Origin of the sequence: Leptothoe sp. EHU-05/26/07-4, assembly GCF_043421015.1 — a bacterium.
In the GTDB taxonomy this organism is placed as follows: domain Bacteria; phylum Cyanobacteriota; class Cyanobacteriia; order Phormidesmidales; family Phormidesmidaceae; genus Leptothoe; species Leptothoe turfae.
Genome location: NZ_JAXSQV010000009.1, coordinates 173014 through 397841, shown reverse-complemented (window position 1 = coordinate 397841; position 224828 = coordinate 173014). Strand labels below are relative to the sequence as shown.

The 224828-nt window shown below is 45.2% G+C and carries 143 protein-coding genes and 8 pseudogenes (1 of these 151 running past the window's edge); 62 read left to right on the top strand and 89 right to left on the bottom strand.

Annotated features, from left to right (window positions below; genetic code table 11):
* Positions 1–104: 104 nt before the first annotated feature.
* Positions 105–860, bottom strand: coding sequence for a MinD/ParA family ATP-binding protein (locus U2F10_RS35915; protein ID WP_163665558.1), 756 nt, complete (start codon positions 858–860; stop codon positions 105–107).
* Positions 861–941: 81 nt separating this feature from the next.
* Positions 942–2147, bottom strand: a complete 1206-nt coding sequence (locus U2F10_RS35910) for a PAS domain-containing protein (protein ID WP_250564997.1) — start codon at positions 2145–2147, stop codon at positions 942–944.
* Positions 2148–2505: 358 nt separating this feature from the next.
* Between U2F10_RS35910 and U2F10_RS35905 the strand changes: the two genes are divergently transcribed.
* The 4 genes from U2F10_RS35905 (at position 2506) to U2F10_RS35890 (ending at position 10219) form a co-directional block, all read left to right on the top strand.
* Entirely contained in the window at positions 2506–4224 is a 1719-nt protein-coding gene (locus tag U2F10_RS35905; RefSeq protein ID WP_163699543.1) for a ShlB/FhaC/HecB family hemolysin secretion/activation protein, read from the top strand.
* A gap of 47 nt (positions 4225–4271) precedes the next feature.
* Positions 4272–7283 carry a CHAT domain-containing protein gene (locus U2F10_RS35900; RefSeq protein WP_499874860.1) on the top strand — a complete coding sequence of 1004 codons (3012 nt, stop codon included), beginning with the start codon at positions 4272–4274 and terminating at the stop codon, positions 7281–7283.
* A 94-nt stretch (positions 7284–7377) separates the two neighbouring features.
* A complete protein-coding gene (locus U2F10_RS35895; RefSeq protein ID WP_163665554.1) occupies positions 7378–7734 on the top strand; it encodes a slr1659 superfamily regulator in 357 nt (118 codons plus the stop codon).
* Between the two features lie 598 nt (positions 7735–8332).
* The gene (locus tag U2F10_RS35890; RefSeq protein WP_499874859.1) at positions 8333–10219 is read left to right on the top strand and encodes a calcium-binding protein; all 1887 of its coding nucleotides are present in this window, start codon (positions 8333–8335) and stop codon (positions 10217–10219) included.
* A 52-nt stretch (positions 10220–10271) separates the two neighbouring features.
* Here the strand turns inward: U2F10_RS35890 and U2F10_RS35885 are convergent, their stop codons facing one another.
* From U2F10_RS35885 to U2F10_RS35875, 3 genes are all read right to left on the bottom strand, one after another.
* Complete coding sequence (locus U2F10_RS35885) at positions 10272–11909, bottom strand: mechanosensitive ion channel family protein (protein ID WP_499874858.1); 1638 nt, start codon at positions 11907–11909, stop codon at positions 10272–10274.
* 69 nt (positions 11910–11978) lie between these two features.
* On the bottom strand, positions 11979–12584 hold the full coding sequence (locus U2F10_RS35880; RefSeq protein ID WP_499874857.1) for a slr1658 superfamily regulator: 606 nt from the start codon (positions 12582–12584) through the stop codon (positions 11979–11981).
* Between the two features lie 19 nt (positions 12585–12603).
* Positions 12604–14619 carry a CHASE2 domain-containing protein gene (locus tag U2F10_RS35875; protein WP_499874856.1) on the bottom strand — a complete coding sequence of 672 codons (2016 nt, stop codon included), beginning with the start codon at positions 14617–14619 and terminating at the stop codon, positions 12604–12606.
* Positions 14620–15067: 448 nt separating this feature from the next.
* Between U2F10_RS35875 and U2F10_RS35870 the strand changes: the two genes are divergently transcribed.
* The 4 genes from U2F10_RS35870 to U2F10_RS35855 all read left to right on the top strand — a co-directional run bounded on the left by U2F10_RS35870 (position 15068) and on the right by U2F10_RS35855 (position 24544).
* On the top strand, positions 15068–15781 hold the full coding sequence (locus U2F10_RS35870; protein ID WP_499874855.1) for a DUF928 domain-containing protein: 714 nt from the start codon (positions 15068–15070) through the stop codon (positions 15779–15781).
* 1038 nt (positions 15782–16819) lie between these two features.
* Positions 16820–19303: an L-type lectin-domain containing protein gene (locus U2F10_RS35865; RefSeq protein WP_499874854.1), complete on the top strand. Its 2484-nt coding sequence runs from the start codon at positions 16820–16822 to the stop codon at positions 19301–19303.
* A gap of 293 nt (positions 19304–19596) precedes the next feature.
* Complete coding sequence (locus U2F10_RS35860; RefSeq protein ID WP_499874853.1) at positions 19597–23157, top strand: two-partner secretion domain-containing protein; 3561 nt, start codon at positions 19597–19599, stop codon at positions 23155–23157.
* Between the two features lie 130 nt (positions 23158–23287).
* On the top strand, positions 23288–24544 hold the full coding sequence (locus U2F10_RS35855) for an adenylate/guanylate cyclase domain-containing protein (RefSeq protein WP_499874852.1): 1257 nt from the start codon (positions 23288–23290) through the stop codon (positions 24542–24544).
* 33 nt (positions 24545–24577) lie between these two features.
* On the opposite strand, the gene U2F10_RS35850 is transcribed toward U2F10_RS35855, so the two are convergent.
* Positions 24578–27046: a CHASE2 domain-containing protein gene (locus U2F10_RS35850; protein WP_499874851.1), complete on the bottom strand. Its 2469-nt coding sequence runs from the start codon at positions 27044–27046 to the stop codon at positions 24578–24580.
* Positions 27047–27440: 394 nt separating this feature from the next.
* Here U2F10_RS35850 and U2F10_RS35845 point away from each other — a divergent pair, with 394 nt between their 5' ends.
* Positions 27441–28097 carry a DUF928 domain-containing protein gene (locus U2F10_RS35845; protein ID WP_163665531.1) on the top strand — a complete coding sequence of 219 codons (657 nt, stop codon included), beginning with the start codon at positions 27441–27443 and terminating at the stop codon, positions 28095–28097.
* On the opposite strand, the gene U2F10_RS35840 is transcribed toward U2F10_RS35845, so the two are convergent.
* The gene (locus U2F10_RS35840) at positions 28087–28338 is read right to left on the bottom strand and encodes a hypothetical protein (RefSeq protein ID WP_163665529.1); all 252 of its coding nucleotides are present in this window, start codon (positions 28336–28338) and stop codon (positions 28087–28089) included. The two genes, U2F10_RS35845 and U2F10_RS35840, sit on opposite strands and share 11 nt — an antisense overlap.
* Before the next feature lie 303 nt (positions 28339–28641).
* On the opposite strand from U2F10_RS35840, the gene U2F10_RS35835 reads away from it, so the two are divergent.
* The gene (locus U2F10_RS35835) at positions 28642–30045 is read left to right on the top strand and encodes a sensor histidine kinase (protein ID WP_499874850.1); all 1404 of its coding nucleotides are present in this window, start codon (positions 28642–28644) and stop codon (positions 30043–30045) included.
* A gap of 196 nt (positions 30046–30241) precedes the next feature.
* Here the strand turns inward: U2F10_RS35835 and U2F10_RS35830 are convergent, their stop codons facing one another.
* Together U2F10_RS35830 and U2F10_RS35825 are read right to left on the bottom strand one after the other, a co-directional pair.
* Entirely contained in the window at positions 30242–31540 is a 1299-nt protein-coding gene (locus U2F10_RS35830; RefSeq protein WP_499874849.1) for a response regulator, read from the bottom strand.
* Positions 31541–31756: 216 nt separating this feature from the next.
* Complete coding sequence (locus tag U2F10_RS35825; protein WP_499874848.1) at positions 31757–37420, bottom strand: AAA family ATPase; 5664 nt, start codon at positions 37418–37420, stop codon at positions 31757–31759.
* Between the two features lie 164 nt (positions 37421–37584).
* Here U2F10_RS35825 and U2F10_RS35820 point away from each other — a divergent pair, with 164 nt between their 5' ends.
* The 6 genes from U2F10_RS35820 to U2F10_RS35795 all read left to right on the top strand — a co-directional run bounded on the left by U2F10_RS35820 (position 37585) and on the right by U2F10_RS35795 (position 44901).
* Positions 37585–37809, top strand: coding sequence for a hypothetical protein (locus tag U2F10_RS35820; RefSeq protein WP_499058328.1), 225 nt, complete (start codon positions 37585–37587; stop codon positions 37807–37809).
* A 108-nt stretch (positions 37810–37917) separates the two neighbouring features.
* Entirely contained in the window at positions 37918–38631 is a 714-nt protein-coding gene (locus U2F10_RS35815) for a peptidylprolyl isomerase (RefSeq protein ID WP_499874847.1), read from the top strand.
* A 68-nt stretch (positions 38632–38699) separates the two neighbouring features.
* A complete protein-coding gene (locus U2F10_RS35810; protein ID WP_499874846.1) occupies positions 38700–41948 on the top strand; it encodes an ATP-binding protein in 3249 nt (1082 codons plus the stop codon).
* A gap of 511 nt (positions 41949–42459) precedes the next feature.
* Positions 42460–43431, top strand: coding sequence for a class I SAM-dependent methyltransferase (locus U2F10_RS35805; RefSeq protein ID WP_499874845.1), 972 nt, complete (start codon positions 42460–42462; stop codon positions 43429–43431).
* A gap of 602 nt (positions 43432–44033) precedes the next feature.
* The gene (locus U2F10_RS35800) at positions 44034–44213 is read left to right on the top strand and encodes a DUF4278 domain-containing protein (protein WP_499874844.1); all 180 of its coding nucleotides are present in this window, start codon (positions 44034–44036) and stop codon (positions 44211–44213) included.
* A gap of 226 nt (positions 44214–44439) precedes the next feature.
* Positions 44440–44901: a hypothetical protein gene (locus tag U2F10_RS35795; RefSeq protein ID WP_499874843.1), complete on the top strand. Its 462-nt coding sequence runs from the start codon at positions 44440–44442 to the stop codon at positions 44899–44901.
* A gap of 139 nt (positions 44902–45040) precedes the next feature.
* Here U2F10_RS35795 and U2F10_RS35790 read toward each other — a convergent pair whose 3' ends face one another.
* The 4 genes and pseudogenes from U2F10_RS35790 to U2F10_RS35775 all read right to left on the bottom strand — a co-directional run.
* On the bottom strand, positions 45041–45112 hold the full coding sequence (locus U2F10_RS35790) for a DUF4113 domain-containing protein (protein WP_499874865.1): 72 nt from the start codon (positions 45110–45112) through the stop codon (positions 45041–45043).
* Between the two features lie 182 nt (positions 45113–45294).
* Positions 45295–45525, bottom strand: a pseudogene (locus U2F10_RS35785) (DinB/UmuC family translesion DNA polymerase); the annotation flags it as partial.
* Positions 45522–45794 (bottom strand): hypothetical protein, encoded by a 273-nt coding sequence (locus tag U2F10_RS35780; RefSeq protein WP_499874842.1) that lies wholly within the window; start codon positions 45792–45794, stop codon positions 45522–45524. The pseudogene U2F10_RS35785 and the gene U2F10_RS35780, both read right to left, overlap by 4 nt.
* Positions 45795–45941: 147 nt before the next feature.
* A pseudogene (locus U2F10_RS35775) lies at positions 45942–46010 on the bottom strand (hypothetical protein); the annotation flags it as partial.
* Positions 46011–46207: 197 nt separating this feature from the next.
* Here U2F10_RS35775 and U2F10_RS35770 point away from each other — a divergent pair.
* Complete coding sequence (locus U2F10_RS35770; protein WP_499872382.1) at positions 46208–47812, top strand: DUF6399 domain-containing protein; 1605 nt, start codon at positions 46208–46210, stop codon at positions 47810–47812.
* Between the two features lie 10 nt (positions 47813–47822).
* Here U2F10_RS35770 and U2F10_RS35765 read toward each other — a convergent pair.
* The 6 genes and pseudogenes from U2F10_RS35765 to U2F10_RS35740 form a co-directional block, all read right to left on the bottom strand.
* Positions 47823–48089, bottom strand: a pseudogene (locus tag U2F10_RS35765) (Y-family DNA polymerase); the annotation flags it as partial.
* Between the two features lie 10 nt (positions 48090–48099).
* Positions 48100–48393, bottom strand: a complete 294-nt coding sequence (locus U2F10_RS35760; protein ID WP_499874841.1) for a LexA family protein — start codon at positions 48391–48393, stop codon at positions 48100–48102.
* A 128-nt stretch (positions 48394–48521) separates the two neighbouring features.
* Positions 48522–49103, bottom strand: a complete 582-nt coding sequence (locus tag U2F10_RS35755) for a transposase (protein ID WP_499874840.1) — start codon at positions 49101–49103, stop codon at positions 48522–48524.
* Positions 49064–49276, bottom strand: a complete 213-nt coding sequence (locus U2F10_RS35750; protein ID WP_499874864.1) for a winged helix-turn-helix domain-containing protein — start codon at positions 49274–49276, stop codon at positions 49064–49066. Before U2F10_RS35750 ends, U2F10_RS35755 begins: the two co-directional genes overlap by 40 nt.
* Before the next feature lie 60 nt (positions 49277–49336).
* The gene (locus tag U2F10_RS35745; RefSeq protein ID WP_499872382.1) at positions 49337–50941 is read right to left on the bottom strand and encodes a DUF6399 domain-containing protein; all 1605 of its coding nucleotides are present in this window, start codon (positions 50939–50941) and stop codon (positions 49337–49339) included.
* Positions 50942–51073: 132 nt separating this feature from the next.
* Positions 51074–51349, bottom strand: coding sequence for a helix-turn-helix domain-containing protein (locus U2F10_RS35740; RefSeq protein WP_499874839.1), 276 nt, complete (start codon positions 51347–51349; stop codon positions 51074–51076).
* Positions 51350–51546: 197 nt separating this feature from the next.
* On the opposite strand from U2F10_RS35740, the gene U2F10_RS35735 reads away from it, so the two are divergent.
* Together U2F10_RS35735 and tnpC are read left to right on the top strand one after the other, a co-directional pair.
* Positions 51547–53490: an ATP-binding protein gene (locus U2F10_RS35735; RefSeq protein WP_499874838.1), complete on the top strand. Its 1944-nt coding sequence runs from the start codon at positions 51547–51549 to the stop codon at positions 53488–53490.
* Positions 53491–53525: 35 nt separating this feature from the next.
* Positions 53526–55016: an IS66 family transposase gene (gene tnpC / locus U2F10_RS35730; RefSeq protein ID WP_499870809.1), complete on the top strand. Its 1491-nt coding sequence runs from the start codon at positions 53526–53528 to the stop codon at positions 55014–55016.
* Between the two features lie 192 nt (positions 55017–55208).
* On the opposite strand, the pseudogene U2F10_RS35725 reads toward tnpC, so the two are convergent.
* The 7 genes and pseudogenes from U2F10_RS35725 to U2F10_RS35695 all read right to left on the bottom strand — a co-directional run bounded on the left by U2F10_RS35725 (position 55209) and on the right by U2F10_RS35695 (position 62349).
* Positions 55209–56011, bottom strand: a pseudogene (locus tag U2F10_RS35725) (RecB family exonuclease).
* Between the two features lie 123 nt (positions 56012–56134).
* Entirely contained in the window at positions 56135–56347 is a 213-nt protein-coding gene (locus U2F10_RS35720) for a DUF192 domain-containing protein (protein ID WP_499874863.1), read from the bottom strand.
* A gap of 56 nt (positions 56348–56403) precedes the next feature.
* A complete protein-coding gene (locus tag U2F10_RS35715) occupies positions 56404–57234 on the bottom strand; it encodes a DUF928 domain-containing protein (RefSeq protein ID WP_499874837.1) in 831 nt (276 codons plus the stop codon).
* A gap of 86 nt (positions 57235–57320) precedes the next feature.
* Complete coding sequence (locus tag U2F10_RS35710; RefSeq protein WP_499874836.1) at positions 57321–59708, bottom strand: CHASE2 domain-containing protein; 2388 nt, start codon at positions 59706–59708, stop codon at positions 57321–57323.
* Positions 59705–60736, bottom strand: coding sequence for a DUF1822 family protein (locus U2F10_RS35705; protein ID WP_499874835.1), 1032 nt, complete (start codon positions 60734–60736; stop codon positions 59705–59707). The genes U2F10_RS35710 and U2F10_RS35705 overlap by 4 nt, the downstream gene beginning before the upstream one ends.
* Positions 60737–60772: 36 nt before the next feature.
* Positions 60773–61414: a sigma-70 family RNA polymerase sigma factor gene (locus tag U2F10_RS35700; RefSeq protein ID WP_499058265.1), complete on the bottom strand. Its 642-nt coding sequence runs from the start codon at positions 61412–61414 to the stop codon at positions 60773–60775.
* Between the two features lie 779 nt (positions 61415–62193).
* Positions 62194–62349, bottom strand: a complete 156-nt coding sequence (locus tag U2F10_RS35695) for a hypothetical protein (RefSeq protein ID WP_163670229.1) — start codon at positions 62347–62349, stop codon at positions 62194–62196.
* A gap of 1484 nt (positions 62350–63833) precedes the next feature.
* On the opposite strand from U2F10_RS35695, the gene U2F10_RS35690 reads away from it, so the two are divergent.
* Together U2F10_RS35690 and U2F10_RS35685 are read left to right on the top strand one after the other, a co-directional pair.
* Positions 63834–68246: a two-partner secretion domain-containing protein gene (locus U2F10_RS35690; protein ID WP_499874834.1), complete on the top strand. Its 4413-nt coding sequence runs from the start codon at positions 63834–63836 to the stop codon at positions 68244–68246.
* A 23-nt stretch (positions 68247–68269) separates the two neighbouring features.
* Positions 68270–70870, top strand: a complete 2601-nt coding sequence (locus tag U2F10_RS35685; RefSeq protein ID WP_499874833.1) for a CHAT domain-containing protein — start codon at positions 68270–68272, stop codon at positions 70868–70870.
* 327 nt (positions 70871–71197) lie between these two features.
* On the opposite strand, the gene U2F10_RS35680 is transcribed toward U2F10_RS35685, so the two are convergent.
* The 23 genes and pseudogenes from U2F10_RS35680 to U2F10_RS35570 form a co-directional block, all read right to left on the bottom strand.
* Complete coding sequence (locus U2F10_RS35680) at positions 71198–71377, bottom strand: hypothetical protein (protein WP_163670235.1); 180 nt, start codon at positions 71375–71377, stop codon at positions 71198–71200.
* A 222-nt stretch (positions 71378–71599) separates the two neighbouring features.
* On the bottom strand, positions 71600–72067 hold the full coding sequence (locus U2F10_RS35675; RefSeq protein WP_250565177.1) for a nitrogen fixation protein: 468 nt from the start codon (positions 72065–72067) through the stop codon (positions 71600–71602).
* Between the two features lie 343 nt (positions 72068–72410).
* On the bottom strand, positions 72411–72623 hold the full coding sequence (locus tag U2F10_RS35670) for a hypothetical protein (protein WP_499869537.1): 213 nt from the start codon (positions 72621–72623) through the stop codon (positions 72411–72413).
* Positions 72624–73689: 1066 nt separating this feature from the next.
* Complete coding sequence (locus U2F10_RS35665; protein WP_163670238.1) at positions 73690–74814, bottom strand: T3SS effector HopA1 family protein; 1125 nt, start codon at positions 74812–74814, stop codon at positions 73690–73692.
* Positions 74815–74835: 21 nt separating this feature from the next.
* A complete protein-coding gene (locus U2F10_RS35660; RefSeq protein WP_163670240.1) occupies positions 74836–76017 on the bottom strand; it encodes a phosphotransferase in 1182 nt (393 codons plus the stop codon).
* Between the two features lie 64 nt (positions 76018–76081).
* Positions 76082–76879 (bottom strand): peptidylprolyl isomerase, encoded by a 798-nt coding sequence (locus U2F10_RS35655; protein WP_499874832.1) that lies wholly within the window; start codon positions 76877–76879, stop codon positions 76082–76084.
* A gap of 70 nt (positions 76880–76949) precedes the next feature.
* On the bottom strand, positions 76950–78371 hold the full coding sequence (locus tag U2F10_RS35650) for an HlyD family type I secretion periplasmic adaptor subunit (protein ID WP_163670244.1): 1422 nt from the start codon (positions 78369–78371) through the stop codon (positions 76950–76952).
* A gap of 116 nt (positions 78372–78487) precedes the next feature.
* Positions 78488–81238, bottom strand: coding sequence for an ABC transporter transmembrane domain-containing protein (locus tag U2F10_RS35645; protein ID WP_499874831.1), 2751 nt, complete (start codon positions 81236–81238; stop codon positions 78488–78490).
* 98 nt (positions 81239–81336) lie between these two features.
* Positions 81337–82017, bottom strand: a complete 681-nt coding sequence (locus U2F10_RS35640; RefSeq protein WP_163670253.1) for a helix-turn-helix domain-containing protein — start codon at positions 82015–82017, stop codon at positions 81337–81339.
* Between the two features lie 405 nt (positions 82018–82422).
* Complete coding sequence (locus U2F10_RS35635) at positions 82423–82602, bottom strand: hypothetical protein (protein ID WP_083876767.1); 180 nt, start codon at positions 82600–82602, stop codon at positions 82423–82425.
* Positions 82603–83143: 541 nt separating this feature from the next.
* Positions 83144–83531 (bottom strand): annotated as a pseudogene (locus U2F10_RS35630) (helix-turn-helix domain-containing protein); the annotation flags it as partial.
* 302 nt (positions 83532–83833) lie between these two features.
* Positions 83834–85180 (bottom strand): pentapeptide repeat-containing protein, encoded by a 1347-nt coding sequence (locus U2F10_RS35625; RefSeq protein ID WP_499874830.1) that lies wholly within the window; start codon positions 85178–85180, stop codon positions 83834–83836.
* 57 nt (positions 85181–85237) lie between these two features.
* Positions 85238–85630 carry a DUF4280 domain-containing protein gene (locus tag U2F10_RS35620; RefSeq protein WP_163670257.1) on the bottom strand — a complete coding sequence of 131 codons (393 nt, stop codon included), beginning with the start codon at positions 85628–85630 and terminating at the stop codon, positions 85238–85240.
* Between the two features lie 8 nt (positions 85631–85638).
* Positions 85639–87648: a VgrG-related protein gene (locus U2F10_RS35615; RefSeq protein WP_499874829.1), complete on the bottom strand. Its 2010-nt coding sequence runs from the start codon at positions 87646–87648 to the stop codon at positions 85639–85641.
* A gap of 205 nt (positions 87649–87853) precedes the next feature.
* Positions 87854–88330 (bottom strand): CIS tube protein, encoded by a 477-nt coding sequence (locus tag U2F10_RS35610; RefSeq protein ID WP_163670260.1) that lies wholly within the window; start codon positions 88328–88330, stop codon positions 87854–87856.
* 13 nt (positions 88331–88343) lie between these two features.
* Positions 88344–94547 carry a hypothetical protein gene (locus tag U2F10_RS35605; protein ID WP_499874828.1) on the bottom strand — a complete coding sequence of 2068 codons (6204 nt, stop codon included), beginning with the start codon at positions 94545–94547 and terminating at the stop codon, positions 88344–88346.
* 3 nt (positions 94548–94550) lie between these two features.
* Positions 94551–95096, bottom strand: coding sequence for a phage tail protein (locus U2F10_RS35600; protein ID WP_431732038.1), 546 nt, complete (start codon positions 95094–95096; stop codon positions 94551–94553).
* A gap of 69 nt (positions 95097–95165) precedes the next feature.
* On the bottom strand, positions 95166–95441 hold the full coding sequence (locus U2F10_RS35595; RefSeq protein WP_250565179.1) for a hypothetical protein: 276 nt from the start codon (positions 95439–95441) through the stop codon (positions 95166–95168).
* A gap of 15 nt (positions 95442–95456) precedes the next feature.
* Entirely contained in the window at positions 95457–95900 is a 444-nt protein-coding gene (locus tag U2F10_RS35590) for a hypothetical protein (protein WP_163670264.1), read from the bottom strand.
* Between the two features lie 24 nt (positions 95901–95924).
* Complete coding sequence (locus U2F10_RS35585) at positions 95925–96410, bottom strand: phage tail protein (protein ID WP_163671841.1); 486 nt, start codon at positions 96408–96410, stop codon at positions 95925–95927.
* 109 nt (positions 96411–96519) lie between these two features.
* A complete protein-coding gene (locus U2F10_RS35580) occupies positions 96520–97002 on the bottom strand; it encodes a phage tail protein (RefSeq protein ID WP_163670265.1) in 483 nt (160 codons plus the stop codon).
* Positions 97003–97019: 17 nt separating this feature from the next.
* Entirely contained in the window at positions 97020–97517 is a 498-nt protein-coding gene (locus tag U2F10_RS35575; protein ID WP_163670267.1) for a phage tail protein, read from the bottom strand.
* A gap of 112 nt (positions 97518–97629) precedes the next feature.
* The gene (locus U2F10_RS35570; RefSeq protein ID WP_163670269.1) at positions 97630–99342 is read right to left on the bottom strand and encodes a phage tail sheath family protein; all 1713 of its coding nucleotides are present in this window, start codon (positions 99340–99342) and stop codon (positions 97630–97632) included.
* 658 nt (positions 99343–100000) lie between these two features.
* On the opposite strand from U2F10_RS35570, the gene U2F10_RS35565 reads away from it, so the two are divergent.
* Positions 100001–100204 carry a hypothetical protein gene (locus U2F10_RS35565; RefSeq protein ID WP_163670271.1) on the top strand — a complete coding sequence of 68 codons (204 nt, stop codon included), beginning with the start codon at positions 100001–100003 and terminating at the stop codon, positions 100202–100204.
* A gap of 34 nt (positions 100205–100238) precedes the next feature.
* Here the strand turns inward: U2F10_RS35565 and U2F10_RS35560 are convergent, their stop codons facing one another.
* Both U2F10_RS35560 and U2F10_RS35555 read right to left on the bottom strand, forming a co-directional pair.
* Positions 100239–101702: an ATP-binding protein gene (locus U2F10_RS35560; RefSeq protein WP_163670273.1), complete on the bottom strand. Its 1464-nt coding sequence runs from the start codon at positions 101700–101702 to the stop codon at positions 100239–100241.
* A 50-nt stretch (positions 101703–101752) separates the two neighbouring features.
* Entirely contained in the window at positions 101753–102280 is a 528-nt protein-coding gene (locus U2F10_RS35555) for an eCIS core domain-containing protein (RefSeq protein WP_163670275.1), read from the bottom strand.
* Between the two features lie 259 nt (positions 102281–102539).
* On the opposite strand from U2F10_RS35555, the gene U2F10_RS35550 reads away from it, so the two are divergent.
* The gene (locus tag U2F10_RS35550) at positions 102540–103172 is read left to right on the top strand and encodes a type I restriction endonuclease subunit R (protein ID WP_499058291.1); all 633 of its coding nucleotides are present in this window, start codon (positions 102540–102542) and stop codon (positions 103170–103172) included.
* Between the two features lie 693 nt (positions 103173–103865).
* Positions 103866–104471 (top strand): Uma2 family endonuclease, encoded by a 606-nt coding sequence (locus tag U2F10_RS35545; protein WP_431732055.1) that lies wholly within the window; start codon positions 103866–103868, stop codon positions 104469–104471.
* A 159-nt stretch (positions 104472–104630) separates the two neighbouring features.
* Here the strand turns inward: U2F10_RS35545 and U2F10_RS35540 are convergent, their stop codons facing one another.
* The 4 genes from U2F10_RS35540 to U2F10_RS35525 all read right to left on the bottom strand — a co-directional run bounded on the left by U2F10_RS35540 (position 104631) and on the right by U2F10_RS35525 (position 109364).
* Complete coding sequence (locus U2F10_RS35540; RefSeq protein WP_163671115.1) at positions 104631–105560, bottom strand: hypothetical protein; 930 nt, start codon at positions 105558–105560, stop codon at positions 104631–104633.
* Positions 105553–107697, bottom strand: coding sequence for an ATP-binding protein (locus U2F10_RS35535; protein WP_499874827.1), 2145 nt, complete (start codon positions 107695–107697; stop codon positions 105553–105555). Before U2F10_RS35535 ends, U2F10_RS35540 begins: the two co-directional genes overlap by 8 nt.
* The gene (locus U2F10_RS35530) at positions 107694–108917 is read right to left on the bottom strand and encodes a Pvc16 family protein (protein WP_163665484.1); all 1224 of its coding nucleotides are present in this window, start codon (positions 108915–108917) and stop codon (positions 107694–107696) included. Before U2F10_RS35530 ends, U2F10_RS35535 begins: the two co-directional genes overlap by 4 nt.
* A 237-nt stretch (positions 108918–109154) precedes the next feature.
* Positions 109155–109364, bottom strand: a complete 210-nt coding sequence (locus U2F10_RS35525) for a Nif11-like leader peptide family natural product precursor (protein WP_163665486.1) — start codon at positions 109362–109364, stop codon at positions 109155–109157.
* 611 nt (positions 109365–109975) lie between these two features.
* Here U2F10_RS35525 and U2F10_RS35520 point away from each other — a divergent pair.
* From U2F10_RS35520 to U2F10_RS35465, 12 genes are all read left to right on the top strand, one after another.
* On the top strand, positions 109976–110398 hold the full coding sequence (locus U2F10_RS35520) for a GPW/gp25 family protein (protein ID WP_163665489.1): 423 nt from the start codon (positions 109976–109978) through the stop codon (positions 110396–110398).
* A 79-nt stretch (positions 110399–110477) separates the two neighbouring features.
* Positions 110478–112715 (top strand): putative baseplate assembly protein, encoded by a 2238-nt coding sequence (locus U2F10_RS35515; RefSeq protein WP_499874826.1) that lies wholly within the window; start codon positions 110478–110480, stop codon positions 112713–112715.
* Positions 112716–112726: 11 nt separating this feature from the next.
* Entirely contained in the window at positions 112727–113785 is a 1059-nt protein-coding gene (locus U2F10_RS35510) for a phage tail protein (RefSeq protein ID WP_499874825.1), read from the top strand.
* 82 nt (positions 113786–113867) lie between these two features.
* Positions 113868–115166 (top strand): hypothetical protein, encoded by a 1299-nt coding sequence (locus U2F10_RS35505; protein ID WP_499874824.1) that lies wholly within the window; start codon positions 113868–113870, stop codon positions 115164–115166.
* A 5-nt stretch (positions 115167–115171) separates the two neighbouring features.
* Positions 115172–117463 (top strand): WD40 repeat domain-containing protein, encoded by a 2292-nt coding sequence (locus tag U2F10_RS35500; RefSeq protein ID WP_499874823.1) that lies wholly within the window; start codon positions 115172–115174, stop codon positions 117461–117463.
* Between the two features lie 54 nt (positions 117464–117517).
* Positions 117518–120088, top strand: a complete 2571-nt coding sequence (locus U2F10_RS35495) for a COG1470 family protein (RefSeq protein WP_499874822.1) — start codon at positions 117518–117520, stop codon at positions 120086–120088.
* A gap of 64 nt (positions 120089–120152) precedes the next feature.
* Positions 120153–121568 carry a cache domain-containing protein gene (locus U2F10_RS35490; protein ID WP_499874821.1) on the top strand — a complete coding sequence of 472 codons (1416 nt, stop codon included), beginning with the start codon at positions 120153–120155 and terminating at the stop codon, positions 121566–121568.
* 230 nt (positions 121569–121798) lie between these two features.
* Entirely contained in the window at positions 121799–123472 is a 1674-nt protein-coding gene (locus U2F10_RS35485) for a tetratricopeptide repeat protein (RefSeq protein ID WP_499874820.1), read from the top strand.
* 278 nt (positions 123473–123750) lie between these two features.
* Entirely contained in the window at positions 123751–124260 is a 510-nt protein-coding gene (locus tag U2F10_RS35480; RefSeq protein WP_499874819.1) for an F-box protein, read from the top strand.
* 165 nt (positions 124261–124425) lie between these two features.
* Positions 124426–124854 (top strand): hypothetical protein, encoded by a 429-nt coding sequence (locus tag U2F10_RS35475; protein ID WP_499874818.1) that lies wholly within the window; start codon positions 124426–124428, stop codon positions 124852–124854.
* A 378-nt stretch (positions 124855–125232) separates the two neighbouring features.
* Complete coding sequence (locus tag U2F10_RS35470; RefSeq protein ID WP_499874817.1) at positions 125233–126684, top strand: ligand-gated ion channel; 1452 nt, start codon at positions 125233–125235, stop codon at positions 126682–126684.
* A gap of 81 nt (positions 126685–126765) precedes the next feature.
* Complete coding sequence (locus U2F10_RS35465) at positions 126766–129153, top strand: hypothetical protein (protein WP_499874816.1); 2388 nt, start codon at positions 126766–126768, stop codon at positions 129151–129153.
* A gap of 502 nt (positions 129154–129655) precedes the next feature.
* On the opposite strand, the gene U2F10_RS35460 is transcribed toward U2F10_RS35465, so the two are convergent.
* The gene (locus tag U2F10_RS35460) at positions 129656–131317 is read right to left on the bottom strand and encodes an IS1182 family transposase (RefSeq protein WP_499874815.1); all 1662 of its coding nucleotides are present in this window, start codon (positions 131315–131317) and stop codon (positions 129656–129658) included.
* 40 nt (positions 131318–131357) lie between these two features.
* Here U2F10_RS35460 and U2F10_RS35455 point away from each other — a divergent pair, with 40 nt between their 5' ends.
* Together U2F10_RS35455 and U2F10_RS35450 are read left to right on the top strand one after the other, a co-directional pair.
* A complete protein-coding gene (locus U2F10_RS35455; protein ID WP_499874862.1) occupies positions 131358–131738 on the top strand; it encodes an AAA family ATPase in 381 nt (126 codons plus the stop codon).
* Positions 131739–131905: 167 nt separating this feature from the next.
* Positions 131906–132700 (top strand): 3'-5' exonuclease, encoded by a 795-nt coding sequence (locus U2F10_RS35450; RefSeq protein WP_499874814.1) that lies wholly within the window; start codon positions 131906–131908, stop codon positions 132698–132700.
* Here U2F10_RS35450 and U2F10_RS35445 read toward each other — a convergent pair.
* A complete protein-coding gene (locus U2F10_RS35445) occupies positions 132644–132862 on the bottom strand; it encodes a hypothetical protein (protein ID WP_499874813.1) in 219 nt (72 codons plus the stop codon). The two genes, U2F10_RS35450 and U2F10_RS35445, sit on opposite strands and share 57 nt — an antisense overlap.
* Before the next feature lie 9 nt (positions 132863–132871).
* Positions 132872–133102 carry a hypothetical protein gene (locus tag U2F10_RS35440; RefSeq protein ID WP_163699690.1) on the bottom strand — a complete coding sequence of 77 codons (231 nt, stop codon included), beginning with the start codon at positions 133100–133102 and terminating at the stop codon, positions 132872–132874.
* Between the two features lie 352 nt (positions 133103–133454).
* Here U2F10_RS35440 and U2F10_RS35435 point away from each other — a divergent pair, with 352 nt between their 5' ends.
* The 6 genes from U2F10_RS35435 to U2F10_RS35410 all read left to right on the top strand — a co-directional run bounded on the left by U2F10_RS35435 (position 133455) and on the right by U2F10_RS35410 (position 138965).
* Positions 133455–135020, top strand: coding sequence for an iron uptake porin (locus U2F10_RS35435; protein ID WP_499869554.1), 1566 nt, complete (start codon positions 133455–133457; stop codon positions 135018–135020).
* Positions 135021–135318: 298 nt separating this feature from the next.
* On the top strand, positions 135319–136125 hold the full coding sequence (locus tag U2F10_RS35430; protein WP_499874812.1) for a GNAT family N-acetyltransferase: 807 nt from the start codon (positions 135319–135321) through the stop codon (positions 136123–136125).
* A gap of 112 nt (positions 136126–136237) precedes the next feature.
* The gene (locus U2F10_RS35425; RefSeq protein ID WP_499874811.1) at positions 136238–136993 is read left to right on the top strand and encodes a class I SAM-dependent methyltransferase; all 756 of its coding nucleotides are present in this window, start codon (positions 136238–136240) and stop codon (positions 136991–136993) included.
* A 403-nt stretch (positions 136994–137396) separates the two neighbouring features.
* A complete protein-coding gene (locus U2F10_RS35420; protein WP_499874810.1) occupies positions 137397–137960 on the top strand; it encodes a GNAT family N-acetyltransferase in 564 nt (187 codons plus the stop codon).
* A gap of 16 nt (positions 137961–137976) precedes the next feature.
* Complete coding sequence (locus U2F10_RS35415) at positions 137977–138393, top strand: aminoglycoside phosphotransferase/kinase family protein (RefSeq protein ID WP_499874809.1); 417 nt, start codon at positions 137977–137979, stop codon at positions 138391–138393.
* A gap of 209 nt (positions 138394–138602) precedes the next feature.
* Positions 138603–138965 (top strand): hypothetical protein, encoded by a 363-nt coding sequence (locus U2F10_RS35410; RefSeq protein ID WP_499874808.1) that lies wholly within the window; start codon positions 138603–138605, stop codon positions 138963–138965.
* Positions 138966–139078: 113 nt separating this feature from the next.
* Here U2F10_RS35410 and U2F10_RS35405 read toward each other — a convergent pair whose 3' ends face one another.
* The 21 genes from U2F10_RS35405 to U2F10_RS35305 all read right to left on the bottom strand — a co-directional run bounded on the left by U2F10_RS35405 (position 139079) and on the right by U2F10_RS35305 (position 170567).
* On the bottom strand, positions 139079–139537 hold the full coding sequence (locus tag U2F10_RS35405) for a GlxA family transcriptional regulator (protein ID WP_499874807.1): 459 nt from the start codon (positions 139535–139537) through the stop codon (positions 139079–139081).
* A gap of 118 nt (positions 139538–139655) precedes the next feature.
* Positions 139656–140484, bottom strand: a protein-coding gene (locus U2F10_RS35400) for an IS1 family transposase (RefSeq protein WP_499874806.1) whose coding sequence is annotated in 2 segments (ribosomal slippage) — positions 139656–140142 and positions 140141–140484 — 831 coding nt in all. Because the reading frame shifts where the segments join, the coding sequence is not laid out codon by codon here.
* A 323-nt stretch (positions 140485–140807) separates the two neighbouring features.
* Entirely contained in the window at positions 140808–142550 is a 1743-nt protein-coding gene (locus U2F10_RS35395) for an ABC transporter ATP-binding protein (RefSeq protein WP_499874805.1), read from the bottom strand.
* A gap of 11 nt (positions 142551–142561) precedes the next feature.
* Positions 142562–143146, bottom strand: a complete 585-nt coding sequence (locus U2F10_RS35390; RefSeq protein WP_250565034.1) for a protein-S-isoprenylcysteine O-methyltransferase — start codon at positions 143144–143146, stop codon at positions 142562–142564.
* Positions 143113–144909 carry an ABC transporter ATP-binding protein gene (locus U2F10_RS35385; RefSeq protein ID WP_163666366.1) on the bottom strand — a complete coding sequence of 599 codons (1797 nt, stop codon included), beginning with the start codon at positions 144907–144909 and terminating at the stop codon, positions 143113–143115. Before U2F10_RS35385 ends, U2F10_RS35390 begins: the two co-directional genes overlap by 34 nt.
* A gap of 394 nt (positions 144910–145303) precedes the next feature.
* Complete coding sequence (locus tag U2F10_RS35380; RefSeq protein ID WP_499056739.1) at positions 145304–147400, bottom strand: TonB-dependent receptor; 2097 nt, start codon at positions 147398–147400, stop codon at positions 145304–145306.
* A gap of 236 nt (positions 147401–147636) precedes the next feature.
* Entirely contained in the window at positions 147637–148653 is a 1017-nt protein-coding gene (locus U2F10_RS35375; RefSeq protein WP_163666362.1) for a helix-turn-helix transcriptional regulator, read from the bottom strand.
* Positions 148654–148937: 284 nt separating this feature from the next.
* Complete coding sequence (locus U2F10_RS35370) at positions 148938–151409, bottom strand: TIGR03118 family protein (protein ID WP_499056741.1); 2472 nt, start codon at positions 151407–151409, stop codon at positions 148938–148940.
* Positions 151410–151768: 359 nt separating this feature from the next.
* Positions 151769–152749: a sulfite exporter TauE/SafE family protein gene (locus U2F10_RS35365; protein WP_163666358.1), complete on the bottom strand. Its 981-nt coding sequence runs from the start codon at positions 152747–152749 to the stop codon at positions 151769–151771.
* A gap of 131 nt (positions 152750–152880) precedes the next feature.
* Positions 152881–154413 carry a 3-oxoacyl-[acyl-carrier-protein] synthase III C-terminal domain-containing protein gene (locus U2F10_RS35360; RefSeq protein WP_163666356.1) on the bottom strand — a complete coding sequence of 511 codons (1533 nt, stop codon included), beginning with the start codon at positions 154411–154413 and terminating at the stop codon, positions 152881–152883.
* Positions 154414–155263: 850 nt separating this feature from the next.
* Complete coding sequence (locus U2F10_RS35355) at positions 155264–156676, bottom strand: alpha/beta hydrolase family protein (RefSeq protein WP_163666354.1); 1413 nt, start codon at positions 156674–156676, stop codon at positions 155264–155266.
* A gap of 325 nt (positions 156677–157001) precedes the next feature.
* On the bottom strand, positions 157002–157790 hold the full coding sequence (locus U2F10_RS35350) for a 4'-phosphopantetheinyl transferase family protein (protein ID WP_163697750.1): 789 nt from the start codon (positions 157788–157790) through the stop codon (positions 157002–157004).
* Positions 157774–158511, bottom strand: coding sequence for a thioesterase II family protein (locus U2F10_RS35345; protein WP_499874861.1), 738 nt, complete (start codon positions 158509–158511; stop codon positions 157774–157776). Before U2F10_RS35345 ends, U2F10_RS35350 begins: the two co-directional genes overlap by 17 nt.
* Before the next feature lie 69 nt (positions 158512–158580).
* Positions 158581–160665 (bottom strand): non-ribosomal peptide synthetase, encoded by a 2085-nt coding sequence (locus tag U2F10_RS35340; protein WP_499874804.1) that lies wholly within the window; start codon positions 160663–160665, stop codon positions 158581–158583.
* Between the two features lie 510 nt (positions 160666–161175).
* Entirely contained in the window at positions 161176–162330 is a 1155-nt protein-coding gene (locus tag U2F10_RS35335; protein WP_499874803.1) for an acyl-CoA dehydrogenase family protein, read from the bottom strand.
* 107 nt (positions 162331–162437) lie between these two features.
* The gene (locus U2F10_RS35330) at positions 162438–162689 is read right to left on the bottom strand and encodes an acyl carrier protein (RefSeq protein WP_163666346.1); all 252 of its coding nucleotides are present in this window, start codon (positions 162687–162689) and stop codon (positions 162438–162440) included.
* Between the two features lie 62 nt (positions 162690–162751).
* Positions 162752–163639 (bottom strand): 3-hydroxyacyl-CoA dehydrogenase family protein, encoded by an 888-nt coding sequence (locus U2F10_RS35325; RefSeq protein ID WP_499874802.1) that lies wholly within the window; start codon positions 163637–163639, stop codon positions 162752–162754.
* Between the two features lie 622 nt (positions 163640–164261).
* Positions 164262–165584 carry a salicylate synthase gene (locus U2F10_RS35320; RefSeq protein ID WP_163697761.1) on the bottom strand — a complete coding sequence of 441 codons (1323 nt, stop codon included), beginning with the start codon at positions 165582–165584 and terminating at the stop codon, positions 164262–164264.
* Between the two features lie 62 nt (positions 165585–165646).
* On the bottom strand, positions 165647–167212 hold the full coding sequence (locus U2F10_RS35315; RefSeq protein WP_499874801.1) for a benzoate-CoA ligase family protein: 1566 nt from the start codon (positions 167210–167212) through the stop codon (positions 165647–165649).
* A gap of 86 nt (positions 167213–167298) precedes the next feature.
* Complete coding sequence (locus U2F10_RS35310) at positions 167299–169011, bottom strand: NAD(P)-binding domain-containing protein (RefSeq protein WP_499874800.1); 1713 nt, start codon at positions 169009–169011, stop codon at positions 167299–167301.
* Positions 169012–170309: 1298 nt separating this feature from the next.
* Complete coding sequence (locus tag U2F10_RS35305; protein ID WP_163666334.1) at positions 170310–170567, bottom strand: acyl carrier protein; 258 nt, start codon at positions 170565–170567, stop codon at positions 170310–170312.
* A 2124-nt stretch (positions 170568–172691) separates the two neighbouring features.
* Between U2F10_RS35305 and U2F10_RS35300 the strand changes: the two genes are divergently transcribed.
* Positions 172692–173696 (top strand): helix-turn-helix transcriptional regulator, encoded by a 1005-nt coding sequence (locus U2F10_RS35300; RefSeq protein ID WP_163659773.1) that lies wholly within the window; start codon positions 172692–172694, stop codon positions 173694–173696.
* Positions 173697–174240: 544 nt separating this feature from the next.
* On the opposite strand, the pseudogene U2F10_RS35295 reads toward U2F10_RS35300, so the two are convergent.
* Positions 174241–174378, bottom strand: a pseudogene (locus U2F10_RS35295) (ISAzo13-like element transposase-related protein); the annotation flags it as partial.
* 1268 nt (positions 174379–175646) lie between these two features.
* Here U2F10_RS35295 and U2F10_RS35290 point away from each other — a divergent pair.
* The 12 genes and pseudogenes from U2F10_RS35290 to U2F10_RS35235 all read left to right on the top strand — a co-directional run bounded on the left by U2F10_RS35290 (position 175647) and on the right by U2F10_RS35235 (position 213174).
* Positions 175647–175868: a hypothetical protein gene (locus U2F10_RS35290; RefSeq protein ID WP_163659769.1), complete on the top strand. Its 222-nt coding sequence runs from the start codon at positions 175647–175649 to the stop codon at positions 175866–175868.
* 173 nt (positions 175869–176041) lie between these two features.
* Complete coding sequence (locus U2F10_RS35285) at positions 176042–180658, top strand: amino acid adenylation domain-containing protein (protein WP_499874799.1); 4617 nt, start codon at positions 176042–176044, stop codon at positions 180656–180658.
* A complete protein-coding gene (locus tag U2F10_RS35280) occupies positions 180655–187311 on the top strand; it encodes an amino acid adenylation domain-containing protein (protein WP_499874798.1) in 6657 nt (2218 codons plus the stop codon). Before U2F10_RS35285 ends, U2F10_RS35280 begins: the two co-directional genes overlap by 4 nt.
* A gap of 42 nt (positions 187312–187353) precedes the next feature.
* Entirely contained in the window at positions 187354–193290 is a 5937-nt protein-coding gene (locus U2F10_RS35275) for an SDR family NAD(P)-dependent oxidoreductase (RefSeq protein ID WP_499874797.1), read from the top strand.
* Positions 193291–193341: 51 nt separating this feature from the next.
* Positions 193342–196758: a non-ribosomal peptide synthetase gene (locus U2F10_RS35270; RefSeq protein WP_499874796.1), complete on the top strand. Its 3417-nt coding sequence runs from the start codon at positions 193342–193344 to the stop codon at positions 196756–196758.
* 54 nt (positions 196759–196812) lie between these two features.
* A complete protein-coding gene (locus tag U2F10_RS35265) occupies positions 196813–202677 on the top strand; it encodes a type I polyketide synthase (RefSeq protein WP_163659760.1) in 5865 nt (1954 codons plus the stop codon).
* A 141-nt stretch (positions 202678–202818) separates the two neighbouring features.
* Positions 202819–204204 carry a cytochrome P450 gene (locus U2F10_RS35260; protein ID WP_163659758.1) on the top strand — a complete coding sequence of 462 codons (1386 nt, stop codon included), beginning with the start codon at positions 202819–202821 and terminating at the stop codon, positions 204202–204204.
* A gap of 42 nt (positions 204205–204246) precedes the next feature.
* Complete coding sequence (locus U2F10_RS35255; RefSeq protein ID WP_163659756.1) at positions 204247–205902, top strand: NAD(P)/FAD-dependent oxidoreductase; 1656 nt, start codon at positions 204247–204249, stop codon at positions 205900–205902.
* A gap of 200 nt (positions 205903–206102) precedes the next feature.
* On the top strand, positions 206103–210740 hold the full coding sequence (locus tag U2F10_RS35250) for an amino acid adenylation domain-containing protein (protein ID WP_499874795.1): 4638 nt from the start codon (positions 206103–206105) through the stop codon (positions 210738–210740).
* Positions 210741–210864: 124 nt separating this feature from the next.
* Positions 210865–211635, top strand: a complete 771-nt coding sequence (locus U2F10_RS35245; protein WP_163697781.1) for a thioesterase II family protein — start codon at positions 210865–210867, stop codon at positions 211633–211635.
* A 113-nt stretch (positions 211636–211748) separates the two neighbouring features.
* Positions 211749–211979 (top strand): annotated as a pseudogene (locus U2F10_RS35240) (ISKra4 family transposase); the annotation flags it as partial.
* Positions 211980–212193: 214 nt separating this feature from the next.
* The gene (locus U2F10_RS35235) at positions 212194–213174 is read left to right on the top strand and encodes a tyrosine-type recombinase/integrase (protein ID WP_499874794.1); all 981 of its coding nucleotides are present in this window, start codon (positions 212194–212196) and stop codon (positions 213172–213174) included.
* 427 nt (positions 213175–213601) lie between these two features.
* On the opposite strand, the gene U2F10_RS35230 is transcribed toward U2F10_RS35235, so the two are convergent.
* The 4 genes from U2F10_RS35230 to U2F10_RS35215 all read right to left on the bottom strand — a co-directional run bounded on the left by U2F10_RS35230 (position 213602) and on the right by U2F10_RS35215 (position 215217).
* Positions 213602–213814: a hypothetical protein gene (locus U2F10_RS35230; RefSeq protein WP_499056753.1), complete on the bottom strand. Its 213-nt coding sequence runs from the start codon at positions 213812–213814 to the stop codon at positions 213602–213604.
* Between the two features lie 123 nt (positions 213815–213937).
* Positions 213938–214324: a hypothetical protein gene (locus U2F10_RS35225; RefSeq protein ID WP_250565215.1), complete on the bottom strand. Its 387-nt coding sequence runs from the start codon at positions 214322–214324 to the stop codon at positions 213938–213940.
* Positions 214287–214763 (bottom strand): hypothetical protein, encoded by a 477-nt coding sequence (locus U2F10_RS35220; RefSeq protein WP_163671138.1) that lies wholly within the window; start codon positions 214761–214763, stop codon positions 214287–214289. Before U2F10_RS35220 ends, U2F10_RS35225 begins: the two co-directional genes overlap by 38 nt.
* A 145-nt stretch (positions 214764–214908) precedes the next feature.
* Positions 214909–215217: a hypothetical protein gene (locus tag U2F10_RS35215; protein WP_499874793.1), complete on the bottom strand. Its 309-nt coding sequence runs from the start codon at positions 215215–215217 to the stop codon at positions 214909–214911.
* 80 nt (positions 215218–215297) lie between these two features.
* On the opposite strand from U2F10_RS35215, the pseudogene U2F10_RS35210 reads away from it, so the two are divergent.
* From U2F10_RS35210 to U2F10_RS35190, 5 genes and pseudogenes are all read left to right on the top strand, one after another.
* Positions 215298–215426 (top strand): annotated as a pseudogene (locus U2F10_RS35210) (HU family DNA-binding protein); the annotation flags it as partial.
* 232 nt (positions 215427–215658) lie between these two features.
* Positions 215659–215787, top strand: coding sequence for a hypothetical protein (locus tag U2F10_RS35205; protein ID WP_284681667.1), 129 nt, complete (start codon positions 215659–215661; stop codon positions 215785–215787).
* 39 nt (positions 215788–215826) lie between these two features.
* On the top strand, positions 215827–216135 hold the full coding sequence (locus U2F10_RS35200) for a tyrosine-type recombinase/integrase (protein WP_250565216.1): 309 nt from the start codon (positions 215827–215829) through the stop codon (positions 216133–216135).
* A gap of 242 nt (positions 216136–216377) precedes the next feature.
* On the top strand, positions 216378–217178 hold the full coding sequence (locus U2F10_RS35195; RefSeq protein WP_163671140.1) for a ParA family protein: 801 nt from the start codon (positions 216378–216380) through the stop codon (positions 217176–217178).
* 2 nt (positions 217179–217180) lie between these two features.
* Positions 217181–218167 (top strand): ParB/RepB/Spo0J family partition protein, encoded by a 987-nt coding sequence (locus U2F10_RS35190; RefSeq protein WP_499874792.1) that lies wholly within the window; start codon positions 217181–217183, stop codon positions 218165–218167.
* Between the two features lie 74 nt (positions 218168–218241).
* On the opposite strand, the gene U2F10_RS35185 is transcribed toward U2F10_RS35190, so the two are convergent.
* The 5 genes from U2F10_RS35185 to U2F10_RS35165 form a co-directional block, all read right to left on the bottom strand.
* Positions 218242–219927, bottom strand: a complete 1686-nt coding sequence (locus tag U2F10_RS35185; protein ID WP_499874791.1) for a CAP domain-containing protein — start codon at positions 219925–219927, stop codon at positions 218242–218244.
* Positions 219928–219936: 9 nt separating this feature from the next.
* Positions 219937–222678 carry a S1 family peptidase gene (locus tag U2F10_RS35180; RefSeq protein ID WP_499874790.1) on the bottom strand — a complete coding sequence of 914 codons (2742 nt, stop codon included), beginning with the start codon at positions 222676–222678 and terminating at the stop codon, positions 219937–219939.
* A gap of 3 nt (positions 222679–222681) precedes the next feature.
* On the bottom strand, positions 222682–222999 hold the full coding sequence (locus U2F10_RS35175) for a CU044_2847 family protein (RefSeq protein ID WP_163671144.1): 318 nt from the start codon (positions 222997–222999) through the stop codon (positions 222682–222684).
* Between the two features lie 136 nt (positions 223000–223135).
* Positions 223136–223966: an alpha/beta hydrolase gene (locus tag U2F10_RS35170; protein WP_499874789.1), complete on the bottom strand. Its 831-nt coding sequence runs from the start codon at positions 223964–223966 to the stop codon at positions 223136–223138.
* A 119-nt stretch (positions 223967–224085) separates the two neighbouring features.
* A protein-coding gene (locus tag U2F10_RS35165; protein WP_499874788.1) for a dienelactone hydrolase family protein crosses the window boundary here: on the bottom strand, positions 224086–224828 show its 3' portion. The gene runs 61 nt beyond the window's last position; the window shows 743 of its 804 coding nt (coding positions 62–804); its start codon lies beyond the right edge, outside the window; it ends in the stop codon at positions 224086–224088.

The window sequence follows — 224828 nt, the reverse complement described above, 5'->3', positions numbered from 1 at the left end:
CTAGCTTGTGTTTCCGCAATCTCGGTGTGACATTGCACCGAGCAAAGCATTACAAAATGTGGGACCAGTGCTGAGGTCCTTTGATATTGCCTCATAAGCGTACCCTAGGCCATCACCTGGTCAGCAACCTGTTTGAAGAGATTAGATAATGGATGCTCGGGAAAACGTAAATAGAACAGATCGCTACTAGCCAACTCCATCATTTCATCACAGTTAGGAAAGAGACCCGCCACATCAGTTTCATAGGTCTCGGCGATTTGCTGTGATAGTGCAGGAAAATCAGTGTTTTGTAGCACTCGGTTGATCACCATCAACATCTTCGGTACCTTTAACTTCCGAGAGAGATCGACCATCACTGCTGTACCTTGAAAGTCTTGTTTGTCAGGTCGCAAAACAATGACCAAAATGTTAGAGACTGCTATCGCCAGCAGTGTTTCTTCATTGAGTCCAGGATGGGTATCAATGAAGATATAGTCTAGATTTAGCTCTTTAACCAGATCTCGAAAGCCATCCCGTAGCAGCTTAACATCATATCCTTCCTGCAATACTCGCGTAATGTCTGCTAGCTCACTACTGGATGGGACTAGAAAAATTTCTCCTTGATTTTGTTTAACCTCAGGGGGGGTGATATCATGGGCGGCTTCGACGATGGTGCAATCTCCCCAGAGATAGTCATTTAAGGTCTGGTTCATCGTGTCTGGTTCAAGGCCAAACAAGATATGAATACCAGGTGACTGTATATCAGTATCAATGACAGCAACTCGGTGTCCGGTGCTTGCGATCACAGCTGCTAAATTTGCAGTTGTATTGGATTTACCAGTACCTCCTCGGTAGGAGTGAATTGCTACAACCTTAGCCATTTTATTAATTTTAAAATTAGGATAGTGCGTGTAGAAAAACTACCATAACTTATAAATACCCTGGGCGATTACGGCGATCTCTTAACAATCTTCCTCAGAAAAACGAAGGTTATCAGCCTCTGCCATTAAATGCTGAAAGTAATCAGTCTGAGCAATCTTTTTAACTTCTCGGCGTCGTTTGGTTTGGTCAATCTCGATTTGCAGCTTTTTGATCTGTTGCTTTAAAGCGTCTTCCGCCTGTTTCCGTTCAGTAATCTCCTGAACAATGCCTTCATAGTACAAAACTTGTCCAAGGCTATCTTTCACCACTCGACTATTTTCTTCAATCCAGATTGTCCGACCATCCTGGCAATAGCACTGGTATTCAAATTCTTTTAACTGGCCCTTGATTCTAAGCGTTTTTTCATAGGTTATCTGTATCTGTGGGTCAACAAAGCGTTTTGCCCAGATCGAAGGCACCTGACGGATCATTTCGACCGGTGATTTATATCCATATATCCGGGCCATGGACGGATTGACTCGAATATAGTCCCCTGTGGATGTTGTTTGAAAAATGCCCTCTAAAGCATTCTCGAAAATACTGCGATACCGTTCTTCTGCCAGCTTCAGTGCTTCTTCTGCTTGCTTTTGAGCGGTCACATCTTGCATTGCCATGAGAATGGCTGGCTCATCTTTAAAAATAAACGGACATAATGAAACCATCGCCCAAAAGTGCTCACCCTGTGCCCGCACACACGCTATTTCTCCTTCGAAAGTCTGTTGATTCAGTAATGCTGCAATGATTTGCTCACGATCGGCTCGATTTACATAAAAGTCTGTTGTTTTTCGACTGAGAATCTCTTCAAAGGAAATTCCTAGAATTTCACAGGTTTTAGCATTGGCATATAGAAATTTACTCGTTGCAATGCAACCAATGCTTAAGCCAACGGGCGAGGATTCTGCAATTAGCTGAAACTGTTCTGTAATCTGCTGTTTAGCGATGATAGCTCGTCGGTATAAATCAGACTCAACGGTCTCAGCATGAACTGTTGACGTTTCTAAAATCAGTTCTAAATCCTGTTTGTCTTCATAAACCTCAGCTAGAATCAAATCAGCATGCTCACTCACATTTTCCAGCATTACTTCGAGATCTGCTTTTTCTTGCTTGACTTCTAGCAGCTGATTATCGGAATGCTCACTAGCATTTTCCAGCATCACTTCGAGATCTGCTTTTTCTTGCTGTATTTTCAGCAACTGGTGTCGTAAAACTTTCAGCTGTAATTTGAGGTTATTAGTCTCTGACTCCATTGGCGATGAAGCTGCCGTAATTTAAGTCATGGATCAAGCAGCCATCATGACTAGAAGTACTATATCACCGCCCAATATCGATACATTTATCAAAAGCGCAATATCAAAAGAGTGTATCAAAAGGTAAAGCTTGCAAAGAGATGATTCAAGATGTCCCTCAAAAAAAGTCTTCGCGGTAAAATTAGCACCTGTCACGTGTTAAGACCGCATACTGTCCTATCTCAACTTTTTGCGATCGCTGAAGGGATGAGCCAGTCTAGCACCATTGCTATTCAACAGTATCCATATTCAATCCATCCCGAGGAGCAGCAATGCCAACTTTATTTATAAAGACTCTAGGTAAAAGCAATACTATAAAATGACCCTGCTGCGTGTTCCTATTTTTCATTGTCTACGGTTTTGCCTATCTATCTGGATGTGTGGTGTCTGTGGTGGTTTGATTGCTGAGTCAGTACTGGCCCAAACCCGATATGCCCAGAGTGAGTTTCCAGAATCGATTGATATACAGCCATTGCCATCCGAGCGGATACTTGACATTCCGATTGATGTCGCACCATCCCCTGCTCTCCCAGGTACAGTGCCAGAAAGCATCGTGATCAGTGCTTTTGAGGTTATAGGCAGTACAGTCTTTAGTGAGTCAGACTTAGCAACGATTACAGCCCCTTATCTCAATCGTCCTCTCACCCCAGCTGAGTTGTTTGAGGTGCGTTCAGCCATTACGCAGCGCTATGTAGATCAGGGGTATGTCAATTCCGGTGCTTACATTCCACCCCAAACGTTGACCGATGGCATTTTGCAAATTCAAGTGCTGGAAGGTCAACTAACAGATATCAATGTCGACATAGTTGGGAGATTATCCCCCAACTATGTTCGTAGTCGGTTAGCTCTGGCTGGGTCTACACCGCTGAATTCAGAACGTCTGTTAGACGGGCTACGGCTACTACAGCTCGATCCTCTAATTCAGAACATTACGGCTGAACTAGCAACGGGGACTGAGCCGGGCACAAGTATTTTAGATGTAGAGGTGACAGTAGCGGATACATTTGACGTCGAGCTACGCACAGACAACAATCGTTCTCCCAGTGTCGGCAGCTGGCGACGGGGAATTGCCCTAACTGAAGGTAATTTGCTGGGCCAGGGCGATCGCATTGAGCTGGAGTACCTCAACACTAGCGGTAGTGATGAAGTCAAACTGGACTATACATTTCCCGTCAATGCTCGCAACGGCACCATCGGCTGGCAAACAAGCTTGTCCGATAGCTCAGTGATAGAAGACCCGTTTACGGTCCTGGATATTCAATCAGAATCACAAACCTATGGGGTATCTTTTCGTCAACCGCTGGTACAGACTCCCAACGAGGAATTGGCGTTAGGACTGAGGCTGACACACCAGCGCAGCAAGACAGATTTTTTGAGTGACGTAATTGGTGAGTCTGTCGGCTTTCCTTCCCCTGGGGCCGATGCGGACGGGCGAACCCGACTGTCAGCTTTGCGTTTTTCTCAGGAATGGACCCAAACGGGCAATCGTGAAGTGCTAGCGCTGTTTTCTGAATTTAGTCTGGGGCTGGATCTATTAGAGGCCACTGTTAATGACAATGCTCCCGACAGTCAGTTTTTTGCCTGGCGTGGGCAGGCCCAGTGGGTAAAGCTATTGGCTCCGGAAACTCTGCTGTTGCTCAAGGGCGGGCTACAACTGAGTGGTGATGATCTGCTGCCGCTAGAAGAATTTGGTCTTGGTGGACAGCAAACAGTGCGGGGGTATCGCCAAAATGTTTTGCTAACTGATAATGGATTTTCTCTGTCAGGGGAAGTGCGTCTGCCAGTGTTCCGTGCCCGTGAGATTAATGGACTGCTTCAGCTTGCACCCTTTGTAGATATGGGAGGTGGTTGGAATCATAATGGCACTAACCCAGATCCCAACGTATTGGTCTCAACTGGTGTAGGTCTACTGTGGCAACAGGGGGATCGCCTAACGGCTCGTCTGGACTGGGGGATTCCCCTGGTGGACATTGATAAACGAACATCGTCTTTGCAAGAAAACGGCCTTTACTTTGCCATTAACTATCGCCTTTTTTAACCGTTGTTCTTGACTATTGTTGCTAGATTCACGCTGGGTTTAATGCCATGGTTTCACTGAGTTTTCGGCCCCTGAAGCGATTATTTTTAGCCCCCTGGCAGCACCGTTGGCGGCGTCTACTTTTAGGATTTATGACAGCGTTGCTATGTGCTGTATTTTTGCCAGCAGGATTGGTCAGGGCAGATTTTCGAGGACCAAAGGAGCAGCTGCATGCAAACTCACAACAAAGTCGCGACCTGTTTGAAGCTGGTGCCTACAGCGAGGCAATTGCACAACTCCAACAAGCGGTTGAGCTTTACCAAAATAATGGTGACAATCTCAATCAAGCCCTGGCCCTAAGGAATCTGGCCTTTGTTTATCAACAGTTGGGGCGTTGGTCCGAGGCCAGACAGACGATTTCCAGGGGGTTAGAGGTCATTGATCAGCTATCAGCAGCGGAGCGCTCACCAATCTTGGCCAGGATTCTAGATATACAGGGCCATTTGTATCTCAGTCAGGGTAAGGCATTAGACGCTTTACAAGCATGGCAATCGGCCACTGAGATTTACGACCAACTGGGCGATGAAGATCGAAGGCTGCGTTCCATACTGACCCAGGCCCAAGCATTACAGGCTATGGGGCACTATCGACGTGCCATTGTCACCCTGAGTGATTTGACAGAGGCCCTCGCTGACCAGCCCGATTCCGAAATTAAGGCAACAGGACTGCAGATGTTGGGTGAAGCTTTGCGTGTGGCTGGCGATCTGGAACAGGCTGAGACAGCATTACAAACCAGTTTAAGGATGGCCCAACAATTGGGCCTATCGCAATTGATCGTAACCATTCAGGTGAGCTTGGGGAATACGGTTGAAGCCCGAGGACAGTTAGAAACTGCCCAGCAATACTATCAACAGGCTGTTAACCAATCGGCAGAACCCATTACTACCATTCAGGCCCAGCTGAGTGAACTGGCGGTTTTGATCAATACCCAACAATGGCAGCGAGCAGAATCACTGGCGCGACAAATTCAGCCATCACTAGAAGGGTTGCCCTCCAGCCAGGCCGTTGTCTATGCCAAAATCAACTTGGCAGAGAGTCGTCTCAAAATTAGCCAACGTAATGCTCGCTTAGAAAAAGTTCCAAGATACTTGGGAGCACCCCACTCAACAACCGTGCCCAGTACCTATACCCGCGATAATCTCGATTTGGTTGATTTGTTTATTGATCGCTCCATCGACTCTATCAAAGAGACTCCTTTAGCACCCGATAACGGGTTCGAAAGTAGGACTATCCCAGATGCATCAACCTACACCCGTAACAATCTCAATTTGGTCGAACAGTTTTTAGGAGGACGCTCATCTGCCACAACAGTTCGTGGACCAGCAACAGCTATTGATGCTGATACTTATACCCGTGATAATCTCAGTCTGGTCGAACAGTTTTTAGGAGAGAATGGGAGTGTTCCCCAGACAGCACCTGCATTAGAAGTACCCAGGCAAACACCGTCAGCCAATGCTCAAGCAGATATTATCCAATTGCTACAGCTGGCTCAAAAGGATGCTAAAGCACTGGGAGATTTACGCTCAGAGTCCTATGTCCTGGGTAGTTTAGGGCATCTATATGAACAGGCGCAACAGTGGCAAGAGGCCGAAGTTTTTACCCAAAAGGCGCTGCTGATTTCCCAAAGCCTGGATGCCCCAGAAATTTCCTACCGTTGGCAGTGGCAACTAGGGCGGATTTTCAAGGCAAATATTCCTCAAAGCAGTTCCAAACATCCCCAAAACCCCAACTACACTAAAGCCGTTAAGGCCTATAGTGAATCGATCAAAACCCTACAACTGCTGCGTAGCGACCTGGTCTCGATCAACCCTGAGGTGCAAACGGCTTTTCAAACTGGTGTGGAACCGATCCATCGTGAACTCGTTAGCCTACTGCTGGTGGACACAACAGTCCTACCTGAAAACCTTGAAAAGGCAAGGACTGTAATGGAGTCTCTACAGCTGGCAGAACTCGATAATTTCTTTAGGGAAGCTTGTCTATCGGCTAACCCAGTGCTGATTGATCAAATAGATCAACAGGCAGCCGTTGTCTATCCAATTATTTTGCCGGAGCGACTGGATATAATTGTGCGCTTACCTGGTCAATCTCTTCGCCATTACAGCAGCACTGTCTCTGAGTCCCAATTAGAGGCGACCGTGTTAGACCTACGACAAGCCCTGGTTCAAAGGACCAGTCAGCGCTATTTGGAGCTTTCTCAACAGGTATATGATTGGCTGGTGCAGCCCTTGAGCACAGATTTAGAAAATAGCGATGTCAATACCCTGGTATTTGTCTCTGATGGGGTCTTGCGAAATGTACCCATGGCGGCACTCTACGATGGTCAACGGTACTTGATGGAACGCTATGCCATTGCCTTGACTCCAGGACTGCAACTGCTAGAGCCCACCCCAATTAAGCCTCAGAATTTGGGAGTACTCGCCGCTGGTTTGACAGAAGCACGTCAGGGATTTCCTTCACTGCCTAACGTGGCCCCTGAAATTGCCGAAGTTGAAGCCAAGCTCTCTGCCCAAAGGACCTTGCTCAATCAAGACTTCACCCGTGACACCTTTGCTAAGGCCATTCGGACAGCCAATGCACCGGTGATCCACTTAGCTACCCATGGTCAGTTTAGCTCCAATTTTGATGAAACCTTTATATTGACCTGGAATGACCGACTGAGTGTGCATCAACTTCGGGATCTCTTGCTGACCACTGGCTTAGACCAAACAACATCATCTGATGTCGTGGAGCTACTGGTGCTGAGTGCCTGTGAGACTGCTATTGGTGATCAGCAGGCAGCATTAGGATTAGCCGGTACTGCAGTCCGTTCCGGTGCAAGGAGTACCTTAGGGTCTTTATGGCAAGTCAGTGACGAAGCAACCGCTTTGCTGATTAGCCGGTTTTATGATGAGCTGATTTCTGGTGAAGTGACCAAAGCAGAGGCATTACGTCGTGCTCAGCTCTCAATTTTAGAAATTCCTCGCTTTCGACAGCATCCCTTTTTCTGGGCTCCCTACGTTTTGGTGGGTAACTGGTTATAAGAAGCTGTGAGCCGTTTGCTGCTACGGCTCAATTGCTCAGCTATGATTGATAGGCTGGATATCTACCCCAAGGGCAAAGTTTTGGAGAGCTAACATGGAAATAAAGGGTAAGGAGTATGAGGTTGTCTATGAGCAAGCGATTTCAACCGTAACTTTCAAAGGCGAACTAGCTCTGATGGGCATGGGGGAGTATCCACCAATTGCAAACTTGTTAGAGCAGTGTCTAGAAGATGCGACGAGCCAGGAACCCAGCCAACTGACGCTGGATCTGCGGGAGCTTAAATTTCTGAATAGTTCTGGCATTAACGTTATTTCGAAGTTTGTTATCAAAGTTCGTAGATCAGCTAAAGTTGCTATGACGATCAGGGGCTCTGACACGATTCCCTGGCAGGCAAAGTCTTTGGTAAATCTGAAGCGCCTGATGCCTGGGATGATTGTGGAGTTAGGCTAAAGAATACTCTTTAACTCTTTCTACTTAAGACACAATAGGGCTTCGAATCATATTTTTGGATAAGTCCAAGAGGTGATAGGGGTGTATTGTTCAGTAATCGGCTATAAATGAACAATATCTCTTTTATTAAAGTAATTGCATAGGTTTTGCCTGTCCTATCGCCTCCTTAATAGATTTTGGATATCCTTTGTACCTGTAGCTATGAGGACCAGTTGCTACAGGAGAGTAATCAATATTGTAATCAGGGACAACGATATTCAATGTACCTGGAATCAATCATTAATTTTTGCGATTAATTGCTAGAGCAGAAATAAAGCGTGATAAATAATAATCAATGCCTTTGCCTTTATGTTTAGTAGATAATATTGTTCTTGTAGAACTATTTAGGCAATGGTTATAAACCTTGTTCAAGGTCATAACCGAGGGTTTTCCGCAGAGAAAACTCAAGGTTTTAGTTTGGACGTGGTTTAGCATAAAAAATCTTCATCCTGTTCCCGAAATTTTGGGCCTGGTGTTGAATGGCCGAAGAAAATTCAAAATTGGGGACAACTTTAATAGTCATAGAAAAAGTACCTAGCGGGGGTCATCTACTCAAATCATGCTTAATCGCACATCTGAGCAACAAATGCACCGCATTCGGTGGATGCTCACCATCGGCTGGTTATTGATTATCTTTTCTCTCTTTTATGATCCTCTAACGTCGTGGTTGACTGACCCAGCTAATACCATTAGTCCAATTCGTCTTGATTCAACTGTCTGTGTCAAGGTGCAAGGGGACTGTTTAGTAGAACAGCCCTATCCTATTGGCGCAAGAGTATTTTGGGCAGCTGTTGTGCCTGCAGGTATTTTTATTCTGTTTATACTTGGCCATGAGTTCTGGCGACGGATTTGTCCCCTTAGCTTTCTCTCACAGATTCCGCGTGCCCTAGGATTACAGCGGTATCGGATCCGAGTAAATGCAAAAACAGGTAAAACCCGTAAAGAATTGGTCAAGGTGGCTAAGAATTCCTGGTTGTCGAAAAATTATCTTGCCCTACAATTTGGATTATTTTATCTGGGTTTATGTACCCGTATTTTGTTTGTCAATTCTGATCGCCTTGCCCTTGGCATATTTCTCGTAGCAACCATTATTGCCTCAATTTACGTAGGCTACTTATTTGGAGGCAAAGCATGGTGTCAGTATTTTTGTCCAATGGCTCCAGTTCAAAAGATTTACAGTGAGCCAAGAGGATTGTTGAATAGCGCTGCCCACGTTGATGATCGTCAAAAGATTACCCAGTCGATGTGTCGCACGGTTACTCAAGAGGGTAAGGATAAACCGGCCTGTGTGGCCTGCCAAGTGCCTTGTATTGATATTGATTCTGAACGTTCGTATTGGGAATTAATTACCCGTCCAGATCAACGCTGGCTATACTACGGTTATTTCGGCCTTACTGTTGGCTTCTATGTCTACTACTATCTCTATGCTGGAACTTGGGATTATTACTTTTCTGGTGTGTGGACCCATGAAGAGCAGCAACTAGCCACACTTCTCAATCCAGGATTTTATATTGCGGGTCACGCAATTCCCATTCCTAAGTTAATAGCTGTACCCCTGGCATTAGGGAGCTTTGGTTTAGGTAGTTACTGGATTGGTGATCAATTAGAGAAACGTTTAAAGGCCTATTTTCTGAAACGGAAGCGGCCAACGAGTATAGAACTCATTCGGCACAAGATGTTTACGTTCTACACATTTTTGGTTTTCAACGTATTTTTTATGTTTGGGGCGAGGCCTAATTTACGCTTGTTGCCGATTCCTGGTCAGTATCTGTTCACGTCAGTCATTGCTATTTCTAGTGGTTTATGGCTGTATCGTACATGGCCACGGACACCGGCTTTATATCAGCGTGAGGGGCTAGCCAGTCGATTACGGAAACAGTTACGCAAGATCAATCTAGATGTGGGTAAGTTTTTAGAAGGGCGTGCTCTGGATGACCTGACTGCGAATGAAGTATATGTGCTGGCAAAAGTCTTACCTGGCTTTACCCATGACAAACGATTGCAGGCGTATCGGGCTATTTTGCAGGAAAGTCTAGAAGAGGGTGCAATGACCTCAGCCACTAGTTTGGATCTACTCCAAAATATGCGACGGGAACTAGAAATCACTGATGAGGAGCATGGTGCTTGTTTAGCAGATGTTGGCATTGATGATCCGGACTTGCTAAATCCCGATCGTCAGCAAAGTCGAGAAGATTGGCTGCGCCTGGAGGGGTATCGCCTGGTGCTGGCGAAAGTTTTTGGCGATCGCAGACGCCCAGCTCAGGGATTAGGTGCAGATTTGCTGGCTGTGGCCGGTGATCGAAAATCCCTAGACTCAGTTCAAGATCTATCCTTAGATGCACCGGATGAGGCACTGTCGTTAGAGGATAAAAAGGTAATTCAGCAGAGTCGAGAGGACTATGGGATCACCCCCGAAGAAGAAAATAAGCTGATGAATTCCTTATAATCTTGGCTATTTGTGCTTCTTCTCTATGTTAGGGACTATATGTCGGGGACTATTAAGCCTGGCCACGACAATCATCTTTTAGATGATGCATAATCTCGCGATGGATATCGCTGTTAACACGAGTACCTCGCTCCCCATCTTCTAGACGGATATCATCAACGTAATAGTTTAGGGTAAATCGGATATAGGTATGTCCTTCATCCTTCACCACACGTTCCATGCGCACCTCTGGTTCATGCCATGAGCTACGAGCTTGTTTAAAGCGATCTCGTAACCATCGGACTAGCTCTTTGACATAATCATCTAATCGAGTTTCTTCTTGAAGTGGATTTAGAATCTTTTGATGGAGCTTACGTGTGCGCCGTTTTAGCAGCTCAATTTTGCGTTCCCAAATTTCCAGCAATACATATTCATCCTCATCAGCCATGTTCGGGTCGCCCAGCCAAATGCGATACCACTTGCGCACTAGATGGATCAAGGAGTCAGGGTCTTTCGTTTCTCTGATTACAAATTTAGGCTGAATATGCTGCAAATTAAGAAATGACTGTTTACGCGTTTTTTGTTTAACGACCGTAAGACCCATCAGTTTTAGAATGTCATCATACTCAGTTTGTACCGTGTCAATTTCTTCCTGGGTTAGTCCGCCTTGTTCCACAAACTGTAACGTGATCATCATAGCGTTTAAGGCATCTTCAACCTCTTCTAATTTGTTGTTGACGGCATATTCAGCTAAGAGTCGCTGTATTCCATTTTCCTTTTTTTGGGCGAATTCATTTTCCCAGCCATAGTAGTTCTTGAGACAGGTTAGCTTAGACTCAATGTTACCTACAGTATCCGGGTGGGCCAGGAGAATCTCCTGCATAATCTTTTTGGTATGCTCCAGGTTACACTGTGGGTTGAATTCAATCGGTGTTGAGAAAAAAACAGGTTCAATGGGACGGCTCAAATTGGTGATTTTGTGACTTTGCATCACGCTGTTGGGAATGTAGACCTCTGTGTGAAGTTCAAACATGTAGATGTGGGTAACACGCACTCCAATTTTTCGCAGAATGCCCAAATGGCTGGACCCTTCACTACCGCTTTCTATGCGGAGTACATCACCGAACCGGAAGGGACTATCTATCAATAGGGCAATACCACTAAAAAAGTTGGCTAGAATGTCTTTAACTGCAAAGCCAATGATAAAGGCACTACCCCCTAGGGTTACCCAGGCACCGGTTAAGTTTAAGCCCAAACAAAGCTGTAAAATAAGGGCCCCACTCATTAAGATAATCATGACTGGAACAATTGCTTCTAGCAAGGGGAGTAGCACTTCATCCCACATTACCTCAGTGGTTTCAGCATAATCTTTGAGGTAATAGATCAGGACTTGTTTGAACAGGCGCAAGCACCAATAGCTGATGGTTAAAATGATGCAACCTAGCAGTAGACGCTGTAACCAATCAACAGTAGCCAAACTATTGGAATTTTGGGCTATCATTGCCAGGCCGAGCAGTACAAACAACGTTAAGCCTGGATAGGCAGATACATTCAGCGTTACCAATGCTATATCTCGCTCGAATCTGCGAAAATAAGACCGTAGCAGATGGAACAAGATCACATATAAACCGATTGCACCAAAGACGGTGATAACTAAGCTAAGAGCAATATAAAAGATATCTTGCAGGTAGTGATTTAACCGAGCTATCATAACATCGCTTATGCACAAGTATCCGTGGGCTACTCAGGGTGAGTATATAGTCTTAGTGCCATAAATATTCTAGTCATATAGTAGCTGGGCCATAGTGGTCACCAGGAAGCAGTCTGATTCTGGTGAATTTTGCTCAATTTTCCAACCCAGTTTTGTGTTGTAATTAATCAAGATAGTAATAAAACCGAGGCCAGAACTGAGGGCGTTTTCATGGTCTAAGTTTTTCTCCAGATGTTCTACGTATAGTTCGGTCAGATCTAATGTTGTGAGATCATGAATTAGCGACCTAAACGAGTCGATATTATTGATGTGGGCAGTATTGGTAACCGTGATAATTAACCGATCAGAATAGTGGTATAAGGCCATCTGTACAGGTTGTTGAGCTGCTGTACAAGAGAATTTAAATGCATTCTCCAATAGCTCATTAGTAATGTATCGAGCTGCATCAGTTATTTCCGTGCGTCGGTGCAGCTGCTCAGATCGAGCGTTTTCAATTGGGAAAAAAATTGATATGTATTCTGAAACGAATTTGGCGGATAGATTGCTATTGGGCCAAAACTTTCGCTGTTTTACTAGTTCTACCGGAAAATCGATTTTGACACATAGATTCTCGTTATGAAGCTCGCTAGCGAACTGGCCAAATGACTCAGACATTGATGAAGTGGGTGAAGCCATAGTTTCAGGTCTCTCCCATCTATCTTTTCTTGAGGATTAGTAGCGTAATGTCATCTAAGATTTTCTGCTGACCAATATGATTGGCCACATCTTGAATAACAGCTGCTCTAATTTCTTGTGCCGTTCGCTGATAATTGCTCATAATGACATTACACAGTCGGTTTAAGCCGTAAAACTCTCGATCTATATTTCTCGATTCGGTAATCCCGTCAGTGTAGAGTACTACCACGTCGTTGGGCTCTAAATGAATTTGGGTATGTGCCAGAAAATCATCAATGTCTTCTTCGAGGGCAATGGGAAAGCCTAAATTAACGGTATCAATTTGTTCTAGGGAACCATTGGCACGAACAATCAGCACATCTTCATGTTGACCGCTCAGGTATAAAGTGCCTTGTTTATAGTCCAATAAACTAAGGGTCATGGTTTTATCGGAATTGATCCGCTGCACATTGTGATAAATAGAACGGTTAAGGGCACTTAGAAACTCTTCAGGTTTGGTTTTGCCACTTTCTAATAGGGTTCTAACAGCGGTCTGCACCATAATCATGATTAATCCGCTTTCTAAACCATGGCCAGTGACATCACCAATCCCAATTTTAAGGTGTCCATTGCTATCTGATATGACGTCGTAGTAGTCCCCTCCCACATCATCACAGGGGTCCATGTACCCAGCAATATCTAGATCTTCAATCACCTGCAGTTCACGCTCAGGTGGCAAAATCATTTTCTGCAGACGGCGGGTGATGTCGAGTTCAGTTTGAATGCGCAGGTTTTCTGTCTTAAGCTTTTGGTTGAGAATAGTGATAGTGGTAGAGGCGGCCGCTCCCAAGGCTATAATCGGTGGTACTAGGGGAACCCACCCGCCTCGGAGCATGAGCAAAAAACAAAAAACGTAGAGACCAATAGCTACGCCCAACACCGCTAGGCTCAGTCGCCAGGGATGGCGAATGTACCAGGCTAGGATGCTGCCAACACCGGCCCAGACAACTACCCAAAGGGCTTCAACGGGAGTATGCCAAACCCAAATTAGCGGTCGCTGATCTAAAACGGCGCTCAAAATTTGGCTGGTGGACTGGGCATGAATTTCCACTCCAGGCATCTTTTGATCATCGCTTAGGGCCTGACTATAGGGGGTATAAAAGTCATCCCCTGCTTGAGGGGTCAAGTAGCCAATGAAAACGATGCGATCGCGAATCCAATCAGGGTCAACTCGGTCTGCCAAAACGTCCTCAAGGGTGACTTGTCGAGCAGAATTCTGCTCCGAGCGGTAGTTGAGCATAACCTGATAGCCTGCCGTATCTACCGTTTGATAACCGCTAAACTTAGATGTCAGTCTAGGAAAGGTTGTATTGCCTAATCGAAACTCTCCACGGTCAGTGAATTCTGGCTGGATGTCTTCATCGAGTAGGTAGTAAAAAGCAGTGCGTAGCCCTAGAGAGATAATGATTTCAGGACCGCTGCAAAGATGTCCTGGTTGGTTGGCCAGTCCCCCAGCAGGTGCAGGCGGAGTCATCCACAACAAGGTGCGTCGTAGCACACCGCCCGAGTCAACCACCAAATCTGCAAAACCAACAGATTCTTTGATGACACCGGGGGGGGGAGGTACCCCCAACGACTCTTGGTTACTAGCTTTGCAAACAGTAACAATATTTTCACTGGAGGTTAACCTCTCAAGCAATGCTTCTCGGCCTGGTTCTAAGGGCACATCGCGCATGATGTCCAGACTAATCACACGGGGAGAGTATTGTTCGAGCTTGGCTAAAAGTTGGTCAACTGTTTGATCTGCAAGGGGCCACTGATTCAGCCTCTGAATATCTTCTTCTGTAACCCCGACGATCAGCATTCTAGGATCTATACTTTCCTCGGGACGTAGACTCATAAAATGGTCATAGGCCCATAACTCTAATTTTTCGAGGCCTCCCAGGTGTCGAATCGCAAGGATAGACGAGGCAACAATTAAGCTGGTTAGCAGAACAGGCTGCCCTAATTGGATTAAATGCTTGGACAGTGGACGATCACGACCTTGCTTAACCAATGGCAGACGGCTCAATATTGTTTTTAGACCCTGAATAGGATATTTGAAGCTAACCAGTTTGATTCTCAATCCTCCTAATAGGTGTATTTAAGCTGTGCCGCCATTAAACTAGAATAAACTTGTCTATTACTATGAAGCTCTTGGTACAGTCTATTTCCCTTTAAGGATTTACAGGCCCTGGCTGACAAATTATTTCAAGTTATTCTGACGTTTGTGTAGACAGCACAAGATAACAAGACTATCTTAAAATTAATATTAGTTGATTTACAGAAGATTCTATTGCTAAACGCATATTAAGCTTTTTAGACCACATTTGTTACCGATGGCCAATATTTGCCAATGAAGAGGTTACAAAAGGTTGTTTTAACTCAGTTAGGAACTATATTCCCTGTTAGGATTTCTCCAGCGCTTTTAACTCTCCTGAGTGTAACTATTTGAACTTATCGATATGAATCGTATGCTGCTGAGTAATCTGGGTGCTTATCTGATAGGGGTAACCCTTGGCCTGTCCATTACAGTTGGCACGATGACGCCTGCATGGGGCCAGAGACGTCTAGATTTTCAGCCTACTCAGACGGGAGCTCCGGGGAATCGTGAGTCAGGTGCAAATCGTAGCGGTGCCTGTACTCAGAGCGAGCAAGGGCTAGTAGCGTTGATGCCGGACAATAATCTGGCGCAAACTGCTGCATCTCATCCAGTTGTGTATGCTTATTTCCCGGCAAGTACAGCTCAGTTTGCAGAATTTACTCTTTATGAAGAAGGTTCTGACGAACTAGTTTATGGAGCCTTATTTAATGTTACTGGCAACTCAGGTTTAGTCAGAGTTGACGTACCCGCTCGGGCCACAGTGTCACCATTGCGGACAGGACAGCGCTATTACTGGTATCTTTCGTTAATTTGTAATGTTCGAGAGCGCGCTAGCGATATGACTGTGCAGGGTAGCTTTGAGCGTGTTAGTGGTGGGAATGTAAATCAGCAACTGCAAGGTACTTCTGTTAGTCAGCAGCCATTTGTTTATGCAGAAGCAGGACTATGGCCAGAAACCTTAAATAGCCTCATGGAGGCGAGCCGGACTAACCGTGCGACTGCTGAGCAAAATCTTAAGGATCTGTTGCAATCGGTGGGCTTAGAAACTCTGGCGAATGAATCATTAATACCTTAAAGCATGGATAGGCTTCTCAGACTTTATGTCAGGCTATGTAATATAGGCCAAACCATGGCAAATCGAGCAACTAAAGTCATCCCAAGGACCAGCAACGCCATAAGTCCTTTGCAACCTTGTGGCCGCAATATCACATCGAGAATCCATTGAAATGTATCGAATGTTTGGTATGGAAGATCTTCTCCAGGAATACCCCAATTAACCCAAATAGAGTAAATGGGGGTATTGTTCCTATTTACTCTGGCTTATGGAGCAGGTGTTTGTGTTTTCTCAATCAATTACCCTTGAAGTAACAATATAAACAGCTAGAAACAGAGTCAACGGAATGCCTTGAAGGGCCACACGGGTAAAAACTCAAAAATTTTATTGGCGTTGAGAAACACTCTTTATGTGGGCTAAGGCCAGTAATGTGTTAAGGGCTAAAAAACAATAAATATTATGGTTTAGCCCCTTAATCTCGAAGTAGTTGCTTCATGGATTACTGCAAATGTTCAATGAAAATTTATACTCGAACGAGATATTCTAGGTGATATTGTTCATAGCTTTGTATCGTGATCTGTGTTGAAGTACTGATTTCCCTTTAAAGAGGCTATGGTTCTTCATACTGGAAGCGATTCATCTAAGGGGACAAGTGGCTTTAATTTTAGTGATTCAGCTATAGCATTGAGAGCACAATAGTTTTGATGCCCAGTGAATTGGTATTCAATTACTCATTTTGACTGGATGATTTCAACTACAGCTGCTCGAATTAGCTTTTGTATAAGCTGAAAAATTGAGGCGTTATTTTTCCAAGTAAGATCCATCGAGTTTGGTCTGCATTTATAGAGCTTACGTGAATGCACGAGAATGTCAGCATTTATCAATGTTGATACAGCATTTTAGGATTAGTGGAGTATATGTCAATTTCTCAAGGCTTTCTAGCCAAGACTTGTAAGTACTTTATCTAATTAAAAGCGCTATCTTGTCAAAATTTGCTGTGGATAATCTCCTCGTTTTAACCATCCACTTTTGAGGATTTTTTTAGCAATGGGCCTCAGTATGAATTCAACTGTCGACAGCCTTCTCTCAGAATCTCTTTTAATAACAAACGGTGACGCCGTTTTGAATAAAGGGAGGCTACGTTTAACCGATGTATCCGACCCTTATACTAATCCCAATGACCAAAAGGGTACTGCTTTCTTACAAGTTGACGTAGGTCAGGCAGAATCTTGGGAAGCTTTCTTCACGTTTCAAGTGAGTGATTCTGGTGGAATTACTGATAAATTTCAGGATGTCGGTGTTTTAAACGGAGCCGATGGTCTTGTGTTTATGCTCCAAAGTAATGGAGCTCATGCACTAGGTGCATCAGGAGAAGGCTTAGGATATTTGGGCATTGATAATAGTTTTGCCGTTGAGTTTGACACTTGGGCAAATCCTAATAGATTAGACCCGAATAGTAATCATCTTAGCATCAATATAAATGGTTCTGTGCGGTCGATCAAGACCCAAAGTCTGCCAGGGACGGTTTTTGAGAATATCAGTGAAACACCTGTCAATGCTTGGGTTCAATATGATGGTGGCGAACGTGAGCTGAGCGTTTATGTCAGTGCTGATGAAGGTGATGATTATCCCTCACGCCCAGAAGATCCGAGTCTAACGATTGATTTTGACGATCCTGATGGAGATGGAGATGAGTCTGATCGCATTGATTTAGACTCTAGTTTTGGACAAGGTTCAAATTGGATTGGATTCGGTGCAGCCACTGGGGGTGCCTATGCCACCCATGAAATTTTAGATTTTGAATTCAATAAATCGTCATTGTCAGTTACAAAGGACTTTGTTATTGAAGGATCTGACAATCAACTTTTACCCTTCAATACCATAGCTTTAGGGCAGAATCGTCTACTAAGGTTTGAAGTAGAAAATAGTTCTAATCATGCTGTTACCTTTGACTTAGCTGACAATATTGTAGGTTCGGGGTTGGCGTTTAATTCTGGAACACTAGAGACATCTGATCCTGATATCACTTCGGTTCATATTAATAAGTTTGATAGTGATGAACTAGAATTAACGGCAACGTTAGCGGGTAATTCGACTGGCACATTTTTTGTTGAGGTACAGGCACTTTTGCCTGACGAACCGATTGTAGAAGTTCCGGTTGCAGCGCTTACAGGTATTGCTAGCGATGTAGCAACCTATGGGGGCAGGGTTTTAGACGGTTCGTTTTGGCTCTATGAATTGTTGATTACAGAAAAAATCGATACTGATAATGATCACCAAGTTGATCAGATTGTTTTAGAAGCAGAGGAATACACCAATACGGTTTCAGTGACTGAATCTGAAACGGGGATCACTGTAACAGATGAGGAAACTGTTCAGCTGGCATTTGGAGCAGTTGATGTGGCAAATGTTGGTGAGTTCTTCATTGTAGATGGCAGTATTGGAACTGGTTCAACCAACTGGGGTCCTTGGGGATGGGATGGGGTCAATACATCTGAAGCGGGTACTCTTCCTAATGGTGAGCTGTTTTTAAAATTTGTCGAAGATCCCGATTTTGATGTATTGGACGATCAAGGGGCTGTTGAGTTTTTCCAACAGTTTGTAGATGGCGTTGAACAGCTAGAGGACGGTAGCCTGAGAGTTGTCGGTGATGAGACTGTTCCAGATATAGCCGAAACGATAGACCTGGTATTTGGTGAGTTAGCCAATATTACAGCGGTATCTGCAGACGGCAAGTTAGATGGTCTTTCTGGCCCTGTCACAGTGGACACATCGATTTCTTCAGTTTTGACATGGAAGGGAAATGATGAAGACGGGATTAGCACCCTAATCTTTAACAATTGGGAAAATGGTGACAAAGTTACTATTAAGGAGCCCAGGCACCATAAAGGACGCCATAAAGGCTATAAAGACTACAGTTCTAAAAAGAGTAGAACGACATTTAGCCCGTTTGCCGATCTGATTGCCAGTTCTAACAATGCTGAAGAGACCTTGAAGGTTAAAGTTGACCTATCTAAGTCTAAAAAGCGCTCTGCCAAGGACTTTTTTGATGCTTCGGCAAATAAATTTAGCAGCAATATAGATGTCACAGTCAAAACTGGTAATGGTAAGGATAAGGTGACAGACTTTGGCTTGAGTGTGGGAGAGAGGCTCAACACTGGCAGAGGTAACGACACCTTAATCTTATTTAGTGGTGTGAATACCTATACGGGGGCAGGAAGAGACAAGGTTTATGTCCCAGTCGACTTTTTGCTTAATCCTCCTGACTCAGTTACATCGACTGGCGACGAATTAGCGTCTACGGTCAAAGACTTTAGTAAACGGCATGATAAAATCTTTTTGCAAACAACAGAGTTTACTATTGATGACTTTGTTTACTCTCATAATGCGGGTGATTTAGAAATTAGGCTTGGCAGCGATACCAGTGACCCAGGCAAGTTGATTTTGACCCTAGATCACACGCGGGTACGAAATCGCCATAACTTTGAGCGGATTGTTTCTGTAACGCCTGATTTGCCATTTCACACTGCTTTGGATGTCTAAAGCAAAGGTTTATAACTAAGGCAGGAACTGTCATTAGCCCCAGTCTCAATGTGCTTGTCTATTGAGGCTGGGGCATTGGCATTTAGAGGATAAGGGTAGTCCACAAAAATTGGACTGGTTTTAAGCTCATTGAGATCGCAAACAGCCATGGAGTGGTAGTTTGCAATCGCTCCATAGTTACTAAACGCTATAACTTAATAAATACTTACTAAGCAAAGACCCTATTCCCAAGGTTTTTCACGGTACACTTGTGCGCAAAGTCACTTCAAATCTACGCTAAAGGGTTTACAGCCATGCAGCAAGGTACGAAATTTGCATTCATGGGTATTGTAGCTGTTAGTCAATTGGCTGTAGGCAGTTTAAGTATTGTTGCTCCCGCCTATGCCCAGCTCATTCCAGATAATTCTCTAGGAATTGAAAGTTCTTTTATTACCCCTGATGTTCCTTTGGGTAATGGGTTCACGGATCGAATTGACGGAGGAGCAATTCGAGCTGGAAATCTCTTTCACAGCTTTTTAGAATTTAATGTGCAAAATGGTCAACAGGTACATTTTGCCAATCCAGCGGATATTGAAAATATCTTTAGCCGGGTAACTGGAGTAAACTCATCCAGTATTTTAGGTACCCTTGGCACATTGGGACAGGCTAACTTATATCTAATTAACCCCAACGGTATCCTCTTTGGCCCTGAGGCTCAGTTGGATGTGCGCGGCTCATTTGTTGGCACCACATCTAACGGCGTTACGTTTGACAACGGCTATATTTTTAGTGCCCTTAATCCGGATGTTCCCCCTCTGCTAGCAATTAACTCACCGATGGGGCTTAGCAGTTGGCTGCCTGCTACAGGAAATATTACCAATGAGGGCAATTTAACTGCGGGGCAAGACCTGACCCTGCAAGGGCTAAGTCTGAACCTGCATAATCAAATAAGCGCGGGGGAAAATTTAACGCTATTAGCTACAGATACACTAACGGCCAGGGATAGTGGCAGTCATTCATTTATCGCTTCAGCGGGTAACAATCTAACTCTGCAAGGTGACACGATTGATCTATATATTCTGCATCAGGCAGGCAGCGGCTTGACTGCAGGCAGTGATCTAACATTGATTTCACCCAATGCCATTCGAGCAGATGCTCACTTTATAACCGGTGGTGAATTTCAGGCCCAAGACCCTAATGGTAATCCAGCGAATGTATTCAGTCTAGAAGACCCGATTGTTTTAGCGGTGGGTAACGTGACCCTGGCGAACTACGAAGGCCCTTCACTGCATGTGTTAGCAGGGGGCAGCGTTCAATTGGGTGACGTCGTGATTACTGGTCCTGATACGGGAGCTAATACCATTAACCCGAATAACAATACGCTTGTTCCTGGGACAACAACTCCTTACAGTGCCCTCAGTAACGTGACATTATCTGATGGTGTAACAACATTAGAGATTAGTGGCAACACTCAGACTACGCTGGATGTGAGAGCTGGTGTTGACTGGAACCAGGCTCCGTTTACTGGAACACCCATCATTGGAACACCCACTGTTGAGCCCGCTGCTACAGTCACTGTAAATGATCCTGGTGGAACCCTTGGCTCTGACATTACTGTAGGTACTATCGGTATTGGACAACCCGGTGGATTGGTGTTGCTGACTAATCAGTATCAGCCCAATGCTAATTTACCCGCTGGGACGATCGAAGTAATTTCGATTACGGAGCAGTTTCCACCACCTGCCGGTCCCGGCACTAATATTGTTATCGATGCTCGGGGTGATATTTCTCTACCTTCATCTAGAGATATTAGATCATTTGGGACACCAGGAGGGAGTATTACCCTGCGAAGTGAAACAGCAATTCTGCAACCTCAAGATGATGCGGATATCGACAGTTTCTCTTTAGCTGGAACTGGAGGAGATGTTACTTTGGTGGCTCCAGTTATTAATTTGGGTGGTAATGCGTCTACTGTATTTTTCGGAGCCTTAGGCCCTGGTCAAGGAGGAGACTTTAATGTAGAGTCAGATTCATTTCAGTCTGACTTTTCTAGCATAGGGGCTATAACGATTGGCCCTGGTAATGCTGGAAATGTCAATATTGATAGTGATTCAATTTTCTTAGATGAAGTCCAGTTGCTCAGTGGAGTTCTAGCACCTGGGGCTTCAGGGAATTCAGGTGATGTCACTATCAATACCGATTTACTAGTTGCTATTAACGGCACTCGGATTGGTTCCTTAACGGCTGGTAATGGCAATGCAGGGAATGTGACTGTAACAGCTGATTCTATATCACTATCAGGTTTTAGAGTTGTACCTCCAACTAGTTTTGAAGCCACTGGCATTTTTAGTACCGTTGAACCCGGTGCAGTGGGTATGGGAGGAGACATTGATATCACCACCAACTCACTATCTCTGCAAAATGCAGCTCAAATCAGAACCAGTTCAGAAGCTATGGGAGATGCTGGTAATGTTGCTATCCGAGCGGAAGATATCACTATAGATGGAGCTGTTTTTATTCCAGAAATTTTAGCTATTCCGGATGCAATCCCCACCTTGCCGAGTGCTATCCTCAGCGAAATGTTTTTAGGTTCAGAGGGACAGGGGGGAGATATCAATATTGCTACCTCAACCTTAGCTGTTACTAGGGGGGGGACCATTAGCTCCAGTACTCAATCTGGTAAGGCAGGTAATGTCAGAATTACTGCTACTGAATCTGCTAGCTTTGATGGCCTGACCTCATTTGCTGAAGTTAATCAGGATGATAGAGCCAGTGGTGCTAGCGTTGAAACCTTGGAACAGGCAACTGGAGATGGTGGGGAGTTAGAAATTACAACCCCTAATCTTTTTGTTACTAATGGTGCTCAACTGGAAGCAACAACTGCAGGTGAGGGTAATGCTGGCAACATTGAACTGAATGTTACTGATACTGTTTTAGTAGATGGTGTTGACAGTGCTATTGAGGCTAGTACTACCCCTGACTCTACTGGGATGGGAGGAAGTGTGATTATTAATCCCCGTTTGGTACTGGTACAAAATGGAGGTCGAATTGCAGTTGATAGTGAAGGCACTGGCGAAAGTGGCAGCATTGCTATCACATCTGAACAACTTCGTTTAGACCAAGGGCTGATTTCAGCTGAAGCTGACAGTGCCGATGGTGGCAATATTACCCTTAATCTGGGGCCTATTTTGCTTTTGCGTAATGGCAGTAACGTTTCTGCCACTGCCGGGCGTGATCAGGGCTTTGGCAATGGTGGAAACGTTACCATTACGACTGCCGATGGTTTTGTGGTGGCGGTGGATACCGAAAATAGTGACATCACAGCCAATGCCTTCCTTGGCAACGGTGGGAATGTCACCGTAAACACCCAGGGGTTGTTTGGTATCGAGTTTAGGCCAGCCTTGACTCCCTTGAGCGATATTACAGCTAGTTCTGAATTTGGTCTTCAAGGTAGCGTCACAATTGACACGCCAGATGTTGATCCCAGTGATGATCTAGTACAACTTCCCACAGGGCTGGTCGATGCTTCCCGACTGGTTGCCCAGGGGTGTGGTGCGGGGGCTAGCGATATTGCAACTGCCCTGGGGGAATTTACGGTGACCGGTCGGGGAGGGTTGCCCCCATCGCCTGATCAGCTTAACCCTCAAAGCGACCTGGCAGTTTGGGAAACGTTAGATGATGTTCCAAACACCTCAATAACCACAGATCAAGGGCCTGTGACATCAACGGTCAACCATCAAGAGCCCAGGCAAATCACTGAGTTTCAAGGATGGATTGTAGATGACAATGGCGAAATTGTGCTGACGGCAGAAGCAACGTCTGTCACACCTCATAGTCCCTGGTATTCAGCATTTGCCTGTCAGACACAAGATTAAATGGCTTGAAATTAGCCATTACTTATACCACTGCTCAGCAACGGTATCTCTGGGACAGTTACCATTTTTAAACACTGCTGGCTTTTTGATGCATTCTTGTAAACATAGGTTAAAGGTGCCATTATCCTCTATGAACCCTGTGTCCCCTAAACCTGATGACCTGTCACCAACTGACCTTGCCGCAGAGAATGAACGATTGCATCAGGCACTGTTAGTGGCTCAGAGTGAATGCGAAAGCCTGGAGACGCTGATCAATATTGTGACCGAGCATTCTACTGTGTTGGAGAACTCGCTTAATCAGCAAAAGCGGGAAATGGCCAGTTACATTCAGCAGGTGAAAATTGTTACGTCAGCAGCAGCGGCTGTTCAACGTAATGCGTTCACCCCTGAGCACTTAGAAACAGTTATCAGTCGTGCTGACGAGTTGGGTACCCTGGCCCAGGTATTTACAGAAACAGTGTTGGCTGTCAAAGCCCATGAACAAACATTAATCAAAAATAATCAACACCTAGAGCAACTCTTGCAAGCCTACAGTCGATTTGTGCCTCAGGAATTTCTTCATTTTTTGCAAAAAGAGAGCGTGATCGACTTACATCTGGGGGACCATGTGAGTAAAGAAATGGCCATCTTGTTCTCCGACATTCGTGACTTTACGACAATGGCCGAGACCATGACTCCCCAGGAAAACTTCAACTTTATTAATAGTTATTTAGGGGATATTAGCCCAGAAATTGCTAATCATCATGGCTTGATTATGAAATATATGGGGGATGGCATTATGGCCGTCTTTCCCGATGGAGTAGATGATGCTCTACAAGCTAGCATTGCTCAAGCTCAACGACTACGAGACTATAACCAACAGCGCCAATCAAAAGGCTATGTAACTCTAAATGTGGGCACGGGGATCCATGTGGGGCAGATGATGGTGGGGATTGTTGGTGAGAGCCATCGCATGCAGTTGGATGCCATGGCTGACAACGTGAACCTAACAGCTCGCTTGGAGGGATTGACTAAATACTATGGGGTGCAACTGCTGATTTCAGAAGACGTTCTCCAAAAATTAACAGATGTTGATCGTTACTCAATGCGTCTAATTGATCGGGTCATTGTCAAAGGTCGTCACACCCCCATCACCGTTTACGAGGTGCTTGATGCGGAAGAAGAGACAATGCGGGCCAATAAGCTAAAAACATTACCAGAGTATTTACAGGCTCTAGACTTTTATCAGCAGGGGCAGTTGCTCAAAGCCCAGGTTTGTTTTCAAGAAGTTCTTCAGGCAAATCCTACTGATAAAGCTGTGCAGCTTTATTTAGACCGTTTACAGCTGCTTCAGCAGCAAGACTTGCCTGATGATTGGCAGGGGATTTGGGAGTTTAAACAAAAATAGGATACCTAATTCTTTGGAAGAATAACCTCAGATTTAATCATCCTGCTGCTGTAAACACCTATCTACCAGTTGCGCGATTTTTGCATACTCATAGTCTTTAGCAAACGCCATTAGCTGCTTGGTGGCCAATATTTGAGACGGGGGGATGTCTTGTAGTAACACTTTCACTTGCTTGCCATTGAGCCGCTGAGCTGCCTGATGTAGTTTCACTAACCAGTCTGGCGGCATGGTAGCCAATGCTACTGTAAGACTGTTATTAGTTGTCACATCTACAGGGATCACCTCTTTCTCTACGAGTGTTGCGTCCTCAGGTTGTTCAACAGCGTTACCCAGATTAATTGGAACTTCCACAGCGGAAGGAACTACAGTTGTGGCTGGTACTTTTAGGATCTTTTGATGGGAAATAACAGTATCAGTAGAAGATTTGCTACTCCCTAGTTTGTCTGACTTAACCAACACGTGAGCTGTGAAAGTGAAGATGCTCCCTTTCCCAAGTTGACTACTAACCTGAATATCCCCAGCCATTAACTGGGCTAGCTGCTGGCTAATGGGTAACCCTAAGCCAGTGCCAGTCTTTGAGTTTTCGCCGCTTTCAGTTTGTAAAAAAGGAATAAACAGCTTATATAACTCAGATTCGGCAATTCCTTCACCCGTATCTTCAATTTCAAACTGTAGAGAGAGGCCACTTTGTTGGTATTTTGTGTGGCCCACGCGTAAGGCTATATACCCAGCTTGGGTGAACTTTAAGGCATTACCCAATAAATTAATCAACACTTGCCGAAGTTTGGGGGCATCTCCAATCAGCTCCTTTGGCATAGTGGGTGAAATTTCAACTATAAACTGTAGCCCTTTCTGTTCTATACGCAGTCGGAATAAAGACTCAATCGTGGTGATTAGAGTACTCAAGGCGAAGGGATCTTGGCGTAGAGTTTGCTGGTTTGACTCCAGCTTAGCCATTGATAAAATGTCATTGATCAGTTCCAGTAAATGTTCTCCACTCTGGCTAATCATCTGTATGCGTTTCTGACTTGTTGCAGAAATGTTGTTATCACTGGCGACAAGTTGACTAAATCCTAAGATGGCGTTGAGGGGCGTTTTAAGCTCGTGACTCATGTGGGCAAGGAAGTTACTTTTTGCATGGCTAGCCGCTTCTGCAACTTCTTTGGCCTGATTGAGTTCTACGTTGGACTGTCGCAATTCAGCGGTGCGTTCAGCGACGGTTAATTCCAGAGCAGATTTTGCCTCTTCTAGAATGGCAACGGTCTGTTGCTGGGCTTTGACTTTTGTTTGGATAACCCGATCGTATTGGTAAAAAGCTGCCAGCCCAGCACTGCTTAACAATAGACTGGCAACCGCAGGTACCCAGGGAATCCACCAACCTGTTAACAGCATGATATAGCTAATGCCAACGATAGTGGCAGTGCTAAGGGAAACCCACAGTAGGCCATGCAGAGGCTTGCGCGTATATCCTGCAAGAGCAATCCCGACTAGCCCCCAGCCAATAATCCAGAGATATTCTTCTGGATCTGACCAGCTTCTAAATAAGGGACGTTGCTCAAGGGCGGCACTAATAATTTGGCTGACTGTGTGGGCTTGGATTTCAACACCATAGACAAAATCTAGCTCTGGGCTAATGACAGATTGGGTTGCTGCGTTGCTATAGTCTTTGATACTGGGTGTAGTGACGCCGATGAGAACAATGCGATCGCGAATCCAATCAGGATTGATATTGCCTGATAACACATCCTGAAATGTCACTACCCTAAAGGGTTGAGCGCTTTGACGAAAATTGAGCAAAGTTTGGACTGCGCCATCACCCGTATCTAAATTTACATAACTGCCAAAATTGGATTGAAGACGGGGTATTTCAGTATCACCAAAGCGTATGGTGGTCGGATCCTTATACCCATTGCCGATAAGAATGTTTTCTTGTTCTAAATAAGTTTGAGCTAATAATAATGCCAAAGAAAATCGGAACCCTTGATCTGTTTGGGTGCCGAGAATGGCACGGCGTTGCCAACCATCTTGATCAAAAGGGGCGTCAACAAACCCCACACGTTCTGCAGGTATTGTATGTGGCGGTGGAATTATAGGATAAAGGACTTTTTCAATGCCAATAATGTTTTCAATATCTTGCAAAGTGGTTCTTAACTCGTTATGACCTGGCTCTACAGGTAGATCTCTAAATAAGTCTAAACCAATGACCCGTGGTTCGTGACTATGGAGCGTATGTAGCACTTTGGCAAGGGGACGATCGGGGATGGGATAGGTGCCGATGGATTGAATGGTTTCCTCGTTGATGCTGACCAGCAAGATCCGTTCATCGGTGGGTTCTTGGGGGTGCGATCGCAAAAAAGCATCCAAAGCTTGCCATTCCAAAGGTTGAAATGCCCCTGCCAAGCGGCCAGCTGTAATTAAGCCTAGAAACAGCAAACCGGGTAGCAGTCCAACTTGTAAAACTGCTATCTGGTTACGAATACTGCCCCAGGTCCCAAAAATCAATCAGTCGTCTCCCAAAGATAGTGTCATTATTCTAGCTGCAACCAAAGTTTACATCGCCTGAAATCATCTTTGGAGTTAGAGTTAGCCATCTGATCAGTACACCTTGCATGTCTTAACATCCGGTATTCACCTTAAAACTGTGGGAAATGGTGTGTAGAGAATGATGAGTGTCTCAGGTTACCCTCCTTCCGTAGAAACTATTACCTTTTATCAGGGTCGGATTATAGTGTGGGGTAACGATGGCTTGAGACTGAAATTAACAGGATCTTCTCGTAGAACTATGAAATACTTTAAAAATTTTCAATATATGGCTATGAGACCCTCACAAAAAAGCTCTTTGTTTTCAAAACGTTGTTATCAATTAATACTGGGGACTTTACTGTTAACGTTGCCGTTGAATCCTGTTCACGCTCAACAGTATAATCCTCCCAGCGGTAGTCCTCCGCAAACTGCAACTGGTTCAAATGGCTCACGTGGTTGTCGAGGAATATATGATGTACCGCTAGTGGGATTAGCTCCAACGTTGATGAATCATGTGGGGCAAACGACTACGATCACCCCCACCCTAGCCTGGTTTGTCCCGACAGCTGACCCCTATCGCATTAGAGTTTCTCTCTATACAATTGACCAAGAAAACTTACTATACGAGACAGAGTATGAAGACACTATCCCAGGAATTATGAGTTTTTCAATCCCTGAAGATGTCGGTTTAGAACCTGATGGGCGTTATCTTTGGGAGGTCAACATTGACTGCGATTTGGATAATCCCACTTATCAGGAGTATTTTATAGCCGAGGTTGACATCGTTTCTCCTCCAGCAGAGCTGGCTGCTGCTGTAGCTCTAGCTCCCACAGCCTCAGAGAAGGCATCACTCTATGCAGAAGCCGGCTACTGGTACGATGCTTTTAAGGAAGCATTGAGTGCCTCAGAAGATGTGAGTTTTGTACAAACACTATTATCCAGTTTAGCTGCTTCCGAAGAAGACTCCCTTCAGAAACAGTACTTATCTGAAGTTATTGAAATCATTGGTAACTCAGATATTAATCCGTAATCGACTTCGAGAGATTGAACGACTCATCCTCCCAGTGGGACTCTAACTGTCGTAGCAATTGGAGCCACTGGGATTCACTATTTTTGAGTAAATCGCAAAAATCATCGGGTGTTTCGATGCTGTCGAAGTAGTTAGCGGCGGCTGGTTCTGCAGGATTCCAAGGATAAGGAGTATCATCGCTCAAAATGCTATAAAGCATTTCCAGCTCAATGTACTTAAGGTCGGTTTGAGAAAACATCATCGAACAGAGGAGTGATGAAAATTACTGACAGCCCACTGCATCGCCTATGGGATTCTACAATCTCACTATGACAACTACTTTTAGTAAAATCAATCCTGAAAAGTTCAGATTTATTCCTGAAAAGTTCAGATTTATTCAGGTAAAAGTTCAGTTTAATTGGGTTTCTACGTAGAAATGGATCCTTAGGCCCACTTTTTACCAGTATTTTCTAAATACCTGGTGGCATATGATACAAACTTCTAGATACCAGCTATATGTGCAAGAATAGTTAGAACTTGATCGGACCTATGCTCAGGTTTGCCCATGGATACAAAACATCTAACTGTAGAACTTAGCGAGCAGGCACTAAAAAATTTAGTAGCCTATTGCGAGCAGTCTGGTCTGGATTCATCCACAGTTATTCAATCGTACTTGTTGACATTGGGAGCACCTCAGTCAACTCTTTCTAAAGAACCTACTGTTACGTCCGAAGATCAACAGTGTGAGCATAATCCTCTTACTCAACTGCAAAAAACAATCAGCGAGCTTGAGCGTGAAAAAATAGATTTAGAGATTCTGCTTGACACTACTCTGGAACACTCGGACTATATTACGCATCAACTACGTATTGCTAAGGTGACTGCTGAGTTGGCAAACCAATCTAAAAGTAGGTTTTTGGCTAGGATGAGCCATGAGTTACGCACACCCTTAAATGCGATTTTGGGATTTAGCCAACTGTTAGAAAATACCCCGTCCCTGAGTTCTCAACAACGAGAACAACTGACTATCATCAATCGAAGTGGAGAGCATCTGCTGACTTTGATCAATGACATTTTAGATATGTCTAAGCTGGAAGCAGGTAAAACCATTGTTAATCCAAGCATCATCAATTTGCATACACTTTTGCAGGCTATGCAGGCTATGTTTAAGCTCAAAGCAGATGCCAAAGGCTTAGAGCTGATCCTCAATTACTCTCCTGAACTACCTCAGTATGTTGAAACGGACGCCGGAAAATTAAAACAAGTTTTAATCAATTTATTAGATAATGCCATTAAATTCACAGAGATTGGTCAGGTGTGTCTTAGGGTTAGTTTTGAAACATTGGCAGCTGAGCAACAAGGGGAAACATCGTCTAGAACTCCATGTACGTTGTACTGTGAAGTAGAAGACTCTGGGCCTGGGATTGCTGAGAGTGATCTCGAAGTCATCTTTACCCCCTTTGAACAAACTTCAGTAGGTCGTAATATCCATCAAGGAACTGGGTTAGGGTTATCCATCAGTCGGCAATTTATTCAATTGATGGGTGGTCAATTGACAGTCAATAGCCGAGTTGGAGTCGGCTCTAAGTTTGAACTCCATATACCTGTTTACCAATATTCTGATGAGATGATGTCTGTGGAGATACCTGCAGAGCTGTCTGTAGCTTCTGCTATTGAGCATTTATCCAAGCTTGATGGTCAAGAGCGTCAAATTCAAATCAAAGAGAATAATATAAACAAAATTGAGTCATTATCGTCATCAACTGCAGCATCATTGGATGAAATGCTAAATGATATGCCGCCCCAATGGTTAAAAGAGCTACATTATGCAGCGAGCCAATTAAAGGGGAAACAGGTGATGCAGTTGATTCAGCAAGTATCAGAGGAGAAAGCAGCCCTTGCGCACCACTTGAGAGAACTAGCCGAAAATTATCAGTTCAACAAGATAACTGAGATGACAATGCGTTAAAAACTAAGGCTTTAAACTGGAATGATGATAAAAGTGTTGTTGGCTTTTGTGGGCAATCTGTTGATCGTGGTCTGGGACTTGATACGCTAGAGCATGGCTACGGCATCTATCGATTAACCAGCAATCGCGCTTTCCGTAACACAAACCTGAGTACTGCCCCCCAGTGAGAAATAATATCGGTCTGAGCGTTAAAGGGTTACAACGACACTATGTTGATGCCATTGCCGCCGCTTTGTTTGGCCTGTTGCAGAGCGCGATCGCATCCCTCTAAAAACGCCTCCAGTCCCATATCCGCTATCGGCTGCGCTGTGATTATCCCAATACTCAGGGTTTGATCAATTTTCTCAACAGCTTGCAACAACTTCTGGGCCATTTTCTCTGCTGTTGTTGTATTCGGTAAAACGATGGCAAAGACTAACGTGCCATAGCGACCAACCAAATCATTAGAACCCTGGATTGTTTGCTTCAGCACCTGGGCCACTTGAGTTAGACACTGATCGCCCGCTGTCGGGTTTCCCCCTTCCCCATAAAAATTAAAATTATCTACCTGGACCAGCATCAAACTTAAAGACATTTGGGATTGTACCGCCTGCTGCCAACACTGCAGCAAATAGGCATCAAATCGACGACGATTGGCCACCTGGGTCAATTCATCCAAAGCAGCTAGGCGCTGTAGTTCTTGAATCGCCTGCTGCAGCTGAGCATTTTGTGCCTTGAGCTGACGTTGCAGCTGTTGTACCTTGAGCTGATTTTCTACCCTGGCCAGCACTTCCACCACCTTGAAGGGCTTAGAAATATAGTCACTCCCCCCTGCCGAAAATGCTTTGACTTTGTCCCACGCTTCATCCAGGGCACTGACAAAAATGATAGGGATCTCCTGGGTGGTTGGATTCGCCTTGATCTGCTGACAGACGGTGTACCCATCCATATCGGGCATATGAATGTCCAGCAAGATCAAATCTGGCTGTTCTAGCGAAACGGCTTGCAGCGCCACAGTGCCATTGATGGCCTGCTGGACTTCATAGCCCTGCTCTTCGAGCAAATCGGATAGCAGCCTCAGGTTTTTAGGCTGATCGTCCACCAGCAAAATGGTAGAACCTGATAAAGGTTTAACCGATGGTACAGCGGTTGGCGCTGTAGTGGCTGGTGTGACCGGTGGTACAGCCGCTGCAGCAGCAGCAGCGGCAATTGGTGCCGTAACCGGTTTAGGAGCAGGGGCAGCACTGCGCATCGTCTGTTCTAGGAGCCCGCGCACATTAGCTTTTGTAACTTTTTGATCCAATGATTGAGAAATCAGCTGCCAAAGTTTAGGCGCAACATCTTGCTTGACATATTTAGCTGAGTATCCACATTCTTCAGCAATCTGGTCATAGGTTTTGCGTTCTCCCTGGAGAGCGGCAATCAAAATTTGGCGTTGTAGCTCACTACAGAACGTGTCTGTCTTTTTGTGGATAAGAGTTTCAGCAAATTCTAGAATACTGTCAGTGTCGCTCATGGATAACGCTTATTAAATCTGGCCTACGTTCAGAAGAGTAAGTTGACCGTAGAAAATCAGCTTTCTCAACCACTGCAATGACAGTGGTTGAGAAAGCTTAAACTGTCGTGAGTGTAGCAAACCCTTCAGATTCATTGTGGATAGGGTTATAAATATTATCTGAGCCGCATTATCTGAGTCGTTGAGTAAAACCATAAGCTTATTTTTTGACAAGCCCTAGGCTGGATGACCTGACAAAAGGGTAGTTAGTTGACCGTAGTCATAATTTTCGGCGAGTTGCTTCAAATGGTTAGCCACCGCTATTTCAGACTCTGGCATCTGGTTCAGGAGTTTCATCACCTGGCGACCATTAAGCCGCTGTGAGGCTTGTTTGAGTTCGGTTAACCAGTTTGCAGGCATCGTGGTCAGGGCTTGGGCAATGGTACTAGATGTGATTGGGGTGTTTGCTCCTTTTGCTAGCTCCCCTAAATCTGAAACGTCGGGTTCGACTTCATGATTTTTTGTTTGGACAGCAGGGTCTAATCTTGCTTCAAGTGTTGGTGGTTCTATTGCCTCAACGGTACTTTGGCTTTGAACCGTGAAGGAAAATACTGTGCCTTCTCCCAGTTGACTTGTAACCTGAAACTCTCCCCCCATGAGTTTGACAAACTGTTGACTGATAGAGAGACCTAAACCAGTGCCAGTTTTGGATTTAGTGCCACTGTCAGTTTGTTCAAAGGGGACAAATAATTTAGGTAGTTCATCGACGGCAATGCCTTCGCCGGTATCTTCCACACTAAATTCTAAGCATGGCTGCTCAGCCTCAGAGCAAGGCCGCACCCGCACACCGATGTGTCCCTGGTTCGTAAATTTGAGCGCATTACTCAAGAGATTTAATAGCACCTGACGAATCTTTTTCTCATCACCGACAAACTGAGGCGAGACATCTGGATCAGTCTCGATGAAAAATCTCAATCCTTTCTGTTCCACCCGTAGTTGAAAGAGGGCCTGAATGGTTTCTGTTAATTGGATAATCTCAAATAGACTCTCCTTTAGGGGGTGCTTACCAGCCTCCAATTTAGAGAGTTCCAAAATGTCATTGATTAAGTGCAGCAGGTGTTCCCCACTATGGCGAATCAAATTGAGACGCTTTTGATGGGTCTCTGCCAGGTCTGTAGCCTTAGCCATAATTTGGCTAAAGCCAATAATGGAGTTGAGGGGGGTGCGTAGCTCGTGGCTCATGTTGGCAAGAAACTTGCCTTTAGCTTTGCTAGCCATTTCGGCTTCATCCCTGGCCAACTTCAGTTCAACCGTGCGTTCTGCCACCTTTTGCTCCAGGGTGGTATAAAGCTGTGAGTTTTCTAATGAGATGGCTATTTGGGTGGAAAGGAGACCCAAAATCTGCAGACGATCGCGGGTAAAGGCTCCTTCTACCAGGTTGTTTTCTAAATATAGAACGCCGACTAGCTTGCTCTGGTGTACCAGGGGAGTACAGAGTACAGACTTGAGCTGGTGTTGCTGAATGTAGGGATCTTGGGCGAAGTCGGCAAATTGATCCGTGGCGTCGGGTGCGATCGCATTCGTCAGCACCACACTCTTCTGAGTCCGCACCACATAGTTAAACAGCCCAGTGGGAATATGCCCCTGAATGGGTAACCCCATCAACACCCGAATCGGTTTATTGACTGCTCCAGTTGCTTCAATCCTGTACTGGCCCTGATTTTCAAGAATGAGATGGCCGGTTTGGGCCCCGGCATTTTCCATCACCACTTTCATCAGCTGCCCCAGCAACTTCTCCTGGACAATCTCCTGGGCAATGGCCTGGGACGCCTTCATCAAAGACTGGAAATCAACGGTTTCAGTCCCCGACGCGAGACTAAACTGCACTGCCGTAGACTGGGAATCAAAAATGTACCCTCTGGGGGAATGGCTGGTGATCGCCAACAGATTTGGGTAGTGCCGCTTCAGCTGTTTCACTTTGGCATGGGCTCCCCAAAGTTGATAGGTATAGCTGGCCTTTTGCAAGTAGGTTTGGGCAAAATCTCGCTTGTTTTGTGATAACCAAAACCGACCTGCCAACTCATTTGCTAAGGCTTCATCCTGGATAAATCCTTGGGTTGCTGCCTCTGTAATTGCCTGATCGTACCCCCCAAACGCTTCCCATGGTCGCTCGTCAAGGCGAGCGAGTTCTGCATTTACCAGCCAAACCTTATGCAAGAAGTTTTCAGGACAGGTGTTGGCCCAGTTTTTAAGTTCTTGCTGCAGACTTGAAATTTCTTCCAGGTAATCCCTTTGCTGTTGGGGAGTTGCCTCTGGATAAAGTTGGATCAAAATAAGGGAGGTGTACAGGTTGAGTTCAGCATTGGAAATCACCCCCAGAATATAACTTTGCAGTTCCCTGGCTTGTCGGGCATAGTCCAGGGCTAGCTCAAACTCCCTGTCCATATAGCCCATAATGGCTTTGAGAATGTAGTAGCGGCAGAGGCCACTAAAACTTTTGTGGTCTGTACAGGCTTGAATATAGGATGTTTCCACTGCTGCGGGTAACTGAGCCAGGTCGTCCTCCGCAGAGACTTCAGCTGGGGCCTCTGCCAAAGGAGTTAATAACTGCTGGAGAACTAACTCATATCCCCGTAGCGCATCGATAGCCCACTGATTCTTGACCTGGCGACAGAACGCTAGGGCATCTTGCAAATCCACCATTAAGGCTTCCAGGTTTTTGCCCTGAAAGAACAAATTGGAAATGCGATAGCTGATGGTGTAGCCCACATATTGCAGTTCACCGGATTCTAAACCTACCTGTGCCCCGGTTTGGTTGATGTCGTCGGCCTCTTTGACAGGTTTGACCCATGAGTGCACAAAGTTACTCAAAATAAAGCAGGCCCGCGATTTCTGAGTTAAATTGTTATATCGTTCACTCAGTCTGAGAGATACTAAGCAGGACTCATAGCTGGCTTCATAGTTACCTAAGGCTGAGCCCAGCAGCGTGCCATAGTTGGAATAGCCATAGCACGACTCAGCTACATTGCCATGGTCTAAAAACAGGTTAATGGACAGAACAACGACGATTTGCCAGGCAGCCTGGTTATAACGATAGGCTGCTGACCCAATATTAGAAAGGATTTTAACCGCGAGCTGTTGCTCAGGATCAACAATTTCAGGCAGCTCTAGCAGTGACGCCAGGGGACGATCGTCCAAACGGGCCTGAAGATGGTTGCAGCTTTGGGTAAAGGCTGCTGAAAAATTCTCTCGGGGAAAGTCAATGTTAAACAGCTGTAGTGCCTGCCGACCGTAATCCAGTGCCTGGGCATACTCAGTTTTAAGGGTGGACTGAATTACCAGTAGGTTATATGCCTCAGCTCGGTCCATGACCGTTTGAGCTTGGGTTAAAACAATTTCCAACAGTTGACGGGAGATGTCAAAATTACCCAGAAGGTACTCCACTTCTGCCTGGGCTTGATGCAGCGCCAGAGTCAAGGAATAGTGATTATTCCAGCAATTGTCTGGTAAACAATCTAGCCCCACATCAAGATAGGTGTGGGCAGCGTCGTAGGCAGTAGCATCTTTGGACTTTTGAGCCGCTTTTAAATTGAGTTCAGCCAGCTTCAATGGAAAGCCTGTATCGGTATTGTGTCTGCGGCCAATGTTGAGGTGATCAGCAACATCAAACAGGGTATCACTCCAGTCTCCTGCTGGAACCGTATGCCATAGCAGTTGGCCAATGGACAGGTGTTGCTGTTGCCGCTGGCTGTCGCTCATGGTGTCATAGGCAGCCTGCTGCACCCGATCATGTAAAAATCGGTATTCTTGAATCAGTAAATTGGCATCTGTTTGTGATGTGGTTAAAATCAGTCCGGCCTGGACAGCCACCATCAGGTCTGGGGCAATATCTGTATCTGGTTTGCGCTCAAGAACAGCCAAGGTTTTCAGGTCAAATTGGGTCCCTACACAAGCGGCTAGACAGAGCAGCTGCTGAGTGTCTGGAGGTAGCTTTTTCAGCTTGACCAACATTAGCTCTACGACATTGTCGGTAATGTCTTGAGCTTGAACCTGTTGAATATCCCATTGCCAATGACACTGTTGCCTATCAAAGTAAACCAGGTTTTCGGCAGCAAGGGTTTTGAGAAACTCGTTTACAAAAAAGGGATTACCGTTGGTTTTTTGGGTGATTAGCTGGGCAAGGATATCAACAGCTGTCAGATCGCAGCGGAATGTATCCGATAACAGGGACTGGATATGCTGGTGGGTCAGGGGGTGGAGAGCCAGGTGGCGAGGGTTAACACCTTCCTCCTTCAAGGCCTTGAGCACCATCATCCAGGGATGTGTGGGACTGACTTCATTATCCCGATAGGCCCCAATAAACAGATGGGACTTCATTTTAGGATTGGTCAAAATCAGTTGGATCAGCTGGAGGCTTGCCGCATCAGCCCACTGTAAGTCATCCAGAAAAATTACCAGGGGGTGGGTGGGATCGCTAAAGACTTGAACAAAGCGTTGGAAAACTAAATTAAAGCGATTGCGGGTTTCTGTTGCCCCCAGCTTAGGGACAACGGGCTGAGGGCCAACGACCAACTCTAAATCTGGAATCACATCCACAATCACCTGACCGCTGTTTCCCAAGGCCTGCAGCAGTTTTAGTTTCCAAGATTGCAGTCGCTCTTGATCCTCAGTCAGTAATAACCGTATCAGGTTGCTAAATGCATCCACTACAGCCGCGTAGGGGGTATTTCGCTGCACCTGGTTAAACTTACCGGAGATAAAATATCCCTTCTTCTCAGTAATAGGTTTATAAACTTCCTGAACCAGGACCGATTTCCCAATGCCTGAATGACCCGTGACCAACAACAACTCGGTCTTTTCTGCCGTGGCTACCTGGTTAAAGATTTCGAGCAACTGGTTAATTTCAGCTGCACGACCATAGAGTCTTTGGGGAATTTTGAGCTGGTGGGGATAATCCTGACTGGCCAGGCTAAACTGTTCTACAGTTCCCTCGGTTTCTAACTGGTGTAAACACCGCTGCAAGTCTGCCTGAATACCCTGGGCACTTTGGTAACGCTCTTCAGCTGTTTTACTCAGCAGCTTTAGAACAATGTCTGAAATAACCGTGGGTATATCCGGTCGTTTTTCTTGTAAACAGGGTGGGGATTGAGCTAAATGTTGATGGAGGACTTCTAAGGGATCGTCGGCATAAAACGGTACGGTTTGAGTTAACAGTTCGTAGAAGGTCACCCCCAGAGAATAAAAGTCTGTGCGATAGTCCAATAGCCGGTTCATCCGACCCGTTTGTTCAGGGGAAATATAGGCCAGGGTGCCTTCTAATACATTTGGACTTTCTAACCGGACACTGGTTTGGGGTACCTGGGTGGCGAGACCAAAATCGATCAGCTTTAACTCTTGTGAGATCTCATTGAAAACAATGTTAGAGGGATTAATGTCCTTATGGATCACATTGGCTCTGTGAATGTATCCTAATGCCTGGGTGATTTTGATGGCAATGGTGAGAAACTGGTTTATGGCCATTGCCCCACCATGAAGCAGATTTTTGAGGGACTTACCGCCAAAGTCCTCTAGAACAATAACAAGAGTTTTTTCATGGGATTCTAATCCATAGGCTTGAACAATATATTCATTGCCAGCTGATGTTTCGTTTTCTGTGGAAGGGGACAGGTTTGTCCCAAAGTTGGCCTCCCCAGGAAAGGCAAGATGTTGCAAGATGCTATATTCCTGGCGGAAACGTGCTAAAGCCTTTGAGGACGGATAATTGTTTTTAAGCTGTTTGATAATGACAGTCTGTCCCTGGGTCAAACCGTTTCCCTCCGACAGCACAGTTCCTCGATACACCAGGGACTGTGTACTTTCGTAAATCTTATTTTGAATGTGATATTGAGATGATTGAAGCAACTGAGCCAATCTCCGTCACATTTTGAGGGATAGCTAAGATCATACTGAATTTTCCTAACCTTTTCTGGTCAAACACCTGAACTTTTCGGGATTTTTTCTGCTTGCTATCACCGCAATACTTGAGTCATCTCAAACGATTGGCTATGCGGTAAGGGGCTTAAGTGATGCAGACTATTATCCCGATAACGTCGTCATTAAGAACTCAGAACTTGACTCGCTCTGCCCATGGCCGTTCTGGTTCATGGAAATGGAAGCAACTTATGACTGGTTTGACCCTGTGGGCATTAGGCGAAGTTCTTTTAGGAGCGGCTGGGTTAGATGACTTGGCAGACTATAGCGAATTTCTATCTGATCGCTATGAGATTGTCCTATTAGCTAAAGCGTTTTGAAAAACCTGAATTTAAACCTGAATAAACCTGAACTTTTCGGTATTTTTTTTGCTGTAGCTTTCCGCGATATTGGACCTTGTCCATGGCATTTTCTCAGGAGGCACTGCCATGAATACAACCTTGCAATTTGATGCCCAAGCCCTTAGTACGATGGATTTGGTACCGTTACTCAAACGCTACCAACTGCTGCCGCAATTACAGCGAGATCTGATCATTGATCAAGCGATCGCATCCATTCAACTCACACCTGACGATATTAGAATTGCCTGTCAGCAGTTTGACATGCGATATAACTTATTCTCAGTAGAAAACCAGCAGGCATTTTGTCGTCAACGAGGGCTGGTGCCAGACGAATTAGAAGCCTTAGCCATTCGCCAGTTTAAAGTCCAACGATTTAAAGAGGATAAATGGGCGCATCAGCTAGGGTCTTTGTATGCCAAACGTAAACATGATTTTGACCAGGTGATCTATTCGCTCATTCGTACCCGCGATAGCAATCTGGCCCAAGACATCTATTTTCGCATTCAGAAAAACGAAGATACCTTTGCTAACCTAGCAAAAACCTACTCTAAAGGGTCATCAGCTGAAGTGGGTGGTTTAGTGGGGCCTGTGTCTCTGATGCAGCCTCATCCTGCTATTGCGCGACTGTTGTCAGTGAGTCAAGTAGGTCAGCTATGGTTTCCCATTCCCATTGGCGAATGGTTTGTTATCTTGCGGCTGGAAGAGCGGGTGTCTGCCGAATTAAACGATAGCTTGAAACAGCGTTTACTGGATGAATGCTTTGACACCTGGTTGGCAGCACAGATGAAAGGTATGACCTAAATCCTTCGAATCGCACTATCCTTAAACGAAATCCAATGGACTAGATAAGCGTTATTGTCTCTAGATTCATGCGCCATTTTCAAAACGCTAAGCTCAGTCTTCGTCAGGCCCTGGTGGTGTCGTTTGTTGTGCAACTTATGGCAGCAGTCGGATTGACAAGCTGGTTAGCATTTCGTAATGCTCAGAAGTCAGTGGATGATCTGGTCAAGCAGATCAGTGATGAGGTGACTACAGGGGTGGAAACCCATGTCAAAACCTTTGCTGATACTCCTCACCAGTTTTTACAACTCAATGTGGCGGCAATTGAGGCGGGGTATTTTGATTTGACCGACTACGATGCTATGGCCCACTACTTTTGGGAGCAGATCCAAATCTCTGAAGCCGTTCCCTATGTTTATTTTGGTAATCCTGATGGAGAGTTTGTCGGTATATGGCGTGAGAATCAGGATCTCACCACCTTAAGAATCAAAGATCAGCGCACAGTCCCTAACCGAGAGATTTATCAGTTAGATCAGCAGGGCGATCGCAAAACGTTACTCAATCAGGATGGGTTTGATCCAAGAACACGCCCCTGGTATCAAGCAGCCGTGGCGGCTGGGCAATCTACATGGTCCCCAATTTACGTATTTGCGAATCCTCCCCGTTTGGGGATTACCCATGCTGTACCCGTAGTGGCGGACCAGCTGTTAGGGGTGCTGGCGGTGGATTTGACACTATCTAACATCAGCGACTTTTTACGACAGCTGAATGTCAGTGACAATGGCCAGGTCTTTATTGTTGAACGTTCAGGGAATATTGTTGCCAGTTCGGTACCAGAACCTCCGTTTCTAAAGGTAAATCGACAAGAGGAACGACTGGCGGCAATAAAGAGCCGCCATCCCTTAATTCATGCCGCTACCGAAGATTTATTGCAGCAGTTTGACAGTTTTGAACACATTACAACCAGTCAGCGGTTTACGTTTAAGCTAGATGGCCAGCGGCAATTTTTACAGGTCACTCCAATTCAAGATGGCCGTGGGCTGGACTGGCTGATGGTGGTGGTGATTCCCAGGGCAGACTTTACGGCCCAGATTGATACAAATACTCGTAATACGTTGGTTTTGTGTGCGATCGCACTGGCCGTCGCTATCCTCTCTGGCATTGCCACTGCCCGATGGATTACGGCCCCAGTAATGGCCATGGCCCAAGCCTCAGAAAAACTAGCTCAAGGAGATTTAGAGCAGCAAATAGTCCCCAGCCCCATTGCCGATATTGATACCCTGGCCGGAGCCTTTAATAAAATGGCCAGTCAGCTCAAGGATTCTTTTGAGGCACTGCAGCAGAGTGAAACCACTAATCGTGCCATTGTTGAAGCCATTCCTGATCTGCTTATCCATGCAAAGAGAGATGGCACCTATTTAGACATTGTTAGTTACAATCGCTTGCAACGGGTTTATGGTGTAACCAAATTTTTGCCTGGTAACACGGTGGATGAATCATTACCATCTGATTTGGCTAAAAAAAGAATGCATCATATTCAGCAGGCATTACAAACAGGAGAACTGCAAGTCTACGAACACCGCATGATTTTGGATGGTCAGATCCAGGATGAAGAGGTGCGTATCTCAGGGTTAGGAGATGATGAGGTGCTGATCATGGTGCGTGATATCAGTGCTCGCAAACAGGCCGAAGAAGCGTTGGCCCAGGCAAACCAGGTATTGGAACAAAAGGTAGCCAAACGTACTGAATCCCTTGCCCAAAGCCAGCAAACATTAGCAAAAAGTAACCAAGAACTGAGGGCAACGTTGCAAACTCTTAGAGCCACTCAAGTAGAACTTCAACAGGCTAAGGAAAAAGCAGAAAGTGCAAACCGAGCCAAATCAGAATTTTTGGCCAATATGAGTCATGAACTCCGCACCCCTCTCAATAGCATTATTGGCTTCACCCAAATTCTTGGCAAAGACACATCCTTTAAGCCTGAGCAGCAGCAGCGTCTAACTATTATCAACCGCAGCGGTGAGCATTTACTGTCCTTGATCAACAATATTTTGGAAATGTCCAAAATTGAGGCAGGGCAAATTGTGCTCAATGCTAAATATTGTGATTTGCATGAAACTCTCAGAGACATTCAAGGGATGTTTTGTCTCAAAGTGCAAGAAAAAGGGTTGCAGTTTCGCATAGAACCTGATGCTAGTCTACCCCAGCATATCTATGTTGATGAAGGGAAGCTACGGCAAATCTTGATTAACTTAGTCGGCAATGCGGTGAAATTTACTGAAAAAGGAACCGTGACCTTAAAGGCTAGTGTGGATAGTGCTCAACAGCCTACTTTGCACTTAGATATAGAAGACTCGGGGCCTGGTATTCCTAAGGAGGATTTAGAACAGTTATTCGTTCCCTTTGAACAAACTACTGCAGGACATAAGATTAAGCAGGGCAGTGGCTTAGGGCTATCGATTACAGATAAATTTGTCAATCTCATGGGAGGAAAGATAACGGCCAGCAGTACCGTTGGTTTAGGCACCTGTTTTCAGGTGTCTTTGCCAATTGAGATTGCTGACAGTGAGTCTTTCCCGGTGCAACGTTACACCGAGAAGGTGGTCGGTTTAGTGCCAGATCAACCTGACTATCGCATGTTGATTGTGGATGATGAACCGGATAATTGTTTGGTCATGTTAGATTTGCTCAGACCGGTTGGCCTTTCGGTCCGAAAGGCAAGTAATGGGCAAGAGGCGATAGAAACCTGGAAAGAGTGGCAGCCCCACTTGATCTGGATGGATTTGAGAATGCCTGAGATGGATGGCTATGAAGCGACTCGTTGGATTCGAGAAGAGGCAGAAAAAGCAGAGGCAGAGGAAGTCGAGAGAGATAATTCAAAACTCAAAACTCAAAACTCAAAATCTCCGATAATTATTGCCCTGACAGCCAGCGTATTCGAAGGTAAGCAGGAATTAATGCGTCAGGCTGGGTTTGATGACTTTGTGCTCAAGCCGTTTCAAGAAGAGAGTATTTGGAAAAAGATTAGTGAACATTTGGGAGCTGAGTTTGTCTATGACTCGGTCAGTGTTCCCCCTAATTTGACTAACGCTACAACGCCTGAACCTGTTACCACTGATGAGCTAGCAGCAGCGCTAAAAGCTATGCCTACTGAGTGGGTGAGCGAGCTAAAACAGGCAGCTAGCTCCCTTAAGGGTAAACGGGTAAAACAGCTACTTAGTGAGATATCAGTGACGTCCAATGGTGCTTTAAATAAAAGGGGAAATGCTATTGTTGCTCGCTTCAATGCCTTAGTTGAGAATTATCAGTTTGATGAGATTATTAGCTTACTAGAGACTTAGGGCTGTTAAGAAACAAGTTCAGGATTTGGATGCGGCAACTTATACTCTTACCGCGCCGTAAGTTACACATAAAGTTGGTCCAACTTAATAGCGGAATTAAGAGTTCGACGTTGAATGGTAGTGCTGGATTTGCCACAGCACAATCACCCAGTAATCCTTCAGCTGCCATTAGTAGCGCGATCTCACCACCCATAGAAATTCAAACGTCCCAACATGAGAATACTGCTCCCTTGCCCGAGTAATCTCTTGCCGAGCGGCAGTAAAAATTTTCTCTTTAGTTATGCTGGCAGATTTTTGCTCCTGCTCCTGAAGTTTTTGATACCCATTGATTAGATGTGAGCTATTCACCCCATTCAACTAATTTCGAGCACTTATTTTCATGACACCTGAATAAACCTGAACCTTCTCCTAAATAAACCTGAACAAAACGGAATTTTTTTCGCCGATTTTTTTTGCCATAGTTAGATCATCACAACAAAACCTACACACAATATCCTAGGAGCCAAACACCATGATTAGTAAGACTATGACTAATAAGACTATCTCTTTTCAAAAGCAGACTCCTGCCTGGGCTGGAGATACTTGGCTATCTCATTTTGTTAATCGGTTAATCAGTACCAAGCCATTATATGCCTTAATGAAACAGCAAGCCCGACAAGTATTGATTAAAAAGGCAGAGAGAAAAGGAATTCCATGGCGTGAGACAGTTCAGACATTGGTAACCTCTGATGTAAAAAAATGGTTACCTCAGTTGAACAATCCTACTGTTACCTATCCTGACTATTATCAGGCCCCTTTTCACGCTTATGCCAAAGGAAACTTATGTTGGATTGCAGCGTTTGAAACGGAACCAGCTACCTACGCCATGCCATTACGAATTTGGCCAGCTTTGAGTTGGGAGGCAGCCCAGGCAAAGCTACGCACTAATATTCATCAAGTTCTCGATCAATATGGCCCAAATGATGTCAAAAATCTCCTTGATGTGGGTTGTTCGATCGGCATTTCCACTCAATATCTCCATCAGCACTACACCCAACGCCAAAACCACGCAGTTCGCACTGTCGGTTTAGATCTCTCCCCTTATATGTTGTCTGTAGCAAAATATCGCGATACCAACAATGAAATTGCCGAATGGCGTCATGCTCAGGCAGAGGAAACAGGCTTACCTAATGCCTCTTTTGATTTAGTATCGCTACAGTACGTTATCCACGAACTGCCTCGCAAGGCAACCCAGAAAATTTGCCAGGAAGCCTTTCGTCTATTGCGTAAGGGAGGCAGCATAGCCCTGGTGGACATCGATCCTAAGTCTCCCCATATTCAGAATTTGAATCCCATTTTGTCAACCCTTATGAAGAGTACCGAACCCTGGAGTGACGACTACTATACCTTTGATATAGAAACTGCTTTGAAGCAGATCGGGTTTAATGCTGTAATCACTAAGGCTTGTAATCCTCGCCATAGAATCATCATTGCTACAAAATAAAAGGGCTATCAAATAAGATTTCAAGTAGCTTAGCAAGCAAAATCAATTAAATTCCACACACCTCACTGGGCCATAGCATCAGAGAACCTCTGAATCCTTTAGTCAATACCCAATCAGTCCACTCCACAGTGATCGCAGACACAAACCAAGGAAACTTGATGGTTGTGTAAGCAGACAGTGGGCTTATCCTGCAAAGGGGTTAGTGTGCCACTGCCCGGCGTACAGTGGATTCACAGACAAACTATTGCATAACGTCCTATCTCGAACCTTATATCGTCTAAGAGTTAGGTAAGTAGACAGAACCCTGTATTACTTTCCTAATTTTAGGCACCCTCTATATCTAACCCGAAGCCCTCCGTGAACCTTAGTGTCCGTGGAGGGCTTCTTATTTGAAGCGAGGCTGTAGTATCGCGTAGGCAGAAAAGGGATGGCTCGAAAGTGAGAGATCGCACATCCACCTGTAACAACGATCACAAAACGTCCATCGGAATTGATAGGCAGCCCGCTGTTTCCCTACTCAGAACAAACAAAACAACGTTCATCCACCCCCTCGGAGTTCGAACGCCCACCGACACACTCACACACCTATCAGGACTTTATCTATGAAACTCACTCATCTTGGTGCATCCTACACTCCCACTGCCCAGACTATTGAAACCATCGAAACCAATACTGAGCTGTCCTTTATGGGTCGCACCTTCAAAATGAGAGCCCCCAAGGCCATGCCTGCTCAGTCTGCTGCTCGCAGCCTCACCTATCGCGGCATTCGCTACAGCGGCTAAGCCAAATTCCAACGTTCGATACAGCACAGTGAACGGCCTCTGACAGCAGTGTCAGAGGCTTTTTTATTGGGCTTTGAGCAACCTGTGATGCTGATCACTTAGTTTACTCAGCCAATCTCAGAAACCCCTTAAGCAACCTTCAGTTATCGGTCAGATAGCGTTCAGCTAACCCCGGCATTCTTGTAATCAATGAAGTCAATCACCGATTCCCAAAGGAGCTTTAACTATGAAACGCACACTTCTTTCTGCTTTAACTGTTCTCGTTGCCTCTGCTGCGATCGCACCCGTTGCCTCCGCTGTTGAGCCTGCTAACTTCAATATCCAAGAAGCCCGCCTTGAAGCCCTCGACCGCCGCACTAAGAACAGCGTTCACAAGCTGCGCCTTGAGCACCTCAACAACCAGACTAAGGCCATTGAAGATATCCAAGCGGCTCGTCTGGATGCTCTCGATGCTCGTACCAAAGCTGTTGAGAATATCCAGGCTGAGCGCTTAAACGCTCTCGATGCTCGCACTAAGAACAGCGTTCACAAGCTACGCCTTGAGCACCTGAATAACCAAACCAAAGCGGTTGAGGATATTCAAGCTGCTCGTTTGGAAGCATTGGATGCTCGAACTAAAGCTATCGACAATATCCAGGAAACTCGGCTAGATGCACTGGATGCTCGTACTAAGTCCGTCGTCCGCTAACAGATCAGACTCTCCTACACACACTCCAAGTCTCTGCCGACCAGGTGGAGGCTTTTTTATGGGATAAAATCCAGGCTAATAGCACGTGCTATCCCAGGGCAGGCACAAGGCCTGTCCCTACGAGATTATCAATAGCAAATTATTCGACGGTCACCAGGGGCAGCTCATTCCAATGGGTGGTGTAGCGTTGGGAGAAATACTCTGACCGCATGCCCCAGATGGGTGCCAGGCCCATTGCGCCATACTTGACCGCATCAGCCAATAGCTTGTGTTAATCTGATCCAGCGTTGCCATTAGCCGGGCTCGCTTTTCGTCATGGACTGGCTCACCCAGCAGGCTACCTTGGACTTCATCGGCCTGCACCAGCTCTGTGGCAATCACCTTTGCTTTGAGATAGTCATAGCCAGGTTCATAGGCCATTTCTACCAGCTGCATGGCGACCTGAATTAATCGGCCAGTGTCATTGGTGGGTGGGTCTAGCTGTACTGTCCGTGCGGCTGAATATTGATTCTCTTTTTGGTAATAGCTGGTGCGCATGATAACGGTAAAACAACCGGCCAGCAGATTATCCTGGCGGAGTTTTTCGGCGCAGCGGGTGGTGTATGTGGCGAACTGACAAGTCAGCGCTTCGCTATCGCTTCTTTCAAATCGGAAAGTTCAGTGACCAGGTGGCCAAAGGACCGCGATACGATGCGCATTTTCTTGGGAGGGGCTACGGGTTCCATGGCAAAGCAGGGGGTGCCCCGCAGTTCTAGAACTGTCCGCAGGCCAAAAATGCCAAATCGTTTTTTGATCCAGCTATCCCGTGCTTGCTTGAGCTGGAGTGCGGTTTTGATACCTGCCTGGAGCAGCTTGACTTTGTTGCGACGGCCAATGCCCCAGACTTCGCCCACGTCGATAGTTGCTAGCAATCCGTCTATGTCGTCTACGGTTTCGAGGTTAAGGACGCCGTTGGTGGTTTGCGATCTCTTCGCTACATGGGCCGCGATCTTGGCCAGGGTTTTGGTGGGGGCGATGCCGACGGATACGGGGATATTGGTCCATTGCTTGACGGTGCGGCGAATGGTGTGGCCATAGTCGGTCAGGTCCAGGTGGGTAAAGCCGCCCAGACCGAGAAAGGCTTCGTCGATGGAGTATTGTTCGACTTCGGGGCTAAACTCCCTTTGTAGGGTAACTCTTTAAGGCGGGAAATAAATACAGCTTTCAGGTGTGTATAAATAAACACCTCAGTCAAAGACCAGAAAAAGAGCTCTGCAGCAATGCTCAGAGCCATGTATCGTACCCATGCAAAGTAAAGTTGGGAACGATGTCTCTTACTATACGAGAGCGCAGTCAAAAAGTCGCCGATTGTATCAAAACGAATGCAAAGCAAGGGATAGAGTCGATAGCAACCACCCTTGGCATCAGCAAAAGTAGTGTGCATCGTCATCATCAGGCCATTGCACGTCGCAACCAGCATCCGGAATCAGGTTTGTGGGAAACTGCGGCTGGGACTGCCTGGCTATTACGTCTGGTGGTGGGGGTGATCTATCACTTTGGCATTAAGCACGGGGTAGGAGCCGAGAGCCTATCGGAGTTCTTCAGAGCCGTTCACCTCGATACCCATGTGGGGAGTTCTGCGAGTGCGCTACGTCAACTCAAACACCGTCTCTATGAGGCCATAATGGCCTACGAAACGGCGCAAGCCGAGCAGTGCCAACCGGTCAACAAACCTGGCATCTGTCTCGGAGGGGATGAAACCTTTTTTGGCCTGCCGATTCTGGTGCTGGTGGAGTTAGCCAGTGGGTTCATTTTTACAGAAGTGGAATGTGAGAACCGCCGTTATGACACTTGGCTCAAACAGACTGAGACCTGGTGGCATCAGACCCAATGGCAGTGTCACTTTATGGTCAGTGATGGAGCTCGTGCCTTGGTCAAACTAGCGCTCTGCGGTCTGGGAACAGCCAGTGTGGCGGATCTATTCCATGCGATGCGGGCGCTCGGACGTCCTATCGGCAGTGCTCTGGGACGTCAACTCGCTCAGCTTGAAAAACAAGTAGACACCCTTCACCACCAATTAGGCCAAACAACAGACAAGGCCAAGCAACAGGTCTTGTCTTCGCAGCTAGAGTCCCTCTCTCACCAACACCAACAGCTTGAACAAGATCAACACATTTACCATCAGGCCTTGGCAGACATTAGCCAAGCGGTCCATCCCTTCACGCTCGACACGGCCCAATGGCAATTCTTCGACGGCTTAACCACACAACTGACCGTTCCCTTGAGCACCTTGAGCAAGTTGACTTGTCTCTATGGGGGCGATACGGCTCAAAAAGCGATTGCCACCTTTCAAGCTCAGATCCCCCATTTTGCCACGGGGATTCATGCCTGGTGGCAGTGGGTGATCCAGGCCTTAGCCACTGAAACTCAGGAGGTTGACCTCCAAAATTGGGTACTGACAGCCTTGTTGCCCTGGGTCTACTGGTTACAACAAGCTGATAAAACTCGACAGCCTCACCTCAAATCTCGCTATCAACAGGCCGCTAGCGATGCCTATGATCAGCTCATGGCCCAGACGATGACCCTACAGATGGATGCCCCTCAACACCAACACTGGGTGCAGTGGTGTCAGTGGATGTGTGCAAAGTATCAACGCACCTCCTCTGCTGTCGAAGGGCGCAATGGCTATTTGTCGCAGCGCCATCATGTCAACCGAGGCTTTTCTCATCAGTCGTTGAAGGTGCTTACCATTATTCACAATTTCGACCTGAAACGACCCGATGGCACCACCGCCGCACAACGACTCTTTAGACAGCCTTTTCCGGACCTATTTGAATGGATTCTCAGTACGATTGATGAGCTGCCAATGCCTAGACGGTCATATAAAGCACATCAGATACAACCGTTACACGCAGAACTTTTCCCGGCTTAAGTTGTTACCCCTTTTGTAGGGTTTCTATTACCCGGCGGGACATGTCTTTGTAGAGGACCGGATTAGAGGAAAAGACATGGAGGTGGTTTTGTTGTACCAGGTGGCGAATGGAGTACAATGTTGCTTGCATTGGCACCAGTTTCTTGGCCTCGGCAGAGCGGGCAACAACACAGCCGTCATTATTGGATAATACCGCTACTGGCTTACCTTCCAGATCTGGTCGAAAGACTCTTTCACAGGAAACGAAAAAACTGTTGCAATCTACAAGGGCTAACATTTTGTTGCCCTCATGAGAACTGACGGATTAGGGATGTGACGACACCCCAGAGGTCTATGGGTCGAGAATCATCTGTGCCTAAACGGGTGACCATGAGTTCGCCGTCTTGGACAGCGACAACGAGGGTGCCGGGTTGACCGGCGAGGGAGCGGTCGACGATGAGTAAATCGCCGGAGTGGACGTCGTCATGGGTGGCCATATCGTCAGCCACACGCATTAGGAAGGTGGCGGCTGAGCGTTTGATTAGGTATTGGTTGAGGTCAAGGCGCTGCTCGATGGCATCGCCTGGGATAGGGAATCCCATGGGAACTCTGGATGACGATAGTTCATTTGTATCAAATACACTAGCTTTCTGCCAAGCATCGGATGTAGGCTAGCAATGGATATAGTCAACCAAACAAGGTATATTGGCAAAATTCAACTATAGCGTTCCTATTTGATTGGTGAGAATGTTCCATACATATGCATTTTGGGAAAGTCAAAGAGTTCCAGGGCACAAAACTGCTCAAATAGAGCTTTGAGGCCAGTGAATGACGGCTTCAATCCAGCCATCTGTCTGACCCAGGTCTTGGCTTGTAACCAAACATCCTCAATCGGATTTTGAGTTGGGTCGTTGGGCGCAAAGCGAATGCAGTGGATACGCCACTGGGATTCTGGCAGTCCTTCATTGAGCTCGTTTAAGCACGCTTGAATCTCCTGAGAACGATGATAACTGGCTCCATCCCATAGAATAATCAAGCGCTGGTTTGGAAACTGACGCTGCAAGAACTTGAGATAGGCCAATGTACAGGTCGTATTGCCGGCAGCGTGGGCCTCAACGAAAACGCGTTTACTCAGCAGGTCCAAGGCCCCATAGTACGTCTGCCGGTCGCGTTCATTGACAATCGGGACCTCAACGCGCTGATTTCGACGTCCCCAAACGTAGCCTTCGAGATCCCCACTCATCAGATGACATTCATCGACAAACAACACCCTCACTTGGCCACATTCAATCTCGGTGCGGTAGCGTGCCAATAGCCGTTGGATGTCGGCTTTTTTTTAGCCACTAGAGCGGGATCGGTTTTGGGGTTGACCTTGCTGGTTTTCTTCCAACTCAGACCAGCGGTCTCGAATAAGTCGTAGTAACTCTGTTTGGACTCATAGCTGACCCCATATTCACTGGCCAGGTGATACTCCAATTCATTCAGTGTCCAGATAGCTTTGGTCCCGAGCCACTCGATAACAGCGGCCTTTTGAGGGGTAACAACTTAAGCCGGGAAAAGTTCTGCGTGTAACGGTTGTATCTGATGTGCTTTATATGACCGTCTAGGCATTGGCAGCTCATCAATCGTACTGAGAATCCATTCAAATAGGTCCGGAAAAGGCTGTCTAAAGAGTCGTTGTGCGGCGGTGGTGCCATCGGGTCGTTTCAGGTCGAAATTGTGAATAATGGTAAGCACCTTCAACGACTGATGAGAAAAGCCTCGGTTGACATGATGGCGCTGCGACAAATAGCCATTGCGCCCTTCGACAGCAGAGGAGGTGCGTTGATACTTTGCACACATCCACTGACACCACTGCACCCAGTGTTGGTGTTGAGGGGCATCCATCTGTAGGGTCATCGTCTGGGCCATGAGCTGATCATAGGCATCGCTAGCGGCCTGTTGATAGCGAGATTTGAGGTGAGGCTGTCGAGTTTTATCAGCTTGTTGTAACCAGTAGACCCAGGGCAACAAGGCTGTCAGTACCCAATTTTGGAGGTCAACCTCCTGAGTTTCAGTGGCTAAGGCCTGGATCACCCACTGCCACCAGGCATGAATCCCCGTGGCAAAATGGGGGATCTGAGCTTGAAAGGTGGCAATCGCTTTTTGAGCCGTATCGCCCCCATAGAGACAAGTCAACTTGCTCAAGGTGCTCAAGGGAACGGTCAGTTGTGTGGTTAAGCCGTCGAAGAATTGCCATTGGGCCGTGTCGAGCGTGAAGGGATGGACCGCTTGGCTAATGTCTGCCAAGGCCTGATGGTAAATGTGTTGATCTTGTTCAAGCTGTTGGTGTTGGTGAGAGAGGGACTCTAGCTGCGAAGACAAGACCTGTTGCTTGGCCTTGTCTGTTGTTTGGCCTAATTGGTGGTGAAGGGTGTCTACTTGTTTTTCAAGCTGAGCGAGTTGACGTCCCAGAGCACTGCCGATAGGACGTCCGAGCGCCCGCATCGCATGGAATAGATCCGCCACACTGGCTGTTCCCAGACCGCAGAGCGCTAGTTTGACCAAGGCACGAGCTCCATCACTGACCATAAAGTGACACTGCCATTGGGTCTGATGCCACCAGGTCTCAGTCTGTTTGAGCCAAGTGTCATAACGGCGGTTCTCACATTCCACTTCTGTAAAAATGAACCCACTGGCTAACTCCACCAGCACCAGAATCGGCAGGCCAAAAAAGGTTTCATCCCCTCCGAGACAGATGCCAGGTTTGTTGACCGGTTGGCACTGCTCGGCTTGCGCCGTTTCGTAGGCCATTATGGCCTCATAGAGACGGTGTTTGAGTTGACGTAGCGCACTCGCAGAACTCCCCACATGGGTATCGAGGTGAACGGCTCTGAAGAACTCCGATAGGCTCTCGGCTCCTACCCCGTGCTTAATGCCAAAGTGATAGATCACCCCCACCACCAGACGTAATAGCCAGGCAGTCCCAGCCGCAGTTTCCCACAAACCTGATTCCGGATGCTGGTTGCGACGTGCAATGGCCTGATGATGACGATGCACACTACTTTTGCTGATGCCAAGGGTGGTTGCTATCGACTCTATCCCTTGCTTTGCATTCGTTTTGATACAATCGGCGACTTTTTGACTGCGCTCTCGTATAGTAAGAGACATCGTTCCCAACTTTACTTTGCATGGGTACGATACATGGCTCTGAGCATTGCTGCAGAGCTCTTTTTCTGGTCTTTGACTGAGGTGTTTATTTATACACACCTGAAAGCTGTATTTATTTCCCGCCTTAAAGAGTTACCCCTTTTGAGCAGCACTCAGATAGCTTTGACGACCTTTATGACGCGGTGCAAAGCTGCTGAGTCCCTCGGCCTCGTATCGCTGCTTCCAGTTTGCAATGAAGCCCATCGACACGTCGAGAATACTGATAATCGATTCGTAGGTATGCCCCTGATAGAGCAGTTTAACTGCTAGGGCTTTCTTCACCTGACGACCATCACGTTGCGTCTTGATGAAGGTTTTCAATTCTTCGATGGCTGCGGTTTGACTGGATACTGGTATCTCCGAACTCATAACGATACGGGGGGAACATGCTCTGATGAATACAATTTCTCAGATCATACCGATCTACCCTCAAGAATCAAGACGGATGACTATACAGTATTGAGTCGATATTTAGTAAATACCTTTTAGTGAAGAGGTAAAAACCTTATCCCACTTATAAATAGTAGATCAGTCTTAATGACTAGAAAACAGAAAATCGTAGTCCAATGAGCAATATTAATGTAAAAGGCTTAGTAGATAATATAAGAGCTAATACAACCATCTTTACACCTATTATCGAGCTAATAGTAAATGCTATTCAAGCAATTGAAGATGCTGGGGTTAATAAAGGTAGAATTGAAATCATAGTTAAACGCTCCCCACAATTAGAAACAGATGGTGCTAAACCTCCGATTGAAGATATTGAGATTAGAGATAATGGTATTGGTTTCAACCAGAAAAACAGAGACTCATTCGATGAACTATACAGTAATTATAAAATTGAAAAAGGTGGAAAGGGTTTTGGCCGATTTATTTGTTTGAAATATTTTGAAAAGGTTTATATTAGAAGCATTTTTTCAGAAAACAAAAAATATCAATCAAGATCTTTTTGGATGGGAAACGACAAAGAGATTATCATTAATGAATTAATTAAAGATTCTGAAAGCAGTAAAACTGGTTCTTCAGTATCTCTACTATCTGTCCTGAACAAGAACTTATTAGACAAACAGATAGATACTATAGCAAGAAGTTTAGTAGAAAAACTTTTACCTTATTTCATATCAGAAAAGTATACTTGCCCAGAAATTATATTGCGAGAAGAAGATGGCAATGAATCTATCAAGTTGAATGACTACATAATAGGTAAAAATGCCCTCATTAAAGAAATTGAAGCACAGGAAAACTGTTTCTTATTAGGTGAAATAGAGCAACAAGATGAGTTTTTAATAAAAGTTTTCAAAATTTACTCTCCAGGAAAACAGCGTAGCAAAATCAGTCTTGTTGCTCACCAGCGAGAAGTTACTGAAACTCCAATTCATAACTATATTCCAGAATTCGCTGAGGAGTTTTATGACAAGTTTTCCGATGGCACACGCAATCAGGATCGTAATTTTATAATTAAAGCATACGTTTTTGGAGAATACCTTAATGACAATGTGTCATTAGAGCGTGGTGACTTTACCTTTGGGAAAGTTCGAGATTTATATCACCCAATAGGGCAAAAACAAATAGAAGAAGAGGCTGCCAAGTTAACAAGTAATGCAATGGTTGAAGAGGTTTCTATCAGAAAGGATAAGAAACAGAAGCAAGTAATTGAATATGTAGAGCAACAAGCTCCATGGCATATTGCTATGTTGAAAGATTTAGATTTTTCAACATTACCATTCAAAGCCAGTGATGAAGAAATTGAACTTGAGCTTCAAAAAGTAAAAATCCATAAAGAAAGTTCAATTAGGAGCAAAATCACTGCAATATTAGAAAATTCTGGGCCTCAAAATGGTGAGCAATCAGTTCAAGAAGTTATCGAGCAGATATCTGAGACAAGTAAAAATGATTTAGTCCATTATGTTGCATCACGCCGACAAATTCTAGATTTTTTTCGCAGAAACATTGAGAAAAATCAGAAAGATAAATATTCAGCAGAGGGCTTATTACACGACATTATATTTCCAAGAAAAGAAGACAGTAAAAGTATTAGCTATGACAATCATAACTTATGGATTATTGATGAAAGATTAAACTTCACCAGCTACCTTTCATCAGATTTACCACTTAAAGGAAAGTCTGATCGGCCAGACATAATTTCTTACAATAAAAGGGTTGCTTTCCGTGGTGATAATGTCACTAGCAATCCGGTTACAATCTTTGAGTTTAAAAAGCCTGGAAGAGATGATTTTGCTAATCCTTCATCTAAAGAGGATCCAGTCGAACAGATTATTCGGTATGTGAATAAGATAGTAGATGGAAAATTTAAGACTCCGAAAGGCCTAAATATTAAGGTTACTGAGAATACGCCTTTTTATGGGTACATAGTATTCGATGTATCTAAAAAAATTGAACATTGGTTAGAACGCCAAAAAGGATTTAAGCCCTTACCAGATGCCATGGGATGGTTTCGTCACGAACCTAACATTAACTGTAACCGTCCCAGGAAAATAAAGAAATCTTAGGGTCCGTCGTACGTGAGCTTCGCTAAGTTGGTGGCATGAGTGAAGAGATCGAAATTGCTGGAGTCAAGGTACCAAGAGCGGACTGGGAGGCAACCCCAGCAAGTATCCGTGCATTGGTGCTGGTTCTTAGCGAGCGCTTGAAGCAACAAGATGAGCGTTTAAGCCAGTTAGAAGAACGATTGAATCAGACCTCACAAAACTCATCAAAACCCCCTTCGAGTGATGGATTCAGCAAGCCTTCAGACGGTAAAAAGAAATATAAAAAGCGGTCTCCACTAGGCCAACCAAGATCGTCACCCCGTCAGGCTCGTAAACTCAAACCCAGCGACGAGTGTGACCAGGTGCATGACGTGATGCCGTCGACGTGTGCAGACTGCGGTGCACCGTTGAGTGGTCACGATAGTCATCCCCACCGTCATCAAGAAATCGAACTACCGCCGATGGAGCCAATGGTGATTGAATATCGCCTGCATCAACTCAGTTGCGGTGTCTGTGGTCAGGTTACCCGAGCGGCTTTACCGCCAGGGGTATCGCCCTTGGGCTATGGGGAACGATTAAGTGCAATCGTGATGCTGTTGAGTGGCCCGTATCGTCACAGCTATCGTCAAGTGTGCGCGCTCATGGCGGACCTGTTTAGCGTTCGTCTCTCTCGTGGGAGTGTCGGTCGCTTGCGCAATGAAATGAGCGACGCCCTCAGCGTACCCGTGGCCGCTGCCAAGGACTATGTTCACACCCAGCCAGTGCTCCATAGTGATGAAACCAGTTTTCCTCAAGGGAATCGGGATGGTCGAAATCCCAAGCAGACGAAAGGATGGTTATGGGTGTTGGTGACACCCCTAGTGAGCTTTTTTGAGGTTGTTCTGAGTCGGTCTCAGAAGACCGCAAAAGGTCTGATTGGTGAATCCTATGAAGGTATCGTGGCCTCTGACCGCTACAGTGCCTATAACTGGATTGCGTTAGACCATCGGCAAGTGTGTTGGGCTCATCTCAAACGAGACTTAACAGCAATGACAGAGCGTATGGGTGTTTCTCACGAGATTGGGAAAGCGTTGCTGCGTCGCCAGCGTCGGCTGTTTCGGTGGTGGCATCAACTGAAAAATAACACGTTGTCCCGTGAGCAGTTTATCCGTCAAGTCACCCAGCTACGGCAAGGATTCAAAACGACGTTAGAAGAGGCTGCTTCACTACCGATTGACCCTCATGAAAAATCTCCGTTGGCGAAGACCGTCAGAACCTGTCGTCGGTTGCTCAAGGTCGAACCTGCGTTATGGACCTTCGTTGCCATCGGAAATGTTGAACCCACCAATAATGCGGCTGAAAGAGCCTTGCGGCCAGCGGTGATTTGGCGGAAAACCAGTTTTGGTTCTCAAGCTCAACACGGTAGTCAGTTTGTTGCACGCTTGTTGACCGTCACTGCCTCGCTCAAGGCTCAGGGCAGAGATATGCTTGATTTCCTCGCTCATGCCTGCTTGGCTGCACGAACTGGAAAAGAGCCTCCTTCGTTGATTCCACAAGATCAACGCTAGGGACGGTTACCATTAACTTATACATGGAAGCTCTAAGTTGGGAAAAGCTTTTAGAGGATGCAGATATGCGAAATAGGATATTTTTCAGCAAGTTAGGCATCTAGCTAGTTTTTACGAATCTAATTAACAAACTAACTGCACTAGATTCTCCTCACCAAGGAAATTAGTGCCAATAAAATTGCTATACGAAGCTCAAAAGCTAAAACACAGCTGCAACTTCCGTGTCTTCTGCCGCACCTCTGGCAAAGGTTCCGGTTCAGCCTCCACCGCCGAACAGTATCTCGCATAGGCACATTGCCCACACTGCTTCCCACACTTAGGCTGCCAATCTTCCTCATCCAACAACCGTAACGCCAGCTCACCAATCACTGCCTTCACCTGTTGCCGATGCCCATAAGTCACCCCATAGGTCACCCGCTCCCCCGTCCGCAAAAACAACAAACTCAGCCGTCGCAACAACTTTCCATAACGCTGCTCCAACGCCAAACTATACAAACCCAACTGCAAATCCACCATGTCAGCCTCAGGTACCCTCGGATTCTTCGCCGACTTATAATCAATCAACTCCAGCCCATCTGCCAAACTATCCAATCGGTCATAACGCCCCGTCAGCTTAAACTCCAAACCATTCACTTGGGTCAAACCTTGAATTCTCCCCTCCGTTGCCAAGGGACGCTGCATCACCCCCAATGGCACAATCTCAGCCTCAAAATACCGCCGCAGAATCTGCCATCCCTCTTCCACCTGGGCCGCCGTCAACGCACCAATCTGATGCTCCCAGCAATAGCGCAACCACTCCTCAGACGGCAACGGATCCTGATAATGCCAATCCTGATACAACTGTGCCAGGGCACCATGCAATGCCGTACCCAAAACAGCCGCACCAAATACTGACGGTTTCTTCAAACCGTACTCATAGCGAAAATAATACGCCCTGGGACACTGGGCATAGGACTGAGCTTAGTTGCCGAAAGAAGGTATGCCATAGCCAGCATTCTACTGCTGACAGCCAGCTACAGCACAGGGCTTTATCAAGTTGTCATAAGAGTGCTGAAGGTTGCCAACTGATGGATCAGTTAAGTTGCGATTGCAAATCCCACATCGAAAAAATTCTATCTTCAACCCTGAGTCCCATAATCCACCTGCTGAATCCACACCTCTTTCCCCGACACCAATCCCAAACCAGCCGCACGCCCCCCCGGCAACTCCAACACCTGGTCCACCGCCTTACTCACCCCATACACCGGACACGGCTCCCCCGAACAAGGCGGCAACTCAGCCAGTACCATCTCCACCTTGCCATCCAACAGAAATACCGCATCAAAATGAATACGCGGCTTCTCTGCAATTAGCTTGATGTAGCATTTCTTTGAATCTACAGACCAGCCTAATCGACACTTAATAGCTCCAGAAGTGGCTGCTCCGAAATAGTTTCCAAGTCAACAGATGTCAATAAACTACTCCAATTATCTCGAAACATGGAGTTTTCGGGTGACTCCCGATAGAGTTCTCCTAAAATAGTGATGGCATTCTGCCAAATACCATTCGATGCATAAATGGAAGCCATTTCCAAAGCTGTGGCATTATCAAGCTGTGTTTGTAAATCAGACGCCAACTCAACCCGTCGGATCCATCCTCCCACCTCAGGCGATAGGGCTGTTGTACCAGATTCACAGTGAGTTAAAAAGAACCATTGATAGGTGGCATCCAATCTCAAAGGGGAGAGCGTTTCGGGGAGAGTAATCTGGACAATGCCTGGGGTTTCATGATGGGAAATAAATGTCTCCTGATAGACTTCATTTCCGCTTTCATCTTGTAAAACAAACTCAAATTCTTGTATATCTTCAGAGGAGTAGGGAACGTAGAACCAAAAAGCAGGCAAGGCTTCTGTTGTCAAACTCAAGACTGATTCATAGTTAGACAGGTAAGCATTATCGGCGGTTTCTGCCGTTTCCTCTAATTTAACCTGGGTGTTGGGCACGAGGGCCGTCAGGCCAGTTTGCTGTTCTGATAACTGACAACTCCCTCGGCTAGCAGCTCCCTGACGACGCCCTGAGTGAGGACGACCGCGATCTTCTAAAGGTGGTGGAGTAAATTCGATATTAGTGTTGATTTGGGTTGACTGAGCCAAGCTGGAGATTGGCACTAAGCATAGCCAGGCAACACCCAGTAAACTGACTGGAAACATTAAGTTGAAAAGTGTGTTAAGTCTTTTCATAATCGTGCTAGATGACCAGTCTTATCTACAGTCAGAATGGTCGTTTTTCCGAGGAAGAACCTACAGTGTTTGGCCGGTTAATGAATTCAGACGTGAGCTGACTGGAAACGACGGTAGGTCGCTACACTCCCTACCGTAATTATGATTACAGTAGATACCGATACCCATGGCAGCCAATAACCAAACCGTGTCAGGCTAAACCAACATAGACTCAATAAACTAAATTGAGCCACTACTCCTACCAATAGTAGCTGTCTCCATTGAGGCTGTGTAGGAATCCAAATGTTAACACCATAAATCGCGACACCACCAAGGGTCGTCCAGCTCACTATCCATAGAATTTCAGCCCAATCAGGCCAGGTTCGAATGAGGGGATGTCCATCCAGGACCGTGCTCAGGAGATGACTCACCATATGGGCCTGTAGAAAAACCCCTGCCGTTTCCTGTAGGCCCATATGTCCATGGCTGTAGGGGGTTAACCAATAGTCTCCAAAGCTGGTGGCAGTGGTACCAATCAGAACAATGCGATCGCGCACAATATCGTCACTCACACGCCCCGCTAACACTTCGTCGAGGGTAACTTGGTCCGCAATTTGATCCGGCGAGGACAAATGGCGATAGTTCAGCAAAATTTGATGTCCCCCAGCATCCATCCCCTGGTAACCTCCACTATGGGGTTCTAATGGCGTAAAGATCACCTCACCTGCCTGTAGATGCCCCTCAGGGGTAACGGTGATGTCCATACCTTGTGCCGACAGATAGTGTAGAGCGATTAAGGCATTCAAAGAATAGCTGGCCGGGCAGGGGGAAGCTGGCTCAGGCGTTATCGACAGTAACTGGCGACGAGTAATGCCATCGGCATCGGTGAGCACATCGCTAAAGCCTACTTGATTGCTGGGCACTTCTGGCGGCGAGGCAATCCCTGGACTATCGTCACGGCTATTGCGAGATTGGCACGTCGCGATCAAATTGGGTAACTGCAGCTGCTCAATGAGTTGTGGCTGACGATCGCTGACTGGAAAATCTCGATAGATATCCAACCCAATCACCCTGGGTTGCATCGGTTCTAGCTTCTCTAACAGCGCTGATAACGCATCATCTGAAAGGGAACCCCGTCTTTGAGCCGCATCCTGAGCCTGAATATCTGCTTCGGTCACCGTGATGATTAACAGTCGCGGATCGGGCAACTGGTGGGAACGGCGTTGCATTAAAAAGTCAAACCCTCGTAATTCCCAAGGCTGGAGTATCCCAGTCTGGCGTAATCCTAAGGTTGTACATACTGAAAAAATGCCAATAATAAGTAGTTCTTTCAGGCCCAGTGTTTGTTGTTGTTGAGGAATGTTGTGGGGTGGCTTGGCTATGTTGTCGAGCTGTGGGGCTGGCCAGGTGGGTGGTTGTTCAACCAGGTGTTGGTAAATCATCGGCAGCCAGGTAGCGCAAGGATATTTGTCTTCTAATCCCTGTAACTTTTCTCGGGCTTCTCGGACTGCAAGATAAAAGGGTACCTGACGGGAAAATGTAGTTAAAAACGATTTGAGAAACACATGGGCGACCGGATCGGGAACTGGTTCTCTCATCACCAGCACCTGAGGAATTTGCAAATCTGCCAGATCATGGGCCAAACCCAGACCGTCACAGGAATTGAAAATAGCGATCTTTAATCCACGCTCAATGGCTTTACTCAGGCCATGTTTCAGTTCAGGCACAGTTAAACTGTCGTCAGGGTTGAGATAAAGTTTCCCGGTGATATCTGTTGCTGACTGCGTTTGACTGGAACTGTGTCCAGCAAAAAAGAGAATATCCCATCCCTGCGGATCCCAAAGAACATCATTTAGCTGTTGACGGTCGGGCTCAACTAAAAATTGCACATCGGCTTGGGATAATTGGTTTAACAATGCCTGGTCAGTTTGTAGCTCCAGCCCCTGACCATGGCCTAAAATGGCCAAAATCCTAACCCTGGAGCGAGGTATCGTCTGCCGTTCAATGCGTTCGTAGGCAGGGGCACTCAGGGCAATTTCGGCTTTTGGGTAGCGATCGCACAAAGCCCAAGTATGCCAGGGCAACCGTTGGAGAGTATACAGCTCAGTTTGTAAAACAATACGAATGTGGTCACTGGGATTTAATCGCTCCAGTAGTTTGTCATATAAAGGGCGAAAGCTATCTGAACTGAGCCAGCGATTAAATTCAGCATTTAATTGCCGAGCAACCGTATCACAGTCATCTATTCTAGAAACATTCTTGGCAAACCCGGTTTTAGCCTCCAGACGATAGGGTGTGCCCATGCGACGGTATGCCCTTTGCCAGCGCTGCAGCGTATGCTGTAGTTGCACAGCAGGCGGTAAATTCCCAGTAAGTTCTACAGTGGGTAATTGACCTGACTCACCAATTTGCAAAATGACATGTAGCCCAGTCTCCAGGCTGCCATTACCAAACTTTAAGGTAACCAACTGCTCCATGGCCCGCTCAAGTCTCACATGACAAATTCTTCGAGGTATTGGACACCATCCAACTGGAGCCGTACCCGAAAGCGCTCACCAGGACGACTGCTGAATTGTAACTGAATATAATTGTCAGCCTGTCTGGCTCGAGCATCCATAAATACAGTATCCGATGTTTCTAGCACTGCCAGTTCAAGGTCAGGGGGAAGGTAAGGTTGACCTTGAGGATGTACCTGTAGCCCAATGTTAATTGCCCCAGATGATTCACTCTGGATTTCCACCAGCATGACAACTTGCACATCCCCCAGATGCACTCCAACATCAATCAGCTTGGCTCGTTTGACATCAAGAAGACTGTCAGCAAAGGGGCCATCAGATACAGCATCCAATGGAGTATCAGTATCCGTTTCATCGACATGTCTAAAGCTAAAGGCCAGACTGACTTGTTCTGGACTAAGCAAGGTTTCCACTGCAAGCCATCCTGCTTCAAATGATTGATTAAGCCATTGGCCAAGTTTGACCGCTGTTGCAGCTAGCTGGGACTGGTCCATATCTGAGAATGTAGCCACTGCGTTCGAGGGCATCAGCTCATGGATACGCTGTAGCAATGTTTCAGGGGGCTGCAGGTCTGAAATGGTTAAGGCTGTTTCACCAACGGTAGGCGTAAAACCCAGTAGATGAGCCATTTTCAAGTTTTCATCAATCCAGACAACCACATACCCGATGCGCAGATCCCATACTTCAGGGGGGACTTCACAACTATTAGCCCCTGTCTGAATAGGTCGGCATTCTAACCGACCCAGCCCTGGCAGCGTCAAGTCAGCAACATCAGTCATCATCTGAGTCACTGGATTCCAGCTATCACTTTGCTCTAAATCGCTGATAATTCCCATCATCTGGCAGTAACCATGGGTAGCAAAAACGGCTAGCGTATTTAGCTGCACCTGCTCTGACTTGATGGCAGTCGGCTGAGCACTGGCAAATTGCTGGGCCATGGTGCGGGCCTGTTCAGTAATGGGAAGCGGCACTGCTTGAGGGTATAGCGTTAACTGTGTGGTCATCATCTTTCTCTGGCGTAATAGTAATCAGACACAATGGGTTTATAGATAACCCTGGACTCGACCAAATTCTTTTAATAATGGAATGCACTGACGCTGGTAAAAGCTACTCAAGGTACTCACAGACACCTCTAGCTGTGCAGCTAACTCTTTCCATGGAGTTTCTGGCGGCAATCGCTTTAGAATCAGCAGCTGACAGGTAATCTGAGGCTGACCTTTAATGTGGGTGTCAGCCAGGACGCCATCAGCATCGGCCTCTGCCCAGGCTTGAACTTCTGCCAGCAGCGGGGGAATATCTGGTGGGGCAGGTAAGCTGTCAATCGGGTCCAAAGGTTTTCCCTCTGAATCTGAGGAAGTGGATGGATATGCCGTGGTAGCGTATTGCTTTTGTGTATTGATGTAGCCGTCCTGGAGGCGACGCTTAAGGTAAGCGTTTAACCAGGTAACGACATTAGCCTTGTCAGGATCGTAAGCGCAACCAGTTGTTGCTTCGCACAGATTACGACAAAAGTAGATCCAGGTCTGCTGTAGAGCATCTTGATAGTAGGGGGCTTGGTCCCGCCAAAGCTGATTGGAAATCAGGCGAATGATTTGGGTCAGGTGAGTCTGTCTTTTCAGACTACCTGGAGGATGACAACAGGCCTCAGCAATTAGTTTTTCGACGGTTTCCTGGAGTTCACTCATGCCTGATCAGTCACCCTTGCAAACGTCAGTTTAAGTTAGCGATCTTTGGACGGTCATCTAAATAACCTATCAGGAAGATTGATAACTTTTACGCGGACGTTTATGTGAAAGTTCACTAAGTTGAGAGGCTAACTCGCCACTCTTGCTTGGGCATCATTAAAGCAAAAATTTGGAACTAAGACAGTGAGTCGTGAGCCGTAATTGATAAACCACGTCCAAGTTGAAACCTGTCGTTTCCTCTACGGTAACATTCCAGTTCTGGACGTGGACAAGGTTTATATCAAGTTTAGCCACGTCTTGCCCATGACTTGCCAAGTCAAAATCTTCGTCTTGACAGACCACTTGGCAATAGCAGTAATTTTAGATTCTAACTTAAGGGCAAATTACTGCTTGAGGCAGGTCAAAAAATAAAAAGGGGCTGCCATTAGACAGATCCCCTTTATGAATAAAATCTTTGGACTAGTTGAGTACTTGGGAAGATACTGATAGAACTCTCTCTACCCAGGAATCATTAGGGAACGAGAGGAGCATTCGCATTTCGATAAAAGATGGCAACGTCACTAATGCTGACGTTGCCAGTTCCACCAGTTACCCGAAACTCGATATTGTTTTCTCCAGATTTCGGAGAATTTATAATATTGACTGAAAGGGTTCTATCGATATCTCCGCCGATTTTCAGTCCAGGGGAATTTCAGAGGAAGTTTTCCCTCTTACTCCATTCCCGTCACCCTAGTCTCAACCTAAAAATTTAGGCTTGACAGACTACTAGAAAAGCGGTTTCAACGGACATAAGGGTTAATCTGTAGCCACTTACAAACTAAGCGATTGTTTTCGACAACCCAGGTAGCCGTTAGCCGAGCTTTGGTTTGAGCAGTGGGCATTTGAGTCTGGAATTTATCAGTCTTAGGGGCCAGGGTTTGAACAGGTGCAGTCATGACAATTTTCTCCAAATAATGTGATCAAGGTTAGGGATCTGCCAAAAAATAAAATCTCTGGCTGAGAGAAGGAAAAGGGGTAAAGGAACAAGGGTAAGGGGCTATTGGCAGGTACCTTATTTACCGGCAAGCCCCTAGGGCCCATTTTTTTACTCCTTCTGACCATGGGTGGGATGGAACATGAGATCGGAAAGTCCTCCAAAGGATTAATGCTTTGACGTTAGTCTCGCTCGCTTCAGTCTTACTGTTCCATCTCTGATCACTCTTAAAGAGGATACAGCGTTTCTCACATGCGCTGAATATATCCCCATTGCCCATTGCCTCACCTTGCCAATATATTCATCCCAATCGAGAATGCGATAAGCATTAGCTAACAAGAAACTTGTTCAGCAGCCTCATATTGTCCTGGAATCGGCACATCAGGCTGAAACACTTGGCGTAATGTGGCCATATCCATCACCATGGCGCATGTTGCGATTGCCATTAGTCCTGTCAAGACTAAAAGACCAAGCAGACTGGTCCAATCGGGGTTAGCGGATCGGATGATGTGAGGTTTTGGTATTGATACCTTAGTCACATTCAATTATTCGAGAGAATAAGGCTTTGACGGAGCCAATGGTTTTGGTGTAGTCAAAATACGGACAAATTCTAAAATCATGGATAACTCCTTACAAACCAAAATGGGTTTGTAAAAAAGGTGTTTTTTGAGTTGTTCTTTGTTTTGTCTGACGATGCTTACTGATTGAACACTGTTAGGTTGATGGACTGTGCCTTGGAACTTGGCGAAAGGTGCGATCTCACATTGAGTAAATTGCAAGTGAGATCGCTAGTACGTGAACATAAACATGAAAATCATTCTTTGAGTCAATAATGCCTGGTACCAGCCTCCTTAAAGGATTAGTTAGTGGATATCAGATACTTCAAACAGATTTTCTGTAAGCGTCTATTGACCTATCAGGGGAGGTTCTAGAAATTATGCAGAGTGACGCAACTTTTTTAGGATGAGTATGAAACTAAGCTCGACTTAATACATTAAGTGATATAACAAACCCAGTCAGACCAAGGACTGAGGCGTTAGATAAAAGCATGGTACTGCTGGATTATGCCGAGCCATTGCCCTACCAGCAAGGCTGCTCAGCTCCTGCAACAAGCACTTGACCAGTAGCACTCGCTCACACTCTAATGTCCTACTTAAACAAATTCAGCCCGGTCACAGCGGCTGGGGTAAATCCAAGTCAGTGGCTAGGCATTCTGTTTGAGGGCCAGGCATTACGATTCACCACGTCAAGGCCTTGAAATAAATATATAGCTCAAACAGTTTCAGGGTTTACCCGGAGAAAGCTTTGATATTAAAATGATGTTCGGCAACATGTTTATAATCAAAGCATTTGTGATTTAGATCGAGTATCGAAAAGTAGAAAGGGAAACACTGTATTCGAAGCGATTGGGAATCACCATAACTTCCAGGAGTAGAGGATATAAACATGAGTCAGCCTTTAAACCACTGGTCTTGTTACCTTAACCTCATTAGCTATTTGGCTTGTGGGACTAGTGTTTTTTTAGTCGCACCTGCATTAGCTCAAAGCAACCTTATCCCTGACAACAGTTTAGGAGCAGAAAATTCTCAAATTATTCCCAATCAAACTATCGATGGTTTATCTGTAGACATCATTGATGGTGGGGCTGTTAGAGGTTCCCACTTGTTTCACAGTTTTATCGAATTCAATGTTGATGAAGGGCGAGGGGCTTACTTTAGCAACCTTCCTAGCATTGAGAATATTTTTAGTCGAGTAACTGGTGAGAATGCTTCAGCAATAGACGGTACGTTAGGCGTATTGGGCGATGCAAATTTGTTCTTGCTAAATCCGAATGGGATTATCTTTGGTCCCAATAGTCGCTTAGATGTGGGCGGTTCCTTTTTCGCCAGTACTGCCGACAGCGTCTTATTTAACGAGTATGAATTTGACACTGTTAATCCAACAGCTCCGCCTTTGCTAACGATTAGCCAACCGGTGGGGCTGCAAGTTGGGCAAAATCCAGGGGACATTGTGGTTCGTAGTCAACCGATTTCTTTTACGGCAGGAAACATCACTGAAGTCGCTGATGCAGGGCCTTTACTAGATACAGCCCAAGTTGCTAATGATGCAGGATCATCGGTACCCAACACCATCACGGGCGAACTCGCCGAGAATAATGATGTTGATTTGTACAGGCTCTTACTGCCCGCAGGCTCTTCATTTTCGGCGAGCACGGTCGGCGGAACCGATGTGGATACAATTGTTTTCTTGTTTGATGAAAACGGACTGGGGATTATTGGCAATGATGATGATGTAGGGCTTCAATCGACGTTGCCTGCTCAAGAAGTAACCGCATCAGGAGAATTTTATTTAGGTCTATCTAGTTTTAACAATCGCCCCATAAGTGCAGGGGGAGATATTTTTTCACTTAATGACTTTAGACCGACAGGGCCAGGGTCGGTCTTGCCCTTAGCAGGCTATACAGACAATGGCCAAGAGAGTGGAGCTTACACAATTTTTCTGGATGTTCTGAGTTCGGATCCTAATGATGTGGGCGGCTTACAGGTGCCTGCAGGTGAAACCCTGACGTTGCTGGGGGGAGATGTTCGCCTGGAAAGCGGACAAATTCTGGCACCAGGGGCAGATGTGCAGTTGGGCGGATTGAATGCAGCAGGGGTGATTACGTTAGACGCGAATCAGAGGATTGCTTTTCCTGAAAATGTTGTCCGTGGGGATGTTTTGTTCGAGGCCGGAGCCACAGTGAATGTACAAGGGGATGGTGATGGGAGCGTTGCCATCTTAGCTGACACCCTTAGCCTGACTCAGGCGAGCGAGATTGTGGCCGGAATTAGGGCAGACGCGACGAGCGGCAATGGGGCAGGGGATATTGTTATCAATGCCTCTAATCTAGTGGAACTTTTGGATGGAACACGAATCGAGGCCAGTACCTTTGGTCTGGGCAATGCTGGGCAAATCGTGGTGAACACCGGTACTTTTCGTGCTCAGGGAGCATCTAGTGAAGTTTTACGTCGCAGTGGCGGCATTTTCAACAATGTCGAAGAGGATGCTGTAGGAAACTCTGGAGGGATCGTGGTGGAAGCTTCTGAAAGGGTCGAACTCCTGGATGGAGCAGGCATCTTTAGCGAAGTTGGAAGAAACGCTGTGGGGAACTCTGGGGGAATTGTATTAGAAGCATCTGACAGTGTTGAACTCCTTAATAAAGCAGGACTCGAGGCCAATACCGCTGGTCAGGGCAATGCTGGGCCCATCGTCGTAAACACCACTATCTTTCGTGCGCAGGACAGTGATGTTGTCAGCGAAGTCGAACCGTTCGCTGAGGGAAACTCTGGGGGAATTGTTTTGGAGGCTTCAGAAAGTGTTGAACTTCTGGATGGGACATTAATCCTTAGCAATACTTCTGGTCAAGGAAATGCCGGACCCATCGAAGTGAACACCACTACCTTTCGCGCACAGGGAACAGGCAGTTTCGGTGTCCCGAGTACTGTTTTTAGTGAAGTCAGATCTCTCGCTGTGGGGAATTCTGGAGGAATTGTGTTAGAAGCATCTGAGAGCGTCGAACTCCTGGATGGGGCACAACTTGCTGCCAGTAACTCTGGTCAGGGCAATACTGGTCCAATCGCCATAAACACCAATACCTTTCGCGCTCAAGGAGAAAGCAGCCGAGGACGGAGCGGTGTTATCAGCGAAATTGAAGGATTTGCTGAGGGGAACTCTGGGGGCATAGTCCTGGAGGCTTCTAACAGCGTTGAACTCTTGGATGGGGGACGACTCAGTACCACTATTAGAGATCGGGGTGCAGGCACTGTTGGCTCAATAGTGGTGGACACCAATACCTTTCGCGCTCAGGGAGAAGCTAGCAACGGTGATAACAGTGGTGTTTTCAGCTTTAACTTCACGTTCGATGAGGATGAGCGCTCTTCTGGAAAAATTGAATTAGTAGCATCTGACAGCATCGAACTCCTGGATGGGGCACAACTCATTACCAATACCTTGAATCAGGGCAATGCTGGGCAAATCGTGGTAAATACCACCACATTTCGTGCTCAGGGAGCATCTAGCAATGGTGATAACAGTGGCGTTTTCAGCCAAGTCGAGTCCAGCAGCATATCAGAGAGGTCTGAAGGAGATTCTGAGGGGATTATATTGGAGGCGTCTGAGAGCATCGAACTACTGGATAGGGCAGGGCTCGCTGCCAGTACCTCGGCGTTGGGAAATGCAGGAGAGATCACCATCGCCACCCCCAACTTAAGCCTTGCGGATGCTGCCTTTATTTCAACCGAGACTACTGGTGCAGGTAACGCTAGTTCCATCAGGGTTGAAGCATCAGAAGCCGTAACCCTAGGACAAAACACCCGTCTGACTGCTGAAACTTCTGGTGCTGGTGCCCCCGGTGACATTGAAATCACGGCCCCAATCCTTACCATTGGTCAGAATGCAGAACTCAGTACCACCATTACCGCAGACTCTACCAACCAGGCAGGCAACAGCGATATCAAGCTCAATACCTCGGTGTTAGATATCTCCGGTGAACTGGGGGTCTTTGCCGAAACCAACAGCGCTGCACCCGCAGGAGACTTATCCATCCAACCCACTAGCCATGATACCGATTTAAATATTCAATTCAGAGACAATGGTTTTATTGCTGCTCGCACGACAGCCACTGGCATCGGCGGTGGTATTGAGATTACGGCCCCTGAAACTATTAATATTCAGGGGCAAGGACGGGTCTCGGTTGAGACCCTGGGACAAGGTGATGCAGGGCAGGTGACACTGACGGCTCCGGAAGTCACCCTCAAGGAGGGAATAACCATCGCAGCAACTACCACAGCATCAGGCCAAGCAGGAGACATACTCTTGGACGTTGCCGACAGTCTGACTATTGATAATAGTACTGTTGAATCCAGTACAGGCCCTGTTTCGTCCGGATTGGGGGGGAATATTTTCATCGGTAATGAGATTGTCGAGCAAGGTGGAGAGCCTGTAATTCTCCAAAGCACTCCTGAGGTCGCTTTAAATAACGGTGGGCGGATTACGGTCAACTCCGAAGGGCAAGCTCAGGGGGGGAATATCACGACAACCGCTGACCAACTAACGTTAAACAACGGTAGTGCCATCACCGCCACCACGCGCAGCAGTAATGGGGGTAACCTGACCTTCACCCTGGAAGATGTCTTAGTGTTGCGCAACGGTAGCACTCTCTCTGCTACTGCCGGAACCGCCCAAGCTGGCGGTGATGGTGGCAATATCAGCATTACTGGTCCCAATAGTTTTCTCGTTGCTGTTCCTGATGAAAACAGCGACATCACTGCCAATGCCTTTGAAGGTAATGGCGGCAATATCAACATCACCGCCCGAAATATCCTTGGTCTAGAATTTCGCCCCAAGCTAACACCCCTCAGTGACATCACCGCCAGCTCCGAGTTTGGCCTATCGGGCACTGTCACTCTCAATACCCCCAACCTTGATCCCGCTCAAGGACTGATTGAGTTACCGACCGACCTCGTAGATAGGAGCAACCAAATTGATCAACGCTGCCTGACTGATACTGGCCAAGGGCAGAGTGCATTTGTAGTAACCGGTCGCGGCGGATTACCCCCCACCCCCAATGATGTAGTACGTAGTGAATCACCTGGATTGATAGACCTAGAAATTTATGGAAACCCCAATACCCTCACCCAGAGTACAGACACTAATGCAAAACCCACTGCCCTAACCCCAACAACCAATCGTCCAACACATCTAGTCGAAGCTCAGTCTTTTGTCATGAATGACTCTGGCATCGTTGAGCTGTTAGCCCAGGCTTCCCAGGCAACAGCCCAGTTAATCTCTTACAGTGGTGCATGCCCATCCAGACCATGAGAAGATATCTAAGGAAATTTTCATTGGGTTACTTCTGCCTATCTTTAGTCACAGTGCTAGGCATAGGCATCCTCTGGTACCCGCCACCAGCACCAGCCAGCCAGCCAGCCTTAGTTCAGACGCCAGATACTGAAATTAACTCTCTCAACAGCCTAACTGCACAACAGACAGATAGGTCATCATCCAGCCTAATTCAACAGGGACGAGACCTATACAAAGCAGGTAATTACAAAACAGCTATCCAGGTTTGGCAACAAGCCGTTGACCAACTGGTCGCCCAGGGAAACTGGCTGAGTCAGGCCAGTGTACATAGCCATCTGGCTCTGGCCTATCAAAATATAGGCCAGAGCCCCCAGACAGATGAGGCCATTAGCACTAGTCTACAACTGCTCGACAGTAACCCATCACCCGACCAACCTGACTACTGGAGTAGTCGAGGCCAGGTGCAAAGTACCCAGGGGACCATATATTTATTGAGATCGCAACCCACAGATGCCCTCAGCTCTTTTCAGCAGGCCGAGCGGGATTACCGCCAGGCCAGTAACAACAATGGCATTCTCCGCAGTCAGGTTAACCAGGCCCAGGCCTTGCAAGCACTAGGCTTTTACCGTCGAGCACTCAACACCCTCACAGACCTGAATCCTCCCCTTGCAGACCGTTCGCCCTCATTGAGCCAAATAACAGGGTTGCGCAACCTGGGAGATCTGCTCCGGATTACGGGCGACCTTGAACAATCTCAAACAGTGTTGGAACAAAGTCTCACATTGGCCCAACAGCTAGGCGATCCCATCGAAACAGCCAAAATCCGCTTTAGCTTAGGCAATACGATCCAGGCGCAGGGAAATACGGACCAGGCCCTAAACTATTTTGAGCAAGTCTCTGTTCAGCCAGTTTCATCCTCCTTACGGCTAAAGGCCAACATTACCCGACTCAGTTTACTGTTTGAAACCGGCAAAACCGATGTGGCGACTTCACTCCTTGCCGATATCCGCACCCAGTTAACTAATCAGCCTGTTGGTCGCACTAGCGTTTACACCCGGCTCGTCCTGGCCCGTAACTTGCTGGATCATGCCGAACCACTACCCACCAACGAGACCGCTCAACTCCTGCAACAAGCACTTGACCAGGCCCAAGACCTCAGGGATCGTCGTGCTGAGTCTTACGCAATGGGCTACTTAGGAGAACTCTACAACCGAACAGCCAATCTGTCTGAGGCACAGGTCCAGTTAGCATCCGCCCTGGCAATTGCACAAAACCTCAATGCTGCTGACATTGCCTATCGCTGGCAGTGGCAGCTGGGCCAACTGTCGCGTCAACAGGGTAACCTGACAGATGCCACCACAGCCTATAGCGATGCGGTCAAAAGCCTACAATCCCTACGCAACGAGCTAGTAGCCATTAACCCCGATATTCAATATGACTTTCGAGAAAAGGTCGAACCTGTTTATCGAGAACTGGTAGATTTATTGTTGACTCCGTCTTCTACAGAATCCAACATTAGCCAAAACAAGCTATTACAGGCTAGAGATGTGATTGAATCCCTGCAGCTAGCAGAACTAGAAAATTTCTTTCGAGAACCCTGCTTGGCAGTTCGACAACAAATCGATCAGGTAGTTGATGATGGCCAGTCTGCCACCGCTGTTTTATATCCCATTATCTTGCCAGATCGGCTAGAAGTCATTCTGAAACTCCCCAATCAACCCCTGCAACATTATGCAACGCCTCTGGCCCAAACCGATCTAGAAGTCATTATTAATGATTTACGTCAACAAGTTGTGCGTTCCTTCGGTCTTAGAAGCACCCAATCCCTGGCAAAACAAATTTATGACAGTCTGTTGAAACCGGCAGAGTCCGCCCTGGAAGAAGCCCAGGTTGATACCCTCATTTTTATTTTGGATGGGGCATTACGCAACATTCCGATGGCAACGCTCTACGACGGACAACAATATTTAGTCCAAAAGTATAGCCTGGCCCTGGCACCGGGTCTCAAGTTGGTAGACCCAAAGCCGTTGGCGGAACAAGACCTAGCTGCCATTACAGCTGGTTTAAGTGAATCTCGTCATGGCTTTATTCCCCTACCTTTTGTAAATGTTGAAGTCGAGCAAATTCAATCAACCTTAGATAGTCGTGTCTTGTTAAATGAAACCTTTACAGAAAGTGCGTTAACAGATGCAATCAACCAAACTCCTTTTCCAGTGGTGCATCTTGCCACACATGGTCAGTTTAGTTCTAATCCAGAGGAAACATTTATCCTGGCCTGGGATAACCCAATTCAAATTAATGCATTAAATCGCCTGTTGCGAAACAGTGAACAAAGTCGCCAGGATGCCATTGAACTATTGGTGTTAAGTGCCTGTGAAACAGCAACTGGCGATAAACAAGCCGCACTAGGGTTAGCTGGCGTTGCTGTACGTGCAGGTGCTCGCAGTACCCTGGCCTCACTCTGGAATATAGATGATGAAACCAGTGCAGTCTTAATGCAGCAGTTTTATCAAGTACTGATAGATAATCCTACTACTAAAGCCAGCGCACTACGGCAGGCTCAGCTAGCTCTACTAAAAAATCCTCGATACCAGCATCCTCGATATTGGGCACCCTACGTGCTGGTGGGTAACTGGCTGTAAATATAGTTTGGTGAAGGCAATGATAATGCTCTCGACTTATTAGTCGACCCTAAGCTAGCCTAATTATTTCGGTTATTTAGACAACCCATACACTGAAGCACCCAATATCTCATCCATTTCCAGAGTAATGAAAGTTTATATCAGATCACTCATTTGGGAATGCCGGATAGCTACCCTGTTGAATCCTGAAATCGATGCTCTGGAGGATCGATCTGGCTGTCAGAACATTCACGCACCAAAGCCATCCATGAGTACAATCGCTTAATCCGAGAAAAGATGACAGAGAACTATGCCAACGCTATTTTCTCTGTCATTTACTAAGACGGACTAACGAGGAAACAAGACCGAACCAAACCCATCCCAGATCCCGCCAAAAGTAGTGTAGGGATTATGCCTTGCACCACCACCTTTATTGGTTGTAGTTTCCTGCTCAGAAAGCATCTGTTGTCGCCGTTCAGCTGCAAGTGTAACAGCTTGCTCAACTAGGTCTTTGATTTCAATAGTCATGATTGGTCTCCAAATAGGTTGTTATTGCTGTAAATGCATTTTTCGAAACTCTTAGCCAACCTCCAATAATCTAGCTTCAACCTCTCAATTTAATCAAGCATTTCTAGAAGGGTTTTAGGGATGAAAGATAGTAGTTTTGTCCGATAACCCAATGCAGAATCAATGAACCTCTAATATGTCAAACAAACTATCTGTTGAAGTCTTCAGCAAAATGCAAGGCTTTTAGTGACTTAAATGCCCTCTAGGGTCACCCGAGACCTGCACTTCCAATTCAGTGGGGTGATAGTTATCTGTAAGGATTTGCGGACAACGCATGCAGGCTGATTTGCCTTCCTGTTTCCACCAGCGGCAATCACGACGAATCGCGCAAGGTGGCAAAGTCTCAGTCACGTGTGGTAGTTGATCAGCTACCCGCATGACCAAGCGACAATCTTGCCCATCAAAGTGAACACATTTATTAGCCTGACATGGAGACGCAATCCTAAACACTTCAGTGGGTGTAACGGCTTGAGTTTGGCTCAGTAGTTCTTCATCTAAGGGAATCGTCTTCTTGAGATAGTTCACCTGCGGTTGCTCAGCAGTTCCTGTCACAATACCGAAGACACGGCTGTCTTCAATTTCCGGTCGTCCGCTAGGGCAAAGGGTTAGATTGCGATCTACTTGTTCCCGAATCATATGGTTATTTTTCATGGTGTTTTGGTTGGAGTGTTAGTAGAGGACAAGCCCTGAGCTATCAGGTGTGGAAGATATTTTCCTGGAAGCAAAACTCTGATTGACGAGAAGAAGTTAACCAAATAACATTTGGAGTTATGAAAGCTTCAATTTTAAGTTTTTGCTGCGATGATTTTCAAAGAGTAGAAGGTGGGCGAGGCCCACCTTCTTTCAAGTTAAAAATAGAGCTGTTGCGAAATAAGGTAACAAAGTGGCTTAAACCCTTGTACCTCAATGGATTTAAGTTTTGTAACAAACGAACGTTCAAAAGCCTCTGCTACCAGTGCTTTTAGTTCGATTAGGTTCTTATTTCGCAACAAGTCTAATCCGTATTGGTGACGATGTTTGATGCTATAACTGATGCAATACAGGCGGGAGTCGTGAATACTGATAAAGCCACTACTCGGCTATCAGAATAAACTTTTCCTCCATAAATTGCATCTTCAGCATCACCAAGCTCAGTTAAAAATGATTCTGGGCTTTGCATCATCTCCAAACCTGCTGGAGATAAACTATCAATCTTAATACTGGACATTTTGATTTCTCCAAAAAACTAAATTTGCTAACATACACCGGAAATCAAACAACAGGCAAACTTCTATAAAAAATATGTCAGTTTTCCATATAGATTTGATTCGAGACAGGTAATATCCTGGCCTATATTTATTATGCAAACTCTTCCTTCAAACAACAAGATAAATGCCATATCTAAAAAGACATAAATAAAATACAAAAGACTTGAATTCAAAAAAATAAATTCCAACTTTTATCAGTTTGATTTATTTAAAGCCCAGCATGGCAAGGTTATCCAACGTAAAACATTCACTAACGCTCTAATTTCCACGTACGACGCTATGAAGCTATCCACAAGTGGTACAGCAGCTGCCTATGGCAGCTTAAAAAGAGACTGGTTTTAGAACTATTTCATCGAAGTGCCCGATTCAGGTTTTGCAATCTAAAATCTGAATATAAGAAAGGTTACTAACTGTCAGACAGTTAGTAACCTTTCTAGATTTGATTGTTTTAGGTTCAAAACTCTTAGCTTCTATATTCCCATCTCACCGAGAAGTCTCGACCCGAGATTTCTCGGCTTAATCTGGTGCTAATTTTTCCTGCCAAGCATTGAAGCTCTTGACAGATATTAATTCTAGCGTTTGATTAAGAAGAAGATATTGCTAAAGCGTTTGGCCAATTCAACAAGTTGAGACATATGAACTTACTTGGAACGCACTCAATCAAAGCTCCCTGCTAAGATTATTCTCCCGTCCGGTCAAATTCACGTTCTCAAAGCGAAAGCGACTCGCTTACCCAAGACATTCACTGTTCAATAGGTCGTTAAATAGGACATAAGTAAAATAGTTAAGACTGTTAGATTGAGCTTCAAATATTTTTTTGGAAACTCTCTCCTTCAGACTGGACTATTTTAGGATGTTTCTAAATATTCAATAACCAGCTTCAAAAAAGGTTGAAGAGCTCGATAAAATCAAAACTTTGATCGCTCAGCTGCTGAAACTTTTCTTCTGTAATGGATGGACCTCTTACAAAAAGACAAAAGTTCTGTAATGATGTCTTCCTCATTGCATCTTCTAGGGAAGTGATTTTCATAGGTCCAAAGGAGCATAGATATCCTCAGCATTAGCGTTGAGGTAAGGGCGTGTTAGGTCGAGGCCAATTTGCTGAAAATGTCGTTGAATAGTAGCTAGTCGCTGCTCAGGATAGTCTGGCTTGTCGCTAAATGTCTCTGCTTCTAACAAAGCATTCGCGACGATTTGGCAGCGGTTTTGACCGAAACTTTCAGACTGACCAAACTTGCGATCGGGCTCCTCGGCTAACCCTAGCCCCGGTGCCAGACGTTTGGTAAAAAGGGGTTCCTGCTGGCCAAAGTGAGACTGATGTTTGGCATAAACTGACTGCAACAATCCACGGACCTGCAGGTAGTGGGAACGCTCTACATACAGAACCCCTGCATCATGACGCTGATAATTGGCCGGGTTATAGAGCACTTTGAATGTGAAGGGCAACGCTTGGGCATTCATCTGTTGGGTAAGGGTCTTCATAACAGTTACGGCCCCTTGGCTCGTCACATTGAAATAGAGACGAACGATTGGTTCTTGTCCTTGCTCAACTCGCTCAGAACTCTTGCCAGCATTTCCCACGGCTACGTAAAAACCGTTCTGCATTAAATTACTGGGCAAGCGAATTGCGACAACTTCACCCACTGCCGCAGTCACCTCTGGGACCAAATGACGCTGGCAATTGATGTATAGGGTCAAGCCTCCCTTTTTGACAGTAAGGTTCTCCTCGGAGACTTGTTCGACGACCTGCCAACCCGGATCAAAATAGCCGGTTCCAGTATTATGCTGATGCAGTTGAGTCAAAAAGTCGAGATCAAGGCCAAAGTAAGTATTGTTCTCTAGATCTTGGAATTGAGTTTGTTTTTCGGAATCACTATCCAGAGCCAGTTCCGTTTGTAAAGAACCGTTGTAGTAGATGCCATACAAAAAACTCCTAAGCTGGAGCATGAGATACTTTTGTTTTAAATCAGCCGGAACATGTTCAAATCGATTGACGATCTCGGGCGGAACTTGAAAGGGCTGATACTGAGGGTGTTTAATGCAAAGGTCTGACTGAATCATGACGGATGCCGCCATATCTTCTAAGGCATCAGCTAGGTTAGAAGGTAAAGTCGCCAGGGAGGCTGACGCAACTGAAGTGGAAAGAACCATAGTTAGAAATCCAAAGTAAATTTACATCACAGTAGAAAGGGTGGGCACCTGCAGGCTATCGGTACCAAACAGTGTCGGAATCGCTAATTCTGGCTGACAGAGCAAACTTTTTGCTACTTGCAGAGTACAGATCTGGTTATTGCCAAATTTTTTTTGATACCGTAAGACAGATTGAATCTGAAAAATCAGCACAATCCCAGCCAACTTCAAAGTCAGGGATAAAAAGTCAGGTCGCTGTGCCAGAATTTCAGGAAACTCATCAAAATAGGCCTTGACTAAAGCTTGGAGCGAAGGCTGTAACAGTTCCAGCGGAGTCATGGCCAATTTCAAGCTTTCTTCAATCGCCATGTCTTGACTAACAATTAAGCTCCCTAACCAGAGTTGTAAATAACTAGCAATTACCGATCCCAGGTCAAAAGCAGGGTCACCCCAACCTGCCTGTTCCCAGTCGATCAAACGAATCAAGTCAGGGAGTTCGGCGGAATCGGCAGAAGCAGTGGAAGATGACCGTAGGCGCTCTGGATGCAGTAAAATGTTGTTGATTTTGAGATCATTGTGAGTTAAGCAACAGGGTGTAACTTGCACATTAGCTGCTGCGATCGCCCGCCTCAAACTCGCAAAACGCTGGTAGAGGACAAAGAACCGTATCCCGTCCCCTGGTAGACCGCTAAAGATCTCAGGAGTTGGGCGCTCTAGGTTCTGCAAGTACGGTTTTCGGGTACTATTTGTAGCTGCTTCCTTAGTTAAAAAGGACTGATACTCCGCCTGGCGAAAAGTGGCTTTGTGTAGAGCTGCTATGGTTTGACCAATCGCGGTAGAAATTTGCTCCGGATAGTGATTTTCTTTCGCATAGAAATCTCCTAGGTCACGGTAATCATCCAGATACTCAAAAATAGCAATCGCATGTTCAGCATCAAAGTGTACTAGGCTTGATGCTGAAGGCTGTACCGCAGCAAACTCTGGAAATGTTTGCCAGAATTTGCGAATATGCCACTCATTGAAAAATTCGCCTGCGGCTTTACCATCTGGCGCATAACGCTCTTGCTTCACTAGAAACTTTTTGCCAGTGTTGAGGCTGACTAACAGGTTGAAGTTCTTCGCTGGCTTTAGTTCAACTTGTCCTGTCGGTGACTCCGGTTCAGTCCAGAGGTCAGTGCCTTGAAGATAGTCGAAAACATTTTGGGCGTTTAAACGAAAAATCATAGGTCATACGAAGATAAATGGTCAACAAAGAAAGCTGTCTATATTCGATATTTCTTTTTAGAAATTAACCAGACATAACAGCTAAAGTCATGTCACTGTCAGGATTCGCTTGTGCATAGTTATCTACATCAAAGTCAATTTCAATACTTTGGGCTTCTTCTTTTAGCCATTCCTTAAACAAATTATTTAAGATTTGCACTTTTAGAGACTCAGTTAGTTGTGCAAGAATGATTTCCTCGACCAAGATTAAGTGGCTACCCTGAGCCGTTAGAATTGGTTGCAAAAGTGTAGGTGGCTTAGAGGCAAACACAGCAGCCGAGATCTCAGGCTTCAGGTCTTTGCGACTGACGGCACCTCGATATCCACCAATACGCCGACTTTCTTTATCCTGAGTATACTGATGAGCAACATCTGAGAAGCTTACTTCTTTTTCTTCAATCGCATAAAAATATTCTAAAGCTAAGTCCTCATCCTCAAAAATAATTTCATAAAAAATAGCCTGTTCATAAACTATTCGATGTTCATAGAAATAGGGTTCTACCTGATCTGAGAAAAGATGGTCAGCCACTTTATGAGACAGTATATTGCCATGGATAAACTCCTCAAACTCATCTAAAGAGAGTTGATATTTTTCAAGCCAAGAAAAAGTGGCTTCTGCACTGTGTAGTTGATTCATGTTACGAAACAGGTCAGCAGCTTGCTGCAGCTCCTGAGGGGTGACATCCAGGCTCAAATTTTTCGCTTGTGCTTGGATAACCTGACGAGTTGAGATCGCTTCAACTAAAGTCGGTAGATGGGCTAACGTCTTAGCCTGATGGAGAAACTCACCGGGAGTCATTTTTATTTTTTTAACTGTATTCATAATTTAATCTCCCATGTCCTTATTTAAGAAGAAATAACACGTCAATTGAAATATCTGCTGAGTAGCCTATCTAGAGCTGTAAACCGTCTTTACTCAGCTTCTTAAAGGGGTCTAAGATAATGTCAACAATGCGACGTTGCTGAACAATCACTTCTGCAGTAGCTGTGTCACCTGGCCGCAAAGGAAGACATTCCTGAGGCGTCGGCAAACAAGGTTGGTCGAGTTCAATTTCTAGCTGATACGTATCGACATCACCTTGAATCGTTTCTTCAACTCGTGAAGTTGGAGAAATACTTGCCACTGTTCCTGTCGCAATACCGTAATCCTGAAAAGGGTAGGCATCAAATTTGAGTTTTACTGGCAGCCCTTCACGCAGCGATCCACTTTCGGTTGTAGCGATCTGGGCATTCACAATAAAAGTCGCTCCCTCTGGGGCAATTTCAGCGACCTTACTACCGGGTTGAACCACTGCCCCTGCTTGCTGAAAAGGCAACTCAAAAATAATTCCGGCCACAGGGGAGGTAATTACACGTTGCTCTAATTGCAGTTTAAGTGATTGAATCGCATGGGTACTTTGAGCAATTTCGGAAGTGAGTTGGGTGATTTGAGTTTCCAGATTTTTCAATTCTTCCTGTATCTGAAGCATCGAGAGTTCACCTGTGTGCAGCAAACTGTCATAACTCTGCAGCCGTTCTTGTTGTTGAAGCTTTGCCTGGATAACATCAGCCTGGGCCTGCTCATAGAGACGTTGCCGCTCCATCAACACATCCTCATGTTCGACAACTTCGACTTTAGGAATAATCTCTTGCTCGTAAAGGGTCCTATAACGGTTTAATTCTCGCTTGGCACTCGCAAGGTTCATTACCCTCAGATCAAGCTCAGTTCTAGCATGTTCGATTTGCTGGGTAGCCTGATCAATTTGAGTTTTCCGTTCCAGAGCTTGGGCTTGATTTTGTTGCTGCTGGATCGTGAGGGTAGTCGTTAGCTGATTTCTCAAGAGATTAAGTTGAGCCAGACGATCTGCTTGACCATCTCGCTGCTCTTGCGTTTGCCGTAGCTCAACTTCAATCAATTCAGAGTCTAAGACTAAGAGCTGCTGACCGACTTCAACACGATCGCCTTCTTCGACCTGGATAGTCGCAATTGAGCCTGCCACCTCAGTATCTAATCGCAGGGTCTGTCCTTTAGGTTCCAGACGTCCCCGAGCAGTGCCGGTTTCGTCAACGCGGGAAAACATTGCCCAGGGTAATACCACAGCCACAAATAGTAAGAGTAAATATAACAGACCTCGTGTCCAGACTTGAGGCATGCTGTCCAGCAGTTCTTCGGTAGCGTGGGACCAATCTGCTTTGAGAACTGGCGAGGATTTTTGGGCGATGGGTTGAAGTGGGCTATCTTTCTGCAGCTCTGGTTGTTTTTGCTGTTTTTTGGATCCCTGTAATGGAGTTAGCAAAGCAGCATGGGCAACGTGACCATTGAGAGAATTGGGCATCGAATTCACCAAAATTAAGTGATAGATAATAGATAGAGATAAATAAAATTAAAGGGGCAAAGATTTTGAGATATTTTTTGCGTCGCAGCAGACAACACTTCATGTCAAGCAATGGCTCAATTCAAGGTGGCTAATTGTTGTTGATTGAGGTAGTAGTAATGACCTCGACGAGCCATCAGGGCTTCATGATTCCCTGACTCTACTAAAATCCCGCGATCTAATACCAGAATCAGATCGGCATTACGAATAGTCGATAATCGATGAGCAATTACCAGTGTTGTTCTGTCTTTGATAATTTGATTTAAGTTTTGTTGAATAATACGCTCTGATTCTGCATCCAGGTGAGAAGTTGCCTCATCCAAAATTAACAATTTTGGGTTGCCCAGGAGTGCCCGAGCGATGGCCAGTCGCTGTCGCTGTCCGCCTGATAACATGCCACCACCTTCACCAATTTGAGTCTCATAGCCCATGGGTAATCTGCGAATAAACTCATCGGCTCCAGCCAAAGTAGCTGCTTCCACAATTGATTCAAGGGACATACTGGGATGGCCCAGGCTAATATTTTCGCGAATTGTGCTGCCAAAAAGAAAAGTATCTTGATCGACGACCCCAACTTGTTGACGAAACGACTGCATGGCTAGAGTCGATAGGTCATAGCCATCCACCAAAATTTTGCCATCCGTAGGAGGATATAGTCCTAGCAGTAATTTAGAAATCGTAGTTTTACCTGAGCCACTGCGGCCCACCAGAGCTACCATTTGTCCTGGTTGCACCTCAAAACTCAGATTTTCGAGTACGTTAATGTCACTGTCAGGATGGTAGCGAAAAGTCACCTGATCAAAGCGAATTTTACCGTTAATCAAGGGCAAGCCCTGTCGCACTTCAGTGAGCCAATTTTCCTCTGGCTCAGCATCGAGAACATCATTAATGCGCTCTACAGCAATAGCAACCTCCTGGAATTGATTCCAAAGGACTGTTAAACGTTGAAAAGGACTAATAACATTGCCGAGAAGCATGTTAAAGGCTACCAACTGGCCAATAGTCAACTCATTTTGAATCACTAGCCAGGCCCCAAACCAAAGTAGGCCAGTAGTTGCCAGCGTTTCGATAGTATGACTAACAATTTGTAAACGATTGCCAATAATTTGGCTGGAAAATCCTTTTTTAATTTCCTGATTTAGTAACTCTTCCCAATGCCAACGAACTGTTTGCTCGACAGCCATTGCTTTAACGGTTCTAACGCCAGAGAGAGTCTCAATCAAATAGCTATTTTCACTGGCATAGGCATTAAACACCTCTCGTGAAATTCGTCTCAGAAAAGGTGTGGCCAGCAGTGCTAATAAAAAGAATGGTGGAATAATCACCAGGGCTAGCAAAGCCATTTTCCAGCTATACCAAAACATAAGCCCGATGTAGACAAATACTGTCAACAGATCAAGCAAGATAGATAAAGACTCACCCGTCAAAAAACGTTCAATTTTACGATTTTCCTGGACTCTAGCAATAATATCGCCAACATAGCGCGATTCAAAAAAGCCCAATGGCAGCCGTAGAGTATGACGAATAAATCCGACGATTAAGGCCAGATCAATTCGATTCGCTGTATGGTCAAGTAGGTACTGTCTGAGCCCTGTCATAGCAACCCGAAACAGACCAAAAATGATTAATCCTAGTCCCACTGCCACCAGGGTTAATTCTGAGCGTTGCACCACTACCCGATCAAGGATAAGTTGGGTAAACAGCGGTGTAATGAGTCCCAACAACTGGATGCAGAGAGAGGTAATCAGAATCTCTAACATTACCACCCCGTGAGGCTTCAACAACTCAAAGAACTGCCAGAATGGAGTGGTGCTTTCTAGAGTTTCCCGAAAGAGCGCTGTTGGCGTTAATAGCAGAGCGTAACCAGTCCAACCAGCCTTGAAATCTTTCACGGTAAGGGTGCGCTGGCCGATTGCTGGATCAGCCACAATCACATGCTTAGGTGTGATTTCGTACACCACGATGTAGTGCTTACCTTCCCAATGAACAATAGCCGGTAGCGGCTGCTTGGCGAGCTGATCCAAACTTGCCTTTATGGGACGGCTATTGAAGCCAACACTTTCAGCTGCAGTAGACAGGCCACGCAGTGAAGCCCCATTACGATCAACATTGGCAATATCGCGCAGACGATTGATGCTGAATCGTTTGCCCCAGTAACGAGCCACCATAGACAGACAAGCAGCCCCACAGTCGGAAGCACTTTGCTGCCCATAGAAAGGATAGCGCCGAATTATACGCTGAAAAAGGTGCCCAACCCGTTGGTTAGGTGTAGGAAAGAATGCTTTGCGTACCCGACTGGCGTTAGGAATTGACTTTATAGGGGCAAGGCTACTGACAGACTTTCTAGCAACCTTGCTGGCAGCTTCGCTGCTAGTTTCACGATTGCCCCTTAAGGAAATATCAGATTCTAGTCGGGCATTATGTATTCTTGCCCGATTTAACAAGTGTTGACGGACCTCAGGAAAGTGGAACATCAGATCATCTATCCAGGACTGAGGCAGAAAGCCAACTTCCACCCCTAGGGAAGCCCGCGCAGAATAAGTTAGAAACTCACCATCCGCCGGAAACAGAGTACAGTCACCAAAGGCACCACCAGGACCAATGGTCTCTACCAATTGTCCTGCTTCATTGAGGAGACGAATTTTCCCAGAAAAAACAATGTAAAGTCCAGGCTTATCCTGCTGACTATGCCAGAAAGCGCCAACCTTTGGCTGAGTTTTCTGAGTCTGTTTCAGACACGCTTGTAGTTGAGCTTCTGAAATAGCTATCCTAAAGAGATGACTGAGTGTCTGACAGGAGAGAGAAAACGCTACGAGATTCTGCGCCATCGATATTTGACCTCTTGTTCAACGGATCTAAATGGGGTTGTTTGCGCGTGCGATTGATAGAAGCAGCCAAATTCATCTAGAAACTAAACTTGTAAAATCTAGCTCTGAGCCACATAGCTTAGTTGATAGAGCCCAGATTCGAGATTAGAAGCTGGTTGCAAATCGTGAATCGCAATTTTTTTTGCACGAGCTTTTAGTTCTGATGCCTGAGCAGCTGATATATCCTTAGACGTTGTACAGTCAGTCTTAGACAAAGACTGAGGCCGTGTGGATAATCCCATTTGCTTGAGTAATCGATTGATATGGCGATCGCTAACTCGAATGTTGTATTCTTTCTCCAGGTGTTTGCTTAGCCAACCTGCAGTCCAGCGACGAAAGACATACCCGTGATCGCGAGGGCTATGTTCGACCAGTTCTTTCAGGCGATTGAGATATTCATCATGAACAATCTTGGGTCGCCCTAGAGTGTTATCACAGCAGGTATGGGCCTGACCTGATTGTGCAATCAAAATCCAGTGTCGTGCTGTCGCATGACAGCAACCAAGTAGCTGACAAATCTCTGTTTGAGATTTACCCTGATCAGCGAGCAACATAATTTGAATACGCTTGCACCACAGCGTTGACAAATCGCCTTTTTTCAGACGTTTTTCTAAAAGTTTGCGCTGAAAGGTAGAAAGATATTGCGAAGTAGGCTCCGTCGAAATTGTTTTACTTTGACCGAATGTTGAGTCAGATTTAAGCGTAGAAGTAATCTCTATTTGAGTTTGATTAAATTTCATGGGAACTCCTCCAGCAGAGAAAAAATCAATGTCCTTACGGAAGTCATTAGTAAGCGTCTATTGACCTATCAGGGGAGTTTCTAGAGATTATGCAGAGTGATACAACTTTTTTAGATGAGTATGAAACTAAGCTCGACTTAATACATTAAGAGGTATAGCAAACCCAGTCGGACCAAGGACTAAGTCGTTACATAAAAGCGATATAACTGCTGGATTATGCCGAGCCATTGCCCTACCAGCGAGACCGCCCAGCTTCAGTAACAAGCACTTGACCAAGTCCAAAACCTTAGCGATCACTCGACACTCTAATGCCCTACTTAAACCAAATTCAGCCACTTATAGCAACTTGGGTAAAGCTAAGTCAGTGGCTATACGTTCTATTTGAGAGCAAGACATTACAATCCACTACGTCAAGGCTTCGAAATAAATACTGTAGTGCCCCCCAAAATTATGGGGGCATTTCAGCCGTCGATGACACCGCTTTTCCACCCAGCAACCATCGCCAGACTCCCCATGGAGCTGCCTTGACTTTGCCACACTCATCTGAGCACAGGCCACACATTTTTGATTAATCCGTCGCGCCATCCACCTTCAAAAATCGAGTAACCGCCAAAACGCTCTGATTTCAAGGGACATGATAGCTCAAATTCAGCATACTATTTTTAGGTTGGGTCGGAGGAAGTGTTACCACTTCGCCCCTCCCACTTAGATCCGGACGTGCGACTTTCACCGCATCCGGCTCCCGACTACCTGAGATAATTCCAGCCGTTTGAGGAGAGAATTAGCGTTTGCCCATATGGATATAATCGTGACAAGATTCATGGACGGCTAAACAGTTGTTTATCGCCCAATTATTCCGGTCACCATCAATGTGATGTAGATGTACTTTTTCACCATCGATGAATGCCAGATGACATTCTCCACATGTATGGGACACGACTTGGAAGGTTATGAGCAGAGAAAAATAACCTGTAAGGCCTCGCGATAGTCCTTCAGAAAGCCTTTTAACATAGACCCAATCCCAACCAACGGACAATGCATCGGTGCTTTTCCTGCGACGGTCCACCTATTATCTTAAATAGTCGAACGACCTAACCTTCCAAATCGTATGGCTTGGGTAGTCGCGATAACGCTTCAGAACACCAGCGACGGCCTCTTCACTGATATTCAGCTTTCTAGCTACGTCTGCAACCGTCGAGTTGATTAGCATCCGAACTAGCCACTGTTCATAAGGCTTGGCGTTGGGACTCCGTAACTCATGCCAACTCAGTCGTTCGGTGGTAGTGGGCTTCCTCTCGCAGAGTGGGCAGCGGTAGCGCTTAGGGCAAAATTCAATAAAAACAGGCGTTTCAAACAAGGGGAGGTAACGTAGCTGGATGGCAGGTTCAAAGCCATGAGAGTGCCTGATCTGTCGGCCACATTGATGACATTAGCCAAGCACCCTGGTCAGTCTTGGAAAGATCTAGGACACGAACGTCCGGTAGGTCAAGAGGGATACGAATAGAGTTATCCATAGCTAGCCTCCATGGAATCGACCACCTCAATCATCCCACAGGTGTCATGCTCTCATCCGTAACGCTAGATATAGTAGTCGACCACGGCAGTTCCGGAAGAGCTTTTTTTAAGCCCATAACAAAACCTAAAAGCCATTGAAAACGTCTTCTAATCAAACCAGTTACGTTGCATGTTTCAGGATTTTGAAACCGATGATACAGAGATTATTGCTGTTGCTCTGTTGCTCCCCTGAGGCGACTATTTAGCCAATATTCTTGTCTATCCGTTGGCCTTAGCAGAAACCTATCCACTAGTTTCCAACTTACTGACTGCATGTAAAAGTTGTCCCATCAGGCAAGATCGCTCCACAGAGGTTGGTGGCATCACTAAATTGAATGCCCCCTAACGATGCACCCTCAAGGTTGGCCCCCCGTAAGTCTGCGCCGCTAAAATTAGTGTCTGTCAACGTCGCATTTTCAAAATTAGCTTCCCGAAAATCTCCCTTACTCAGGTTAGCCTTTGTAAGATCAGCACCACTCAAATTTGTTCTTATCAGCTTGGCCCCAATCAAAAGACTGTTGGTGAGAACCGCACCACTGAGATTGGCATCTCTCAAATCAGAGTCACTCAGATTACTATGACTGAGATCCGAACCTGAAAAGTCAACGCCTCGTAAATTCTGACGACTCAGGTCAACGGACTGTAAACTGAGACCCCGCAAGGTCACACCCTCAATGGTGGCACCGTCGAGAGATGCTTCGGTCAGGGTGGCATTGGCGAGATTCGCACCGATCAGCTGTGCATCCTCAAAATTAGTATCGGAGAGATTCGCACCCCTGATATCAGCTGCAAACAAATTGGCTCCTTCTAAATCTCTCCCCTGCAGGTTAGTGTCTGTTAATATGGCAGCCGAAAGATTGGAACGACGGAGGTCCGCTGTATCCAACTGAGCTGCATGCAAATAAGCAAGAGCCAGATCTGCATTCCGAAAATTGGTAGAGGTTAAAGTAGCCTCCCGCAGGTCAGCGGCACGGAGACTAGCATCCTCGAAATTTACATCTCGTAGGTTTGTTTGTCGCAAATCGGCAATGAACAAATCAGCCTCGGTGGAGACAGATCCCTCCAGACTACTGTGGCGTAAATCAGCCCCCGCTAAGATAGCTTCGGTCAGATTAGCATTGGTTAAATCCGCATTGCGCAGATCAACACCATCTAAATTGGCCCCACTCAGGTCCACGCCCGTCAGGTCTTGACCATTGTAGCCATGGGTAACTAAGTCATACACCAACCGCCACTTAGCCGATAGCATGGTCTGGTCATCAATACGAAGATCTGCTAGCTGTGCTCCTTCTAGCCTGGCATTTTGTAGATTGGCTCCCCGCAAATCCGCATTACGGAGGTCTGCATTACGGAGGTCTGCATTATGTAAAAAAGCTCCCCGCAGATCCGCCGTGTTGAGATTGGCATTTTGCAGATTGGCCCGACTCAGGTTTGCCTGTTGTAGATAGGCATGGGCCAAATTGACTGCTTCTAGATTACATCGTCTACACTGTCGTAGTTCGCGCAGGGCCTCCAAATCGTTAGCGCTAAATGCCTTAGCTGGTGAAGGCATCAGTAGTAAAACAACGATAGGCAAAACAAATGTGGGCTTGGAACAGGGTGTGATCATTGGTTGAAAGGGGGCAACAGGAGAGAATAAACGATGTGGACAGGTTCCAAAAGTCTGTTAAGGAATCTGTACGGTAAACTGGCCAGGGTTGATAATCGAAATCACCCCACCCCAGGTACACATACATTTCGAACTATCATTCAGTGCCGGGAATGTGCCAATCAATACCGTTGGTGACCCCGGTGCCCACGGTGCCGGAATCACAGGAATACAGGGCATGGGCGTCAACACTCCTAAGGCGGCCGCAGTGGCAGTGGCTACCGTCGGGTTCGCCAACGACGTACACATTCCAAAGGGCATAACATTTGCAATCGGGACAAAGTCCATAATCGTTGCAGCGAAAGGCCCCGATGCAAATGCAGGTGGTCCCTTGGGAATCACATTAAGCGTACTTGGAGCGACACCAAACGGACATTGGAGCATTGCCCCCGCCACAACTTGCATTCCCATAATTCACCTTAATTTAGCTTCAAGATACTGCCCGCCACCTTAGTCATACCGGTACTCTGCACATTGACACTCCCCTGACCTTTAACATCCACCATCGCTCCCTGTAGCTTGGCACTCGCATTGGCCTTCATATTCAGTTGCGTACCCGTAATATCGATTCCTGAACTACTGAGAACAATTTTATTGCTACCCACCTTCAGGGTAATTTTAGTTGCGCCCGTGAGGGTAATCTCACCACCATTAATATTGATCTTTTCACTGTTGCCACCGGTTCCCGATTTAGCATTGAGACTGCCAGTGGAGATAATATTCACATTCTTACCACTGTCATCCATGGTGATTTGATGACCACCTTTGGTTTTTAGATCGATTTTTTTGTTTTTATCATCCAACTTCAGCTGATGGCTATCTTTCGTCTTGAGCTCAATGTACTTATCTGTATCATTAAAATGCAGCAAATGATTATCGACCGTGGTTAAGTAAACTCCTTTTTTACTATCCCCCTTATCCTCTTCGACAAACTGTAATGTGTGTCCCAAACGGGTTTTGAATGTCCGTAACCGCACCTTGCCTCCGGCAACAACATCCTCTGTCTTTTCTGGAGGGGCATCTTTGCCATTCCAGATTCCGCCCAACACAAAAGGCCGATGAATATCGCCATGTTCAAAGGCTACCAATACCTCATCATTAATTTCCGGCAACCAATCCACCCCCCGTGATGGTCCCACCCCTGCTGATACCACCCGCGCCCAGTTACTCATATGGTCCTCGGTTAACGTGGGTAGCTTAACGCGCACCCGTCCCCATCCCTTCGGATCATTATTGTCGGCAACAATGCCCACCATGTGGGTTTGCCCTGGCTGTAACGTATTTCTGGCTTCCAGGGTTTGGAGCAAATCACCACCCCGCAGCCCCCTAACCGCAAACTCTGTTGTATAGATCCGTTCATGGAAAAGTTGACGGGTTTCTGTGACATAATAGCTCCCGCTATACTTACCCATTCCGGTCAACTTAACCACTCGCCCCGGACGGATCAAGGGGTTACCTTCCGCCCGCGCATCGGCCTGGACAAACTCTCCCCCCAGTTCATCAAATAGGGCCTGGGCCATGGTCTTGGCCTCTTTGGATTGAGAGATCGGTTGGTCCACCATAATTAGGGTGGGAGTGCTGGGCTGTCCATTAAAGCTACTGACGGTTGTACTACCCGCACCGCTATCTGTTTCTGTTAAGACCTTTTGGGCGGAGCTAATACTTTCCGCAATCACTTCCTTACGACTATAGTCCCACCCTCGCACCTCCACACTTTTCATTTGTTCCGCACTGCTGACGCGGACGCGAAAACTGTGGACGTTTTTCAACCACTCCAATTCTAGGGTGCTATCTTTTTTAGGTTTACGAAAATATAGTTTCCCATCCTGCACAAATAGTTCAAATCCATTGCGGGCCGCCCGCTCCCGCAAAAACTCCATATTGGTCTGGTTTTGTTGAAACACATAGCCACTGGCCCCACCAATGTCACCATAACCATAGGGACCGCCCGTAGTATCTACAGTCCCGACTGAAATGCCCACTTCCGACGCAATAGATTTAACAATGTCAGAATCTGTTTTATTCTGGAATGAGCGATTGTGACGACCGCGATGTAACCAATGGGAGGTATCATAACCGCGCACAATGATGGGCGCTTGGGCCTCACTGGTGAAATGGGTTTCAATCGCTGTAATTTCGCCCTTAATCACATTACCTTTGTTCTCATCATCAAAATCATCGGACTCTGTCGTACTAGAGGCAAACCCAATTTCTATGGATTTGCCAATTTCAAAGAGTTTCTCATGTTTCCAGACTTCATAATTGGCAGCACCACCATAATAGTCATTCCGGATGACAAGGGTAAACATGCCTGGCAAATGCAAGCTCTCCTCCACAACAATTTGGAGGATGTCGTCCATTAATTCAGATGACGCCGTTGATCCGTCAATTTTGAGCGTAGGTTGGGCGATAAAAGAGGATGCGGGCATAATAGCAGCATTATCTCTACGGAGAATACTTCATTTTAAAGGTGGTCGTTATCAGCGGACACGTTGAGTGAGATAGATTCACATTAGTATAAATAAACCTTGTCCACGTCCAGAATTGTAGTTTTTCTGGTAAGAGTTCCAGGATTCAACTTGGGTGTGGTTCAAAAATATACAGAACCTAATATTGCAGATTCCCGTAGCTTCCTCATGTTGGTCGCCCCGGTGTTCCCGTATTACCAGTGCCACTAACTTCTCCGACCTCTTTGAGGGTAATATCCACGGTGGCGCGAACAGGTGTCCCATCGGCTAAGAACATGGTGAGCTTATAGGATAACGACTCCACAAAACAGCGTAAATATTCTTGCTTGCCCCAGGTTAAGAGATAGATGGGAGGACGCTCCTGGCTATCCATAAATTCAACTGCCTGTCGAAAATTTTCGACATATTTATCGATCACATTTTCACCGGTTTCATAGGTATCAAAAACCAGACCAGAGACGTTAAGACTATAGGGCTCAGGCGAACCAAAACTCACCTTGGGCAATCCCTCGTCAGTACGCGCCCCACCAGGGCTATTGAGGCGAAGACTGCGACTGAAGCTTAACTCCGTTGGGTTAAACATAAATTCAATATTGTTGCCACCCCCTTGGGCAATTAATTTGGCTTTTACAAATGTACTCATCAGTTAATAAAACTCATCGCGGATATTTGGGCCCTCGGCGCTCTTGTTCCAGGCAAAGGCGTTGTCGTAAAACGCTATAGACTTCTTGAGCGAGTAACTCTAGATACTGACTATAGTTCCGAATATAATTATCTGTCTCCAGTTGACTAGTGTCTGATGAACTACGGATGGTGACCGTGGGTAGATCTTGGGCTGTTTGGATAATATTTGTAGGTGATGTTGATGCGAATGCAGCTGATGATAAATGTGTTGGTGATGAATCTAGTTTACGTTGAACAGAACCAGCCATTTTATTGGTAAGGTACTCAGATGCTATGGTGCGATCGCTAGACGCGGTTGATGCGATCGCCGAATCAGGGATCGGAGAGGCAACCTTATCCTTTGTGTTTGAAAGATGCGAGACTGCTTGAGGATTTAAGTCTTTGGCGGATATATCCGCGTTAGACGTAGGATGAAAATGGGTGACAAGATCTTCAATATTAGACCAGGCATTGGGCAGTGTGGATTCTGTGAGCTGTGCTGGGGTTTGACCATCTATTTGACGTTGAATGGTGTGATTGTTTACCTGGGCAGGTATTTGATTAACTGTCTGTCGTTGAATAGTGTGGCGATCTAGAGACTGGATAGACGATCCATCAGAAGTTTGACCTGGAGCTTGACCTGGAGTTTGAGTTGAACTTTGAGCTGAACTTTGGGGTGACGATTGGATCAACGCTGGGGCATCAGGTAACGCAGGTGTTAACTGTGTTACTAAGTTTTCTAGACTCGACCAAGCGCTGAGAATACTGCCATCAATGTTCTGAACATGATTGTTCTGGTCATGATTGCTTTGGGATCGTTGAGTTTCACACTGGAACGTGGGGGCCTGCAATCGCGTCTCCAAAGACGGCAGAGAACGTAGCACACCAATCGACTTAAGCATATTGAGCGGCAGCGTTTGACCAGCATCCATACGAGTATCCCTATCCCTTACCCGTTGAATTGATATCTGATGAGCCTGAGATAAGTGAGTCACTGATTCTGATTTTGCCCTGGGTTGCACCACGAAGCGAAGAGGACGTAATACACCCAGCGGTTTGAGTACCGTCAATAATGGTGTGACCTGGGAGGTGTTAACAAGGATAGCCCCTGACTGGCTCTGGCTATTGGGTTTCCCAGGAGGGGTCGATGGAGTTGCTAATTGATGGGCTACCTTCTTAACAGTTTGTTCAGTTGAGGGTTTGGCTTGGAGAGTAGGGGGAGGAGACGGGGTAGAGATAGGGGAAGAAAGATTTGTTGTGGGTGCGATCGCACCATCCTGTTTTGATTGAATAACCTCACCATTAACCTTGCTCTGCAGCGTTTTAGAAATTTGCGTTCTAGGATTAATATTAGTTTTCTGTAACTCAGAACTATCAGCTACAGAGTGCTGTATCACTGCCACTTGTGAGAGGTTATCCGATTGTTGTTCAGTCTTATCGATATGGCTAGGGGAAATCGTATTAATCGTATGGCTGTTAGTGTTTGAAACATAGGCGATTGGGTCGATCATCAGATCAACAGCATTATCTACTACCGAACCAGACTTAAGTTGTATAGATTTAGCAGTTGAGGGAGTCAGTGGTTGAATAGATTGTCCTGGTTCTGCAGGCAAGAAATTAGAAGCTGGCGTAGGAGATGAATTTCCCTCAGGAGCAGCTGATTGATGGCGTGAGTGAGGCGTACGTTGCAGAGAACGAGATGGTGCCACCTCATTGACTGGACTGCTGTGTGGATGGTGGAAGTTAGAAGGCTGGGTAGTAGCAGCAGCAACACGTTGAACGATGGCAGGGGACCCTGGCGGGAGCAACTGCTGGGCGTTAGAAAGTGTTTCAGAGACCTGCATTCCAGAGGGTTGTTTAGGCTCAGCGCATTTAGGAGATTCAGATGATTTAGGTGTGTCTGATACTATACCGGACTGAATTTGAGGTTCGGTCACCTTGCACTGGTGTATTATCTCTTCGGTGGGTATCAATGGCTGTGTTACTGGATGATCTATCTCTATGGATACCTGTTCAGGTATTTCAGAGCATTGAATTGGTTCCGTAGATGCATGGGCATCTGCCATTGATAAAGTAGTCGCCTGACCCGAATCTATCGTAGCAGAGGTTTTTGATCGCACCGTCTGTTTAAGATGATCCGCTATAGTCGGTGGATCTGACTCTGCTACTGGTAGCCTCAAAACCTCTTGGGATTTGCGCTGAATCGGCTCTGAAGAAGTGGGAGACAAAGTTGATGGCGGAATAATCTTCTGAGCTGACTCTGCCGAAGGATGAGGAATAGCTTGCGAAGTTTGTTCAACTGGAGCACTGGAAGATGAGTGCGATGGCTCAGTTGCTACGTGAACATTATCAAATGACAATTGCCGACCATCAGAACCGGGGACAAACCGTGTTAGCTGAGTCAGAGATAGCTGAGCTTGCTCTAATGAAACTGCCTGTGTAGTCGAGCCTGATACTTCTTTAGATTTGGCAATATCTGCCTCAAGGTTGAGTAATGGTTGACGCTGAATTCGAAAACTGGGGATTTCAGAAGTTAATGTGTTCTCTTCAGCTAATTGAAGCGGTTCACCCCCTTCTAAAGGTTGCACTTTTTGGGAAACAAGTGGTGATTGTGGCGAGGAGGAGTGAATCACGTTGTTATCTACCGAGGTATTATTCTGACGCTGAATCGGGTCAGGTCCAGCAATAGGACCAGATATCTGAGCCTGAGGCTCAACCGTAGGTAAATTAGCTAGGTTAATTGCTTGTTCCCGCTCGATTAATTGAGAAGCTGGGCTACCAGGAGACTGGGGGATGCCTTTTTGGCATTGAAGCATATCAGCCTGGTTAGTATCTGTCTCTGCTACAGGAGGAAGTATCTGAGATACTCCTGCTGATTCGGCAGAAGCAGAGTCTGCAGCGATGACTCGGTTAATAGCTGGATGATTAGAAGTGCCTGGATTACCAGAGATATCTTGTCTTGTCGGTAGACGAGATGCACTATCAGAAGGCTGGTTTATATTTGCCTGGTTAGATTGTTTGAGTTGAAGCACTGTTGGCTCATTGGTCCAACTATCAGCAGCCATATCCTCAGTTGATAGCAGGTTAGTAGGTTTCTGAGGGGTTGACGCTGACGAATGGATTGATGGGCTAGAGACGTTATTGTCTACTGAGGTGTTGTTTCGATACTGAATCGGGCCAGGTCCAACAATAGGCTCAGATATCTGAGTCTGAGGCTCAACCGCAGGTAGATTAGCCAGGTTATCTGTTTGCTCCCAATTGATAGATAGAGCAGCTGGGCTACCAGAAGATGGGGAGATATCTTCCCGGCGTTGAAGAATATCAGACGGGGCTGCCCCTGTCTCTGATACAGGAGGAGGTATCTCAGGCACTCCTGTTAACTTGGTAGAAACAGAGTTTGCCGTGACGGCTCGGTTAACGACTGGATTGTTAGCAGTACCTGGATGACCAGAAATATCTTGTCCTGAAGGTAAATGGGAGGCATCATCAGAAGACTGGGAGATGGCTTCCTGACGTTGATGAAGAATATCAGACGGGTTAGAGCCCGTTTCTGATACAGGAGAAGGTATCTTAGACACTCTCGCAAACTCGTTAGAAGCAGAGTCTACGGCGATAGCTCGATTAATGACTGAATTATTAGTCGTCACTGAGTGGTCAGAACTGTCTTGTCCTGTCGGCAGGTGAGATACATCATCATCAGATGCCGCCGCCGGGGAGATATCTTCCCGGCGTTGAAGAATATCAGATGGGGTTGCCCCTGTATCAGATACAGGAGGAAGTATCTCAGGCACTCCTGTTAACTCGGTAGAAACAGAGTTTGCCGTGACGGCTCGGTTAACGACTGGATTATTAGCAGTACCTGGATGACCAGAAATATCTTGTCCTGGAGGTAAATGGGAGGCATCATCAGAAGACTGGGAGATGGCTTCCTGACGTTGATGAAGAATATCAGACGGATTAGAGCCGGTCTCTGATGCAGGAGAGGCTATCTCTGATACTCCTGCAGACTCAGTAGTAGAAGCAGAATTTACAGCAATAGCTTGATAGACAACTGGATTATTAGCAGTAACTGAATGACCGGAGATATCTTCTCCTGGAGGTATACGAGATGTACTATCAGAAGACTGATATAAATCTGCCTGGTTAGATGATTGTTTCGGTTGAAGTATAGGTGATTCGTTAGCCCAACTGTCAACAGCCACATCTCTACTCGGCAATGGGTTAGTAGGAGCGTGACTGATTAATGCAGATGGATAAACGGATGAGTTAGCAGCGTTGTTGTCTACCGAGACATTACTTTGGCGCTGAACCAATTCAGCGCCATTGATAGCCCCAGATGGATGCATTGTAGGCTCAACCATAGGCAAATTAACTGGGTTATTCTCTCGTTCGTGACTGGGAGATAAAGCAGCTTGGCTGGCAGGAGACGAGGAAATATTTTCCTGACGTTGAAGAATGTCAGAGGGGTCAGCTCCAGTCTCTGATACAGCAGAAGTTAACCCAGGCACTTCTGTTAACTCAGCAGAAACAGAGTCTGCAGCGACAGCTTGGTTAACAACTGGATGATTAGCAGTAGCTGAATGACCAAAAATATCTTCTCCTGTTTGTAGAGGAGATGCACTATCAGAAGGCTGGTTTATAGCCCTCTGATTAGATTGTTTTGGTTGAAGTACTGGTGGCTTATGGGTCCAACAACTATCAACAACACCCACTAACGGGTCATTAGGGGCCTGACTAGTTGATGCCGATGGATAAACGGATAAGTTAGAGGTGTTATCTATCGAGGTCTTATTCTGATGCTGAATTGAGTCAGGGATATCAGTGGGATCTAATGTTAGATCCGTAGGCTCAACCGTAGTCAGATTAACTGGGTTATCTATCCGCTCCTGACCAGGAGATAAAACAATTGGAATACCAGAAGGCTGGGAGATGTCTTCCTGACGTTGGAGAATACCAGACCGATCAGACTCTGTCTCAGATGCAGCAGAGGGTATCTCAGGCAATCCTGCTACTGACTCTGTCTCTCCCAAGTCAGCGGCGATAGCTCGGTTAATAACTGGATTGTTGGCAGTGCCTGGATGACTATTCTGTCCTGTCGGTAGATGAGATGCGCTACTAAAAGATAAGTCTGAAGATGAAGCTTTATTCGTCGGGTTAAATTGTTTGGGTTGACCGATGGGTGACTCATCAGTCCAACCATCAACATCCCTAGCCGCTAATGGGTTAGTAGGAGCCTGACTAGTTGATACTAATGGAGAGACAGATGAGTTAGGAATGTTGTTATCTGTCGAGGCATGGCTTTGGCGCTGAATCAGCCCATGGGTATTGAAGGACTCAGACGGTTGTGTCGTATACTTAGACGAGTCTATACCCGCCTGGCCAAATTGTTTTGATTGAAGGAGGGGTAGCTCATTGTTGTTGTCTACCGATGTATTATCTTGACGCTGAATCGGGGCAGAGCTGTCAATGGGATCTAATATCTGAGTCGTAGGCTCAACGGTAGGCAGATTAACTGGGTTATTCTCTTGTGCATGATCGGGAGATAAATTAGCTCGGCTGTCAGAAGACAGGGAGATATTTTCCTGACGGGAAGATGTGGAGGCTGATTGTTGTGAACTTTGTAAGCTTTGCACTGCCTGGGCAATATTCACTGGTGGGACACCTACAGAAGGTAATTCCGCAGGTGTTTGTCGTTGCACTGTTTCTGAAGGGATAAATGGAAGATTATCAGCAGATAACGTATTGTTGGAATAAGGAGAGTTGGGTGATGTAGGCGATTGCTGTTGGGAATGTCCCATAAAGTAATTCTGTAGGTCAGTTCGAAATGATTTGGCCTGAACAGAAGATGATGTATCTGAATCCGATTTCTTCTCTGATACAGTTGGATGAGATAGCTGTACCGGAGCGTTAACAGCAATATTATCCGTTATTAGTTGAGGGGATGCCGATTCAGGCTGAACACCTACATCAGGTATTGACGAAGGTTGCGATACCAATTGACTAATTGTACCAGGGGCTCCCTCACTAACTGAAGGTATTTCCCCTGGTACTATAGTAGGAAAACCATTGGGGTAGAATGTTTTAAGATCTAGAAACGATATGGACGATGCACCTAGGGGACGTCGTTGCCCCACTCCAGACGGCCCTAAGGGACGACATAAACCTAATGGAGAGCAATGACCCAGAGGCTTTGCCATCGGTTACTTACTCTCAAAATAGCCAGTGTCAGAACGACCTTTGGAGAGAATGGTAGCACCGCCACCGCCATTGCCAAAGGTAACATTCAATCCTTCATAGGTTATTGTCAGTTCTTCAATGGCTACAGCACTACCATCGGCTTGGAGCGACGGTGCTTGCCAACCAATGGGCACAGCCCCAATCAAGGTCCAGCACTGTTGAATGGTACCAGCCTGGTTAAATACTAAAATGTTAATGTTGCGGCGATGCTCTTTGATATTAGTTCCCACGGTTCTGGGTTGAAACAATGCGCTGAGCCAATCCCAAAATATTTTGTTCTCACTGAGACCGCGCTTCAGAGTTACATCTGAAAAGTCTGGCTTACCTAATAAAACACGCTGCTGATCGTTTAAGCCACCCTCTTCGACCATTTCTTTTTTTACCTGGACTCCTAGGCCGCTACATTCCGTAAACGAGGCGGTGATTTTACTTTCGATTTCAACGTAGAAACGATTGGTGGTAACGTAGTTCGCGGCATTGGATGTGACAGTTTTATTGTCGGTTGCCACTGCGATCACCTCCCGTTGAGGATAAAATGGATAATTATGGACGCACCTTGGAGACTAACACTGTTGAAACTAACAGCGTCTCCTATAACTATGGGCTCGTTCATACTGTGCTCGCACATCGTCACAAAGTAGTTGATAGACGCGATCGCAAAACTGCTGCATCGCCATGGGATCATGGGCTAACTGAGCTGCAACTCGGGCCATCATTTGTTTTACTTCCGCAGGCTGATCACTTCGCAAAATGACTGGAGCCACAAAACCAGTCGGGTTAGACACTGGCCCTACGGGAGGTAAAAATGTCGCATTTTCAGCCCCAGTCATGGATTTTTTGTTGTGGTCAGTCATGGGAGCACCGCTACTTTACTCTTCAAGACGATTTATCTTGCGATAGAAATTTTGTAAATAATTTAAGTCCCCTGCAAACATATTTTCAATCACCACCGGACTCACATCCGGCAAGGTACCTAAGGATAAAATCACCTGGGCCAGAATAATCACAGTGGCATAGGCGGGATTTGCCCGGACCCGTGGATCGGCCATGGGTCCAATTTCATCCACAGTACGGGCCAAACGCATAATGCCTCGACGGTGGGATTGGCCCACGGCATCTACATAACCAATGGGTAATTCAAAGGAAAATTCAGTTTGAGGACCTGACTGGAGACCCACTGGACTGTCTTGACCACCTGGAACTCCTTGTGGCTCTATTATAGGATTCGGTGGTGGGTCTATGGGCTGAAGCGAAGGCTTTGTCTTGGGTGGGGCCAGACCCATATTGTTGTTACTGAGTTGAATCGTCGACATAATAAATATGTGAGTTTTACAAAATTAGACTTTTATCCGTTTGAGGGATTCCATCACAATTTCCACTTCTTCAATATTGTGGTCTGCTCCTTTGACATCTAGATCAGAGATTTTATAGCTGACGGGCCAGGCCCCCATAAACTCAAACCGAAACTGTTCTTGTCCCGACTGACCATAGATACATAAGGCCCCATTGCGACGTTGCTTACTCCAGTTACCCCTGCCAATGGTATCCATCCAATCCCAGAAGGCCATGGACACCGTCAGCCCCCGCTTCAGCGTAATGTTGGGATAAGAACTGTTACCTGGAATTTTTGAGCGCACCACATGACCATGGCTGCTACCATCTTTTCCCCAAACCTGGGGAGTGACTTCAGTGATCTCAATCACATCTTGCGATCTCTGGAATCCAGAACATTCCATAAAGTAACCATCCGTGGAGTCCACACTCCCATCTAACTTTAGCTCTAGATAAAACTTGGCCTTGGTTAAAATCTCAGGAAACATAATCGATCTCCTGATCAACAACAGCTCAGTAATTATTCAACCTAAACCACATCCCAGTTGAAACCTTGAGGTTCCTCTACGACAAAACTCCAGGTCTGGACGTGGACAAGATTTATTTAGCTCGTACAACTTGAGTAAAATAAAGTTCTAACGTATCTTCTGCTAAATTACCGCCACTATCCACCGCCAGACTGCTAATTTGTTTTTTGGTGCCTGGGAACAAATCAATAAAGTTATACCGCATAGCCTCCTTACCATTAGGATCGTAAATCACCAAAGAGCCCGTTTTACGACTATCCATCGCTTTAGAAGCACCTCCCGAGAAGGTATCTGGGTGGCAATCGTTATACCAATCAGAGAGCTTTTTCTGATCGCCTTCATTACCTGCCACATAGGTTAATGTCACGGTAGCGTTGTATTTCACACCACCAATGGTTGCCTGGGTTTGGGTTTTAGCATCCTTGGTTACCCCAATGGCCGCATCGCCTCCAGCCACTTCCATTTCAATCTCTGGACCACTACAGGTCTTCACAGCTAAAGACGTAACACCATCAATTTCAAAGTAAAACTTAGAATTAGTGAGATATTGAACCATTATTTCCTCTAATTAAACTATTTGGTACGGTTAAACTTTTCACAGGTAATGGTATAGGTCTCTTCAATGTAAGCATCAGCCGTCACATCGAGATCGGCACATTTATATTTAGATGGCCAAGCTTCTGTAAATTGCCATTGGGCAATTTCCTCTCCATCGGTGTTATAAGCCGTAATGCTGCCTTCTACCTTATTGTCAGTCCACTTACTCTTACCACCATTGGACGAGGGCAAACACTTTTCGAACCACTCGTAGAGTTTTTTACTGGTACTATCACCGTCACCACTGGCAATGGTGACACAGTCAAGGGTAAACAACCCTTCAAAACCAGCAGAGTTTACCTGCCAAATGGTTTTACCTCCTTTAGTAGTCCCCACGGCCTGTTGCCCGCCCTGGACTTTCGGCGTATAGTCAGGGAGAGTAACACTTTTAAAGACGGACTTTTCCCCTTCACATACTCCTGCCAATTCCAGGTAAAAACTACTGGGGGCAATGGGTTTAACTAACTCGCCCATAAAATCACTCCTTTCTCTTGGATTACAGGTGAACTATTTCTTTAACTAGGCATTAAGGGGCCTTAATACCTAGTTAAAACAGTCAGCTCAGTTAGCATTAGCCTTAAAACTACTACTGATTCGGTGCCCACTGACTAATGCGGAAGATAACAAATTCTGCTGGACGCACGGGGCAAACGCCCACTTCAACATAGAGACGTCCCAACATAATTGTGTCATGGGTGTTGAGTTCACCATCACACTTCACATAGAACGATTCTGCTGGAGCGCCTCCCATTAAGGCACCTTCCCGCCACAACCTTTCTAAAAAGTTGCTAACGGTGCGGGTGACCCTGGCCCAAAGATCTTGATCGTTAGGTTCAAAGACAACCCATTGAGTGCCAATTTCAATGGACTTTTCAATGTAGCTGAGCAGCCTGCGCACGCTAATGTAGCGCCATTGCACATTGTCGGGCTCAACTAAGGTGCGGGCACCCCAAACCTTGAGCCCCCGGTTATAGCTGGCAAAGTTGCGAATACAGTTAATCCCCAGCGGATTGAGTAACTCCTGCTCACGCATATTGGTCTCATAGGCCAGACCAATCACCCCCCTCGGGGTTTCATTGGCAGGAGCTTTAAAGACACCGCGAGATTCATCTGTGCGACACCAGATACCCATCATGTGACCGGAAGGAGGCACCAATTTAGGTCGTCCACCATCGCGAGGATTGGCCACCTTTATCCATGGATAATAGGTTGTCCCAAACATGGAACGACGATTAAACAAACTGAGCCATTTGGCCACATCCGCTGGACGTTGTCGACTGGGAGCCACCGGGTCCATACTCTTACCCGGCTTCACAGGGGGAGGATCAATCACCGCCATGCGATAGGCCGGTCCAGGGAATGAATTTTCACACATGCTAAGCATCATTTCCATGACACCATGCACCTGATCAATATCAATCAGCCCCCTCTCATAGGCCAGCAATAAATCAGGACAGGCCACCATGGAAACTTCATCCACTTCATATAGCCCCTGAATACCCGTGCGATCATCTCGATTGCCCTGGAGATCGCGATTAAATCGATCGGGAGTACCCACATAGGGAGGTGGCGCAATTTCGTAGGAACCATTGGCCGGACGTCGAGAGAGGGCCTGCCCTGATTGCGAGATATTTTCAATTGTGACAAATTCTGAGGCTTCTAAGGCCGTCACTGCATAGTCAGCAAGGGCTGTTTCCACCTCCGGATTCATGGAGAGGTGCTCATATCGTTCAACTTCTTCACTGCCGTTGCTCACCACTACCGTGAAATACTCTCCATTATTAATAGGAGGTTCTGCATCGTCAGGAGCATCGTCAGGCAATGGCTTTGGTTCGCCATTCATCACCGTAAGCGTCAACCGCCCACTGCTAGAGGGTAACGCTAGGAGGCCCCCCTCTTCCGACGAACTCTCCTTGAGATAGCATGACAGCGAGGGTTTACCACTTGACGTCAGCATCTTAGTGGCATTATCAGCAGCCGTGGGTTGGGGTGATCCTGGCAGCTGCGTGCCAATACTAACCACCCAACAACGGCCACCCCCATTCATAAACCAACCTTGCACCGCGAAGGGTAAATAAGCGCCATAGTCGGTAAATCCGTCGGAACCCGGTTTAGAGAAGAATTCTAAATATTGAGCCCAGTTTGTTATCATCATCGGCTCAAACAGTTCGGCATCGCCCCGAACATCTTCGGTAAACCCAATAAACCCGGCAACACTCAGGCTAACGCCTTCTATTGGGCGACTGCCTCGGTCTACTTCTTCAACGTAAACACCGGGGGCAAAGTAGTCTAATGCCATTCTGGCTCTCCTCCGTTGGGATTAATGCTTGGGGCGTTTGTAAATATATAAGTCTCTGTAGCGCAAAACTTTTTAGTTCAACTGAACTGACCCTTAGGCCAGAGCCATCAAAAAAGCGTGACAAATTCTCATTAGCCTTGTTTCTACCATAACAAATTTATTTTTTCAAAGATCTCGAAGTTAAATCTCTCAACATTGACAAAAATCAATCCATAGCAATGTCCACAGCAAAGACATCAAGAAGTTTTCAATATAAAAGTATTTTTTCCTTGAACAAGGTTTACTTAAGCAGGAGAAACATCGCTGTAACACAGCGATGTTACAAATGTTCCGTAAGATTGATTTTCTGAAGTTAAAGATACATTTCTATACTTAGGACATAAGTTAATAATGCTTGATGAAAAAGAGTTGATTTCAAGATTGAAGTCTGCATAATTAAGAGATGCGTTATGTGGAATTTAGCCCTATGGAAGCGTAATACAAATCTATCTAGTGCCAATATTCAAGGATTTCCAAGGCGCTAAGGATGTTCTCAGATTTCTCTTATAAACCAAGAACATCCTTTTGAAGCCGTTTATCTAATGGCTTTTGCTACATGACGGTGACATCACATTAGTCAGATTGAACTTGTTAAAGTTAAGATCCTCTCAAAAATCAAATGAACTTAGAACTGGATTCCATTAGCGTTAATCAGCTATATCAGCTCGCCACTGAAGCAACGGAAAAGAAATTAATTACGGCCCATGGGTATCGAGGCGGCCAGTATGAGCTATTACGACAGGGAGAATTTATTTTATTGTCGCCCAGTGAGGCGATCCAATATCTGCAAACATTAGTGCAACCGACGGATATCAATATTTGATACCCGAGTGGCATTTGTTTAGATATAAACAACCTTATTCCATAGTTATCGATGAGCCTAACCAAAGGGGTTTCCCAGTTGGGCTATTGCTATTTTTCTTAGGGACTGTGGGCAGGCTATCCCAGGAGCTATAGGCTGAGCCATTTAACTTGCCTTCTTTTTGTAGCTCGCGCTGGATGCCGTTGAGCACATCGTCTTTGTGGATCTTTTGTGGTTTACGATTAACGGCTTTGACACAGGCGTAGTGCAGAATATTGATAATGTTACCGCCTGTTAGCTCATACTCATGGGCAAATGCTTCAAAATCGACGTCTTTAGCCACTTTAAAAGGCTTGTTGATAAACGTATCTTGCCACAGCTGCAGGCGTTGCTCAGGGTTGGGTTTGGGAAACCGAATCATAGACTGAAACCGACGGGCAAAGGCATTGTCTAAATGAGACTGTAAATTTGTGGCGAGAATGACCAAACCTGCATAGTCTTCAATGCGCTGTAGCAGGTATGAAACCTGTTGATTGGCCGCCCGGTCATTGGAACTTTGGGATTCTAACCGTTTGCCAAATAGGGAGTCAGCTTCATCAAAGAATAGAATCCAATCATGATAATTGGCCCGATCAAACAGTTTGGCTAAGTTCTTTTCAGTTTCTCCAATGTACTTTGACAGGACGTTAGATAGCTCAACGTGAAACACAGGTAAACCCAGCTTTTTACCTAGTAAACAGGCCGTTAGGGTTTTGCCAGTGCCTGGGGGACCATAGAAAAGACTACGATAGCCGGGCTTGATCCGCTGTTTTAGCTGCCAATGGTCCATCAGCAGATCTTTGTTTTGCACCCAGGCCAGGATATGGTCAATCTCCTGGCGGGTGGCTGGATTAAGCACAAGATGATCCCAGTCTAAGGCGGTGGTGATTTCTTGGGCGGGAAATTTGGCACCAAAGGCAGGGGTGTAGGGCTGCCCGGTGAGGAGTTGTTGGCGATACTCAGGGCTAAGGTTGAGGGCTGCGCAGAGGGGGGGCTCGTTTTGGTGTGGATAGTCCAGGGTGAGGATGCCCTGGGTAAATAGGATGTGTTTGGGCTGGAAGAGATTGTCGTAGCGTAAGCGAGCAGAGAGATTATCTCCAGCCAGTAAAAACATAGCAGTTTCGCAGGTGGGGAGAAAGCCACTGTGGACATTGCCAGTGAGGCCGCCAAATTCGGTATAGCCGCGATCAAGGTTTTGGTTGCGGATAAAAAATGTGTCGAGGAGATGGGGCTTAAGGTGGGGGATCAGGCATAGACAAAGGACTAGACGGTCTTCTGGCTGTAGATGAAGCTGCTGCACGAGAGTGGCGTAAGGCGCATCGTTGTGACGTAGCTCCGGTGGTGGGATGATGGCAAATAAGTCATCCGGAGGTGGTTCGCCTTCAAAATATAGTTTTATGCGATGCTCTAGCAGGGTACTGAACCAGGTGAGTTCAAGATCAATACAGGCTGCGTTTTGAGACACTTGATCTGGGTTCATGCCGTCACCGGGTAATGGGCATTATCCTGTCAAGGAACCGTTTACTATCATTATCCGCGAGCGGCTTCGGTTCCCATGCGGTCAGCTTCTCGTTCTAAGGCAACATCGTCATTAATGTCTACCCCGTGAGCTTGCATAGTGGGCCTTACCCGACCCTGCATTTGTTGTACGATGTGCCAACCTTCGTGGGGCAGCTGTTTTTCTTGGCCAGGACCGAGGTGAATGGTCTGTCCCTGGGCGTAGGCGAGGGCGTTTAGCTGGGCTGGTTTGGCAGAATTGCGGTGAACGCGCACGTTGGATAGGTCAAAGCCGGAAAGCTGTTCTAAGCCCGACTTTAGCCGGTCGGGCATGCCGGTGTGGTTTTCGTTTGCTTGTTCGTTGCTTTGTCGTTGAACGGCGGTATCCTGCTCTGATGATACGGTGTCTAGCATGGCATCAACATCGTAATGCAGTGCTGCCTGTCGCTGCATTGGAGTCCCACTAACATTTTGCTGTTGCTGCACGGGGAGCCAATAGCTATCTGCCTCGGATTTCGTTTGAGTCTGCTTGTCTCGTTTTCGCTGCGTGGATTCAAACATGGGGCTGGATTTCCTTAGGCTATTTGCCTATGACATCGCACAGGGCTAAAGCTGATGAAAACAGATAAACCGCTTAGGGTTACATAAACTATGTAGCACCATAATAATCGCAACTAGCGATTGAAATCATTAGGGCATGTTAGCGAAGCGTAACGCAGCATTGCAGATAGATCACCTTGATAGGAAAGTTCGGTAGGGTGTGCTGGCGAAACATTTTGAGGGTATTGGCTACAATGGAGCAGTAGAAATAGTCCAAATAATGTCAGTTGCTATCACAGAAGCGATTACTACCCTGATCGAGGCAGAACAGCGTTTCTGCCTGCGTCGGACAGAGGAAGATAATTTTTTTCAGGAATGGTGTACTGATTTCCCCGCGCTCACTGATATGGACAGGGCAGGCTTGACAGAGCTGCGTCGTCGTTATCTATATCAGCGTTCCCAGGGACAGCTATTAGAAAATACGGTAACGCTCTTGTTTGCCTCACCATTACTAACCCTAGCGGGATTTTATGATCCTCCTTTTAGGCTTAAGGCGGAGGAGTCGGTTCAGCTTACTCTTGAGGATCCAGAGGAGGTTTTGCAGGGGCGGTTAGATGTGTTAGTACTCAAAGAACAGTTTTGGGTAGTTGTGCTGGAATCTAAGAAGACGGCATTGTCGGTATGGTCGGCATTACCGCAAACACTGGCTTATTTGATGGCCGATCCTCAGTCGGAACAACCGAGTTTTGCGCTGATGACCAATGATGATAATTCGGTATTTGTGAAAGTGGCTCGTTCACAGGGCGGAAAGTATAACTTCTCGCGAGTGTTTGCAGCGATGACGTCTGATCAGGAACTGTGTGAAATTTTGCAGATTTTGCGACGTATTGGTCAGGTCGTGGGAAAAAGCTAAGGCAAAGCCAGCCAAGCTGAGCATTCGGTAGGGGTTGAGTTCGGTAGGGTGTGTTAGCGAGGCTTCGCGTAACGCACCTTCGGGATGTTGTGCCAGAGCGTGAGATTGATTATGGGCCAAAGAGAGAATTAATTGACGGTGGGTGGAGATGGTTCGGTGGGAAAATTTTGCGATTGGTGTTGAAGCGGGGTGGGTTGGAAGCGATGCGACGTGTCACATCCTACGGTCTACGGTCTCGGTGACGCACCCTAGTTTATTGCGCCGGGGATTTATCCTCCCAATTGGGGTGATGGCGTAGGGTGTGTTAGCGAGGCTTCGCGTAACGCACCATCGATATATTGCGCCAACGCGCGCGATTGATTATGTGGCGACGAGAGAATTCATGGTCGGTGGATTGGGGTGGATGTGGTGATGGAATGGGTCGATAGATGGAGATCGGTGGTGGGGCGTGATAGGTTGGAAGCGGTGCGACGCGTCACACCCTACGGTCTATTACAGATTACGGATAGGTCATTTGATTTCGCTGTGCGGGTTGTCAATTTGTGTGAGGTGTTGGATGGGTCGCTGGGGGTGGGTCGAAAATTGAACCTCCTTCTCGCTGGGTAGCGCCGATCGCGTTTTAAGTGTGCGTATAAGTTGGCAATTATTGATTCCAGTGGGGATAATAGGTTTAGAGCTAATTAGTCAAGAGGTCTGATTGTGGTTGTTTCTCAATCTAAGCTCCCCGATGTCATCTCAACTCGTCTCACATTAGATGAGTATCGGGCGATGGAAGAAAATAATCCAGAACGCCACGAATACCGAAATGGGGAAATTTTTACGATGTCGGGAGGTTCTGAGATACACAGCTTGATCGCAAGTAATTTTTTGATCTATTTGGGCTTTTTATTAAGAGATACGGACTTTAGGCTGTACAGTAGCGACCTGCGAATTTGGATTCCTGACTATCAGTGTGGGACATATGCCGATTTAATGGTGATTAGTGGCGAACCTGCATTTAATGGCGATCGCCAGGATGAGATTCTCAATCCTCTATTGATAGTTGAGGTATTATCGCCGTCGACTGAAGCGTATGATCGGGGCGAAAAGTTCAGAAAATATCGTTCTCTTTCTAGTCTTTGTGAATATCTGCTGGTTAGCCAAACTGAGCCTTATATTGAGCAATACCATAATCTTGCTCGGGAGAGTAATGATTTTTGGCAATGGAAGGATTATTCAGACATGGCGCAAGGGATCTTTTTGAATAGCTTAGGTGTAGACATTCCCCTCAGTGAAATCTATCGACGCATTCGGTTTTAAGTTGGATGCGGTGCGTCGAGTCACACCCTACGGTTCTTAGGCTCTTAGGCCACTTACACAAAATTCAGATCACTCTCCTGCCCTCCTTAAAGGTGGATCCGTGACGCACCCGACCCGTTTTCGGCGAGCCGGCTACGCTCTCGGGGGTCCAACCGCACATTAAGTGAATTGATCGCCTGTGTGCTTCCGCATATCTTCCATGTCCCCCGAAAGTTGCGTTGATAGGTCGGCACTTATATTCTGCATCGTATCCCTGTACATCATCGGTGTCGGCACCTTCAGGCCCGCGTGCTGATACGCGTCTAGTTGGTGGTTGTTGCAATTCCCTTTCACAAACGAATAATTGACAGCATAGTTAAGTCTCGGCGTTTTCATTTTTACGGCAGCTTGATACTCCTTATATTCTTCCGGTGGCTCATTGTATGCCTTCTTTTGGCTTTTCAATCTGTCATGCAGTTGCCGTGCTTGCTCAAAGCTGATTTCACTTTCTATACACTCTAGATAATCGTTCTCGGTTTCCGTAGTAGGATTTCCTAAGCTAAGGGAAGTTGTCGATCCATCTTGATTTTTAAATATCGTGCATCCATGATTCCAAGGAAATCCAGGGAAAAACGCTGGGCGTTGACACGATTGAATAGTGATTTTTTTGCTGGGGTCAGGGTTATTTTTATCAAAGCATCTTTGTAATACGCCTGCGCTTGAATCGATGAAAGTGTTTTTCTTCACTAACTGCTTTGGTTCAGGCAGTTGCGTCCTTGGCGGTTGCCTTAAAATTTCATTTAGGGCATAGTAATTTTCAAAATGTCTATGAGAGTTCTTTTCTTTTGTGGCTCGCTGATATGGAATCGATGAACCACGATCGGTAGAAGTACGTTTCCAGGGTTGTCTGGATGATGTCCAGAACTCTGATTCGTGTAGATTATTGGCCTGGAGCTCTCGTGTCTGTCTCCAATTGTGGCCTCTTCCATTCTTTATCTCTACCTTGCATCCTGTTCTTTGTCTGCGATTCCTTAGCTGCAACCCACGCTCCTCGCCTTTGATTCCTTGTCGTTCAACTTGCCTTCTCTTTCTTTGCTTTGATTCAGTCATCTGCCAATTCCTGCTCCTGCGTTTGCTCCCAATCCGTCGATCTATGTTCTACATCCTGCCACTGAAACTCTGATGCGTAAACCACCCTCCCCAACTTCCCATACTCCACCCTCATCGCCCCCAACACATCCCCCATCCCCACCAACTCCCCCCTCTCCGCCGCCACAAACGCCGCATTCAACGCCACCGTCTGAATCGTCCCCCCCGCCACATCAAACCCACCCAACTCCCCATAATCCATCTCCTCACTAACACACCCCACCGGAAACACCTTCCGCCATAATATCTCCCGATACTCCCGAGAAGGAAACGGAAACTCCACCAAAAACCTCAGCCTTCTCAAAAACGCATCATCCAACGCCCCCCGCAAATTCGTCGCCAATACCGCCAGCCCCCGAAACGCCTCAATCCTTTGCAACAAATAATTAATCTCCACATTCGCATACCGATCATGGCTGTCTTTTACCTCACTCCGCTTCCCAAACAACGCATCCGCCTCATCAAAAAACAAAATCGCCCCCCCCTCCTCCGCAGCATCAAACAACCGCCGCAAATTCTTCTCCGTCTCCCCAATATACTTACTCACCACCGACGACAAATCGATGCGATACAAATGTAACCCCAACTCATTCGCAATCACCTCCGCCGCCATCGTCTTCCCCGTCCCACTCGGCCCCGCAAACATCGCACTCACCCCAAACCCCCGATTCATCCGCTCCCGGAAGCCCCAGTCATCGTAGACGCGAGATCTTAACCGCACCTGATCCACAATCTGCCGCAGAATCCCCATCGCCTCATCCGGCAACACCAACTGATCCCAGGTAGCCTTCACATCAACCCGCTGCGCCAAAGATTCCAGGCGGGGGCGAGTACGGTTTAGGCAGGCATTCCAGAGAAGGGGTGATGGGGTGATGGGGTGATGGGGTGATGGAGTATCTGAATTTTGAATTTTGAACTTTGAATTTTGAACTGTTTCCTCTTCTTTTTGAATTTTGATTTTTGTAGAGCTGTGCTCTTCTCGCAGAGTAGTTTTAATTTCCTCCCCCAACTTGTTACTTGTTACTCGATACTCGTTACTTATCTCTTCAATTTCCGACACATTCAAACAAAACTGCCCCGCCAATACCCCCGCCATCTCATCCGATCCTTCACCCAACATATCCTCCCAAACCTCTCTCTGTTCCATCGCCGTCGGCTTCCCCACCTCCTGCACAATCCCCACCCGATGCGTCGGCAACCGCACCTCCCGACTATCCACAAACACCAACCCATCACAACCCGACAAAAACCGCCGCAGCGCCACCCGACCAGAACTATCCGACCCCAACTCCTGCGTATCCACGTACAACGCCACCGCCGACAAAAACGTCTCCCGTTCCCACAACCGCAAAAACTCCGTAAACGCCGTATCTCCCGTCGGGATCAGCTCACCCATCAAACAATAAAGACCCATCCCAAACCCCCGCGCCACTGCCCGCGCCACCAGCACCTTCGTCGGTTCGCTATGGCCCAACAACTGCACCACCGGCAACACCTGCCCCCGTTCTGTTCCGGCTAGCCGCTCCCCCAACGATTCCACAACCGCCCGCTGGCTCGCCGACAGCCGCACCGCCCCCCGACCCAACGGCGTCACCAATCCTTCTAGCCGATGGTCCAACCCCGAAGATCCCATAACATGATTCACCACCCGCTCATCCGCCCGCAGCATCGTCTGGGGCAACGGCTGCGGCTGGGGAGAATGCAGCTCAACTAACCGCCAGTAGCGCAGCGGCGCATCCACCGTCATCACATCCCACTGCACCTGATCAAACAAATTAAAACAAAGGGCAAAGGTGGGAAACGCCCAACCCCGATCCCCCTGGGCCTGATCGCACAGTTCCGGTATCTGCGGGTCCACCTCCATGGCCACACACAGCAGCAAAATGCCCAGATCCAGGTCCGTTAAGTTAAACCGATAGCCCAGCTCCAACGCCGCCGGTTCCGGATCCATCGCCGCCGCTTTTGCAATGGCCACTTCTGCTTCCTCCAGCATTTCCGGCGTGATGGCATCTTCTCCAATGGCCCGCCGCAGCCGCAGCCGCAACCCGCGACACACCGCTAATAGATAGGCTCGATTCTGTTCTGCCCAGCTGCTCATGGCATAGTCACCCTCACCTGCTGCAATGGATCGATGCGCAGCGGCACCGTCGCCACATCCACCGGCAAACTATCCACCCCATCCACCCGCAACCGCACCGGATAGTCCCCCGGCGTCATTTCTCGAATGCGAAAGGTGAGGCGAGATGCCCCTGGATTATCGTCGTCCGTGGAGATTTCATAAGGCGCAATGGTGCGATCTCGCCAGATCAACATCACCCGCTGCTCCGGATGCACCGCTGGCCTACAGCTCAACGACAGGGTTAAATTCCCCGCCGAGATTTCCAACGGATCCAATTCTGAAATGGTGGGGGCCACTGCCAAGGGAAACTCATTGCTAATTCGCATTGCACTGGACGCCCGCACCACCCCCACCGCCACGGTCCAAAACCCGGCCAGTCGGGCCTCGGGGGGCAACACAATCTCCGCCGAAGTGGGTGACACCTCAGGTACTAGCTCAATCGCCTCTTCTAACAACGGATGGCGCAGCTGCACCGTCACCGCTTCCCCATCAAAATGTTCTCCCCGAATCATCACCCGATCCCCCAGCCGCGCACTGGGCTGTCGGTGGGGCAAAATCACTCCGGTAATCTGGGGCGGCAGTCCCGGTATGACAAAGGGACCACCCTCCACACCACTGCGGTTTAATACGGGCATTGCTCCCGCTGGCAACCCACCGGTATCAATCATAATTACGGCGACTTTAAAGGCGATACAGGGCCGATAGGGATGTTGTAACACCTGCCACACCTTCGACATATCCTCAAAGTCCAGGGCCACAGGCGTAATTTGAATCTTTTCAATCTGTCGATGTAAATCGCTATCTGGGAATTCTCTTGCGGTCGCGATTTCAATCTCGTCTGGGTGCAGGGTGATGCCATCCGCCAAAAACTGAATCACCCGCCCCAACAACCCATGGCTTTTGGCCTCGCTACCATTTTCCCCATAGGCTACCGCTAAATAATAAAGATCCAGGGCAACAGCAGTTTTCTGCGGCGTTCTCACCTTCGCTCTGGGATGGATCGGCTGTTGGTGGCCCAGCTCAAGCTTAGGCATCGCATGGTAGAGCAACAGATTCACCCGATTACTGTCACCATTGCCCTGAGACTTTTCCAGGGTCTGTGCCGTCACCGTCGCACTATCTACCACATTGCGCAGACCCTGGTTAATCAGAGACTGCAATGTGGTAGTGACCGCTGCAATGGCCAACGAGTTACTCATAACAAAATAGAAAAATCACCTCGGGCTGTTTTATAACAGAACAATCCGTAGGATGGGTAACACCCATGGAAGACGTTTCGGCATGGAACCAATACCAACCATTACCCACCACCAGTGACAAAAAATAGCAAGAGATATTATTTGTAGGCCATATCACACGATTGATGGGTCGTGCCCACCCTTCGGGTTATTGGCCAATATTCAATGGGGGGTTAATATCACGGTTTCATGCCCGTCCTAAATCCCTGGAATCTCCGATAGCTCGCAATCAAGCTCTTCCACGGAAAACCGCATCATGTCTTGCCATTCATTCAGCGTAAACGAAAAACCCCGTTGATTTGCCATCATCACAAATGACTCAGCATTGGGAGCTAAATTAAGAGAATCTCGCAAATTAGGATTCGCTTGAGCTTCACGATAAAGCTTTACAACCTGCTCTTTAGCCATATTAGAGGGGGCTCCTTTAAATATTTTAGTAAGGAAATGAGCGCAAAGCCACGATGATTTGTTCGCAACAGATGATTTGTTCGCAGTAGCTGACTGTTATACTAGCAAGCTTCATGACTATACCAACACACAAACCAGGATTCCATGATTTTTGTTGCAAATATCTGCAATATTGATCGCTCAAAGTTACAGACACTCTCCATTTTTTAACTTATCTAACAATTAACGGCTGAACGGTAATCAAATAGAGTCAATTCCAAAACATCTGTAAAAGAAATGCTAGTTATCTAAAACATGTCTATTATTAGGAAAAATCTCTAAACGAAATCAAGTAATCGCCATCCTGTAATACGTCACTGTTTTTCAGTTAGCGAGAAGTCTACATCCTTGTTCTTATCTGGTTTGGACATAACTGGTTCTCCTTGAATAAGGGGAGCCATTGCCGCCATTGCCGATGTTAATAATCTTCCAGATGTGTATATACAGTAGCTGCTTAAGGAGAGGTAGTTGTTAAACATCAATTCAAACTTTACATAACTCAGTATTATGTTTTGTACTATTCCTATTCCCTTTTGAGATATCCCATGTAATTGTTAGTGGATGCATGCCCTATGGCGTCAGTTCAAGACCCGTCACAAAAACGACGACACATCCTAGGCGAAGGCTGGGGATTTCCCATGCGATTAACCAAGCAAGGAAGTTTTCAGCTAAGTCATGACTATCGCAACCTGGAAGAATCTATCGTTATTATCTTAGGAACGCGCATCGGAGAACGACTTTATCGACCTGATTTTGGTTCTCGACTCCATGAACTTGTTTTTGCCCCCCTCAACGATGACACCTTGTTATTGGCTCAAATTTATGCCCGTGAAGCCTTACAACAATGGGAGCCCCGCATCAAAATTGATGCGGTGACGGCGGATCCTTTGCCAGATGCGTCTAGTTTACAGATTACGGTGCACTATCGTATTCGCAAAACTCACCATCGTCGCAGTTTGGTTTATCCGTTTTATCTCACTCCGGTTGAGGGGTAATAAAGTAAAAATTGAACAGTAAAAAGTAAAAATTGAAAAAAATCTTCCTCCCCCTCTCCCCGCCCCCTAAAGCTCTACAATGGAATTCGACTTCCTCCCAAAGCTCCCCAACTCCAACCTTGACGACCGTCAGTTCAAAGAACTGGTGGAAGAATGTTTGTTGCGCATTCCCCGCTACTGTCCAGAATGGACCAACCATAATCCCAGTGATCCGGGGATCACCATGGTGGAGTTGTTTGGCTGGCTGACGGATCAAATGATGATGCGGTTTAACCAGGTGCCGCGACGTCACTATGTTGCTTTTTTAGAATTACTGGGCATTCGCTTACAGCCGCCGGTACCGGCGCAGACGGCCCTTACCTTTTATTTATCTGCCAGTTTGCCAGAGCCCTATACCATTCCAGCCTCAGTGGCCGTGGCCACCGAACGGACGGAGACGGAAGAGGCAATTATTTTTAGTACCGACGGTCCCCTCACCGTGGGGCTACCCCATATCCGTCATCTTTTAACGGCAGAGACCGACGAACTGCAGCCGACAACACTACAGGATCGTCTGTCGGTACGCTGGACTCGCCAGCCCAACGGTCGTTGGACTGGGGCAGAGCAGGAGATTTTTAGCCCCACACCCCAACCTGGCAATTGTTTTTATGTGGTGCTTGATGCTGACCAAGCGCTAGACGGCAACGTTGTTGCGTTACAGATAGAGGGCGAGGCGGCTACACCCACCGGCCTGTTGCCCGCAGCACCGCCTCGTCGTTGGGAGGCTTGGAATGGTGAGACCTGGGTCTCTACGATATTGATGCAGGAAACTGACGATGACACCCACGGGTTTAGTTTTTACAATTCCGGCAGTGACAGTGCAGTGCAGCAGGGGGAAATTGTCTTACATTTGCCCCAACATTTTCCAGCCACAGACTTTGCTGGTCGTCGGGGAAGGTGGATTCGGTGTGTCTGCACTGAGCCGATGGTAGGAACAACGGCCTATGGCAGTTCTCCTCGCTTGATTAGTGTGGCGGCTCGGTCCACGGGGGGCACGGTCAATGCCCACCAATGTGAGACCATCCACAATGAACTGCTGGGGGAAAGTAATGGCCAGTCGGGACAAACGTTTCAGTTGCAAAGTACGCCGATTTTGCCGCGCCAGGGTTCAGAGTCTTTGGTGGCCACCTTAACCAATGGTCTACAGCAAGTGTGGCAGGAGGTATCTGACTTTGCTGAGTCGGGACCGGAAGATCTCCACTACACCTTAGATTCACTAACGGGTTTAATCCAGTTTGGTCCCTTGATCCGTGAACCGGCCCAGTTAAAAACTGCCACCCAGCTACGCGCCCACCAACAGTCTTTCCATGCTTCTGGTGCGGCGGCTGTGTTGGCCGCTTCTCCCCAATTGCTAGAACGACAGCATGGGGTTGTGCCCCCTAGAGGGGCAGTGCTGACTATGCGGGCCTATCGCACCGGCGGCGGCCAACAGGGCAATGTGCAAGCCAATACACTGCGGGTGATTAAGTCGGCTGTACCCTATGTGGCATCTGTGACCAACTATCGGGCTGCCCTCTATGGCGCTGATGCGGAATCCCTGGAGTCCGCCGTATTGCGGGTACCTAAATTGTTGCGCACTCGCGATCGCGCCGTCACCGCCGAAGATTTTGAAGCCTTGACCTTAGAAGCAGGTGCAGGCACTGTGGCCCGCAGTCTCTGCCCCCATGCACTCAACGACAAACCTGGCATCATCACTGTTGTTGTTGTGCCCAAAACCAACCTGGGGGACCTTGACACGGGTCTAGGTATTTCCCCCGAAGCGCTGGGTCTCACGCCAGAGCTAAGCCAAACCGTGCTCAACTATCTCAACGAACGACGTCCCCTGGGGTTGCAGGTAAAGCTTGTATCTCCTAATTATGTGGGGGTGAGTGTGACCACCGAAGTGGCTCTGGATCCTAGCTACAGTTCACCGGAAGCGGAACAGGCCATACTACAGGAACTACAGGTGGCCCTATATCGATTCTTAAACCCATTGACCGGTGGCCCCCAGGGAGAAGGCTGGCCCTTTGGTACCCCCGTCTATCCGTCAGATATCATTACGCTATTGCAAACCATGACCGGGGTACGATATCTGGGCGCAGTGACCCTATACGAAATTCGACAACAACGTCGGCAGCAGGCCGCAGACCAGAGCACAGACCAGAGCACAGACCAAGAAACAGAATGGGTACGGCGGCTAGCTCCAGACAACGTCGTCACCCCCGATCCCCTGGGTCTCATCTGTTCCTGGAACGACGCTCAGCTGTCTACTGGCCATACCATTAGGGTCATTCGTTAGGGGGACGTACCATGGCACAGAAGACCCAAACTGGACGCATGATTGACCTTGAGTTGGTGCCCTTGCAGGAACCAGATCTTGCCTCTGGCTCGGCAATTAGCTTTTCCCCCTCTAGCACATTGTCTCGCATCGCCACTCCCCGCCCCCTGCCATCCTCCCTCACAACCCAGCTACAGCTACAACCAGGAGAACCCAATGAGTTGGTGGTACGAATAAAAAATCGAGGGGAGGCGAACCTCACACTTCAGTTTACGATCATGGGAGATATTCCCTCAGGCTGGTGCCAGATTCACACAGAAGGCTCGACACTGCCTGCACACCATCAAATGGAGACGGTATTTTACTTTGTTAGTCCAACGGATTTTTTTGAACGCCCCCTCTCCCCCAGTCAATTACCCCTACGCTTAGATTACAAAGGCCAACTTAAAGTCACCGCCAGTTCCCAACGGGGTGATGCCGAAGAACATCTCACCCCCTTTCAACTCTTAGTACGTCCCCCCAGTAAATATCTAGACCTTCTACCCGATATTTACCGCCGCACCGATATTGTCGGTCGATTTCTCAAAATCTTTGAGACCACCTTTGAACCCACCGTTGATATTCTGGACCACCTGTGGGCCTATCTAGATCCACTGACCGCCCCGCGCGCGATGCTGCCGTTTTTGGCCCATTGGGTGGGTTGGTCATTTCAGGTGCCCCTGGGCCTGGAACAACAACGGATGCTAATTCGCTACGCCATGGAGATTTACCGATGGCGTGGCACCCGACGAGGATTACGGTTTTATTTACACCTGGCCAGCGGCTTGCCCCTGGATGAACATATTCCCGACGAATTCCAAAAAGCCATTGGCATCCACGAGACCTTTAGCCCAGGCCATGTATTGGGCCAAGCCGTCATCGGCACCTCAGCAATCTTAGGAGGCAGCCGTCCCTGCCACTTTTCCGTACGACTACGCCCCCCTGAGAACCATCCCCTGGATGAATCCTTAATTCGTACCATCATTGACCAGGAAAAGCCTGCCTTTTGTAGCTACGATCTTGTGATTGAAGCTGGGGTGGACAGTAGTTGAAGTAAAAGTAACAAGTAGCGAGTAGCAAATCAGACTCTCTCACTCCTACCTCTTACTTTTTACTTTTTACTTCCTCCCCCCCATGCCCCTCCAACCCCTCCAACGTCTCCACGTCAACGACGGTTTACTGATTACGGCCAACCTGTGGCAGGTGGCCCACAGCTACCATCAAACCCGTCAGACCATCCACTATCAGTCGCTACACCAGGGAGGCATTGTCGATGGCCTGGGGGTGTGTGTAGCTGAGATTCCAGAGCAAGCATCCAGTCGCTATCGCCATCCGCGATGGTTGACGATTCAACCGGGGCTGGCGATAGATGGCCAGGGTAACCCCATTGTTGTCTCTTGTCCTGAGAGTTGTTATCTATCGGCCCAGCCCACCGAAGAAATCACAATTTATATTGTGCTCAAGCATTCGGAACAGGCCTCCCAAATGGAAACAGAAATCGTCCAGGATGCGTTTCAGATTATTGAAAAAGATGTGCCTGCTGAGGCGAATGAGGTAGAGCTTTGTCGGGTACGATTGGGGCCAGGGTTACAGACGCTCACTAACCCAGACAATGTCTTTTCCCCTGATGTTAATCAGCTAGATTTACGTCATCGCCAACCGGTTCAGGCTCGTTCATCCCTCACCTGTGGAGTCGATTTATGGTCATCCTCGTCTAACAATGTGGCTCAGTTTCAGGCGTTATTTGCCGCCTTACCGAGCCTCGCCCCCAGACTCCAGGGGCACATGGTGGATACCCCCCTAACAGGGGACCTCAGCTACATTGACTACGATGAGTTTTGTCGTACACCCCGTCCCCATCAGCACCGGCTGGCTGACTATTTGCAGCAGGGCGGGGTGTTGCTCATCGAGGCAACCGTGGATCATGACGTCTTGGACCTGTATCAGGCCGAGCTAGAACTGCAGCAGGCCATCGCCGCTACCCCCGCCCACAGTGCTCAATCATTACGAGAAAGTGCTCAAGCAGAATTAAGTACCCTGCAAACTTGCATTGCCGACGAAGTGGCTAACCTGGCCGCACCCATTCACACATTTCTAGAGATTGAAGGACTGTCAGCCACCGTTAGCACAGCAACAGCGGCGGATAGGGTGCGTCAGGGAGAGTTTTCCCTGGTGCAGACCCAGCCCTTTCACTTTAGCCATTTGCCAACGGTGCAGCGGCGACCCATTGGGCTATATCACTGGGGTGGGGTGGTGCTGTTAATGGGGCCATTACTCCAGGCCTGGGGTGCCAATGATGACCTATATCTCGATCGAGAAGAGATTCGTGCGGCCCAGGAATTTGGCGTTAATCTCCTCACGTTTGCTGCCCGTCATCGTCAGCTCCACCAGTGGCTGATGGCCGATTCATCCCCTCGTTCTCAACCGGTCTAAGACCCATGGCTACCCAGATTTTGACCCAGCTATCTACCCAGTCTCTTCAAGTTGGCGACGGCCATGACCAGTTTGAGGTGATGGTCAATAATCTCAGTAATCGTTTTGCCACCTTTACCCTGGAGCTATCGGCACCTGGCATTAGGCCTAATGCCAGCCCTGATTGGTATCGCCTGACGCCGGATATCTCTGCCAAGATTCCAGCCGGGGATCAGGCTAATTTTATTGTTAATCTATTGGCCTTGCCCCCCATTGCCGGTGGCTTCACTGGCAAGATGAAGCTCAATGTGAATGTCACCTGTTTAGAACTAGGAGAAAAAGATCGACAAAGTATCAATTTAGAGGTTAAAGGCCCAGGCAGTATTCCCCTGGAAATCTCCATGGCGACAACGGAATTTCAGGGCAAACCAGGGGAGCTTATTGATATTCCGGTAGTGATTAAAAACTGTCAGCGTAATACGGCCAACCTGCAAGTGGAGCTAACGGGTTTAAACCAGAACTGGTTAATTGATGGCCATAAACGACGGCTACAGCTGTCGCCCCAGGGCCGATCTGAGCTGTTATTTATCTGCCAACTGCCCGATCTCAGTGAAGCGATCCACGGAGACTATGGGTTTCAGGTGGAGGCGCGTCAAATTCAGGCTCAGCCGGTACAGCAGGCGGCTACCCTGACCGTGTTACCCGTGGGTTCTTTGCTCTTTGACTGTGACCTGGCGACGGTGAATCCCAAGCTGCATAAAGACCCTAGGGAGATGGATGAGGTCGATGACGTTGAGCTGTGGGGGGTGCGATCGCACCTCCCTTCCTCTCCCACCCATAACCCCCGATCCAGATCTACCAAAGCCTCTAAATCCAAAACCTACAGAATCACCCTGGACAACACCAGCAATGTAGTACAGTCCGTCAGACTCAACATAAACCGCATCGATATCCCCTGGTTCAAGCGATTGCAGTCATTCCTACGACGCACCGTTCCCACCCCAGCTCGCACCACCCCCCATTGCCTGCACCTAAGACCATCTCAGGTTGATCTCAAACCTGGAGAAGTCACCACCCTGGCCTTAAACATCAAACCCAAGGTCCCCTGGTGGGGATGGCGACGCCGACAACAGTTTCAGCTCCACCCCCAACTGCAAGAAACTATCGTTGACCCTCCGGAACATCAGATTCGGCTTGCGGTCCCCCCTAGAGTTCCATTTTGGCTGCAATGTTTAGGACTGCTCTTAATGGCACTAGGTCTAAGGTGGTTCTACCAACATTTATCTGACCATAAAGGCCCCGTTAATAGCGTGCAATTTGACGGGCAAGCCAGCATGGTCATTAGCGGCTCCAATGACAATACCATTGGCCGTTGGCAGCTCTTTCGCCAACTCCGAAAGAGTCAACTCCAACGGTTAAATAAGCTGCCCCCGAACAAAGCAATGCAAGAAAAGGCGGTGCGAGTCGTTCACTACCGTCCTCGTAACAATAATATTCTGGCAGCTGGGCTAGAAAATGGAGAAATTCAACTGTGGGATTTACTCGCGGAAACCAATAAACCAATGGTCTTCCAGCCAGACGATCGCGTCTTTGACCTACAATTTAGCGCCGATTCCCGCAGTTTGTTTAGCGCCCACGGTAGTGGGCTAGTTTTACGCTGGTATCTACCAGACCTAAACAATCGCCCTAGACTTTCGAAACCGGCTCAACAACAACAGTTTAACTTTGCAGTTCAGGCCATGGCCCCCACAAGCCTTGCCCCTGAGCAAGGGATCCTCTTCAATAAAACAACTGCATCGGAAGATCCCTTAGCCCTGGTCATTGGCGGTCGCCGCAATCAGCTCAAGCTATGGGATCCCCAAACTGACCAAATCAGCTCTATCCCCTATGCTACAGGTCAAGAAGACGATTACATTACCAACCTAGACACCGCTGACAATAAGCCAACGCGCCTGGCAGTTGCCGATAACCAGGGTCGCATTAGTCTCTGGAATCTTAACCAGTGCTGGACCGACAATGCCAATTGTTCACCCACCGATCAGTGGACAGATGGTCACCAAGAGCGTCCCGTCAATGCCATCGCCCTCACCCAAGATGCCTGTTATCTCGTCAGCGGCGGTGCCGATGGTCGAGTCATCCTGTGGCGTCTCAACCCTTCAGGTTTAGTAATGGACAAAAAACAAATTGCCAAGTTTTCAAAACCCATCAACAGCGTCGATATTGCCCAAAAGGAGAACACACTAGCCATTGTCAGTGGCAGCGACACCCATCAAGTCAATCTGCGCCAAACAAAAGCCGACAACCCCGCCTGCCCCTGAGATCCATACTCGCTACTCGTTACTTTTTAATATTAACTCCCCCTTCCCTCCGCCATGACTCGCTATTCTGTTCCAATGACAGCATTGCCCACAGTCGCCCTTCAACAGGAACCTACCACCGATCCAATTGGTGTGGTAATCTCGTCATCCGGACAGGACCAGGTACTCCCAGGGAATTGTTTTGACCTCAACGTTACCATTAGCAATCAAGGAGATAAAAGTGCCGTCATTGACATTTTCCTAGATGAGTTACCTGTCGCCATTCATCCCTGGTGTCCCCTTACCCAAACTCAGCTAGCCTTAGACCCAGGGGAACGAGAAGACGTCACCTTTCACTTTGATGTCCCCCCCAACGCCCTGACAGGCAGTTATCACTATTGGCTAGTGGTGGACGCACCAGAACATTATCCTGGGAAAGCGCCCCACCGTTATCAACATCATTTAAACGTGCTGCCCCCCTCCCAGGACAGCCCCCAGGAGAACACACCCACCTTTGCGGTGGAACCGGTCACTACCCACCTCAAACCCATCAAGGTGCTTCCCGGCAACCCCCTCCAGTTTCAAGTATATGTCTACAATCGTTCAGATCGGGTCGATCGGTTTCGACTGTTTTGCCCCGACCTACCCGAAGACTGGGTCACCATTAATTATCCTCAAGGATTTCGCACACCGGGCTTAGCCGTTGTTGAAACCCAGTTAGATCTCAACCCAGACATGGAAGGGGTGATTTTACTCACCCTCACGCCTCCAGTTAGGGCTCTGGCCCAAACCATGTTGGTCACCCTCCAGGTAAAATCTGAAAACAATCCTAAGCTTAAGCTACTGGATGTTCTCTATCTACAGATTGAGCCGTTTTACGAAGTAACCACCCATTTTCGTACCCTGGTCAGCCGCATTCAACAACAATCAGGGCTGTACAGCATCCAGACAACAAACCAGGGCAACACCGAGAGAACCCTGGATTTTCAGGTGATTGGGTTAGAAGGTGGAAATCTTTGCGAGTATACCCTCCGACCAGAATCCCTGACCCTCGCCCCCCAACAAACCCTGGTGAGTGAGGTCATCGTCCAACCCAAAAATCCATGGAAACAACCTCTGTTTGGTGGCGGTCGCGTCATCCAATTTGAAGTCATTGCCACAGACCCCGACAAAAAGCCATTGGTCGAGAACCCAATGCAGGGGCTACTGATGTGGGAGGCTCGCCCCTGGTGGCAGATTTTGCCCTTTATCCTGTTATTAATTGGCTCCTTTATCGGCTTAATGTGGCTGGCCTGGTGGTTGTTTATTCATCCGCCTGCCCAGGCTAAGGTACTACGCTTTGCCACAGAAAGTAGCGCCTATGAGGCCATTAATGGCGATACAGTGTCTGTGGGCTTTGAAATTAGCCACCCTGGCCGTATTCAACAGCTAGAAATTATGGGTCAGTCGGCGGAGGGGGATCTGTTGAGTGGTCCCCTAATCTATGACCTGAGTGGTAAAACCTTACCGCCAGAACTGGAATCTTTTTGCATCGAACGGAGACAGTCTCTGACCTGTCGCAATGTTCGCACCGATGCTAGACGAGCCGGAGAGTACCAATTTATTCTCAATGTGATTCCTAAACCTGGACGCAATGCCACCCCCACCCAGGCCCAGGCTCCTCTTGTTGCGATCTCACCCATCCCACGACCCAGCATCTTAGAGTTGGTGCCATCCCAAATGAACTATGTGGAAGCCCCCCCGGTTCAGCCTTCGGATAATCAGACCGCTGCCACAGCTGTTTCGAGTAATGCAGACACTGATGAAGCGACCAGTAGATCAGCTAACGAATCAGACAGTAGCGATCGCAAGCCACTACCATCGCTCGAAGAAGATCCCTATATTGTCAGGGCAAACTGGAACATCAGCCATCCCGAGCAACTTATGGGCCTGCAGCTAATTGTGCGAGATGCCCAAAAAGCCGTTGCACTGCCTCCCCAAATATTTGATTTTCAAGAGGGCATCCCCGATGAACTAGAAGATTTTTGCGACATTAACCAAAACAGTATTTTAGCTTGTAGCAACGTACCAACAGGCCTGAAGCAAGCTGGAGCCCACACCATCGAGTTGGGTGCTATTCCCAAAACAACATCCTCCACAGAAGAACCGATTTTAGCCACCACAGATCCTATTCAAGTACAGGCAAGGCCACCTCAGGTGATTCAGTTTACCCTTAATGGAGACCCTATCCTGGCCGAGAAAGCAGACTATTTATTACCTGTTGACGAAGGGGAGGGCCTCATGGAAATTGTATTGGGGTGGAAAGTGGAAAATAATCCAGGAACTCAAGTGATGTTGATGCCCGCCCCAGGCAATGTGGAAACCCAGGGAACTTTATTTGTGCCCTTAAGTCCTGACCCCGGTAAAAATGTCTTTTCACTACAGGTAACCAATTCAGCCGGAGAATCACTAACGCGATCGCTCACCATTACCACCTATGATCCCACACCTGAAAACCCCACCATCATTGTTAATACTGGGGATGGCGACCAGGCTGCCGATGGTGCCAGCGAGGGTGGAGGAGAGGCTGGTCAGAGCAGCGGACCACCAGTACGCTCTCGTCCAGGAACCGTTTCTCCTGTGGAACTACCTCCCCAATTTGAGTGATTCTCGACTGACGTTTAACGATCTGCATTGGTCATCATAATTTATCAACATCTTTAGAAAAATCATGTCAACGTTAGAGCCATTTCCATTCGAACCCTACGGGGAATCGCCAACCCGCGCCTCCCAAGGACCGGCTATTTCCATCCGATGGATTTTGCCTTTATTGGTTGTTGCTCCAGTAATCATTGGCATTGCTCTAACGGGTTGGTTCGCCTATAGAAGTGGCCGAAGTGCCGTTGAAGAAACCGTCAACCAAATCACTACAGAGGTTGCAAATAACATCCAGACAGAAGTCATCAGATACCTTGAAGTATCCATCGTGGCATCAAAAATGTTAGTGGCTGAGGTCAATAGTGAGGTCCTTAACATTCAAGATATGGCTACACTCACCAACTATCTTGAGGAAACTCGAGAAGTCTTCCAAACGACACAAACGAGTGAGAATATTGCCAACCTTTTTTATGCCAATGAAGCCGGAAAGCATGCCACCAGCCAGCCAGACTCCACCAGCTTCGATCGACGGGAACGCCCCTGGTATAAAGCTGCTGAAAAAGCTCGAAAAGCCATCTGGGCAGAAGTCTATAACGATAAAAAAACCTCCGAATTAGTCTTGACTCGGTCAATTCCCATTGATAATCAAGCCGGGAATCTAGAAGGTGTTTTTGGAATTGACATCAAGCTCAATTCCCTGAGTAATTTTCTTAAAGAATTAAATGTGGGCAAATCAGGTCAGGCATTTATTTTAGAAATGGTAGATGATCAGCAGTCTACAGGAGAACTTATCGCCACCCCTGAGGACGAGGATCTATTTGTAAAACAGTCGGGAAGAAATAACACCATTAGTGCTAAAGAAAGTACAAATAAGTTAGTTAGAGAAACAGCAGACTATATTCTGGATAACAACAACGGTCTTCGACACCCAAATTGTAATTCAAACAGCCTTTCTAATGAAGAAATAAATAACCTAAGGAATGACAATTGTGAATTTAATATTGATGGGGAAAAACATCTAGTTCGTGTCAACTACCTTGGAGATAAAGATATCAACATTAAGTGGCTGATTGTAGTCACCATTCCTCAGCAGGATTATATGGGGGCCATCAATGGCATTGTCCGAAAGGCACTATTAATCGGAGTTGTTATTACCGTGCTTGCCTCACTGCTGGCGTTAGTAGGCGCAATGTATATTATTCGCCCCATTAAAAAGCTAAACCAGGCTGCCGATGATATTAAACAACATCAGTTTGATCCTCAAACCCTGGCAGATGTGAGGCAGCGTCCGGATGAGTTTAGTATCCTGGCCGATGTATTTGACGATATGGCAACGGTGGTGGTGAGTCGCGAACAAAGTTTGGCAGATCAGGTAAAACAGCTGGAGACAGAGAAATTACAGTATCGGAGCACAGGAGATAAACGTTACTCTTTGGATGTAGCATTGCGCCATGCGAAACAGGTACGCAGTCGATATAGCCAGCGGTAACCCCACCCAGAGCCCATCCCAAGAGGGGGAAGTAATCGATTGGTGGCATAGGGTTTGTCAACTCTTTTATTTAGTGAGAAAGATATAATTATCGTTAATAATACGCCCCTCAGCATAGCCCAGGCATTTTACAATATGTTCAAACTATAGACTTTTACCCAATGTCCAATTTACTGCAACTCAGGTTTGTAACAGGTTTGGCTACGCTTCGTAGTGCCACTTGCTGTGCAATGTCAGTGGCAGTAAGCTGTCTATGCTTATCTGTTGCTTGGGCGCAGGAATCACCATTGGGAGAAGCGATTGAAGATTTTGAATACTGGCAGGATCTTTGTCAACTCCACATTAGTGCGGCAGAGGATAAGGCTGCTGAAGAAGAAAAAGAAGAATATGCTAAAGCGCTGATGGCCTGTGAACAGGCGATTGCCCTCGAACCTGAAGATGCCAACATCTGGGTACTACATAGTAGTATATTACTCAATACTCAAAAATATCCAGAATCGATTTCATCAGCCAATCGGGCCTTACTCTTCGACCCAGAACATTCGCTAGCCATTACCTATCAGTGTGTTGCCTATAGCGCCCTCAAACAAACCGAAACTGCCTTAGATCATTGTAATCAGGCCCTGCGGATCAATGGTAACTGGGGTAATGAGAATCCGGCCCTTGCCTGGTTATATCGCGGTGTCATTCTGGCCCAAGAAGAAGAGTATGGGCGCGCACTGGTGGCTTATGAACGCACGCTACTGTTAGAACCCGAGTATTCCTTTGCTTTGGCCCGTAAATGTGACGCCCATTTTGCATTGCAACAGGCCTCTCTAGCACTAGAGTCATGCAATGCAGCATTGGGCGTCAATCAAGACTGGGGCGAAGCTAGTCCGGCTATGGTGTGGACAACCATTGGAAAAACCCATACCCAGTTGGAACTATATAATGAGGCAATTGCTGCCTATGACCAGGCCCTCAATCTGGATCCCATGAGTGCCATAACCTGGGTGGCCCAGGGACAGGTGTTGGCACAGATCGAGCAGACTGAAGAGTCCTTAGTTTCCTTTGTGCAGGCCGTAGGTATCAAGGCAGATTTTGCAGACGCTTTGTTGGGCCAATGCATGGCTTTAAATCGGTTAGCAATAGATGCTGAGGTGAAAGACCAAGGGAAACTATATGAACAGTCTTTAGCCGCTTGCGAAGCAGCATTGGCAGGGGATAGTGACTGGGGAGAGAATAGCCCTGCTAATGCCTGGCATGAGCGCAGCATTGCCTTGACGGGCACCGGTAAATATGACGAAGCCCTGGCATCGATTAATCGGGCGGTGGGTCTAGAACCGAGATATGCAGAGGCTTATAACCAACGGAGTATTGTTTATTGGTATTTAAAGGATTATGGTTGGGCTTTAGAAGCAAATCAGCAGGCTTTGGCCATTGATGCGACCTATGACCATGGTTGGTTTACCCGTGGGTTAATTTTTCGGGCACAAGAACAATATCTCCAGGCGTTGGAAGCCTATAACCGGGGGTTGGGGTTAAACCCTTGGAATGATTGGGCCTGGACAAATCGCAGTTTGGTTTTGTGGGAGTTGGGGGATTATGAGGAGGCTATAGTCTCGGCAGAAGAGGCTCTCAACCTAAATAATGATTCGGTGCAGGCTTGGTATAACAGGGGAGCAGCTCAGTCGGCCTTGAAAGACTATCGTGGAGCAATTGAGAGCTACGATGAAGTTTTGGATAGGGATGAGAAATATGCCGGTGCTTTGACGGGGCGAGGGGTGGCACGGTTTCATCTGGGGGAGCATGAGGATGCGATGATGGATTTACAAATGGCGTTGGCGTTGAATCCGGAGGATGAGTTGGCAAAGGAGACTTTAGAGGCGTTGAGTCTGGAGGGACAAGGGGAAGGTGATAAGTAAAATGGATGGGTGAAAATGTTGAGAACAGGGCGTCACCGTTTAGTGACGGTGAAAATTTACACAGAATTTATGTCAACGGGAGGGAGAGCTTGAAGTTTATGCTGGAGGTGATGGAGGGAAGGAGGGGTGCACATATACCGCTAAGTTGGGGGTATATGTGCACCTTTTGAGTAATGACACAGTAGAAATAAACGGAATAGTGACGGTTACCGGCCATGTTATAGGCAACTATAGAAAGCCTATAACAACCACTAAAGAAAATTAAAAAGGTTTGAGATATGTATGCACAAGTAGAGAAATCGAAAGAGAATAAAAGTAAGGCCGTGGCGAATTCGGCTGCTCAGAAAAAAAGTAATGGGAAGCAAGGTTATAGGTTTGACGATAACCGACAAAGTACCATTGCACAAAGACAACAGATTGCGATAATGAGCAAACACGGTGTACTCCAACGGGTGAATGGGCTTGATGAAATGCCAGTTGATATGCTTAGGGAAATCGCAAAAAAGTTGGGACCGAAAGACATAGTATCATTCGGCAGTACAAATAAAGAAAAGGCGTTAATTGCCTTGGATGTGCAATGGCGCAATGCCCAAATAGCATGGAATGATTTTGGGGAAATGATAGATGATGATGGTATAGATATGGATGAGAAAGCACTCAGGACAGGACAGTATATGGCAATAATAGAAGCTTTCAAAAAACTTTATAGGATTGGAAATAATTTAGGTTTAGACACCGGATATGCTCAGGAGTTGTACACAGAAATTGACGAAGGAATTGTCGTGTAATTCTAAATGGAAAAAGTATTGGGGAAGGTCTTGTGTGTTCTGTGCTGAAAAAATTAAAGAGTTAGTAAATCTATGTTGTTATATACACTTTGAGTCGAAGCCCATAACAAAACCTAAAAGCCATTAAAACGTCTTTTAGCTCAATTGTTGTAGGTAATTAAACAGATGCAGGAAATTTCAGACATATTAGCCACATTCCATGATGGAGGAATTGAGGGATTCAAAGTTAACCACTCTGAATTAGAGCTTAAAATAGGATGCGCATATTTAGCTGAAATTGAAAAGGAAGGAAACGAATACTTCTTTCTCACAATTACTGATGTAGACCAATTTGAATTTCATCATTGGAACGGAACTGTGACTAAAGGACTAAAAGAAATTATTGATTTGGATCTCGAAATCGGGTATTCAAAAATTGAAGACACGATTGTGAAAACTGCGTGTAATGTGTGGAATTATAAGGAGGGAGACTCTGGTGGAGAACTTTGGATTAAAGCGAATTATAAAAGTTTAAAAAATCAGGATAAAGAATTCCTGAAACCTGAAACACTTTATAAAATGAGCTCAACCTACTGGAATGGAATAACAAAATAAACTACCTACAACAATGGCTAAAATATATGCCCAACCAACCTAACCGTTGCACGACATTTTAGCCGGAACGTTACGTCGCATTTTGTAGTAGCCCGTTAGGGTGCAATACATCGCACCGCTTCAACCCATTTCGCTCCCGACGATCCTCTCCTCACTCCACAATCAATCTCTACAACCAAAGCCCCAAAACAAATTGGTGCGTTACGCGAAGTATCGCTAACACACCCTACCCGTATCTGAGGATGGCTAATAACTCGAATTGTTGATCCCTTATTTTGCAGGCCACCCATGATAAGTATGCGAAGTTAGAGAAACCATTAACGGATACGAAAGTGTTGGATTGGGTGTAGATACTTCTTGCAAGGAGATCGATTCTATATGAATAAGCAAAAATGGTGGGCCATCTCAAATGCAACCGCTTGTGCTTTTCTATTTTTGATCGGCATCATGTGGGCTTACACCACTATCCGATATAAACCCAATGACGAGCAGTTAACCACATTGCAAGCAGTTGATGATTATTTAGACCGCCAATCCCCGAATCAGTCCAGAAGACGAATTCCAACCGGTGTTTTTCTACAGTCACTCAGTTTCAATAGTGCCAGTGAAGTCAATATCACCGGTTATATTTGGCAAACCTACAACCTGACTGATGTTTTAAGTAAGACTGTAGGTGAAAACGTATCTACGGCAGATTTAGTCACCCAATTTGAACAATTAGAAGATGATGCGCTTGCTACTCTCCTGGAACAAGCACATCTTGGATTTACCCTGCCGGAAGCCGTAGACAGTGGCAGCCATAACCCTCCTAAAATCGTTTATCGAACAATTAAAAACAGCGACCAAGTAGTGGTCGGCTGGTACACCGAAGCGACCTTAAAACAAAAGTTTAACTATGATAAATATCCTTTTGACCATAAAACAGTATGGATTCGTTTATGGAGTAAAGACTTTGAAGCGCAGACTCAGCTGACACCGGATCTAGGAGCATATCCAGCAACAGGACCAAAAGATCAGTTTGGCTATGACCAAGATATTGTTCTTGGTCAATGGACAATAAAAGAAACGTTTTTTGATTACGATACCAAAAGCTACAATTCTGATTTTGGCTTAGGCCTTGATTATAATGCATCGCCCCACCCCGAACTCTATTTCAATGTGGTGATTAAACGACGTTTTTTAAACTCTTTTGTTGTCTTTATATTACCGATATTGGTTATTTCTGGATTGACCTATGCCACATTGTTGATGATCACTAAAGATCCAGAGCGGTCGGCGGTGCTAGGCATGAACACAAGCGGTGTGATTGGAGTATGTTCGGGCCTATTTTTTGTAGTACTAGTGTCCCAGGTACAAATTCGGGAGCAATTTGCAGGATCAAAGATTGTCTATGTAGAGTATTTTTATCCGTTGATGTATTTATCATTGTTAGGGGTATCGGTGAACTCCTATCTATTTTCATTGCCCAACAAAGGGAAGCATCCGATTTTGACATGGCTTGATGCAAAGGATAATCTTTATCCGAAATTGTTGTACTGGCCCGTCTTACTAGGAAGTGCTGCAGTGATTACGGCAGGAGTGTTATTGCCCGATAAAGGTAAAGGCACCGAGGATAAGCAACCTCGAACGTTTTTGGATGGCAATAGGACAACCTTGATAGATCAAACTCCTTATCTAAAGAGTTCCATACATTCTATGGAGACTGAGCGCCGTAGCAACTATCCTCAAAGCATCGCTCGCTTCGATGCCACTGCCTTCAACTTCTTCGCTCAGGAGTTGACTATCCCATCAGGGTACGACAATGGAGGGATCGATTTTGAAAGGCTGTAGAGATGTGCATACGCCAATAAGTGGTTCTTAGGGACCCATTATCGTCTGGAACAATATCTGTTATTTACTGAGGATGGCTAAATGATCCTAAATCCTGTAGCAACCACCATTCTCCGACGCTACTTACGTAGGTTGCCGTTATCTCAGCGCATATCACAGTATCAATACCTGATGACGGTGAGTTGGCTCCAGACCGCTCTAGAGCAGATTAAACCAGAGGTGTTACCAGAAGAACCTCTCCCCGAGAACGTAGAGATACAAGATACCATTCAACCCCTGCCACCCTACTATCGTCAATACCGCTGTACCCAAGGCGATCCCCTCACCTGTCAAGAACATATTAGCCAACCTGGCGAACCCACTAGCCTCATCTGTACTCAATGTTACTTTCCTGTATGGCTCGCCCCAAAACAACACCTTATCGGCAAACGAGGTGAATATGAAATTATTAAACCTCTGGGTCGCCGAGGCATTAGCCGCCTTTACGAGGGCATTAACCTAGACACCGATGATCCCATTATTATTCAAGAATTTCTTCTACCCTCACGATATTTTAATCAGGAAGAACAACGAAACTACCAAGAACAGTTCCTTGGCCTTGCTGGCATTACCCTGGTCGATGGGCGCTCCCAAGATATTAGAATTGTTGACCCTTTTGATACCATTGTCGATCAATCTGGAGATCGATGCTACTTAATCACCCTTGGCTTCAATCGTACCGCCACCCTAAATGAGTACTGCGCTCGCCATGGTCCCTTTAACGATTCCATGGTACGAGACCTGCTGAACCAGGCTCTCCAAACCCTTATCTTTTTACACCAACAACGATTCGCCGTACCTACTGGTCAGGCTCAACAGGGCGTCATTCACGGTAATCTAAATCTCAATAGTTTGCTATGGGCTGCCAATACACATGACAGTCCTCCCCAGGGATTTGTCTATCTTACCGACTTTCATATCTGGACCAATCTGTTTGACCCGGCCAGCCTCGAACGGGGTGATTTAGGTGCCCAGGATGAACTGAGTATTCAGGATGATTTACAATCCCTTGGGAAAGTAGCATTTTGGATACTACATGGCACTACCGTAGATGATCATGGTTATCTCCTTAATCCTCGACTTAATCGCCACTGGCCCAAGGCTATCGATAAAGAGTTAAAACAGTTTATTTGTCAGTTAATTGGCATTGAGTCCAGTTTTGAGAGTGCTGAGATAGCCCGTAATGAATTACTCAAACTCCCACCCAAGCCAGCCATTAATCAGATTGAGAAACGAGCAGCAGAAATATTGCCTACTCAAAAGCCATGGTACCGGCGAGTTATGCCCTGGCCCTTGCTCAGCTTTCTAGCATTAGCTGCCCTAGGGGATCTAGTTTGGTGGTTCTTATGGCGATCTCAACGCGCACAGGTTGCACAACGTGTCCCCTCTCCCTGTTGCCTCAAAGATGTGGACGGTATTCCCTCAGGTGAGTATACCTATGCCATCCCAGATTCGGCCTATTGGCAACCACTGTTTCAACCCACACCAAATAGTCAGGACCGCACCACCATCATTGATAACACATCAGGGCTGTTAGACCAAATCACCCAACAACAATCTAAGCTCTTTTTTAAGAGATATCATCCTAAAAATGACGATGAGACCAATCTTGCAAATACATCGATAGATGATGCAATTACAGCAGTTCGAACGGATCAAGCTGACTTTGCTATCGTACCCATGCTCGCAAAATTACCTATTGATGTAACGGCTACCATCATCGCCTACGATAGCCTGGTACCCATTGTGGCATTTAGCTACTCTAAAAGAGATGACAGCTTACCAACAGCCCTGCGAGGCAAGATGACCATAGCCGAGCTAGAGAAATTATATACTAACGAAATCAATAATTGGGACAAGCTAAGTCCTGTAAACTTAGCTGTCAAACGTTATTGGCCCGACGATAAGACCAATCAAGAGATTTTTCAGCAGCTGTTTGTTGCTGATAGAGAAAATGGACCAGAGGCTAACGCATTAATTAACAAAAGCCAGTCTGCCGCCGAAACTCTGCCAATGCTGCCAATGTTCCGTCGCATTTTGCAGGATTTCGAAAGCAATGACACCGGCAGTATCGCGATCGCTCCCCTGAGCCAGGTCTTTGGTCAGTGTGCCGTATATCCTCTTGCTTTTGAGAAAAACCGTCAGGCTACAGCACCACTGATATTTGATACAGGGGCAGTTGTCACGCCGGAAAGTGATTTGTGCGATCGCAAAGGCAGTTATTTTCCCCATGAACATGTCATTCGAGAACGCACCTATCCCTTGGCCTATCCCCTGGCCATTGTTTATCCTCTAGACAACACCCGATCAGCAATCGGAAAAAGTCTGGCAAAGCTCTTATTAACTCAGGAAAGCCAAACATACCTAACAGCCTCAGGCATGGTATCCGTTTATCCACAACAAAAGTCAATCACCTCGACCTTTAGATAGTCGTCCCTGAAAAACCTCAAATCAGGCTCCGACTGGAAACTAATTTTTTGGATTCTTGAGAAAGAAACGGACTAACTTTCGTAAATTAAACCCACACGCCTGCCTGCCTGACATAAATGCCTATAACCTAGCATACATAAGGGTCAGCCAGAAAATGGGCAAAGCGCATGCAAAGCTGAAAATACCAAACCATCAGCTTGAGATGCATGTCACCCTCGACCCAACTGTATGATTTACTAAAAATACTCTTTTCATATCGGGCATTAAGCTTGAGATGCATGTCACCCTCGACCCAACTGTATGATCAATTGTTCACCTTCTTACGTCAACACAGCTGTTATAAAGACTTTCGGCATTTGAAAACGTTGGCTTGGATGGTCAGTGCGCTCATCTGTAGTGGCCAACTTAACCCCGCCGCTTGGGAGCCGTATGTCTCCAGTCGGACAACTCAGGCTCAAAGGCCTTTGTATAGGACACTGTTGGCGAACTTAAATTTCGGCAACTAAGCAGCAGGTTCTAGCGCCTTAAATCGAGACACTCCCGTTTTGGCTAATGGAACTTCCTGAAACCAGTTGAATAATCGACCAATATTAACCGCCGCGCCAATTGTCATATTCTGCAAGTGAGTCTTAGCCATGCCCATATAGCGAGAACGCCGTAGACCGCAACTATTCACGCCTTGAGCAATTGTGCCCTCGATGCCAGCACGGCGACGGTAACGCTCCTGACCTTCGGTTGTCGTTTGTATGGATCGAGCTTTTTCTAATGCCTTGTGTTCGGCTTGGGGCAGCAGATGCAGTGTGCGGCCAACAGTTGACTTAGCTTTGGTGCACAGTGAGCGAACTGGGCAACCAACGCAGTCTTGAGGGTCAAACCTAGCCAGAATATAGGGTTTTCCGGAATCGCGGTTGTACGTTTTCCACGCCTGAGAGATTTTACCTTCTGGGCAAGTTACCTGTTCGTTATCCCAATCAATCTTGAAGTAATCTAAATTAAAGGCTCCTTCAGTTCGTGTCTGCCAACTGGTGTCAAAGCGAGCTGGCCCAATCATCTCGATGTTTTGATTCTGTGCATTTACCAGCAGGAACGCATTAATATAGGCGGTATCGGCAAAGTGCTCTTCAGGCCGAAGATGCTTGTCGATTAGTGCCTGGTGAATGTCATCAACGCACTGTGCTTCATGGACACTGGCATCAGTGGTCATCACATGAGTAATCAAATGACAGCTATCATCATCGCAGGTTTCACTCAAGTGGGTGATATAGCCTGTCCAAGTGGTGCCACAGCGCCGACGATAGCGTACGTCCGTGTCATAGGGTGATTCGACAGTTGGTGTCTTCTTTGTTAGCTGTTTGTCGCTTTTCCAACGCAGGCTCGGACCATCCTCCTGATGGTTGTATTCATAGTGATATGGCCACAGTTCCTCTAGTGCTTGCACTGTCTTGAGAGCCTTGCCTTCAGCAGATAGCTTTGATTCAGATAGGCATTTGAGTAGATAAGCTCCATCTTCTCCAACCTGTTGCGCGTAGGCGATACGCTCTGCTGGCTTTGATGGCAGCCGGTAGTCTTCTATGCGTCGTCCATAGCGTTGATACCAGTCTTCAGGTGCTATCTGTTGTAACCAGTCAGGAGCCAATACTGCTAAGTCATTGAGGGCGGCGCGAAGAGTCTCTCCAACGACTTCTAAACGGTTCAGACTACGAATGGCTCCCAGGACACGGGTTGAGTCAGTCCGTTGCTTGCCTCCGGCTTTGACTAGGCCTAATTCTCCGCAGCGGACCAGCAATTTATCCAGTAGCAAATGCTCGACGTTGCCTGCGATTAAACGGTCTCGAAATTCACTTAAAACACTATAGTTGAAGCCAATGTCAGTCAGCTCTAGCCGCAGCAGATATTTCCAGTCGATACGTGAGCGTACGGCTTCAGCAGCTTGTCGGTCGAATAGGTTTTCACGGAACTGCATGATAGTGACCAAAGCCAGCCGCCACGGTGGAATGGCCGACTGACCGACCTTTGAAAATAGCTCGCTGAAGTCGGTATCTTCAAAGATAGGGCCGAGTTCATCATGCAGCGTCACGTAGGGATTGCCTTTAGCGAATACGGCTTTAGCAACTCGCAGCGTATCAGCGGGTACTGGCGATTCTGGTTGAGGCTTTAGGGACATGGCGTTCTTCCTTCAGGATACGCTTTAGCGATCACACTTACTGATAGCGATAGATCGGTCTCAGCTTAGTGGTTTTTCAATACTTCTGGAGTTCGCCAACAGTGTCCTATACAAAGGCCTACAAGCCTCAGCCAGAGCCCTACTGAGACGGCACTCCATTATCGTGATTGATGCCACCCACACCCGACGGTGGGAGCGTGAAAAATGGACTAAAACTGAACAGTTTGACTGCTATTTCCTCTGCGTCCATGCAAAGCCAGAGGTCTGCATACAGCGGGCAAAAGCAGCAGGCCAAACCGACTTGATCGACGTGATACGACCCAGGCCGACCGGATTGAGTATGATGAGATTCCAGATGACCGGCGATTGGATGTTGACAATTCTCGAACGCCAGGAGCAGAAACGGCAGAATTTATCTTAGACTCATTTAATTTGGCTGATATAGCATTTGGCTAATGTGGCCAAACAGAGTACGGGTGACGCTCAGGCAACAATAAAACTAACTGTTTATACTGGTGGGGGGAACCTAACTCACCACCTGAGCACCTGAAAACAAAACGGCAGCTAGGGTCGCTGGGGCTAAAGCCAGTGCAGCCCGTCGGTGTCATCCATACACTCAAGTACGATTGCTACTTATACGATCCAAACGATATAGCCAGTGCTCAACCCAAGCGTAAATGCAGTCCGGCGCAGCTAGCCGCTTTAGAAAGGGGCAGGAAAAAGTCTCACTTCAAAAAACTGTACCGAGAATACTCCGCAGATTTTTGGATAGAGTATGACCGAATTAATACGGTCAATTGGGCCAGAGAACAACTTAAAAATCCCAACCTGTTAATCCTGGATACTGAAACAACAGGCTTAAAAAAGACGGCTCAAATTATTGAGATTGCGATTATCAACGGCAAAGGGGAGACTTTGCTAAATTCTCTATGCCAACCGGTGGGTCACTGGACAATCGATCCAGGTGCGATCGCAATCCACGGCATTCAGTCAGAACAATTGAGTGAAGCCCCCAGTTTTGGTGACTTGTACGGCACTATCAAGTTGTTATTAAAAGACTCATTCGTTTTAATTTACGGATCCCAATTAGACAAGCAGGTGTTGGAGACCGGCTGTAAACTATGCGAACAACCTGTGCTGCAATATCAATCAGACTGCCTAATGCTTTGGTACTCCCAATGGCGCGGAGATTGGAGTAGCTACCATGGTGACTATCGATGGCAAGCACTAGGGGGAGGTCATCGAGCATTGGCGGATTGCCAAACGGCCTTGACCCGGCTGCAAGAAATAGCGGATGATTCCAATGAATTTCAATACCCTATCGATCTAGTGCAGGCTGCTGAAGATGCCGGGGTTGAATTGGTCGCCACACCGGACTACTGATAGGGGTGTTTGAAGCGACGCTGCTCCCGCTAAGAGGGGCTCACGTTTACCCCCCATCGTATCCATCAAGGTAGACAACTCAGCAGCCGTTTCCTTGAGCACCGCCCGACTTACCTGCGGTTCAATGCCATTGAGTTTCTCGTACACTGCATTGCGGGTCACGTTCATCTCTTAGGCCTTTTTTCGGTAGTCCGCATTCATCGACGGATGAATCCCACACACCACTAAACTCAACAAGTTCACGACACTCGAGAAAAGCAGTTCGCGCTGATACTGAACTTTGGCATGACGCTCAAAGATGTCATCTAACCGCTCAGGACGGAAAAACAACTCCATCACCCCTCGCATCATCACGCTGATAGGGCTTTCTTGGGCAAACCTTTGAACGATTTCGGTTAGCACGGCAACCTCTCTATTCCTGACTGGCTTTAGCGTACCGTATCCCTTCTCAACCTTTTTCTCTGTTTACTATTTAACACTTAGACAGGCATCGGTCGCTACAGTTAGCTATGCGAACTATCTCACGAGCTATCTAACTGACTTCTAAAAAGAGAAATGTCAAAAGACAACCTGTCATACAATAAATAATTGCTACATAAATCTAAATTAAATCTCTACTTGAGAGAAATACCTATCTCCAGTGCTTACAGTGAGCAGAATCTAAGGATGACGGCATTCTTTCAGCGGTGGGGCGCAGTTATGGTGTCCTGACAAAAGTCATCCTCATTGATTATTCACTGGTTGATAGAACTGTATGGAGATGTGGAAACAGTTAGGAGTCGGGGCAATTGCCGTTATTAGCATGGGTGCTCAGGATGCTTGGGCAACAACAGTCACTGGGGTACAGAATGAAGAAACTTCAGCGGCGTTGAGTATTTCAGTGGATGAACTATCTGATGTATTGCCGTCCGATTGGGCCTATAGTGCATTACAGCGACTGATGGAGCAGTATGGCTGTGTAGTCGGCTATCCCGATGACACGTTTAGAGGCGATCGCCCCCTGACACGCTATGAGTTTGCCGCTCTTTTAGAGGCCTGTCTGTCGGAGGTTACTACGTCAATGGCAGAAGGGGGGATCTCTGAAACCGATATGGCCACTATCCAGCGGCTACAGACTTCGTTTAACCGAGATCTAAACACGTTAGGAAGCCGCCTGGAGTCACTGGCAGCCGATACCGCCGCTCTAGAGGCTAATCAGTTTTCTACCACCACCCGTCTACGTAGCGAGGTGGTGTTTTCCCTAGAACAACTCGCTGGGAACAAGCAGCCTGGCAGCGACAATGACCTGCCCGATGAACTGGTCTTTGGTAGTCGGGCCAGGTTAAATTTTAATACCAGCTTTACCGGGCAGGACTTACTTAAAGTGCGTCTGGATGCCTTGAATCCGGTTCGCCTCAATGCTCCCATCACTGGCACAAATATGACCCGGCTGGCATTTGACCGTGATACCAATAATGACGTGGATATTGGTAAGCTGTTTTATCGCTTTCCGGTTAGCGATCGCATCGGTCTCCACATTGATGCTACTCGGGGAGCCTATCAGGCGAATGTCTCCAGCACCTTTAATCCAGGCTTTGCCAATCCCATTAATGGGGCCGTCTCCCGCTTTGGGCGCTTTAATCCGATTTACTATCAGGGAGCGCTGGGGACGGGGATTACTGGAGTCTATGACATCAGTTCTGATCTCACTCTCTCAGCCGGATATTTAGTCCCTGGCAAAAGTGCGGCTAACTCGGAGATAGGGCTGTTTAGCGGTGGCTATACGGCACTGGGCCAGCTAGATTTTCGACCGACTGATACCGTTAAACTGGGTGTGACCTATGCCCGTTCCTATTATCCAGGGGGAGCCGTGGCGGTGACAGCGGGCACGGGTAGTCGCCTGGCCAATGCGCCGTTTGGTAATAGTGTGGCGACATCCGCCAATCACTTTGGGCTGCAGTCTAGCGTAAAACTGGGGGACAATGCGACGCTCTCTGGCTGGGCCGGGTTAAGTTTGGCTAGCGCCGAATCGGACCGGGGAACGGTGCGGGACGGAGATGATGCCACACTGCTCAACTGGGCGTTAACCCTGGGGCTGCGCAATCTGGGTGGAAAAGGCCATTTTGGTGGACTATTGGTGGGGCAACCGCCTCGAGTGTTAAGCAATGACAGCGGCCCTGATGAAGCAGATGCCACCTGGCAAGTTGAGGCGTTTTATCGCTATCGCGTTAATCAAAATGTTGCTTTAATTCCAGGGTTTGTTGTCTTGGTGAATCCTGAAAATAATCGTGCCAATGACACCATTTGGTTAGGGAGTCTGCGTACCGTATTTGAGTTTTAGTCAGCCTATGCTCTCATTTGATGTCTCTAAAGCACCGACCCGATTGCGGTCAATTCTCTGGGCCCTGGGCACGCTGACGCTGCTGCTGAGTCTATCGATTTCGCCCATACAGACAATGAGAAACATACATGGATGCCCCACTAAAGAACAGTTAAGGTAAAAGCCAGCGGGTATAAACAATAGGCTAAATGCGCTGTCTTTGCTGAGTAATTACCGTTTCAAAACTTGTTGTCAGTCACCCCTAAATAACCACAACCAGAGTTCCCGCCATTAGAGACAACTATTTCCAGAAGAAACAATGGGTATAACAAGTAAGATCTTGACTTCAGAAACGCGTGCCCTCATTGATGCCAACCTTGTTGAAGCCTATCGGGAGTTTGGGCGTTGGCAGCATTCAAGTCAGCTGGTTGAAAAAAATGGGGTACTGCTGGTAGCCGGGACAACATCCTTCCCCCTACTCATGAACTATGTTGTCCGGTTTGATTCTCAGATTGCCGCTTCAACGGTCATAGACGAAGCGAAACGATTCTTCAACGCACTTGGGCGCGGTTTTTCGATTGTGAGCCGTGGGCAAGCCGACCGCGATCTTGAGGCAGCAGCGGCGGATGCTGGTATGGAGCCGGTTGTCGCTGTCCCCTGGATGGTGTTAGATCACCAAGTTGCCGAACCCCAGCTTCCACCCAACGTGGAAATCAAACGAGTTACGGATGAGCAAGGCATTCTCGATGCCCAACAGATCAATGCCGACGCGTTTGAATCATTAGACTTTCCCAGAACGGAGACCGAAGCCATTTTTGGGGTTCCGGCCCGACTGCTGTCTCCAAATTTGAGGGTGTATGTGGCGTATTTGGATGGGGAGCCCGTCTCGACTGCGATGCTCCTGCTAACCCCACAAATCGCGGGGGTTTATTGGGTGGGTACTAAACCCTCTGCCCGAGGACATGGCCTGGCAGAGGCCTGCTGCCGATTGGCTAGCAACGCTGTTTTTTCAGCAGGGGCAAAATGGGCTGTACTTCAGGCCAGCCCAATGGGGGAACCGGTTTATCAGCGGATTGGATATCGAACCATGAATGATCAGTTCAAATGTTATCTAGCTGCCGCATAAGCTAAATCTGACTCAAAACCTTGAGTTTTCCTATGTGGAACGTACCGGCCTACTTTGTTAAATTCGAACGTGTCTGCATCTGTTGAACACGACCGTTACTCTGCCAAATTCCATGACTACATCTGTTGCTGACCATTATGCCAACCACCTTGCCCCAATATACTCATGGATGGTCGGCGACTTTGAAGCTGCGTGCAAGCAAGCCGATAACTTCTACGCCGACCTTGGCCTCGCCGATGGTGATGGACAAATTGTGGCTGATCTCGGCTGCGGCCATGGTATCCATGCCGTCCCCCTTGCTCGCCGTGGATACCATGTTTTTGCGTTCGACACGTCGGCCCAATTACTGAGTGAGCTTAAAGCAGTAGTCAATGATTTACCAATTAAGACTATCGCTGCCGATCTCACTAGGTTCACCGACCACCTTGAAACCGAAAGGGTGTCCCTCGTTGTCTGCATGGGGGACACTCTGCCCCATCTTCCCTCTATCGATACCGTTAATGTATTGATTCGTGATGTCGCTCTCAAGCTGGTGTCAGATGGATTACTGATTTTCTCATTTCGTGATTACTCAACCCATGAATTAACTGGCACAGACCGGTTTATTCCTGTTCGAGCTGACAACCATCGAATTCACACATGCTTTCTTGAGTATCGTCCTGATAGTGTTATTGTCCATGATATTGTTCACTCACTTATTGATTCGTCATGGCAAACGTCCGTCAGCGCCTATCCAAAACTACGCTTGCGTCCTGATAGCGTGATCGCAACCGCTGAATCGCATGGATTCTCACTCATCCACAGAACTGCAATTCGCGGCATGGTTTATTTAGCTTTCAAACTCTCGGCAAACGCGATCGCGGGATAACTGTGCGATACACGTTTTCAAATTCGTGGGTTTGGCAAACGTGCTTCAGAGTTGGTAATTGAATACGTAAAAACACGTCTACAAGCAAAGGTCTTATTGACAAGCTGTGTTCCTGGTGAAGGAAGCCCCGAAGGGTTTTATAAAAAGATGGGCTTCACACCCACAGGTGAGATGGATGAGGATGGAGAAGTGATTATGCAATATGAATTATGAAAAGCTTTTTCAACAGTGCGATCTCACTGTAACAATCGCACTACATCTCCATAATGGAGATGCGTATCAAAAAAATGGGCGTTGCTGATCCTCGGGATGATTACATCTACAAAATTCTGGTGTATAACATTTCTAACAGATCGATGCATCCCTTAAATCAGCAACGGCGAAAAATGAGGTCATAATTCTGATGAGCCAGGATTTTGAAACGGTTCCATTTCCCTACCTTGAGACAAAGCAGCTAAAGCTGCGACAAGCTACCCAGAAAGATGCTGAAGCTATATTTTCAGTATTTTCTAACCCAAAAGTGACTCAATTTCATGATCTTGATACATTTACTCATCTCGATGAAGCAATGAGGGTGATTGAGCGACGGGCAAAAGGATTTGAAAGTGGACGTGGGATACGTTGGGGTATCGCTCTTAAACAAGATAATCGCCTGATTGGTTCTTGTGGGTTTAGTTGGGATAGAGAAGCGAATGCTGCTGAACTTGGCTATGAACTGGCCAGTCCATTTTGGCGACAAGGCATTATGGGTGAAGCATTACGTGCCATTCTGTCCTATGGGTTTGAGGTTAAAAAAGTGCAGTTCGTTGTGGCTGAAATCATGCTAGAAAATCTGGCATCTAGAAAGCTGCTAGAGAAATTAGATTTTGAGAGCAGAGGAGTATTTAAGGCGCGTGGTTTCTGGAAAGGGAAGCACCACGATTTAGAGCCGTTTATGTTGACAAGGCAAACGTTCGTAACCGTATAACTTGACGGAGTACACCTTGGTTATGAATTATGAAATTGCTCAAGCGGCCCTGACCTATTACGACCTACCCAAAGTTCAATTATCGTTTTTAGAACAAAGTCAAAACACTACGTTTCGGGTTGAAACACCAGCAAAAGAGATGTATTTGCTTCGGCTTCATATTGGTGTTAAGGCTGCTGGAAAGAGTTTGTATGAGTCTTGGAAAAAGCCATCAATCATTGAGTCTGAACTATTATGGCTGAATGCGATCGCACAGGATACCGAGTTAACAGTGCCCCAACCAGTACAAAACCGTTTAGGTGACTGGGTAACTAACATTGTCGGAACACAACAAGGTGTGTCAATACCTTGTTCGTTATTGCAGTGGGTAGACGGTGAACATCTCGGTAGTGAGCCTACAGCACAGCAAATTTGGCAGTTGGATGCGCTGTAGGCACAACTGCACCAACATTCAAGCATTTGGTCATTGCCATCTGGATTTTCTCGTCCTACTCACAATGTGGAGAAGCTAAAGTCCGCAACATCTCAACTTGGTGTACTAGTGCAGAACGGAACAATTTCATCAGACGATTATCAAGTCTTCCAAAGGGCTGCGATACAAGTTCAAGAACTTATGCCTAGCCTGCAGCAGACAAGCGATACATGGGGAATAATTCAGCTGACTTACACCAAGGTAATTACGTCTTCTACGATGAAGACGTTCGTCCAATAGACTTTTCACTCTGTGGTTTTGGTTTTTACCTCTACGATATCGCGTCAACGCTAGGAGATATTGAAGCATTATTTCGTTTGCATTTCTTCGAAGGTTACACAAGTTTTAAGTCATTACCAACAAATTATCAAAGCATTGTTGAAGCATTTTTTGTAAGTTCAACAGTAGAAAACTATGCTTTTCCCAGTGCCAACCCACAGGAGCACAAATGGCTTTCTCATGCTGTACCTTATGTTGTCAAGAACCATTTTCATTCATATTTGAATGGCGAGACCTTTTTGTTCTTAAAGTGAAGCAGTTAACCCTGGCATGTTTAGAAAGGAATGCAGGTTTGAAGGGAGTCGAAAAGCTGCAAATAGTGTTATTGGAATTCTAATCTTCAATCACAAAGCTGTGAACCAAAGGCTTAACTTGAGGTAAAGCGTGCACGGTAGTCACTTGGATTAATTCCTAACACTTTCTGAAAGCTGCGTCGCATCGATAGCTCGTTACCAAAGCCGCAAGCGTGTGCGATCGCATCTATCGACCTCTTGGTTTGCTCTAAATACTGACGGGCGATTTCAACCCGAAGCTGTTGCACATATTTTCCAGGGCTGGTTCCTACTTCAGCCATAAACACACGCGAAAAATTTCTTTCGCTCATACGAACATGACGTGCTAAAGCTGCCACCGAAAGGTCTGCCTCAGGGTGCTCGACCATCCATAGTTGCAGTTCACGTATGGAGGCATCTCGAATATCTTGGCGTCTAGATGCCACGCTAAACTGTGACTGCCCACCCGGTCGATGCAAAAACACAACTAAATCTTGTGCTACTTGAGTTGCTACACTGTGGCCATAATTTTGCTCAACAATGGCAAGCGACATATCAATACCAGCAGTGCAGGGCTATTTCATTCTAGACATAATAGGACGAAAGTCTCTAAAGTAAAGGAGTGTGTCGATTGAGGTCGTGCCTCGCATGAGTGCGTTAGCGGGTCGTGCCTCAGAAAAAAGTGGGATAGGCAGCAATGTCATTCCAGGACCAAGGTTTCGTGGTTATCTCTGCTCTCTGAGCAGCCGTATCACCTGTGCGACTGTGCTGCCATATCCAGTTGAAATAGGTCACGACCAGTCGAGTAATACTCTCGGTCGTCTGCCAGACTTTCGCAAACTTATTCTGTCGTCGATGCCAACGACCGGTCTGTTGCCGAATGATACCATTGGTTCGTTCTAACCGTTGGGTGTTCTCTTTGCCAACCACATGGACTACCTCAGGCGGCAATACTCGCCCATAGCCAGCGCAATCATTGGTATACCAGACCTTACAATCTGTTTTGCCTTCGGTGCAGGTGATGAGTTCTTCTAAGACTGCATCCGTGTGCTTGCCCAATCGGGCAGTCAGGATGAGTCCACTTTGCTTGGCTAAACTTACCCCTATCCAGCAGTCTCCCAGATTGATATCCTCAGGCCCGCATCGTTTCTGTTTTTTTTACAAATGACCACATCTCATCGGCAATCACTTGCTCTGTCTCAATTTCCTTAACTTCTTCGTTATGAACCAACTGAGCTCGGTAAGCCGCCGCATGGACGATACTCACGATGGTATTGTAGGCGCGTTTATTGATTCGACTAATGCCCCGTAAACTGCTCCCTTCTGCTTGCGATTGAAGGATGCTCTCCACTTCATCGGCACTGACCTGACGCCAATAGTAGAAAGTATCAAAGGTTTCGACGAAGGTACGCGTACAGTGGACGCATTTGTAGCGTTGAGTTCCTTTGCTGGTTTTACCGTGTTTGTGAGTCTTCGGATAGTCGCAATAGGGGCAATCCATTGGTTTCGGGTAGATAGCATCCCTTTACAGGACGTTTCCCACACTTCTTTGGTTCACGACCAAACAAAAAAAGAGATGACGAACTTTAAAGTACCCCAGCTGTAGAATGCGGTATATTCGGGATTTAATGCTGTGCAGCTGCCCAATCGCGGCGGTTTCTCTAGGTGATAGTGTACAATGCTCATTTTAGAGAGAACCCCGATGTGATGAAAGTCGCAGGCCTATGCTTAACCTAAGCCCATGACTGACAAGTGTGTTTCTTAAGAGTTATTCAAACATTCGCTAGATAGGTATTCTTGTAGAGTTCACCTCCCATACCTACCTCAAGCCATAATTCGCCACCCCAGGGATTGCTGCTGCACAGTCCACATCGTTGCATATCGCTCCTGCTGCTCTAACAATTCCCGATGGGTACCTTGTTCAACCACCTGGCCATCTGCCAAAACAAGAATTAAATCTGCCCCAACCACCGTTGAAAGTCGATGGGCAATCACAATGACTGTTTTATTCTCCACTAGTCGATTGATGGCAGTCTGAACCGCCACTTCACTTTCCGTATCCAATGCTGAGGTAGGCTCATCCAACACAACAATGGGCGCATCCTTAAGAATCGCGCGGGCAATAGAGATACGCTGACGTTCGCCCCCTGATAGGGCACCGCCAATTTCACCAATGCGAGTTTCATACCCATGGGCTAATCGAGTAATAAACGCATGACAGTTAGCCGCACGGGCCGCTGCCTCTACCTCAGCATTGGTGGCATTTGGTTTAGCCATACGAATGTTGTTAAGAATCGTATCGTCAAACAAATACACATCCTGGAACACCACCGAGATACACCGCATTAACTCAGCCGGTTGTACCTGTTGTACATCAACACCGCCAATGCGAATAGAGCCATTTTGAACATCGGCAAAACGACTAATCAGGCGCGTAATTGTAGTTTTACCACTGCCAGAGGGACCCACCAAAGCCGTTAGCGATCGCATCGGCAGTTGAAACGACACATCTCGCAGAGTCCATTCAGTGTGCTCAGCATAGCGAAAATATACCTGATCAAATTCAATATCAAAACAAGCCAGCTGGGCTAGAGGCTCCTGCACCGGCAAAGACGGAATCGCCATCACCGTCTCAATTCGCTCCAGGGCAATTTCCATCAGGTCAAACACACCCGCAAAGACGATGAGCAGCGATAGGGGTTCGCTAAATCTCATGGTAATTACCACCAGGGCAAACAAAGCTGCTACAGACAGACTGCCTTGCAAAATAAACAGAGCACCCAAACCAATAACAACCATCAGCCCCACTTCCACCAACGTTGCAATGGCCATTGAGGGTAAATTAGCCAACCGTTGTCCCTGTGCCTGTACCTGTCGCTGACGCTTAAGGGCCGTTTGTAAATGTTGTGATCTCACTCCCACCTGTTTTGTCGCCCGGAGTACTGGCAACCCCTGAGCATATTCCACTACCCGGGAAGCGGTATCTGCATTCGCCGCTGAAACAGCTTTTAAACTTCTCTTTCTCAGAGTTCGCATGTAGCGATAAATAGGTATTGCCAGAGGAAAACTCACCAATAATGTCAGTGCCAGCCGCCAGTCCACAAACAGCGTCACCACCACCACTACCAACGGCGTCACCAGGGTCTGAATCACCAGGGTACTTAGACTACCGATCCAGATTACACATTCGCTGACATTGCCACTCATCACCACATTGAGATCCCCTGCTCGCCGCCGATTTAGTTCCTGCAAAGGCATCTGCCGTAGCTGTTTTGCCAAGCGCAAACGAGTGTCATGAGCCACCTCACTAGAGGTAATCCAACCAAAATGCAGCTCTTGCCACCGAATGTATCCCTCAATAAGGATAAGTAGCCCCAAAATCACCAGTAGCGTCCATACACGCTGAGTATTGATAGGTTGGGCTATCAATGTTGAGAGCAACGGAAAGAACAAGGCGAAAATAATACCTTGAATGACAGATGCAATGGCAGATAAACAGAGAGTCTTTTGTAGTTGCGGTTTGTAAGGACCGGCAACGGTCATCATGTGGGAGTAGGTTTTGAACATATTTTTGGCAGTTAAAAAAGAAACGGTACTAACCGCTTCGTCCTCTGTCGATATTCTCGATATTGCTCACCAAATTGTTCTAGCATCATTGCCTCCTCATTGCCTATTCTGAGAATGTACAGCGTACCAAAAGCAATGATGCCTGAGAGACCAGCAATCCAATTGGTTAATAACAACGCTTGAGCAATCGCCCATAGCCAAATAGATGTATACATCGGATGGCGAATGCTTTGATAAATACCGTTGGTAATCAAGCTATGGTCTTCTCGGACTTGTAATGTAGGTGACCAGTTTTTGCCGAGATCATGGTGAGAACGCCAAAATAGGTAGAGTGAGATCGCAAACATCACAATCCCTAAACTATTTGCCCAAATCGGTAGCGAATAATTAGCAAAATCAAACAATGGCGTAACTATATAAATCAGAGGTAAAACAAACATCCCCACAAGAACAAATGCTAACAAGCTATTCTCTAGAGGTGTTTTACGATTGTCGATGATGTTATTATCCTTAACCTCTCGCTGATAGGGTTTGCGGATAATTCCCGTTAATACGAAGCAAACTAAGAAGATGATTTTGAGAGTGAGGGTGTCCATGATTGACCTCTTACTTGCCAATTTTGAGCGGTTTGATGGTGTGACCAAAGTCTGGCGTATAGGCCATTAGCAGTCACTAACTGGTCGTGTTGCCCCAATTCTACTAATTGTCCCCGATCTAGAACGACAATTTGATCGGCTCCCATGATAGTGGCCAAACGATGGGCTACAACAATTAAGGTTTTACCTTGGGTGAGGGCGGCAATGGCCTGTTGAATTAAGGCCTCATTTTCAGGATCGGCAAAGGCAGTGGCCTCGTCTAACACAACAATGGGAGTATCTTGCAAGATAGCGCGGGCAATGGTGATACGCTGGCGTTGACCACCGGACAGTCGTGCACCCCGTTCGCCAACAACGGTGTCATATCCCTGGGGCAATGAGAGAATAAAATCATGGGCCTGGGCTGCACAAGCAGCTGTTTCTACCTCAGTTTGGGTGGCATCAGATTTGCCCAATTTAATATTGTTGTAGATCGTGTCATGGAGCAAAAACGTATCTTGAAATACGAATGACACCCAGGACATCAGCGTATCAGACGTTATCTGGCGAACATCAACACCGCCGATTTGCATCGAACCGGTGGTCACATCCCAAAATCGGGGAATTAACCGAGCCAGGGTCGTTTTGCCTGCGCCAGAAGGGCCTACTAAAGCAGTGACAGTACCAGCGGGAATGGTTAACGACACATTTTGTAAGGCAGAGCGATCACCATAGTAAGTAAATGTAACATTGTCTAGGACGATCGAAGCATTCTGAGGTTGTTGCGGCTGGCTCGGCTGGGGAAGTATGGGTTCCGCCAGTACTGAGCCGATGCGTAAGGCCCCGGCATTAGACTGATTGATAAAAGAAGACAGGGTAAGTATAGGTTTAAAGCCTCCACATAGTCGCGGTGCTAACAACAAAAATACCAACAGTCGTGGAAATGTTAGCGTGCCCTGCGCCATAAATCCTGTGCCCGCTGCTAGAACGATGAGTAATGTTGGCAACGGCTCAAACAACAGTGAGCCTAAGCTACCAGAAGTCCTTGTTTTTCGATTCCAAGCCCGCAGATTACGGGTAAAATCATCCAGGGCCTGTTGAAAGCGAGCAAAGGAACTACTGCCATCATCGAAGGTACGTACCACCTGCATCCCTTGTACAAACTCAATGATCACGCCGTTAATGGCTTCATTGGCACGATTATAGGCATCTCGCTGGTGGGCATAGTCTTTTAAGGCCAAACGAATAAAAATCATACCTACAGGCAACACCCCCAGGGTAATTAACCCCAAACGCCAGTCGGCAACAAATAAGGTCACCAGGGTTAGCAGCGGAATCGTATAGGCCTGGCCGATCAGGGGAGTACTATCGGCGACAAACGCATGTAGCGCCTTAACATCATCCTGCACCAGTTTCTTCACTGCTCCTGAACCCATCGTAATCACATAGCCCAGGGGAACTCGAGCCAGATGTTCTGTCAGTGCAGTGCGCAGAATTACCTCCAGCTTGAAGGCCGCCATATGAGAAATATTAAATGCCAGAACGCGCGAGGTAAAGGCAACAATTACTAGTCCTATGGCAACGGCCAGCCAGCGCCAAATCAAATCAGGCTGGGGGGAATCAGAAAGCAGGTTAGCAGCAATGGGCGGAAAAGCAAGCAGAGCTCCAAGACTGGTGAGAGAACTCAGAGCTGCAAGGATGATTGCGATCGCAATCTTGCCCTTAACCGGAGCCACGATGCTCCAGAGTCCCGTTGGCGGTTTAGTAAAAGGGCGATTTTTCATAAGAATACCAGTAATAAATTACCGGAAAGAATGGTGAAAGTTACGGTTAGTCTTTTGATTGGATATGAATTTTCGTACTAACATTATTTTTTATCCCTCCCTTAGACACAAGGCTTATTCAAAAATTTAGATAATAATGGTTCGTAAAACAGCTCCAAGCAGTATTCTTTAAGGCCCCTCTGGTATTTTCAGTCTTCTAAATCTTCTAATGAGGTTGATTTTAGGGCCTTTGGGTTAATGCCAAACTTTTTCTTAAAGGTAGCGGCAAATTTACCGAGATGAGCATATCCAACCAAAGGAAATGATTGACGGAGACGCTACTTGTTAAACCCTCCCCCTCTTTCCGTATCTTCCTGTCTCCGCTTCCCCCTCACCCCTTATTCTCGACCACCACTCAAAATTGCGTCCTCACCTGTACCCCATAATTTGCTGGCATTCCATAGGATGCCAACGTACCGAAAGGAGGAAAGGCAAAGGCCTGATTGATATACTCTTGATCAAAGATATTATTGCCAAAGAGATAGATGCCAGTATTGTCAAACTCATATCCCAGACGAGCATTGAAAATGGCGTAGGGCTCTTGCTTTATGGTATTGGCATCATCAAAAAACGTAGTCCCCAATCCCTGAAGCTCTAACCGCCCAAACAGTCCCTGGGGACTGCGATACTGGAGGGCAAGATTATAGGTAACATCAGGAGAAAACTGAAGATTATTTCCCTCCGCATCGTCTCCCGTAAAGGGATTGGTAAAGTTAGTAAATTCAGCATCGGTCAAACCCAGACCAGCAATAATATCAAACCCTGGTACAGGGGTAGCCCTAGCCTCTAGCTCAAAGCCCGTAATGCTCACATCGGCATTGTCAGTAAACGAGTTGCCGATTAGATCAAACTGTAGTATCTGAAAATCATCCACCGGAGTATGAAACAGGGCAAGATTAACCGCTAGACGATCATCTAGCCAGGAGGATTTCAAACCCACTTCATAGTTCCAGGAACGCTCCGCATCAAAGGTGGCAGAATCCTCACCACCGGGACCTAAATTGACACCCGAAGGGCGATAGCCTCGGGTAATACTGCCGTAGGCCATCAGGTCCGGAGAGAAACGATACTCAACTGCAAAGCGAGGTAATAATTCATCCCCATTTTGTTCAATCTCATCTAGAGAGATAAAAGGCATATCTGGCAGACCAGGAATCGCAATCGATCGATCGAACCTTTCCAGGGTGCTATTAGTTGACTCATAGCGGAGGCCCGTGGTGAGGGTAAGGGCATCAATGGGGCGATAGCTCATCTGACCAAAAATAGCAAATGTGTCGCTATTGACCTCAGCGTTGGCTACATTGATACTGCCAGGAGGGAGAGGAAATGTGGGGCCAAATATCGTCGCGATATCATCACCATTGATCAGACCATTATTAATTGAGTCAGTGTGATTTGATTCATAATATCCCCCCAGGATCCACTCAAATCGTTCTGCAGTTTCAGGAGACTGAAGCCGTAATTCTTGACTAAATATGGTGTTGGTTAGTTCTTCTATGGTCACCACAAAAGCATCTGCGGCTGTATAGTCTCCATCAAATTCAACATCATTTTTAGAAAAGCGACGGTTGGTAATGGAGGTGAAACGAAAGTCAGGATGGGTATAGGCAACGCGTAACGACTGGTCATTGGAGACCAGATCGGTAAAGCCATCAATATCTTGCTCAGTTTCAAATGGATCATCAGTATTGAGAATTACATAGGCATTTGCTCCATCTTGGTAGTTATTAAATGAAGTATTTAATGCAATCTCTAGATTATCTGATGGAGTCCATAACAACTGTCCTCGACCATTACCGCCAGATTGTTCATTAACCCCATCATCCAATAATGTGTTGCGGAGATAGCCGTCCCGTGAACCATAGTTGCCAGAAAGACGAAAGAACAGCTCATCATCAATGATGGGGCCACTGACACTGGCCCTTAAATCCAGGTCATTATAGTTACCGTAGCTAGCCACCCCGCTAAACTCAAAGGTATCGGTGGGTTTGCGGGTAATCAAGTTGACCACCCCCGCTAGGGAGTTTCTGCCATATAGAACACTCTGGGGACCCCGCAGTACCTCCACACGCTCCAAATCTGGTAGATCAAAATCTATAAAAGACGCAAAATTATAGGGAACGCCATCCACATAAAAATCAACCGGATCTCGATTTGAAATCGCAGTGCTATTGGACAGCCCTCGAATGCTGTAAAGCCCAAAGGAGCGATCACCGCTGGAGAAGAATGTAAAGTTAGGAGTATTGCGAGCAATGTCTTCTAACGATGTAATATCCGCATCTTCAACTTCCTGCTCAGTAATAGCCGTGATGCTAATGGGCACATCTTGAACATCTTCAGGCGTTCTTTCGGCCGTTACAATAATGCGCAGCGTTTCTTCTGCCATAGTCGGAGGCATTGTTGCTAACAGGGTAAACGCAGCTATGCCAAATACCCTAAGTTCGTTGAACATAAATTTTCGCACTATACTATTCCTCACACACACCAGGGCTTGTTGAGAAATTTATGCAATAATGGCCTACAGAACAGCTCCAAGCGGTATTTTTTTAAGCCCTTCCGGTATTGTTAGGGCACGGAAAGGGGGAGCCCCGCAGACACGGAGAGCTTGATCAATCAGGGATTCCCGCGTCTCCCTTTGCCCGCGTTTTCGCGTCACTCTACCCTCTCGTCCTCGCGTCACTCTACTGACTAGCAAGACTTAAGCATCTTTGGGCTAATACCAAACTTTTTCTTAAAAGCAGCTGCAAATTTGCCTGGATGATCATAGCCAACAGTTTGAGCAACTTGAGTCACATTCAACTTGCCCAACTGTAACAACCGCCGTGCTTCTTCCATCCGATAGGCATGTAGGTATCCAAATACGGTCGTATTAAAAATCTCACGAAATCCCTGCTTGAGCTTAAAACTATTGATGCCCGCTTGCTTTGCTAAGAGCAATAGGGAAGGTGGCTCGTTTAGATTACGAATCAGGATATCCCGAGCCAGATGTATGCGGTCGATATCGTCCAACTTAAGCGATGTGGATGCGGTCGATCGGTCTTCAGTAAGCTGATGTAGTTGCAGGGTAATCAGCTCCAACGCTTTACTTTCCAGATAGAGTTGTTTTGTTATTCCTTGATAGGGACACTGAAGAATTTGTTGGAGAGCAATGGACATTGCTGGAGTCATCGTTATCGTTAACCACGACTTTCCAGTCTGATAGTTGGAAAAGGTCTGGTGCAAAACCGATTGCGATGGGTCCGATACTTCTGTCGATAGGGTATTAATAAGCTCGGGCTTTACCCCTATTTGAACGAGGGAAACTGTTTGACCAGAATCCACTTCAGACGTAGTCTGCATATCGCCTTGAAAAAAGGCAATATGGGTATCACGAGCATGGGCTACAAATTCTTTAGCTCTACCAAATGGCTTTACGCTAAACCCGCCAGACATACAAAATGAGAAGCCAAATAACGGCTCTGTCTGGCTCTTCATTGTGAAGTTAAAATTCTCTTGGAAGGTCCATTCGGTTAAGGTTAGAGTAAGATAATCCCTTAGATGAAATGAATGGTTAAACCATTTACCAAAGGGTTTATTGAGGGTCCATACAATCTCACTATCGTTTGCTTGATAATGTTTACCGATATCTGGCTGCTCAGCCTCTTGCTGCAGCTCCGCCAGCATTTCTTCAAGATCGTGATCGGAAAGAAAGACTTGACTTGACATAATAACTGATGCTTCGCTAGGTGCGATCTCACCGAAGCAATCACGCCTTATAGCTGGAATATTATATATATGAATATTTTTACGTTATTGAAATTAATTGTCAATAGCCAGCAGTGTCTGCTCCATCAGGAGCGACTACAGATGGATAAGGCTTGAGATGGACAGGGCTTGAGATGGACAGGGCTTGAGATGGACGCGGGGACAGGGGGACAGGGGGACGCAGCTTCAGATAGATCTCTGCATCCCCGCGTCGCCCTGTCCCCTTTTTCCAGCCTTTCTCTAATCTAAACTGCTAAGCTCAACCCACCGCTAGGGTCGGAAATATCAGGCACAATCTCAAAACTGTTCGCCCCAAGGGCAGAAGCTTGAACATTCTGCAGCACTGCCAGCGTTTCACCAGTACTGGTGACGCCCAGCAGAGTATTGTCACCATCCTGAGTCAGGCTAAGGTCAGCAAACACCAGCTCACCCTCCACCAGGCCGATGCGGTCAACGCCCACCTCAAAATCAAGAATGGTATCGGTGCCATCGCCATTGCCAAAGACAAACAAGTCGCTGCCGCTACCGCCAGAGTCGTTATCGCCTACGAGGATATCGTTGCCAGTGACACCCATTAGGATGTCATCACCGGCATCACCCCAAATGTAGTCATCGCCGGCATCACCGCTGAGGATATCGTTACCAGATTTGCCACCGATGCGGTCATTGCCGTCGCCACCAAAGATAATATCGTTACCGCCAGGTTCACCTGTTTGAGCATCGCGGGAGTTGCGATCTCCCCGCAGCACATCATCACCGCCGCCGCCTGTGATGATATCGTTACCTGATTCACCCGCTACGGTGTCATCCCCACCGCCAGCGTCAAGGGTGTCGTCAGCATCCCCACCTACCAGCGTCTGACCCAGTTCAAAATCACCGCTATTGATGGCGTCGGCTGACACATTTTGCAAAATGGCCAACACATCGTCTGTACCAGCCAGGGTGATAACAGTGTCTACACCCTCCTGAATAATAGCCAAGTCACTAAAGCCAAGAATCCCGGAAAAATCTGACTTTAAGCCGACTAGCTCAAAACGATCGCTAGCATCATAGTTTGTAATCGTGACAATGCCCTCACCAGCACCCAGTCTAAAGGTATCGCTACCGCTGCCAGTGGTAACAGTGGTTTGACCAATGGATACTAGGAAATTGCCCTGGTTAACAATGGTATTAACCGTGTTGTTCCCCCCACCCAGGTCGAGGGTATTACTGCCTGCACCCGCATGGACAATATCATCACCACTGCCTGCTGTGACCATATCATCTCCAGCACCGGAGGTGATATGGTTATCGCCCTCACCGACATTAGCCGTCAGGTCACCCTTGACTAAATTAACCGTGTCATTACCTGCATCAGCGGTGACAGTAGTCGATCCGTCACTGGCGGTCACAAAGTTGTCACCGCCACCCAAATCAACGGTGCCACTACCGATACTCACAATATCGTCACCGTCGCCAGCAGTTACCGTTTGATTAAGGCCACGAGCTGTCAGAGTATCATTGCCTGCCCCTAGAGAGAAGGTGTTGTTATCTCCATCAATCACCAGCAGATCGTCATCGGCAGTCCCCGTAAAGGTTTGATCCCCCCCTGGTGCCGGGACATCCACATCGGTGGCAACTTCAACCTTACCAAAAACGCCATCTCCTGGATTGTTGCCGATATCATTACCGGCAGCAAAGTAGAGATCATTGGTTTCACCAAGGCTGCCTCCATTACCAAAGACTAAGCCCCAAAGACCGTCAATAACGATGGGGTCACCGTTGCCATCCCGTAAATAATCAACGGCTTCTTGCGTCGTAGGATCAAAAGCCACGATAGTGCCATCCCCAAAATTAGACACCAGCAGCATGTTGCTGTATTCGCCAAAATTGTCGGGGGCTGCGACAAATCCCCAGGGCGCATTTAAAAGCCCTTCATCATCCCAAATGGCGATCAGGTTACCGTCTAAATCAAATTCGGCTACTCTACCCAGGCCAGGTTCAATGATTTCATCCCCTGGAATAACCGGCGATGGAATCGCGTAGGCAACCAATAGAGAGTCGTTAACGTTCTGAATGTTGTAGGGGGCATACCCTTCATCAATAAAGGGATTAATAAACTCAAAATTGTCCGTAATCTCAGAAAAGTTAGCGTCATAAACTTCAATCCCTGGTGTAGGACCAAAATCGACCACATACAGACGATTATCGCTTTCAAAGTTGGTAATCGCCGACCCGTAATAGATGGATTGTCCCAGTTTATCCACCACCACTTCAGACACTAGGGGGCGATCAACAGTGCCATCATCATTGCGGCGCTCGGTCCAGGCAGAAATACCGCCATCGCTAGATACAAAGATAAATTTGCTGGGAGCAGTGATATCACCATTGGGATGCTCCTGGGTGATGATAAAATCACCAGATCCATTAAATACTTGTCCCGTTGGTCCAGACAGCTCAAAGGGATTAAGTGGTGTGGGAGAAACCTCTACTACTTTAAGACTATCCTGATATATAGGAACACCGCCAACATCGCCAACATATTCGGTCACGGTACCGGTACCGGAATTGTTGATCCAGAAGTGACCACCCAATCCTGCAGGTCGAATGGCAATTCCCCAACCTAAACTGACATAAGGATCTAGTAGTTGTGGATTGTTATCGGGATTATTGGACACTAAATTAGTGACCACATAGCCTGAGTCATTGCCAATTAGATTCAATGAATCGCTATTCATAAACAGTATTATCCTTCGTTGACTTGGAAACGAATTATTAGCTGAACTCTAAGGTGTCCCCCTGGAATCATATGAGTACCTTTCTCATAGTTGTTCCAACATTTTCTGGAGAGGCTATGCTGCGGTTGCAATATTTTGCAAACACAAGCTCTCGAATGTAAGGTTTGTTATGAAGCGTAAATAATAAGGGTCTGCAAAACAGCTCCAAGCGGTATTTTCTTAAGCCCTTCAGGTATTCTGGAGATTGAAAATACCCTAGGTAGTCTCATTTGAGAGCCTTTAAGTTAATTCAAAACTTTTTCTTAAAATTAACGGAAAATTTGTCTGGACTGAGCCTACTTGGATATAATAGAAAAGCTTTATTTGACTTGTGCGTGAGCAATCCAGATATAAAAGCAAAGAAAGCCAGTCAGAACACAGATGGAAGCCAAAAGACTATTCCAAGTAAGTGGAATGAGCAAAAGAGAGCTGACTAATTCAGTAAAAATCAATCCCAGTAGAACGATCGCAATGTGATGACGTTGGGCATAACTGCACAAAACCGCGCCGATAGGAGCCCCCACAACAACAATAGGCACCGAGGCCAGCCAATATTCTCGAACAGGGAAACCAAAGTCGTTAAGGAATAGGCCGTGCAGAACAAACCCTGCGATCGCATTAATTGCCATCAAGGCAACTGAAGTCGGCGTGCTAATGCTCTCGCACATTTGAAACAGCAGCACCATCACCGAAAAGGCAAAAATATCAATTCCCGAACCCACCAGCCCACTAATGATCCCGCCGACAAAGCCCGTCGTCCACCAAATAGCCCGTTCTTGATGTCCCCAAAAAGGATGCAGAATACACCGTTCACTATTACGTAGTTGAATAAATACCATCACCAATCCAAAACTGCTTGTCATCATAGTGAATGACAACCTAATAAAATCAGGAGGCAGCCGAGGTTCCAGCAACAGCGTGCCAATTACGATACCTATCAAGCCACCGTTGCTGGCCCACCAAATGAGTCGCCAGTCTATCTTAGTTTTCATGGCGATGATGGTAAGCGTGGCAGCGGTCATGCCCACACTTTGAATGGCGAGGGCAAATATCTTAGCCTCGTGGGGTGGTACCTCCAAGAGTTTTGTCAGGACAGGGAATGCAACGGCTCCGCCACCCATGCTAGTACCGCCTGCCACCATCGAGCCAAACAGCATCGTCAATGTTATTGGCCAATAAGCCTGCAAAATATTAATAATAGAAGTCGGTCCTAAAAGGATAAACCAGACACTCCAGACGAATGAGGCAATCAAGAGACAGATGCTGAGTTTATGCTTAGCCGCACTTGCTAGAGCCTTCATCTTAAAAACACTCGCATGGATTGATGACCTCCGCGCTAGCACTTTGTGATGGAAGCAAGGAGCCGAATACTCCAACAGATAAAGCTTCACCCAATGACAAACACAAATAAGATTTAGATCGAAAAAGTTGTTTAAAAAAGGAGTTTTTTCCTGGATACTGTTTTTTCACTACTAAGTTTGTTCTCTGCAATAGATTCAGTTTCAATCAGGTCTACCAACAATAATTGCTTTAAAATAAATTCAATAAGCTGAGTCAAGCTACTATCATTAAAAAATTGTTCAATGGGAATTTGGATCTGGAGATGTTGCTCAATATGGGTCCTTAGAGTGAACACCATAAGAGAATCAAGATACGCAGCCATTGATTCCTGAGCATTGAAGTCAGAAATTGGGCGTTGAAGATAGGTCGCTAGCCATTCTAACAAAGCTATTTCTAAGATTTGCCGACTTTGATTAGGTCTGGCGTTTAAAATTTTTGAGCGGGAAATATAGCCCACCTGAGACAACGAGGATTGAGGAGCAGCCTCACAATAAGATGTTGCGATGTGCTGTGTAAGTTCTTCATCTAGGGGAGGAGCTGGAGTTGCTCCAAGTTTTACATCTCCCCATCGTATAACCATTGCTGCCGCTGTTGATGCTGCGCCAGTCGTATAAACAAGCACTAAATCATCTTCTTGAAACTTGGCATTTTGCATCCCGTGATACAGGTTTGCAATCGGCGAAACAGGACCAATATTTGCATAGTAGGGATAGAGATTTATAGTGTTATTGGAATCAATTTCTAGTGCTTGAGTACAAACGTTTGCATACCAAGCAGAGGGTGTATTAAATGAAAAAAACTTTATTTGCTCAAGCGTTACCCCAGCAGCAGTGAGCGCTCCCTCGCAACATATTCGAACAAATTTAACAGCCGTTTCAGCAAGAGAACTGGCGTTTTCACCTGTGCGCAGACAAATACGTGGCTGGTCTTGTGCATTGATAGCAGGCTCGTAAATATAGGCTCCTCTTGTTTCTGCAGTATGTATCATCTTTGTACCCAAAATCCCCTGATGTGGTTTCAGCGAACTAACGACAAATGCCCCTGCTCCGTCACCCAATGACCACGAAAGCGTATCATCGTCTGCTCTAACATTTGAACCAACATGTGAAACTACAACTAAAACATGTCTGTGCTCGTTAGCCTTTACTAAAGCACTGGCATTCTGCAATGCTACTAAAGCACTGGAACATGTTGCTTCCAAGTTCCAGGCTGGCGCTTTCAGCCCCAACTGTTGGGACAAGTCAGAGGCATCTTGTAAGCCTAAAGACTCTGAAAAAATAGAAGTGACTATTAGTAATTCAACCTCATCTGAAACTAAGCCAGCCGCCGACAAAGCATCTTGAGCCACACGATACTCGAGGGAGCGTGACGACTCTTTAGCTCCAATTACTCTTCGCTCCACACTGCCTCGAAATGGATCGGGCAAATATGGTGCAACTGCACGTGACCAGATATCAAGCCCATCTGCACTAGGAGTAAATTGACGAGGGCGTTTAACTCGAACCCGTTTTGGTGCACTTAGAGGTGCCTCAGATGACAACTTTTCCTGCCAATATTCATTAGTTCGAATTGTATCTGGAAAACATAATGCTAAGGAGCGGATTCCAACTGCATCCATTACCATGATATAACTCCTTTTAATGATCCTTGAATCTCTTTTAAAGGGAAATACTTGTCAAATCCCGACACTGTCACATCAGGAAAAAAATTCAAAGTTTCCCAAAAAGTATTTTCAGCTTTTCAATATGCCCCTAGCTGAGACGATAAATGCTCTTATGCAACCAAACCTAGGTATGAGCTTATGCCGAGAAATTTCAGTTAGGGCAGAAGTTATAAGCCCCTTGGATCCTAAATCCACAGCTGGTCAGGATTTTCTAGCCCAAACAAATATCCCGAGACTATTTGACCTTAACAAGGTCTAAAATCTAAACAGTCTAAAGAATTGCATAACTTGAGTATCTCGCTTTGTATCAACCAAATTGAAACAGCGTACCCTTTGACTTCTCCAGTATTTGGTGAATATTTTTATCGCTCTTCAGAGGCGAATATATCAGTGTTGATAATACTCTCATTATTAACAGAGAAAATGACTGATTGCAATACTTTATCTTTCTAAAAGCTCAAATTAATCGAGCTAGGTTGAAAAATATTAAAATCATCTCGCATCTAACAAATTATCCTATGGTCCTTCTAGATATAGATTTATAGCCTTGGTCATATTGGTTAAGGCAGTTCATCTCCCACGAGGGCATTCAGCTACAAAGCCAATATGACGAGCAAACTTCTTAATGCATCAGAATTTTCTAACCCTATTCACCATCAGAGTTAACATTTCCAGACAAAATAATAATATTGTCGGTAAATCTATAAAAAAAGGTCTGTATCTGTTTGGACAGAATACAGACCCTTGGCAATTTCTTGAAAATTACGATTATTTACGCTGGTTAAGAGGTCTTGACCAACATAAATAACTCTTACACCGTACTTACGACGACATCTGTTGTCAATGCTATATCTGTTAGCGCACCACTGCCAACAAATGTGACGTCCATCCGCGCAATCTCAGACACTCCCAAGATAATCTCTTGTATACTATTATCAGCTAAACTTGGAATATCTACAGCTTCAATTAAGTGATTATTTTCGTCAAATAACTGAATAGAACTGCCTGACTCTTCTATATCTAGGAAGCCAACACTGGCAACATTGACTAGCTCATCCCACTCAAAACGTAGAGTGCCACCTCTGGCATTGTCATCGGGGTCATTACTATCCCCATCTTCGGAAATAATTAGCACGTTCCCCAACTCGGGTGCCAGTAGGTCGTTATCGCCGCCTGTGGGCTCAGCACTGTCGAAGATCATTGCTCCATAGGGATTATCCGGTGTTGAAACCTCTAGCCCCTCAAATTGATCAGTGATAATAGTGCCAGCCGTTAATACGAGGTCATCAGCCATCTCAAAATCGATGACACTGATAGAACCAGGATTCACATCTGGTAACTGACTAATAACGGTAACGTTTTGATCAAGAGAATCACCTGTGCCATAGACATATTCAAATGCAGCCTCATCTTCAAATAAATGTGCTCGTAAAAATAAGGCACTCCAACGAGCAATTGTCTCTGTTGCAATGGCTTGATCTAACGTGGAGCGGCTTGGCTCACGTAAAGGATTATCCTCATTTGTGATGCTGTAATGGTTAGCGCCCTCAACAGTGATTAAGGCTTTCGGTGGATTAAGAATCAGGTCGTAGGTTTCTTCACTAAGAATAGATGGAACTACACCATCCAACTCACCGACTATCAAGCCAGTCGGTATATCGTCGTTATTAACTGGCAGAGCCTCTTCCGTGAAAGTGTCTCTAAAGCTTGCCGCATAAAAGATGCCTGCCATTAATTCTGGCGGTCGAACATAGTCTTCGTCTTCAGAACAAAATTCGAGTAGGCAAATGTCTTCTTGAATAGCACTTAATCCAGCTGCGCCACCAAAGGAGTGCCCTAGCAGTCCCATCTTATCTGTATCAATAATCTCAAAAACTGGAGACGAACTGTCTGTATCCTCTAATAGCATTTGTGTTAAAGTCTCATTCACTTGCTGCTGCTCGGCAAGCAAGCCAGATAACGAGTCCCCAGTCGGAGCAACTATTGTTCGTTCGTTATTAGGAACTACGACAACAAATCCATAACTCGCTACTGTAGAAGCGTAATTTGAGTATTCTGCCTTATCCAGAAAAGCCCCCTGAAGCATTAAAGCGATAGGAAATTCAAGACTATCTTCAACGGGATCAGGTAAAACGGGAAAATAAATATCTACGGGATCCTCTGCCGCGATCATCGTAGTGTAACTATCAACTTCATAATCAGAGAACTGTGTTATTATTGCCATATTGCGCTTCTAGAATCAATATTCAGAACGACTGGATAAGTTTGTTGCCGATAAGCCTGCTGATAACTTTATTTAGGCTCGAATATTGGCTTAACACCAAGGAATGACAACACACCAATGCATCAGGTCTTAAAGGTAGTAAAAGAGCGTAGCAGTATATCCAAAGAACTTGTTTCTAGCATCCTCCAGAACCTTTCATGGAAAAAGATGTCTCTACTACATTACCAGTATTACCCATACTGCCCAGAAAACCTAATAAATAAGTTAAGGAAAAAATTTGTAAGTTGTAGCACCCTTAATAACAGTACTCGCCATCCCTAGGGCACTAATGCCCAGGAAAAGACCGAATCACTACCTGAATCTTTGATTGACCCACACACATAGCTGAGATCGCGCCATCAGCAGGATACCAAAGCTTGACTGTCCAACCTACAGGGGCTTGGTCAATCTTGGCCGGAATCACTAATTTGGGTTCGGGAAGCCATGCAATCTCTATATCTGTCATGGGATAGCTCAAGCCCAACCCAATAGCCTTGAGGTGAGACTCTTTCAAGGTCCAGTATTTAAAGAAGCCTTCCAATCTTTCGACATGGGATGTTGGTAAAGTAATTTGTTCATTTGATGTGAGGCAGTACTCGATTAACCCCTCCAAGCGAGTTCGGAATTTATCCAAGCGAGTTCGCGAGGAGATCTGTTCAATATCTACGCCCAGTAGTACTTTGAATCCGATCGCATACACGACCCATTCACCGCTGTGAGATAAATTAAATTGTAAAGACCCATCGGGAATTGCCAAACGAGGTTTTCCGTAAGAATTGTAGGCAAAAACCAGCGATTTGGGTGCACAGTCAAGATAGCAGGCTAAGAGATAGCGTAATCCGCCTCGGCTTAGAATAAAGCGTTCTCGATCTTGGCATCTGAAAAATCTCTGGGCACGCTCACATTCATCATTAGATAGCCACTTAAACCAGCGATCAAGTTCAAAGCGAAAACAAGGTATGTGTAGCTGCCAAACGTGAATATGCGAGCAAACCGGTAACGTCAGATTCATTGGAGATGATGGACTGATGGAGTCATCTGTCTTGTTATTGAGTTTTTCAACTAGGAGACTCAACGCAGTTAAATTTCATCAGTTTAGATAATAATCTTTTGGGAAACAGGGGATCATGGGGAAAGAAATGATTACCTGGAACGGGTTCTAGGCTAAATGTATTCGTATGCTGCTGCCAGGCTGCCACATCTGCCTGAATCGCAATGTCATCCCATTGTCCCCAAAAGCAAGTAATTGGACAATCTAGCGGAGCACTAGGGCGATATTGATATGTTTCCAGTAATGAAAAATCTGCCTTCAGAGCAGGGAGCATTAAGCCCATGAGCTCAGGATTATTCAAAACCTCTTCAGACGTGCCACTATATCGTCTTAATTCAACAATGAAGTCAGGATCAGGCAAACCATGTATTGGTTTAGTATCCGGTGGTAGATGAGGGGCGCGGGCTGCTGCTGCCCAAAGATGTTGAGGAGTAAGCTGAACTGTCTCTTGTAGCCATCGACAAAACTCAAAAGCAATCCGTGCTCCTAGACTATGGCCAAAACACGCAAAGGGAACATCTAAAAAAGGTAATAATTCAGGGCCTAAGGCTGACAGCAATAAATCAATGTTAGTAAATGGAGTTTCCAATAGACGCTTACCTCGTCCAGGCAACTCAAGTGCACATACCTCAACTGTCGACGGTAATAGTTCAGACCATTTATGAAATACTCTGGCCGAACCACCTGCATGTGGAAAACATAGCAATCTCAGCTTAGGATGAGATCTTGGATGGAAACAAACCATCCATTTATTCATCAAAAATGTCTCTCTCATAAGCTCAAGTAACAAAAATATGCCCTATATGCATGGTTTTTATCGAGTAATTTTCCCTTGTGACAACATGAGACGATCAACCTTACCATTTGCTGTCAACGGAAAAACATCCAAGACCTGAAAGTCTGATGGAACCATGTATGACGGCAATTTTTTTTCGAGAAAACTGCGAACTTCTTCAATGTTAAGAACGTGTCCTCGGTGAAGAATTATATAAGCTGTTAAATATTTTTGATGCTGTTGTGTTTCTGCAACCGTAACTACAGCATTTTGTATGGAAGGGTACTCTGTAAGTACGGCTTCAATTTCTCCGGCTTCGATGCGGTAGCCCCGCAATTTAATTTGAAAGTCAACTCTACCTAAAAATTCGATATTACCATCTGGTAAATAACAACCTAGATCTCCAGTCCGGTATATCCGCTCACCAGTTCGAGGATGATTAATAAAGTTAGCAGCTGTTTTTTCATAGTTGCGCCAGTAGCCTCTAGCTAACTGCACACCGGCACAATACATTTCTCCTGGAACCCACACCGGACAGTCTTCAAGATTATCATTTAAAATATAGTACTTCGAATTAGCCATAGGCTTCCCATAAGGAATACTCTTCCAATCAGGATTGACTGAGCGAATTAGATAACCAATATTCCAGATTGTAGTTTCAGTGGGTCCACCAATACTTAGAATACTTAAATCAGGTGAGAGTGCTTTTAGGCGATTCACTAGGGAAACTGGTAGCCAATCGCCGCCCAAAATTGCTAAACGTAAGCTCCGCGGTAGCTTTTCAGACGTAATATCAAGATAATTGACTAGCATTTCCATCATGGCAGGCACTGAATTCCATAGAGTTACCCGCTCTTTGATCAACAAATCAAGCCAGTGACGAGAAAATTTAACAGCAGCAGCATCTGGCATCACAATGGTTCCTCCAGCTACTAAAGGACCAAAGATATCATAAACAGATAGATCATGGTTGAGGGCAGTGAGTGCTAAAACCCGATCTCTGGAATTCACCTGAAAAAGCTGATTAGTATGGATAACCACATTGACCACATTACGATGGGTAACCATTACCCCCTTAGGTAAACCTGTGGATCCAGATGTATAAATGACATAAGCCAGATCATCAGGACTTTGGATTAGCGATAATTGAGAATAATTACCCTGATGAAAATGTTCTTGATCAAGGGCTAATCGACGGATCGACAATGGCCAGGATAGCTTCTCGTCTAGCCATGACTGAGTTATAGCAATGTCTACACCGCTATTCTCTAAAAGATATTGGAATCTTTCTGGCGGTAACTCAGGATCAACTGGAACATAGGCAGCGCCAGCAGCTAAGATACCAAGCACCGCAACAATCTGTTCCCATCCTTTCTCCATAACAATTGCTATTAGATGATTAGGTCGGACATCTAACTGTCTTAAATAATGACCTAATTGGCTAATGCGTTGATATAAAACTTCATAAGTGAATGATTGTTTTGGGGTAACAATGGCAATTGATTCGCCCTGCTGCTGAACCCGTGTAACAAATAAGCTATAAAGTGTCTCCTCAGATAACGAGGTGGAGGTCTCATTAACTGTATCCCTCTGCTCAAGTTGAGTGCAAGGAATCATCTGCAATGTATTTGCATGCCAAATGTCTTCCTCATAAGCCAGGCGTTGTAATAAATGGCAGAGAGACACTAGCATATCTTTAGCCATGCCAGGTGGAAAGAGACCTTCATCAACATTTAAACTAATAGTTAGCGTGTTGTTTTCTTCCCGATATCGACATTCTAAATGAGCAGGAACTGTCACAGCTGGGATGGCTATATCATTCTTTGTGGCCACATCTTTTTTAATTTCTGTAGGCTCAATAAAAAAGGATGTAGCCAATATAGACTTTAGCTTTTCTAAGGAGTTTTCAGACAATGAGGTTAGTTGTTGAAACTGAACTTCTGATCGATGTTTTGGATTATCTCTCAAGCGTGTTGCGATATGCCTAGCTTTATTCCCAAAAGAGTCAGAAGCAGAATGATTGATCTCTAGTAAGGTGAATGAATTATTACCTGGCTTGAATTGATTAGCTACTAACCCGAATTCGGCTTTTGCACCGATACCTGGAGCTGACTGTTCAACCACATTAATGGTGAAGTGAGAGTTTTTACTCCAGGCTGTTAGAACTTCAACGTAGCTTGCTAACACAATCTCACTAGGCATTAACCCAGACTGCACAGTCTGTTCTCGCAGCCGAAGCCAGGTTGCAGAATCAACTTGGTGACTATACTGGGTCAGCTTGGGATTAAGCTTATCGAGGTTTCGTGATAAAGGTAGTTCTGGCGCTAACGGTAAAGCTTCAATACGATGTTGCCATAAATCCAGCCATTGATTATCAGACTTAAGACCCTGATAATCATTTTCTTGATAAAGTGAGACCAAAACAGATGGACTGTTCATACTCATACTTCTTTCCTTAAGCCTAAATGATAGAAAATCTTGATTAAATAAAAGGTGGAGATCAATTTAATCTGGGAAATTTTAGTAGGTGGAAATATAGAATGCAAGAGCTAGAAGTATTAGTCCTGCTGCATTCTATATGCTATCTCCTTTTCCCAGAATTACTCCCCACCTTGAATTGATACTCATAAAAGATTAAATACCTATGAGTGTAGCGATCATATTGCGATGGATTTCAGACGTACCAGCATAAATAGTACCAGCAATAGAATCTCGGAGTTCCCTCTCTAATTCATAGTCAGTCATATACCCTCTAGCACCATGAATTTGGATGGCATCCTGACAAATTTGAAGCAAACTTTCACTGATAAAAACTTTAGAAATCGAAGCTTCCAAGAAAGCTCGTTTACCTTCTTTCTTCAGCCATCCTATTTTATATAGCATTAGCTTTGCTAGCTCTAATCTCATCTTCATATCAGCAATTTTGTGGGAAATTCCTTGAAAAGAACCAATGGACTGGCCAAACTGATGCCGTTTTCTAGCATAGTTGACACATTGTTCCAAGATTCTTTCCATCACGCCCACCTGGCTAGCAAATAAAAATCCTCGTTCCCAAATAATTGTTGACTGGAAAATATTATAGCCTTGCCCCTCCTGACCTAAGCGATGGTCAACCGGTACCTTACAATCTTGAAAAACCAATTCACCCATCGGTGCCGTACGAAGCCCTGACTTTTCCCACTCTTTCTCGATCGTCAAACCAGGTAAATCTTTGTGGATGATAAAAGCAGAAATTCCTTTCTGAATATCTACCTCTGAGTCAGTACGAACAAATGTAACATAGACATCAGCAATAGGGGCATTGCTAATAAACGTTTTGGTGCCGTTTAAGATGTAGTAATCTCCATGACGGATAGCTTCAGTTTTCATCTCAAAGGCTGCTGAACCGGACGTTAACTCTGTTAAAGCATGTCCTCCAAGAGATTTTCCTTGACAAAGAGATGGTAGATACTGTTGCTTTTGAACCTCAGTGCCAAAATTGGCGATTGAGACGGCACAACTCCAAAGATGATTGTTGATGGCAAATACTAAGCCATTATCTTTGCAACCATAACCTAACCCTTCTAAGCCCAATATAATCGTCAAAAAATCTAGATCCTGTCCGCCATACTCCTTAGCAATTGGCCAACCTAAGATGCCAAAGTCGGCACATTTTATCCAACCTTCTTGATTAAATTTACTATTCCGATCTCTCTCAATTAGCCTTTGATTTAATTCCGTTTGAGCAAAGCTAATGACTGACTTACGGAAGTCAAGTTGATCTGAATCCCAAGCAAAACTTATACTCATTATGAGAAGTAACTGGCAATTATGATATGCATAAACTTTGTAGTACTCGACAGCACAAGTTAATACACTGTTGCTGATACCAAAGGGGCAGAGAATGCATCAAAACATTAGTGACTAGTGGTGACAGAGACTTTGTTCTCGATCAATCGAGTCATCGCATTAACCGTTCTAAAATTTTCAAAATCAAGTTCCTCATCCCTGATAGTCAACTGAAATTCTTTCTCAATGAAGAGAACCAGCTGCATGGCAAACATAGAATTAATAAAACCGGTTGCGAAAATATCTTCATCTTCTTTCAATTGATAATCGCTAAAGTGACCTGATAGAAACGAGTAGATTTTTTCTTTGATTTCTTTCATTTTTGTTAACCTTATTCAGTAAAAATGACCTTAAAACTTCGTGAATATTCAAGGATAAAAGCTTAATCAGATACCTTTTGCCCTTGAATGTAGGTGTAAAAACCTTTACCGTTCTTACAGCCATATAGCCCCGCATCTACCATCTTCTTGAGTAGGGGACAAGGGCGATACTTGTCGTCATTAAAACTTTCATACAAAACCTCAATCGAATAAAGAATAGTATCCAAACCAATGAGATCTGCCGTCTCTAAAGGCCCCATTTTATGGCCAAAGCATCCTTTAAATAACCGATCGATTTCTGCAACAGTAGCAACCTGATCTTGTAAGATAAAAATTGCCTCATTGATGGTCAACATCATGACTCGATTAGTTACAAACCCAGGGGAATCATTGACAACAATCGAGTCCTTACCCATTTGTCTTAACAATGTTTGAGCACTTTGAATCGTCGCGTCAGCGGTATGGTAACCGCGAATCACTTCCACCATGGGTTTAATTGGAACAGGATTCATAAAATGCATACCAATTACTCGATCTGGCCGCTGAGTTACTGAACCGAATCGTGTAATGGAAATGGCTGATGTATTAGCTGCAAAGATAGTCTCAGCAGGACAAACTTTATCTATTTTTTCATAAATAGTTTGCTTTAAATTCCATTTTTCTGTGGCATTTTCAACGATAAATTCAACATCTCTAAGTTGTTGATAATCTGTGGAAAAAATAATTTTATCAAGAATTTCTATAGTACTCAGCTCAAGAGAAATGTTAGATTTAGAGGCTGAGAAAAAATTTTGCATGCGTAGATTTTTTCGTATTTCGGCTTCAGCCCTTTCCAAAATCCGATCAGCAACATCTAACAACGTAACCTGATGACCTGTCTGGGCTAAATTTTGGGCAAGACCAATGCCCATTGTGCCAGCACCAATAACACCAACTGATTGAATCTTCATAACTGCTATTTCAGAACTCAGTGAGTATATGAGGTAATGTAGACTCGCCATCACTAATCACTCATCGTCCAACATTTCCCCAAAGTGGATTGGAATAATGTTTTTTACCCTAACCCCTTGGTTTGAGCCAAGGACAATCGCATTAGTTAACGCATAGGATGGCGTGTGACTCTATGCTCTAATTCTTCGCCGATCAGCAACATTTTACATCTCTCCGTTAAGGATTACTAATAGCTGATCGTTAGGCCGCTTTTGAATATCCATGCTCTGCTAAGGATTTTCAGGAACATTGTCTTGACCAAGTACTTTTACAACAACAATTTTCCAGCTAAACAGTCTACCAAAAAGTGAAGGTGGCGTTCTCCAGAGAATGAGTTGCAGTGCGCTCTGTGCGTGAAACAATGATGATCTAAAGATTCTCTCAGCTGATTTCTTAGTTGTTGAAAGCGGCTGATTTCTACCAAATAAATTCCGTGACCAACTACATCAGGATAGTTAACGTCATGACCAGACTAGCTTTAAGATAGTTGGCGTTTAATATCTCAAGGCATGAGAGATAGAGTCGTATGAATATCAGATAGGCTTGAGCTTGAACGATTAGAGCAGTCACTCAAGCTTCTTCTCAAGATTTCAAAACTAAATTGGTTAACATTGTATTCATCTTATTAACAGACTCAGTGTACTCATTTTGAGGAATTGATTCAGCTACAATTCCTGCTCCCGCATTCAGATAAGTACGTTCACCATATTGATAGGCTGAACGAATTGCGATCGCTAGATCTGCTTTGCCACGACTATCAAACCACCCAATACCTCCAGCATAAAGACCTCTGGGCTCGGATTCCAAATGATTTATCCATTCCAGAGCTTTATCTTTGTTGATACCGGAAACTGTAATTCCTGGAAATAACACTTTTAAGGCATCCCAAAAGGTTTTATCAGGCTGCAGCTGGCCACCAACTTTTGATGACAAATGTTGTACACATCGGTACCTTTTAACCTCCATAAAGTTGAACACCTGCACTGTACCTGGCAAACAAACGGATGTAATTTCATCCTGTGCTAGCCACACAGATAAGGCATGCTCTTTAACCTCTTTGGCATCTGTAAAAAGTTCCTTGCTCAGCTTGATATCTTCCTCTAAAGTACTGCTACGAGGTCGAGTCCCTGCTAAAGGATTAGTCGTTACAAACCCATCTTGACTCACCTCTACAAGGGTTTCAGGGCTAAAACCAACAGCTTTTATGTCCTTAAAATCCAAACAATAGGAACGAGCTGCATTATTTACTTTTGAGCCAACCTCGTAGGTTCCTAAGACATCTAAGGTACCAGAAATCTCACGTGATCGAGCAATAATAGCTTTATGCAAGTGTCCTTCTTTAATAACATTAACCATTTGATTGACAGAGCTTTGATAGGCCTCTTGATCGCTATCATCACATATCAAAGATGCTGATTCAAAGCTGGGCATCTGACCATCAAAAAAGAGTTGGTCTCTAATTGTTTCTAGAGGTTTAGTTGTTTTAATCCTGACCCCCTCTTTGGTAAAGCGTAACTCAGTTTCAGGAATAAAAAAATGGCAAAGCGGTTGGTCAATTGCCTTAGAATAAGAAGAATAAAATCGGGCTATATCAAAGGCAACATAGCCATAAGCTGTCCAATCTTCAAAGCGTAAGGAATTCAAAAGATTCTCGACTTGTTTAAGGGGATCACTAACAGGTTCAGATTTAGATGCACCTAATCCCTCTAAAGAAATCTGTTCCTGAGTGACTAAAACTTTTGCTAACTCACCCCCAGCTATACAAGTCTCGTCCTTTGACTCGTACATCATATACTTAGAAAATATTCCGGTTTGGAGAAGATTATGCAAAATAATCACGGGTTCTCTTTTGCCAGGAATAAATGTTTCATAGTACTTGGTCGAAGGTTTAAAATCCAGTACCATTCATTTTCTCCTTTTGGGGTTACATACTTTTCAACAGACTAAATTAGAATTCCTGGTATTGCTTAATTGGCAATAGCTAATGGAGGTTCAGAAAGCATATTTTTCAACATCTGTCGATGAATTTTTCCTGTGGATGTGCGAGGTAGGCTATCCAAAAAGAACATACGTTTAGGTGTCTTAAAATGGGGTAGTCGCTGCTTGGCGAACTGATAAATCATTCTTTCTAATTTTGGGGAAGAGATTTGCTCTGGCTTGAGACTAATATAGGCGACAATTTCAGTTAACTGCTCACCATGGGTAGAGGAGGACACCACGGCAACTTCATGGATGTGTGGGTGCTGATGCAAGACCTCTTCTATCTCCAAAGGTGAAATCCACTGCCCTTTAACTTTAAACAGTTCATCCTTCCGTCCTACGAACCAAAAGAAACCATCACAATCTCGTCTATACCTATCTCCAGTTTTCATCGTAGAACCATGAATTGCCTTACGAGTCTCCTTCAGGCGATTCCAGTAACCTAACATCAGGCTAGGACCGCTAACTTGCAGCTCACCAATCTCACCAATAGAGCAAGGAAGCCCTTTTTCATCGACAACTTGAACTTCGTAACCAGCCACAGGGTATCCAGAGCTACCTAGTCTTGACTTTCCTAATTGATTAGAGAGAAATATATAAAGAAATTCAGTTGTGCCAATTCCCTCACAAATTTCTAGATGATGAGTATCAAACCACTTCTGCCAAATACTGTTAGGGAGTTTTTCAGCAGCCGATACACACAAACGTAGACATGAAGAATCAAAATTAGAAATGTCCTCCACCTCTAAAAGATCGGCATATACACTGGGTATTCCAAAGAAAACTGTAGGTCGATAGCGTTTAACATCATCAACTATATCAAAAGCACTTTTAGTAGCAGAAAGTACTGAAGCAGCCCCCATCGTCATGGGTAGGTATAGGCTATTGCCTAGCCCATAGGCAAATGCCATACTGGCAACCGAATAGGTAATATCATCCTGACTTAAACCAATAGTACTTTGACCATAATTTTGGGCACAGAAAAGAAAGCTTTGATGTGCATGAATGACGCCTTTAGGCCGCCCTGTACTACCCGATGTGTACAGCCAAAAAGCAGGCTCATTGGGAGATGTTTGAGCATGAGTCATCAATTCACTTCTATGTTCAAGCGATGACAAGAAGGGATTTTCACCATCCACAAGCAGGGTATGACACAAATAGTCTAATGGGAGAGATACTATTTCTTCTTGCCATACCTGAGCTGTTAGCAAAACCTTACTCCGAGAATCCTGAAGGATATAACCAATATCTTCTACGGAACAGGTGGGGTTAATAGGGACAGGCACAGCGCCCAACCAAATTGCACCTAAAAAGAAAAATATCCACTCAGGTTCATTTTCAAGGAGAATACTCACTCGATTTTCCTGCTCTACACCTAGATCAGAAAGTAATTGAGCACTACGCTTGACCAAACTATTTACTTGGGTATAAGTATACGTTCCAAGTCGAGTATAAAAAGCGATCCTATCACTATACTCTATGTTTAGATTACCCTCAATGAGGTATGCAGCAAGATTAAAAACATCAGGTAACTCTTCGTTGACGCTTTTCATGGCAATTGTCCTATGGTTCCTGCAATCATTAGCTAGCTGATTAAGCTGAAGTCAACTTTAGGCTCACCAACACAAAGGTTTTGTCGTTACACAGGGCGAACACACTTTGCAATAGAATCAGTCGGTGGATTGTTTAACTTCCAGTTTTCAATCTCTTTTTGAGACCATCTACGATAAGGGCCTCCTTCTACAGGCTCTGGCAGGTTAAGGTCAATTCCTAACTGATTTTCGAGCCATTTTTGGAACAAGTAGTGATACGACATAACGGCACCTCCGTCACCATGGGGACGATCCCACCGGGCCAGCAATGAATCGCCAAAATGAAACTCGGTTTCCTCTCCGTTGTAAATGTGTCGAATGACGGGATGCAAAAATGCCGCACAGGAAGTGTCTACCGGATCAGAGGGGCCCATAAAGGTAATAGCTGGGTCTTTAAAGTTATCGAAACCAAACTCAAGCGTAAAAACCAGGACATGTTTTCCGTCAAAATGGCGTTCTCTTACATGATTGAAGGGAAGTTCCTCAAAAATCGTCGCTTCCGTCATATCATCGGCTAGGACAACAACATCCGAAAGAACACCAAAAAGCTGAAAGATAGCAGACGCGATGCTAAATCGTTCGTACATCCAGTCCAAAAGTTTATCCCAATCTAATGGTTTTATCGTCTTGCTGGGCAGAGGAATATTTTCATAGCGCTCCTCTATAAGCTTGAACAGTGTTCGTATAGCATACCGGAAGCCATGTATGAAAGCAGATGAAGCTTTTCTATCAATGCTCTGCATGGCCGCACCGATAAAGAACATGTTAGGAACATTTTCCGATTCCCAGATGGGAGTCATCTTTGGAAACTTACCTCGTTTCCAAGATAATGGCATGGCCGATTCATCAAAGAGTTCTTCATCAAACCAGCGCCAACCAGAACAACAGATTATGTGGTCATACTCACGAGTCAACTCAAGAGAGCCAGGAATGTCTGAATTTGGATAATCATAGCTATGATTAGTTTGCAAACAACCATTTTCCAGACGAGTAATTCGCTTTAATCGAGGATTTAGTACAGCATGTAGCGACTTTAACTGATACATATCAAAGATGTTATTGTTAACAGCCCTCACATCTCCGACAAAATGAGTATTCCATGCGAACTTGATAGGTTCTTTAGCAAAGACGTGAACGAAGCTAGCAATCCCTGATAAAAACTCCGCTGTTTCAAACGCTGAATTACCTTGTCCAATAATACAGACTCTCTTGTTCCGATAAGTTTCTGGATCGAGGATCTGATCATCATAAACTGTAGCCAGCTCAATGCCTTCAATATCATCTGGCAACAGCGCTTTCACTGGGCCTAATCCAAGAAAAAGAGCTTCACACTCATAATGGACCCCATCCTCTGTTGCGAGATGAAAGTGCCCATTGTCATAGCGCTTGATTTTAGAAACCGTAGTGCCGTAAGTAATATTTAAATCAAAGTGTTTAGCAAAATCCTGAAGATACTCGTAAAGTCGATCAGCACTTGGGAATAAATCATCTGAGTACTCAGTAAAGCGCATCTCTGGATCATCAGACAATAATGAATTCCAATCGTGACGCAAATTAAAATCATCCTCAGGGAAATAATTATTCTTCTTATTGATGGAGATAAGCTTGCGATGTAGCGGATATTTAGAAAAAAAGGACCCTGCAGTTTGATTACGCTCTAAAATGACATAATCTTTCTGATTTTTTTCCATAAAATAGCCAAGCTGCAAGCCACTCGGACCGGCACCTACAATAATGTATTTATGACGTCTAACATCCATAACTATCTCGGCTCCTTGCTTCTTGGAAATTCTTTCAACTCGAACTGAGCAGATCTACAGAATTAATCACAAAACAGATTTACTGAAACTTCACATATCTTTTGGTACAGTAGATCTGTTTTGCGATTTTCATTGATTAGGGAATTAATCTAGTTACGCCAAGAACTTGTCACACGCTATCTTAGATTAAATCAAAACTGCCTTAAAGCCTCTAAAATCCCGAACCAATCCAAATAAAGCGATAGCTTTATAGAATCCTAAGTCAGATGGCTTTTCAAAACAGATTACATATCCAATTGCCTAAGATTTATCCTAATAAAATCTTAGGCAGAATCTCTAGAAGGAAAAAATGTCTTACGCTTAGTTGAAATTCCTTAAGCGAAAACAAATTATCAAAGCACAAACAGCAACTCATATTTTAAAGACTTACCAAAAACAGCAACACCGAAAAGAAGTGCTTTGAAGACCGACTTTACACCGTATGATCGTCTTTAAGTAATCACTCCTGGGATCATTTGCTTGAACTTCTCAATCTTAACCTGCTTGTAAACCTCCCAATACGGATCATCTTTAACAAAGTCGCTTGCTTCAGAGTCTGACTCGACGTTTAAGCAAATACAGATCACAGTGGTATCAGAGTCTTCATCATAAGCAAGTCCACCAAAAGCAATCTGCTCCAAGTGATTTCTCATGTAAACACGATGTTGAGGTCGCAACGAACTCATTAGCTCTTGCCTATCTTGATCTAGCAGGCAGTGAAGAAAGTAAGCGATGATAGCACCTCCTAATCTCAAATCTTGATCTACTACAAAAACTTACTACAAGAATTATGTACTCTCCAAAAATCTTGAGAATCGTCCAAAAATAATTGAAAGCTAATCTTTTTCAAAAAACATTCAGCAGCTATATCACTTAACAACACAATAACCTAAACTAAGCCATTGACTGTAACAAAGTGCGTTCCTCTATATTCTATTATAAGAAAAGATTCTCTCATAACAGAATGGTAGTTGACTCTACAGAGCAAGTCAACTATTTAAATATGCAGAAAGCCTGGAAACATCAAACAACTCTTCATCAATACTGACCATAATAGCCTTTACTCATGGATTGAGAACTTTTTAAATGACGATGGATATGAACTAAGACAATCAATCTTAGCTATCACTAATCTAGAATCACTCTGTACCCGTCTGTCAAAATCTAGGCTTGAAAACTAATTTTCCATGTAAACAATCCTCAACAAGCTAATCCCATCCACATGATTCACAATCTCTCCAAAAACAAGATGAGTCTGCTTAACTAGCATTTTCAGAATCTTTAGATATGGATGAATTGATTAAATCGCAAACCTCACTTAAAGTCTTATCTCGACGGCCTTCTAGCTTAATCCTGACACCAAATTTCTGCTTCAGTACAACAGCGACTTCGACTATTTCTGTCGAATCCAACTGTAAATCCTTATAAAGGAAAGAATCTGGATTAAGCTCATCTGTTGGAATACCTAGCTCATATAAAATATCCATGAGCACATTCATTGGTTGTAATGCATTCATAAATTAAATACTTCGATAAGTCAATTAAATCTTTTCTAAGAGGTGAACAAGTTGTTTAACTGTTTGATGCTTCCATCTCAATTCTGAAAAAAGTGGAGTATGGTTCTCTCAATCTAGTGCTTTAGGAGGGTTAAACTCCAGTACGTATCTTCTAGATATATGTTATCCAGCTTTCGTTATTGTCACTTCTACCCATGACAACAAGGAGCCCTCCAGATTCTCAAGTCAAATAAGGAAAAGCTTGACCCCAAAAACCTTAACCAGGAAACCAAGGCGTCTCATCAGCAGGAAAAACGATAATATCGCAAACGTAACATTATAGATTGAACATCTACTGCTTCAATCGACAGGGATGCTAAAATAAACAACTTTCCCCATTCAACGATCAACTCTAAACTTCAAACATACAATTCAGAGAGATTGAAAAACGAACAGCTAGTTTAGATAAACCTAGAAAACAGATGAAATATTCAAGCCGACCAGGAAAAGTTAAGTAACGGTCCATTTCCATGTAGCCTGAATTTTAAAGTATTTCATTCCTCTAAACAACATAAGTGTTGCAAAAGCTTTTTCAAATCACTTAACCTTCAGAATTGACTCTTTAAAGGTTACCTAGACTACTTATGACAGATGAATGAGTGACTTTTTTCAGATAGACCAATCAAGAAAGATTACCAGTAGCTAAAGAACCTTTCAGTGGATCTACTTAATAATATACTCTATATCATACTTTATGACGTAAATCTCATTGCTTTACATTCCTTTGCTATTTGATTAGCGTTATCAGACTCCAAATAATTCTGGCAATGAGCTTAGATTTAGCAAGTTATCAATCCTATCGCCATTTGACAGCGCATCGGTTATATATGATTCCGCCGCATTACAGTGCCGATTTAGCAATTGAAAGCTATCTCAAGCGATATGTAATATAAAGGGGGTATGGCATCTATTGACATAAATTCTCAATAATGCTTTATTACTATTGGCAAGCAAAGAAAGTATGGAGATAGAATCTAGGATAAACATAGAAAGCTAAGTCAACCTGAAAGGCTACAGTCGGGGTGTTGTCCTAACACAACGATTCATGGCTTTTGGATGATGATTTTAGCGATACAACAGAAGGTTGAAGACGTGTACCACAATTGATACGTTCGGTTTAACGTTTTGTGCTGCAATTACGACTACCAACGTTCCTGAATATGTTTGAGACAGTAGGTTCTTGAAAAAGTCTCTTACACAAGTAAAGTCACTGCAAGTGAGTATCTCTTTTGGGGCAATGGAGTTCATCGGAGGGGTAAACTTTATCCAATGAGCTATGGATTTATTTGATGGATTGTTCAGGTCGCTTTATGCCATAAGGAATCAAAAGTCCCATTCTGCCAAAGGATGCTGGGTCATCGAACGGGCCTTTGAGGATGGAAATGTTACCGACCATTGATTAGAAGCTATAACTCCTAAGAAACACAAACTAATCAACCCTAAAATAGACTGATTGTCGACAGAATCACGACAATTGTGTTTCTTGCCGGTTGAGCGAACAGCCCTGCTATTCGTAAAAGGCTCAGATCTTGCAACTGGCGAGGCGGCGTTAGCTCACCATGGACTCAAAGTTGCACGGCTAATCGAATCAAAACCCACTAAAGGGGTTGAGAGATCGGTAAAAGCTCTATATCCAGAGCCCTACGGCCAAGTTTTCACCTTAGCAGACAGCCCTTAATTAGCGTTGGATTTTGAACCCGACGTGGGTTATTGCCTCATCACCAACATACGTGCAAGAGCTGAGTATAAGAATTTAACCGAGTCATCCAAAGTGATGGTTCACAAAAGTGATGGTTCACAAAAATGATGGTTCACATTTTAATGACTCAATTGATTCTTCGGAAACGGGCATAATTTCATAGCTTCCCTCTCTGCTCGTTAAAATAGTTTCTTACGCTAATCTTGCTGGCTAACAAAGTGATTTTAGAGAAATGCTCAGCATTCTTCAGGCTTCCTCCGAATAAGTAAGTGTAAAAGAGAGTAAGTTCATACATATGTTAGGAACATATCAATAAGTATGACCTTAGACTGAAATCTCTTATTGAACTTACTCATTGACAACATCAAACTTTGCACACAGACGTCATGAAAGTAAATTTCTCTGTTCGAAATATAGACGAACTATTTGCCGAATTGAGTCATCAAGAAGATTTAGCGATCAGTTCAGAAGAATATGAGCATACGTTGATATTTCCGTCGCGTATTTGCAATGGTTTGGTAAAGAGTTATAAGTTACGTCCAGGATTTGAGCTATCGGTACAAAATACTTTATTTCCAAAGCGTCTTATCTTAGAGACTGAATTTAGCCACCCGGCATCTTTGACTCTCGGCTTCTGCGTTTCAGGCAGTTCCAGGGGAACGATCAAAGGGGTCAAAGAGGAATTGAGCTTCAAATCAGGGCAAATTGGCTGGGGTGTTACATCCGATACACTTGGGACAATTGAGTATTGTGCTGGAAAACCATTTTCATTTATCAATATCTCCATGGATACTGAAGTGCTCGATACTTTATTGAATGGCCGTGCTGAGTCGCTCCCTACCCAATTTCAGCGGCTTATGAAAGGGAAAGATAGGTCCCCTTATTTACAAACTGATTGGATGACGCACACAATGAAAATGGCCATGCAGCAAGTCTTAAAGTGCCCATACCATGGCCTCACAAAACGTCTTTATCTAGAAAGCAAAGCACTTGAAGTATTCGCCTGCTTTCTAGATCATCTTTCATCTAGTGCAAAGACAAAATCTCGAACTCCTGCCCTCAAACCTACTGATATCGATCGAATTCATTGGGCCAAAGAGATTCTGTTAAATGATTTAGCTCATCCACCTTCATTAGCAAGCTTAGCTAAACTAGTTGGTCTAAATGATTACAAGCTCAAGATTGGTTTTCGTCAAGTTTTAGGTAAAACTGCTTTTGGCTATCTTAGAGAGCATAGAATGCATCATGCTAAAGACTTACTTGCCACCAGGGCGCTCAGTATTGTTGAAATTGCACGAGCTGTCGGCTATGCTAGTGAAACGTCTTTTAGTGCTGCATTTAAAGAGAAATTTGGTGTGCCCCCGACTGTTTATAGAGCATCGATCTTTTAGGGAGCCTGAGAAAAGAGGTGTTGCTGAATTAAGGGGTGAATCTAACGGGCATCGGTAACACCGCCAAACTCCAGGTAGTGAGTCAGCGACCAGTGGGAATGTTTCAATATATCCAGCAACTTTAACTAGTAAAGGGGGTTGTAATGAGGTTGAACGATGTAATGTCGTAATTCAATATACCCTCCTATAGGTATTGTGTATACTCTAATGCACATCTGAAATGAATTGAAGATAGCTCTCTTGAGCCAAATAGTGGACGCAGGCCAAGTCTATCTATTAAGCGTTGAGAACGGAACAAGGTTGTTGTTTTATCGAGAAAGCCTTGGGGCGGTTCAGAAAGGATCATTGTGCTAACGTCTTAGTAACCTGGAACACCTAAGGGTCCACACTAACTGTTCTTGAACGGTATAGTAACCGCTCAAGAAAAAGGATTTGATAAACTCCAATTTTAGACCTGTTGTGCTTGAGCAACATAGTTCCAATGAGCAATCCGAATCTCGAGGCCCAAGTCATGGGCCAACAGCTGTAAATCTTCTTGGAAGATCTAGTGGCTAGCACTATTGCTATCGCCTGCATCACACAAGGGGCTAATTGAGGTAGCCGTGGGATAGTCGTTGATGCCATGCTGAGTCCACCAATGATAGATGGAGTCACAGGCAAATTCCAAGGTGTCTCGACTGGTCCCAAGGACGACTCAAGAAACACAAACATGTCATTGCTATCGATACCCCTTTTCTGATGCCGGTCATTGTACGCGGTAAGCAGGGGGACCAGGCAACTGCTCAAAGAGCGGTGTAGCTATGTCACTGAGTATCTCTTGACCGGCTCTCGGTACGGGACCGTCCCTTGTGAGATACGCGTAATTTGCACCTATAACAGGCGAATGTTTCCGCTCGCGACCCTGCTGGAGTTTATAGCCCATGCCGTTAAACGATACTGTCCCCTCATCCAGGCTGTTTTCTTATCTACTGAACCATAACAGTGTTCATTTATGCTCTACTGAGGATAGATGATGATCCGTTTGGGATAGGAAATATGGAAATATTTATTGTGATGAACTGATTACTGCTTTAGTCCTGTAGTATTAACTTGGGTCAGATAAGAGAGGATAAGGTTAGTTAATGAACAAACATTTGCGGCCTAAGTAGCTGGGTTTTGAAGCATAAATGCTTTTTCAAACCCTAGGCTTAGCGAATTTTTAGATTAACCTGATAGCAAGATGCATGGCTCACAATTTAAATTCTTGACTGCTTATACATAGATGAATACCATCTGAGAATCGTTACTATTGCACTCTGTAGATAATCCTGTTGGAAAAGGGGGGTATCTTGAGAAGAAAGACTCAGACGAAAGATAGTCTTCTAATAGTTAGAATGACTTTGCTAGCTGTGGAGTATACGGCTAGAGTAAAGAAATTGAGCCTACTCAATAGGTGAATCAACTGTCTGGGTTTCTCCATGTAATTTTTACGGGAGCGAAGGTATGGAATATCTATCCATTGCCTTCAGAAAAGTATTGTATGGATGTTAGGAAACAAGTGAGAATTATAAAATTTAGGCGGATGGCCTTCCACAACCTAACGTTCCATCTGTTGTTGCAAGCAACGTCCTAATCTCTGTGGTAGCAATTTTTGAGCTGTCATTGAGGTAGCTCTATGCAATTGAGAACTTTATATTGATGTAGGCATGTCTTCTATTGAATACAAGGATAGGTAAATCCAGAAATTAGAACTCCATTCTTCTATTGACTGTGTAGAACGTCAGAAATATTTAGGGCTCTGTATTACTTAATCCTAATACCATTGCAAACGATAGGTTAAGGGTACGGAGACATCCTTCCTATGCTGATGACACAACTAACCGGGGCTCCTCGCACCCCACAATTTTTACGTTTAGGGGAGGAGCTGATGAACATCAGCGAGAGAATAGGCTGTTTTGTAATCCTAGAGCTATGGAATGGAGGCAGAAATTAAATTGGGCTGCTGACTCGGAGGATTGGTATAGTTGGAGTTATCAAGCGGGAATTGCTATTGGAACAAAGCTGATTGATGATGTTGTAGTGAACCATATTACGACCCATCCTGATGCTTTAGTTATAGAGCTAGGCTCGGATTTATCTTCTTGCTATGACCAGGTAGCATCGGAAAAATTGATATTGTTCGAGGTAGATTAGAATCGTTGGAACAGGCCTCGAAAGATTAGTTCTAGTTTTCTGATGTTCGAAACGAAATAGCCTAGTAAAATAAACACATTAAGTATTCCTTTTTAAAGCTTGCAGGAACAAGAGTTGTAATCTGTTTGGCTCGCAATGAGATAAGTAGATCATCAATTTACTTTGGTGTAATTATGGATCTGTATTCGTTGTTAAATTATTTTTCCAGTCATGGAGTAAAATTATCTCTTTACGGCGATGCGTTAGAAGTTGACGCACCTAAGGGAGCTATTACTCCAGATATAAGTTGTTCTATTACGCAGCATAAAGCAGAGTTACTTTCGCTATTACATCAATATAGTGAGGTTTCGAATGTTAACGTCAATCAGCTACCTAACGTAGCACCTCGGCCAGAAGATCGCTATAAGCCTTTTCCTTTGACAGATATGCAGCACGCCTTTTGGGTAGGGCGCAGTGGTGCGTTGGAACTGGGTGAGGTTGCCAATCATGGCTATTACGAGATTGAGTCATATGATTTAGATTTAGAAAAATTGAATTTGGCATTGCAACAGTTAATTGATCGCCATGATATGTTACGGGCAATTGTTTTGCCCGATGGGCAACAGCAAGTTCTGAAAAAAGTTCCTCCTTATCAAATTGAAATATTAGACTTACGATCGCAGCCAGATCCTGTAGTAAAGGCTAGAATCAACGACATTCGTCATCGAATGTCTCATCAAGTATTACCTGCTGACCAATATCCGCTGTTTGAGTTTCGGGCGACGCGCTTAGACAAAGGCAAAATTCGGCTGCATATTAGTTATGATTTGCAAATATTTGATGCTTGGAGCCTATTTCGACTGTTTGATGAATGGTTTCAGCTTTATCAAGCATCTAACGCTGAATTAGTCCCCCTTGAAATTTCATTTCGGGACTATGTCTTAGCTGAGCAATCTTTACAGGAGACGCAACAGTATCGACAATCACAAGACTATTGGTTGAATCGCTTGGATACCCTACCGCCAGCGCCAGATTTACCTTTAGCAAAACGTCCTAGCGATCTTCAGCATCATCGATGTAGACGATACGAAGGTGGGTTAGAACAGTCTGTTTGGCAAGCATTGAAGCAGAAAGCAGCTCAAGCTGGTTTAACACCCTCTGGATTATTGTTATCAGCCTTTTCTGAAATCTTGGCAGTTTGGAGTAAAATTCCTCGGTTCACTATAAATCTTGCCCTTTTCAACCGTTTGCCGATGCACCCCCAAGTTAGCCATATTTTGGGGGATTTTACGTCTGTTACCTTGTTAGAAGCCGATCACTCAGTGCCCAAATCTTTTGCGGACCAAGCAGTGCAGCTTCAGCAGCAATTATGGAGAGACTTGGAACATCGCTATTTCAGTGGTGTCCGTGTAGTACGAGAATTATCCCGCAAGCGAGGCACTGCGCCCAGTGCTATGCCAATTATCTTTACAAGCACGTTAGGTTTCAGTTCACTGGGACAGGACACTCGTACGTTTAGTCACTTCGGCAAGTTAGTGTATGGCATCAGCCAAGCGTCACAAGCTTGGATAGATGTTCAAGTTTGGGAAGAGAATAATACTCTAACGTTCAACTGGGATGTTGTTGAAGAGCTATTTCCACAAGGGTTGGTTGATGATATGTTTTCAGCATATTGTCGATTCCTGCAAAAGTTGGCATCATCTGAGTCAGCTTGGACTGAGACAAGTCGTCAATTTGCCTTACCAAATCAACTTAACCAACGCTCTAAGGCCAATGCTAAATTAATCCCCATTCCTGAAATCACTCTGCATCAGCTATTTATAGAACAAGTAAAACTAAGGGACAAAGAGGTTGCGGTTATTTCTTCCCGCCGCAACCTCACTTATCAAGAGGTGTATGAATTATCAAAGCAAGTTGGCCATCGATTACGTGCCTTAGGCGTTCGCCCTAACCAGCTAGTAGCCATTGTGATGGAAAAGGGGTGGGAACAAATTGTTGCAGTGATGGGGACTTTGTTGGCTGGTGCAGCTTATGTTCCGATTAGTCCTGAGCTTCCTCAAGAGCGGTTATCTTACCTATTAGAGAATAGTAAGGCGCGGATTGTCCTCACTCAATCTTGGTTAAAACAGTTGCAATATCCTTCAGAAATTCACTGCTTGGATGTGGATGATATTGATCAGTTTTCCTTGGCAGATGAATCTACAGAGGATCTCGAACTTGTTCAAGGTTCTGATGATTTAGCTTATGTGATCTACACGTCTGGTTCTACAGGCAATCCGAAAGGTGTGATGATTTCACATCGTAACGTTATCAATGTGGTTGTTAATACTAACCAGCGCTTCAACATTGATGCCTGCGATCGCATCCTAGCTCTTACGGCACTTAATCATGACTTATCAGTCTATGACATCTTCGGACTTTTGAGTACTGGGGGAGCAATTGTTCTACCTGATGCAGCCTTAGTTAAAGAGCCGGCTCATTGGGCCAGCCTATTGCAGCAACATCGGGTGACGTTGTGGAATTCAGTTCCTGCCATGATGGAGATGCTAGTTCGCTATGCAGATAGCCATTCTAGAAGTCTACCTGACAGTTTACGGCTAGCAATCTTAGGGGGAGACTGGCTACCCGTTTCGCTCCCCAATCAGGTACGTGCTCTCGTGCCACAGATACAAATACTAAGTATTGGTGGTCCAACAGAAACAACGATTTGGAACATTGGCTATTTAATTGAGGAGGTTGATCCTAATTGGCAAAGTATTCCCTATGGTCAGCCAATGGCTAATTCGCAGTACTACATTTTGAATGATGCACTAGAAGACTGTCCCGTATGGGTTCCAGGTCAGATGCACTGTGCTGGAGTTCAGTTAGCCCAAGGGTATTGGCGAAATAAGGAAAAAACAGAGGCTAACTTTATCCAACACCCTCGTACAGGTGAGCGAATTTATCAAACAGGTGATTTAGGGCGCTATTTACCTGATGGAAATATTGAATTTTTAGGGCGAGTCGACTTTCAAATAAAATTACGCGGATATCGGATTGAACCTGGGGAAGTTGAAGCTACCTTAATGCAGCATCAATCCATCAAAAATGCCGTTGTTACGACATTAAAAAATACTCATGAGAACCAGGCTCTAGTGGCTTATATTGTGCTTCAACCTGGCGAAGAATCTGGCTTATTGCAAATAGAGCGGGCAAACTCTTCAAAGCATCAGCAACAATGGCAAGATCTTCTCCGAGCAGGATATAAACAGGCTGAACAAACCTTCTGGACGCTTGATCGATCTACTTTCTCAGCCTATTGGGACTATCAAAATCATTTGCATCTGATTTCAGTTTGTAAGGCATTGAAGAAGCTAGGTATTTACCAATCGATAGGAGACGCGTACACACTGGATGAAATCATAGTGCAATGTCAAATTGCGCCTCGCTATCGCAAGTGGTTACTTCGCGGTCTCAAGACACTGATTAAAGCAGGATTGTTAGAGCAACAGGGCCAGCACTTCAAAAGCATTGCAGATCTGCCAGCAACGGTCTTCCAACCTTTAACAGCAGAGATTCAATCCAGCTTATCTTGCAGTGACGAATTCATGCAAAACTGGATTGCCCTCATGCCAAAAACTCCCTTAGAAGAATTAGCAGACATTATCACTGAAAAAATTCACTCGGCAGAGATTTACACATCTGATAACACTCAGACGATATATCAGTTAATGTTTGCCGATTGTAATGCGATTTCTAAAGCTTTTATGAGTGCTTACCTTAACACTTTAGAACCAGATCGACCATTACGAGTTTTAGAAGTTGGCGCTGGCTACGGAACAACAGCAATTCACCTGTTGCCATTATTTTCGCCTGAGCGCACAACTTATGTCTTCACCGATATTTCTAACTTCTTTCTACAGAGAGCTCAAGAATGTTTTGCCGACTACTCCTTCATTGAGTACAATCGATTTGATCTTGAAAAAGATCCTTACCAGCAAGGCTATGCCCCCCACTCGTTTGACATCATCATTGCTGCAACAGTTTTGCATAACACCCGATCAATTGAAGAGTCGTTGCGGCATATTCGTGCTTTGTTAGCTCCCAATGGATTGCTTTTAGCTATTGAGAAAACAAGATTTCATCCTGCGTTTGATTTGAATATGGGTCTACAGCAAGGCTTTGAACGGTTTGAAGATAATAGTTTACGGCCAGAGCATCCCGTTCCTTCTAAAGAACAATGGCAGAGCGTTTTATGTCATCTTGGATTTGAAAACAGTACCTTCCTAAATCGTCCCGATTCAGTTGCCGATGATATTGGCTTTGATGTCCTGGTTGCCCAAGGCCCATCCTCAGTGAAGCAGTTTAAACCCGAAAGGCTACAGAATTTCCTTAACAAAAAACTGCCAGAATATATGGTGCCGCATCAATTTGTTCTCCTAGATGCATTACCCTTGACCGCGAATGGCAAGGTAGATCGCCTATCGCTGAGCACATTGAAGGGGCTTCATTCCCAAGCAAAGGCCACGTATGTAGTGCCTCAAAATGATATGGAACAGTTAGTTGCCAGTGTTTGGCAAGAAATTTTACAAATTGAGAGAATTGGGTCCCAAGATAACTTTTTTGCCCTAGGAGGCGACTCTTTACAAGCGACTCAGGTTCTCTCTCGACTGCGTGAGAAATTGAAAATCAATTTGTCTGTACAACGTTTGCTAGAAACGCCTACGCTTGCAGCTTTAGCAGACTCTATTGAAAAATTTCAGCAAATCACTCAAAAATTACAAGCCCCTATTGATGTTGCATCATCTCAACGGATGGAAATCAAATTATGAGTTCGATACAGGAATTTCTGCTCGAATTGAGTGAAAAGGATATTAGACTCTGGTTAGAGGGCGATAGCTTGTGCTGCAATGCGCCTCATGATGTCCTTACACCTGCTTTGCGCGACAAACTGGCACAGCATAAATCCGAAATCATCTCGTTTCTGTCTCAAACGATGACGGCTGCTGCTGCCAAAGTGAACACTATTTCACCGGCTCCGTCTGATAGTGTTTTACCATTAGCTCCTAATCAACAAGGGCTCTGGTTTATCGAACAGTTGGACAATAATCTAGCGACCTACAACCAAACCTTTGCAGTGGCGTTGGAGGGGCAGCTTGACGTTCATGTTTTAGAGCGCTCTCTACAGGAAGTTATCGCTCGTCATGCAATTCTGCGCACAAACTTTGTAAGTAGAAATGGAAAACCAGTTCAGGTTATTCAAGCGCTCAATGATTTCCAGTTATCTCAGGTAGATATTTCACATCTTGCAGAGGTCGATCGACGGGCAGAAATTGAGCAATTTACCATTGCCGAAGTTCAGCGTCCATTTAATCTGGCACAGGAGCAACTTTTCCGTATTTCGCTTTTCCGCCTGGAAAATAAATCCTATGTTTTGATCTTTATCATGCACCATCTGATTGCAGATGGTTGGTCCAGTGGCGTCATCATCCAAGAGTTAGGTACTCTCTACGAAGCATTTCTTGTCGGTAACCCTTCACCCCTACCAGCACTCTCTGTTCAGTATGCCGACTTTGCCTATTGGCAACAGCAACAGCTTGAAACGGTTCTAGAAAAGCACTTGAATTATTGGTTACAGCAGCTTAATGGTGCTCCTCCCCTTTTACAGCTACCGACGGATCGTCCGCGACAGGTTATTCAAACTAATCGTGGAAAGGCAACTACGTTAACGCTTGGAGCGGATTTGACGAGATCCCTCAAGCAATTGAGTCAGCAGCATGGGGTAACTCTCTTCACATTGCTTCTTACAGCATTCCAGGTGTTGCTGCACCGTTATACACATCAGACTGATCTGTGCGTTGGTACAACCATCTCAAATCGTGATAATCGTAGCCTGGAATCACTGGTCGGTTACTGTGTGAATACTGTTGTTATCCGTACTCAACCATCAGGGAACTCTTCATTTCGAGACTTTCTCAAGCATGTACAGCAGATTGTCTTTGAAGCCCAAGAACATAAAGATCTTCCCTTTCACACATTAGTAGAAAAACTTCAACCGCAGCGGGATCGGTCTTATACACCGTTATTCCAAGCTGTATTTGTTTTAGAGAGTTTAGGAATCGAGCAGATAGAATCAGGGGGGCTTACCCTTAGTCGATGGGAAACTCCAGTCGCCATTGCTAAGTTCGATTTGAGCTTATCGATGCAAGAAACTACGGGTGGTTTAATTGGTAGGTTTGAATATAATACAGAGCTATTTGACGATGCCACAATTAGGCGCTTGATCGGCCATTTTCAAACCTTACTAACAGCAATTGTGGCCAATCCAGATCAGTGTCTTTCCAACTTACCTTTATTAACGAACGCTGAAAGACAGCAATTGGTAAAGTGGAATAATAATACGTTTACTAATATTTCCTATGAGCGTTGTATCCATGAGTTATTTGAAGAGCAAGTAGAAAAGACACCGGATGCGATCGCAATTGTCTTTAGGAATCAGCAAATCACCTACCGTGAGTTAAACCAACGTTCAAACCAGTTGGCTCATTACTTACAAACATTAGGTGTAGGCTCCAATAGCTTGGTCGGTATTTGTCTTGAGCGATCGCCTGAGTTAGTGATTGGTTTTTTGGCAATTCTCAAAGCCGGCGGGGCTTATGTCCCCCTTGATCCAGAGTATCCCCAAGAGCGCTTGAGATTTATGCTGTCTGATTCCCAAGTCAGCATCTTACTAACGCAGCAAACATTATTGCCTAGCCTGTCATTTTTCCAGGAACGGATCCTTTGTTTAGATGCTGTTGTTCAGGCTTTTGACCAAGCAAGTAACGCTAATCCAGATAGCAAAGTCACTGCCGAAAGCCTGGCTTACATTATCTATACATCCGGATCAACCGGGCAACCCAAAGGAGTTCTCGTACCACATAAAGGGCTGCTCAACCTTGTATTCTGGCATCACTCTACCTTTAAGATATCCACTTGCGATCATGTCACACAGATTTTTGGGCTTGCTTTTGATCCCTGTGTTTTAGAGGTTTATCCCTGCCTAACAGCTGGGGCAACGCTCTATTTGGTAGAGCCAAACATCCTCCGCTCTCCTAGAAATTTACAAAGCTGGCTCCTAGAAAATTCAATTACAGTGACAGCTGTTGTCACGCCCTTGGCAGAAGCCCTACTTTCTTTGGACTGGCCCACTCAGACAGCATTACGCGTTATGTTAACTGGGGGAGATAAATTAAAACAATATCCATCTGAGAACATACCTTTTACGGTCATAAACAACTATGGTCCAACTGAGAATACGGTTGTGACAACGTCTGGCATAGTGACTGCTAAGTTAGAACAGCATTGGGCTCCCTCCATTGGAAAAGCCATTAATAATGTACAAACCCATGTTCTTGACAGCCATATGCAACCTGTTCCCATTGGTATTCCTGGGGAACTCTATATCGGTGGCACTAATCTTGCTAAAGGTTATTTAAATCGGCCTGATTTAACTGAGAAATCTTTTATTTCAGGAAAATCTATAGCTCACTTAACAGAGTCTAGTTCTGCTTATCTTTATAAGACAGGAGATCTGGTTCGATATCGACCGGATGGCAATCTTGAATTTTTAGGGCGCATTGATCATCAGGTAAAGATTCGTGGTTTTAGAATCGAGCTAGGAGAAATTGAAGCAGCTTTGACAACGCATCCTGCTACGGAGCAGGCTGTCGTTATTCTTAGGGACGATGAATCTAGCAATCAGCAACTTGTTGCCTATCTTGTCTATCAAGGTGTTGCAATACCCAATTCCTCTGAACTGAAGCAGTGGCTGAGAAAAACTTTGCCCGGCTATATGATTCCATCGATTTTTATATCTTTAGAATCCATGCCCTTGACACCGAATGGCAAAATTGACCGTCGGGCTTTGCCCACTCCTGATGCCATTCACCATAACCTAGGGCAATCGGTTGTTGCTCCTCGTGATGAAATCGAAGAATCCATTGACAGGATCTGGGCTCAGGTTTTAGGAATTGGGGAAATTAGTATCCATGATAATTTCTTTGAACTCGGTGGACATTCCCTAATAGCGACTCAAATTATCGCTCGAATTGAAACCACATTGGGAATCGAATTATCTCTTAGCAATTTATTTGATACACCAACGATTGCCGAACTTGCAGTTGCCACTAAAGCAGCACTGCAAATGACGCCCCACTATAATTTACCCCCTATTCAGAAGAGTCCCCACAGCGATCAGCTACCGTTATCGTTTGCTCAGATTAGATTAGTATTTCTACAAAAGTTGCAGCCCAACAATCCCTTCTATAACATCGCTACATCAATACGTTTACAGGGAATACTCAACGTCGATGTTTTAGAACAAAGTCTGACTGAAATCCTCAGGCGTCACGACATTTTACGGACTCGATTTCTTGACAAGGATGAGAAAACCTATGCAGTTGTTGCTCCCTTTTCAAACTTTGAACTACCACTCGTGGATTTGAGTAAGTTCTCTAATATTGAACAAGAGACCAAGATACAGCATTTAGCAACAGAAACAGCCTGTCAACCGTTTGACTTAAATGTTGATCAACTTTTTCGCTTTAAACTTCTGCGATTGAGCACAGCCGACCATCTGATGGTACTAACCATGCATCATAGTATTGCAGATGGTTGGTCAAGCAATATATTGATGCGTGAACTGTTGGCACTTTATAACGCTTTCTCCACAGGTCGGCCTTCATCATTACCAGAGCTACCAATTCAGTACGTAGATTTTGCACTTTGGCAAAAGCAGTACTCACAGGAAGCTTTTTGGGAATCTGACTTAGCTTATTGGAAACGACAACTCGCTGATGCGCCAACTCTATTAGCATTACCCACGGATAAGCCACGACCCTCAGTTCAGACATTTTCAGGTAACGCGCAACTATTCACACTATCCAAGAAGCTTGCTAAAGCACTTAGAACACTCAGTCAACAGTTTGAAGTGACACTCTTTATGATGCTGTTAGCAGCATTGAAAGTCTTACTTTATCGCTACACTAGCATGACGGATATTCTGGTGGGAGTTCCAGTTGCCCACCGGAATCGAATTGAGATTGAACCGTTAATCGGGTGTTTTGTAAATACGTTAGTATTGCGAACTGATTTATCTGGAGATCCTAGCTTTCAAGATTTATTGGAGCGAGTACGAAAGGTTTCTTTAGAGGCCTATACTCATCAGAATTTGCCCTTTGAAAAATTACTAGAAGAACTAAAGTTAGAACGAAATCTAGGACATTCTCCATTATTCCAGATAATGTTTTCCTTTGAAGATACGCTGGAATTGAATTTTAACGCGGCTGACCTGTCCATTGATATTTCACCCATTGATACCAATACTTCAAAGTTTGACCTGAGTCTTAATATGGTTGAGACCGAATCAGGTTTGATGGGCAGGTTAGAATACAATACAGACATTTTTGAGATAGATAGGATAGAACGTCTGATTGGGCATTTTGAAGTACTGTTGGAAAGCATTGTAGCGGCACCTTCTCAACCTATTAGTGAGCTATCGCCATTAACTTCTGTTGAAAAGCAACAGTTTCTTAATTGGAATAATACTAAAATAGACTTTCCTCGTAATTCATGTATTCATGAGCTGTTTGAAGCTCAAGTTGAGCAATCCCCTGACTCAATTGCAGCTGTATTTGATGGTCAGAAACTAACCTATAGTGAATTAAATCAGAGAGCAAATTATCTGGCGGACTATTTGCAAACTTTAGGTGTTAAACCCGATATGCTAATTGGGGTGTATCTGGAACGCTCTCTAGATATGTTGGTAGGAATGCTAGGTATCCTCAAAGCTGGTGCAGCCTACTTACCGCTCGATCCCAGTTATCCCCAGGAGCGACTCTCATCGATTGTATTAGACTCCCAGGTTTCAATCCTACTAACTCAGCAACATCTCATCGGACAATTACAATTGCTGGATCATCCTGCCCATGTACTTTGTCTAGATACGGAGTGGGATCTAATTAGCCAAACAACTCCCTACAGTGAAACGAAACCCAAGCATTCTGATCATTTAGCCTATGTAATTTACACATCGGGCTCCACAGGAAAACCTAAAGGTGTAAAAATCACCCATCAAAATGTGGTCAATTTACTGGTGGCAATGCAGCACGAGTTCCAGATTATCCCTACAGATATCCTGCTGAGTGTAACCTCTATATCTTTTGATATGTCTGTTGTGGAACTCTTCTCACCCCTGATAACAGGTGCCTGTGTTGTTATTGCCAGTCGTCAGGTTGCCATGGATGCTCAGCAGTTGAAGCAATGTCTTACAACTTCTAACGCGACCTTGATGCAAGCAACACCAGCAACTTGGCGTTTGCTCCTGGCTGCTGGATGGCAAGGTCATCACGTCCAGCTTAAGATTCTTTGTGGTGGCGAAGCTTTATCTCGTAATTTAGCGAATCAACTATTAGATAGGGCAACCGGTGTCTGGAACTTGTATGGTCCAACGGAAATCACTGTTTATGCTACGGCTCATAAGATAGATGCTTCACAGTTGTCCAGTCACACAGTTGCGATTGGTCGGCCGATTGCGAACACACAAGTATTGGTGTTAGATTCCTTAGGACAGCCAGTGCCCGTTGGTGTACCTGGTGAACTGCATATCGCAGGGATAGGAGTTTCACAGGGATATTTGAACCGCCCCGAACTGACAGCTGAAAAATTTATCTCTCACCCACAGGCCGGTAGGCTCTATAAGACAGGCGATTTAGTACAGTTCTTGCCAGATGGAACTCTTGAATACCTTGGGCGCAACGATCATCAGGTCAAACTACGCGGTTTCCGAGTCGAGCTAGGGGAAATTGAAGCAACGCTACTTACCCATGTCGCTGTTCAGGAAACAGTTGTCGTTGCTCAAGGAGATTCGAGCGACAACAAACGGTTGGTCTGTTATGTTGTTGCGGCTAAAGACCTCTCAACGTCTGGCACAACCATTATCAACGAACTACAACAGTTTCTTAGAAGCCAACTGCCCGACTACATGGTACCGTCGGCATTTGTCATGTTGGAGGATCTCCCGTTAACACCCAATGGTAAAATAAATCGTTTAGCTTTGCCTCAACCGGATAAGCAAGCAACTTCAGACGCACCTTATACAGCACCTAAAACATCAATTGAACGTAAGATTACCTCGATTTGGCAAGAGGTTTTACAGTTGGAAGATATTAGTACAAATGCTAATTTCTTCCATTTAGGGGGACATTCTTTGCTTCTGGTAAAGATGCAAATTCTCCTTAATAAGGATTTAAATCAGAATCTTAAAGTCGTGGATTTATTTCAATATCCGACTATTAAGTTACTGGCAAATTACATTAGCCAATCGCATCATGCCATCACTTCTGGGCAGCAAGCACAAGATCGAATTATCGCTCGTCAAGGGCGTCGATTTGCGATCTCACAAACCCGGCAACTGAGAAAACAGTATAGAACAACTCAACAGTGAGTGAGGGCAGATTAGCTATTTATTTCCAAAGGAGGTTATTCAATGAATCCAGTCCAGTCATCAAACTTTAATGGTTCCGAAATTGCTATTATCGGCATGTCCTGTCGATTTCCAGGCGCACCTAATATTGAAGCATTCTGGCATAATTTGTGCCATGGCATAGAATCTATTTCTCGATTTGATACTCAAGAATTAATAGACGCTGGAGTGGATGCAAAGCTAGTCAATCATCCAAATTATGTTAAAGCTAATAGCATTTTGTCAGATGTTGAATGGTTTGATGCTTTTTTCTTTGACACCAGTGCCAGAGAAGCAGAAAGGATGGATCCGCAACATCGTCTCTTTTTGGAACAAGCCTGGGCAACGTTAGAGAATGCTGGCTATAGTTCTGAGAACTATTCAGGTGCCATTGGTATCTACGCTGGATCTAGCACCAACACCTATTTGCTAAATAATCTGTATCCCACTGTTGATACCTCAGACTCTGCTAGCATCTTTCAATTAATGATAAGTGGCAATAAAGACTTTTTACCCACCCGTACCTCCTATCACTTAAATCTAAAAGGTCCAAGCGTTAATGTTCAAACAGCCTGTTCGACCTCGCTAGTGGCGGCCCATTTAGCATGTCAAAGCTTGCTCAATGGTGAGTGTGATATGGCATTAGCTGGGGGGGTTACGGTTCGTGTCCCTCAGATAACAGGCTATCTTTATCAGGAAGGTCTTGTCCTATCACCGGATGGCCATTGTCGTGCTTTTGATGCTGAAGCAAAGGGTGCTATCGGTGGCAATGGCGTCGGTTTAGTTCTCCTTAAGCGCTTAGAGGATGCCCTTGCCGATGGTGACTATATTCATGCTGTTATTAAGGGGTCTGCAGTCAATAATGATGGCTCGCTAAAAGTCGGTTTTACAGCACCGGGTGTCGATGGCCAAGCAAATGTCATCAGAGAAGCACAGGCCATTGCCCAAGCTGCCCCTGAAACAATCACCTATGTAGAAGCCCATGGTAGTGGAACGCATTTAGGTGATTCAATTGAGATTGCTGCTTTGACTCAAGCCTTTGCTGGATGTTCTAAAGACAATCAGCCTTGTGCGATTGGCTCCGTCAAAACAAATGTAGGGCATTTGGATGTTGCTGCAGGGGCGGCAGGGTTAATCAAAACAGCCTTGGCACTCAAACATAAATTAATTCCCCCCAGCTTACATTTTAAGCAGCCTAATCCACAGATTGACTTTACGAACAGCAATTTTAAGGTTAATGCTCAGCTTTCAGAATGGGAAACCAATAACACACCTCGACGGGCAGGTGTAAATTCATTTGGTATTGGCGGCACCAATGCCCATGTGGTGTTAGAAGAAGCGCCATTGATGGAAACGTCTAGCTCATCTCGTCCATGGCAATTAGTTATGCTGTCTGCCAAGACCAGTTCTGCCCTGGAGACGATGACGGCCAATTTCACCGACTTCCTAAAACAGAACCCTGATGTGAATTTAGCCGATGCTGCCTACACACTTCAAATGGGGCGTCGAGTCTTTGATTACCGCCGCATGGTGCTTTGTCATGATGTTGAAGATGCGCTCAGTGCATTTCAAAATCCTCAACGGATATACAGCAGCATCTCAGATAACAACCAGGCTGATGAGGCAACTATTGCCTTCATGTTTACAGGCTTAGGATCCCAATACATCAATATGGGATGGGATTTATATCAATCTGAAGAAGCTTTTCGGGAACAAATTGATCGCTGTTGTGACTACCTCAAGCCTCTCCTTCAACTTGACTTGAGAGATGTGATCTATCCCAATCGAAATCAAGAGATGGATACATCTAAAGATCCTGAACCACCGGTAAACGTATCATCATCTCAGTCTGGTATTAATCTCCGTCAGATGCTGGGGCGAGGGGAAGAGAAACCTGATGAAGCTACCCAGACTTTAAATCAAACCTATCTTACCCAGCCGGCAGTTTTTGTCATTGAATATGCGTTGTCAGCCCTATGGCAATCATGGGGCATCAATCCTACGGCGATGATGGGATATAGCATTGGTGAATATGTTGCTGCTTGTTTATCTGGCGTTTTGTCCTTAGAAGACGCTCTGACCTTAGTAGCGAAACGAGCCCGGTTGATTCAAGATTTGCCGAACGGAGCAATGCTGGCTGTTCCACTTCCAGAGCAAAAGGTTCATCCACTACTCAGTGAAAAGATTTCTTTATCCGCTATTAACGGATCTTCAGCCTGCGTTGTCGCTGGTGAAACCGAAGCCATTGATGCATTGGCAGAGCAAATAATGAGCCAAGGTATCGCCTGTCGTCGGCTAGCAACATCCCATGCTTTCCACTCCCATATGATGGAGTCAATTGTCCCCTCTTTCACTGAAATATTTAGGAATATTAAGCTCAATACGCCTCAAATTCCTTATATATCAAACCTAACCGGAAACTGGATTACTGCCGAACAAGCAACCGATCCCAATTATTGGGTCCAACATCTTTGTCAACCCGTCCGGTTTGCAGATGGTGTTACGGTATTACATCAACAGCAACACTCGGTGTTATTAGAGGTTGGACCAGGACAAACATTAAGTAGCTTGGCATTGCAATGTTTAGGTACGCAGAAAAATCAAGTAACCGACATCTTATCTTCATTACGTCATGCATACGATCGGCAATCCGATACTGCGTTCTTACTAAACAACCTTGGACAGCTTTGGCTGTCAGGCATCGAAATCGATTGGTTAAGCTTCTACAGCAATGAACGTCGCCATCGGCTTCCTTTGCCAACATATCCTTTTGAACGCCAGCGATATTGGGTTGAACCTCAAGCAGTAGCATCCCCTCAATTACTCTTGTCCGCATCAGACAGATGGACATTACTAGTACAAGCTGGTCAAATACAGGCAAAGAATGGATTAGCTACTGTGGATGAGTCCACCCACATAGCTAATAAACAAGCCTTGGATCAGCTCTGTGTTGCTTACATCAATATGGCGTTTAGACAATTAGGCACTTTCCTGGACGCAAAAAGTCGATATACGATGGCAGATTTAGTGGAACAAAGCCACACAATTCCTCGTTATCATCAACTATTAGAGCGTTGGCTGGCGATATTATTAGAATCTGGCCAGTTAGAGCAGGAGGATAACTATTTCACTCATCTTGCTCCTTGCTCAAGGAACACCATTCAGAATCATCTGGCTGATGTCAAAGCAAAATGGGCAAAGAATCTAAACTTTGTAGAGCTTGTCGAAAACTGCGGTGAAAATTTAGCAACAGTCTTAACAGGACAAAAAGAACCTTGGGATATTCTCTCAAAATTAGTTAACCAAATCCAAGATGAGTATAGCTTAAAGCTTCCAGAGGTTTATTATTATAAATCAATTATCCGCGCTATTTTAGCTCAGTTGATAAAATCATTGACGCCTCAAACAGAGCTTAAAATTCTAGAAGTTGGAGGTGGTGCTGGCATCACAACAGCTGAATTACTACCAGTATTACCACCAAAACAAACCAGCTATACATTTACTGATGTTGGTCGTTTATTCTTGACTCAAGCACAAGAGAAGTTTAAGGATTACTCATTTGTTGAATATGATTTCCTAGACATCGACCAGCCTTCGCAAGAGCAAGGATATTCATTACATCATTTTGACGTTATCATCGGCTCAAATGTTCTCCATGTGGCCCGCAATTTAGAGAAAGCTCTTGAGAATGTTCGATCTTTATTGGCACCTGGGGGCATCCTTGTTATCTGGGAATTTACTCAACCTCAGCTTAATTTTGATATTGCTGATGCTCTGTTGATGAATCCGGTTGATGAGAACGATAACGATCGCAACATGGGTAATCCCTTTGTGTCAAAAGAGCAATGGCAGGCTGCACTAAAGCGCCATGGATTTGTTGAGGTGGAGGCATTCTCTGCAACCGAAGTATTTGGGCAACAAATATTTGTTGCCCAAGCAGACTCACCTAGCACATCTAGTACGCCCGATGCTTTTACGACAACGTCTACAACTACTGCTCAAAACACGTTTAATCCACTGGGTAGAAAATCGGATATTGCTGATTGGTTTTATATTCCTGCTTGGACACGCTCATCATTATTGCGACCTGCGATCGCGACAAAATCAGCTGTCGATCCAGAATGCTGGCTTGTATTTGCGGATGACTATGGCTTAGGAGTTCAGTTAGGACAATCGCTCCAAGAATCAGGCCATGATGTTGTGATGGTTAAGGTTGGCGATTACTTTGACTGTCCGCAGACTACAGATGCAGAAGGCAAACATCATTACAGCTATACACTCAATCCAAATCAGCTAAACGACTACAGCTCTCTATTCCAGGCTCTCCAACAGGCTAATTTAACACCCACAAAAGTTCTACATCTTTGGAGCATCACTTCATCTGAACAGCCGCTAACGTTAGCGATTGAGAACTTTCAGGCAGTGCAGCATTTCGGACTTTATAGCTTAATGTGCATTGCCCAAGTCATGGGTAAGCAGACTAATCACTCTAATCCTTTACAGCTAACGGTGATCTCTAACCAGATACAGTTGGTCAATGGAGACGAAAAACTACAGCCAGAACAAGCACCTCTCCTTGCCGCCATCAAGGTTATTCCTCAAGAATATGAGGATATTGGCTGTCGCCTCATTGATATTGACTTACCAGAAAATAATCAGCCAATAGTTGCAGAGCGCGTTTCTCAACTATTGCAAGAGATTACCACCCCAAGCATGGAAACTATAGTTGCCTATCGAGAGCGTCACCGTTGGCTACCAATTTTAAAGGAGACACCTCTAAAGAGCATTGAGGATGGGCAAACTCGCTTCAGGCATCACGGCGTTTATTTGATCATCGGTGGACTGGGATATCTTGGGTCGCTAATAGCAGAACACTTAGCACAAACTGTGCAAGCCAAGTTGATTCTGACGGGTCGCTCAGCCTTACCAGCCAGGGAAGAATGGGCTGAATGGTTGGCAGCCCATGAAGATGAAGATGATATCATCAGCCGTAAAATTCATAAGATACAGTCATTAGAAGCATTAGGAGCCAACGTATTATCGATTCAAGCCGATGTCGCCAACCTTCAGCAAATGCAAGTCGCTTTAACCCAGGCTGAACAAGCATTTGGTCCGATCAATGGCGTCATTCATGTAGCTGGTCTCAATACCTCCGAAGGTGGCTTATCTCTCATCGAAGCAGGCATTAACCAAAATCAATTCGAGCAAAACTTCCGGCCCAAAGTCTACGGAACTTGGGTGCTAAGCGAAATTTTACAAGATAAGGATTTAGATTTCTGTTTGCTAATGTCCTCTTTATCTTCTGTTTTGGGCGGCCGAGGTACAATTGACTACACAGCAGCAATGTTCTTTGTAGATACATTTACACATTGGCACAATCAACGGTCTTCTATCCCCTGGATAACAACAAATTGGGGATTTTGGAAAATAGGTGAGGCAGAAGCCTCGCGTCAGTTTTTAGCTCAAAATTGGGGTGACCTCGGTCTGATGCCACAAGAAGGAATCGAGGCATTGGAACGCATTCTTCTCTGGGAAAACTTAAATCAAGTATTGATCTCTCCAGGAAACTTAAAGGAGATGATCAACAAGTGGGGAAACCCTGAGTCTTCAAAGGAAGATGCTGCGCAAGCTGTAAATACATTAACTCAGCATACGCGACCCAATCTAAAGACTGCTTATGTTGCTCCAGAAACCGATCTGGAGCATAAATTGGCTGATATCTTCAAAACAGTTTTAGGCTTTGAGCCTATCGGTATTCATGATAATTTCTTTTATCTAGGGGGCGATTCACTCATTGGGATTAAATTAATTTCCCAAATCAACGAAGTATTTGAAGTTGACTTATCTCTTCGTCTGCTATTCGAGGCACCTTCCATTTCAGAACTCGAATTACTAATCGAAAAGATGATCATTGAAGAACTTGCATCACTTACAGAGGAGGAAGTCAAATCAGCCCTGTAAAACTTAGATTTTGCCCTTTCAATCAACTCTTGATGGATAAAAGTATTAACGATGCATAATACTAGTAAAGAACAAATTCTTAAACAAAAATCGGATCTTTCGCCGACTAAACTAGCCCTGCTTGAAAGACGGTTGCGGGGCAAGAATCTGTCTGGTGATGAAAACAAGTTAACGACTGATGAGCTTTCTCAAATTACAGTTGATCCTAGTCAGCGTTATCAACCGTTTCCTTTGACAGATGTTCAACAAGCTTACTGGATTGGACGTAATAGTGCCTTTGAATTGGGGAACGTATCCACCCATGGATATCTGGAAGTAGATACTATTGATTTAGATTTAAATCGCTTCGAAAATGCCTGGCAGAAAATAGTTGAGCGGCATGGGATGCTACGCACTATTATTCTTCCCAATGGACAGCAGCAAATTTTAGAAAGAGTCCCCCCTTATAAAATAAAAGTTTTAGATTTGAGGACCCATAGTCCTGAGCAAGTTGAGACTCAATTACTAAACCTTCGGGAACAATTATCTCATCAAGTATTATCTGTAGATCAGTATCCCCTGTTTGAAGTTCAGGCTGCTCGCCTGGACGGCAATCGGATAAGGCTCTATCTTAGCTTCGAAATCTTGATTGGCGATGGGCGAAGTTGGACAATTGTTAGTCGCGAGTTAGCCCAACTGATGCAAACGCCAGAATATCCTTTACCCCCCTTAGAACTCTCATTTCGAGACTATGTACTAAAGAAAATTTCCCTGAAAAATTCAGAATCCTATAGTCGCTCGCTAACGTATTGGCAGGATCGTCTTCTTACTTTACCACCCTCCCCTGAGCTACCGATAGCTAAACAACCTGCCCAAATTAAACATCCCCAATTTGCACGCCGCAGTGGTCATTTAGACAATGCTGCTTGGAATCACCTCAAGCAGCAGGCTAAAAGCATTGGCCTGACCCCTTCGGGATTATTGCTATCTGCCTTTGCTGAAGTTCTGACAGTTTGGAGTAAAAATCCCAAATTTACGATTAACTTAACCCTGTTTAATCGTCTGCCACTACATCCTCAAGTCAATCAGATCGTAGGCGACTTCACGTCATTGACACTATTAGCCATCGATAATTCTGGACAAGAGTCTTTTACAAACCGGGCAAGGCGCATTCAAAAACAGCTTTGGCAAGATCTGGATCATAAAGACGTAGGAGGCGTCTACGTCTTACGGGAACTGGCCCACATGCAGAAAAATTCGTCAAAGGCTTTCATGCCAGTTGTTTTCACTAGTGCGCTAATTAGTGAACGGGTAACAAATGATGCAACCAAAGCAAAAGCGTTGACAATGGGTTGGTTAGGGGAGCACGTTTACAATATAACCCAAACTGCTCAGGTTTATTTAGATCATCAAATTGCCGAACTTGACGAAGGATTATTCTATATCTGGGATGCCGTTGAAGAGGTTTTTCCTCCGGCACTACTAGATGAAATGTTCTCTTCTTATAATCTATTTCTTCAACAATTGGCTGTTTCTGAGGATCTTTGGAAAGTCCCTATTCGTAATCTTTCCAAATCTGCTCAACAGCAGGCTATTATCAATGCAACTAATGTTTCTTTTTCGAAAAATGTTTTATTACATACATTGTTTTTTGAAAAAGCTGAAACGTTTCCAAGTCATACTGCTATCGCCACATCCCAACGTATACTTACATATCAAGAGGTAAGTGAGCGAGCTGCTTACATCGCTCAATACTTATATCAACAAGGTGTTCAGCCCAACCAACTGGTTGCCATTGTTATGGAGAAGGGCTGGGAACAGGTGGTTGCAGCTTTGGGTATCCTGGCATCTGGTGCAGCATACGTGCCAATTGATCCCAAGCTGCCAACTGAGCGCCAGCATTATCTTTTAAAGGAAACCAAAGTTCAATGGGTATTAACTCAATCGCGACTCGATAATACTCTAAACTGGCCTGAAACGGTCAAACGTCTCTCCATAGACGATAGCTTGCCTCAAGTTGCCAGCAAAGTGCAGTGTGTACAAAGCACATCCGACCTGGCATATGTTATTTACACCTCTGGCTCCACTGGCTTACCCAAAGGCGTCATGATTGATCATCAGGGTGCTGTTAATACCATCCTCGATATTAATCAACGCTTTAAGATCACCTCTTCTGATCGTATATTTGCACTTTCATCCCTAAGTTTTGACTTATCCGTATTTGACATCTTTGGAACGCTAGCCGCTGGTGGAACCATTGTTATTCCTGATCCTGATGAGATAAAGAATCCAGCTCATTGGACAGAATTGATGGTCCAACAGCAAGTGACCGTTTGGAATTCAGTTCCAGCCTTGATGCAAATGTTAGTAGAATATTCAGTCGGGTTTACATCACTGTTTCCACAATCTTTGCGATTGGCTCTAATGAGTGGTGATTGGATTCCTCTGTCTTTACCAGACCAGATTCGGTCACTATGTCAGAATATCAAGCTAGTCAGCTTAGGTGGAGCAACAGAAGCTTCAATTTGGTCTATTTTTTACCCTATCGATCAAGTTGATCCAAACTGGAAGAGCATTCCCTATGGTCGTCCCATGGCCAATCAAAAAATTTATGTCCTAAATAAAACGCTAGAAGCTTGCCCAACTTGGGTTACAGGACAACTTTACATTGGTGGCATTGGCATAGCAAAAGGATATTGGCAGGATGACAATAAAACAAAAGCAAGCTTTATCACCCATCCTCAAACTCAGGAAAAATTGTATAAAACAGGTGATTTAGGGCGCTGTTTGCCTGACGGCACTATTGAATTTCTTGGGCGAGAAGATTTTCAAGTCAAAATTAATGGTCATCGAATTGAACTCGGTGAAATTGAATCTGTACTCAGTTCACATCCAGCGATTGAAACAGCGCTTGTTTTAGCTAAAGATGTCGATGAAAAGAGCAAGCAATTAATTGCCTATATCATTTGCCAAGAAGAGAACACGCCATTAGAAAATCAGCGCAGATTGTTTGTTGATTCAATACAGGAATTTTTACGTAAAAAACTGCCAGAATATATGGTTCCTCCAGCATTTTGTCTTTTAGATAAGTTTCCATTAACTCCGAATGGAAAGATTGATCGAAAAGCACTCCCGGCGGCAGATATTGTACCCACATCAAAAGCAAAGAGTGTTTCACCGACTACTGAGACAGAGCATACTTTAGCCGACATTCTGAAGCAGGTTCTACAAATAGAAAAGGTTGGTATTTATGATAATTTCTTTGATCTCGGAGGAAATTCAATCCAAATTGTTCAAATCCATAATAAAATCAAGGAGGTTTTCAAAAAAGATATTCCCATTACTGAAATATTTAGGCATCCAACGATTAATGATTTGGATAAGTATTTTAGTGAGAACACTAGCAATTTTCGGTCAAATTATAAACAGCTAAGTCGTGCCGAGAGTCGCAAAGAAAAGCTTAAGAAACGACGGCGACGGACTCTGTAAGTCCCCCCTACTGCTTAAAGAAGACTGAGTACATGAAATGAAGCGAGACAAATTATGGTTGGAACTAGTGCAGATAGAGAGGCCTTAGAAACTATTGCCATCATTGGCATGTCCTGTCGTTTTCCAGGAGCTGATAGTCCTAAGCAGTTTTGGCAAAATCTATCTGATGGGATAGAGTCGATTTATTTTTTCTCAGACCAAGAACATAATCATTTAGGCAAGAACCAGGCTTGGGTGAATGAGCCAAATTACGTGAAGGCAGATCCTTGTCTCGAAGATGTTGAATGGTTTGATGCTTCATTTTTTAACTTAAATGCCAGGCAAGCTGAATTAACCAGCCCAGAGCATCGCATATTTTTAGAATGCGCTTGGGAAGCGCTTGAACATGGGGGTTATACTACTCAGCATTATGACGGTAGTGTTGGTGTATACGCTGGTAGCAATATAAGTCACTATTTGAAATTCACAGGTCAAGAGGGTTTGTTGCAGCCAACCATGAGTGGGGTAGAGGCTTCATTTGGTAATGACCTGAATTATATGTCAACGCTAGTTTCTTACCATCTCAATCTCAAAGGCCCCAGCATGATGGTTCAAACGGCGTGTTCGAGTGCTCTGGTGGCTATTCATATGGCAGGGCAAAGTCTCCTCAATGGCGAGTGTGATATGGCGTTAGCGGGGGCAATAAATCTGAGGGGACCCCAGAAAACAGGCTACTTTTATCAAGAAGGGGGGATTCTTTCCCCTGACGGGCACTGTCGGGCTTTTGATGCCAAAGCACAGGGTACTGTTCCCGGCAGTGGGGCAGGTGTTGTACTTCTCAAGCGTTTTTCTGATGCCCTAGAGGACGGTGATCATATCCACGCGGTGATCAGAGGCTCAGCTATTAACAATGATGGTGCTAGTAAAGTAGGATACTCAGCCCCAAGTGTTGATGGTCAAGCCGTTGTGATAGCTGATGCATTAGCGATCGCCGAAATTGATCCTAAAACTGTGACGTACATAGAGGCCCATGGAACTGGAACAGTCTTGGGGGATCCCATTGAGGTTGCTGCTCTCACAGATGTCTTTCGAGTAAGCACGGATCAAAAAGGATTTTGTGCCATTGGCTCGGTTAAGAGTAATGTTGGGCATTTAGGGGTTGCAGCAGGTATGCCTGGTCTGATTAAGGTAGCATTAGCCCTTGAAAATCAGACTATTCCGCCCAGTTTAAACTTTGAGCAGCCCAACCCTAAGATTGACTTTGCTAATAGCCCATTTTATGTCAACCACACCCTCTCAGAGTGGCATGCTAATGGGACACCCCGAAGAGCTGGCGTGAGTTCCTTGGGCGTTGGTGGTACCAATGCACATATTGTTCTTGAAGAAGCACCATCACGACAACCGTCAGGTTCTTCTCGTCCCTGGCAGTTGATGGTAATATCTGCTAAAACGCAATCTGCACTGGATAAATCAACAGCTAATCTAGCGAATTATTTGAGCCAGCATCCTGATGTGAACTTAGCGGATGTTGCCTACACCCTGAGCATTGGTCGTCAAGCATTCGAGCACCGCAGAATCTTAATTTGTCAGCACCTAGATCAGGCTCAGAAACAGTTTGAATCGCTAGATCCTGAGTATGACTTGACGCAGCATCAAACGCCTCATAAGCGGCCCATAATTTTTATGTTCTCGGGACAAGGGGCTCAATATATCAATATGGCCCGTGAACTCTATCAACAAGAGTCCATCTTCCAAGAACATGTGGATACCTGTGCCACATATCTTTATCCTCTTCTGGGGCTTGACCTGCGCCATATCCTTTACCCCGATCTGGAACATGCGGAGACAGCAGCTCAAAAAATAACCCAAACAGCAATCGCTCAACCAGCACTGTTTGTTATTGAATATGCACTTGCAAAGCTTTGGATGGCTTGGGGAATCCGGCCAGCGGCCATGATTGGTCATAGCATAGGTGAATACGTTGCAGCAACGCTAGCAGGGGTATTTTCGTTGGAAGCCGCTCTGGCCATTGTGGCAAAGCGAGGGCAGTTAATGCAGGAACTTCCCCCTGGACAGATGCTAGCTATTCCACTTCCCGAGAATGATGTTATACCCCTCCTGGGAGAAGACTTAGCATTGGCCGTTGTTAATGGGCCGTCGACGTGCGTGGTATCGGGTAAAACAGAAGCCATCTCAGCTTTACAGGCTCAGTTAACATCTCAAGGCGTGAATTGTCGTCCCCTGCACACGTCCCATGGATTCCACTCGCCGATGATGGATCCTATCTTGGATAGCTTTAAGGAACAGGTTCAGAAGTTTAAGCTTCAATCACCTACAATCTCTTATATTTCAAATGTTACAGGCGATTGGATAACGGACGAAGCAGCTACTGATCCTAATTATTGGGCCTCTCACTTGAGACAAACTGTCCGATTTAGTGATGGTTTAGACGTAATATTGCAAGAATCTGCCCATGTTTTCCTTGAAGTTGGCCCTGGGCGAACCTTAAGTACTCTGCTGAAACAGCATTCAGCTAAACGCTCTGAGCAAGTTGTTCTGACATCATTACACCATCCCAAGGGAACCCAATCTGATATCGGTTTTATATTAAATGCAGTGGGCCGATTGTGGTTGGCTGGTATTCAAATAGACTGGCATGGTTTTTATGCCCATGAACATCGTCACCGTTTGCCTTTACCAACCTATCCCTTTGAGCGTCAACGGTATTGGTTGGGGGCAACAGATACCTCCAGTTCTCCATTAAACCCTGACTTATCGACGCAGTCCCTGTGGCAATCGCTTCTAAAAGCAGGAGAACAACAGGCAAAAATTGGAGGAGCTGCCCTGGATGAGGCAACATACTCCAAAAATATAGTATGGATTGACCGCTTATGTCTTGCCTACATCAATTCAACCTTGAGGCAGCTAGGCACGTTTGATCGTTTAGAAACTGAGCATAATTTAGAGGATCTATGCAAACATTGTCAGATTCTGCCTCGCTACCATCAGCTAGTTAAAAGTTGGTTAAAGGCTTTAGTAAGAGTAGGACAGTTACAGCAAGAGGGAAGTTCCTTTAAGCAGTCACCTTCCTCGCCAGACGATAACAATTCTACTGATGGAGCTATTGAAACACTGCTTAAGACAGCTCAAGAATGCTGGATAGAGACACCACAGATGGTGGATTTTGTGCAGCTCTTTGGTGAAAATTTAGTCCACATCTTGGTAGGTGATCAGGAACCGCTAGAACTATTTAATCGTTTGATCTATCACAATCAAGATGTAAAAGCTACACAGAAGTCTCCCTGGGAAGATTACTACAGGAATATTATGCGATCAATTTTGGAGAAATTGACGCAGGCCCTACCATCAGACACGACCCTAAAGATTTTAGAAATTGGGGCAGGAACGGGTATTGCCACATCAGTATTGCTACCAGTGCTGCCCCATGAGCGGACTCAATATACTTTCACCGATATTGGGGGTGCGTTCTTGACACAGGCACAACAAAAATTTGCTGATTATCCGTTTATTCAGTATCAATTGCTTGATATTGAACAGTCTCCCAAGACTCAAGGGTTTCCATTGCATGAGTTCGATATCGTGATTGCCGCTAACGTCCTGCATGCTACTCAAAATATTGGTGAGACGCTGGGAAATGTGCGTTCTTTGGTAGCTCCAGGTGGATTCCTTTTACTGTGGGAGATCACTCAACCACAACTGAACTTTGAGGTAACTTGGGGGCTGTTAATGAAGCCCTTTAAAGATCAGAAAAGCGATCGCACATTGGGCAATCCATTTCTATCCAGTCAGGAATGGCAGCAAGCACTCAAAAATAACGCCTTTACTGATGTGGCCGTTTTCCCTAAGGATAGTGCATTTGGTCACAGTATTATTCTGGCAAAAGCAACTAAAACAACAGCACCATCCCTCCCATCGGCCCTTGCTACAGACAACAATCAGCTTGGTAGTCAGTCACCTAAGCAAAACCTAGAACAAAAGCCTGATGTGGCTGACTGGTTCTATCTACCTCAATGGAAGCGTTCCTTACCGCCATTTTCACTACAATCAACGTCGTACACTGATCATTCTGATTGTTGGTTAGTCTTCATTAACGAAGCTGTAGGCATGTCTATTGCTGAGCAATTACAACAACAGAAACAAACTGTCATTACGGTTCAGATTTCAGAGATATTTGGTCATCAACAAAAAGCTTTATCGGATGGTTCAGTTCGGCATAGCTACACACTTAATCCAGAGCAAAAAAGCGATTATTCCCAACTTTTTGAATCGCTACAGGAGAAAGGAATTGTCCCTAATCATATTGTCCATGGTTGGACAATTACATCCCTAAGTCAACCCCATTCGAGTCCTGATCAATTTGATCAGATTCAATCCCAGGGATTTTATAGTTTGCTTTTCCTGGTTCAAACCCTTGGCAAACAAAATTGGAGCCAGGAATTGCAATTGACAGTCCTGTCCAATAATATGCAGTCTGTCACAGAAGAGGAATCGATATATTATCCAGAAAAAACAACAATACTTGGCTTACTAAAAGTCATCCCCCAGGAATATGATTACATCCGTTGTCGTAGCATTGACATTAGTCTTACTACGACTAGTAACTGGCAATCAAAAAAGTTAATTCATCAGCTCTGTGCTGAAATCCTTGCACCTCCAGCTGAGCTAATAGTTGCTTATCGAGGTCTGCAACGATGGGTTCAGACGGTTGAACCGATAACCTTAAAAGCACGACCTACTGAAGAATTACCGCTAAAACAATCAGGCGTTTACCTAATTGTTGGTGGGCTTGGCAGCCTAGGACTAATACTGGCAGAATACCTGGCCCGTACGGTTCAGGCAAAATTAATTTTGACAGGGCGTTCGTCATTTCCCAATAGAGAACAGTGGTCAGCATGGCTCTCTTCCCATGAGGAATCTGATAAGATTAGCTGCCAGATTCGAAAAATACAGGAATTTGAGTCTTTAGGAGCAGAAATTCTAATCCTGCAGGCAGATATTTCTAATTTCGAACAAATGCAGGCTGCTTTAAGTCAAACGGAGCAGAAGTTTGGCGCACTTAATGGGGTGATTCATGCTGTTGTATTAGGTGCAGCCCAGCTCTTTAAGCCGATTCAAGATATTACTCCGGCAGACTGTAAGCTACAGTTTCAAGGCAAGATAGATGGGCTATTTATATTACAAGAGCTCCTGGGCTCTAAATCCCTTGATTTTTGTCTGCTAATTTCTTCATTAGCCTCACTTTTCGGTGGACTTGGCCATGCGGCCTACGCTGCGGCTAATCTTTTTATGGATGCCTTTGCACATCAGCATAATCAAGCGTTCCCTACGCCTTGGCTCAGTGTCAATTGGGATGGGCGAAAACCTGTTTTACCAGAAAGTAAAGCTATACCATTGGTTGAAACAAGTTCAGAGCAGACAATTCTTCCTGAAGAAGACATAAAGATTTTCCAGCATGTTTTAGCCTGGAGTCAACTTAATCAGATTATTGTCTCAACGAGGGAGCTACAACCTAGAGTTGATTATTGGACAAGATGGGAGTCGCTACGAGAAGAAGCAAATCTCATCAAAGGAAATAATGATCAATCACATCATGCAAGACCTGAACTAGAAAATGCTTATGTCCCTCCCAGACATGCGACGGAAAAGATGCTCGCAGATATATGGCAAACAATTATTGGCATTGACCTGGTAGGTATTCATGATAACTACTTTGAGTTGGGCGGAGACTCTTTAATCTCAATTCAGGTGATGGCTCAAATTCGTGAAACATTTCAAGTAGATTTACCATCGAGCAGTCTATTTGAATCCCCTACAGTTGCTGGCATGGCAAACCATATTAATAACATTCAGACGGCTAAGCAACTGCAATCTGAAACTACAGATCAAGCAGCAGACGATCGAGAAGAGATTGATTTATAAAATCGATTGAAGTCTTATCTTATACATACTCTGAAGTCAAGATTATGTAGTTAAGCATTGGTCTAGCAAAGACTCAACAATTGAATACGTAGGTTTTTCATCTTTTTAGGTACTCGGTAATTTTGAAATCTATTTTGACACATGGAACTAGCAGGCTCTAAAACCCCCCATTGGCTACAGATGATGAAATATATCATTGATCCAATTGGATTTCTAGACAAAACAGCTAAACGTCATGGAGATATCTTTACACTATCAGGCAGTTTATCGATTGCAGAGTCTAGAGCTGTCGTAGTGGTCACTCACCCAAAGGCAATTCAGCAGATTTTTACGCGACCTAAAGAGATTACGTCACCGGGTGAACTACATCAAGCCATGGCTCCATTTGTAGGAGACAATTCATTGTTCGTGGTTAATGATGTACGCCATCAACACCGACGCAAACTTTTATTGCCTCCATTTCACGGCAAACGATTGTATACCTATGGTCAATCCATCTGTGAGATCACTCGAAAAATCATCAGCAGACATCCTCCAAATCAAGGCTTTTCAATTTATTTAGCGCTACAAGAAATTTCGCTTCAAGTCATTCTAGAGACTGTTCTTGGTTTGCATCAACCAGGATTGCGTCAACGGCTAAGACAGCGCTATCTAGCTTATAAAGGATACTCTAAAAATCCTTTAGTTCCATTCTTGATAACTTTCCCTAGTCTGAGAAAAGATTTAGGGCGATGGAGTCCATGGGGGCAATTCCTATACTTAAAGCAACAGCTTGATGAGTTAATATACGATGAAATTAGAAAGTGTCGTCAGCAAAATGACTCCACTCGAACTGACATTCTGAGTTTGCTGGTTTCAGCTCGAGATGAGACAGGTGAATCGATGACAGATGATGAGTTGTGTGATGATTTGCGCTTTCTCTTTTCTGCCGGGCAAGAACCGACTGCCATCGCTATTGCCTGGGCTATGTACTGGTTGCATACGCATCCCAATATACTTGAAAAATTACGACAAGAACTAGATGGTTTGGGTGAGGATCCAGATCCAGTTGTCGTTGCTAAGTTGCCTTATCTCACAGCTGTGTGCAATGAAACAATGCGAATTTCACCAATTATTCCATTTACATCACCAAGGTTAGTTCAAACTCCTGTCGAACTAATGGGTTATCAATTAAATCCAAATACAATCCTAGACTGCTGCATCTATCTAGTTCATCAGCGTGAAGACCTATATCCAGAACCTAAAAAGTTTAGGCCAGAGCGATTTTTAGAAAGAAAATTCTCCTACTATGAATTTCTACCATTTGGCGGTGGCGAGCGTGGGTGTATCGCTCAACCATTAGCTGAATATGAAATAAAGCTGGTGTTAGCCACACTAGTTTCTCACTATGAATGGACACTTGTTAATCGACGGCCAGAGCGGTACCATGTCGCAGGAACTTTTTTGACGCCTGCTAATGGGATTCAGGTGAAGATAACCAATCTACGGCAACCTCAAAGACAAAGATCACCACAGTTTGTAGCCTGATTAGCAGCCCATAATTTGCTTAATAAAGCAGGAAGAATAGCAATGAATAATGCGCATAAAAATCAGTTTGATGTCATTATCCTGGGTTCTGGAGTAGGGGGGGCTACACTAGCCACGATATTGGCAAAACATAATTTAAATGTTTTGATGGTCGATAAAAAAAGCCATCCTAGATATGCAATTGGGGAATCACTAACAACTCACACAGAACTTCTTCTTAAATTACTCAGTCGTAACTATTCTATTCCTGAATTTGAACACTTAAGTTCATTTCAAAATATTAAGGAACATCTTTCCACCTCTGCCTGTGGACATAAGCGAATATTCGGTTTTCTATACCATCATGAAGGAGAAGAACAGTCCTCCCATGAAAGAATACAGTGGGGAACAGGCGACAGCAGTCACTTATTCCGTCAGGAAGTTGACCACTATTTGGTGAAAGCTTCTGTCAGCTATGGAGCAAAGCTATTAGAAAATATAAATGTAGTTGATTTAGAGATTAGTCAACATAGTGTCAGAATTATAGCCAAGAATGGCGAATCATTTACTGCAGACTATTTAGTTGACGCTAGTGGATACAACTCCATACTCGCTCGAAAATTTAACCTCAGAGAGTATCCTACACGCTTCAAAACCCATTCGAGAAGCCTATTTACCCATATGATTAATGTTAAGGGTACTGATGAAGCAATTCGGGAATCTAATGGAAAAAAAAGTGACATCCCTTGGAAAAGAGGAACAACGCATCATATATTCAAAGAAGGTTGGATGTGGGTCATTCCATTTGACAATCATGAGCAATCGACCAATCCGGTGTGTAGTGTAGGCGTTAACTTTAATAGTCGCTACTTGCCGAAAAACGGTCTTGCTCCAGAGCAAGAATTTCAACAGTTTATAATGCGATTCCCATCTATCGCATCTCAATTTGAGTCGGCTCAAACTGTCCAAAGATGGACATCTACTGATCGCATCCAATATTCGTCTAGAACTTGTGTAGGAGAAAGGTTTTATATCCTTCCACATTCATCAGGGTTTGTTGACCCGATATTTTCAGTTGGACTATCGCAAACTTTCTTGACGATCAATCCACTTGCTGCACTAATTTTACAAGCAGTTTCTGAAAAAGACTTTTCCTCACAGAACTTTCTTTCGTTAGCAAGTTTGCAGGAGAAAATTTTCAACTATAATGACATGATCGCTCACTGTACATATATTTCATTTAGAGACTTCAATCTGATGAATGCATGGCTTCGTGTTTGGCTTATGCAACATTTAATGCCTGTTTGGAAACTTGGCTTTTCGCAGATTGATCTTTTTACAAAGGGTTATAAGCCACGATCATTATCGCAGCTTACTGATATCAAGTATTTAGAAGATCTAGATACACAAATCAGTCCATGGGGAAATGGTTATGTTTCAAAAGCTATTGCCGAAATGGAAAAGGTGGAAAAAGGCTTGATTTCTCCAAATGAAGCAGCACGTAATATCATATCTACGCTGAATTCAGCCAGTTGGTTATTTAGGGCGATGGGAATAGGAGACACCTCACAGAATTATTTTGACCTACTCAAATCCCAACGCTTTAACCTTAGTCTCTTAGCTTTCGCATTCTGGTCACAGATATTTTTAGCTAAAAGCAATAGGCCATTTGACTTTACGATTAGTGATTTCTTCAAATTTCGGCTTAACTATGCATAAAGTGGTCTAATTAGAGGATTAAATCATGTATTTTCTAAAATAACCTCCAATTTAGTGGCATTTTCTTAGCTTCTAGCTCAGTATGCTCCATTTTGATAATTTGGCAAAACATAATGCCGGGATTTTAGCATTTGGCCAGTCAAGCGCTAAAAGTTTCTTCCAAGGATTTGATATTTTGTTAATCGTAAGGAAATAGAGTCGTGAAACAATCTACAGAGGAATTCGTTTCTTACCTAAAGGATCTAGGTATACGGCTCCAGCGTAAGGGTGATTACTTGCACTGTAATGCTCCCAAAGGAACCTTGACATCGACTCTTCGTACTCAGCTAGCTGAGCGGAAAGTAGAAGTCCTAGCCTTTATGGATAAGTTTAGTGCTGTTGAAAGCATAAGTTCTGGCTCTCAATCACTACCTACGATTGTTCCCAATGAAAGCTCTCGATATCAGCCTTTTCCTCTCAATGATGTTCAGCAGGCTTACTGGCTCGGTCGTAACGATGCATTTGAGTTAAGTAATATCTCTACCCATGCTTATGCCGAAGTAGATATTATCAACTTAGATTTGAAGAGATTTGAAAATATACTAAATCGCATCATTAATCATCATGAAATGATGCGAGCAATTGTCTTGCCAGACGGAAGGCAACAGATTATAGAAGAGGTTCCTGCTTATAAGATAGAAGTTTTAGACTTAAGTGAGAGTGACCCAGATACCAGGAATTCGCATTTGATGCGAATTCGTGACCGCATGTCGCATCAAGTACTGCCCATTGATCAATATCCGCTCTTCGAATTTCGCGCTGTCAAATTAAGTAAATCGAAGACCCGTCTATATTCCAGTATTGATCTGATGATTTCTGATGCCTGGAGCTTCGATATTCTAAAGCGAGACTTCATTCAGCTAATTCATCACCCAGAAAGTTCTCTCACTCCCCTAGAGTTATCATTCCGAGACTATGTCTTAGCAGAAATTTCTCTACGAAAATCTACGCTCTATCAACGCTCACTAGCATATTGGCGAGACCGACTCCATACCTTACCTGCAGCTCCGCAACTACCCCTTGCTAAAAGTTTAGCCACAATTGACCGCCCCCGATTTGTACACTATAGTAAACGTTTTGAAGCTGACACTTGGAACCGCCTCAAACGAAGGGGCTATAAAGCGAATTTAACCCCTTCCGTCGTCGTATTGGCAGCATTTGCTGAAATTCTTACCGCTTGGAGTAAAGATCCACGCTTTACAATCAATGTAACCCTATTCAAGCGGTTTCCACTACATCCTCAAGTTAATAAAATCGTGGGTGACTTCACATCGTTAGCATTGCTAGCTGTAGATAACTCTGCCCAGAGTTCCTTTGAAGTCCGAGCTCAACGGATTCAAAAGCAACTTTGGAACGATATCGATCATCGTTATGTCAGTGGTTTAGAAGTGCTGAGAGAAATAGCCAAGTTGCAAAAACGGCCTTCAGCAGCACTTATGCCGGTAGTGTATACCAGCACTTTAGGCAATGATAGTATTGATACCGAAGCATTTATGGGGAGCTTAACTCAAACAACAGATCTTCCCCCATCGCCTAGTAACGAGGAAATGGGAGAAATTGTCTACAGTCTGAGTCAAACGCCTCAGGTTTATCTAGATCACCAGGCGGTTGAAGACGACGGTGCATTTATTGTTAATTGGGATGCCATCAAGAATCTCTTTCCTCCTAATTTTTTGGATGATATGTTTGCGGCCTATTGTGAATTCCTTAGTCGCTTAGCAGACGAGGATGACCTTTGGCAAGAACCCAAACGGCAGCTGTTGCCCCCAACGCAGCTTAAACAACTAACAGATATTAATGCTACTGAGATAGCCATTCCAGAAGATACTCTGCTCCATACCTTATTTTTTAACCAAGTAGCTTTGCATCGACAAAAAGCAGCTGTGATTACCTCTGATCGTACTTTAACCTACCAGGAACTAAGCGATCGCACCAATCAGTTAGGCCATCACCTACGACAGCTAGGCACTCGATCCAATCAGCTCATAGCAGTTGTCATGGAAAAAGGCTGGGAGCAAGTCGTCGCTGTCTTGGGTATCCACGCTTCTGGTGCCGCATATGTGCCGATCGATCCCGCACTTCCAACTGAGCGGAGGCAACATCTGTTACGGGAAGCAAACGTTCAATGGGTCATCACTCAACCAAAGCTAGATGCTTCCTTAGAATGGCCAGACAACATCAAACGTCTCTGTATAGATTACACAACAAGACCTCCTAGTTCCATAGGTCCTTTAGAACCCATACAGAAATCGTCTGATTTAGCTTATGTCATCTATACCTCTGGCTCCACTGGGAAACCCAAAGGGGTAATGATTGACCACAGAGGTGCTGTCAATACTATTTTGGATATTAACCAGCGTTTTAATGTAACATCTCAAGACCATGTATTTGCTCTTTCATCTTTAAGTTTCGACCTTTCGGTATATGACATCTTCGGCACCTTAGCTGCTGGAGGAACAATTGTCATCCCCGATGCTGATGCGACAAAAGATCCAGCTCACTGGATAAAACTAATGGCGCAACAGCAGGTAAGCATCTGGAACTCGGTACCGGCTTTAATGCAGATGCTAATGGAGTATGCAGCAGATTGTCCCGACTTATTATCTAAATCTTTGCGGCTAGTAATGTTGAGTGGAGACTGGCTGCCCTTGAACTTACCAAAACAGATTAAAGACATTTGTGAAGATATACAACTGGTTAGTTTAGGAGGTGCGACTGAGGCATCTATTTGGTCAATTCTCTACCCGATTGAACAGGTTGACCCAACGTGGAAAAGTATCCCTTACGGTCGCCCCATGGCTAACCAGAGCATGTATGTATTTAATGACGCCCTCGAGTTATGCCCTCTGTGGGTTCCTGGACAACTTTACATTGGCGGCATTGGTCTGGCTAAGGGATATTGGCAAAATGAGGAAAAGACCAATGCCAGTTTTATAATTCATCCTCAAACCAAGGAACGCTTATATAAAACAGGTGACTTGGGTCGATATCTACCGGATGGGAATATTGAATTTCTTGGGCGTGAAGATTTTCAAGTCAAAATCAAAGGTCACCGGATTGAATTGGGAGAGATTGAGACAAATTTACAACAACATACGGCTGTTAAAGAAGCGTTAGTCGCGGCAGTTGGAGAATCGAGAGAGGATAAACAATTAGTAGCCTATGTAGTTCCAGAATCAGATAAAAGACCTAATCTCTTTGAAGTAGAAAGCAAAAACCCCTCAGATTCTCATAAATTATGGGAATCTTTAGTACAAGCAGGTCTCCAAAAAGCTCAGCATGATCTTTGGCATGTAGATGCGAAAATATTTTCGCATCTATGGAAGTATCAAGATCATTTATATGCCATCTCAGTATGCAGGGCACTAAGAAAGCTAGGCGCTTATAATTCAGCTGGAGAGAAATATAGTTTAGATGATTTGATATCCAAGTGTCAGATTGCGCCCCGCTACCGTAGATGGGTACTTAGAGCTTTGAATGTATTGATTGCGGAAGGATGGATACAACAACAAGGTGAGGTCTACGAAAGTATCATTGGCTTACCAACACTTGTTTCTGAAGAGTTATCACCAGAAGTTCAGTCAGAACTATCTCAAAGCAATGAGTTTACAAAAGTATGGGTTGATTTCCTCGATATCAGTGCAGCTGAGATTTTACCAAACATTCTCACCGAAAAAATACACTCTGGAGAATTATATGCTAATGAAAAACTTGCCGTGGATGGCTATCAGAAAAGATTTGCCTACTGTCATGCCATAGCTAGCGAACTAGCTAAAGTTTTGGTGCAAAATCTAGGACCGCAAAAGCAACTACGTATATTAGAAGTTGGTGCAGGTTACGGTTCCTGTACGTTACATTTACTGCCGCTTCTGCCTCCAGATCAAACCACCTACGTTTTCACAGACATCTCTAACTTTTTTCTCCAGAGAGCCAAAGAAAGTTTTGCTGATTACCCCTTCATTAGCTACGGCCTGTTAGACTTGGAGAAAGATCCCCATATTCAGGGGTATGAATCTAATAGTTTTGATGTCGTTATCGCAGCAAGTGTTCTACATACTACCCGTGATTTAGAGAAAACGTTGCAGCATGTTCGTTCTCTGCTGGCTCCCAATGGATTGCTTCTATTAATAGAAGAAACTAAGTTTCACCGGTCATTTGATCTACATTTGGGACTTCAGCAAGGGTTTGATGTATTCGAGGATGAGAAATTACGTACAAAGCATGCTCTTTTGTCTAGAGAACAGTGGCAGACGTTATTCGCCGCTAACGAATTTGAAGAAAGTGTAGTTTTGAATCAACCTGGTTGTGTGGCTGATTTTATAGGACTTGATGTTCTAATGTCTAGAGGTCCATCTTCAGTAAGGCGGTTTAAGTCTGTTGAGTTGCGCAACTTCCTACAAGAAAAGTTGCCCAATTACATGCTCCCTTCTGCGTTTATATTACTGGATAAGTTTCCTTTAACTCCTAATGGTAAATTAGACCGTTCTGCCCTACCTAACATTCAAGGTAGAGGGCGGCGTCCACAGTTAAGAACAGATTATGTATCGCCCCGAACCAAGAATGAGAAACTCATTGTTGCTATTTGGCAAGAAATTCTCCAAGTAGACAAGATAGGGATTTATGATAATTTCTTTGAGTTAGGTGGAGACTCTTTGCTTGCCACACGAATTATTGCTCAGATGCGCAAAGCGTTTGAGCTGGAGTTACCCTTAGTCATCATTTATGAGTCACCTACTGTGGCTGGCATCTCGGAAAAAATTGAGAATTTGACTCCTGCTACTACATTAGGTAGCCATTAAGGAGAGCGAAGAATCTACAGTAAAAGATTCAAAATGTTTGACGAGATAAAGACTTACAGACTTTGTTAACCTTTAGTAGTCTAGTGTTTTTAATTATGCATAGTTGATGAGATAGACAACCATAATGCTCGTTCCTAAAAATTCCTGGGTAACTTGTCCCAACCCTAATACTTTGGCTAGTTTACGACTATTTTGCTTTCCCTACGCTGGCGGTAGCGCTTTGAGCTTTCGTAACTGGTCAGAGCAGTTGCCTACCACGATAGAAGTCTGCCCCATTGAACTACCTGGAAGAGGGATGAGGATAAAGGAGACTCCCTTTACTCAAATGTCCCTTCTAGTTAAAGAGCTTGTACAGTCTCTGCTTCCCTATCTTGATAAACCCTTTGTCTTTCTTGGGCATAGTCTGGGCGCGCTGGTTTGCTTTGAACTAACCCGTTGCCTTCGCAAAATCGGTGCTTACACTCCGACGCATTTGTTTGTTTCTGGTCACTGCGCCCCTCAATTGCCCTTCTCAGTTCCTCCTATTCATACATTACCGGATGCTGAATTTATAGAGAACTTGCGTCGTCTACATGGAACACCAGAAGCAGCACTTGTTAATAAAGAGTTAATGCAATTACTCTTACCAGCTCTCAGATCAGATTTTGCGGTTTTTACAACCTACACTTATCAGCCAGAATTTCCGTTAAAGTGTCCAATAACAGCTTTTGGTGGTTTGCAAGATCCAGTTATGAGCTGTGAGATGCTGGAAGCATGGAAAAAGCAAACCAGTGCAGCTTTTTCCATGCAAATGATTCCAGGCGATCACTTTTTCATTCATACTGCGCAATCACTTCTGTTACAGTTTCTAACTCAAAGCTTAAACAGCATTACTGACCAAATGTCTTGCATATAAATGAGAGGCTCAACCGGTGTTTCAGGGAGCTAGACAAGGGGTATGACCTCGCCAGGATGTAATTTTCAGTAACGATAGACTAAGGTAATGCCATTGTCGTCGGAGCGCGCAGCATGCCAGCATCTATTGTCAGTAGTGATGCTAATAGTGTCACGATACAGGTAACCATCCCCTTTAGCAGTTCGATGTTAACCAGTGAGGATGAGATTCAAGAGGTGTTGAATATAGCGGGTCAACTGGCGACAGAAAAGGCACTTGAACAATACGATAGCGATGGTAGCCCCCTCGACTACGCAGGTCAGCACTGGACCAGCAAAGGTAAAGAGACAAAAGTCTACCAAAGCGTCGTGCCATCTGCCATCAAAAATCGAGGAATCGACAAAACGCTTTAATTTCAAGGTTCATGATAACTCACATTCAGCAGATTATTTTTAGTCGTATTTTTAGTGTAACCAATATAAAGGGGATTAGTTTGGGTAAAATTTCTATCACAGGGAGATACCCACGCTAGATGGGGTGTTTCGTCCTGCGGGTTGTTTCAAATAAGGGGAGTTGCCAATGGCTCGTGACATTCCTGAGCCCACTTTTATTGAGTTTGGCCAGATTGCTCAGGCACCGGTGCGGGTGACCGAGGATTTGGGCTGGCAGCGGGTGGTGGAGTTTTTGCGATCGCGTGAGCTATCCGCCAGTACCCTCAAAGCCTATGAACGGCAGCTCCGGCTCTTCTATACCTGGACCCAGAATAAACCCTGGCACGACATTACCCACCGCGACATTGACCGCTATAAGCAGTACCTGAAGAACCGGCCCAGTAAGCGAGGGGGATCGCTGGCTCCAACCACGATTAATCAGGCCTTAGCCACCCTGAAGAGTTTCTTCAAGTGGCTTACCGTCAAGGACTATATCACCCGCAATCCCACCCTCACCATTGAATTTCTTAAAGAACCGGCCAAGCCCCCTCGGGATTTAGCGGAAACTCAGATTAATCAGCTATTTGAGGCCCTGGCCTACCGGGGTGATTCTGAAGTGCGCGACCGGGCAATTCTCCAGGTGCTCAGCCATGGATTACGGGCCAGGGAAGTGTGCGGTCTGGATATCAGCGACTATGATGGACGGCGGTTGAGGGTGCGTGGGGCTAAGTGGGGCAGTGATGGCCTGGTGCCGTTAAAGCCGGAGGCGGTCGCCGTCTTGGATAGCTATCTGGGGTGGTTGGTACGCCATGGGTTCGTCGTCAGCCAGGAGACTCCCTTGTTTATTAGTTTGTCTAATAACAGTCGGGGGCAACGCCTGGGGTACAGCGGCATCTATGAGTTGGTCAAGGATTTAGCGCAAGCCAGTGAGTTAGACGATATCCACCCTCACCGCATGAGACACACCTTTGCCACGTCGCTCGTCGCTGCTGGCATGAACCCATTGTTGGCTAAGCGAGCGGTTCGCATTCGCTCTGACAAAATTTTTGCTCGGTACAGTGACCGGGCCTTGGATCTCAAAATGGAAGAGGCCTTTGAAGATCTCTATGGCACACCAAAAGAGTCATGATCTGTTGATTTTTCAAACTCACGTTGTGGACATGTCTACAACGTGAAACTCCCACTGGGTAATGCTTCCGGGCGGAATGCTAGAGATATATAAAATTAGCTGACATAAATTGTCAGCCCCCTGGACCTTGATCGAGGAATTGGGTGGTTCAGAGTATGGATTTATTCAAATAACCGGAGTAATTGACATATGGATTCTGTGGAACTGGCCGATTCAGAAGCTAATTGCCTCATATTTCAGCTTCGCTTAAATAGCTGCAGGGCTTCAATTGTCTGATTTTAGATATCAGAATCACTACAGGTAGAATCCAAAACCGTTGATAAGCAAAGCATCGCAACAAACTATAGCGTTTTTATAGTGCGAGTTGTTCAGTTACTAATTGCATCTCAGCGCGGCTTCCCTACAGTGGTTAGCCTGAGCTACAGATCTATACACTAGGGCTAAGGTCATTTAGACGCTCGGTATTTTCAATTACTTGAGGTGCTAGGCGTTCCGTCATTTGAAGCAGCCGCGCAATGGTTGCTTCATTTTGGGCCTGACGTTCAATTAGAGTTGCGATCGCAGCCGTATTTGCCTCTTGCTGCTCAGCAATACGCTCTAATGTCGCTTGTAGCTCTTCACTCATTGAATTGCTTGTCATAACCGACTGCACACAAGTATATAACCATCCTCTGAGTTTCTATCCTCCTGCAGCAATCTGTATAACAGCATCACAGCAATAAGGAAATTGTAAGTAAACTATCAGTAAAATTTGCTTAAATCATTACCAGGGCAAACGCCAACGGGTTCGTTTCGCCTCTTGTCGAACCAGACCAACAATCGCGTCATTAACTTCCTCTTGGTCCTCACCACCAATGGTCCCGATCATACGTTCAAGTTCGTGAGCTGTTATCGACTCGTTAACCATGTAGGCTTCCTGCGCTGGCTGGGGCAATGAACTTCGGTCGTTACGCTTACCACCAGTTTCTCGATAGAGTTCGTCTACGTCACAATCAAATAGTTCCTGGGTTTGTGCGATCGCACTGTCACGATAAACATCGCCTGCGCCTCCATTGTCTTTGATGGCCCTGTTAAAGCGACGGTTAACAATGGCCCCATCAACCCGGTGACGCTTAGGCGTTAGCGCCTGCGAGTTGCCCGATAGATCCAACTGGGACGCCTGTTCCTCGTAATTGTTTTTCTCTTCCTTCCAGAAGTTCAAAAAACCCATTATTTCGTGCTTCCTGTTGTTCGTCAGCAGTAAAATCGGTCGATGTGAAAATCTGTTCAAGGCCCGCTTTGATGATGTCCAGACCGTCTTCGTACATCAAAAACTCGTCCAGGATTTCATTACGGTACTCGTAATCCCAGCGGTCTTGAGTGAAATTGAACCCATGAACGATAAGTGTCCAGGGGTCTAAAGTGCCTTTGTAGTGCAAAGCTGCCTCAAACCGGGCTAAAGCTGCTATCCAGGTCTTTTTATAGCGTCTATCCCCAAACAACTTAACCTCTCTCACATAGTCATCTAATGACCCTGTGAGCTTGCCCTTAAAGCTATTGAGTTTGGACCAACTTTTCCAAACCCGTTTTTTAAGCTGCTGCATTTTCATGGGTTCACCTGTGTTTACGGACGTAAATACATCTGAACTATGGTAATGATACCGTTGCTAACTAGTGCTGTCTACTAGATGTTAAGCGACCTTTCAGAACATATACAGTCAGAAAATTTTACCCTGGTCTCTGCCTGGTTGCTGTCTACTGACTATCGCTAATGCTGTAACCAGTCGCATTGCCAGTACTATCGTAATAAATGGCAACCCATTGATGTCCAGAAATACTGTAGTAATCTGCGCTCTCGCTTCGCTGCGCAGGAAAACCAAAGCGATCGCTAATGCTGGTGTAATTTTGAGGCCAGTTGAGATAGCTGAGGACCAGCAAATCGGCTGCGCCCATGGTTCCATCTAGGCCGTAGTCTTCAGCATTAGCATCTGGACTGGCTGGTAGTGAGGGGGCAAAACCAACTTTGGTGGGCCTATGGCCCCGACTTGTGCGAAACTGGGCCACAGGCCATCAAAACCTATCTATAGGGTACCGAACCTGACTTTCTTCAGAAAATAAGTGCTTGTGCCTCACTTAGAAACGTCAAGTCACAGGACCGCAAAGCACGGGATGGGCGTAATCCGAAAACGGTTGAAGTGATCAAGATTCCGGCAACGACGATTCCTGCCTTTTCTGCAGGTAAGGGCTTTAAGGATCGGGTGAAAAACGCATAGCTTGGTTAAGACCTAACGATTCATTACTGTGGGTGCTCAATGGGACATCCATCTTTCAGACTTAGTTCTAGCTAAATAGTTTTAATAGATAACTAGAATAAAGCTATGGCTCGAAAGTACTGTCCATTTAGGTTCTTCTGTGAAACTGTTACTCAAACACCGGGATTGGTAGCATCTCAATGTCCCAACTTAGGGGCATGCTCAGAGCTAGCCAAATTGGATGGGGAATGAGGTGGCAGCAAGAAATGTGGGGGATTATGACAATCGGTCTATCTCGATTCAGGGGGCGAAGTGGGGGAGTGATGGCGTTGTGCCGTTATCGGCCCAGGCGTGTGATGCATTGGATCGTTATTTGGGTTGATGTCTCAACCAGGGGTTTGATACTAGCCTGGAGGCTCCTTTGTTTGTAAGTCTCTCAAATCGGAACCGGGGACAGCGGATGGGATACAAAGGGGTATACAACTGCATCAAGGATTTGGCTGAGTTAGCAGAACTGGACGAGAAAATTCATCCGCACCAGCTGCGTCATACATTTGGGACTCAGTTGATCCTGGAGGGAATGAATCCTGAGTTTGTGCGCAGGCTGATGCGAATTAAGTCAATGAATGTGTTTGGACGCTATACCAAACGGGCTTTGGAACTGAAGGCGAAAGAGAGTTTTTACGATACGCTCCAGGCATCGGAGTCTGGGTTGTTTGGTAAAAGGTAATCTTGTTTTTGGAGAGAGCGGCTGGTTCATAGTGCCTGACCTCCGATATCAGGCACAAGGTAGCGTAAGCGTTCCTTTCGGCTCCGCTCAAGGAGCGCTTACAGCATCAATATCACAACTAAAAAGTCTATTGAAAATTCTGGAATTCTCAAATTCAACAATTCTATTTAAGAATTCTGAGAATTTTCAGTCAGATTGAGTTATGATGTGCGCGCACGCTTTGAAACTTCGCCACACCAAAGATGCTGAAAAAAGTTATTTCAATCATGTCGAATAGTGGTGGCGTTGGTAAGACCACACTGACGGTTAACCTGGCTTACCAGCTCGCCCGCAAAGGAAAAAAGGTTGCGATGTTTGGTTGTGACCCCAATGGTTCGTTGACTCTTTTCTGTGGATTGGATGATCCTCCGAAGGAGAAAACAATGGATTGGGTGTTGCGGCCTGACTTTAAAGGGGACTATCCTCTGTTTCCAGTTTGGAGGGATCGCATCGAGGGGATCGAGGCTTGTCTGGGGGGACTACCACTCACTGAAACGACACAGCGACTCGTTTTGGATAAGCGGGGGGCTTACTTATTGGCAGATGCATTGGAAGATCATCCGCTTCCCCACGATGTGCTAATTATTGATTGCCCTGGCACGATTGAGCAGCTACATATCGCAGCTCTGTCGGCAAGTACAGATGTGATTATCACACTGAAGCCAGAGGACAAGGATATGGATGCGATGGCTAAATTGCTGGAGTGGATTAGCCTGACTCGCACTGAGTTACGTCTAAAGCCTGCGCCTAAGGTGTTTGGAGTGGTGCCAAATGGGGCCAAGAACCGGGCAATGCATCGAGATAATTTAGGTCTGTCAGATATTGAAGGATTACCTGATATTATGCGGCACATGCAAATTCCGATGTTTCCGACGATTAAGGACAATGCCTATATTGCCAATGCCGCAGCTGCCGGGTTGCCATTGGGTATCTACAGAGCAGGGGATCCCAACAACAAGCTTTACGAAAAAATTGCCGTTGAAGTCATTAAGGAGATGGATTAGCGATGGCTCGCATCAGTAAACGACCCATGGCAACCATGTTTAGTGGTGCCCTAAATGCTCAAGAGGGTGAGACGATTGCCCAGCTGAAGGAAGAAATTGAAAGTTTGAAGTCGCTTTCTGGGCAGTCATTTAGATTACCGATTGCTGATATTCAACCGCTCCAGCTCCCAGGGAGGTTAAAGCAGCCTCGACTTTATTTTGATCCACAAAAGATGGAGCGGCTTAAGGAGTCGATTGCAAAGCATGGTGTGCTGGAACCAATTTTGGTCAGGCCTGGTGCTAGGGGTAAATATGAAATCATCAGTGGTGAGCGGCGCTGGCGCAGTTGCTGTGCGTTAGAGATGGACTCGATCCCGGCCATTGTGCGGGATATGCCAAATGCGATGGCATTGGAAGCCGCACTGATCGCCCACTTGCTGAATGAAGAAATTACGGCAATTGAGCAGACGGAAAGTATTTTAAGTTTGCTGTCATTGCACCTGGATATCCCGATTGAAGATGTGAAGGCAGGCCTTTATCGGGTTAAGAATTCACGTTCCAGAGGCGCTGAGAATTCTAGAATTTTCAGCGCGGATGAGCTGAAGCTAATCGCTGAAATCCTTGGAGAGTTTGGGATGAAGCTAGCGAGCTTTGTTTCCAATCGGTTACCAATGCTGAATCTGGCTCCTGAGATATTGGAGGCGGTACGAGAGGGGAAATTATCGCCCACGAATGCGGTGCTATTGAACCGTCAGAAGCCTGAGTTACATGGTGAACTGGTTGAGCAAGCAGCAGGTTTGACTAAGCAAGATGTAATGGCTTTGGTGAAAGATCTTGAAAAAGAACAATTAAAAAACAGTTCATCTGTACCAGACTCCATCTCTGATCAGATTTTTGCTCGATTTAAATCTGTACGCAAAAAGAAATTACTACTTGAATCAGCAGAAGCTAAGAAGCGCCTTACTAAAATTGATCAGCTTTTGCAGGAGATTGAGCAGTTAAGTAGCTAAGCGTCTGAAAATTCTGGAATTTTCAGACGCTTAGCTACTCCAAGGCTAACTAGAAGAAACTGTGCAAAACGACATTATTCACTTATGTCAGCATTTTCTACATATCCATTTGCATATGTAATTACACACATATCAGGAAGGAAATCACTATGTGGACCACAGGCTACTCCTGTTACCTGAAAATCTGGATTGAAGAGATTAGCCGGATTGCCTGTTCGACGTGGCCTGTAAGTAATTAACATTTCCATGACTACAGCTTGGCTGGCAGGGACAGATCCTTGATGGGCGGATTGATCAAAATAGACGATATTTTCAAATTCATCTTCATCGTAGCTAGGAGGACATCCAACAGAACCATAACGACGTAACCTCGCACCAGCACCACTTGAATTTTCACCAGTATGTCCAGCAAACTTGCCGCTCTTTCCCTGATCCAGGATATGATCACGGTTAGCAGCAGACATCCCCTTAGAGATACTAAGCTCAGGCAAATTTCGCTGTTCTCGAAGGAAAGAAATAGCTCCACTCACGGCGTTTGATCTGGAATTAGGATTAGCTGTTTCACCCGGTAGGTTTAAATAATTGTTGTTGAGATATTGTTTATTTTCCTCGAGCAAGTCAGCATAAGTACCAGGATTAGAACGTACTCGATTTAGTTCTGCGAAAATATCTCGCTCTAAAGAAGAAAGGCCATTTGGTGTACGACCCGATATACCTAAATAATCTCGATGTTGATGTAATTGCTGAGTAATTCCATCAGCAATGTTTTGAGATGTACCAGAATCTATCCAATATGCAGCATTGAGAAATCTCAACACTTCACAAGAATTCGCAGCTTGACCAACATCAAAGCGAGTAAATTCTTTTTTGGGATAAGAAAAACTCTGGCCTTCCAACACTGTTTCTCCTTCAGGATCTTGCTCAGACTTTACAAAAATTTCTCCTTCTAAAACCTCAATATTGATAGCATCTCTTCTTACAGGAATTTCCCGTTGACAATAATCGCCCACAAAATCAACATCACATCTTTCGAGAATGTAAGCCGTTTCAGTAGATAGTCTAGTAGAGGTACGTATTACAACCGGTCCTGCGCCAGGATTAACTTCAACATCATCTGAAGGAAGCTCAGAGTCTTCCTCAGATGAATTTTGTTTTTTCCCAATACTCGCTGTACCTACTACAAGGTCAGTAGAACGTATCGAAGAAGAAGAATTTTCTCCGTTTCTTTTTATCTCAATACCCGGATTTGTATCATCGGCTCTACAGGCTCCTCCTGAATTAGCATTCCAAGCGAGGAGATATTCTCCCCCGCTAAACCTACAAGGGAATTCATACAAAGTTGATTGACGATCAGAACGATTTAATGGTCTAGTTGTAACAACAAGCCCATCATAACTTTCACCTCCTCCTTCAAAGTACAAAGATGCTAAGGAATTGCCATCAGTTGGTACTGAAAGTTGTCCACCACGTTGAATACGGCTATTACCATCAGAGATATTTGGAATATCCCTGATAAGTTCCTGCTTTGCACCTGAGTCTGGTGAGGTACGACGCATCCAGAAATGAATTCCTGAAATTCCTGGACCGCTAACACTCTTGATAACTGCAGCTTCAGGAATTCTTGCGTAAACTTTAGTCCCTAGCACTAATAGAAGCAAAGATGACAAAAATAAAGTTGCTAAACCTAATCTTGAATTTATAAATGCACGGATATGCTGATAAGCAACATGGAATAGATATCTAAATATTTCTGCACTCATGATAATCTCCTATGCTTTTGAAGCTTTAAAGTTAGGACAGCTAGTGATACGTTTTTCTATCGCATCAACAGATTCAAATAATCTATATGAAAGCGTCTCGCCTGAAAGCTCATCGCAGGTTGTTGATTCATAAAAGTCTTCCCCATAAAAACCACAATCATTTTTAGTTGCAAGATGCCATAACTCTTCAATCTCTTTTAATGTGCCACATGGCAAATAAAGAATCTCTTCTAGTCCTAAACGTCCATCATCATCTTCATCTGCCCCTAAACCAGGTTTACGTAACAAGATTCTGTAAGTAGTTTTTAATGCTCCTGTAAATTGATGTTCGAAGTCAGTAAACTTCGCATTCTTTTTTGAAAAACCAATATGAGGCGGCGACTCACTTAAATCATTTTGCAGTTGAGGGATATAGTACTGGCTTATAATGTCTACTAATTCTCTTTCAGCTGTCTCCTTAATCATTCTGAGTTTCCTTAAGTCTTTTTCAGTCAATCGATTACGATTTTCCACAGAAGCAGATTCTTCAAAGGTTTGGACAGCCTTTAAGACATTCTTATGAATTTCAATTGCTTCATCGATCTCATCGCTATTAACTCGTTGATTTGCTATTTGTATTGCTCTCGGTAAAATATGGATGTAACTTGGTTCTGTAGAACCTGCAATCAGCACTGCTGAAAACTGTTGTTGAAACTGACGTCCTGCAAATTGTCTTTGGCCAAACACTGTAAGAGCAGAAAGAATAACCCCAATAGAGAAAAAGCTACATTGTCTTATCCTTTCTCTTATAAGGCTTCTTTGAATATATGAGCTTTCTGATTGACTGAATTCATATGGACGTTGCCGTTTCCATGCAGAAGCGTCTGTCAGAGGTTTTCCTCTTAATAAAGTTGCTTTATCTTTATTAGTCTCATTCCATTGACGCACATTAACTCTAAATTGCTCTTGCCAAGTACGAAATCTACGATCATCTTCCATCCATCCTTTCAACAAATCCCATTTTTGAATTAAAGCCTCATGGACAACTTCAACCGTCTCCTGCCCACCAGCGTTACGTCCTGTTACTACCAACCGACTATCCGCAAGCCCACCCCTCTTCGTAATTAAATCCCAACTTTCTTCACCTAAATCTGAACGAGTTGCTAAACGACGAGTGTCGTCAGTACCTTCTCCAGGTCGCACTAGCTGGACTAAAATTCTGCGAGCTTGTCTTTTATCTGCTTCACTAAACCGGCTATATATATCACTGGCATAGTTAACCAAAGCTGTTTCTACACCACCAATTTCAGGATCCTTATAAGCCTCAAATGTTAACCGGCCATGTCTTTGTCGAGACCATAATTGCTTCAAGGTAAACTCCAATAGTGGTAAACTGCCAGGCTCTTCAGCAACTTTCGATATAAGGAGATCTACTAAACCTTCTTCAAAAGCTATTCCTAAAAGATTAGCTGGTTCAATAATTGCCTCTCTCAGTTCATCAGGAGTCATTGGCCCGACTTTAATATCACCATGCTGTAAAGCTTTAGCAAGAGTGCTATCTGAAAGCGCAAATCCCATAAAATCAGCTCTTAAAGAAACTATGACTTTGCAAAAAGGTGGGTGCTTTGCAATTACCAAAATCTGATTTAGAAAATTTTGGCGTTCCTCAGGTTTCGGACAAAGAGTATATAGTTCTTCAAATTGATCAATGACTAGCAAAAGTTGCTGCTCTGGATACTTCTCTAGGAGGCGAGAAAGAATATCTTGAATTTTAAGTTGTCCTTGGGCTAAGAGTTCTGCTTGTTTAATACGTTCAGATAATTGATCCGTTTCCCTTAAATTGGGTTCTAGAAGCTTTACGAAGATAGCTGCTAAGTTCCAGAATGGGCGATCGCCAGGCCGAAAAGTTTCAATCAGCCATTGCCGAGCAGTTCTTAAGCGAGGAATCAAACCTGCAAAAATTATAGAAGTTTTACCACTGCCAGATGGGCCAATAACAGTAGTAAAAGCTTGATTATTGAAAGATTGAATCAACGATTCAACTAACTGTGTACGCCCAAAAAAGAATCTTGCATCTTGTTCTCGAAATGCAAATAAGCCTCGATAAGGGCAGGGTGGAATAGCTTGCTCAGCTAAATCAGGCCAAGCAAGTGCCAACATCTCAGTTGGAATTGCAAATCCAACACGTGCATCAGGACGTCTAGGATCAGTCGCAACTGTTATCCCTACAACAGCTTGTAATTCTTTATCCCAAATTGGGGACCCGCTAAAACCTGGCTCAATACGATACCCTAACTGACTAGAGCTTTCTAATTGCATCCAACCATTAGGCAGCTTATTGACAAGTTGTCCTCCTGCCCAAACTCCTTGAGGGTTACCAACAGGTACACCATATACTTCAATCTCATGGTTTTCTAACTGTTCGGTCTGCACAAATTGAGAAAGATAGGCTGCTTTTGGAGCTTCCCGATGTAGTCTTAAAACTGCTATATCTTCCCCTCTCTGTGGTCGCGTTGAAACATCTCGACGCATTGGTTGCCACCCCTCTTCAACAACCTGCGCTGTCAATAATTCATGTTCAATCAAGAAAGGAAAGTCAAGTCTTATAATTCCTTTAGGTGCACGAGAAACTGTACGCTCCAAACCCAAAGCATCAGCAACTACATGAGCACAGGTCAAAAAATATTTTTTGGAAATTAAAACACCAATGCCAACACATCGCTCATTAGCATCATAAATTCGTATTAAAGAGTTATCTAACCCCCGCTTCATAAGTCAATTATTTGTCCACTTTAAGGTGATTTCGTAATTTACTTCTCCGCCAGCCATAGCAATAATGGCTCCTGCTTCGGCTGTAAGCTTTACCCCGAATTTAACCTCGACTTCATTCGCTGGTTGCTTAAGTTCTTGTAGTTTCGAGAGAATCACAGTGGCCATAGGACGAACATTTTCCAAAGCCTGTTCAAAAGTCTGTTTAGCATCTTCCATCATCTCAGATGGCCTAAGTCCAACACGTCCATCCTCTATTGGCTCATCTACTTCTGCAATAATTTCTTGATTGTCTGCAAGAGTAAATTTAATTAGCTTCTTCATATCCTCGATAACCTTTTGCCTAATCGTTAAATTCTCTTTATGAAAGAAACTTAGTATTTCTCATAATTCTCGGACCTCAGACAGTAAAAACACTAAGTTCTCATTCAAAACATTTACAACTACTAGACAACCATTTCTAATCTCCAAATAGAACAAAATCAACACCTTGCATTAAAATCTCTGTACGCAGCTCACTTGGGCCATATCCTCTTTCAGGATCTGTTTCATGAGTAGGTATAACCTCAAATCGATGAGCGATATTATATTGAGTTAGTTCTTCTACAGACTGTCGCATTGATGGAAGCCGGCTCTTAGGATCTTCTTCGCTCGAAGCTAGAAAGAAGCGAGCATTGTTCTCAGCTAACTGACGCATACCTGAAACACACACTCGGTCTCCACTTCGACTATTAATCACAACAGCTCCCTTAAAGAAATCTGCGTTTCTTAAACTCAAAGACCAGCTAAAATCTCCTCCTAAAGAAGAGCCAGCAAGAGCAATACGAGATTCATCAATTCTGTACTGAGGAACTAAATCTTCGAGTTGTGCCAAAACTAGCTGCTCACACCTTTCAATTGCTGGTCCAAAATTCTCAGGTGGTGTGTAATCATTAGCGCTACCTTGTATATCGAATAGAATAACAACAAAGGGATTTTCAACACGTGTCTCAAATTTTTCAGCGAAAGATCCTCTAAAGTAGCTAGCAGGTGTCCCACCTGTAAAAGGTAATATGATTAGAGCAGGGTAAGTATGATCCTCACTGTAGGATATAGGAAGTTTTACCTCTATATTATTACTTCTTAAAACGCAAGTCGATTCATCTGAAGTAGGTTCAGTAGAAGTAGTAACAGCATCATTAGTCTCTTGTTGAGCATTGGTAGACTTCAGACCTATTATTGCTGATGCCGCCATTATCAAGGGAATAATTAAAACCTTCAAGAAAAAATTCACATCTTTTTTCATAATCATCACGGGAACTCATTAATACAAATAAAAACCTCTAATGCAGGCTACCGAAACTGATAAAAATTTAGTGCATATTTAATGCTCGCCATATTTCACTAAATTTCACTACTCACTACCTTTTACTACATTTCATCAAATAGAATGAAATCAATTGCCTCAGTAAATATTTCTCCTACGGGATACTGATTAAAAATAGTGTAATGATCTGCATTTGGTATTATTTCAAATCGATGTGTAATGTTATATCTAGCTAATTCATCAACAGCAAGACGCATTCTCTGAAGTCTCCAGTCTTCTTCTCCCATAATCATAAAGAAACGGGAATCATTAACAGCTAATTTGGGCATGTTTAAATCATTTCTTATATTGCTCTGACTACCAACAGCAATAACGCCTCGAAAGACACTTGGGTTTCTTAAACTCAATGCCCAACTTAGATCGCCTCCTAAAGAATATCCTCCTATAACAATGCGGGATGAATCTATATTGTATTTAGGAATCAGGAAATCTAAATTGCTACCTACCAATTTCTCATATTGTTCAATAGTCGCAAGCCAAGCTTCACCACTGCTGTAAGCACTCTCGTTACTTTGTATGTCAGGTAAAATAAGTATATATGGATTATCGTTACGTGATTGATACCGCTCAGCGAAAGGCCCTCTAAAATAATCTATAGGCCTACCACCAGTCGAAGGCAACAGAACCAAAGCTGGATAAGTCTCTTTCTCATCATAGGCAGGCGGCAAAATTACAATTGTCCCATTACTCTCTGAGACACGACTTGATTCACTAGATGATGATTTAAAGAGTACGTTGCTAAAATTTTGCACTTTAATCTGAGCACCAGCAGACTCCACCACAATAA

What these genes read in the sequence shown, in the direction of transcription:
- U2F10_RS35915 (WP_163665558.1), bottom strand. Translation starts at nt 860, where the DNA reads ATGGCTAAGGTTGTAGCAATTCACTCCTACCGAGGAGGTACTGGTAAA.
- U2F10_RS35910 (WP_250564997.1), bottom strand. Translation starts at nt 2,147, where the DNA reads ATGGAGTCAGAGACTAATAACCTCAAATTACAGCTGAAAGTTTTACGA.
- U2F10_RS35905 (WP_163699543.1), top strand. Translation starts at nt 2,506, where the DNA reads ATGACCCTGCTGCGTGTTCCTATTTTTCATTGTCTACGGTTTTGCCTA.
- U2F10_RS35900 (WP_499874860.1), top strand. Translation starts at nt 4,272, where the DNA reads ATGGTTTCACTGAGTTTTCGGCCCCTGAAGCGATTATTTTTAGCCCCC.
- U2F10_RS35895 (WP_163665554.1), top strand. Translation starts at nt 7,378, where the DNA reads ATGGAAATAAAGGGTAAGGAGTATGAGGTTGTCTATGAGCAAGCGATT.
- U2F10_RS35890 (WP_499874859.1), top strand. Translation starts at nt 8,333, where the DNA reads ATGCTTAATCGCACATCTGAGCAACAAATGCACCGCATTCGGTGGATG.
- U2F10_RS35885 (WP_499874858.1), bottom strand. Translation starts at nt 11,909, where the DNA reads ATGATAGCTCGGTTAAATCACTACCTGCAAGATATCTTTTATATTGCT.
- U2F10_RS35880 (WP_499874857.1), bottom strand. Translation starts at nt 12,584, where the DNA reads ATGGCTTCACCCACTTCATCAATGTCTGAGTCATTTGGCCAGTTCGCT.
- U2F10_RS35870 (WP_499874855.1), top strand. Translation starts at nt 15,068, where the DNA reads ATGAATCGTATGCTGCTGAGTAATCTGGGTGCTTATCTGATAGGGGTA.
- U2F10_RS35865 (WP_499874854.1), top strand. Translation starts at nt 16,820, where the DNA reads ATGAATTCAACTGTCGACAGCCTTCTCTCAGAATCTCTTTTAATAACA.
- U2F10_RS35860 (WP_499874853.1), top strand. Translation starts at nt 19,597, where the DNA reads ATGCAGCAAGGTACGAAATTTGCATTCATGGGTATTGTAGCTGTTAGT.
- U2F10_RS35855 (WP_499874852.1), top strand. Translation starts at nt 23,288, where the DNA reads ATGAACCCTGTGTCCCCTAAACCTGATGACCTGTCACCAACTGACCTT.
- U2F10_RS35840 (WP_163665529.1), bottom strand. Translation starts at nt 28,338, where the DNA reads ATGATGTTTTCTCAAACCGACCTTAAGTACATTGAGCTGGAAATGCTT.
- U2F10_RS35835 (WP_499874850.1), top strand. Translation starts at nt 28,642, where the DNA reads ATGGATACAAAACATCTAACTGTAGAACTTAGCGAGCAGGCACTAAAA.
- U2F10_RS35830 (WP_499874849.1), bottom strand. Translation starts at nt 31,540, where the DNA reads ATGAGCGACACTGACAGTATTCTAGAATTTGCTGAAACTCTTATCCAC.
- U2F10_RS35820 (WP_499058328.1), top strand. Translation starts at nt 37,585, where the DNA reads ATGCAGACTATTATCCCGATAACGTCGTCATTAAGAACTCAGAACTTG.
- U2F10_RS35815 (WP_499874847.1), top strand. Translation starts at nt 37,918, where the DNA reads ATGAATACAACCTTGCAATTTGATGCCCAAGCCCTTAGTACGATGGAT.
- U2F10_RS35810 (WP_499874846.1), top strand. Translation starts at nt 38,700, where the DNA reads ATGCGCCATTTTCAAAACGCTAAGCTCAGTCTTCGTCAGGCCCTGGTG.
- U2F10_RS35805 (WP_499874845.1), top strand. Translation starts at nt 42,460, where the DNA reads ATGATTAGTAAGACTATGACTAATAAGACTATCTCTTTTCAAAAGCAG.
- U2F10_RS35800 (WP_499874844.1), top strand. Translation starts at nt 44,034, where the DNA reads ATGAAACTCACTCATCTTGGTGCATCCTACACTCCCACTGCCCAGACT.
- U2F10_RS35795 (WP_499874843.1), top strand. Translation starts at nt 44,440, where the DNA reads ATGAAACGCACACTTCTTTCTGCTTTAACTGTTCTCGTTGCCTCTGCT.
- U2F10_RS35770 (WP_499872382.1), top strand. Translation starts at nt 46,208, where the DNA reads ATGTCTCTTACTATACGAGAGCGCAGTCAAAAAGTCGCCGATTGTATC.
- U2F10_RS35760 (WP_499874841.1), bottom strand. Translation starts at nt 48,393, where the DNA reads ATGGGATTCCCTATCCCAGGCGATGCCATCGAGCAGCGCCTTGACCTC.
- U2F10_RS35745 (WP_499872382.1), bottom strand. Translation starts at nt 50,941, where the DNA reads ATGTCTCTTACTATACGAGAGCGCAGTCAAAAAGTCGCCGATTGTATC.
- U2F10_RS35740 (WP_499874839.1), bottom strand. Translation starts at nt 51,349, where the DNA reads ATGAGTTCGGAGATACCAGTATCCAGTCAAACCGCAGCCATCGAAGAA.
- U2F10_RS35735 (WP_499874838.1), top strand. Translation starts at nt 51,547, where the DNA reads ATGAGCAATATTAATGTAAAAGGCTTAGTAGATAATATAAGAGCTAAT.
- tnpC (WP_499870809.1), top strand. Translation starts at nt 53,526, where the DNA reads ATGAGTGAAGAGATCGAAATTGCTGGAGTCAAGGTACCAAGAGCGGAC.
- U2F10_RS35715 (WP_499874837.1), bottom strand. Translation starts at nt 57,234, where the DNA reads ATGAAAAGACTTAACACACTTTTCAACTTAATGTTTCCAGTCAGTTTA.
- U2F10_RS35705 (WP_499874835.1), bottom strand. Translation starts at nt 60,736, where the DNA reads ATGATGACCACACAGTTAACGCTATACCCTCAAGCAGTGCCGCTTCCC.
- U2F10_RS35700 (WP_499058265.1), bottom strand. Translation starts at nt 61,414, where the DNA reads ATGAGTGAACTCCAGGAAACCGTCGAAAAACTAATTGCTGAGGCCTGT.
- U2F10_RS35695 (WP_163670229.1), bottom strand. Translation starts at nt 62,349, where the DNA reads ATGACTGCACCTGTTCAAACCCTGGCCCCTAAGACTGATAAATTCCAG.
- U2F10_RS35690 (WP_499874834.1), top strand. Translation starts at nt 63,834, where the DNA reads ATGAGTCAGCCTTTAAACCACTGGTCTTGTTACCTTAACCTCATTAGC.
- U2F10_RS35680 (WP_163670235.1), bottom strand. Translation starts at nt 71,377, where the DNA reads ATGACTATTGAAATCAAAGACCTAGTTGAGCAAGCTGTTACACTTGCA.
- U2F10_RS35675 (WP_250565177.1), bottom strand. Translation starts at nt 72,067, where the DNA reads ATGAAAAATAACCATATGATTCGGGAACAAGTAGATCGCAATCTAACC.
- U2F10_RS35670 (WP_499869537.1), bottom strand. Translation starts at nt 72,623, where the DNA reads ATGTCCAGTATTAAGATTGATAGTTTATCTCCAGCAGGTTTGGAGATG.
- U2F10_RS35665 (WP_163670238.1), bottom strand. Translation starts at nt 74,814, where the DNA reads ATGGTTCTTTCCACTTCAGTTGCGTCAGCCTCCCTGGCGACTTTACCT.
- U2F10_RS35660 (WP_163670240.1), bottom strand. Translation starts at nt 76,017, where the DNA reads ATGATTTTTCGTTTAAACGCCCAAAATGTTTTCGACTATCTTCAAGGC.
- U2F10_RS35655 (WP_499874832.1), bottom strand. Translation starts at nt 76,879, where the DNA reads ATGAATACAGTTAAAAAAATAAAAATGACTCCCGGTGAGTTTCTCCAT.
- U2F10_RS35650 (WP_163670244.1), bottom strand. Translation starts at nt 78,371, where the DNA reads ATGCCCAATTCTCTCAATGGTCACGTTGCCCATGCTGCTTTGCTAACT.
- U2F10_RS35645 (WP_499874831.1), bottom strand. Translation starts at nt 81,238, where the DNA reads ATGGCGCAGAATCTCGTAGCGTTTTCTCTCTCCTGTCAGACACTCAGT.
- U2F10_RS35640 (WP_163670253.1), bottom strand. Translation starts at nt 82,017, where the DNA reads ATGAAATTTAATCAAACTCAAATAGAGATTACTTCTACGCTTAAATCT.
- U2F10_RS35635 (WP_083876767.1), bottom strand. Translation starts at nt 82,602, where the DNA reads ATGGCGCGACGGATTAATCAAAAATGTGTGGCCTGTGCTCAGATGAGT.
- U2F10_RS35625 (WP_499874830.1), bottom strand. Translation starts at nt 85,180, where the DNA reads ATGATCACACCCTGTTCCAAGCCCACATTTGTTTTGCCTATCGTTGTT.
- U2F10_RS35620 (WP_163670257.1), bottom strand. Translation starts at nt 85,630, where the DNA reads ATGGGAATGCAAGTTGTGGCGGGGGCAATGCTCCAATGTCCGTTTGGT.
- U2F10_RS35615 (WP_499874829.1), bottom strand. Translation starts at nt 87,648, where the DNA reads ATGCCCGCATCCTCTTTTATCGCCCAACCTACGCTCAAAATTGACGGA.
- U2F10_RS35610 (WP_163670260.1), bottom strand. Translation starts at nt 88,330, where the DNA reads ATGAGTACATTTGTAAAAGCCAAATTAATTGCCCAAGGGGGTGGCAAC.
- U2F10_RS35605 (WP_499874828.1), bottom strand. Translation starts at nt 94,547, where the DNA reads ATGGCAAAGCCTCTGGGTCATTGCTCTCCATTAGGTTTATGTCGTCCC.
- U2F10_RS35595 (WP_250565179.1), bottom strand. Translation starts at nt 95,441, where the DNA reads ATGACTGACCACAACAAAAAATCCATGACTGGGGCTGAAAATGCGACA.
- U2F10_RS35590 (WP_163670264.1), bottom strand. Translation starts at nt 95,900, where the DNA reads ATGTCGACGATTCAACTCAGTAACAACAATATGGGTCTGGCCCCACCC.
- U2F10_RS35580 (WP_163670265.1), bottom strand. Translation starts at nt 97,002, where the DNA reads ATGGTTCAATATCTCACTAATTCTAAGTTTTACTTTGAAATTGATGGT.
- U2F10_RS35575 (WP_163670267.1), bottom strand. Translation starts at nt 97,517, where the DNA reads ATGGGCGAGTTAGTTAAACCCATTGCCCCCAGTAGTTTTTACCTGGAA.
- U2F10_RS35570 (WP_163670269.1), bottom strand. Translation starts at nt 99,342, where the DNA reads ATGGCATTAGACTACTTTGCCCCCGGTGTTTACGTTGAAGAAGTAGAC.
- U2F10_RS35565 (WP_163670271.1), top strand. Translation starts at nt 100,001, where the DNA reads ATGAACTTAGAACTGGATTCCATTAGCGTTAATCAGCTATATCAGCTC.
- U2F10_RS35560 (WP_163670273.1), bottom strand. Translation starts at nt 101,702, where the DNA reads ATGAACCCAGATCAAGTGTCTCAAAACGCAGCCTGTATTGATCTTGAA.
- U2F10_RS35555 (WP_163670275.1), bottom strand. Translation starts at nt 102,280, where the DNA reads ATGTTTGAATCCACGCAGCGAAAACGAGACAAGCAGACTCAAACGAAA.
- U2F10_RS35550 (WP_499058291.1), top strand. Translation starts at nt 102,540, where the DNA reads ATGTCAGTTGCTATCACAGAAGCGATTACTACCCTGATCGAGGCAGAA.
- U2F10_RS35540 (WP_163671115.1), bottom strand. Translation starts at nt 105,560, where the DNA reads ATGACTGAATCAAAGCAAAGAAAGAGAAGGCAAGTTGAACGACAAGGA.
- U2F10_RS35535 (WP_499874827.1), bottom strand. Translation starts at nt 107,697, where the DNA reads ATGAGCAGCTGGGCAGAACAGAATCGAGCCTATCTATTAGCGGTGTGT.
- U2F10_RS35530 (WP_163665484.1), bottom strand. Translation starts at nt 108,917, where the DNA reads ATGAGTAACTCGTTGGCCATTGCAGCGGTCACTACCACATTGCAGTCT.
- U2F10_RS35525 (WP_163665486.1), bottom strand. Translation starts at nt 109,364, where the DNA reads ATGGCTAAAGAGCAGGTTGTAAAGCTTTATCGTGAAGCTCAAGCGAAT.
- U2F10_RS35520 (WP_163665489.1), top strand. Translation starts at nt 109,976, where the DNA reads ATGGCGTCAGTTCAAGACCCGTCACAAAAACGACGACACATCCTAGGC.
- U2F10_RS35515 (WP_499874826.1), top strand. Translation starts at nt 110,478, where the DNA reads ATGGAATTCGACTTCCTCCCAAAGCTCCCCAACTCCAACCTTGACGAC.
- U2F10_RS35510 (WP_499874825.1), top strand. Translation starts at nt 112,727, where the DNA reads ATGGCACAGAAGACCCAAACTGGACGCATGATTGACCTTGAGTTGGTG.
- U2F10_RS35505 (WP_499874824.1), top strand. Translation starts at nt 113,868, where the DNA reads ATGCCCCTCCAACCCCTCCAACGTCTCCACGTCAACGACGGTTTACTG.
- U2F10_RS35500 (WP_499874823.1), top strand. Translation starts at nt 115,172, where the DNA reads ATGGCTACCCAGATTTTGACCCAGCTATCTACCCAGTCTCTTCAAGTT.
- U2F10_RS35495 (WP_499874822.1), top strand. Translation starts at nt 117,518, where the DNA reads ATGACTCGCTATTCTGTTCCAATGACAGCATTGCCCACAGTCGCCCTT.
- U2F10_RS35490 (WP_499874821.1), top strand. Translation starts at nt 120,153, where the DNA reads ATGTCAACGTTAGAGCCATTTCCATTCGAACCCTACGGGGAATCGCCA.
- U2F10_RS35485 (WP_499874820.1), top strand. Translation starts at nt 121,799, where the DNA reads ATGTCAGTGGCAGTAAGCTGTCTATGCTTATCTGTTGCTTGGGCGCAG.
- U2F10_RS35480 (WP_499874819.1), top strand. Translation starts at nt 123,751, where the DNA reads ATGTATGCACAAGTAGAGAAATCGAAAGAGAATAAAAGTAAGGCCGTG.
- U2F10_RS35475 (WP_499874818.1), top strand. Translation starts at nt 124,426, where the DNA reads ATGCAGGAAATTTCAGACATATTAGCCACATTCCATGATGGAGGAATT.
- U2F10_RS35470 (WP_499874817.1), top strand. Translation starts at nt 125,233, where the DNA reads ATGAATAAGCAAAAATGGTGGGCCATCTCAAATGCAACCGCTTGTGCT.
- U2F10_RS35465 (WP_499874816.1), top strand. Translation starts at nt 126,766, where the DNA reads ATGATCCTAAATCCTGTAGCAACCACCATTCTCCGACGCTACTTACGT.
- U2F10_RS35460 (WP_499874815.1), bottom strand. Translation starts at nt 131,317, where the DNA reads ATGTCCCTAAAGCCTCAACCAGAATCGCCAGTACCCGCTGATACGCTG.
- U2F10_RS35435 (WP_499869554.1), top strand. Translation starts at nt 133,455, where the DNA reads ATGGAGATGTGGAAACAGTTAGGAGTCGGGGCAATTGCCGTTATTAGC.
- U2F10_RS35430 (WP_499874812.1), top strand. Translation starts at nt 135,319, where the DNA reads ATGGGTATAACAAGTAAGATCTTGACTTCAGAAACGCGTGCCCTCATT.
- U2F10_RS35425 (WP_499874811.1), top strand. Translation starts at nt 136,238, where the DNA reads ATGACTACATCTGTTGCTGACCATTATGCCAACCACCTTGCCCCAATA.
- U2F10_RS35420 (WP_499874810.1), top strand. Translation starts at nt 137,397, where the DNA reads ATGAGCCAGGATTTTGAAACGGTTCCATTTCCCTACCTTGAGACAAAG.
- U2F10_RS35410 (WP_499874808.1), top strand. Translation starts at nt 138,603, where the DNA reads ATGGGGAATAATTCAGCTGACTTACACCAAGGTAATTACGTCTTCTAC.
- U2F10_RS35405 (WP_499874807.1), bottom strand. Translation starts at nt 139,537, where the DNA reads ATGTCGCTTGCCATTGTTGAGCAAAATTATGGCCACAGTGTAGCAACT.
- U2F10_RS35395 (WP_499874805.1), bottom strand. Translation starts at nt 142,550, where the DNA reads ATGTTCAAAACCTACTCCCACATGATGACCGTTGCCGGTCCTTACAAA.
- U2F10_RS35390 (WP_250565034.1), bottom strand. Translation starts at nt 143,146, where the DNA reads ATGGACACCCTCACTCTCAAAATCATCTTCTTAGTTTGCTTCGTATTA.
- U2F10_RS35385 (WP_163666366.1), bottom strand. Translation starts at nt 144,909, where the DNA reads ATGAAAAATCGCCCTTTTACTAAACCGCCAACGGGACTCTGGAGCATC.
- U2F10_RS35380 (WP_499056739.1), bottom strand. Translation starts at nt 147,400, where the DNA reads ATGTTCAACGAACTTAGGGTATTTGGCATAGCTGCGTTTACCCTGTTA.
- U2F10_RS35375 (WP_163666362.1), bottom strand. Translation starts at nt 148,653, where the DNA reads ATGTCAAGTCAAGTCTTTCTTTCCGATCACGATCTTGAAGAAATGCTG.
- U2F10_RS35370 (WP_499056741.1), bottom strand. Translation starts at nt 151,409, where the DNA reads ATGAATAGCGATTCATTGAATCTAATTGGCAATGACTCAGGCTATGTG.
- U2F10_RS35365 (WP_163666358.1), bottom strand. Translation starts at nt 152,749, where the DNA reads ATGAAGGCTCTAGCAAGTGCGGCTAAGCATAAACTCAGCATCTGTCTC.
- U2F10_RS35360 (WP_163666356.1), bottom strand. Translation starts at nt 154,413, where the DNA reads ATGGTAATGGATGCAGTTGGAATCCGCTCCTTAGCATTATGTTTTCCA.
- U2F10_RS35355 (WP_163666354.1), bottom strand. Translation starts at nt 156,676, where the DNA reads ATGGCAATAATAACACAGTTCTCTGATTATGAAGTTGATAGTTACACT.
- U2F10_RS35345 (WP_499874861.1), bottom strand. Translation starts at nt 158,511, where the DNA reads ATGGTTTGTTTCCATCCAAGATCTCATCCTAAGCTGAGATTGCTATGT.
- U2F10_RS35335 (WP_499874803.1), bottom strand. Translation starts at nt 162,330, where the DNA reads ATGAGTATAAGTTTTGCTTGGGATTCAGATCAACTTGACTTCCGTAAG.
- U2F10_RS35330 (WP_163666346.1), bottom strand. Translation starts at nt 162,689, where the DNA reads ATGAAAGAAATCAAAGAAAAAATCTACTCGTTTCTATCAGGTCACTTT.
- U2F10_RS35325 (WP_499874802.1), bottom strand. Translation starts at nt 163,639, where the DNA reads ATGAAGATTCAATCAGTTGGTGTTATTGGTGCTGGCACAATGGGCATT.
- U2F10_RS35320 (WP_163697761.1), bottom strand. Translation starts at nt 165,584, where the DNA reads ATGGTACTGGATTTTAAACCTTCGACCAAGTACTATGAAACATTTATT.
- U2F10_RS35315 (WP_499874801.1), bottom strand. Translation starts at nt 167,212, where the DNA reads ATGAAAAGCGTCAACGAAGAGTTACCTGATGTTTTTAATCTTGCTGCA.
- U2F10_RS35310 (WP_499874800.1), bottom strand. Translation starts at nt 169,011, where the DNA reads ATGGATGTTAGACGTCATAAATACATTATTGTAGGTGCCGGTCCGAGT.
- U2F10_RS35305 (WP_163666334.1), bottom strand. Translation starts at nt 170,567, where the DNA reads ATGAATGCATTACAACCAATGAATGTGCTCATGGATATTTTATATGAG.
- U2F10_RS35300 (WP_163659773.1), top strand. Translation starts at nt 172,692, where the DNA reads ATGAAAGTAAATTTCTCTGTTCGAAATATAGACGAACTATTTGCCGAA.
- U2F10_RS35290 (WP_163659769.1), top strand. Translation starts at nt 175,647, where the DNA reads ATGGAATGGAGGCAGAAATTAAATTGGGCTGCTGACTCGGAGGATTGG.
- U2F10_RS35285 (WP_499874799.1), top strand. Translation starts at nt 176,042, where the DNA reads ATGGATCTGTATTCGTTGTTAAATTATTTTTCCAGTCATGGAGTAAAA.
- U2F10_RS35280 (WP_499874798.1), top strand. Translation starts at nt 180,655, where the DNA reads ATGAGTTCGATACAGGAATTTCTGCTCGAATTGAGTGAAAAGGATATT.
- U2F10_RS35275 (WP_499874797.1), top strand. Translation starts at nt 187,354, where the DNA reads ATGAATCCAGTCCAGTCATCAAACTTTAATGGTTCCGAAATTGCTATT.
- U2F10_RS35270 (WP_499874796.1), top strand. Translation starts at nt 193,342, where the DNA reads ATGCATAATACTAGTAAAGAACAAATTCTTAAACAAAAATCGGATCTT.
- U2F10_RS35265 (WP_163659760.1), top strand. Translation starts at nt 196,813, where the DNA reads ATGGTTGGAACTAGTGCAGATAGAGAGGCCTTAGAAACTATTGCCATC.
- U2F10_RS35260 (WP_163659758.1), top strand. Translation starts at nt 202,819, where the DNA reads ATGGAACTAGCAGGCTCTAAAACCCCCCATTGGCTACAGATGATGAAA.
- U2F10_RS35255 (WP_163659756.1), top strand. Translation starts at nt 204,247, where the DNA reads ATGAATAATGCGCATAAAAATCAGTTTGATGTCATTATCCTGGGTTCT.
- U2F10_RS35245 (WP_163697781.1), top strand. Translation starts at nt 210,865, where the DNA reads ATGCTCGTTCCTAAAAATTCCTGGGTAACTTGTCCCAACCCTAATACT.
- U2F10_RS35235 (WP_499874794.1), top strand. Translation starts at nt 212,194, where the DNA reads ATGGCTCGTGACATTCCTGAGCCCACTTTTATTGAGTTTGGCCAGATT.
- U2F10_RS35230 (WP_499056753.1), bottom strand. Translation starts at nt 213,814, where the DNA reads ATGACAAGCAATTCAATGAGTGAAGAGCTACAAGCGACATTAGAGCGT.
- U2F10_RS35220 (WP_163671138.1), bottom strand. Translation starts at nt 214,763, where the DNA reads ATGAAAATGCAGCAGCTTAAAAAACGGGTTTGGAAAAGTTGGTCCAAA.
- U2F10_RS35195 (WP_163671140.1), top strand. Translation starts at nt 216,378, where the DNA reads ATGCTGAAAAAAGTTATTTCAATCATGTCGAATAGTGGTGGCGTTGGT.
- U2F10_RS35190 (WP_499874792.1), top strand. Translation starts at nt 217,181, where the DNA reads ATGGCTCGCATCAGTAAACGACCCATGGCAACCATGTTTAGTGGTGCC.
- U2F10_RS35185 (WP_499874791.1), bottom strand. Translation starts at nt 219,927, where the DNA reads ATGAGTGCAGAAATATTTAGATATCTATTCCATGTTGCTTATCAGCAT.
- U2F10_RS35180 (WP_499874790.1), bottom strand. Translation starts at nt 222,678, where the DNA reads ATGAAGCGGGGGTTAGATAACTCTTTAATACGAATTTATGATGCTAAT.
- U2F10_RS35175 (WP_163671144.1), bottom strand. Translation starts at nt 222,999, where the DNA reads ATGAAGAAGCTAATTAAATTTACTCTTGCAGACAATCAAGAAATTATT.
- U2F10_RS35170 (WP_499874789.1), bottom strand. Translation starts at nt 223,966, where the DNA reads ATGATTATGAAAAAAGATGTGAATTTTTTCTTGAAGGTTTTAATTATT.